The sequence below is a fragment of the Streptomyces sp. SYP-A7185 genome (genome assembly GCF_046103685.1).
Classification (GTDB): domain Bacteria; phylum Actinomycetota; class Actinomycetes; order Streptomycetales; family Streptomycetaceae; genus Streptomyces.
This window is the reverse complement of record NZ_CP122310.1, coordinates 5,585,513-5,814,110: the sequence shown is the minus strand read 5'-3', so window position 1 is coordinate 5,814,110 and position 228,598 is coordinate 5,585,513. Positions and strand designations below refer to the sequence as shown.

General features: G+C 70.6%; 210 protein-coding genes, 1 tRNA gene, 2 pseudogenes and 2 riboswitches (2 of these 215 cut by a window edge). Of the genes and pseudogenes, 60 read left to right on the top strand and 153 right to left on the bottom strand.

The annotated features are described in order from the left end of the window. From QBL25_RS25600 to QBL25_RS25585, 4 genes are all read right to left on the bottom strand, one after another. Positions 1-1,060, bottom strand: the 5' portion of a protein-coding gene (locus tag QBL25_RS25600; protein ID WP_409059309.1) for a hypothetical protein. Its footprint begins 53 nt before the window's first position; 1,060 of the gene's 1,113 nt are visible here — the first part of the coding sequence; its start codon is at positions 1,058-1,060; the stop codon falls past the left edge of the window. A gap of 80 nt (positions 1,061-1,140) precedes the next feature. Then, the gene (locus tag QBL25_RS25595) at positions 1,141-2,073 is read right to left on the bottom strand and encodes an N-acetylneuraminate synthase family protein (RefSeq protein ID WP_409059308.1); all 933 of its coding nucleotides are present in this window, start codon (positions 2,071-2,073) and stop codon (positions 1,141-1,143) included. 14 nt (positions 2,074-2,087) lie between these two features. Continuing rightward, a complete protein-coding gene (locus QBL25_RS25590) occupies positions 2,088-3,374 on the bottom strand; it encodes a cytidylyltransferase domain-containing protein (RefSeq protein ID WP_409059307.1) in 1,287 nt (428 codons plus the stop codon). A 56-nt stretch (positions 3,375-3,430) separates the two neighbouring features. After that, positions 3,431-4,795 carry a DUF6716 putative glycosyltransferase gene (locus QBL25_RS25585; RefSeq protein WP_409059306.1) on the bottom strand — a complete coding sequence of 455 codons (1,365 nt, stop codon included), beginning with the start codon at positions 4,793-4,795 and terminating at the stop codon, positions 3,431-3,433. Between the two features lie 198 nt (positions 4,796-4,993). Here QBL25_RS25585 and QBL25_RS25580 point away from each other — a divergent pair, with 198 nt between their 5' ends. From QBL25_RS25580 to QBL25_RS25570, 3 genes are read left to right on the top strand one after another with little or no spacing between them, the layout of a single operon-like run. Then, positions 4,994-5,971, top strand: coding sequence for a glycosyltransferase family 2 protein (locus QBL25_RS25580; RefSeq protein ID WP_409059305.1), 978 nt, complete (start codon positions 4,994-4,996; stop codon positions 5,969-5,971). Further along, a complete protein-coding gene (locus QBL25_RS25575) occupies positions 5,971-7,320 on the top strand; it encodes an alpha-2,8-polysialyltransferase family protein (RefSeq protein WP_409059304.1) in 1,350 nt (449 codons plus the stop codon). Before QBL25_RS25580 ends, QBL25_RS25575 begins: the two co-directional genes overlap by 1 nt. After that, positions 7,317-8,468 (top strand): acyltransferase family protein, encoded by a 1,152-nt coding sequence (locus QBL25_RS25570; protein WP_409059303.1) that lies wholly within the window; start codon positions 7,317-7,319, stop codon positions 8,466-8,468. Before QBL25_RS25575 ends, QBL25_RS25570 begins: the two co-directional genes overlap by 4 nt. Positions 8,469-8,493: 25 nt before the next feature. Here the strand turns inward: QBL25_RS25570 and QBL25_RS25565 are convergent, their stop codons facing one another. Together QBL25_RS25565 and QBL25_RS25560 are read right to left on the bottom strand one after the other, a co-directional pair. Beyond that, a complete protein-coding gene (locus tag QBL25_RS25565) occupies positions 8,494-8,664 on the bottom strand; it encodes a hypothetical protein (RefSeq protein WP_409059302.1) in 171 nt (56 codons plus the stop codon). Between the two features lie 9 nt (positions 8,665-8,673). Continuing rightward, positions 8,674-9,330 (bottom strand): TetR/AcrR family transcriptional regulator C-terminal domain-containing protein, encoded by a 657-nt coding sequence (locus QBL25_RS25560; protein ID WP_409062775.1) that lies wholly within the window; start codon positions 9,328-9,330, stop codon positions 8,674-8,676. A 29-nt stretch (positions 9,331-9,359) separates the two neighbouring features. Between QBL25_RS25560 and QBL25_RS25555 the strand changes: the two genes are divergently transcribed. After that, a complete protein-coding gene (locus QBL25_RS25555) occupies positions 9,360-10,850 on the top strand; it encodes an FAD-dependent monooxygenase (protein WP_409059301.1) in 1,491 nt (496 codons plus the stop codon). A 33-nt stretch (positions 10,851-10,883) separates the two neighbouring features. Further along, complete coding sequence (locus QBL25_RS25550; protein ID WP_409059300.1) at positions 10,884-11,348, top strand: MarR family winged helix-turn-helix transcriptional regulator; 465 nt, start codon at positions 10,884-10,886, stop codon at positions 11,346-11,348. Between the two features lie 63 nt (positions 11,349-11,411). Here QBL25_RS25550 and leuE read toward each other — a convergent pair whose 3' ends face one another. Then, complete coding sequence (leuE, locus tag QBL25_RS25545) at positions 11,412-12,065, bottom strand: leucine efflux protein LeuE (RefSeq protein WP_409059299.1); 654 nt, start codon at positions 12,063-12,065, stop codon at positions 11,412-11,414. 69 nt (positions 12,066-12,134) lie between these two features. Beyond that, positions 12,135-13,715: a methylmalonyl-CoA mutase gene (locus QBL25_RS25540; RefSeq protein WP_409059298.1), complete on the bottom strand. Its 1,581-nt coding sequence runs from the start codon at positions 13,713-13,715 to the stop codon at positions 12,135-12,137. 130 nt (positions 13,716-13,845) lie between these two features. Here QBL25_RS25540 and QBL25_RS25535 point away from each other — a divergent pair, with 130 nt between their 5' ends. After that, positions 13,846-14,721 (top strand): L,D-transpeptidase family protein, encoded by an 876-nt coding sequence (locus QBL25_RS25535; RefSeq protein ID WP_409059297.1) that lies wholly within the window; start codon positions 13,846-13,848, stop codon positions 14,719-14,721. A gap of 194 nt (positions 14,722-14,915) precedes the next feature. Here the strand turns inward: QBL25_RS25535 and QBL25_RS25530 are convergent, their stop codons facing one another. From QBL25_RS25530 to QBL25_RS25515, 4 genes are all read right to left on the bottom strand, one after another. Further along, positions 14,916-15,992, bottom strand: coding sequence for a hypothetical protein (locus tag QBL25_RS25530; protein ID WP_409059296.1), 1,077 nt, complete (start codon positions 15,990-15,992; stop codon positions 14,916-14,918). Beyond that, positions 15,992-16,657, bottom strand: a complete 666-nt coding sequence (locus QBL25_RS25525; RefSeq protein WP_409059295.1) for an RNA polymerase sigma factor — start codon at positions 16,655-16,657, stop codon at positions 15,992-15,994. The genes QBL25_RS25530 and QBL25_RS25525 overlap by 1 nt, the downstream gene beginning before the upstream one ends. Before the next feature lie 582 nt (positions 16,658-17,239). Then, on the bottom strand, positions 17,240-17,827 hold the full coding sequence (locus QBL25_RS25520; protein WP_409059294.1) for an RNA polymerase sigma factor: 588 nt from the start codon (positions 17,825-17,827) through the stop codon (positions 17,240-17,242). Positions 17,828-17,936: 109 nt separating this feature from the next. Beyond that, positions 17,937-18,737, bottom strand: a complete 801-nt coding sequence (locus QBL25_RS25515; protein WP_409059293.1) for a hypothetical protein — start codon at positions 18,735-18,737, stop codon at positions 17,937-17,939. A gap of 256 nt (positions 18,738-18,993) precedes the next feature. Between QBL25_RS25515 and QBL25_RS25510 the strand changes: the two genes are divergently transcribed. Beyond that, positions 18,994-21,771: an FG-GAP-like repeat-containing protein gene (locus tag QBL25_RS25510; RefSeq protein WP_409059292.1), complete on the top strand. Its 2,778-nt coding sequence runs from the start codon at positions 18,994-18,996 to the stop codon at positions 21,769-21,771. A 107-nt stretch (positions 21,772-21,878) separates the two neighbouring features. On the opposite strand, the gene QBL25_RS25505 is transcribed toward QBL25_RS25510, so the two are convergent. From QBL25_RS25505 to QBL25_RS25485, 5 genes are all read right to left on the bottom strand, one after another. Beyond that, the gene (locus QBL25_RS25505) at positions 21,879-22,337 is read right to left on the bottom strand and encodes a hypothetical protein (protein WP_409059291.1); all 459 of its coding nucleotides are present in this window, start codon (positions 22,335-22,337) and stop codon (positions 21,879-21,881) included. A 92-nt stretch (positions 22,338-22,429) separates the two neighbouring features. Beyond that, entirely contained in the window at positions 22,430-23,017 is a 588-nt protein-coding gene (locus QBL25_RS25500) for a hypothetical protein (RefSeq protein ID WP_409059290.1), read from the bottom strand. Between the two features lie 61 nt (positions 23,018-23,078). Continuing rightward, positions 23,079-23,585 carry a hypothetical protein gene (locus QBL25_RS25495; RefSeq protein ID WP_409059289.1) on the bottom strand — a complete coding sequence of 169 codons (507 nt, stop codon included), beginning with the start codon at positions 23,583-23,585 and terminating at the stop codon, positions 23,079-23,081. Between the two features lie 123 nt (positions 23,586-23,708). Continuing rightward, entirely contained in the window at positions 23,709-24,524 is an 816-nt protein-coding gene (locus QBL25_RS25490) for a DUF4328 domain-containing protein (RefSeq protein WP_409059288.1), read from the bottom strand. A gap of 156 nt (positions 24,525-24,680) precedes the next feature. Next, a complete protein-coding gene (locus QBL25_RS25485) occupies positions 24,681-26,279 on the bottom strand; it encodes a beta-N-acetylhexosaminidase (protein WP_409059287.1) in 1,599 nt (532 codons plus the stop codon). A gap of 330 nt (positions 26,280-26,609) precedes the next feature. Between QBL25_RS25485 and QBL25_RS25480 the strand changes: the two genes are divergently transcribed. The 8 genes from QBL25_RS25480 to QBL25_RS25445 all read left to right on the top strand — a co-directional run bounded on the left by QBL25_RS25480 (position 26,610) and on the right by QBL25_RS25445 (position 33,459). Continuing rightward, entirely contained in the window at positions 26,610-27,116 is a 507-nt protein-coding gene (locus QBL25_RS25480; protein ID WP_409062774.1) for a 2-oxo-4-hydroxy-4-carboxy-5-ureidoimidazoline decarboxylase, read from the top strand. A gap of 150 nt (positions 27,117-27,266) precedes the next feature. Beyond that, positions 27,267-27,647 (top strand): succinate dehydrogenase, cytochrome b556 subunit, encoded by a 381-nt coding sequence (gene sdhC, locus QBL25_RS25475; protein ID WP_283779093.1) that lies wholly within the window; start codon positions 27,267-27,269, stop codon positions 27,645-27,647. Between the two features lie 6 nt (positions 27,648-27,653). Further along, entirely contained in the window at positions 27,654-28,136 is a 483-nt protein-coding gene (locus QBL25_RS25470) for a succinate dehydrogenase hydrophobic membrane anchor subunit (RefSeq protein ID WP_361182130.1), read from the top strand. 16 nt (positions 28,137-28,152) lie between these two features. Continuing rightward, positions 28,153-29,907 carry a succinate dehydrogenase flavoprotein subunit gene (sdhA, locus tag QBL25_RS25465; RefSeq protein ID WP_409059286.1) on the top strand — a complete coding sequence of 585 codons (1,755 nt, stop codon included), beginning with the start codon at positions 28,153-28,155 and terminating at the stop codon, positions 29,905-29,907. After that, positions 29,907-30,677: a succinate dehydrogenase iron-sulfur subunit gene (locus QBL25_RS25460; RefSeq protein ID WP_409059285.1), complete on the top strand. Its 771-nt coding sequence runs from the start codon at positions 29,907-29,909 to the stop codon at positions 30,675-30,677. The genes sdhA and QBL25_RS25460 overlap by 1 nt, the downstream gene beginning before the upstream one ends. A 481-nt stretch (positions 30,678-31,158) precedes the next feature. Next, positions 31,159-31,806 carry a hypothetical protein gene (locus tag QBL25_RS25455; RefSeq protein WP_409059284.1) on the top strand — a complete coding sequence of 216 codons (648 nt, stop codon included), beginning with the start codon at positions 31,159-31,161 and terminating at the stop codon, positions 31,804-31,806. A gap of 26 nt (positions 31,807-31,832) precedes the next feature. Beyond that, positions 31,833-32,879, top strand: a complete 1,047-nt coding sequence (locus QBL25_RS25450; RefSeq protein WP_409059283.1) for a hypothetical protein — start codon at positions 31,833-31,835, stop codon at positions 32,877-32,879. 124 nt (positions 32,880-33,003) lie between these two features. Continuing rightward, the gene (locus QBL25_RS25445; RefSeq protein ID WP_409059282.1) at positions 33,004-33,459 is read left to right on the top strand and encodes a VOC family protein; all 456 of its coding nucleotides are present in this window, start codon (positions 33,004-33,006) and stop codon (positions 33,457-33,459) included. 99 nt (positions 33,460-33,558) lie between these two features. Here QBL25_RS25445 and QBL25_RS25440 read toward each other — a convergent pair whose 3' ends face one another. Continuing rightward, a complete protein-coding gene (locus QBL25_RS25440) occupies positions 33,559-36,000 on the bottom strand; it encodes an MMPL family transporter (protein ID WP_409062773.1) in 2,442 nt (813 codons plus the stop codon). 264 nt (positions 36,001-36,264) lie between these two features. Here QBL25_RS25440 and QBL25_RS25435 point away from each other — a divergent pair, with 264 nt between their 5' ends. Continuing rightward, positions 36,265-36,930: a response regulator transcription factor gene (locus QBL25_RS25435; RefSeq protein WP_409062772.1), complete on the top strand. Its 666-nt coding sequence runs from the start codon at positions 36,265-36,267 to the stop codon at positions 36,928-36,930. After that, on the top strand, positions 36,927-38,372 hold the full coding sequence (locus QBL25_RS25430; protein WP_409059281.1) for an ATP-binding protein: 1,446 nt from the start codon (positions 36,927-36,929) through the stop codon (positions 38,370-38,372). The genes QBL25_RS25435 and QBL25_RS25430 overlap by 4 nt, the downstream gene beginning before the upstream one ends. Positions 38,373-38,557: 185 nt before the next feature. Here QBL25_RS25430 and QBL25_RS25425 read toward each other — a convergent pair whose 3' ends face one another. From QBL25_RS25425 to QBL25_RS25415, 3 genes are all read right to left on the bottom strand, one after another. Next, a complete protein-coding gene (locus tag QBL25_RS25425; RefSeq protein ID WP_409059280.1) occupies positions 38,558-38,953 on the bottom strand; it encodes an ATP-binding protein in 396 nt (131 codons plus the stop codon). Positions 38,954-39,100: 147 nt separating this feature from the next. Continuing rightward, on the bottom strand, positions 39,101-40,456 hold the full coding sequence (locus QBL25_RS25420; RefSeq protein WP_409059279.1) for a metallophosphoesterase: 1,356 nt from the start codon (positions 40,454-40,456) through the stop codon (positions 39,101-39,103). A 40-nt stretch (positions 40,457-40,496) separates the two neighbouring features. Continuing rightward, on the bottom strand, positions 40,497-40,739 hold the full coding sequence (locus QBL25_RS25415) for an SCO4848 family membrane protein (RefSeq protein ID WP_409059278.1): 243 nt from the start codon (positions 40,737-40,739) through the stop codon (positions 40,497-40,499). 136 nt (positions 40,740-40,875) lie between these two features. Here QBL25_RS25415 and QBL25_RS25410 point away from each other — a divergent pair, with 136 nt between their 5' ends. Then, entirely contained in the window at positions 40,876-42,126 is a 1,251-nt protein-coding gene (locus tag QBL25_RS25410; RefSeq protein WP_409059277.1) for a D-alanyl-D-alanine carboxypeptidase family protein, read from the top strand. On the opposite strand, the gene QBL25_RS25405 is transcribed toward QBL25_RS25410, so the two are convergent. The 4 genes from QBL25_RS25405 to QBL25_RS25390 are packed head-to-tail and all read right to left on the bottom strand — an operon-like array spanning position 42,089 to position 44,955. After that, positions 42,089-43,060, bottom strand: a complete 972-nt coding sequence (locus QBL25_RS25405; RefSeq protein ID WP_409059276.1) for a YihY/virulence factor BrkB family protein — start codon at positions 43,058-43,060, stop codon at positions 42,089-42,091. The two genes, QBL25_RS25410 and QBL25_RS25405, sit on opposite strands and share 38 nt — an antisense overlap. After that, positions 43,048-43,473 (bottom strand): GtrA family protein, encoded by a 426-nt coding sequence (locus QBL25_RS25400; RefSeq protein WP_409062771.1) that lies wholly within the window; start codon positions 43,471-43,473, stop codon positions 43,048-43,050. Before QBL25_RS25400 ends, QBL25_RS25405 begins: the two co-directional genes overlap by 13 nt. 26 nt (positions 43,474-43,499) lie before the next feature. Then, positions 43,500-44,441 (bottom strand): decaprenyl-phosphate phosphoribosyltransferase, encoded by a 942-nt coding sequence (locus QBL25_RS25395; RefSeq protein ID WP_409059275.1) that lies wholly within the window; start codon positions 44,439-44,441, stop codon positions 43,500-43,502. After that, complete coding sequence (locus QBL25_RS25390; RefSeq protein WP_409059274.1) at positions 44,434-44,955, bottom strand: phosphatase PAP2 family protein; 522 nt, start codon at positions 44,953-44,955, stop codon at positions 44,434-44,436. Before QBL25_RS25390 ends, QBL25_RS25395 begins: the two co-directional genes overlap by 8 nt. Positions 44,956-45,211: 256 nt before the next feature. On the opposite strand from QBL25_RS25390, the gene QBL25_RS25385 reads away from it, so the two are divergent. Together QBL25_RS25385 and QBL25_RS25380 are read left to right on the top strand one after the other, a co-directional pair. Continuing rightward, positions 45,212-46,564 carry an FAD-binding protein gene (locus tag QBL25_RS25385; RefSeq protein ID WP_409062770.1) on the top strand — a complete coding sequence of 451 codons (1,353 nt, stop codon included), beginning with the start codon at positions 45,212-45,214 and terminating at the stop codon, positions 46,562-46,564. 20 nt (positions 46,565-46,584) lie between these two features. Next, entirely contained in the window at positions 46,585-47,340 is a 756-nt protein-coding gene (locus QBL25_RS25380; RefSeq protein WP_409059273.1) for a decaprenylphospho-beta-D-erythro-pentofuranosid-2-ulose 2-reductase, read from the top strand. A 45-nt stretch (positions 47,341-47,385) separates the two neighbouring features. Here the strand turns inward: QBL25_RS25380 and QBL25_RS25375 are convergent, their stop codons facing one another. After that, positions 47,386-47,973: a 2'-5' RNA ligase family protein gene (locus tag QBL25_RS25375; protein ID WP_409059272.1), complete on the bottom strand. Its 588-nt coding sequence runs from the start codon at positions 47,971-47,973 to the stop codon at positions 47,386-47,388. Between the two features lie 73 nt (positions 47,974-48,046). After that, positions 48,047-49,060, bottom strand: a complete 1,014-nt coding sequence (trpS, locus tag QBL25_RS25370; protein WP_409059271.1) for a tryptophan--tRNA ligase — start codon at positions 49,058-49,060, stop codon at positions 48,047-48,049. A gap of 342 nt (positions 49,061-49,402) precedes the next feature. Between trpS and QBL25_RS25365 the strand changes: the two genes are divergently transcribed. The 3 genes from QBL25_RS25365 to QBL25_RS25355 all read left to right on the top strand — a co-directional run bounded on the left by QBL25_RS25365 (position 49,403) and on the right by QBL25_RS25355 (position 51,900). Further along, positions 49,403-50,041: an RNA polymerase sigma factor gene (locus QBL25_RS25365; protein WP_409062769.1), complete on the top strand. Its 639-nt coding sequence runs from the start codon at positions 49,403-49,405 to the stop codon at positions 50,039-50,041. Then, positions 50,028-50,951, top strand: coding sequence for a hypothetical protein (locus tag QBL25_RS25360; protein WP_409059270.1), 924 nt, complete (start codon positions 50,028-50,030; stop codon positions 50,949-50,951). Before QBL25_RS25365 ends, QBL25_RS25360 begins: the two co-directional genes overlap by 14 nt. 106 nt (positions 50,952-51,057) lie before the next feature. Then, entirely contained in the window at positions 51,058-51,900 is an 843-nt protein-coding gene (locus QBL25_RS25355) for a hypothetical protein (protein ID WP_409059269.1), read from the top strand. Positions 51,901-51,976: 76 nt separating this feature from the next. On the opposite strand, the gene glyA is transcribed toward QBL25_RS25355, so the two are convergent. Next, the gene (gene glyA, locus QBL25_RS25350; RefSeq protein ID WP_409059268.1) at positions 51,977-53,290 is read right to left on the bottom strand and encodes a serine hydroxymethyltransferase; all 1,314 of its coding nucleotides are present in this window, start codon (positions 53,288-53,290) and stop codon (positions 51,977-51,979) included. A gap of 40 nt (positions 53,291-53,330) precedes the next feature. After that, positions 53,331-53,421, bottom strand: a riboswitch (ZMP/ZTP riboswitch). A 111-nt stretch (positions 53,422-53,532) separates the two neighbouring features. On the opposite strand from glyA, the gene rocD reads away from it, so the two are divergent. Then, positions 53,533-54,735, top strand: coding sequence for an ornithine--oxo-acid transaminase (rocD, locus tag QBL25_RS25345; protein ID WP_409059267.1), 1,203 nt, complete (start codon positions 53,533-53,535; stop codon positions 54,733-54,735). Between the two features lie 113 nt (positions 54,736-54,848). Here rocD and QBL25_RS25340 read toward each other — a convergent pair whose 3' ends face one another. The 3 genes from QBL25_RS25340 to QBL25_RS25330 all read right to left on the bottom strand — a co-directional run bounded on the left by QBL25_RS25340 (position 54,849) and on the right by QBL25_RS25330 (position 57,373). Next, on the bottom strand, positions 54,849-55,640 hold the full coding sequence (locus tag QBL25_RS25340) for an SAM-dependent methyltransferase (protein ID WP_409059266.1): 792 nt from the start codon (positions 55,638-55,640) through the stop codon (positions 54,849-54,851). Between the two features lie 78 nt (positions 55,641-55,718). After that, positions 55,719-56,909: a glutathionylspermidine synthase family protein gene (locus QBL25_RS25335; protein ID WP_409059265.1), complete on the bottom strand. Its 1,191-nt coding sequence runs from the start codon at positions 56,907-56,909 to the stop codon at positions 55,719-55,721. A gap of 32 nt (positions 56,910-56,941) precedes the next feature. Continuing rightward, on the bottom strand, positions 56,942-57,373 hold the full coding sequence (locus QBL25_RS25330) for a hypothetical protein (protein ID WP_409059264.1): 432 nt from the start codon (positions 57,371-57,373) through the stop codon (positions 56,942-56,944). Between the two features lie 130 nt (positions 57,374-57,503). Between QBL25_RS25330 and QBL25_RS25325 the strand changes: the two genes are divergently transcribed. Beyond that, positions 57,504-58,370 (top strand): hypothetical protein, encoded by an 867-nt coding sequence (locus QBL25_RS25325; protein WP_409062768.1) that lies wholly within the window; start codon positions 57,504-57,506, stop codon positions 58,368-58,370. A gap of 103 nt (positions 58,371-58,473) precedes the next feature. Here QBL25_RS25325 and QBL25_RS25320 read toward each other — a convergent pair. Next, positions 58,474-59,869 (bottom strand): annotated as a pseudogene (locus QBL25_RS25320) (PLP-dependent aminotransferase family protein). Between the two features lie 362 nt (positions 59,870-60,231). On the opposite strand from QBL25_RS25320, the gene QBL25_RS25315 reads away from it, so the two are divergent. Further along, the gene (locus tag QBL25_RS25315) at positions 60,232-60,759 is read left to right on the top strand and encodes a carboxymuconolactone decarboxylase family protein (protein ID WP_409059263.1); all 528 of its coding nucleotides are present in this window, start codon (positions 60,232-60,234) and stop codon (positions 60,757-60,759) included. Positions 60,760-61,000: 241 nt separating this feature from the next. Here the strand turns inward: QBL25_RS25315 and QBL25_RS25310 are convergent, their stop codons facing one another. The 17 genes from QBL25_RS25310 to QBL25_RS25230 all read right to left on the bottom strand — a co-directional run bounded on the left by QBL25_RS25310 (position 61,001) and on the right by QBL25_RS25230 (position 80,480). Further along, positions 61,001-61,906, bottom strand: a complete 906-nt coding sequence (locus QBL25_RS25310; protein WP_409062767.1) for a glycine betaine ABC transporter substrate-binding protein — start codon at positions 61,904-61,906, stop codon at positions 61,001-61,003. Between the two features lie 112 nt (positions 61,907-62,018). Continuing rightward, positions 62,019-64,034 (bottom strand): ABC transporter permease, encoded by a 2,016-nt coding sequence (locus QBL25_RS25305; RefSeq protein WP_409059262.1) that lies wholly within the window; start codon positions 64,032-64,034, stop codon positions 62,019-62,021. Then, positions 64,031-65,140 carry a glycine betaine/L-proline ABC transporter ATP-binding protein gene (locus QBL25_RS25300; protein ID WP_409059261.1) on the bottom strand — a complete coding sequence of 370 codons (1,110 nt, stop codon included), beginning with the start codon at positions 65,138-65,140 and terminating at the stop codon, positions 64,031-64,033. Before QBL25_RS25300 ends, QBL25_RS25305 begins: the two co-directional genes overlap by 4 nt. Next, a complete protein-coding gene (locus QBL25_RS25295) occupies positions 65,137-66,675 on the bottom strand; it encodes a GMC family oxidoreductase (protein ID WP_409059260.1) in 1,539 nt (512 codons plus the stop codon). The genes QBL25_RS25300 and QBL25_RS25295 overlap by 4 nt, the downstream gene beginning before the upstream one ends. A gap of 135 nt (positions 66,676-66,810) precedes the next feature. Next, a complete protein-coding gene (locus QBL25_RS25290; RefSeq protein ID WP_409059259.1) occupies positions 66,811-68,340 on the bottom strand; it encodes an aldehyde dehydrogenase family protein in 1,530 nt (509 codons plus the stop codon). Between the two features lie 187 nt (positions 68,341-68,527). Then, positions 68,528-69,751 (bottom strand): low temperature requirement protein A, encoded by a 1,224-nt coding sequence (locus tag QBL25_RS25285; RefSeq protein WP_409062766.1) that lies wholly within the window; start codon positions 69,749-69,751, stop codon positions 68,528-68,530. Between the two features lie 128 nt (positions 69,752-69,879). Next, on the bottom strand, positions 69,880-70,431 hold the full coding sequence (locus QBL25_RS25280; RefSeq protein WP_409059258.1) for a hypothetical protein: 552 nt from the start codon (positions 70,429-70,431) through the stop codon (positions 69,880-69,882). Beyond that, positions 70,428-70,676, bottom strand: coding sequence for a helix-turn-helix transcriptional regulator (locus QBL25_RS25275; protein WP_409059257.1), 249 nt, complete (start codon positions 70,674-70,676; stop codon positions 70,428-70,430). Before QBL25_RS25275 ends, QBL25_RS25280 begins: the two co-directional genes overlap by 4 nt. Before the next feature lie 58 nt (positions 70,677-70,734). Continuing rightward, a complete protein-coding gene (locus QBL25_RS25270; protein WP_409059256.1) occupies positions 70,735-71,496 on the bottom strand; it encodes a hypothetical protein in 762 nt (253 codons plus the stop codon). Between the two features lie 24 nt (positions 71,497-71,520). Continuing rightward, complete coding sequence (locus QBL25_RS25265; protein ID WP_409059255.1) at positions 71,521-71,901, bottom strand: hypothetical protein; 381 nt, start codon at positions 71,899-71,901, stop codon at positions 71,521-71,523. Continuing rightward, positions 71,898-73,706: a hypothetical protein gene (locus tag QBL25_RS25260; RefSeq protein WP_409059254.1), complete on the bottom strand. Its 1,809-nt coding sequence runs from the start codon at positions 73,704-73,706 to the stop codon at positions 71,898-71,900. Before QBL25_RS25260 ends, QBL25_RS25265 begins: the two co-directional genes overlap by 4 nt. Positions 73,707-73,909: 203 nt before the next feature. After that, positions 73,910-74,899 carry a malate dehydrogenase gene (locus QBL25_RS25255; RefSeq protein WP_409059253.1) on the bottom strand — a complete coding sequence of 330 codons (990 nt, stop codon included), beginning with the start codon at positions 74,897-74,899 and terminating at the stop codon, positions 73,910-73,912. Between the two features lie 426 nt (positions 74,900-75,325). Continuing rightward, positions 75,326-76,411: an XRE family transcriptional regulator gene (locus QBL25_RS25250; RefSeq protein ID WP_409059252.1), complete on the bottom strand. Its 1,086-nt coding sequence runs from the start codon at positions 76,409-76,411 to the stop codon at positions 75,326-75,328. Positions 76,412-76,891: 480 nt separating this feature from the next. Then, positions 76,892-77,605 (bottom strand): response regulator, encoded by a 714-nt coding sequence (locus QBL25_RS25245; protein WP_409059251.1) that lies wholly within the window; start codon positions 77,603-77,605, stop codon positions 76,892-76,894. After that, entirely contained in the window at positions 77,606-78,760 is a 1,155-nt protein-coding gene (locus QBL25_RS25240) for a sensor histidine kinase (protein WP_409059250.1), read from the bottom strand. A gap of 312 nt (positions 78,761-79,072) precedes the next feature. After that, positions 79,073-79,582, bottom strand: coding sequence for a DUF3017 domain-containing protein (locus QBL25_RS25235; protein ID WP_409059249.1), 510 nt, complete (start codon positions 79,580-79,582; stop codon positions 79,073-79,075). A gap of 31 nt (positions 79,583-79,613) precedes the next feature. Continuing rightward, complete coding sequence (locus QBL25_RS25230) at positions 79,614-80,480, bottom strand: bifunctional methylenetetrahydrofolate dehydrogenase/methenyltetrahydrofolate cyclohydrolase (RefSeq protein ID WP_409059248.1); 867 nt, start codon at positions 80,478-80,480, stop codon at positions 79,614-79,616. A 266-nt stretch (positions 80,481-80,746) separates the two neighbouring features. Here QBL25_RS25230 and QBL25_RS25225 point away from each other — a divergent pair, with 266 nt between their 5' ends. Further along, positions 80,747-81,370: a hypothetical protein gene (locus QBL25_RS25225; RefSeq protein ID WP_409059247.1), complete on the top strand. Its 624-nt coding sequence runs from the start codon at positions 80,747-80,749 to the stop codon at positions 81,368-81,370. Positions 81,371-81,457: 87 nt separating this feature from the next. Here the strand turns inward: QBL25_RS25225 and purH are convergent, their stop codons facing one another. After that, the gene (purH, locus tag QBL25_RS25220; protein WP_409059246.1) at positions 81,458-83,026 is read right to left on the bottom strand and encodes a bifunctional phosphoribosylaminoimidazolecarboxamide formyltransferase/IMP cyclohydrolase; all 1,569 of its coding nucleotides are present in this window, start codon (positions 83,024-83,026) and stop codon (positions 81,458-81,460) included. Continuing rightward, the gene (purN, locus tag QBL25_RS25215) at positions 83,023-83,652 is read right to left on the bottom strand and encodes a phosphoribosylglycinamide formyltransferase (protein WP_409059245.1); all 630 of its coding nucleotides are present in this window, start codon (positions 83,650-83,652) and stop codon (positions 83,023-83,025) included. Before purN ends, purH begins: the two co-directional genes overlap by 4 nt. 227 nt (positions 83,653-83,879) lie before the next feature. Between purN and QBL25_RS25210 the strand changes: the two genes are divergently transcribed. Further along, positions 83,880-84,806 (top strand): hypothetical protein, encoded by a 927-nt coding sequence (locus tag QBL25_RS25210; RefSeq protein WP_409059244.1) that lies wholly within the window; start codon positions 83,880-83,882, stop codon positions 84,804-84,806. Between the two features lie 387 nt (positions 84,807-85,193). Here QBL25_RS25210 and QBL25_RS25205 read toward each other — a convergent pair whose 3' ends face one another. Next, on the bottom strand, positions 85,194-86,852 hold the full coding sequence (locus QBL25_RS25205; RefSeq protein ID WP_409059243.1) for a DUF6350 family protein: 1,659 nt from the start codon (positions 86,850-86,852) through the stop codon (positions 85,194-85,196). A gap of 150 nt (positions 86,853-87,002) precedes the next feature. Here QBL25_RS25205 and QBL25_RS25200 point away from each other — a divergent pair, with 150 nt between their 5' ends. Beyond that, complete coding sequence (locus QBL25_RS25200) at positions 87,003-88,310, top strand: sigma factor-like helix-turn-helix DNA-binding protein (RefSeq protein ID WP_409059242.1); 1,308 nt, start codon at positions 87,003-87,005, stop codon at positions 88,308-88,310. Between the two features lie 256 nt (positions 88,311-88,566). Here QBL25_RS25200 and sucD read toward each other — a convergent pair whose 3' ends face one another. The 6 genes from sucD to QBL25_RS25170 all read right to left on the bottom strand — a co-directional run bounded on the left by sucD (position 88,567) and on the right by QBL25_RS25170 (position 98,815). Continuing rightward, entirely contained in the window at positions 88,567-89,451 is an 885-nt protein-coding gene (sucD, locus tag QBL25_RS25195; protein ID WP_160506736.1) for a succinate--CoA ligase subunit alpha, read from the bottom strand. A 21-nt stretch (positions 89,452-89,472) separates the two neighbouring features. Continuing rightward, complete coding sequence (gene sucC / locus QBL25_RS25190) at positions 89,473-90,651, bottom strand: ADP-forming succinate--CoA ligase subunit beta (protein ID WP_409059241.1); 1,179 nt, start codon at positions 90,649-90,651, stop codon at positions 89,473-89,475. Between the two features lie 304 nt (positions 90,652-90,955). After that, complete coding sequence (locus QBL25_RS25185) at positions 90,956-91,909, bottom strand: hypothetical protein (protein ID WP_409059240.1); 954 nt, start codon at positions 91,907-91,909, stop codon at positions 90,956-90,958. A gap of 1,432 nt (positions 91,910-93,341) precedes the next feature. Further along, positions 93,342-94,511 (bottom strand): vWA domain-containing protein, encoded by a 1,170-nt coding sequence (locus tag QBL25_RS25180; RefSeq protein ID WP_409059239.1) that lies wholly within the window; start codon positions 94,509-94,511, stop codon positions 93,342-93,344. Between the two features lie 419 nt (positions 94,512-94,930). Further along, on the bottom strand, positions 94,931-97,564 hold the full coding sequence (locus tag QBL25_RS25175) for a DUF5682 family protein (protein ID WP_409059238.1): 2,634 nt from the start codon (positions 97,562-97,564) through the stop codon (positions 94,931-94,933). An 84-nt stretch (positions 97,565-97,648) separates the two neighbouring features. Then, positions 97,649-98,815 carry an ATP-binding protein gene (locus tag QBL25_RS25170; RefSeq protein ID WP_409059237.1) on the bottom strand — a complete coding sequence of 389 codons (1,167 nt, stop codon included), beginning with the start codon at positions 98,813-98,815 and terminating at the stop codon, positions 97,649-97,651. 155 nt (positions 98,816-98,970) lie between these two features. On the opposite strand from QBL25_RS25170, the gene QBL25_RS25165 reads away from it, so the two are divergent. Together QBL25_RS25165 and QBL25_RS25160 are read left to right on the top strand one after the other, a co-directional pair. Further along, positions 98,971-100,353, top strand: a complete 1,383-nt coding sequence (locus QBL25_RS25165; protein WP_409059236.1) for an SWIM zinc finger family protein — start codon at positions 98,971-98,973, stop codon at positions 100,351-100,353. Between the two features lie 261 nt (positions 100,354-100,614). Next, positions 100,615-102,291 carry a DUF5691 domain-containing protein gene (locus QBL25_RS25160; RefSeq protein ID WP_409059235.1) on the top strand — a complete coding sequence of 559 codons (1,677 nt, stop codon included), beginning with the start codon at positions 100,615-100,617 and terminating at the stop codon, positions 102,289-102,291. 314 nt (positions 102,292-102,605) lie between these two features. On the opposite strand, the gene QBL25_RS25155 is transcribed toward QBL25_RS25160, so the two are convergent. Further along, positions 102,606-103,022, bottom strand: coding sequence for a cobalamin B12-binding domain-containing protein (locus QBL25_RS25155; RefSeq protein ID WP_160506729.1), 417 nt, complete (start codon positions 103,020-103,022; stop codon positions 102,606-102,608). A gap of 404 nt (positions 103,023-103,426) precedes the next feature. Between QBL25_RS25155 and QBL25_RS25150 the strand changes: the two genes are divergently transcribed. Further along, entirely contained in the window at positions 103,427-104,281 is an 855-nt protein-coding gene (locus QBL25_RS25150) for a lipase family alpha/beta hydrolase (RefSeq protein WP_409059234.1), read from the top strand. A gap of 206 nt (positions 104,282-104,487) precedes the next feature. Then, entirely contained in the window at positions 104,488-106,137 is a 1,650-nt protein-coding gene (locus QBL25_RS25145; protein WP_409059233.1) for a M23 family metallopeptidase, read from the top strand. Between the two features lie 21 nt (positions 106,138-106,158). On the opposite strand, the gene QBL25_RS25140 is transcribed toward QBL25_RS25145, so the two are convergent. Continuing rightward, the gene (locus tag QBL25_RS25140; RefSeq protein WP_409059232.1) at positions 106,159-108,738 is read right to left on the bottom strand and encodes an ATP-dependent DNA helicase; all 2,580 of its coding nucleotides are present in this window, start codon (positions 108,736-108,738) and stop codon (positions 106,159-106,161) included. A gap of 242 nt (positions 108,739-108,980) precedes the next feature. Next, positions 108,981-109,138, top strand: a riboswitch (cyclic di-AMP (ydaO/yuaA leader). Between the two features lie 7 nt (positions 109,139-109,145). Here QBL25_RS25140 and QBL25_RS25135 point away from each other — a divergent pair. Further along, positions 109,146-110,354 carry an NlpC/P60 family protein gene (locus QBL25_RS25135; protein WP_409059231.1) on the top strand — a complete coding sequence of 403 codons (1,209 nt, stop codon included), beginning with the start codon at positions 109,146-109,148 and terminating at the stop codon, positions 110,352-110,354. A gap of 165 nt (positions 110,355-110,519) precedes the next feature. Here the strand turns inward: QBL25_RS25135 and QBL25_RS25130 are convergent, their stop codons facing one another. After that, positions 110,520-110,873, bottom strand: coding sequence for a hypothetical protein (locus QBL25_RS25130; protein WP_409059230.1), 354 nt, complete (start codon positions 110,871-110,873; stop codon positions 110,520-110,522). Positions 110,874-111,194: 321 nt separating this feature from the next. Between QBL25_RS25130 and QBL25_RS25125 the strand changes: the two genes are divergently transcribed. Then, the gene (locus QBL25_RS25125; RefSeq protein WP_409059229.1) at positions 111,195-112,238 is read left to right on the top strand and encodes an NlpC/P60 family protein; all 1,044 of its coding nucleotides are present in this window, start codon (positions 111,195-111,197) and stop codon (positions 112,236-112,238) included. Between the two features lie 97 nt (positions 112,239-112,335). Beyond that, positions 112,336-112,980, top strand: a complete 645-nt coding sequence (locus QBL25_RS25120; protein WP_409059228.1) for a hypothetical protein — start codon at positions 112,336-112,338, stop codon at positions 112,978-112,980. Between the two features lie 61 nt (positions 112,981-113,041). Here the strand turns inward: QBL25_RS25120 and QBL25_RS25115 are convergent, their stop codons facing one another. Next, positions 113,042-113,860, bottom strand: coding sequence for a LuxR C-terminal-related transcriptional regulator (locus tag QBL25_RS25115; RefSeq protein ID WP_409059227.1), 819 nt, complete (start codon positions 113,858-113,860; stop codon positions 113,042-113,044). After that, positions 113,857-115,146, bottom strand: a complete 1,290-nt coding sequence (locus QBL25_RS25110) for a PspC domain-containing protein (RefSeq protein WP_409059226.1) — start codon at positions 115,144-115,146, stop codon at positions 113,857-113,859. Before QBL25_RS25110 ends, QBL25_RS25115 begins: the two co-directional genes overlap by 4 nt. Before the next feature lie 183 nt (positions 115,147-115,329). Between QBL25_RS25110 and QBL25_RS25105 the strand changes: the two genes are divergently transcribed. Both QBL25_RS25105 and QBL25_RS25100 read left to right on the top strand, forming a co-directional pair. Then, positions 115,330-116,670, top strand: coding sequence for a PspC domain-containing protein (locus QBL25_RS25105; protein WP_409059225.1), 1,341 nt, complete (start codon positions 115,330-115,332; stop codon positions 116,668-116,670). Then, positions 116,657-116,980, top strand: a complete 324-nt coding sequence (locus QBL25_RS25100) for a hypothetical protein (protein WP_409059224.1) — start codon at positions 116,657-116,659, stop codon at positions 116,978-116,980. Before QBL25_RS25105 ends, QBL25_RS25100 begins: the two co-directional genes overlap by 14 nt. Before the next feature lie 6 nt (positions 116,981-116,986). Here the strand turns inward: QBL25_RS25100 and QBL25_RS25095 are convergent, their stop codons facing one another. The 3 genes from QBL25_RS25095 to QBL25_RS25085 all read right to left on the bottom strand — a co-directional run bounded on the left by QBL25_RS25095 (position 116,987) and on the right by QBL25_RS25085 (position 119,882). Further along, entirely contained in the window at positions 116,987-117,511 is a 525-nt protein-coding gene (locus tag QBL25_RS25095) for a DoxX family protein (RefSeq protein WP_409059223.1), read from the bottom strand. Between the two features lie 156 nt (positions 117,512-117,667). Beyond that, a complete protein-coding gene (locus QBL25_RS25090; protein ID WP_409059222.1) occupies positions 117,668-118,933 on the bottom strand; it encodes a hypothetical protein in 1,266 nt (421 codons plus the stop codon). 163 nt (positions 118,934-119,096) lie between these two features. Further along, entirely contained in the window at positions 119,097-119,882 is a 786-nt protein-coding gene (locus tag QBL25_RS25085) for a class II aldolase/adducin family protein (protein WP_409059221.1), read from the bottom strand. Between the two features lie 163 nt (positions 119,883-120,045). Here QBL25_RS25085 and QBL25_RS25080 point away from each other — a divergent pair, with 163 nt between their 5' ends. Beyond that, positions 120,046-120,519 (top strand): pyridoxamine 5'-phosphate oxidase family protein, encoded by a 474-nt coding sequence (locus tag QBL25_RS25080; protein WP_409059220.1) that lies wholly within the window; start codon positions 120,046-120,048, stop codon positions 120,517-120,519. A gap of 92 nt (positions 120,520-120,611) precedes the next feature. Here QBL25_RS25080 and guaA read toward each other — a convergent pair whose 3' ends face one another. Next, positions 120,612-122,198, bottom strand: a complete 1,587-nt coding sequence (gene guaA, locus QBL25_RS25075) for a glutamine-hydrolyzing GMP synthase (protein ID WP_409059219.1) — start codon at positions 122,196-122,198, stop codon at positions 120,612-120,614. Positions 122,199-122,788: 590 nt separating this feature from the next. Here guaA and QBL25_RS25070 point away from each other — a divergent pair. Continuing rightward, positions 122,789-123,148 (top strand): chorismate mutase, encoded by a 360-nt coding sequence (locus QBL25_RS25070; RefSeq protein WP_409059218.1) that lies wholly within the window; start codon positions 122,789-122,791, stop codon positions 123,146-123,148. 874 nt (positions 123,149-124,022) lie between these two features. Here QBL25_RS25070 and QBL25_RS25065 read toward each other — a convergent pair. Beyond that, positions 124,023-124,826 carry a hypothetical protein gene (locus tag QBL25_RS25065; RefSeq protein ID WP_409059217.1) on the bottom strand — a complete coding sequence of 268 codons (804 nt, stop codon included), beginning with the start codon at positions 124,824-124,826 and terminating at the stop codon, positions 124,023-124,025. A 145-nt stretch (positions 124,827-124,971) separates the two neighbouring features. Then, positions 124,972-125,496, bottom strand: coding sequence for a hypothetical protein (locus QBL25_RS25060; RefSeq protein WP_409059216.1), 525 nt, complete (start codon positions 125,494-125,496; stop codon positions 124,972-124,974). 253 nt (positions 125,497-125,749) lie between these two features. Between QBL25_RS25060 and QBL25_RS25055 the strand changes: the two genes are divergently transcribed. Further along, a complete protein-coding gene (locus tag QBL25_RS25055; RefSeq protein WP_409059215.1) occupies positions 125,750-126,751 on the top strand; it encodes an LPXTG cell wall anchor domain-containing protein in 1,002 nt (333 codons plus the stop codon). Between the two features lie 144 nt (positions 126,752-126,895). Here the strand turns inward: QBL25_RS25055 and QBL25_RS25050 are convergent, their stop codons facing one another. The 8 genes from QBL25_RS25050 to QBL25_RS25015 all read right to left on the bottom strand — a co-directional run bounded on the left by QBL25_RS25050 (position 126,896) and on the right by QBL25_RS25015 (position 144,152). Beyond that, the gene (locus tag QBL25_RS25050; RefSeq protein ID WP_409059214.1) at positions 126,896-128,755 is read right to left on the bottom strand and encodes a GMC oxidoreductase; all 1,860 of its coding nucleotides are present in this window, start codon (positions 128,753-128,755) and stop codon (positions 126,896-126,898) included. Positions 128,756-128,782: 27 nt separating this feature from the next. After that, positions 128,783-130,399, bottom strand: coding sequence for a succinic semialdehyde dehydrogenase (locus tag QBL25_RS25045; RefSeq protein WP_409059213.1), 1,617 nt, complete (start codon positions 130,397-130,399; stop codon positions 128,783-128,785). Between the two features lie 173 nt (positions 130,400-130,572). Further along, positions 130,573-132,246 (bottom strand): serine/threonine-protein kinase, encoded by a 1,674-nt coding sequence (locus tag QBL25_RS25040; protein WP_409059212.1) that lies wholly within the window; start codon positions 132,244-132,246, stop codon positions 130,573-130,575. Positions 132,247-132,397: 151 nt separating this feature from the next. Further along, entirely contained in the window at positions 132,398-134,023 is a 1,626-nt protein-coding gene (locus QBL25_RS25035; protein ID WP_409059211.1) for a serine/threonine-protein kinase, read from the bottom strand. A 103-nt stretch (positions 134,024-134,126) separates the two neighbouring features. Beyond that, positions 134,127-135,992, bottom strand: a complete 1,866-nt coding sequence (locus QBL25_RS25030; RefSeq protein WP_409062765.1) for a serine/threonine-protein kinase — start codon at positions 135,990-135,992, stop codon at positions 134,127-134,129. Positions 135,993-136,252: 260 nt separating this feature from the next. Then, positions 136,253-139,528 (bottom strand): protein kinase, encoded by a 3,276-nt coding sequence (locus QBL25_RS25025; protein ID WP_409059210.1) that lies wholly within the window; start codon positions 139,526-139,528, stop codon positions 136,253-136,255. A gap of 150 nt (positions 139,529-139,678) precedes the next feature. Next, on the bottom strand, positions 139,679-141,973 hold the full coding sequence (locus QBL25_RS25020; protein ID WP_409059209.1) for a serine/threonine-protein kinase: 2,295 nt from the start codon (positions 141,971-141,973) through the stop codon (positions 139,679-139,681). 472 nt (positions 141,974-142,445) lie between these two features. Further along, complete coding sequence (locus QBL25_RS25015; RefSeq protein WP_409059208.1) at positions 142,446-144,152, bottom strand: glycerol-3-phosphate dehydrogenase/oxidase; 1,707 nt, start codon at positions 144,150-144,152, stop codon at positions 142,446-142,448. Between the two features lie 252 nt (positions 144,153-144,404). Here QBL25_RS25015 and QBL25_RS25010 point away from each other — a divergent pair, with 252 nt between their 5' ends. Further along, positions 144,405-145,658 carry a nucleotide sugar dehydrogenase gene (locus QBL25_RS25010; protein ID WP_409059207.1) on the top strand — a complete coding sequence of 418 codons (1,254 nt, stop codon included), beginning with the start codon at positions 144,405-144,407 and terminating at the stop codon, positions 145,656-145,658. A gap of 94 nt (positions 145,659-145,752) precedes the next feature. On the opposite strand, the gene QBL25_RS25005 is transcribed toward QBL25_RS25010, so the two are convergent. The 4 genes from QBL25_RS25005 to QBL25_RS24990 form a co-directional block, all read right to left on the bottom strand. Further along, positions 145,753-146,877, bottom strand: coding sequence for a GuaB3 family IMP dehydrogenase-related protein (locus QBL25_RS25005; RefSeq protein ID WP_409059206.1), 1,125 nt, complete (start codon positions 146,875-146,877; stop codon positions 145,753-145,755). A 143-nt stretch (positions 146,878-147,020) separates the two neighbouring features. Further along, complete coding sequence (guaB, locus tag QBL25_RS25000) at positions 147,021-148,538, bottom strand: IMP dehydrogenase (protein ID WP_409059205.1); 1,518 nt, start codon at positions 148,536-148,538, stop codon at positions 147,021-147,023. Between the two features lie 152 nt (positions 148,539-148,690). Next, the gene (locus QBL25_RS24995; protein ID WP_055549856.1) at positions 148,691-149,266 is read right to left on the bottom strand and encodes a sigma-70 family RNA polymerase sigma factor; all 576 of its coding nucleotides are present in this window, start codon (positions 149,264-149,266) and stop codon (positions 148,691-148,693) included. A gap of 266 nt (positions 149,267-149,532) precedes the next feature. Continuing rightward, positions 149,533-150,144 carry a response regulator transcription factor gene (locus tag QBL25_RS24990; RefSeq protein WP_003948568.1) on the bottom strand — a complete coding sequence of 204 codons (612 nt, stop codon included), beginning with the start codon at positions 150,142-150,144 and terminating at the stop codon, positions 149,533-149,535. A gap of 389 nt (positions 150,145-150,533) precedes the next feature. Here QBL25_RS24990 and QBL25_RS24985 point away from each other — a divergent pair, with 389 nt between their 5' ends. Then, positions 150,534-150,890 carry a WhiB family transcriptional regulator gene (locus QBL25_RS24985; RefSeq protein ID WP_409059204.1) on the top strand — a complete coding sequence of 119 codons (357 nt, stop codon included), beginning with the start codon at positions 150,534-150,536 and terminating at the stop codon, positions 150,888-150,890. Positions 150,891-150,923: 33 nt separating this feature from the next. Here QBL25_RS24985 and QBL25_RS24980 read toward each other — a convergent pair whose 3' ends face one another. Then, the gene (locus QBL25_RS24980) at positions 150,924-151,820 is read right to left on the bottom strand and encodes a LysR family transcriptional regulator (RefSeq protein ID WP_409059203.1); all 897 of its coding nucleotides are present in this window, start codon (positions 151,818-151,820) and stop codon (positions 150,924-150,926) included. A gap of 79 nt (positions 151,821-151,899) precedes the next feature. Here QBL25_RS24980 and QBL25_RS24975 point away from each other — a divergent pair, with 79 nt between their 5' ends. Together QBL25_RS24975 and QBL25_RS24970 are read left to right on the top strand one after the other, a co-directional pair. Further along, positions 151,900-152,577 (top strand): MOSC domain-containing protein, encoded by a 678-nt coding sequence (locus QBL25_RS24975; protein ID WP_409059202.1) that lies wholly within the window; start codon positions 151,900-151,902, stop codon positions 152,575-152,577. A gap of 91 nt (positions 152,578-152,668) precedes the next feature. Beyond that, positions 152,669-153,442: an SDR family NAD(P)-dependent oxidoreductase gene (locus tag QBL25_RS24970; RefSeq protein WP_409059201.1), complete on the top strand. Its 774-nt coding sequence runs from the start codon at positions 152,669-152,671 to the stop codon at positions 153,440-153,442. Between the two features lie 135 nt (positions 153,443-153,577). Here the strand turns inward: QBL25_RS24970 and groL are convergent, their stop codons facing one another. The 4 genes from groL to QBL25_RS24950 form a co-directional block, all read right to left on the bottom strand. Next, on the bottom strand, positions 153,578-155,203 hold the full coding sequence (groL, locus tag QBL25_RS24965; RefSeq protein WP_409059200.1) for a chaperonin GroEL: 1,626 nt from the start codon (positions 155,201-155,203) through the stop codon (positions 153,578-153,580). 121 nt (positions 155,204-155,324) lie between these two features. Then, the gene (groES, locus tag QBL25_RS24960; RefSeq protein ID WP_006347174.1) at positions 155,325-155,633 is read right to left on the bottom strand and encodes a co-chaperone GroES; all 309 of its coding nucleotides are present in this window, start codon (positions 155,631-155,633) and stop codon (positions 155,325-155,327) included. A 186-nt stretch (positions 155,634-155,819) separates the two neighbouring features. Continuing rightward, positions 155,820-156,155 (bottom strand): hypothetical protein, encoded by a 336-nt coding sequence (locus QBL25_RS24955; RefSeq protein ID WP_409059199.1) that lies wholly within the window; start codon positions 156,153-156,155, stop codon positions 155,820-155,822. Next, the gene (locus QBL25_RS24950; protein ID WP_409059198.1) at positions 156,152-157,081 is read right to left on the bottom strand and encodes a polysaccharide deacetylase family protein; all 930 of its coding nucleotides are present in this window, start codon (positions 157,079-157,081) and stop codon (positions 156,152-156,154) included. Before QBL25_RS24950 ends, QBL25_RS24955 begins: the two co-directional genes overlap by 4 nt. 82 nt (positions 157,082-157,163) lie before the next feature. On the opposite strand from QBL25_RS24950, the gene QBL25_RS24945 reads away from it, so the two are divergent. Continuing rightward, complete coding sequence (locus QBL25_RS24945; protein WP_409059197.1) at positions 157,164-158,390, top strand: THUMP-like domain-containing protein; 1,227 nt, start codon at positions 157,164-157,166, stop codon at positions 158,388-158,390. A gap of 46 nt (positions 158,391-158,436) precedes the next feature. Here QBL25_RS24945 and QBL25_RS24940 read toward each other — a convergent pair whose 3' ends face one another. The 6 genes from QBL25_RS24940 to tsaB form a co-directional block, all read right to left on the bottom strand. Next, the gene (locus tag QBL25_RS24940; protein WP_409059196.1) at positions 158,437-159,735 is read right to left on the bottom strand and encodes an RNA polymerase sigma factor; all 1,299 of its coding nucleotides are present in this window, start codon (positions 159,733-159,735) and stop codon (positions 158,437-158,439) included. Between the two features lie 55 nt (positions 159,736-159,790). Continuing rightward, the gene (locus QBL25_RS24935) at positions 159,791-160,147 is read right to left on the bottom strand and encodes a YciI family protein (protein ID WP_409059195.1); all 357 of its coding nucleotides are present in this window, start codon (positions 160,145-160,147) and stop codon (positions 159,791-159,793) included. Between the two features lie 166 nt (positions 160,148-160,313). Next, entirely contained in the window at positions 160,314-160,571 is a 258-nt protein-coding gene (locus QBL25_RS24930; protein ID WP_409059194.1) for a hypothetical protein, read from the bottom strand. After that, entirely contained in the window at positions 160,568-161,692 is a 1,125-nt protein-coding gene (tsaD, locus tag QBL25_RS24925) for a tRNA (adenosine(37)-N6)-threonylcarbamoyltransferase complex transferase subunit TsaD (RefSeq protein WP_409059193.1), read from the bottom strand. The genes QBL25_RS24930 and tsaD overlap by 4 nt, the downstream gene beginning before the upstream one ends. Continuing rightward, entirely contained in the window at positions 161,685-162,158 is a 474-nt protein-coding gene (rimI, locus tag QBL25_RS24920) for a ribosomal protein S18-alanine N-acetyltransferase (protein WP_409062764.1), read from the bottom strand. The genes tsaD and rimI overlap by 8 nt, the downstream gene beginning before the upstream one ends. Positions 162,159-162,187: 29 nt before the next feature. Then, positions 162,188-162,844 carry a tRNA (adenosine(37)-N6)-threonylcarbamoyltransferase complex dimerization subunit type 1 TsaB gene (gene tsaB / locus QBL25_RS24915; RefSeq protein WP_409059192.1) on the bottom strand — a complete coding sequence of 219 codons (657 nt, stop codon included), beginning with the start codon at positions 162,842-162,844 and terminating at the stop codon, positions 162,188-162,190. Positions 162,845-162,952: 108 nt separating this feature from the next. Here tsaB and QBL25_RS24910 point away from each other — a divergent pair, with 108 nt between their 5' ends. Further along, the gene (locus tag QBL25_RS24910; protein WP_409059191.1) at positions 162,953-163,504 is read left to right on the top strand and encodes a hypothetical protein; all 552 of its coding nucleotides are present in this window, start codon (positions 162,953-162,955) and stop codon (positions 163,502-163,504) included. Between the two features lie 293 nt (positions 163,505-163,797). Here QBL25_RS24910 and tsaE read toward each other — a convergent pair whose 3' ends face one another. From tsaE to QBL25_RS24880, 6 genes and pseudogenes are all read right to left on the bottom strand, one after another. Further along, entirely contained in the window at positions 163,798-164,310 is a 513-nt protein-coding gene (gene tsaE / locus QBL25_RS24905; RefSeq protein ID WP_409059190.1) for a tRNA (adenosine(37)-N6)-threonylcarbamoyltransferase complex ATPase subunit type 1 TsaE, read from the bottom strand. Continuing rightward, a pseudogene (locus tag QBL25_RS24900) lies at positions 164,288-165,530 on the bottom strand (alpha/beta fold hydrolase); the annotation flags it as partial. The pseudogene QBL25_RS24900 and the gene tsaE, both read right to left, overlap by 23 nt. Before the next feature lie 43 nt (positions 165,531-165,573). Further along, positions 165,574-166,713, bottom strand: a complete 1,140-nt coding sequence (gene alr, locus QBL25_RS24895) for an alanine racemase (protein WP_409059189.1) — start codon at positions 166,711-166,713, stop codon at positions 165,574-165,576. A gap of 50 nt (positions 166,714-166,763) precedes the next feature. Next, entirely contained in the window at positions 166,764-167,654 is an 891-nt protein-coding gene (locus tag QBL25_RS24890; protein WP_409059188.1) for a L,D-transpeptidase family protein, read from the bottom strand. Positions 167,655-167,869: 215 nt separating this feature from the next. Then, positions 167,870-169,312, bottom strand: a complete 1,443-nt coding sequence (locus QBL25_RS24885) for an NAD(P)H-hydrate dehydratase (RefSeq protein WP_409059187.1) — start codon at positions 169,310-169,312, stop codon at positions 167,870-167,872. Positions 169,313-169,334: 22 nt separating this feature from the next. Then, positions 169,335-169,703 carry a holo-ACP synthase gene (locus QBL25_RS24880; protein WP_409059186.1) on the bottom strand — a complete coding sequence of 123 codons (369 nt, stop codon included), beginning with the start codon at positions 169,701-169,703 and terminating at the stop codon, positions 169,335-169,337. Positions 169,704-169,803: 100 nt separating this feature from the next. Between QBL25_RS24880 and coaA the strand changes: the two genes are divergently transcribed. After that, positions 169,804-170,802: a type I pantothenate kinase gene (gene coaA / locus QBL25_RS24875; RefSeq protein ID WP_409059185.1), complete on the top strand. Its 999-nt coding sequence runs from the start codon at positions 169,804-169,806 to the stop codon at positions 170,800-170,802. Between the two features lie 32 nt (positions 170,803-170,834). After that, positions 170,835-171,782: a DUF389 domain-containing protein gene (locus QBL25_RS24870; protein ID WP_409059184.1), complete on the top strand. Its 948-nt coding sequence runs from the start codon at positions 170,835-170,837 to the stop codon at positions 171,780-171,782. Here the strand turns inward: QBL25_RS24870 and glmM are convergent. From glmM to QBL25_RS24850, 4 genes are all read right to left on the bottom strand, one after another. Further along, entirely contained in the window at positions 171,779-173,137 is a 1,359-nt protein-coding gene (gene glmM, locus QBL25_RS24865) for a phosphoglucosamine mutase (protein WP_409059183.1), read from the bottom strand. The genes QBL25_RS24870 and glmM overlap by 4 nt on opposite strands. Before the next feature lie 141 nt (positions 173,138-173,278). Beyond that, on the bottom strand, positions 173,279-173,800 hold the full coding sequence (rpsI, locus tag QBL25_RS24860; RefSeq protein ID WP_249588321.1) for a 30S ribosomal protein S9: 522 nt from the start codon (positions 173,798-173,800) through the stop codon (positions 173,279-173,281). Between the two features lie 42 nt (positions 173,801-173,842). Continuing rightward, positions 173,843-174,286 (bottom strand): 50S ribosomal protein L13, encoded by a 444-nt coding sequence (gene rplM / locus QBL25_RS24855; protein ID WP_190084432.1) that lies wholly within the window; start codon positions 174,284-174,286, stop codon positions 173,843-173,845. A 189-nt stretch (positions 174,287-174,475) separates the two neighbouring features. Then, positions 174,476-175,792 carry a glycosyltransferase family 87 protein gene (locus QBL25_RS24850; RefSeq protein ID WP_409059182.1) on the bottom strand — a complete coding sequence of 439 codons (1,317 nt, stop codon included), beginning with the start codon at positions 175,790-175,792 and terminating at the stop codon, positions 174,476-174,478. Between the two features lie 74 nt (positions 175,793-175,866). Between QBL25_RS24850 and QBL25_RS24845 the strand changes: the two genes are divergently transcribed. Then, on the top strand, positions 175,867-176,715 hold the full coding sequence (locus QBL25_RS24845) for a hypothetical protein (protein ID WP_409059181.1): 849 nt from the start codon (positions 175,867-175,869) through the stop codon (positions 176,713-176,715). 22 nt (positions 176,716-176,737) lie between these two features. Here the strand turns inward: QBL25_RS24845 and truA are convergent, their stop codons facing one another. The 31 genes from truA to rpsJ form a co-directional block, all read right to left on the bottom strand. Then, on the bottom strand, positions 176,738-177,592 hold the full coding sequence (truA, locus tag QBL25_RS24840; protein ID WP_409059180.1) for a tRNA pseudouridine(38-40) synthase TruA: 855 nt from the start codon (positions 177,590-177,592) through the stop codon (positions 176,738-176,740). Between the two features lie 80 nt (positions 177,593-177,672). Continuing rightward, positions 177,673-178,191: a 50S ribosomal protein L17 gene (rplQ, locus tag QBL25_RS24835; protein WP_409059179.1), complete on the bottom strand. Its 519-nt coding sequence runs from the start codon at positions 178,189-178,191 to the stop codon at positions 177,673-177,675. Positions 178,192-178,328: 137 nt separating this feature from the next. Next, positions 178,329-179,351, bottom strand: a complete 1,023-nt coding sequence (locus tag QBL25_RS24830; protein ID WP_016645160.1) for a DNA-directed RNA polymerase subunit alpha — start codon at positions 179,349-179,351, stop codon at positions 178,329-178,331. A 120-nt stretch (positions 179,352-179,471) separates the two neighbouring features. Then, the gene (gene rpsK, locus QBL25_RS24825; RefSeq protein ID WP_003948617.1) at positions 179,472-179,876 is read right to left on the bottom strand and encodes a 30S ribosomal protein S11; all 405 of its coding nucleotides are present in this window, start codon (positions 179,874-179,876) and stop codon (positions 179,472-179,474) included. A gap of 65 nt (positions 179,877-179,941) precedes the next feature. Beyond that, the gene (rpsM, locus tag QBL25_RS24820; RefSeq protein ID WP_116511038.1) at positions 179,942-180,322 is read right to left on the bottom strand and encodes a 30S ribosomal protein S13; all 381 of its coding nucleotides are present in this window, start codon (positions 180,320-180,322) and stop codon (positions 179,942-179,944) included. Between the two features lie 179 nt (positions 180,323-180,501). Beyond that, entirely contained in the window at positions 180,502-180,615 is a 114-nt protein-coding gene (gene rpmJ / locus QBL25_RS24815; protein WP_003974245.1) for a 50S ribosomal protein L36, read from the bottom strand. A gap of 57 nt (positions 180,616-180,672) precedes the next feature. Continuing rightward, positions 180,673-180,894 (bottom strand): translation initiation factor IF-1, encoded by a 222-nt coding sequence (gene infA, locus QBL25_RS24810; RefSeq protein WP_003948620.1) that lies wholly within the window; start codon positions 180,892-180,894, stop codon positions 180,673-180,675. 161 nt (positions 180,895-181,055) lie between these two features. Beyond that, complete coding sequence (gene map / locus QBL25_RS24805; protein WP_409062763.1) at positions 181,056-181,892, bottom strand: type I methionyl aminopeptidase; 837 nt, start codon at positions 181,890-181,892, stop codon at positions 181,056-181,058. 100 nt (positions 181,893-181,992) lie between these two features. Further along, positions 181,993-182,646: an adenylate kinase gene (locus tag QBL25_RS24800; RefSeq protein ID WP_409059178.1), complete on the bottom strand. Its 654-nt coding sequence runs from the start codon at positions 182,644-182,646 to the stop codon at positions 181,993-181,995. Further along, entirely contained in the window at positions 182,646-183,959 is a 1,314-nt protein-coding gene (gene secY / locus QBL25_RS24795) for a preprotein translocase subunit SecY (protein ID WP_409059177.1), read from the bottom strand. The genes QBL25_RS24800 and secY overlap by 1 nt, the downstream gene beginning before the upstream one ends. A gap of 223 nt (positions 183,960-184,182) precedes the next feature. Continuing rightward, positions 184,183-184,638 (bottom strand): 50S ribosomal protein L15, encoded by a 456-nt coding sequence (gene rplO / locus QBL25_RS24790; RefSeq protein WP_098244248.1) that lies wholly within the window; start codon positions 184,636-184,638, stop codon positions 184,183-184,185. A gap of 1 nt (position 184,639) precedes the next feature. Further along, positions 184,640-184,822 carry a 50S ribosomal protein L30 gene (gene rpmD, locus QBL25_RS24785; RefSeq protein ID WP_041985698.1) on the bottom strand — a complete coding sequence of 61 codons (183 nt, stop codon included), beginning with the start codon at positions 184,820-184,822 and terminating at the stop codon, positions 184,640-184,642. Continuing rightward, positions 184,822-185,424 carry a 30S ribosomal protein S5 gene (gene rpsE / locus QBL25_RS24780; protein WP_160506669.1) on the bottom strand — a complete coding sequence of 201 codons (603 nt, stop codon included), beginning with the start codon at positions 185,422-185,424 and terminating at the stop codon, positions 184,822-184,824. The genes rpmD and rpsE overlap by 1 nt, the downstream gene beginning before the upstream one ends. A gap of 46 nt (positions 185,425-185,470) precedes the next feature. Continuing rightward, positions 185,471-185,854: a 50S ribosomal protein L18 gene (rplR, locus tag QBL25_RS24775; protein ID WP_365862731.1), complete on the bottom strand. Its 384-nt coding sequence runs from the start codon at positions 185,852-185,854 to the stop codon at positions 185,471-185,473. Between the two features lie 3 nt (positions 185,855-185,857). Continuing rightward, the gene (gene rplF, locus QBL25_RS24770) at positions 185,858-186,397 is read right to left on the bottom strand and encodes a 50S ribosomal protein L6 (protein WP_409059176.1); all 540 of its coding nucleotides are present in this window, start codon (positions 186,395-186,397) and stop codon (positions 185,858-185,860) included. A 21-nt stretch (positions 186,398-186,418) separates the two neighbouring features. Beyond that, positions 186,419-186,817 (bottom strand): 30S ribosomal protein S8, encoded by a 399-nt coding sequence (gene rpsH, locus QBL25_RS24765; RefSeq protein ID WP_361716660.1) that lies wholly within the window; start codon positions 186,815-186,817, stop codon positions 186,419-186,421. 223 nt (positions 186,818-187,040) lie between these two features. Then, entirely contained in the window at positions 187,041-187,226 is a 186-nt protein-coding gene (locus QBL25_RS24760; RefSeq protein WP_003948630.1) for a type Z 30S ribosomal protein S14, read from the bottom strand. 5 nt (positions 187,227-187,231) lie between these two features. Beyond that, positions 187,232-187,789 (bottom strand): 50S ribosomal protein L5, encoded by a 558-nt coding sequence (gene rplE / locus QBL25_RS24755; protein WP_249588332.1) that lies wholly within the window; start codon positions 187,787-187,789, stop codon positions 187,232-187,234. After that, a complete protein-coding gene (rplX, locus tag QBL25_RS24750; protein WP_055553504.1) occupies positions 187,789-188,112 on the bottom strand; it encodes a 50S ribosomal protein L24 in 324 nt (107 codons plus the stop codon). The genes rplE and rplX overlap by 1 nt, the downstream gene beginning before the upstream one ends. Positions 188,113-188,114: 2 nt before the next feature. Continuing rightward, positions 188,115-188,483 (bottom strand): 50S ribosomal protein L14, encoded by a 369-nt coding sequence (gene rplN, locus QBL25_RS24745; protein WP_073768975.1) that lies wholly within the window; start codon positions 188,481-188,483, stop codon positions 188,115-188,117. 100 nt (positions 188,484-188,583) lie between these two features. Beyond that, positions 188,584-188,868: a 30S ribosomal protein S17 gene (rpsQ, locus tag QBL25_RS24740; RefSeq protein WP_360768521.1), complete on the bottom strand. Its 285-nt coding sequence runs from the start codon at positions 188,866-188,868 to the stop codon at positions 188,584-188,586. Further along, positions 188,868-189,092, bottom strand: coding sequence for a 50S ribosomal protein L29 (rpmC, locus tag QBL25_RS24735; protein WP_010036720.1), 225 nt, complete (start codon positions 189,090-189,092; stop codon positions 188,868-188,870). The genes rpsQ and rpmC overlap by 1 nt, the downstream gene beginning before the upstream one ends. Further along, positions 189,092-189,511, bottom strand: coding sequence for a 50S ribosomal protein L16 (gene rplP / locus QBL25_RS24730; protein WP_135332557.1), 420 nt, complete (start codon positions 189,509-189,511; stop codon positions 189,092-189,094). The genes rpmC and rplP overlap by 1 nt, the downstream gene beginning before the upstream one ends. A gap of 5 nt (positions 189,512-189,516) precedes the next feature. Further along, positions 189,517-190,359 (bottom strand): 30S ribosomal protein S3, encoded by an 843-nt coding sequence (gene rpsC, locus QBL25_RS24725; RefSeq protein WP_160506663.1) that lies wholly within the window; start codon positions 190,357-190,359, stop codon positions 189,517-189,519. Further along, on the bottom strand, positions 190,359-190,706 hold the full coding sequence (gene rplV, locus QBL25_RS24720) for a 50S ribosomal protein L22 (RefSeq protein WP_016645177.1): 348 nt from the start codon (positions 190,704-190,706) through the stop codon (positions 190,359-190,361). The genes rpsC and rplV overlap by 1 nt, the downstream gene beginning before the upstream one ends. Before the next feature lie 41 nt (positions 190,707-190,747). Further along, positions 190,748-191,029 carry a 30S ribosomal protein S19 gene (gene rpsS, locus QBL25_RS24715; RefSeq protein WP_160506662.1) on the bottom strand — a complete coding sequence of 94 codons (282 nt, stop codon included), beginning with the start codon at positions 191,027-191,029 and terminating at the stop codon, positions 190,748-190,750. A 12-nt stretch (positions 191,030-191,041) separates the two neighbouring features. Next, positions 191,042-191,878 carry a 50S ribosomal protein L2 gene (gene rplB / locus QBL25_RS24710; protein WP_160506661.1) on the bottom strand — a complete coding sequence of 279 codons (837 nt, stop codon included), beginning with the start codon at positions 191,876-191,878 and terminating at the stop codon, positions 191,042-191,044. Positions 191,879-191,917: 39 nt separating this feature from the next. Further along, a complete protein-coding gene (rplW, locus tag QBL25_RS24705; RefSeq protein WP_190084419.1) occupies positions 191,918-192,334 on the bottom strand; it encodes a 50S ribosomal protein L23 in 417 nt (138 codons plus the stop codon). After that, positions 192,334-192,987 (bottom strand): 50S ribosomal protein L4, encoded by a 654-nt coding sequence (gene rplD / locus QBL25_RS24700; RefSeq protein WP_409059175.1) that lies wholly within the window; start codon positions 192,985-192,987, stop codon positions 192,334-192,336. The genes rplW and rplD overlap by 1 nt, the downstream gene beginning before the upstream one ends. A gap of 7 nt (positions 192,988-192,994) precedes the next feature. Beyond that, positions 192,995-193,639: a 50S ribosomal protein L3 gene (gene rplC, locus QBL25_RS24695; protein WP_361182338.1), complete on the bottom strand. Its 645-nt coding sequence runs from the start codon at positions 193,637-193,639 to the stop codon at positions 192,995-192,997. Positions 193,640-193,652: 13 nt separating this feature from the next. Then, a complete protein-coding gene (rpsJ, locus tag QBL25_RS24690) occupies positions 193,653-193,961 on the bottom strand; it encodes a 30S ribosomal protein S10 (protein ID WP_003948644.1) in 309 nt (102 codons plus the stop codon). Positions 193,962-194,754: 793 nt separating this feature from the next. Here rpsJ and QBL25_RS24685 point away from each other — a divergent pair. Beyond that, positions 194,755-195,888, top strand: coding sequence for a helix-turn-helix domain-containing protein (locus QBL25_RS24685; protein WP_409059174.1), 1,134 nt, complete (start codon positions 194,755-194,757; stop codon positions 195,886-195,888). Between the two features lie 77 nt (positions 195,889-195,965). On the opposite strand, the gene QBL25_RS24680 is transcribed toward QBL25_RS24685, so the two are convergent. From QBL25_RS24680 to rpsL, 5 genes are all read right to left on the bottom strand, one after another. Then, positions 195,966-196,484 carry a hypothetical protein gene (locus tag QBL25_RS24680; RefSeq protein WP_409059173.1) on the bottom strand — a complete coding sequence of 173 codons (519 nt, stop codon included), beginning with the start codon at positions 196,482-196,484 and terminating at the stop codon, positions 195,966-195,968. A gap of 147 nt (positions 196,485-196,631) precedes the next feature. Further along, positions 196,632-197,825: an elongation factor Tu gene (tuf, locus tag QBL25_RS24675; RefSeq protein ID WP_351170407.1), complete on the bottom strand. Its 1,194-nt coding sequence runs from the start codon at positions 197,823-197,825 to the stop codon at positions 196,632-196,634. Positions 197,826-197,977: 152 nt separating this feature from the next. Continuing rightward, a complete protein-coding gene (gene fusA / locus QBL25_RS24670; protein WP_409059172.1) occupies positions 197,978-200,104 on the bottom strand; it encodes an elongation factor G in 2,127 nt (708 codons plus the stop codon). Between the two features lie 39 nt (positions 200,105-200,143). After that, a complete protein-coding gene (gene rpsG, locus QBL25_RS24665; protein WP_003974303.1) occupies positions 200,144-200,614 on the bottom strand; it encodes a 30S ribosomal protein S7 in 471 nt (156 codons plus the stop codon). 2 nt (positions 200,615-200,616) lie between these two features. Continuing rightward, entirely contained in the window at positions 200,617-200,988 is a 372-nt protein-coding gene (gene rpsL, locus QBL25_RS24660) for a 30S ribosomal protein S12 (RefSeq protein ID WP_003948652.1), read from the bottom strand. A 356-nt stretch (positions 200,989-201,344) separates the two neighbouring features. Between rpsL and QBL25_RS24655 the strand changes: the two genes are divergently transcribed. From QBL25_RS24655 to QBL25_RS24630, 6 genes are all read left to right on the top strand, one after another. Continuing rightward, positions 201,345-202,058: a Crp/Fnr family transcriptional regulator gene (locus QBL25_RS24655; protein ID WP_409059171.1), complete on the top strand. Its 714-nt coding sequence runs from the start codon at positions 201,345-201,347 to the stop codon at positions 202,056-202,058. A 136-nt stretch (positions 202,059-202,194) separates the two neighbouring features. After that, on the top strand, positions 202,195-202,992 hold the full coding sequence (locus QBL25_RS24650; protein ID WP_409059170.1) for a hypothetical protein: 798 nt from the start codon (positions 202,195-202,197) through the stop codon (positions 202,990-202,992). Then, a complete protein-coding gene (locus tag QBL25_RS24645; protein ID WP_409059169.1) occupies positions 202,989-205,208 on the top strand; it encodes a hypothetical protein in 2,220 nt (739 codons plus the stop codon). The genes QBL25_RS24650 and QBL25_RS24645 overlap by 4 nt, the downstream gene beginning before the upstream one ends. 46 nt (positions 205,209-205,254) lie before the next feature. Next, the gene (locus QBL25_RS24640; RefSeq protein ID WP_409059168.1) at positions 205,255-206,589 is read left to right on the top strand and encodes a hypothetical protein; all 1,335 of its coding nucleotides are present in this window, start codon (positions 205,255-205,257) and stop codon (positions 206,587-206,589) included. 23 nt (positions 206,590-206,612) lie between these two features. Then, positions 206,613-207,119 carry a Pycsar system effector family protein gene (locus QBL25_RS24635; RefSeq protein WP_409062762.1) on the top strand — a complete coding sequence of 169 codons (507 nt, stop codon included), beginning with the start codon at positions 206,613-206,615 and terminating at the stop codon, positions 207,117-207,119. A 24-nt stretch (positions 207,120-207,143) separates the two neighbouring features. Continuing rightward, positions 207,144-208,154: a M48 family metalloprotease gene (locus QBL25_RS24630; protein WP_409059167.1), complete on the top strand. Its 1,011-nt coding sequence runs from the start codon at positions 207,144-207,146 to the stop codon at positions 208,152-208,154. Between the two features lie 69 nt (positions 208,155-208,223). Here QBL25_RS24630 and QBL25_RS24625 read toward each other — a convergent pair whose 3' ends face one another. The 11 genes from QBL25_RS24625 to QBL25_RS24575 form a co-directional block, all read right to left on the bottom strand. Continuing rightward, entirely contained in the window at positions 208,224-212,123 is a 3,900-nt protein-coding gene (locus QBL25_RS24625; protein ID WP_160506648.1) for a DNA-directed RNA polymerase subunit beta', read from the bottom strand. Positions 212,124-212,218: 95 nt separating this feature from the next. After that, positions 212,219-215,704, bottom strand: coding sequence for a DNA-directed RNA polymerase subunit beta (gene rpoB / locus QBL25_RS24620; RefSeq protein ID WP_409059166.1), 3,486 nt, complete (start codon positions 215,702-215,704; stop codon positions 212,219-212,221). Positions 215,705-216,310: 606 nt separating this feature from the next. After that, positions 216,311-216,691 carry a 50S ribosomal protein L7/L12 gene (gene rplL / locus QBL25_RS24615; protein ID WP_361389587.1) on the bottom strand — a complete coding sequence of 127 codons (381 nt, stop codon included), beginning with the start codon at positions 216,689-216,691 and terminating at the stop codon, positions 216,311-216,313. Between the two features lie 113 nt (positions 216,692-216,804). Then, positions 216,805-217,335, bottom strand: coding sequence for a 50S ribosomal protein L10 (gene rplJ, locus QBL25_RS24610; RefSeq protein WP_409059165.1), 531 nt, complete (start codon positions 217,333-217,335; stop codon positions 216,805-216,807). Positions 217,336-217,618: 283 nt separating this feature from the next. Then, positions 217,619-218,560 (bottom strand): hypothetical protein, encoded by a 942-nt coding sequence (locus tag QBL25_RS24605; protein WP_409059164.1) that lies wholly within the window; start codon positions 218,558-218,560, stop codon positions 217,619-217,621. Positions 218,561-218,625: 65 nt separating this feature from the next. Further along, complete coding sequence (locus QBL25_RS24600; protein ID WP_409059163.1) at positions 218,626-219,510, bottom strand: hypothetical protein; 885 nt, start codon at positions 219,508-219,510, stop codon at positions 218,626-218,628. 156 nt (positions 219,511-219,666) lie between these two features. Further along, positions 219,667-220,389 carry a 50S ribosomal protein L1 gene (gene rplA / locus QBL25_RS24595; protein ID WP_409059162.1) on the bottom strand — a complete coding sequence of 241 codons (723 nt, stop codon included), beginning with the start codon at positions 220,387-220,389 and terminating at the stop codon, positions 219,667-219,669. Between the two features lie 110 nt (positions 220,390-220,499). Continuing rightward, positions 220,500-220,934, bottom strand: coding sequence for a 50S ribosomal protein L11 (gene rplK, locus QBL25_RS24590; protein WP_160506641.1), 435 nt, complete (start codon positions 220,932-220,934; stop codon positions 220,500-220,502). Between the two features lie 175 nt (positions 220,935-221,109). Beyond that, positions 221,110-222,033 carry a transcription termination/antitermination protein NusG gene (gene nusG, locus QBL25_RS24585; protein ID WP_409059161.1) on the bottom strand — a complete coding sequence of 308 codons (924 nt, stop codon included), beginning with the start codon at positions 222,031-222,033 and terminating at the stop codon, positions 221,110-221,112. Positions 222,034-222,122: 89 nt separating this feature from the next. Continuing rightward, entirely contained in the window at positions 222,123-222,410 is a 288-nt protein-coding gene (gene secE, locus QBL25_RS24580; protein WP_190084400.1) for a preprotein translocase subunit SecE, read from the bottom strand. 105 nt (positions 222,411-222,515) lie between these two features. Further along, positions 222,516-222,588 (bottom strand) — tRNA-Trp (locus tag QBL25_RS24575). 181 nt (positions 222,589-222,769) lie between these two features. Here QBL25_RS24575 and QBL25_RS24570 point away from each other — a divergent pair. Beyond that, the gene (locus QBL25_RS24570) at positions 222,770-223,996 is read left to right on the top strand and encodes a pyridoxal phosphate-dependent aminotransferase (RefSeq protein WP_409059160.1); all 1,227 of its coding nucleotides are present in this window, start codon (positions 222,770-222,772) and stop codon (positions 223,994-223,996) included. 128 nt (positions 223,997-224,124) lie between these two features. After that, complete coding sequence (locus tag QBL25_RS24565; protein WP_409059159.1) at positions 224,125-225,144, top strand: adenosine deaminase; 1,020 nt, start codon at positions 224,125-224,127, stop codon at positions 225,142-225,144. Here the strand turns inward: QBL25_RS24565 and QBL25_RS24560 are convergent. Further along, entirely contained in the window at positions 225,134-225,733 is a 600-nt protein-coding gene (locus QBL25_RS24560; RefSeq protein ID WP_409059158.1) for a TetR/AcrR family transcriptional regulator, read from the bottom strand. The genes QBL25_RS24565 and QBL25_RS24560 overlap by 11 nt on opposite strands. Before the next feature lie 87 nt (positions 225,734-225,820). Between QBL25_RS24560 and QBL25_RS24555 the strand changes: the two genes are divergently transcribed. Continuing rightward, positions 225,821-226,453, top strand: coding sequence for an NAD(P)-dependent oxidoreductase (locus tag QBL25_RS24555; RefSeq protein WP_409059157.1), 633 nt, complete (start codon positions 225,821-225,823; stop codon positions 226,451-226,453). 59 nt (positions 226,454-226,512) lie between these two features. Here QBL25_RS24555 and QBL25_RS24550 read toward each other — a convergent pair whose 3' ends face one another. The 3 genes in view from QBL25_RS24550 to QBL25_RS24540 are tightly spaced (at most 43 nt apart) and all read right to left on the bottom strand, a layout consistent with a single transcriptional unit that may run on beyond the window. Continuing rightward, positions 226,513-227,676 (bottom strand): UDP-N-acetylmuramate dehydrogenase, encoded by a 1,164-nt coding sequence (locus tag QBL25_RS24550; RefSeq protein WP_409062761.1) that lies wholly within the window; start codon positions 227,674-227,676, stop codon positions 226,513-226,515. Positions 227,677-227,719: 43 nt separating this feature from the next. Continuing rightward, the gene (locus QBL25_RS24545) at positions 227,720-228,148 is read right to left on the bottom strand and encodes a MaoC family dehydratase (RefSeq protein WP_409059156.1); all 429 of its coding nucleotides are present in this window, start codon (positions 228,146-228,148) and stop codon (positions 227,720-227,722) included. Positions 228,149-228,152: 4 nt separating this feature from the next. Continuing rightward, positions 228,153-228,598 carry the 3' portion of a MaoC family dehydratase N-terminal domain-containing protein gene (locus QBL25_RS24540; protein ID WP_409059155.1) on the bottom strand. 19 nt of this gene lie beyond the right edge of the window, so only the last 446 of its 465 coding nucleotides appear in the window; its start codon lies beyond the right edge, outside the window — the gene reads right to left on this strand; its stop codon occupies positions 228,153-228,155.

Sequence of the window (228,598 nt, the reverse complement as noted above, 5' to 3'; positions counted from 1 at the left end):
GGACGTCGCGGGCCGTGCCGGTGACGCCCGAGAGGAAGCCCTGGGCCCGGGGGGACGCGTTCTCCGTCAGCCAGGCCGGGTCGATGTCGCAGACGGCCACGCGGACCTCCGTGCCCGCGAGGGCCAGGGGGAGGGTGTGGACCACCGTCGAGGGGAAGCTCAGGATCGTGCGGCCGATCGGGCCACGGCGGGCGATCAGCTCCAGGGGCAGGTCGGGGCGCACCACCTGGAGGCCCGTCTCGACCGCCAGGCGGTGGAGCTTCTCGGAGCTCTCGCGGCGGTGGGCGAAGTAGCGGGTCGCGCCGTGGGCGCGCGCGAGGGCGCGGACCGCTTCCACGTAGCGGTCCAGGTCCACCACGCCCGTCTCCACGAGGGACGTGCCGACCAGGTCGGCGCCCTTGGCCACCCGGGGCGGGCCGAACCGCTCCCGCGTCCAGGCGAAGGTGTTGGCCGTGATCAGGACGCCGTCCGGCGCCGATTCGATCGGCATGGAGGAGAAGACCTCCACGGTGCGCTTGCCGCCGGGGGTCAGGCGGCGGCGCGCGGAGGCCGAGATGGGGGCGAAGGCGATGTCGCGCGCCCCGGGACGCCCGCCGCGCCGGTGCCAGCGGACCAGGCGCTCCCCCGCGGCCAGTTGGGCCACGAACTCCATCGTGGCCGTGCCGTCGTCCACGACCACCAGGGAGCGGGCCCGCGTGATGGTCAGGAGCAGCTGCACGTAGCGCGAGAACGGGTCGCCGATCACGATCCGGTCCGCCGCGCGCAGGGCGCCCGTCAGACCGCCGATCGTGTGGAAGGGAGCGGCGCCGCCGCCGCGCGCCTCCTCCCAGCGGACGTTCAGGCTCTCGTCACGGGCCAGCTGGGCCATGCGGCGCAGCTGGCCCCGGGTCATGGGGTCGTTCGGGGAGAGGACGACGACGGTGAGTCCCCCGGCCGGGCCGGTGGCCCCCGCCGAATGCGCCCACTCCAGGACGTTGAGGAGCTGCACGGGGCTCTCCACGAACGCCAGCGTGGTGGGCGCCGCAGCGGTGGGGGCACTCGGCCCGGGTCGGGGGCTCATCGTCGTATGACCGTGTCCTGTCCTTGTCGAGAGGGGTGCCGGGGTCCCGGTGAGGGGTCCCGGCGAGAGCGCACGGACGCTCAGACCGCGACCGGCTCGCGCTCGGCGGCGTCGGCCTCGGCGACGACGCCCGCGACGCGGCGCAGCTTCTTCATCGGGCCGAGCTCCGACTCGTAGACCTTCTTGACGCCGTCGCCGAGGGAGGCCTCGATGGTGCGGATGTCGCGTACCAGGCGGGTCAGGCCCTGCGGCTCGACCGACGCGGCCTGGTCCGAGCCCCACATGGCGCGGTCGAGGGTGATGTGGCGCTCCACGAAGGTGGCGCCGAGCGCGACCGCGGCGAGCGTGGTCTGCAGGCCCGTCTCGTGGCCGGAGTAGCCGATCGGGACGTTCGGGAACTCCTGCTGGAGGGTGTTGATGACGCGCAGGTTCAGCTCCTCGGCCTTGGCCGGGTACGTCGACGTGGCGTGGCAGAGCAGGATGTTGTCCGAGCCGAGGACCTCGACCGCGTGGCGGATCTGCTTCGGGGTCGACATGCCGGTCGAGAGGATGACCGTGCGGCCCGTGGCGCGCAGCGAGCGCAGCAGCTCGTCGTCCGTCAGGGACGCGGAGGCGACCTTGTGGGCCGGGACGTCGAACTTCTCCAGGAAGGCGACGGCCTCGGTGTCCCACGGGGAGGCGAACCAGTCGATGCCGCGCTTCTTGCAGTGCTCGCCGATGGCCTGGTACTCGGCCTCGCCGAACTCCACGCGGTGGCGGTAGTCGATGTACGTCATCCGGCCCCAGGGGGTGTCGCGCTCGATGTCCCACTGGTCGCGCGGGGTGCAGATCTCCGGGGTGCGCTTCTGGAACTTGACCGCGTCGCAGCCGGCGTCGGCGGCCACGTCGATCAGGGCGAGGGCGTTGTCGAGCTCGCCGTTGTGGTTGATGCCGATCTCACCGGTGATGTAGACGGGGTGGCCGGGACCGGCGGTCTTGGAACCGAAGGTGCGCAGACGGGAGTTGGAGCTCATGGCAGGAACTTTCCTTACTTGTTGAGGGAGGGGCCGAGGATCCATGCGGCGATCTCTCGGATCGCGCCGTCACCGCCGGGGAGAGCGGTGACCGCGCGTGCGGCGCCGCGCACGACGTCGTGGGCGCTCGCGACCGCCACGGGCCAGCCGACGAGGCCGAAGCACGGGAGGTCATTGACGTCGTTGCCGACGTAGAGCACGCGCTCGGGAGCGATGCCCTGCTCCTCGCACCACTGCTTGAGTGCGAGGTCCTTGCGGTCGATGCCGTGCAGGACGGGAAGCTTCAGCTTCCTGGCGCGCGCGGCGACGACCGGGTTCTGTTCCGTGGACAGGATCAGCAGCGGGATGCCCGCGTCCCGCAGGGCCGCGATGCCGAGGCCGTCCCCGCGGTGCACGGAGACGAACTCCCGTCCTTCGGAGTCGATCAGCACCCTGTCGTCGGTCTGGGTGCCGTCGAAGTCGAGTACGACCGCGTCGATGTCGTCGCGGGTCGGCAGGGCGTCGGCCCGGCCGGAGTCGAAGAGGGGCGCGAGGGCCCGGGCGCGGGCGAGGTCGTGCGGGTCGTCGATCTCCAGGACGCGCGCCGGGTCCGTGCGGACCAGCTCGGTGCGGCCGAAGAAGCGGTGCTTGTGCTCGCGGAACCCGGTCACGTCCATCGCGTAGACCGCGCCGGTCTCCAGGAGGTCCTGGGGGCGGTCCTGCCGGCGCGGGCGGAACGATTTGTCGTGGTTGACGCCGTACCCGCCGTCGGTGGCGGTGGAGCGTGCGACCTTCGTGCTGCCGCCGACCTGGCCGGTGTGCCGCGCGTCCAGGGCGGCGGGCTCGTCGTCGGCGTCGCGCCACACGAAGCCGTGGAAGGGCGCGACGGTCAGCGCGGTGTCGGCGCCGCCGTCGACGATCGAACCGACCACGCCGTCGACGTCCTCGCGGACGATGAAGGGGCTGGTGCACTGCACGAGCAGGACGACGTCCACGGTGGTGCCGTGCAGTGCCTCGTGGGCGTCCATCGCGTGCAGCACCGCCGCCTCGCTGGTCGCCGTGTCCCCCGCGATGGCCGCGGGCCGCAGGACCACCTCGGCGCCGGCGGCGCGGGCGGCCTCGGCGATCACGTGGTCGTCCGTGGAGACGACGACGTCCGTGACGAGCCGCGCGGCCAGGCACTCGCGGACGGCGCGGGCCACCAGGGGCACGCCGCCGACCGGGGCGAGGTTCTTGGCGGGCACGCCCTTGGAGCCGCCGCGGGCCGGGATGACGGCCAGGACACGGTGTACGGGGGTTCCCGCTGGGTGGGGGTGGGACATGGGGGCTCCTTGAGGGCCAGGAAGGGGGCCTTGCGGGGGGATGCCTCGGGGCGGGGTCACAGCTCGCCCATCCGCCGGATGACGGGGGCCACGCGCTGCACCCCGTGCCGGTAGGCGCCGCGTGCCGCGCTGCGGACGGCCTGGCGCACGGGTCCTGGCCCGCGGTCCGCCGCGGGGGCGCCGGGGAGCGGGGCTCCGTCCGGGCCGAGGTGGTGGCGGGCCAGGATGCCGGGGAGGTAGCCGGGGGCCGTGGTGGGGCTGTAGTACGGGGCGATCGGGGGCAGCGCGGGCTCGGCGAGCAGCGACGCCACGCGGGCCCGTGCCGCGTCGAATGCCTTCTCGTACGTCCCGCCGGGCGCGACGCCCTGCCGTGCGACCCACTCGGGATCGGCATCGGGGCTGTGCCCGGCGTCGATCTCGTCCCAGGACGCCAGGCATCCGGAGCCGATGAAGTGGTGGTTGCCGAGCGCCTCGCGCACCCCGAGGTCGGTGAGGACCACGGTGGGGATGCGGCGGTGCAGGGATTCGAGCGCGGCGGTGGAGCTGACCGTGACGAGCAGGTCGGTACGGTCCAGGACCTCGCCCATGTTGCCGTACACCAGGCGGCAGTTGGGCGGCAGGTCCTCGCCCTTGGCGAGCTTCTGGTAGGGCAGTTCCTCGATGTGCGTGGTGTGCTCGCCGGGCTTGCTGCGCAGCTTGAGCAGGACCTCGCGGTCGGGGTGCATCCGGGCGTGCCGGGCCATGCGGCGCAGCAGGTAGGTCCGGTGGGCGCGGCTGTCCGGCACGGAGGGCTGCGCGGCGAAGACGACCGTGTAGGGGTCGTCCGTCTGATCCTTCGGGTCCTTCTGGTCCTTCTCGCGGTAGGCGGCGCCGCCTAGGAACGGCAGCGCGCTCTCCACGACGCCCGACGCGTCGGCGCCCACGCCCTCGTACACGGCGCGGAAGCGCTCCGCGTCCTGCCGGGAGTTGGCGAGGACGACGTCCGCGCCGTGCCGCAGCAGCAGGCCGTCGGCGAGCTTCTCGTAGACGACGCCGACATAGCCGGTGACGACGACGGGCCGCTTGCCTGAGCCCGTGGTGCCCGTGGCGCCCGTGGAGTCAGCGGCGATCCTGGCGAGTCCGTGCAGGACCGCCTGGACCGCGCCGCCCACGAGGGCGAGCACGATCACGTCGGGCGCTTCGCGCTCCACCTCGCGCAGGAACTCGACGGCGGTGACCTCCCGGAGCGAGTCCGCGCGCACACCGACCTCTTGCAGCTGTCGGACGGTGGGGGTGGCACGGCCGCGCAGGAGGCGTCCGTCGAGGCGCGTGTCCGCGCCCTCGGCGGTGAGGCGGCTCGCGGTGAGCGCACCCCATTTCCACCGGGTGTCGGAGTCGGCGAGCACGGTGATCCGTGTCGTCCCGCTGTTGCTTACTGGCACAGGAAGGACGCTAGGAAGGCATGGAGATTGGCGGCCCAACTCAGGTGCAACAAACGGTTAACAGCACGCCGACGAATGGCGAATCAGCCCGGGAAAGCCCCGGCGGGCAGGCGGGTTAACCATTCCGCCATGCGTCGTTCACCTGGCATCTCACCTTCGGCCAAGACGAATGCCGGGCCGACACCTAACGTCACCCACGTGGTTAAGCTCTCCGTCATCGTGCCGTTCTACAACGTGCAGCAATACGCGCCCGACACCTTGAAGAGTCTGCGGGCGAACGCACGCGAAGACTTCGAATTCATTCTCGTCGACGACTGTTCGAAGGACGAGACTCCAGAGATCCTGGAGCGTGCCGCGCGCGAGCTGCCCGGCGCCGTCCATCTCAGACACGAGACGAACGGCGGTCTGGCGACCGCCCGCAACACGGGCCTTGACGCGGCGCGCGGCGAGTACCTCACCTTCCTGGACGGTGACGACTGGCTCGCGCCCGGTTATTACGCGCAACTCGTGGCCTCCATCGAGCAGTTGGGCTGCGACTTCGTGCGGACCGACCATGTGCAGTGCACCGCTCGGGCCCGCAGCATCCACCGTGTCCCGCACGGCAGGCGCGGCGTCGTCATGCCGCCGCGGGACGTCATCCTGCCCGCCGACCGGTCGACGTCCGTCGACTACGCCTACGCCTGGGCGGGCATCTACCACCGGCGCCTGGCCGACCAGGGCCTGCTGCACTTCACGGACGGCCTGCGCACCGCGGAGGACCGGCCCTGGATCTGGCGGCTGCACCGCGAGGCGGAATCCTTCGCCGCGGTCGGTCTGCTCGGCGTCTTCTACCGGCGCGGGGTCGCCTCGTCCCTGACCCAGATCGGTGACGTACGCCAGCTCGATTTCATTCGGGCATTCGACCAGGTGGTCCGGGAAACGGCCGAGGACAGGGACGCGGACAAACTCCTGCCGAAGGCGGTCCGTACTTACTGCGCGATCATTTCTCACCATCTTGGATCCATCGAAAGGTTCGAGCCACAAGTGGCGCGGAAATTGAAGTCACTGAGTGCGGCCGCCCTGAAGCGGATGCCGCAGGGCGTTCTCGACGACGCCCTCGACTCCATGGACATACAGCGCGCGACCCGCCTGCGCCGTCTTCGCCGGCGACCGGTGTCGGCGGAGGTGGCCGCGTAATGGCGACGACGCAGATCTTCCTCGCGTCCACGCTCTACGGCACCGCGACGCTGGCCGCCGCGATCGACGCCGACCGCTTCGGCCCCGCCGACCGGCGGATCCTCCTGGTCAGCAACAACGCGGCGACACCGGAGACGACCCCCTCCGTGGACGGGATGCCGGGTTTTGAACGCCTGCGGGACCGCTTCGACGACGTACGGTCCTGGAACGAGGCCATCTCGCCCTTCCACCCGGGTGGTTGGGCCCCGCGCGGGGACGACATCCCGATGTGGGAGCGCTACATCCGCCTCCTGTGGGGCCTCGGCGACGACGACGTCGAGCTGGCCGTCGAGTCGATCCAGGTCAACCCGGCCCTGGCCCTCGCGCAGATCTTCACGGGCGCGCCCGTGGACGTCTACGCCGACGGCCTGATGAGCTACGGCCCGACCCGCAACAAGATCGACCCGCTGGTCGGCACGCGGGTGCGGCGCCTGCTGCACCTGGACCTGGTGCCGGGCCTGACCCCGCTGCTCCTGACCGAGTTCGGCGTCGAGCCGGAGATCGTGCCGACCGAGGCGTTCGTGAAGGTGCTCGACCACCTCGCCGTCGGTGAGGACGAGGTGCCGGACCTGCACGAACCCGCCCTGCTCCTGGGCCAGTACCTCTCCGCCCTCGGCATCCTGACCGCCGAGGAGGAGGAAGAGCTGCACGTGCGCATGGTGCGCGGCGCCGCCGAACTGGGCCATACGCGCGTGGTGTTCAAGCCGCACCCGACGGCCCCGGCCCGCTGGTCGCGCCTCCTGGAGAAGGAGGCGGAGGCGATCGGCGTGGAGCTGACCGTCCTCGACTCGCCGGTCCTCGCCGAGGTCCTGTACCAGCGGATGCGGCCCGCGCTCGTCGTCGGCTGCTTCTCGACGGCGCTGCTCACCGCGTCCGCGCTCTACGGCCTGCCCGTGGCCCGCACGGGCACGGAGACCCTCCTGGAGCGGCTCGCGCCCTACCAGAACAGCAACCGGGTGCCGGTCACCATCGTGGACGCGCTGATCCCCGACCTCGCCGACAAGGGCGCGGTCACCGGACGGCAGCCGGGCATGCCGGTCGCCGACCTGGGCGAACTGCTGGTCGCCGTGGGCTTCGCCATGCAGCCGCAGATCTATCCGCGCCGGCGCACGGCCGCCGAGCGGTATCTCTCGACGCACCTCACGCCGCACACCTGGCGGTACTTCAAGCGGCGCCGCCTCACGGCCCTCGCCCTGCCCGGAGCGCTGCCCTCGCAGCTCTCGTTCATCCCGCGCAACGCGGCCGTACGCCGGGTCGCGCGCCGCGCCCGTTCGGTCCAGCGCTCCATCAAGCGGACCGCACTCGGATGACCTCTCCCGGAACCACGCTCCCGCAGCACGTCGCGGGGCCGGACACCGCCGCCCCGCTCCCGCGCACCGCTCCGGCCCCGCCCGGCAGACGCGCGCGGCCCCGCCTCAGGGCCCTGGACGGGCTGCGGCTCGTGGCGGCCCTGATGGTCGCGGCCTACCACTACGGCGGGCGTGACGGCGAGATCAGCGAGGCCTGGGGCAGCTCGCCGCAGACGCAGTTCCCCACGGCGCACGGCTGGTTCGCCTACGGCTGCCTGGGCGTGCAGATCTTCTTCGTGATCAGCGGCTTCGTGATCTGCATGAGCGGCTGGGGGCGTCCGCTGCGCGCGTTCTTCGCCTCCCGCGCCTCGCGGCTGCTGCCCTCGTACTGGGCAGCGATCGTCCTGGTGACGGCGGTCTTCGCACTGCCGGTGGTGGCGTACGAGGCGGTCTCGCCCAGCGACGCCCTGGTGAACCTGACCATGCTCCAGCAGCCGCTCGGCGTGGACCGGGTCCTCGGCGTGTGCTGGACGCTCTGGGCCGAGCTGCGCTTCTACGCCCTGTTCGCGCTCTGCGTGGTCATGCCGGGCGCCGACCGGGCCCGGGTGATCCTGTTCTGCGCGGTGTGGACCCTGGCCGCGGTCGTCGCGGAGGGCGCGAACGAGCCGCTGCTCGACCTCGTCCTGATGCCCGAGTACGCCCCCTTCTTCGTCGGCGGCATCGGCATCTACCTCGTCCACCGCGACCGCAAGGACCTCACGGCCTGGGGGATCGTGGGGGTCAGCTGGCTGATCGGGCAGCACTACGCGGTCTCGCGCCTGTGGCACGCGCCGAACCCCGATTTCTTCTCCTACCGCACGTCCTTCGGCATCATCGCGGTCGTGACGGCGGGCTTCGCGGCGGTGCTCCTGATCGCGCTCGGCGCGCTGCACCGGGCCGACTGGAAGTGGCTGACGGTGGCGGGCGCCCTGACGTACCCGTTCTACCTGGTGCACGAGCACCTGGGCTGGGTGACCGTGGGCGCGCTGCACCGCGGGCTCGGACTTCCCTCGTACGCGACCTTCGGGCTGACGATCGCGGCGATGCTGCTGCTCGCGTGGCTGCTGAACCGTTTCGTCGAGGAGCGGCTCACGCCGTTGATCCGCAACGGGCTCATGACCCGGAAATAGGTGACGCGGCCGGTCCGGGGCGGGCTCACGCCCCGGGAGCAGCGGCTTCCCCGGCTCCGGGGGCGGCGTCGCCCGCCGCCGCGCGGGCGACGTCCATCGCCTCGCCCATCACGGTCTCGGCCTCGCCCATCGCGTTCACCAGCTCCTGGACCAGGCGGTCCAAGGTCTCACCCGGGTCTTCGTCCATGGCGTCCATGGGCCCAGCCTACGGTTCCAGGAGCGTCGCCCCGATCCCGGCGACCACCGCGGTGAGGCCCTTCTCGAACCCCGCGTCGAAGTCGCGGAACAGCTCGTGTCCCGCGGCCGCCGCCAGCGGATAGCCGTCCAGGCGCCGCGCGCGGGCCTCCAGGTCGTAACCGCCCTCCTCCTTCGCGGGGTCGGGGCCCATGGACTGCTCCTCGATCACGTAGCCGATCGTGAAGCTGTACGCCGTGAGCCAGGCGCGGGCCGCGCCGCCCGGCGTGAAGCCGCCGTCGGTGAGCCGGCGCAGATGGGCCTCCATGGGGGCCGCGTACGACAGGTCCGTGAAGTGCGTGCCGCTGTAGACCTTCGCGCCGTCGCGGTACTTGAGCAGATGGCGCCGCAGGCCCCGCATGGCCGCGGCCAGCGACTGCGACCAGTCGGCGCCGGGCGGCGCGTCCGCCGCGAACTCCTCGTTCATGCGCCGCAGCATCACCGTCGCCATCTCGTCGAGCAGCGCCTGCTTGTCCTTGAAGTGCCAGTACAGAGCGGGCGCCTTGACGTCCAGTTCCTTGGCGATGGCGCGCAGGGAGAGGCCGTCGAGGCCCGTTTCGTTCAGGAGCTCCAGGGCGGTGCTCGCCACACGGGCGCGGTCCAGGGGTGTCGTAGCCACCTTGACAATTTAACACCGTTAAGCGCAGGCTCTGGAGCATGGAACTTAACACCGTTAAGGAGCGGGCTGCCCGGAGCGGCGCTTCCGCCGTCGAGACCGACGTACTGATCGTGGGCGCGGGCCCCACCGGCCTGACCCTGGCCTGCGACCTCGCGCGGCGCGGCGTCCGCGCACTGGTCGTCGAGCGGTCCAGCGCCCTCTTCCCCGGCTCCCGCGGCAAGGGCGTCCAGCCCCGCACCCAGGAGGTCTTCGACGACCTCGGGATCATCGCCGCGGCCGAGGCGGCGGGCGGCCCCTACCCCGTCGGCATGGTCTGGCGGGACGGCGAGCGGCAGGGCGAGCACCGGATGTTCGACGAGAAGGGCCCCACGCAGGACGCCCCGTACGACCGGCCGCTGATGCTCCCCCAGTGGCGCACGCAGGAGATCCTGTACGCCCGCCTGAAGGAACTCGGCGGTGACGACGTCCGGTTCGGCGCCGGGCTGACCGACCTGGCCCAGGACGCGCGGGGCGTCACCGCACGGCTCGCGGACGGCGGAGTCGTCCGCGCCGCGTACGCCGTGGCGGCGGACGGCGGCCGCTCGACCGTGCGCGCGGCGCTCGGCATCGGCATGACGGGCGAGAGCGTCGACCCGCATCCGGTCCTGGTCGCCGACGTCCGCGTCCCCACCCTGGACCGCGACCACTGGCACATGTTCCCGCCCGCCGCGGAGGGCGGCGGCGCCCTGGCGATCTGCCCGCTGGCGGGCACGCCGGACTTCCAGCTGACGGCCCAGTTCACGGACGGGAGCGCCCCCGACACCTCGCTCGACGGCGTACGCGCGGTCGTGGCCGCCCGTACGCATCTCGCCGCCGACGCGGTGACCGAGGTGCGCTGGGCCTCCGACTTCCGGCCGCGCGCGGCGATGGCGGACCGGTTCCGCGCGGGCCGCGTGTTCCTCGCGGGGGACGCGGCGCACGTGCACTCACCGGCGGGCGGGCAGGGCCTGAACACCAGCGTGCAGGACGCCTACAACCTGGGGTGGAAGCTGGGCGCGGTCCTGCGGGACGGCGCGCCCGCGGAGCTCCTGGACACCTACGAGGCCGAGCGGATGCCGGTGGCCGAGCGGATGCTGGGCCTGTCCACCCGCATCCACCGGGGCGAGGAGCGGCGCGGGGACGCCACCCGTCAACTGGGCCTCGGCTACCGGGGCGGCCCCTTGGCCGTGGAGACCCGGGACGGCCTCGCCGAGGAGGCGCTGCGGGCCGGCGACCGTGCGCCGGACGGGCCGTGCGGCGGCGGGGGGCGGCTGTTCGACGTGTTCAGGGGACCGCACTTCACGCTCCTCGCGGTCGGCACGGACGCGGAACTCCCGTCCCTGGCCGCGGGATGGGGCCGCGTCCACCGGATCGAGGCCTACGCACCGTACGGAAAGGGCCTGTTCCTGGTGCGCCCGGACGGGTACGTGGGCTGGGCGGGCGAGGACGCGACGGGTCTGACGGAGTACGTCGGGCTGGTCCACGGAGGCGCGGCCCGCCACGGCGGTTGACCTCTATCTAAGTTGAGGTTCTACGTTCTGGGCATGGACACCTTCACGTACTCCCACAGCGACGAAGACCTCATCGACCAGCCCGTCGGCTACTGGGCGTCGGCCGCGGGCGAAGCCGTCGTCCACCACATCCGCACCATGCTGGCCGAGGCCGGGCTCACCCAGCCCCAGTGGTGGATCCTGAACCAGATCGACACCGAGGGCGGCCGGGACAAGACCGCCGTCGTGGCGACCCTGCGCGGCTATCTGAACACCGGCGACGGCGCCCTGCTCCACGACATCAGCGCCCTGCACGACCGCGCCCTGCTCACCGAGGACATCGGCGGGCGGCTGCGCCTCTCCGAGGAGGGGCGCAGGCTCCGGGACGAGACCGCGGGGCGCCAGGGGAAGGTGCGCGCGGAGATCCACGAGGGCATCTCGGACGAGGAGTACGTCCGGACGCTCAAGGTCCTCCAGCGCATGATCCACAACGTGGGCGGGGCGGCCTGGCACCACTGAGGCCGGCCTTCGGTGCCGCCCGGCCACCGAGCCGCCGCCGCTCGGCCGCCGAGCCGCTACCGCTCAGCCACCGGCGAGCGAGAGCTTCGCCGCGAACCCGAGGAACAGCGCGCCCGCCGCCGAAGTGGCTCCCGCCGAGAGCCGCTTGCGGCGGCGGAAGGCGGCCGACAGCTTGGTGCCGCTGAAGATCAGGGCGGTCAGGTACAGGACGCTCGCCAGCTGGGCGAGGACGCCGAGCACCAGGAAGGAGAGCGCGGGATAGGCGTATCCCGGGTCGACGAACTGCACGAAGAAGGCGATGAAGAAGAGGATGGCCTTCGGGTTGAGCAGGCTGATCACCAGGGCCCTGCGGAACGGCCGCTCGGCCGCGCCCTCCTGCGCCTGCGGAACCGCGTCGGCCACCGGCTGCCGGCGCTCGCGCCACAGCGCCAGGGCCGCCCGCAGCATCCCGATCGCCAGCCAGGTCAGATATCCGGCACCGGCGTACTTCACGATCCCGAACAACACCGCGTTGCCTTGGAGGAGCGAGGCCACACCGGCGGCCGACAGCGTCATCAGGACGGCGTCGCCGCACCAGACGCCCGCCGCGGCGGTATAGCCCGTGCGGACGCCGCGGCGCGCGGCGACGGAGAGCACGTACAGCGAGTTCGGCCCCGGCAGCAGAATGATCAGGGCGAGGCCCGCGAGATAGGTCGGAAGATCGGTGACACCCAGCATGGGGCGGAGTCTCGCACGCGCGTACGACATGAAGGATGGGGTGTCCGCACAGCGGACACCCGCGTCCCGTCAGAAGACGTCCGAGGGTTCGTACGCCCCCCAGACCTCCCGCAGTGCGTCGCAGACCTCGCCCACGGTGGCCCGCGCCCGCAGCGCGTCCTTCATCGGGTGCAGGACGTTCGCCTCGCCCTTCGCCGCCTCCTGGAGCGAGGAGAGCGCCGCGTCCACGGCCGCCTGGTCGCGCTCGGCCCGCAACCGCGCGAGGCGGGCCGCCTGCTGGGCCTCGATGGCGGGGTCGACGCGCAGGGGTTCGTAGGGCTCCTCGGCGTCCAGCCGGAAGCGGTTGAGGCCGACCACGACGCGCTCGCCGGAGTCGGTCTCCTGGGCGATGCGGTAGGCGCTGCGCTCGATCTCGCTCTTCTGGAAGCCGTTCTCGATGGCGGCCACCGCGCCGCCCATGTCCTCGACGCGCTCCATGAGGCCGAGGATCGCCTCCTCGATGTCGTCCGTCATCTTCTCGACCACGTACGACCCGGCGAACGGGTCGACCGTGGCGGTCACGTCCGTCTCGTACGCCAGGACCTGCTGGGTGCGCAGGGCCAGGCGCGCGCTCTTGTCGGTCGGCAGCGCGATCGCCTCGTCGAAGGAGTTCGTGTGCAGGGACTGGGTGCCGCCGAGCACCGCGCCCAGGCCCTGGACGGCGACCCGGACGAGGTTCACCTCGGGCTGCTGGGCGGTGAGCTGGACCCCGGCCGTCTGGGTGTGGAAGCGCAGCATCAGCGACTTGGGGTTCTTCGCGCCGAACTCCTCGCGCATCACGCGGGCCCAGACCCGGCGCGCGGCACGGAACTTGGCGACCTCCTCCAGGAGCGTCGTGCGCGCCACGAAGAAGAAGGACAGGCGGGGCGCGAAGTCGTCCACGTCCATGCCCGCGGCGACCGCCGTGCGGACGTACTCGATGCCGTCGGCGAGGGTGAAGGCGATCTCCTGCGCGGGCGTCGCGCCCGCCTCGGCCATGTGATAGCCGGAGATCGAGATGGTGTTCCACTTCGGCAGCTCGGCCCGGCAGTACCGGAAGATGTCCGCGATCAGGCGCAGCGACGGCTTGGGCGGGAAGATGTACGTGCCGCGCGCGATGTACTCCTTCAGGACGTCGTTCTGGATCGTGCCGGTCAGCTCGCCCGCGTCGACGCCCTGCTCCTCGGCGACCAGTTGGTACATCAGGAGCAGCAGGGCGGCCGGGGCGTTGATCGTCATCGACGTCGACACCTGGTCCAGCGGGATGCCGTCGAACAGGATCCGCATGTCGTCGACCGAGTCGACCGCCACGCCGACCTTGCCGACCTCGCCGCTCGCGAGCGGCGCGTCGCTGTCGTGGCCCATCTGCGTGGGCAGGTCGAAGGCGACGGAGAGGCCCGCGGTGCCGTTCGCGATCAGCTGTTTGTAGCGCGCGTTGGACTCGACGGCCGTGCCGAAGCCCGCGTACTGGCGCATCGTCCAGGGGCGGCCGGTGTACATCGACGGGTAGACGCCGCGCGTGAAGGGGTAGGCGCCGGGGGCGCCCAGCTTCGTCGCGGGGTCCCAGCCGTCGAGGGCCTCCGGGCCGTACACGGGCTCGAAGGGCAGTCCGGATTCCGACTCACGCGCCATCGCTCTGTGCCTCCTGCCAGAGATCCTTCGTTACTTCTCCGGTATAGCGGTGCTCCTCCAGCATGGGGCAACGTTCAGGGGTGGTCACTCGCGGGGAACACTCTCGGCGAGTCTGTCGATCGGTCGAGCGATGACGGGGGTCATTGTGCGCAAGGGTGCGATAGCCGTGGGGGCCGTGGTCGCGGTCGCCCTGGTGGGCGGATGCAAGGCACAGGCGGTCGACTCGGACGGCAAGGCGCAGCCGGTCCGGATCTCCCCGACGAAGACGGACGCGGGCGGACCGGGCGACGCGGACGCGCCGGAGCGCCAGGAGCGGACCCCGGCCTCGAAGCCCGCGTCGAAGCCGACGTCGAAGCCGAAGCCGACGCCGCCCCCGAAGATCCTGCTCGCCCCGGGGCAGCGCGGCGACCAGGTGCGCGAGATGCAGGCGAGGCTCCGCCAGATCGCCTGGTTCTTCGACAACCCCTCGGGCACGTACGGCCCGGCCACGACCTCGGCGGTCAAGGGGTTCCAGGTCAAGCGCGGGCTGCCCGGCACGGGCACGGCGGACACGGTCACCTGGCGGAAGCTGGTCGACATGACCCGCGAGCCCACGAAGTACGAGCTCTACTCGGGCGGCGGCATCCCGGCGTCGAAGCCCGACAAGCGCTGCATGACCGGCCGTGTGCTGTGCATCAGCAAGGAGAGCCGGACGCTGACCTGGATGATCGACGGCAGGACCGTCTCGACGATGGACGTGCGCTTCGGCTCGCAGTACACGCCCACCCGCGACGGCACGTTCACCGTCTACTGGAAGTCCCGGCACCACGTCTCGACGCTGTACGACAGCTCCATGCCGTACGCGATGTTCTTCAGCGGCGGCCAGGCCGTGCACTACTCGTCGGACTTCGCGGCGACCGGCTACAACGGCGCGTCGCACGGCTGTGTGAACGTACGGGACGAGAAGAAGATCGCGAGCCTGTTCGCGCAGGTGAAGAAGGGCGACAAGGTCGTCGTCTACAAGTGAGGCGCGAGAGCGGGCCGATTAATCAGCGTGGGCGGGATCGGGGGAACGTCTCCCGCCCACGCTGGTGGCACTGAGCCAAAGGTACGGGGGGAACCCCTGGCTCGTGCGCGGGCCGATGACCAGTCGGCTCACTTCTTACTGCGTCACTGCTCCGAAAAACGTCACACCCGCGGTCCGCGGGGCTTTCCGGCAGGTCAGGAGCCGGACGAGGAGCCGGGCAGCACGGGCTGCGCGCTGTACGAGGCGGTGGGTGCGGGCGCCGGGTGCGGGAACGAGGGCGCGATGACCGGCGGGACGGGCCTGCTGCCGCCGTTGCCCCAGTGGTCGTTGCCGCCGCCGGTGGGTCCGTCGCCGCCCTTGTCGTCGTCCCCGTCGCCGGCCTTGTCGTCGTTGTCGCCGCCGTTGCCGTTGTCGCCGTTGCCGCCGGTGGGCTCGCGGTCGCCGCCCGATCCGCCCAGGACGCGGCCGCAGAACTCGGTCACCCGCTGGGGTCCCTTGGCTGCTTCCTCCAGGCGGCGCCTCTTCTCGCCCTGGAGCTCCCCGCTGCGGTAGTCGCGGCAGGCGGAGACCGCCTTGCGGTACCAGTTGCCCGCTTCGTCCTCGCGCCCCGGGTCGCCGGAGCCGGGCTGCTCGGTGCCCGCCGTGCCCTTGGACGCGCCTTCCTCGTCCCCGGTCTCCTGCCGCGGCGGCGCGCTGCTGCCGGGGGCGGGCGAGGAGTCTTCCGGCGCGGTGGTCACGTCGTCGGGCTCCACGTCCGGGCTGTCGCTCACCTCACCCGACGGGGAGGAGAGCGGCTCGGGCGAGGCGACGGACGACGCGGAGGCCGCGGGGCCCGGCTGGTGCCGGTCGCCGAACGGCGAGGGCAGCACGCCCGTACCGGCCGCGACCGCGACTCCGCCGATCATGCAGCCGGCGAGCACGGCGGCCAGTCCGTACCGCAGGGGGCCGGTCCAGCGCGCGGGGCGCGCAGGCGCGGCCGAGTGTCCGATGTGAACGGTTTCGCCCGCTCCCACGCGCGTAGACGTCGTTCGGGCCTTGGAGCCACGGGCCTCCCGGAACGCCGCGAGCGCGGCGGCCTCACCGGGGAGTTCGGCGGAGACGTCGGCCGGTACGACGGAGCCCGCGCGGTCGTCCGCCGCCAGCGAGGCCAAGGCCTTGGCCAGCTCCGCGGCCTGCTCGCGCGCGTGAAGGTCGGAGCCGTCGATGGACTCACCGCTCAGCAAACGCTCCGCCGCGTCGCGGTCCAGCCACCTGTAATCCTCGTCGGCCATCACATGTCCTTCTGCGCCCGGACACGCGAATGCGTCACACCGGCGGGTGTCACCGCCCGCCCACGCCGCTCCCTCTGGGGCGGCACGGCGTCCAGCGCGCCCTCGCTCTGCGGGCCGTCCGCGCCGAGCAGTTCCGCGAGCCGCTTCAGGCCGCGGTGCGCGGCGGTGCGGACTGCGCCGGGGCGCTTGCCGAGGGTCTGGGCCGCGCTCTTGGCGTCGAGGCCGACGACGACCCGGAGCACGACCGCTTCCGCCTGGTCCTGCGGGAGCTGGGCTATCAACGCGAGGGCGTCACCGGTGGCGAGGGATTCCATCGCCTCGTCCGCGGTGTCGGCGTCGCCGGGCTTTCCGGTGAGCTCGGTCTCGTCGCCGCCTATCGCCGGGCGGCGGCCCCGCATGCGTATGTGGTCGAGGGCGCGGTTGCGCGCTATGCGTGCGGCCCAGCCGCGGAAGCGGTCCGCGTCGCCGCTGAACCGCTCGATGTCGCGGGCTATCTGCAGCCAGGCCTCGGACGCGACGTCCTCCGCGTCCAGGTCTCCGACCAGCGTGCGCACGTAGCCCAGCAGCCGCGGGTGCACGGCGCGGTACACAGTCCGGAACGCGGTCTCGTCCCCGTCCTGCGCCGCAAGCACCGCGGCGGTCAGTTCCGCGTCGTCCCCCAGCACAACTTCTCCCTATGCGCCTACACCGGCTGCGGTTCTGACCCCGCAGCCTGGCGCGAAGCAGCACGCTACGGGCTGAAGTGGGCCCGCGTCCATGTTTGGTACAACGTGCAACTAGCGCGTGACAGAACGCGGTGTGACAGAAAACGCACCCGCGGCGCTGAAGGGAGTACGGGCCGCGTGCGGTCCGTCCGCGTGACGGCCGGGGTCTCTCCTGTGGGGGGTGGCGACCCCGGCCGCTCACCTTGGCGGGGCCGACAGCTGTCCCCCCGACTCCTTTCATCTGCGGCCCTCCTGTGGCTGATCGCGCAGTTCCCCGCGCCCCTGAAGGGGCGCCCTTTGGGGGCGCGGGGAACTGCGCGAACGGCCCCCACGCACGTGCAGACGAAGAGCGAGGGAAGCGGGGGGCCGGTTCAAGCCCCCCGGCAAGGGGTCAGCGCCAGTCGTCCCGCGGCCGCGTAGGCGGACGCGAAGCCCCGGCCCGCAGGGCCGAGCGGAACGCGGCCACAGCCCGGAGCTGGGCCTGCGCATCCACCCGCTCCACCCGCATCGCCCCGGCGAGCAACACCACGAGCCGGGGCGGCTTCACCGCAGACCGCCCAGCTGCCGCGCGAGCCGCCGAAGCCCCCGGTACGCCGCGGTCCGCACCGCCCCGGGCCGCTTGCCGAGCACCCGCGCCGCCGTCGGGGCGTCGAGCCCGACCACGACCCGCAGCAGCACCGCCTCCGCCTGATCCCGCGGCAACCCGGCGATCAGGGCGAGCGCCTCCTCCGTGGAGATCGACTCCAGCGCCTGCTCGGACGTGCTGTGCGGCCCGGGAAGATCGAGTACGTCCTGTTCGAGGGGGGACGGCCGCGGCCTGACCTTCTGGCGCCGCAGATGGTCGAGCGCCCGGTGGCGGGCGATCGTCGCCGTCCAGCCCCGGAACCCGGCGCCGTCCCCGCGGAACCGCCCCAGATCCCGGGCGATCTCCAGCCAGGCCTCGGCCGCGATGTCCTCGGCGACCTCGCCGTGGTGGCCGACCAGGCCCCGCAGATAGCCGACGAGCCCCGGCTGCACCAGGCGGTAGGCCACCGCGAAGGCCGCCTCGTCGCCCTCCTGTGCCCGCGCCACCGCGGCACCGAGCTCCTCGTCCCGCGCCCGTGCGCGACGGGGTTCCCCTCCTCGACCCACGCTTTCCCATCCGTACCGACGCGACACAGCTCACCGTGTCCGTGCCCCCACGCTGAGCTGCGCCAGGACCCGCGGAAATGTCACAGGCCGGAGGAGAGAGCGGCCGGTGTCAGACCTCGAACAGCGAGCCGCCGCCCCGGCCCATGCCGAGCGCTTCGAGGTCCAGGACCAGGGACGGGTCGGGCACGCGCGCGCCGACCGGCTTGCCGTAGTCGGACATCCGCATCTCCATCTGCTCGTCGCCCCGCGTCTGCGCCATGCCGACCAGATACGCCTTGCCGCCCGTCGCCACGTACGCCGTCATGTCGTGGCCGCCGTCCGTCGCGGTCAGCGGGGTGACCTTCTCCCCGTGCCACCGCCGGTCCGGCAGCGCGCGGGCGCCGTTCATCTCGGTGTCCGTGCCGTTGCCCAGCTGCCCGAAGACCTTGTCGAGGTCGCACATCCTCGTCGGGGACGCGGCACCCGAACTCCCGGTCCCCTTCGGCATCTTCATGTACTTGCCGCGCGCCAGCGCCGTCCGCTCCCTGGCCCTGGCGGCGATCTGCGGCCCCCGCGTCACGGCGGCGTCGCGGATCGCGTCGAGCGACGCGTCCGAGAACTTGATGTAGGCCTCTCCTCCGGCGACCATGACCAACTCGCCCCGCTGCATGGGCCCGGAGTCGAACGTGCCCGTGCAGTTGTTGCGCCGGTCCATGTGGACCGAGACCTCCTGATGCCCCTTGGGCGTGTTCATCTCGACCCCGATGCGTACGGAGTCGGCGTTCTTCAGCAGCTCAAGGGCCTCCCGCCCGAGCCGCTCGCCGCGCACCTGGTCGGCGGGGGCCGGCGTCTTGGACGGCGTCCGCTCGACCAGCCCCTCGTAGACCTTCCCCCCGCCCCCGGTGCCGCAGGAGGCCAGCGCCCCCGTCACGAGACAGCAGGCGATTCCCCGCGCCCACCGGCGTCTCTTCTCGCGCACCGAACCCGTAGCCCCCACAGTCCCCACCCACACTCTTCGTTCACAGCTGTCACGTGGTCCAGCGCAATGATCCGTCCATCCGTCACACCCCGGGACTGCGGGATACGTCACGTCACATTTCCCCCGCCCGCATACAACCGTTTGGCGCTTCGGGCAGTCGTAAGCACTCGTTGTTGGCCAACCGTTCAACCGGCAATTCCGCTAAGGGGTGGGGCATTTGAGCCCGCGCAAACCGCGCGAAGCAGCGCGAAGCACGCACGCGTACCGGCCACTGAGTCTCAAGCGCAGGGCGTGGCTGACGATCGGCGCCGTCGTACTGGGGGGCGCGGGGGCCGTCACGTACGCGATGGCCGATCCCTCCGCCGGGGATCAGCCGGGCGACGCCGCACGCGGGAAGCGCCCGGTGAGCGTGCACGACATCGCGCTCAAGGCCGACGGCGCCGCGAAGAGGGAGCTGGCACGCACGTCGACCGAGCAGTTCTCGCTGCTCGGCGTCTCGTGGACCGGCGCGACGAAGGAGCTCGACGGCACCGCCCAGGTCCGCACCCGCTCGGTCGGGGGCGCCAAGTGGAGCGGCTGGCGGAACCTCGACCTGGAGCTGCACCCGGCCGAGAAGACCGAGGCGGACACCCGGGCCGCGTCCGATCCGCTGTGGGTGGGCCCCTCGGACGGTGTGGAGGTCCGCGTGGTCGCGGCCGACGGCACCGCGAGCGCCGCGCTGCCCAAGGGACTTGAGGTCAACCTCGTGGACCCGGGCGTGACGGCCAAGGAGGCGAAGAACCCGGCCCTCGACGGTTCGGCGATGGCGCCGGCGGCGTTCGCGGCCGACGAGACCCCCGTACCGCCCGACCCGGGTTCGGGCGGCGGCTCCGGATCGCCCGAGCCGTCGGAGGCCCCCTCGGAGGCCCCCTCGTCACCGGAGCCGACCACGTCGGACCCCGGCGGCGAACCGCCCACCTCCCCCGCCCCCTCGGGTTCGCCGACCCCCGACCCGGAACCCACGGTTCCGTCGGCTCCGCCGTCCACCGTCACCAAGCCGCCGGTCATCGGCAGGGCCGCCTGGGGCGCCGACGAATCCCTCGTCAAGGACCCGCCGGAGTACATCGAGAAGGTCAAGGCGGTCTTCGTCCACCACACGGTCGGCACGAACGACTACAGCTGCGCCCAGTCGGCGTCCCTGGTCCGCGGGATCATGGCGTACCACGTGGAGACCGAGCGCTGGAACGACCTCGGCTACAACTTCCTCGTGGACAAGTGCGGCCAGATCTTCGAGGGCCGCGGCGGCGGCACCGATCTGCCGGTGCGCGGCGCGCACACGTACGGCTTCAACGGCGAGTCCGCGGGCATCGCGGTCCTCGGTGACTTCGAGGGCAACGAGAACCCGGCCCCGGGCGAGACGTACAAGAAGGCGGGCAAGCCGACCCGCGCCGCGCTGGAGTCGGTCTCGCGCGTGGCGGCCTGGAAGCTGGGCCAGTACGGCGGCGACCCGTCGGGCAAGGTCACGCTGACGGCGGCCGACGACACCGGCGTGTGGAAGAAGGGCGACACCCCGTCGCTCAACACGGTCTCGGGCCACCGCGACGGCTTCGCGACCGCCTGCCCCGGCAAGAACCTGTACTCCAAGCTCGCCGAGATCCGCCGCTACGCCACCGGCGCGGGCCGCAACTCCGCGATCCCGACGGCGGACTTCAACCGCGACGGCATCACGGACCTGGTGGCGGGCACCCCCAAGGCCTCGGGCGGCGTCGGCTCGCTGACGATCGTGCCCGGCGGTCTGGACGGCCCGGTGGCCGGCTCCAAGAAGACCCTGACCCAGTCGAGCCCCGGCGTCCCCGGCGCCTCCGAGGCGGGCGACAACTGGGCCGCGGCCACGGCGTGGGGCGACATCAACGGCGACGGACACGCGGACCTGGCGATCGGCGCCCCCGGCGAGGACGACACCACGAACAAGGACCGCGGCGCGGTCACGATCCTCTACGGCCCCGCCTTCGACACCGGCACGGACATGCAGCTGGCGGACGACTTCCACTACCCGGGCGCCAGGTTCGGCTCGGCCGTGGCGGTCGGTGACTTCAACGCCGACGGCAAGGCGGACGTCTTCTCGGCGTCCACCGGCACCGGCGGCACCTGGGCGGCGCGCTTCAAGGCGGGCAGCGAGGTGGGCGGCACCCTGACCTCGGGCGACACCGCCCTCTCGTACGCCGACGCCGCGTCCGGCGACTTCAACCGCGACGGCTACGCGGACGTGGCCCTGAACTACCGCGACCAGTCGGGCGTCGGCCGCGTCCAGTGGTTCAAGGGCACCCGGTCCGGCCTGAGCCGGGTCGGCGCGCTCTCGGTCAAGGGCGGCCGCTCGGTGGCCGTGGGCGACGTGAACGGCAACGGCTACGACGACCTGGTCGTCGGCCAGCCGTACACGGCCGAGTCGGGCGCCTTCGCGGGCGGCCAGGTGACGGTCGTCCCCGGCACCTCGACGGGCTTCACGACGACGGGCCTCAAGACGGTCCACCAGGACACGTCCGGGGTCCCGGGCGCCGCCGAGTCGGGCGACGCGATGGGCTGGTCGGTCTCGGCGGGCGACTTCAACCTGGACGGGTACGCGGACGTCCTGGCGGGCGCGCCGAACGAGGACATCACGCGCTCCGGTGCGGCCAGGAAGGACGCGGGCACCTCGCTCCTCCTGAAGGGCACCTCCGCCGGTCTGACCGGCACCGGCGCCCAGGCCTTCTCGCAGGACACGGAGGGCGTCCCGGGCTCCACGGAGTCCGCCGACCGCCTGGGCTCCTCGGTGCTGCTGGCCGACCTGTCGGGCTTCGGCCGCGCGGACCTCGCCATCGGCGTGGACGGCGAGGACGCGGGCAACGGCACGATCCTCCAGCTGGACAGCGGTGCCTCCGGCGTCTCGGCGTCGGGCGGCGTCTACTACGGGCAGCCGCAGCTGGGCACTCCGGCGGCGGCCCACTTGGGCGAGACGCTGACGCCGTAGAGCGCTCCGTCACACCAGGGGGAAGGGGCGCGGCCGCCGGTGCGGCCGCGCCCCTTCGCCGTACGAGGTGCCGCGCCCCTTCGCCGTACGGGTGCCGGGACGTTTCCTCACCACCACCCCCGGTTGAGCGCGACGACGAACCGTCCGACGACTCCCCTGCGCCGCGGGGAGACCCGGAACTCCTGGTGCTCGTCACCGCGGTGGACCGTCAGGCGGCGCCCGTCCGCGCGGAGCTCGGCCGCACACGTGCGGCGCGGCGCGTCCAGGACGAGCCCGGTGGGAACGTCCACGAGCCGGTTGTGCGCGAAGACCAGCACGCGCCGGTTGGTCAGCACGACGAAGCAGCTGTCGTACCCGCCCGAGGTGCGGGAGGAAGCGCCGCGGGCGAGCCGCCTGGCAGGGAAGACCGCGGTCAGCTCCTCGCCGTCGTCCAGCAGGGCCCGTACGCGTCCCGGCTGCTTCCAGGCCTGCTCACCGGCCAGCACGAGCCATACGCACCCGCTGGTGAGACCGGCGGCGAGCGGCTGCGACGGATGCCCGAACGCGGCATGGGCCAGGACGGACACCAGAGGCGTGACCCCCAGGCTCCACAGGACAAGGCCGAGCCGGCCCCACGCCCCGCGCCGACGCGCCCGCGACAGTCGTGCCCCGAAGTCGCTCAGACCCTGCTCCCCCGCTCCCGCCGCGAGACCACGGCCCGCAGGACGCGCCGCCCCTCGGTGGACAGGTCGAGCGCCTGGCGCAGCCCGCCCGTGCCCGGGTCCTGCTGGGCGAGGATCTCCAGGATCCGCACCTGGCGCCGCAACTCGGCGGCGACCAGCGGCGACATGCCCTCCGTGCGTCCCGCGCGCCGCGCGTCCACGCTCGACGGGCCCGCGCCCGCGTCCGGCACGGTGTCCAGCAGGCGGTGGATCTGGAGGGCGGCGACGGAGCAGGCGTCGGCCCATTCGCGCAGCCCCGCGGCGGACCGCCGGGAGGGCACGGCGCCGAGCATGCGGTGGGCGAGGGTGCTCGCCTCGTCCGCGGACGGGTCCTCCAGGACGTCGGCGCCGCCCAGCGTCATCCGCGCCTCCACGAGCGCCGCGTCCCAGGGCACGCCCTCGGCGAGGCCGGCCCACAGGGGGCGCAGGACCTCGTCACCGCCGCCCAGGAGCGGTACACACCGGTCGAGGCAGGCGAGCCCGCTCGCCGCCAGACCCCTCTCGTCGGCCTCGGCAATCAGCTCGACCAGACTCGCGCCGCCCATGTCGTACGCCTCCCGTTGCGGACCATGTTTGACCCCTACTGCGTTCGGACCCGCGGGAACGTCACTGCGGCACCACGCCGAGCCGGTCGAGGAAGCGGAAGAAGAGCTCCTCCGCCGAGGGTTCCGCCGCCGCGTTCAGCACGTCGAGGAGCGCTGCGGGCTTCACCGTCCGGCCCGACTCCGCCGCCCAGGTCACCGCGCGGTCCGCCGCGTCGCGCGGTTCGAGGAAGTAGTCGTCCAGGCTGAGGCCGTCGTCGCCCAGATACCCGGCCATCGCCTCGCGGGCCAGGCACGTCGTCCAGACGCCGCTCTCCGGGGCCGCCGCCTCGACGACCACGCAGTCGCTGTCCATGACGTAACCGAACAGGGCGGGCGATCCCGTCTCCAGGGCCAGGGTGTTCATGTTGCCGACGTCGCGCGTGCCCTCGCCGCCCGGCACCTCCCACACCTGCCAGCCGTCGTCCCGTGAGACGAGGAGGCTCAGCTCGTCGCGCACCGCCGACACCGCCGCGAGCTCCACGAGTGGCCGTTCACTCCTGCCCACGACGTAGTAACCCCAGTAGCCCATGCCCGCGTCCCCCCGTGTACTCGACTCCGCTCAACTGCCTCGACGGCTGCGATCGGCTTTGGGCCGAATACACCACAGACGTAAGCAAGTTCGCCACCAAAAAGCCGAAAACGGATCTAGCGGTCATGTGCCGGCCGGCGCTTCTCGGACGGGCCCGGGCCCGCTCGGCACCGCGCCCGCGCCCGCGCGCGCCTTCGCGTCCTGCATCCGCGTCAGCCGGCGCACGAACAGGATCGCCAGCACCGCCGCCGCGATGTCCAGGGCGTCCGAGAACATCATCCGGGAGATCGCCGCGTCGACCTCGTCGGCCGCCTCCGCCTCCCAGTACGCCGACGTCGCCCACCGACCGAAGAAGAGGCTCGCCACCCACAGCGTCCACCAGCCGTTGATCAGCGGGTGCGCGGCGCGCGTCGTCGCGGCGCCCAGGCGCACCGGGCGGTCCGGGGCCGCCGGGCTCTCGACGCTCGCGTCCCAGATGTCCAGGGCGATCCGCCGCGGGAACCACAGGTTCACGACCGGCACGAACCAACCGCCCACCGTCCAGCCGCGCGCCTTGCTGTGCTGGTGCGGCTCGAACACCTCGGCGTTCACGCGGACGCGGTGGAACCAGCAGAGGAAGACGACGCAGGTGGCGACGAGAGCGGCGGCCTGCAACCAGCCGGAGACGGCGTACAGCGTGTCGGCGCGCTCGGCGTCCCGCATCAGATCCGTCCCGTAGCCGAACGCGTGCCGGGGGCTCCGCAGCTCTTCCATCACGCCCTGGACGACCGTGCCCGCCCACAGCGAGTACAGGTCGGCGGCCACGACCACGCCCAGCAGGGCGGTGGTGGCCCGCGAGAGTCCGACCGGCGAGCGGAGGTGGGCGGGGAGCCCGCCGGACGCGTACCCGAGGCCGGGCGCGTACCCGGTTCCGGGCGCCGGCCGTGCGTTGGCGGCCACCGAGACGCAGATGTCGCAGAGTCCCGCCGACGTCGTGGCCTGATGAAACTGACATTCCGAGCACAGCATGGCCGGGCAACCCCCCACGGGTTCATCCAGAACAGGACAGCAGAGGCCGCCCACGTCCCTCCCCAGGGCGTCGGCGGCCCCCGGAACCTATCCCACCCGGTCGGCCAGCTTCACGAATTCTTTCCAGGACAGACCCGGTTCGCGCGCATCCCACAGCTTCTGGACCGTCGCCCGCAGCGGCATCCGGATGCCCCGCGCCACCTGCTCCTGCGTCTGCGAGTTCGCCAGATCGCACCAGACCGCGAAGGAACCGCCGAGGATCCGGTCGTCGTACTTCGCGGCCACGGGCTTCGTGCCGCGGATCACCAGCGGGGTCCACTGCTCGTAGATCCGCTGCCCGGTCGGATAGCGGAAGGTGTTGGGCTGGCCGAGGACGTAGTAGAGGTACTCGTCGTTGTAGTTGATGACCTTCCGGCCCTCCTTGAGGTACTCGACCGGTTCCCGGGCCCCGATCTCCTTGCCCGTCCAGTACGCCACTTCGAGGTCGTCGTCGGCCTTCTCGACCCCGCCGCGGAAGAACCCGTCGTTCCAGGCCCTGAGCCCGCGCTCGTAGGGGCGCATGGTCTCGGCGCGGTCGTTGAGCCAGCCGGTCGCGAGGTCCTGGACGCGGGCGTCCGACCCGTACTTCTCGCGGGCGGCGGCGGCCAGCTGCGGATAGCTGGCCTCGGGGTTCGCGACCGTGAGGGCGCGGTACTCGTCGGCGCCGAGGTGCCAGTAGCGCCCCGGGAAGAGGTCCGCGTACTCCTCCAGGAGGTCGTCGACGATCTCCGCGGCCAGCGGCTTGGAGATGTCGACGGCGCCACGCGCGGCCACGCCACGGGTGTCGCGGAGCTGGAGCGAGGGGTGCGCGGCGATGACCGTGCCGAGGTGGCCCGGCGAGTCGATCTCGGGCACCACGGTGATGTGGCGGCTCGCCGCGAGCTTGAGGATGCGGCGGACCTGAGCCTTGCTGAGGTGGTCGCGCGAGACGATCTCGGGGTGCGAGTCCGACTCGATGCGGAAGGCCTGGTCGTCGGAGAAGTGCAGGCCCAGCTCGTTGTACTTGAGGTCGCCGAGCTCGCGTACGCGGTCCTCGATCCACTCGGCGTCGAAGTGCTTGCGCGCGATGTCGATCATGAATCCGCGCCGCGGCTTGGCGGGCTCGTCGCGCACCACGCCCTCGGGCGCGGCCCGGCCGCCGCGCACCTCCTGCTTGAGGGTGCGGGTCCCGTAGAAGACACCGGCCTCCTCGGGAGCGGTGATCTTCACCCGCCGCCCCTTCACGGAGAGGGTGTACGACTCGTTCCGGCCCGCGGAGGCGTCGGCGCGGTCCGGGTCGAGCGCGAGCTCCACGTCTCCCTCGCGGGGCTTGGCGTCCCCCGCGTACGAGAGCTTCAGCTCGCCGGCGAGCAGCTTGCCCTCGTCCGCGAGGTCGTCGTCCCCCACGACGACACGCCCGCCGGCGGCCGGCTTCCACCCGGGCCCGCGCGCGGGCTTGTGCGCGCCGACCGCGGGGATGGTGGCGGGGGCCTTGGAGAGGGGGTAGGACTTCGTGGGCGCGGGGGTCGGGGAGACCGCGGACTTGCTGTCGGAGGGCGGATCGGCGGGCGCACCCCCGTCCCCGCCACCGGGCCACACGGCGACGGCCACGGCCACACCCCCGACGGCGACGGCGGCGGCTCCGAGGGCGAGACGGCGGGGGATCATCGGCTGACGCCTTGTACGGGGCGGTGCCCGGCGGGGCACACGGAGGGACAAGAGGGAGAGATCAGCCGCGCGGCGGCGGCCCGGGGACCCCCCCACCGGGCGGGGCGGGCACCACGGACATCAGCAGTCAGAGCCAGCATGCGCCCACCGTAGAGCCGGGCCCGCGGCCTTCCCGTCCACCACGCGAAGTGAAACTCTCCCATCCGGGTGATATTTCACGCATCCGTCCGACTCCCGTCACGACACGTCGCTAGCGTTACGACAAAACCCCCACAGCCCCTCGCCGATGCCCCCTGACCTGGAGTCCCGCTGCCCCCGCACCGTTCATCCATCCCTCCGGCGGAACCGGCCCGTTCCCCGGAGCTACTGAATTCCGCGGAGCCGGCCGCCGCCGAAGCCGCGCTGCTCACCTGCTGCGGCAGCCACCTCTGGGCCCGGCGGCTCGTCGCCCACCGGCCCTACCCGGACCTGGAGGCCCTGCTCGCCGCGTCCGACGAAGCGGCGTACGACCTGCCGCCCGCGGACCTCGCCGAGGCCCTGGCCTGCGAACCTCTGCGCCCGGTCATCCCCCGCCAGAGCGCGTACGGCGCCGCCGACACGGCCCTTCAGGCCGCCCACGCCGCGTACGAGAGCCGGTTCGGGCACGTCTTCGTGATCTGTCTGGACGACGTCCCGCCGACCCAGGCCCTCGACCATCTGCTCGCCGGGATCCGCGACCGCCTCGCCAACGACCCGGAGGAGGAGCGGGTCATCGCGGCCGAGGAAATGCGGAAGCTCGCCCGCGGGCGACTCACCCGGCTGGTCCACGACCTGAATAGCCCGTACGTGCCTGTTTGATTGCCTGTTTGATCACACCTGCGCTACCCCGCGTGAGCGAACCGACAACTCGTCGATACGATGACGAGCGGCCGGTGGACCGTACCCGGCCGGGCCCGTCCGACCACCCAAGCCGGCTGGCCCCAATCCCCGCTCCCGGAGGGTTCTGCCGTGCCGGCTGGAACGCTGTACCGCGGCCGGGAAGGAATGTGGTCCTGGGTGGCTCACCGAGTCACCGGCGTCCTCATCTTCTTCTTCCTGTTCGTGCATGTGCTGGACACCGCTCTCGTCCGCGTCTCCCCGGAGGCGTACGACGATGTCGTCAGCACCTACAAGACGCCCCTCGTCGCACTCCTTGAGTACGGCCTGGTCGCCGCCATCCTCTTCCACGCGCTGAACGGCCTGCGTGTCATCGCCGTCGACTTCTGGTCGAAGGGCCCGCGCTTCCAGAAGCAGATGCTCTGGACCGTCGTGGGCATCTGGGTCGTCCTGATGGTGGGGGCGCTCTACCCGGTCCTCGGCCACGCCGTCCGCGAAGTCTTCGGGAGCTGACGCCTGATGTCCGACACCACGCTCGAGAAGTCCGGAGTGGGTCCCGTCGAAGGCGCCTCGCTCTACGACGCCGACAACCCGGCCCCCCTCATCGAGGCACCGCGCAAGCGCACCTCCAAGACCCCGCGCTCGACCCGCGGCAACTTCGAGATGGCCGCATGGCTCTTCATGCGCCTGTCCGGCGTCGTCCTGGTCGTCCTGGTCCTGGGCCACCTGCTGATCCAGCTGGTGCTCGACGGGGGCGTGAGCAAGATCGGCTTCGCGTTCGTCGCCGGTCGCTGGGCCTCGCCGTTCTGGCAGGTCTGGGACCTGCTGATGCTGTGGCTCGCGATGCTGCACGGGGCCAACGGCCTGCGCACGGTCATCAACGACTACGCGGAGCGCGCCAACACGCGCCTGTGGCTCAAGGGCCTGCTGTACACCGCCACGGTGTTCACCATCCTTCTGGGCACGCTGGTGATCTTCACCTTCGACCCGAACATCCGCTAAAGCCGAGGCGAACCCAGTGAAGATTCACAAGTACGACACCGTCATCGTCGGCGCCGGTGGCGCGGGCATGCGCGCGGCCATCGAGGCGACGAAGCGCAGCCGCACCGCGGTCCTGACGAAGCTCTACCCGACCCGCTCCCACACCGGTGCGGCGCAGGGCGGCATGGCCGCCGCGCTCGCCAACGTGGAAGAGGACAACTGGGAGTGGCACACCTTCGACACGATCAAGGGCGGCGACTACCTGGTCGACCAGGACGCCGCCGAGATCCTGGCGAAGGAAGCCATCGACGCGGTCCTCGACCTGGAGAAGATGGGCCTGCCCTTCGGCCGTACGCCCAAGGGTGAGATCGACCAGCGCCGCTTCGGCGGTCACTCCCGCAACCACGGCGAGGCCCCGGTCCGCCGTGCCTGCTACTCGGGCGACCGCACCGGCCACATGATCCTCCAGACGCTGTACCAGAACTGCATCAAGGAGGGCGTGGAGTTCTTCAACGAGTTCTACGTCCTCGACCAGCTCCTGGTCGAGGTCGACGGCGTCAAGAAGAGCGCGGGCGTCGTCGCCTACGAGCTGGCGACCGGCGAGATCCACCTCTTCCAGGCGAAGTCCGTGGTCTACGCGTCGGGCGGCACCGGCAAGTTCTTCAAGGTGACGTCGAACGCGCACACGCTGACGGGTGACGGCCAGGCGGCCTGCTACCGCCGCGGTCTGCCGCTGGAGGACATGGAGTTCTTCCAGTTCCACCCGACCGGCATCTGGCGCATGGGCATCCTTCTCACGGAGGGCGCCCGCGGTGAGGGCGGCATCCTCCGCAACAAGGACGGCGAGCGCTTCATGGAGAAGTACGCGCCGGTCATGAAGGACCTCGCGTCCCGTGACGTCGTCTCGCGCTCCATCTACACGGAGATCCGCGAGGGCCGCGGCTGCGGTCCCGAGGGCGACCACGTCTACCTCGACCTCACGCACCTCCCGCCGGAGCAGCTGGACGCCAAGCTCCCGGACATCACGGAGTTCGCGCGCACGTACCTCGGCATCGAGCCCTACACGGACCCGATCCCGATCCAGCCGACCGCGCACTACGCCATGGGCGGCATCCCGACGAACGTCGAGGGTGAGGTCCTCGCGGACAACACCACCGTCGTCCCGGGTCTGTACGCGGCGGGCGAGGTGGCCTGCGTCTCGGTGCACGGCGCCAACCGCCTGGGCACCAACTCGCTCCTGGACATCAACGTCTTCGGCCGTCGCGCGGGTATCGCCGCGGCGGAGTACTCGGCGAAGAACGACTTCGTCGAGCTCCCGGAGAACGCCGAGGAGCTCGTCGTCGCCCAGGTCGAGCGCCTGCGCGACGCCACGGGCAACGAGCGGGTCGCCGAGCTGCGCAAGGAGCTCCAGGAGACCATGGACGCCAACGTCATGGTGTTCCGCACGGAGCAGACGATCAAGACGGCGGTGGAGAAGATCGCGGAGCTCCGCGAGCGCTACCTCAACGTCTCGATCCAGGACAAGGGCCGGCGCTTCAACACCGACCTCCTGGAGGCCATCGAGCTGGGCAACCTGCTCGACCTGGCCGAGGTCATGGCGCAGTCGGCCCTGGCCCGCAAGGAGTCGCGCGGCGGTCACTACCGCGAGGACTTCCCGAACCGCGACGACGTCAACTTCATGCGCCACACCATGGCGTACCGCGAGGTCGGCGATGACGGCACCGAGTCCATCCGACTCGACTACAAGCCGGTCGTGCAGACCCGCTACCAGCCGATGGAGCGTAAGTACTGATGGCAACCCCGACCCTCGACAAGGAAGACGCCAAGCCCGAGGCCGGCTTCGCCGACTCCCCGTACATCACGGCGACCTTCCGCATCCGCCGCTACAACCCGGAGATCTCGGCGGACGCGACCTGGGAAGACTTCCAGGTGGAGATCGACCCCAAGGAGCGTGTCCTCGACGCCCTCCACAAGATCAAGTGGGAGCTGGACGGGTCGCTGACCTTCCGCCGCTCCTGCGCCCACGGCATCTGCGGCTCGGACGCCATGCGCATCAACGGCCGCAACCGCCTCGCCTGCAAGACCCTGATCAAGGACATCAACCCGTCCAAGCCGATCACGGTCGAGGCGATCAAGGGTCTGACGGTCCTGAAGGACCTGGTCGTCGACATGGACCCGTTCTTCCAGGCCTACCGCGACGTCATGCCGTTCCTGGTGACGACGGGCAACGAGCCGACCCGTGAACGCCTCCAGTCGCCGGAGGACCGCGAGCGGTTCGACGACACGACGAAGTGCATCCTGTGCGCGGCGTGCACGTCCTCGTGCCCGGTCTTCTGGAACGACGGCCAGTACTTCGGCCCGGCCGCGATCGTCAACGCGCACCGCTTCATCTTCGACTCGCGTGACGAGGCGGGCGAGCAGCGCCTGGAGATCCTGAACGACAAGGACGGCGTGTGGCGCTGCCGCACGACGTTCAACTGCACGGACGCGTGCCCGCGTGGCATCGAGGTCACGAAGGCGATCCAGGAAGTGAAGCGAGCACTGATCACGCGCCGCTTCTGACCTCCTGGTCCGGCGGTACGCCGTACGCCAGACGCCGCTCGGCTGAGGGCCCTGTTCCCGGTATCGCACCGGGGCGGGGCCCTCAGCCGTACCGAGCCGAGTCCTCTGCGCGGGGGCGGGGACGTCAGCCGGGACCGCCCACGGCCCGCGCCCCCGCCTCACTCGCCAGGACCACGCCCCCGGCCGACTGGTCACGCTCCCCGAGTCGATCGGCGCGAAGGTCACCCTGGACGTGACGGACATCCTGGGAGCGGGGAAATCCCTGTGCGAGGCCAACTGAGCTTCACCGCGGGCCGATCAGCGGACGGTTCGTTCAGCGAACGCCTGCAACGGCAAAGGTCACTGCCCTCGGATACGCCGACCATTGGGCATGAATCGCCACAGAAGCCGCTCTCCTTGCCGGAATCCGCCTGGTGTCCTCACTCGCCCCAGGGATAGCGTTGGTTCGCTTCAGTTACCCCCCACCCCACGGGAGTCCCGAGTGAACCGCCCCATCCGTCTCCTGACGGCCACCTTCACCGCGTCCGCGGCCCTGCTGTTGACCGCCTGCGGTTCGGGAGGCGGGGACGAGGGCTCCCCGGACAAGATCAAGGGGGCGGGACACAAGGACTCCAAGGCTTCGGCGAGTGCGTCGAAGCAGCCTGGCGCGGAGAAGCGTCCGGAAGTGGAGCTGCCGGACTCTTTCCGGGCCGACTTCGCCGGGTGGCGCAACAGCGACCCGAAGAAGCAAGCGATCCTGGACGACGGCAAGGAACGCCTCAAGGCGGAGTACTTGGCGATCATCGACTCTGACGTCCAGTCCAAGGCGGTGAGTTTCTACAACTCGCAGCAGGCGCTGACCTCGTCCAAGACCTACATCAAGGGGTACGTGGACAACAACCACGACCTGATCGGCAAGGCGAGGGTCTTCGACCCCCGGGTGAGCATCTCGGATACCGGTGGCGGCGTGCTCTTCTACTGCGTGGACGAGAGCAAGGGCTACACCCTGGACCGCAAGACCAAAGAGAAGACGGGCACGCCCGAGGACGTGAACCCGGTCCTCCAGTACCGGACCACCCTGAAGAAGACTCCCGAGGGCGTCTGGAGCACCGTTTCGCTCGAGACGGTGCGCGGGGGTTGCGACAAGTGAAGGCGCCGCTGAAGAGGTCACTCCCCGTGCTCACCGTCGTGGTGCTCACCCTGGGGGCCTGGCCGACGGCGGCGCACGCGTTCGGCGAGGACAACGACCACGCGCCGCCCACCGGCCCGTCCGGTGGCGCCTCCGGCAACACGCTCACCGCCGGCGCCACCGCCACGAACGTGACGGTCGAGCAAGTCGCCGGCGGGAAGTCCGGCACGTCCGGCAAGGGCCTTGCCCCGGTGGACCCGAACTGGAAGCCACCGGCCTGTTGGTATGAGCCGGTGGCGACGCCCCAGCAGGTAAAGACCGCGACGGACCAGCTCAAGAAGACCCCGAACGAGAACCTGGTCCCGGTCACCCCCTCGCTCAGCTGGGGCGAGCAGTTGATGGTCGACACCTTCGAGAAGGACAAGTCGCCCAGCGACGGCATCAAGAGCTACAAGAACTTCAACCTGGGCAAGGACGGGAAGTTCTGGCGCGGTGTCGTCAACCCGGACATGGAAGACGACCCGGAAGCGTACAACTGCCAGGAGATCCTCTTCTGGCAAGATGCCGGGACACTCCCGCAGATCGCCAACGCGCCCACGCCAAAAACCCTCGCCTCGTACGCCTACGACAAGATCAAGGTCCCCGACACCAAGGTCGAGCTGAAGCCGGAAGGCGGGTCGACGGTGAATCTGCCGACCTGGATCTGGCTGGACAAGGGCAAGTTCGAGGACGTCAAGGTCCGTGCCGAACTGCCCGGCACGGACCTGTGGGCGGAGACCACGGCCAAGCCCGTCGCCCTCCACCTGGAGCCCGGCACGGCGGACGCGCGGACCTTTCCCGCGTCCGGGGACTGCGAGGTCAACGAGGACGGCAGCATCGGCACTCCGTACACGAAGGGCTCCTCGAAGGAGGACCCGCCGTGCGGCATCGCCTACCTGCGCTCCACCAACGGCAAGCCGTTCCAGCTGAAGGCGTCCATCACTTGGGAGATCACCTGGGAGGGCTCCGGCAACACGGGCGGCGACCTGCCGAACGGAACCTTCGACGGGACGCAGGCCGTCGAGGTGCAAGAGATCCAGTCCATCAACCGGTAGGGCACGGCGGGCACGTTCGGCCCGTCGGCCTCCGGGCTCCCCGGGTGGGTGACGGCCGGGGCCATGTGGGGGTTCGGCGGTGACAATACGGCTGAAATCATGCCCCCCGGCCTACCCTGACGGAATGTCAGACAACCAGTCGGTCGGCCTGTCGGTTGACCAGTCCGTGCGTCAATCCGGTGACCGGTCGACCGAGCTGCTCGGGTTCGACAACGTCCTCTTCCCCGTCGGTGACCTCGGCGAGGCCGTCGACTTCTACGAGCGTGCCGGGTTTCCCGTGACGCATCGGATCGACGAGATCGGGCTCGCCATCCTGAAGGTGGGCAAGGAGACGCCCGGGATCCTGCTGCGGGTCGAGGAAGGGGTCGAGCACCGGCCGTCCGCCTGGTCCACGCCCCGGGTGTGGCTGGAGGTCCCCGACGCGCGGGCCGCCGGGCAGGCCCTCGACGGAGCCGGGGTCAAGCTCCTGGCACCGCCGTTCTCCGTGGCCACCGGGTACACCGTGGAGTTCGCCGACCCGTGGGGGAACGTCGTGGGTTTCACCGACTACCGCAAGCGCCCCGAGCTGGCGCGGAGCTAGTCTGCGGCCTCTGCCCCAGGCTCCGGGTCGGGACGACCACCGCCGTCTGACCCAGGCCCCGGGTCAGGACGCTGACCGCCCCCTGACCCGGGTCCCGCCTCAGTTCACCGTGTCCATCTCGCCCACCGCCAGCTCCACGTCGTACACCAGCGGTTCGTCCGCGACCACGACGTGCCGTGCGCGGGCCGCGTACCCGGGAGCCGTCACGGCCAGCAGGTACGCGCCCGGCGACGGGGCCGCGACGATGTACGAACCGTCGGCCAGGGACAGCACGCGGTCCAGCTGGCGGCCGCCCTTGGAGAGGAGGGTCAGGGTCGCGCCCTCCACCGGCTCGCCCTCCGCGGTGCGGATGAAACCGTGCACCACGGAGGCGCCGCCCGCCTCGTGCGGCTCGGGCACGCGCGCGTGGGGCACCGGTAGCGGGGCTTCCGGATCCTCCCGCGGCTCCACCGCCAGGTGCGGGAGGCGCTTCTCCAGGCCCGCGGGGAGCCACCAGTTGGCGCGGCCGAGCAGATGCATGGCGGCCGGTACGAGGGCCGTGCGCAGGATGAACGCGTCCAGGGCGACCGCCGCGGCCAGGCCGATGCCCGCCATCGCGCCCTCCATGTCGCCGCTCAGGACGAACGCGGAGAAGACGCAGATCATGATGAGGGCCGCGCAGTTGATGACCCTGCTCGTCTCGGCGAGGCCCACCCGCACCGCGCGCGCGTTGTCCTTCGTGTGCACCCACTCCTCGTGCATGCGGCTCACCAGGAACACCTGGTAGTCCATCGAGAGCCCGAAGAGCAGCGACAGCATGATGACGGGCAGGAAGGCGGTGATCGGGCCCTCCTTGCCGACGCCGAGGATCTCCGTGCCCCAGCCCCACTGGAAGACCGCCACCAGGACACCGAAGGACGCCGCCGCCGCGATCAGGTTCATCAGGGCCGCCGTCAGCGGCACCACCAGCGACCGGAACGCGATCAGCAGCAGGAGGAAGCCGAGCGCGATGATCGCGCCCACGAAGTAGGGCAGCCGGTCGCCGGTCACCGCGGCGAAGTCCTTGAAGACGGCGGTCACGCCGCCCACATGGGCCTCGACCCCGGCTTCCGGGATCACGTCGTCCCGTAGCCGGTCGATGAGCCGGTCGGTCTCCTCGGACTGCGGGGAGGTGGTCGGCACGACCGTGATGACCGAGATCCCGTCCGCCGGCGGGGCGGCCGCCACCCGGGCGACGCCCTCCGTCCCACGGATGGTCGACACCAGGGCCCCGGTGTCGGTCTCCTCGGCCACCACTTGGAGCGGCCCGTTGAATCCCGGCCCGAATCCCTCGGCCAGCATGTCGTACGCCTGCCGGGTCGTCGTCGACTCCTGGTGGTTGCCCTGGTCGGTCGCGCCGAGCCGCAAGGAGAGCAGCGGCAGCGCCAGGAAGGCCATCACGACGAGGGCGAGCGCCGCGATCGAGCGCGGCCGCTTCTGGACGTACGAGGACCAGCGCGCCGCGAGTCCGCTCGCCTCGGCCGGCTCCGGTCCCGTGGCCGCGAGGCGGCGGCGCTGCCTGCGGCTGAGCACCCGGGGGCCGAGCAGTCCGAGGAGCGAGGGCAGCAGGGTGATGGCCGCGAGCACGCTCAGGACGACCGTCAGGGAGGCCGCGATGACCACGCCGTCCAGGAAGCGCATGTTCATCACCAGCATCCCGGCCAGCGCGATGCACACCGTGCCTCCCGCGAAGAGCACCGCACGCCCCGAGGTGTTCAGGGCCTGCACCGCGGACTTCTCGGGCTCCATGCCGCGCAGGATGCCGCGCCGGTGCCGGGTGACGATGAAGAGCGCGTAGTCGATGCCGACGCCCAGGCCGATCAGCGAGCCGAGCAGGGGCGCGACTTCGGGGATGTCCGTGACGTGGCTGAGCAGCATCGTCGAGAGCATCCCGAGGCCGACCCCGAAGACCGCGACGACGATCGGCAGGACCATCGCGAAGAGCGAGCCGAAGGCCAGGAAGAGGACGACGGCCGCGGCCGCGATGCCGACCATCTCGGCGATGCCCGTGGGCGGCTCCTGGATGCGGGTGATGGCCTGGCCGCCCAGCTCGACCTGGAGGCCGTCGCGTTCGGCCCGCTGAGCGGTGTCCACGACGTCCTGGACGAGCTCCTTGGGCACGGAGTTGGCCTCCTGGGCGAAGGTCACCTGGGCGTAGGCGATGCGCCCGTCCCCGCTGATCTGCGCGGCGCCCGCCGCCTTGGACGCGTACGGGCTCGTGACCTCGCCGACGCCCTTCATGCCGGCGATCTCCTTGAGCGCGGGCTCGACACGGGAACGTACGTCCGTGTCGCGGGCCGAGGCGCCCTCGTCGACGCGCCAGACGACCGTGTCGGTGTCTCCGGAGCTCTCCGGGAAGGCCTTCGTCATCAGGTCGTACGCGCGCTTGGAATCCGTGTCCGGCAGGGAGAACACGTTCGAATAGTCGGTTCCCGCCGAGGTCCCCGCGGCCCCCAGTCCGAACAGGGCTCCCACCCACAGCACAAGGACCACCAGACGGTGCCGATAGCACCATCGCGCCAATGCCGCCACGATCCACTCCTCCTTCGCGTCGTCAGGTCCCCCGGGTCCGTGCTTTCAGGAGCCTCAGCATCGGCGGCACCGCGCCCGAGCGGCGTGACGCGGCCATGATTCTCAAGTAACTCCAAGGCACGGACCGGGTCTTCGTACAACGCGCGCGCCGATACTGGGGGCATGAGCCACGCCGAAGGGCAGCAGGGAACAGATGTCGGAGTGCGCACGGGAGCCGGCGCCGGCGCCGCGGAGGGGCCCGGGGCGGGGGCCACCGTGCTCGTCGTCGAGGACGAGCCGAGCATCGCCGACGTGCTCACCATCGCCCTGCGCTTCCACCGCTTCGACGTGATGGTGGCGGGCACCGTCCGCGAGGCCCTCGCGCTCGCCGGGCGCACCCGGCCCGACGTGGCGCTCTTGGACGTGATGCTGCCGGACGGCGACGGCCGCGCGCTGGCCCGGGAGTTGCGCGCCCGCTGCCCCGACGCGGCGCTGCTCTTCCTGACCGCGCGGGACGCTCCGGCGGAGGTCGTGGGCGCGCTCGCGTTCGGCGACGACTACATCACCAAGCCGTTCAACATCGACGAGGTCGTCGCCCGTGTCCGCGCGGTCCTGCGCCGCACCCGGGCACGCGACGTGCTCCCGCAGCGCCCGCCGCTGCGCTACGGCGACCTGGAGCTGGACGAGACGACGTACGTGGTGCGCCGCGAGGGCCGCACGGCGCAGCTCACCCCCACCGAGTACGCCCTGCTGCGCTTCCTGGTCCGCAACGGCGGCCGCGTGGTGCCCAAGGAGCAGCTGCTGCGGCACGTCTGGCAGTACGAGCACCCGGCGGAGTCGACCGTCGTGGAGACCTACATCAGCTATCTGCGGCGCAAGCTCGCCGTGCTCGGCCCGCCGGTGATCACGACCCGGCGGGGCGTCGGATACGGCCTCGCATGAGGCGTGCGCGCCGCGGCATGAGCTCGCTGCGGGCCAAGCTCACCTGGGTGAACGTGGCCCTGCTCGCGCTCGGCGTGATCGTCGCGACCGCGGTGAGCGTCATGGGCATGCGGCACTACCTCCTTGACGACGTGGACGCGGAGCTCGCGCAGTCGCGCACCTCGCTCCTGAGCACCGGCCTGACCATGAAGGAGGTCGACCGGCTCAGCGAGCTGGGCATCGCGCTCGACAAGCTCTCGCCCGGCGGCAAGGAGCGCGCGGGCGCCCTCCCGCGCCGGGACACGGTGTTCGTGGCGGTGAACACGCGCGGGGAGCCCGTCGCCGTCGGTTCGCTCGCCCCGACCCCGCGCCAGCGCGCCCTGGCCGCCGCCGTCGACGACCCGGAGGCGGTCGCGGGCAGCTCCGAGCCGCGGGACGTCACCCTGGACGGCGACGCCCACCGCATGGTGGGCGCCAAGCTCGCCGACGGTACGACGGTCCTGATGGCCGCGGACACGGAGGACGTGGAATCGGGCATCAAGAAGGCGCTCAAGCTCGACGCCGCCTTCGGAGTGATCCTGTTGGCGCTGCTCGCCGTCCTGACGATGATCTCCGCGCACCATCGGCTGCGGCCGCTGGAGGACATGGTCGAGACCGCGTCCGCCATCGCCGAGGGCGACCTCACCCGGCGCGTGCCGTCGAGCCGCGATCCGACGACGGAGACCGAGCAGCTGCGCCTGGCCCTCAACTCCATGCTCCACCAGGTCGAATCGGCCTTCGAGACCCGCGAACGCAGCTCGGCGCAGCTGCGCCGCTTCGTCGCCGACGCCTCGCACGAGCTGCGTACGCCCTTGTCGGCGATCCGCGGCTACCTCCAGCTGTACGACAAGGGGATGCTCCGCGATCCGGCGGACCGCACGCGCGCGTGGAGCCGCGTCATCGCCGAGACCGACCGGATGGGCCACCTCGTCGACGAGCTGCTCACCCTGGCCCGCCTGGACCAGCAGCCGGAACTGCGCTTCACGAACGTCGACCTGAGCCGTCTCGTACGGGACGCCGCCGACGACCTGCGGATGCAGGAACCGGAGCGCCCGCTCACGGTCCGGGCCGACGGGGCGGTGCTGATCCGCGCGGACGAGTCGGGGCTGCGTCAGGTGCTCGGCAATCTGCTGGGCAACGTCCGCGTGCACACGCCTTCCGACGCGCCGGTCACGCTGGGCGTGGAGCGGCGGGACGGGGTGGTGCGGCTGCGGGTGGCCGACCGGGGGCCCGGTCTCGCCGAGGAGGACGCGGCCCGCGTCTTCGACCGGTTCTTCCGCGCGGGAGGGGGCGCGGGCAGTGGCCTCGGGATGGCGATCGTGCAGGGGGTGGTGACCGCGCACGGCGGTGAGGTGGGGGTGCAGACGGCGCCGGGGGCGGGGCTGACGGTGACGGTCACGCTGCCCGCCGGAACGGCCGATTGAGGGGGGTGCGGGTGCGGGTGCGGGGTACTCGTGGGGGCTTGGGTGCTGGGGGTGGGTGGAGCTTGGGGCGGGTGCTGCGGGTGGGGGCGGGTGCTGCGGGAGGGGGTGTGCGGTCCTGCGGGTGAGGGCGTGCGGTCCTGCGGGTGGGTGGGGCTTGGGGGCCTGAGGGTCCTTGGCCGCCTGTCTCAGGCCCGTACCAGTGCCCAGACGGTCTTCCCGTGCCGGCCCCGCTGCCAGACGCCCCACGCCTCGGCCAGGACGTCGAGGAGCCGCAGGCCGCGGCCGCCCTCCTCCAGGGGGCCCACTTCCCGCAGCTCCGGGTGGGCCGGGCTCTCGTCGGAGACCTCTATGAAGCAGTCGCCGTCGGCGAGCACCGTGACCGCGACCTCGAACTCCCGCTCCAGGACGAGGCCGTGGCAGACCGCGTTCGTCACGAGTTCCGACACGAGGAGCACGGCGTCGTGCAGCGTCTCGCTCTCCTCCTTGTGCCCCCAGGCGGAGAGATGATCATGCACGCGGAGCCGGGCGAGCGAGACGGATGCCGGGTGCGGTGGCAGCCGGAAAGCCTGACGTCTCAACAACGTATCCCCCTCGGGCACACCAAAGCGCCAAGAACCGCACACACTTCCGACACTTAATGCTGCGCAGAGGTCATGGTCGGTGTCACACCGTCACCGTGCAGCCCGGCTGTATCCGGCCAGGTTGTACCGCGTCGAACGAACGCCCGATCACGCCTGGCGGGAGGCCAGTTCGACGACCGTCACGTCGGACGGCGCCCCCACCCGTACCGGCGGCCCCCACGCCCCCGCGCCCCGGGTCACGTACAACTGCGTGTCGCCGTACCGCTCCAGTCCCGCGAGCGTCGGGTTCGCCAGGTCGGCGATGAAATTGCCGGGCCACAGCTGTCCGCCGTGGGTGTGCCCGGAGAGCTGGAGGTCGACGCCGTGTTTGACGGCGTCGTGGATGACGACCGGCTGGTGGGCCAGGAGCACGGAGGCCCGCGAGCGGTCCCGGTCGCCGAGGGCCTTGGCGAAGTCGGGCCCGTGCCCCTCGCTCTCGCCCGCCACGTCGTCCACTCCGGCGAGGTCGAAGCCGGGCAGCTCGGTGCGGGCGTTCTCCAGGGGACGCAGGCCCAGTTCGCGTACGTGGTCGACCCACTGCTCGGCTCCCGAGAAGTACTCGTGGTTGCCGGTCACGAAGTACGCGCCGTGCCGCGCCCGCAGCTGCGCGAGCGGGGCGGCGGCGGGCCCCAGGTCCGCCACGCTGCCGTCGACCAGGTCGCCGACGACCGCGATGAGGTCGGGCTGCGTGCCGTTGATCGTGTCGACCACGCGCTGGGTGAAGCCGCGGCCGAGAATCGGCCCCAGGTGGACGTCGCTGACCACGGCGATCCGGAACCCGTGCGCCGCGCGCGGCAGCTTGGCCAGCGGCACGGTGACGCGCTTCACGCGCGGTCCGCGCAGGACGCCGTAGGTTCCGTGAGCCACTGTTCCGACGGCGACGGCCGCGGCGGTCCCGCCGACGACGCGGGAGACGAAGAGGCGACGCGAGGGGCCGACCGGGTTCGTCCGCGCGGTAGCGGCGTCCTCATCGGGCGGCCGGACGGGGTCATCCGTACGAGTGCCGTTGCCCCCGGAGACAGCCGCCCCCGAACCGGCCTCCTCCGTAGCGGCGACCCGCGAACCGGCTCCCTCCGTAGAGGTGCCGTGCGAACCGGCCTCCTCCGTAGGGGCGCCCTCCGAACCGGCCTCCTCCTTGGCGGCGTGTTTCGTGCCGCGGCGCAAGAAGAAGGGCCGTACGAGCTCACCGACGAGCAGGGCGAGCACCAGGTAGATCGACAGCGCCATCCACATGAAGCCGGGCCAGGCCAGCACCTTCTGGAGCCAGAACGGCGCCCCGGCCCGCTCGCTGGCGACCGCCGCGAACATCAGGAGCGGCCCCGCCACGAAGACCACGGCGCCCGCGCGCCGGGCGAACCCGGGGCGGGCGGTGGTGTCCCGCACCAGGCGCCGCCACGCGTACCACTGCATGGCGGCGAGAGCCGCGAGCGCGGCGATGCCGATCAGCACGAACAGGATGACCACGGTGGTGCGCCCCTCAGCAGTGCCCGAAGTGACCGATCAGCTATGACGTACGGCGCAGAGCACGCACTCCGCGCAACCCGATGGCCCCTACCACCGTCCCCAAGACAAAGGAGACGACGGCGAGCGTCAGGTGGACCCAGAAGTACGTGGTCGGGTCGCCTGCGTCATCGAAGGCGAGCCCACTGCCGTCGTTCCACAGGTTCTTGACGAAAGTGATCCAGATGAACCAGCTCCACACCCCGAAGGCGAGCAGGAACCAGGAGACCGGGCGGCTGAGCTTCATGCGTTCAGTATCGCGAGCCTCCGTTCCGTACCGCCGCCGGGGTGGGGAGTCCGGGCCGCCCGCGCTGTCCGGACCGGCGCGGACACAGTCCACCTCGGCGGCGACGTCCACAGCGACGCCCTGTACGTTCTCGTCCGTGCCTGCCGTAAAAAAGACCGCCCTGTTGGTCACTTCCGCCGCATTGCTCACCATGTCGACCACGGCTCCCGCATGGGCGGACGGCAAGCCGGGGGGCGAGAACAAACCCAAGCCGCCCGCCAGGATGTCGACCGTCGGCGGCGCCAGGCTCGGTGAGCCGGGCACCCAGGTGACCCTGAAGGACGGCGCCCCCGTCCTCCCCAAGGACCTGTCGGCGCGCTCCTGGATGGTGTCGGACGCCGAGACGGGCGAGGTCCTCGCCTCGCACAACCCGCACTGGCGGCTGCCCCCCGCGAGCACCCTGAAGATGCTCTTCGCCGACACGGTCCTGCCGAAGTTCCCCAAGTCACAGAAGCACAAGGTCGAGCTCTCCGACCTGGCCGGCATCGGCGCGGGCAGCAGCATGGTCGGCGTCAAGGAGAACGAGACGTACACGGTCCACGACCTGTGGCTCGGCGTCTTCCTGCGTTCGGGCAACGACGCGGTGCACGTCCTTTCGGCGATGAACGACGGGGTCCCGGAGACCGTCAAGGACATGCAGGCGCACGCCGAGGAGCTCCAGGCCCTCGACACGCACGTGGTCAGCCCGGACGGCTACGACGAGAAGGGGCAGGTCTCCTCCGCGTACGACCTGACGCTGTTCGCCCGCTCCGGGCTCCAGAAGAAGGACTTCCGCGAGTACTGCTCGACGGCCACCGCCCAGTTCCCCGGCGAGACCAAGAAGATCAAGAAGGGCAAGGACAAGGGCAAGACGAAGCGCGAGTCCTTCGCCATCCAGAACACCAACCGGCTCCTCACCGGGGACGTCGGTCTGGACGCCTACAAGGGCATCGCGGGCGTCAAGAACGGCAGCACCACGAACGCGGGCAACACCTTCACCGGCGTCGCCGAGCGCGACGGCAAGGTGCTGCTCGTGACCGTCATGAACCCCGACTCGGGCGAGCAGCACGCGGTCTACAAGGAGACCGAGCGCCTCCTCGACTGGGGCTTCAAGGCCTCCGGCAAGGTCGAGCCCGTCGGCGAGCTCGTCGCCCCGAAGGGTGCCGCCACGGGCAGCGGCAAGGGCGCTCCCGGGGCCGGCAAGAGCGGGTCGGACGCGTCGAAGAACGTGGCGCACGCCTCCGCCAAGGAGTCGGGCGGCGGCGGCGCCGGCGTCGCGCTCGGGGTCGCGGCCGGCGTCCTCGCGCTGATCGCCGCCGGCTGGTTCGTGCTCAGCCGCCGGCTGCCGCTGCCGAAGAACCGCCGCTGACGTCACCGGGCGGCCCTTCGCGCCGCCCGGCCCCTTCTTCCTGCTCCCGCTGCTCTTGCCGCTCTTCTTGCTCCGCTTCCGTACGTCCCTCCTTCCGCGTCGCCGTCCAGGCGGCGCAGAACAGCAGGAGCTTCGCGGTGAAGTTGATCCACAGGAGCAGCGCGACGGGGACGCCGAAGGCGCCGTACATGCTCTTCGCGGCGACGCCCTTGATGTAGCCGCCGATCAGCAGCTTGAGCAGCTCGAACCCGGCGGCGCCGATCAGCCCCGCGGTGATCAGGTGCCGGCGCGGGGGGTGGACGCCCGGCAGCAGGGTCAGGACGTAGAGCAGGAGCAGGAAGTCCGCGAGGACGGCGATGGCGAACGCGATCACCTGGAGCACCACGCCGCCCCAGCCGTTCTCGGAGATCCCCAGGAGGTCGGCGCTCCAGCCGACGGCGGTCGACGCGAGGGTAGAGGCGACGACGGACGCGAGTCCCGCGCCGCCGAGCCCGATGAGCACACCGGCGTCCTTGACCTTGCGCAGGACGGGGTTCTCCTCCTCGTCCGCCAGCTCCCAGACGACCCGCAGGCACTCCCGCATCGAGCCGACCCAGCCGATGCCGGTGAAGAGCAGCAGGGCGCCCGCGATGAGCCCGACGGTGCCCGCGTTGGCGACGAGGGCGTCCAGGTCCAGCTGGTCGGCGATGCCGGGGATCTGCTTCGAGAGGGTGTCCTCGAGCTTGTTCTGCTGGCTCTTGGAGAGGGTCGCGGCGGCGGCGGCCGCGGCGACGGTGATCAGCGGGAAGAGCGCCAAGAAGCTGATGAAGGTCATCGCGGCCGCGAGGCGGGTCCAGTGCACGCCGTCGAGCCGTTCGTACGCGCTCCACGCGTGCGTGCGCATCAGACGTTCCACCAGGGGTCCGATGCCGGGGAGTTTTTTCAGCCAGTCCATGATGCCTCCCTGCCCGTTGTGCGGAAGACCAAGGTCCGAGTACCCCAGAAGCGCAGAACGGTGGCGAGTGCCATGCCGACGCCCGCCCCCGAGACGGTGTCCGCACGCTGCGACGTGAGGCCGAGGCCGTAGTGGGAGACCGCGATGCAGAGCAGTTGCACCAGGGCGCCCGCGATGTTGACGGCGAAGAAGATCCCGTACTGGCGCAGCCGCGAGACCCGGGCTCCTTCGCGCCGCCGGTAGGTGCCGAGCGCGTTGCCCGCGTAGGCGACCGTGCAGCCGGCCACGAAGGACAGGGCCTTGGCGGTCAGCGGGTCGAGACCGACGGGGCCGCGCAGCCAGACGAAGAGGCCGAGGTCGACGGCGTACGCGCAGATCCCGGCGGCGGCGAAGCCGAGCAGTTCGGGACCCATGGCCCGCAGCCGCTCCCTGAGGGCGCTCACCAGTCGGCGACCGCGAGGCCGTACATGGCGATCCACACGAGGCCGATGACGGCGAGCGCCCGGTCGCGCAGGACGACGTCCTCGGGCTCGCCCGCGGTGCCCCGGTCGGCGAAGACGGCGTACCGCAGGACGGCGAGGACGAAGGCCGCCATGGACAGCTGGCGCCAGGGCAGCAGGCCGTTGGTGGTGCCGCCGCTCTCCATGGCCCACAGGCAGTACGCGAGGACGGCGACCCCGGCGGCCAGCTGCCAGACGAAGCGGAGGTAGCCGGTGGTGTATTCGGTGAGCAACGCGCGCGTGGCGCCCGCTTTCCCGGACATCTGCACGGCCTCGGAGTAGCGCTTGGCGGCGACCATGAAGAGCGCGCCGAAGCCCGTGGTGATCAGGAACCAGCGCGAGAGCGGGATGCCGAGGGCCACTCCCCCGATCATCGCCCGCATAAGGAAGCCCGTGGTGACGACGGCGAGATCGACGACGAGGACGTGCTTAAGGCTGACGCAGTACGCCAGTTGCATCACCACGTAGGCGGCGAGCAGGCCCGCGGTCAGGGGCGTGCAGAGCGCGGCGGCGGCCACCGGCGCCAGCACGGCGAGCAGCCCGCCCACCGCGTACGCGACCGCCACCGGCACCTGGCCCGCGGCGACCGGTCTGCGGCACTTGGTGGGGTGGGCGCGGTCGGCTTCGGCGTCCCGTGCGTCGTTGATGAGGTAGACGGCGGACGCGGCGGCCGTGAACAGCGCGAACACCAGTACCAGTTGGATCAGCGAGTGGCGCGAGAAGAGCTCGCCCGCGGCGGCCGGGGCCGCGACGACCAGGACGTTCTTCACCCACTGGCGGGGGCGCGCGGTCTTCAGGAGGCCGAGCGGCAGGGCCAGGGTCTTGGTCCCCGACGGCCCGGGCGGCTGGGGGCGTTCGAGCAGGGCGGTGCGGTCAGCCATGGGCGCGGCCCCCGTTCATCCAGGCGGACCCCACGCGCGCGGTGAGGGCGCCGAGAGCCGCCCCCGCCGCCACGTCACTGGGGTAGTGGACGCCGACGACCATCCGCGAGACGCACATCGCGGCGGCGAGCGGCGGGACGACGCGGGCGCCCAGGGGGCTCAGCGCGCCGAACGCGACCGTGGCCGCGGCGGCCGAAGTGGCGTGCGAGCTGGGGAAGGAGTGCCGCCCCGCGGTCCTGACGAGGGGCTCCACACCCGTGTCGCCGCCGGGCCGCGGACGCCGTACGACCCGCTTGACGCCCATGCTGGCCAGGTGGGCCGCGGCGGTCAGCGCCGTGCCGCGCAGCCACGCGCCGCGCCGTCCGCGGTCGACCGCGGCGCCCGCGAGCCCCGCGGCGATCCAGAGGGCGCCGTGCTCGCCGGCCTGGGACAGGGCCCGTGCGGCGGCGGCCACGCGCGCGTCGGAGCCGCAGTCGCGCAGGGCCGACAGCAGCCGGTGGTCCATGTCGTGCATGTGGCCTCCTTCTCCGGGGACTTCAAGGACCTGACCTCCCGACTCTTCTAGGCGACCTCTCAATATTTACGGCAATATAGGACGACACTCCATCAATCACCCATTTCGGTGAGGGCTTGGATGAATATGGGCAAAGTGCCCTTGCGTGGACGATACGGTCACGCCTATGCCTGCCGACTCCGCTCCGCCCGCCGACTCCGCGACCGCGACGACGACCGAGGCCGCGTCGGGGGCGACGACACCCCGGGCCCCGTCCATGGCGACGACCGAGGCCGTGTCCGTGTCGGGCTGGGGGCGCACCGCCCCGTCCACCGCCCGTCTGATCCGCCCCCGTTCGCCCGAGGAGGCCGTGGCGGCCCTCCGGGCCTGCGGGGAGCGCGGCGGCATCGCCAGGGGCCTGGGACGGGCCTACGGGGACGCCGCGCAGAACGCGGGCGGTGCCGTCTTCGACATGACCGGCATGGCCCGCGTGCACGCCATCGACGCCGACGCGGGCACCGTCCTGTGCGACGCCGGGGTCTCCCTGCACCACCTGATGGAGGTCCTGCTGCCGCTCGGCTGGTTCGTGCCGGTCACCCCGGGGACCCGCTACGTGACCGTGGGCGGCGCGATCGGCGCGGACATCCACGGCAAGAACCACCACGGGTCGGGATCGTTCTCGCGCCACGTGATGGCCGTGGAACTGCTCACCGCGGACGGCGAGGTGCGGGCGGTCGAGCACGGCACCGACCTGTTCGACGCGACGGCCGGCGGCATGGGCCTGACCGGCATGATCCTCGCCGCGACCCTTCGGCTCCAGCCGGTCGAGACGTCGCTGATGACGGTGGACACCGAGCGCGCCACCGACCTGGACGACCTGATGGCCCGCCTCACCGCCACCGACCACCGCTACCGCTACTCCGTGGCATGGATCGACCTCCTGGCGCGCGGGGCGGCGATGGGGCGCGCGGTGCTCACGCGCGGCGACCACGCACCCCTGGACGCCCTCCCGGCACGCGCGCGTAGAGCCCCGTTGGCGTTCCGTCCCGGCCAACTGCCCGCCGCCCCGGGCTTCCTGCCCGAAGGGCTGCTCGGCCGCACGTCGGTGGGCCTCTTCAACGAGCTCTGGTACCGCAAGGCGCCCCGCTCACGGAGGGGCGAGCTCCAGAAGATGTCGACGTTCTTCCACCCCCTGGACGGCGTGCCGCACTGGAACCGCGTGTACGGCCGCGGCGGCTTCGTGCAGTACCAGTTCGTCGTCGGGTACGGCGCGGAGGAGTCCCTGCGGCGCATCGTGCGGCGCATCTCGGAGCGCCGCTGCCCGTCCTTCCTCGCCGTGCTGAAGCGCTTCGGAGAGGGCGACCCGGGCTGGCTGTCCTTCCCGATGGCGGGCTGGACCCTCGCCCTGGACATCCCGGCGAACCTGCCGGGCCTCGGCGCCTTCCTCGACGAACTCGACGAGGAGGTCGCGTCCGCCGACGGCCGCGTCTACCTCGCCAAGGACTCCCGTCTGCGGCCGGAGATGCTCGCCGCGATGTATCCGCGGCTCGACGACTTCCGCGCCCTGCGGGCGGACCTCGACCCGCGCGGCGTGTTCCGCTCGGACCTCTCGCGCCGCCTCGCCCTCTAGCACCTCCAGGAGTTGGTCCCATGAAGGACGCCTTCGGCACCCCCCAGTCCCTGCTCGTACTCGGCGGCACCTCGGAGATCGGCCTCGCCACGGCCCGCCGTCTGGTCGCGCGGCGCACCCGCACCGTGTGGCTCGCCGGGCGGCCGTCCCCGGGCCTGGAGAAGGCCGCAGCGGGCCTGCGCGACATGGGCGCGGACGTCCGTACCGTCGCCTTCGACGCGCTGGACTCCGAGTCCCACGAAGAGACGCTCGGCAAGATCTTCGCCGAGGGCGACATCGACATGGTCCTGCTGGCCTTCGGCATCCTCGGCGACCAGGCACGCGACGAGGACGAGCCGCTGTCCGCGGTGCGGGTCGCCCAGACGAACTACACGGGCGCGGTCTCGGCCGGCCTGGTGTGCGCGCGCTCGCTCCAGGCCCAGGGGCACGGCTCCCTGGTGGTGCTCTCCTCGGTCGCGGGCGAGCGCGCGCGCCGCTCGAACTTCATCTACGGGTCGAGCAAGGCGGGCCTGGACGCCTTCGCCCAGGGCCTGGGCGACGCGCTGCACGGCACCGGGGTGCACGTGATGGTCGTACGCCCCGGCTTCGTGCGCTCCAAGATGACGGCGGGCCTGGAGGAGGCCCCCATGGCCACCACTCCGGAGGCGGTCGCGGAGGCCATCGAGACGGGCCTGCGGCGGCGCTCGGAGACGGTGTGGGTGCCCGGCGCGCTGCGGGTGGTCATGTCGGCGCTGCGTCACGTGCCGCGGACGGTGTTCCGGCGGCTTCCGGTGTGAACGGCCTCCGGGGGCGCGCCTGAGGCGGGCGTCCCCCGGAGAGGGTCAGCGAGTGGGCAGCGTGCTGTGCGTGACCGGGGCCGCGGCCTGGGGCGGCACCACCGGGCCACCGCCGCCGAAGACGAACTCGCGCAGCTTGCGCCACACGCCGTCGGCCCCCTGCTCGTAGAGCGCGAAGCCCGTGCAGGGCCACTCGGCCTCGTACTCGGAAAGCTCCGCGTACGCCCGGTCCATCGCCTCTTCGGAGATGCCGTGCGCCACCGTGACGTGCGGGTGGTACGGGAACTGCAGTTCGCGGGCGATGGGCCCGGACGCGTCCCGCACCCGCTCCTGGAGCCAGCCGCAGGCCGCGCCGCCGGCCACGACCTGCACGAAGACCACGGGCGACAGCGGACGGAAAGTGCCCGTCCCGAAGAGCCGCATCGGGAAGGGGCGCCCGGCGGCCGCGACGGCCCCCAGGTGCGCCTCCACGGCGGGCAGCGCCATGGCGTCCACCTCGGTCGGCGGCAGCAGCGTGACGTGGGTGGGGATGCCGTGCGCCGCGGGGTCCCCGAAGCCCGCGCGCCGCTCCTGGAGCAGGCTGCCGTGAGGCTCCGGGACCGCGATCGACACACCGATCGTTACGGTCCCCACGTCGTACTCCTGTCGGTCGGGTGGCGGGCGGAGGGCGCTGTTGTACCCGGCGTGGTGCCGGGGGCTGTGTGGCTCAGTGCTTGGCGGGCAGGAGGCCCACCTTGTCGTACGCCTGGGCGAGGGTCTCCGCGGCGACGGCGCGTGCCTTCTCCGCACCCTTGGCCAGGATCGAGTCGAGCGTCTCCGGGTCGTCCAGGTAGGCCTGGGTCCGGTCCCGGAAGGGAGTCACGAAGTCGACCATGACCTCGGCGAGGTCAGTCTTCAGCGCACCGTAGCCCTTGCCGGCGTACTTCTGCTCCAGTTCCGGGATACCGGTACCGGTGAGCGTCGAGTAGATGGTGAGGAGGTTGCTGACGCCCGGCTTCTCCGCCGTGTCGTAGCGCACCACGGTGTCGGTGTCCGTGACCGCGCTCTTGACCTTCTTCGCGGTGGCCTTGGGCTCGTCGAGGAGGTTGATCAGGCCCTTCGGGGTGGACGCCGACTTGCTCATCTTGATCGACGGGTCCTGAAGGTCGAAGATCTTCGCCGTCTCCTTGAGGATGTACGCCGCCGGGACGGTGAACGTCTCGCCGAAGCGGCCGTTGAAACGCTCCGCGAGGTCGCGGGTCAGCTCGATGTGCTGGCGCTGGTCCTCGCCGACCGGGACCTGGTTGGCCTGGTAGAGCAGGATGTCCGCGACCTGGAGGACGGGGTACGTGAAGAGGCCCACCGAAGCGCGGTCCGCACCCTGCTTGGCGGCCTTGTCCTTGAACTGCGTCATGCGCGACGCCTCGCCGAAGCCCGTGAGGCAGTTCATGACCCAGCCGAGCTGGGCGTGCTCGGGGACGTGGCTCTGGACGAAGAGCGTGCAGCGCTCCGGGTCGAGACCGGCCGCGAGGAGCTGCGCGGCGGCGAGCCGGGTGTTGGCGCGGAGCTCGGCCGGGTCCTGCGGGATCGTGATCGCGTGCAGGTCCACCACCATGTAGAAGGCGTCGTGGGACTCCTGCAGCGCCACCCACTGGCGGACCGCGCCGAGGTAGTTGCCGAGGTGGAACGAGCCTGCGGTGGGCTGGATTCCGGAGAGCACGCGGGGACGATCAGAGGCCATGAGGCTCATTCTCTCAGGTGACTCTCATTGCTCGGAAACAGACATGTGACGGGTGTGCCGCGATCTTGTCCCCGGCCTCGTTTCCGATCTTGTTCCCGGCCTTGTTCCCGGCCTTGTTCCCGGCCTTGTTCCCGGCCTCGAACCCGATCTTGTTCCGGCGGTTCTTCGCGGGCCTTCGCGGGGTGTTCGGCGGGTCTCGGCCGGGTCTGCTCCGGGCCGGTGGTGCGTCGTCTGGATCCGATGGTCGCGCATGCGGAACCGATCGCGTCCGGCCGGTGTATCAACAGTGTGAGGGCACAGGGGGAGGTCCTGGAGGGGGGCCGCGTCGTCGACGAGGGTGCGGTGATCGCACGTGTGCGCGCCGGTGAGGCCGAGGCGTACGCGGAATTGGTGCGCGCCTTCACCGGACTCGCGCTCAGGGCGGCCGTGGCACTCGGGGCGGGAGCGGACGCGGAAGACGTGGTGCAGCAGGCCTTCTTCAAGGCGTACTGCTCCTTGGGGCGGTTCAGGGACGGCTCGGCGTTCAAGCCGTGGCTGTTGTCGATCGTCGCCAATGAGACGAGGAACACAGTGCGTTCGGCGGTCCGGCAGCGGTCGCTCGTCGGCCGCGAGGCGGCGCTCGTCGAGGCGGAGCCGCTGATACCGGAATCGGCGGACCCGGCGGTGGCGGCCCTTCGGGACGAGCGCAGGACGGCCCTGCTCGCCGCGCTCGACCGGCTGAGCGAGGAGCACCGCCTGGTCGTCACGTATCGCTATCTCCTGGAAATGGACGAGGCGGAGACGGCCGAGGCGCTGGGCTGGCCTCGGGGCACGGTCAAGTCCCGGCTGAACCGCGCGCTGCGGAAGCTGGAGCGGATCCTGCCGCGGGGAGCGGACGAGGACAGGGAGAAAGCGGAGGGAGCCAAGGGAGCTGAGAGGGCTGCGAGGGCTGCGAGGGCTGAGGGAGCGGACTCGGCGGAGGGAGGTGATGGGCGTGGGTGAGCGGGAGCACGAGCGGGACGACAGCCTGCGGGGCCGGGGCGGCGGTGAGCAGGGCGATCGGGGCGGTCGAGGCCGGGGCGGCGGTGAGCAGGGCGTGTCCGGTGGCGTCGGGCGTGCCCGTCGGCTTCCTGAGGAGCTGCGGGCGCTCGGCCGGTCCATGGATCCGCCCGGGCTCACCGGCGCGTCGATGGCCGAGCGGGTCATCGCGCAGATCATCGCGGAGTCGGTGCCGGTCCCGGTGGCCGAGCCTCCCGGGCTCTTCTCCCGGCTGCGGTCGTGGCTGCGGGTGCGGTGGCGGGTCCTGACGGCGGCGCTGTGCGGGCTCCTGACGGCGGCGGTGCTGACACCGCCGGTGCGGGCGGCGGTCTTCGAGTGGTTCGACTTCGGCGGGGTCGAGGTGCGGTACGACCCCTCGGCGCCTCCGCCGGGTGACGCACGCGTGCCGGGGTGCGGTGATGGGGTGAGCCTTGCCGAGGTCGGGCGGCGGGCCGGGTTCGTCCCGGCGGTGCCGAAGGCGCTGGGCGCTCCGGACGGCGTGGCGGTGACGCGGGAGCGGGGCGCGCGCGTCGTGGTCACGCTGTGCTGGCGCGAGGAGGACCGGACGATACGGCTCGACGAGTTCGGGGCCCGGCTGGACGTGGGCTTCACCAAGACGGTGACGGAGCAGCCGGACTGGGTCCAGGTCGGCCGGGAGCAGGCGCTGTGGTTCCCGCGCCCGCATCGGCTCGCGTTCTGGATGGTGGACGGAGAGGGCGACCGCTGGTCTCGCTCCGAGCGGACGGCGGGTCCGACGCTCCTGTGGACGCACGGCCCTGAGCTCACGCTGCGCCTGGAGGGCGTGGCGTCGAAGGAGCGCGCGCTGAAGATCGGGAACTCGATTCCTGGCGGGGCGGACGGATCGGGAACCTGAAGGGCTCGGGCGGTGTACCAGAAGTGAGGCGGCGCGGACGGGCCGTGCCGGGAGCGGTGGGGGACGGGACATGCGGAAGCGGACGGCACGGGGACAGTGCGGGTCGGTGGCGGGAGTCGCGGCCGCGCTGGCGCTGGTGGTGGCGGGAGCGCCCCCGGCGATGGCGGGCGGACCGACGAGCGTTCTGGTGGTCTCCCCCGAGAGCGGACAGAGCTCGGCGCTGTATGTGAGCGACAAGGAGTACGTGCAGCTGGAGCGCGGCCTCGGCACCCTCGGCGAGATAGACAAGGGCCGGCCCGAGCAGCCACCGGGCCTGAGCATGAGCGAGGAGAGCCATCAGATCAACGTGACGTGGATGCTCCACGACGTGCGCCCGTGGCGGGTGGACCGGGCGTACGCGGTGCCGCCGGGCTCCGAGGACGACAGGGGCGGGGAGAGCGCGAAGGGCAAGAGGGGCAAAAGGGGTGAGAAAGGCGATGAGGGCGATACGGAGAGCAAGGGCGGCCAGGGCGGCGGCAAGGGCGGTGAAGACGTCGCTGCCGTGTGGATCCACACCTCGACGGACATCGAGTCCATGAGCGGCACCTGGCACAGGGCCAAGGACCCGGCACGCCTGACGGCCCTGTTCAAGAAGCTCGGGGTCATGGGCGCGTCCACGGACGGGGGCAATCAGCCGATACGGCCGGAGGCAGATGCCGGTGGGCCACCGGCACCGCCGCCCGCCGCCGAGGACGGGGACGGGGACGGGCAGGCTGCCGGTGACCGGAGCGATGTCCCGCAGGGCTTCGGCGGGGCGGGCTGGTGGTGGGCGATACCGGGCGCCGCGGTGGGGGTCGTGGGAGCACTGCTGCTGCGGGGGCCGCTCACCGAGCGTCGTGCCCTGCTTGCCTCACTGCGCGGGCGGCGGCGTCATGACGGGGGCCCACGGCAGGAGTTGAGGGACCTGTGAGGACGGCGACGGACCCCCCGGCCGGCGAGTTGGCCGGGAGGGTCCCCCGGGAGGGGTAGCGGTTTCGCCCCGTGGGTCAGTGGGGCGGGAGGCCCGGGGCCGGGTGGGCGGTCATCAGGTCGGCTACCTCGGCGCGGATCTTCGTCAGGGCGTCCTCGTCACCGGTGCGGGCCGCGGCGACGCCTCGGTCGATCCAGTCGGCGACGGTCGGCATGTGCTCGACGCCGAGACCGCGGGAGGTGAGCGAGGGGGTGCCGATGCGGACACCGGACGGGTCGAACGGCTTCCTGGGGTCGTACGGCACGGTGTTGTGGTTGACGACGATCCCGGCGCGGTCGAGGGCCTTAGCGGCGATCTTGCCCGGGACGTCCTTGGGGGTGAGGTCCATCAGGATGAGGTGGTTGTCGGTGCCGCCGGAGACCAGGTCGAAACCGCGGGCGAGCAGCGCTTCGGCGAGGGCCCGGGCGTTGGCGACGACCGCGTGGGCGTAGTCGCGGAAGGAGGGACGTGACGCCTCGTGCAGGGCGACGGCGATGGCCGCGGTGGTCTGGTTGTGGGGGCCGCCCTGCAAGCCGGGGAAGACCGCCTTGTCGATGGCCTTGGCGTGCTCCTCGCGGGACATCAGCATCGCGCCGCGCGGGCCGCGCAGGGTCTTGTGGGTGGTCGTGGAGATCACGTCGGCGTGCGGCACCGGTGAGGGGTGGGCGCCGCCCGCGATCAGGCCGGCGATGTGCGCGATGTCGGCGACGAGGACGGCCCCCGCCTCGCGGGCGATCTCGGCGAAGGCGGCGAAGTCGATGGTGCGAGGGAGGGCGGTGCCACCGCAGAAGATCAGCTTCGGACGTTCCTTGAGGGCGAGGTCGCGCACCTCGTCGAAGTCGATGCGGCCCGTGTCGTGGCGGACGCCGTACTGGACGCCGCGGAACCACTTGCCCGTGGCGGAGACGCCCCAGCCGTGGGTGAGGTGGCCGCCCATGGGGAGGGCCATGCCCATCACGGTGTCGCCGGGCTCGGCGAAGGCGAGGTAGACGGCGAGGTTGGCCGGGGAGCCGGAGTAGGGCTGGACGTTGGCGTGATCGACGCCGAAGAGGGACTTGGCGCGGGCGACGGCGAGGCGCTCGACGGGGTCGATGTTCTGCTGGCCCTCGTAGTAGCGGCGGCCCGGGTAGCCCTCGCTGTACTTGTTCTGAAGGACCGTGCCGGAGGCTTCGAGGACGGCGGTGGAGACGTAGTTCTCGCTGGGGATCAGCCGCAGCGTGTCGGCCTGGAGCTGCTCCTCGGCGCCGACGAGGGCGGCCAGTTCGGGGTCCTCGGCGGTGAGCGCGGGATGGCTGAGGGCGTGGGGCGAATCCGAGGGATTCGGGGAACCGGGAGAAGAGGGGTGGGTCATGGCGTCCTCCGGGGCGAGCGGTGAGTTTCCGGTCGTGGTCCCGGGGTGCCCAGGCGGTCGGCACCTCGAAGGTTCTGCCTCGCACGGCTCCCCCGGGGTCCGTTCCCCGTGCGCCAGTCGCCGTGCTGTAGGAAGCAGCCTAGCGGGCACGCCACGTCGGCAGGTTTCTTCGTCCGCGATCCGAGCGACGATAGGAATGGGGCGCCACACCCGCCCCAAGCCGCAGGACGAACGGAGACCCCGTGTCGACTACCGAAGAGTTCATCACCTCGGCCGAAGCGCACAGCGCGCACAACTATCACCCGCTGCCCATCGTGGTCGCGTCGGCGGAGGGTGCCTGGATGACGGACGTCGAGGGGCGCCGCTACCTCGACATGCTGGCCGGGTACTCCGCGCTGAATTTCGGGCACGGCAACCGCCGCCTGATCGACACGGCCAAGGCGCAGCTGGAGCGCGTGACGCTCACCTCGCGGGCCTTCCACCACGACCGGTTCGCCGACTTCTGTACGCGGCTCGCGGAGCTGTGCGGCAAGGAGATGGTGCTGCCGATGAACACCGGGGCGGAGGCCGTGGAGACGGCCGTGAAGACCGCCAGGAAGTGGGGGTACCAGGTCAAGGGCGTGCCCGACGGGCGAGCGAAGATCGTCGTGGCCCGGGACAACTTCCACGGGCGGACCACGACCATCGTCAGCTTCTCGACGGACCAGGAGGCGCGGGCGGACTTCGGCCCGTACACCCCGGGGTTCGAGATCGTTCCGTACGGCGATCTGACGGCCATGCGGGAGGCGGTCACGGAGAACACCGTGGCCGTGCTCATCGAGCCGATCCAGGGAGAGGCCGGGGTCCTGGTGCCACCGGCCGGGTATCTCGCGGGTGTGCGGGAGCTGACGCGGGAGCGGAACGTCCTCCTCATGGCGGACGAGATCCAGTCGGGGCTCGGCAGGACGGGGAAGACGTTCGCGTGCGAGCACGAGGGTGTGGTGCCGGACGTGTACATCCTGGGCAAGGCGCTGGGCGGGGGTGTCGTGCCGGTGTCGGCGGTGGTGGCGGACGCGGAGGTCCTCGGGGTGTTCAAGCCGGGCGAGCACGGGTCGACGTTCGGCGGCAACCCGCTGGCGTGTGCGGTGGGCCTGGAGGTCGTCGCGATGCTGAGCTCGGGCGAGTTCCAGCAGCGGGCCACGGAACTGGGCGAGCACCTGCACGCCGAGCTGGGCCTGCTGGCCGGTGCGGGCGCGGTGACCCAGGTGCGGGGGCGCGGGCTGTGGGCGGGCGTCGACATCGAGCCGTCGCACGGCACGGGCCGCGAGATCTCCGAGAAGCTGATGGACCGCGGTGTCCTGGTCAAGGACACCCACGGCTCCACGATCCGCATCGCCCCGCCCCTGGTGATCAGCAAGGAGGACCTGGACTGGGGCCTCGACCAACTGCGGGAGGTGCTGGCGTAGCTCCTGTGCGGTCAGCGGGGCGGCCGGGCAGCCGGGCGGCGGAGTCGTCGGGGGTGGCGGGGGCGTCAGGGGCGGCGGGGCCGTCAGGGGTGGCCGGGTCGTCGGGGGCGGTGTCAGGGTTTGGTGCCGACGCCGCCGAACATCGCCACGTCCTCCAGGACCGGTGCGGCGTCGGCGGCCGGGCGCCAGCGGTTGCACGAGACCACGCCGGGGTCGAGGAGTTCGAGGCCTTCGAAGAAGCCGGTGACCTGCTCGGGGGTGCGCTGCGTGAGCTTGGGGGTGCCGTTCTCGTTCCAGAACGCCACCGCCTCGTCCACGTCGGGCATCTCCGGGCTGGTGATGGTGTGCGAGAGGACCAGATGGCTGCCGGACGGCAGCGCGTCGAGCAAACGGCGCACGATGCCGTACGCCTCGGAGTCGTCGTCGATGAAGATGACGACCCCGAGCAGCATCAGCGCGACCGGCTGCGTGAGGTCCAGGGTCTTGGCGGCGTGTTCGAGGATCGTGTCGACGTTGCGCAGGTCCTCGTCGAGGTAGTCGGTCCTGCCCTCGGGGGTGCTGGTGAGCAGGGCGCGCGCGTGAGTGAGGACCAGGGGGTCGTTGTCCACGTAGACGACGCGGGACTCGGAGGCGATCCGCTGGGCGACCTCGTGGGTGTTGTCGGCGGTCGGCAGTCCGGTGCCGATGTCGAGGAACTGCCGGATGCCGCACTCGGTCACGAGGTGGCTCACGGCCCGCCCGAGGAACTGCCGGTCGGCCAGGGCGTAGGCGCCGATGCCCGGGTGCAGGGTGCGGATCTGGTCCCCGGCGGCCTGGTCGACGGGGTAGTTGTCCTTGCCGCCGAGCCAGTAGTTCCAGATGCGGGCCGTGTGAGGCTGCGTGGTGTTGATCCTGCTGTCGGCCATGTGCGTCGTCGCCTCCGGGTCCGTGGTCGATCAATCGGCAGCGTACTAGGGGGACTTGACGGAGGGCCTCCGTCCGCCTCAGAGAATCACGTGCGGCAGGAATCTCGCGTACTCGTCCGTGATCAGGCCCGCCGACTCCCGGATGCCGAGTCCCGCCGCCTCGTCCTCGACCACCCAGGCACCGAGCACCACGCGGTTGCCGTCGAAGTCGGGCAGTGGGGCGAACTCCTGGTAGCAGCAGGCCTCTTCGCGTACGACGGGCTCGGCGCCCGGCGGGTGGACCGTGACTCCGGCGCCTTCGCGGCCGAGGAGGGGCTTGGCGACGTAGCCGCGCTCGGACGCAAGCTCCCGGGGGCCGTCCAGGTAGGCGGGGAGGAGGTTGGGGTGGCCGGGGTACAGCTCCCAGAGGATCGCGAGCAGCGCCTTGTTGGAGAGCAGCATCTTCCAGGCGGGCTCGATCCACAGGGTGGAGCCGGTGCCGCCGCCGTTGTCGAGGGTCTCCAGGACGTGCGGGGCGAAGCGGTCGGTGGTCAGCCACTCCCAGGGGTAGAGCTTGAAGCAGCTGCGGATGAAGCCGAGTCTCTTGTCGACGAAGCGCCGCGAGAGCCGGTCCCAGCCGATGTCCTCCATGGAGATCGCCTCGGTGGCGAGCCCGGCCTGCTGCGCGGTCTCGCGCAGGTACGCGACCGTCATCAGGTCCTCGCCGAGTTCGTCGCCCGCGGAGTGCGCGAAGTACAGCGGGCCGCCGGGCGGGAGGAGCGGGGCCTGCTTCTTCCAGGCGTCGACGAGCCGCTCGTGCAGGGAGTTCCACTGGTCGGCGCCCGGGAAGCACTCCTCCATCCAGAACCACTGGGGGCTCGCGGCCTCGACCAGGGACGTGGGGGTGTCGGCGTTGTACTCCAGGAGCTTGGCGGGGCCGGCGCCCGGGCCCGCGTAGTGCAGGTCGAACCGCCCGTAGAGGGACGGCAGTTCGGCGCGGCGGCGCCAGGCCTCGGTGACGGCGTCGGCCACCCTCGGGTCCGTGATGCCGAGGTCGGCGAGGCGGTCGTGCGTGACGATGTGCTCGGCCGCCGCGAGGCACATCGCGTGCAGCTCCTCGACGACCTCTTCCAGGGCTTCCACCTCGGGCAAGGAGAAGACGTAGCAGGCGGACTCGTCCCAGTAGGGGCGCAGGGAGTCGTCGGGGTAGCGCGTGAGGGGGTAGATGAGCCCCTGGTCCTCGACGGTCTGCTGCCAGCCGGGGCGTGGGGTGAGGGTGCGGCGTTCCATGGTCCGGGGTCCCGGTCTCCTTCGCGGCCGGCTCAGCCGCCGCCGCTGCCCGAGCAGCCGAAGCCGTCGCGGTCCACGGCCTCGCTGCGGCTGAAGGTGCCGTTGTCGGCGTGGCGGCCGTCGATGTCGGCGTCGTAGTACCAGTTCGGGTCCATGCGGCCGGAAGACTTGCCGGCGCCTGTTCCTGTCCCCGTTCCCGTCCCGGTTCCGTAGGAACTGCCGCCGGTCTTCCGTCCCTTGCCGCCGCCGTTCGAGGAGGACGAGCCGGCACCGCTCTTGCAGTTCTTGTCTGCGACGATCTTGTAGCCGGTGAGGTAGTCGTAGCTGTCGCGGTCCACGCACCGCTTGTCCGGCTCCGAGCCGCACGAGGTCAGGGCCGCCGCGAGGACGCCCATCCCGCCGAGGACGACCGTGCTGGACCGCAGCCTGCGCCGCGGGGCCCCTGTTTCCTTCTCGGCTGCCATCTGCCGTACTCCCCCGTTGTCGTACATGTGTCAAGACGTGCTCGGCGACCAGCGTAGGTAAACGGTCCCGCGCCATGCCAACCGGCTCAGCCGAATCCGCTTCCTCTACAGTCACTTCGTGTCTCTTGGGATGATTTGTGCACTTGGTTCAGCGGTCTGCTTCGGCACGGCCTCCGTCTTCCAGGCCGTCGCCGCCCGCGCCACGACGCCGGGGACGGGCTCCGGGGTCGACCCCGCGCTGCTGCTGCGTGCGGTGAGGCAGTGGCGGTACGTCGTGGGGCTCGCGCTCGACGGGCTCGGGTTCCTGCTCCAGATCGTGGCGTTGCGCTCCATCCCGATCTACGCCGTGGGTGCGGCCCTCGCCGCGAGCCTCGCCGTCACGGCGGTGGTGGCCTCGCGGATGCTGCGGGTGCGGCTCAGCGGTGTGGAGTGGGCGGCGGTGGGAGTGGTGTGCGCGGGGCTCGCCCTCCTGGGACTCGCTTCGGGGGACGAGGGGGAGGGCGTCGGGTCGACGGCTCTGCGGTACGTGATGCTGGGCGTCGCGATGGGCGTGCTGCTGCTCGGCGCGGTGGCCGGGCGGCTGCCGGGGCGGGGGCGGGCGTTGGCCCTGGGGCTCGGGGCGGGGCTCGGGTTCGGGGTGGTGGAGGTGGCCGTGCGGCTGATCGACGAGGTCTCGCCGGGCGCGCTGCTGAGGAACCCGGCCGCGTACGCCCTGCTGGTGGGCGGAGGCGCGGCCTTCCTGCTGCTCACGTCGGCCTTGCAGCGGGGCTCCGTGACGACCGCGACCGCGGGGATGGTGATCGGGGAGACGATCGGGCCCGCGGTGGTGGGCGTGGTGTGGCTCGGCGACCGGACCCGGGACGGTATGGAGTGGGTCGCGGTCCTGGGCTTCGTGGTGGCCGTGGCGGGGGCGCTGGCCTTGGCCCGCTTCGGCGAGGCGCCGCCTCCGGGGGAGGGGACGAGTCCGGTGGAGGGGACGGGGGCAGGGGCGGCGTAAGGCTTACGCCGCCTCGGGCGCCCCGGGGGGCCGTACTTGCGGGGTTTTCGCTTCGGCGCTGCCCCGCAGGGAGAACCCTCAGGGCTCCCCGTACCGGACCCCCCTACGGCAAGACCGCGCACAGCGCCTCCAGCGCCCCCGCCCACCCGTGGTCCGCCGGTGTGCCGTAGCCCACGACCAGGGCGTCCCGTTCCGGGGGGCGTGCGTCGGGGTGGCGGAAGCTGGCCAGGCCCTGGACCGCGAGGCGTTGCCAGCTGGCCGCCTGCACCACCGTGCGTTCCGTGCCCGGCGGAAGTTCGAGCACCGCGTGCAGCCCCGCGGCGATCCCCGTGGCCCGTACCTCCGGTGCACGTGCGGCCAGCGCGGCGACCAGTTGGTCCCGCCGGCGGCGGTAACGCAGCCGCGCGCCCCGCACATGGCGGTCGTACGCGCCCGACGTGATGAACTCCGCGAGCGTCAGTTGGTCCAGCGCCCCGCACGCCCATTCCGCGCCCCCCCTTCGCCTCGATGACCTCGGCGGCGATCGGCTCGGGCAGCACCATCCAGCCGAGCCGCAGGCCCGGGGCGAGGGACTTGCTGGCCGTGCCCAGGTAGACCACGCGGTCGGGGTCGAGGCCCTGGAGCGCGCCCACCGGCTGCCGGTCGTAGCGGAACTCCCCGTCGTAGTCGTCCTCCAGGATCAGGCCGCCCTCGCGCCGCGCCCAGTCCACGGCGGCCGCACGCCGGTCGGGGTGCAGCGGCACCCCCATCGGGAACTGGTGGGCGGGCGTCAGGAGCACCGCCTTCGCCGAGCCCGATCCAGAGCCCGAGCCCGCACGTGAACCCGCACCCGCACGCGCACCTGAGCCCGCACCCGCACTCAACTCGGCTGTGCAGGTGCCCAGTTCGTCGAAGGGCAGCGGTCTCGTCCGCAGCCCCGCCCGCTTCAGCAGGTCCCAGTGCACGTCCAGGCCGTACGACTCGACCGTCACCTCCCGCAGACCGCGGGCCCGCAGCACGCCGCCCAGCAGGCTCAGCCCCTGCGCGAACCCGGCGCAGACGACGATGCGGTCCGGGTCCGCGTGCACGCCGCGCGCCCGGGAGAGATAGCCGGCAAGGGCGGTGCGCAGCTCGATGCGCCCGCGCGGGTCGCCGTAGCCGAGCGCGTCGTTCGGGGCGGTCGCCATGGCCCGGCGCGCGGCCTTGAGCCAGGCGGCGCGCGGGAACGCGGAGAGGTCGGGGGTGCCCGGCATCAGGTCGTACGTGGGACCGCCGGCGGCCCTGCGGCGCGGTGCGGGTTCGGCGGGACGCGGCACGGCGCGTTCCGCCACCCGGGTGCCGGAACCCTGGCGCGCGGTGAGCCAGCCCTCGGCGACGAGGTCCGCGTACGCGTCGGCGACGGTGTTGCGGGCGATGCCCAGGTCGACGGCGAGGGAGCGGGACGAGGGCAGGCGCGTGCCGGGGGCGAGCCTGCCGCCGCGCACCGCCTCACGCAGAGCGTCCGTGAGGCCCTTGCGCACGCCGGAGCGCGCCCCCTCTCCCCCGGTCTCCCCGGCCTCCCCGGCCTCCGCGAGCCTCCCGGCCTCCCCGGGCTCCCTGGCCTCCGCGAACCTCCCGGTCTCCCCGGCTGCCGCGAGCCTCCCGGGCTCCCCGGCCTCCCCGGCTGCCGCAGACTCCCCGGACCTCCCAGCCTTCCCGGCCCCCGCAGCTTTCCCGCCCTTCCCGGCCCCCGAAGTCTCCCCGGACCCCCCAACCCTCCCCGCCTTCCCCGCCCTGCCCAGTTTTTCCAGCTCCAGGTGGAGGTCGACGCCCAAAGTGGCCCAGGATTCTTCCATGGAAATGGACCATACCCGTGGGCTACTCCGCCCGTACCGTCGATGACATGACGACGACGAACGACAGCCTCTCCCCCACCGACGCACCCCGGCCCAAGGAGTACGTCCCCGAGCACACCCCCCGCCTCGACTGGCACGCGCAGGCCCCCGAGGTCTTCAAGGCGATGGTCCGGCTCGACGCGGCCGCCCGTCAGGGCGTCGACCCGGTGATCCTTGAACTCGTGAAGATCAGGGCCTCGCAGATCAACCACTGCGCCCTCTGCGTCGACATGCACAGCAAGGACGCCCTCGCGGCGGGCGAGAGCGTGGAGCGGATCATCCAGCTCAGCGCCTGGGAGGAGTCGCAGCACTTCTACACGGCGAAGGAGGTCGCCGCGATCGAGCTGACGGAGGCGATCACCGTCCTGACGGACGGCTTCGTGCCGGACGCGGTGTACGACAAGGCCGCGGCCCTCTTCGGGGAGCAGGAGCTGACGCAGCTGATCGCCGCGATCACGGTGATCAACGCGTGGAACCGCTTCGGCGTCTCGACGCGCCAGGTGCCGGGTCACTACAAGGCCGGAGACCACAAGTGACCGCTCGGACCACCCACTTGGACAAGCGCTTCGGTTCCGCCCTGGTCGCGCTCGGCGCGGCGGCGCGGCGGCGAAGCAAGGGCTGATGGTCAGCCGTCGTACCGAACCGGGCGGGTACGTGCCGTGAGTCTCGTGGACGACTTCCGCGCGCTGCACCACGGAGCGCGCGCGGCGAGCCTGAAGGGGCACCGTCATGCCGGCCGTCCGGCTCACCTGCCTGCGGGTGAGCGGCGGCGTCACGTCACTTCTTGGGGATCCAGGACTCCCAGACGTCCTTGTTGGCCTTGACCCACTTCTTGGCCGCGGCCTCGCCGCTCATCTTGTCCTTGGCGATGGACATGGCGACCTCGTTCTGCTCCTCGGTCGTCCACTTGAAGTTCTTCAGGAACTCCGCCGCGTCACCGCCGTCCTTGGCGAAGTCGGCGTTGAAGTACTTCTGGAGCGGGGTGTTGGCGTAGCCGCACTCGGTCTTGGTCTCGGGCTCGTTGCAGCCCTCCTTGAACTCCGGGAGCTTCACCTCGACCAGGTCCATGTCGGCGTTCGCCCACAGGGGCTCCCACCAGTAGCTGATGAAGGGCTCCTTGGCGGCGTACTTGCGCTGGATCTCCTTGATCTGCGCCGCCTCGTTGCCGGTGTCCTTGATCTTGAAGTTCAGCTTGTGGTTCTTGATCAGGAACTCGTCGTACGTGGTGTACGAGGGGGCCGCGCCGATGAACTCGCCCTTGTCGCCGCTGCGGTTGCTCTTGAAGTCCTTGGCGTACTTGTTGAGGTTCTTGTAGTCCAGGACGTCCGGGTGCTTGTCCGCGTAGTACTTCGGCACGTACCAGCCGATGTGCCCGGTGACGCCCAGGTCGCCGCCCTTGACGACCGTCTTCTTCTGGTCGATGTAGAGCTTCTGCTTGTTGGGCTGGCCGTCCCAGTCCTCCAGGATCGCGTCGGCCTTGCCGTTGTTGAGCGCGTCCCACGCGATCGGCTCGTCGAGCTGCTGGAGGTCGACCTTCTTGACGCCGACCTCGTCCTCGAGGAGCACCTTGGCGACCTCGGCGTTGGCGCGTGCGCCGACCCACGAGGGGACCGTGATGGTGACCTCGTCCGAGCCGCCGGAGGACTTGGTGTCCGCGGCGCCGCAGGCACTGAGCGCCAGCATCGAGGCGACGCCGAGACCGGCGAGGACCGAAGTGCGTGTCCGCTTGCTGTAGTTCACGAGATTGTTCCCTTACGTAGCAGGAGAGCGGGGTCCGGGATCGTACGTCAGTACGTCAGCGCAGTGCGCGTTCCTTGACGTCGGCGCCGGGCTGGGAGATGCGGTCGAGCAGGACGCCGAGGCAGACGATCGCGATGCCGGCGGTCAGGCCGAGGCCGAGGTCGCCCTTGGTGAGACCCCTGACCACGTCGACGCCGAGCGCGCCACCGCCGATCATGCCGCCGATGACGACCATGGAGAGGACCAGGACGACGCCCTGGTTGAGGGCGACGAGCAGCGCGGGCCTGGCGAGCGGCAGCTGCACCTGCCAGAGCTGCTGGCCGGTGGAGGCGCCGAGCGAGCGGGCCGCCTCCAGGGCCGAGGGGTCGACCTGCCGGATGCCCTGGGCCGTGATGCGGATGACGGCGGGCAGCGCGTAGATGACCGAGGCCACCGCGGCGGCCGCGGGGTTGGAGCCGAACAGCGCGATCATCGGGATGAGATAGATGAACGCCGGCAGGGTCTGCATGGTGTCGAGCACCGGGCGGATGCCCCGCTCCACCCAGGACACGCGGGCGGCGAGCACGCCGATGGCGAAGCCCAGGATCAGCGTGACGACCAGGGCGGCGATCACCTGCGAGAGCGTGTCCATGGAGCGGTTCCACAGCCCCATCGCGCCGATCGCGGCGAGCGCGAGCACGACGGTGACCGCCGCGCGCCAGCGGCCGGCGAGGTAGGCGAGGACACCGGCCACCAGGAGCACCGCCCACCACGGGGTGGCGAGCAGGCCGTCGAAGAGCGGGTTGATGCCCCAGCGGATGAAGCCGTTGGCCCAGGTGAGCGTGCCGCCGATGACCGGGATGCCGGAGCCGAGCTCGCGCTCGATCCAGCCGACGGCCTCGTTGATCGGCTGGGAGATGGAGATGACCCAGTTCTCGGGCCACTCCGTGCGCCCGAGCACCTGGCCGAGCACCACGGCGCCCGCGAGCACGGCGGCCGAGACGGCCCACAGGATGCGGGTGGCGACGGCGCCGCGCGCCGGTGCCGCGTCGTCGACGCGCTCGCCGAATCCGGCGGTCGTGCGGTCCAGCCAGACGGCGATCAGCACGATCGCGATGCCGGCCGGGGCCGCGAGACCCACGTCGAGGGTGGAGATCGCGGTGAAGATCGGGTCGCCAAGACCGCCGGCGCCGACGACCGTGGCGAGCACGACCATCGAAAGACACATCATGATCGTCTGGTTGAGGCCGAGCAGCATCGGCTTGCGGGCCAGCGGGAGGCGGGCCGTCCACAGCCGCTGCCAGGCGCTGGCGCCAAGCGACTGCGAGGCCTCGAGGGCCGCCGCGTCGGCGCCGCGCAGGCCGAGCGAGGTGAGCCTGGCCATCGGCGGGGCGGCGTAGATGACGGTCGCCATGAAGACGGCCGGGGTGCCGACGTCGAACATCAACACGAAGGGCAGGAGGTACGAGAAGGCCGGCAGCACCTGCATGGTGTCGAAGACCGGCCGCAGGATGCGCTCGGCACGGTCGGAGAGACCGGCCGCGAGGCCGAGGAGCACGCCGACCAGCGCCGCGACGGCGACACAGACCACCATCAGGGCGAGGGTCTCCATCGCCTCCTCCCACACGTCGAGCACGCCGATCACGGCGAACGTGCCGAAGGCGGTGCCCGCGAGGGCCAGTGCGCGGCGGCGCAGGTTCGCCCCGCCCGCGTACCAGGAGATGAGCACGGCGGCGACGGTCACACCGATGAAGCCGAGGCTCTCCAGACCGCTGAGCACCCCGTCCACGGAGGACTCGGCGGCGTTGCTGATGTGCAGCAGGAAGTACAGGAAGACCGGGTGGGTGTCGCGGTTCTGCGCCATCCAGGTGTTGACGTCGTCGAGCGGCGAGCGCACGTCGAAGGTCAGGTCGGCGGGCCAGACGCCGTTCGCGGTGACGGCCGCCGAGACGACCGCGACCAGGACGGCGCAGAGCAGCAGGATCGCCTTGGGGTTGCGCAGGAGACCGGCGAGCGGCCGGGGGCCGTCGGCCGGAGGACCCGGCGGGGACACGGTGTCCTTCTTCTCCAGGACGGGAGCCGGGGCACTCATACGGCGGCCACCGCCTTGTCCCGGGGATCGCTGTCGAGGCCCGCGACCACGGCGAGGAGCTGCTCGTGGTCGACGATGCCGAGCGTGCGGCCGTTGTCCACGACACGGCAGTACGCGCCGCTGCGGGCCACGGCCTCGATCGCGTCGACGACCAGCATGTCCGGGCCGATCGCGGCACCGGACTCGGCCTCGTCGCCCTCGGCCGGGCGCATGGCGCGGCGCACGGAGATGACCTGCTCGCGCGAGACGTCCTGGACGAAGTCGCGGACGTAGTCGTCGGCCGGGTTGGCGACGATCTCCTCGGGGGTGCCGAGCTGCACGATGGCGCCGTCGCGCATCAGCATGATGCGGTCGCCGAGGCGCAGCGCCTCGCTGAGGTCGTGGGTGATGAAGACCATCGTGCGGCCCTCTTCGCGGTGCAGGCGGATGACTTCTTCCTGCATGTCGCGGCGGATCAGCGGGTCGAGCGCGCTGAACGGCTCGTCGAAGAGGAGGACTTCGGGGTCGACGGCGAGGGCGCGGGCCAGGCCGACGCGCTGCTGCTGGCCGCCGGAGAGCTGGGTGGGGCGGCGCTCCTCCATGCCTTCGAGGCCGACCTTGGCGACGACCTCCAGGGCCTTGGCGCGGCGCTCGGCCTTGCCTACGCCCTGGATCTCCAGGCCGTAGGCGACGTTGTCGAGGACCGAACGGTGCGGCAGCAGGCCGAAGTTCTGGAAGACCATCGCGGCCTTGTGGCGGCGCAGCTCGCGCAGCTGGTTCTTGTCCATGCCGAGCACGTCCCGGCCGTCCATGGATATGGATCCGCTGGTCGGCTCGATGAGCCGGGTCAGGGTGCGCACCAGCGTCGACTTGCCGGAGCCGGACAGGCCCATGACGACGAAGACCTCGCCGCGCCGGACGTCGAAGCTGACGTCGCGCACGGCCGCCGTGCAGCCGGTGCGCTCGCGCAGCTCGACCGCGGAGAGGTCCGCGTACTCCTCGTTGCCCGGGATGCTCCGGGCCTTGGGGCCGAAGACCTTCCACAGGTCCCGGACCGCGAACACGGGCGCGGCCTCCTCGGAGGCGGGCGTCTCGGGGACAGGCGTCTTGTCAGTGGTGGTGGTCATCGGACATCACTCCCGGTCAGCAGTTCCGCGCACTTTTCCCCGACCATGAGCACTCCGATCATCGGGTTCACGGCAGGCATCGTCGGGAAGACGGATGCGTCCGCGATTCGGATTCCCTCGAGACCCCGGATCCGCAGCTCCGGGTCGACTACAGCAAGTTCATCAGCGGAAGCTCCCATTCGGCAGGTTCCCGCAGGGTGGTACACGGTGTGCGCGGCCTTGCGCACGAGTTCACCGATCTCGGCGTCGTCGGTGACGTCGGGACCGGGGAAGACCTCGCGCTTGAGCCACTTGGCGAAGGGCTCGGCCTGCGCGACCTTGCGGGCCAGCTTGATGCCGTCGACAAGAGTCTGCCCGTCGTAGTCGCCTTCGTCCTCGAAGTAACGGAAGTCGAGCGAGGGCTTTACCTCCGGGTCCGCGGATGTCAGGAAGAGACGGCCGCGGGCACGGGACTTGGGGATGTTGGGCGTCATCGAGACACCGTGCTCCGGGCGTTCGTAGCCCAGGCGCTCCGGGTTGTCCGTGAAGGGGATCTGGTAGAAGTGGAACATCAGATCGGGGCCCTTGTGGTCCGGGTCCCGCTTCACGAACAGGCCCGCGTCGGAGTCCATCGCGGAGTTGCCGGGGATCGGTCCTTCGGTCTCCCAGACGATGACCGACTCGGGGTGGTCGATGAGGTTCTCGCCGACGCCCGGGAGATCGTGTACGACGGGGATGCCGAGGGCTTCGAGGTCCTTGGCGGGGCCGATGCCGGAGAGCATGAGCAGCCGGGGCGTGTCGACGGCGCCCGCGCAGACGAGCACCTCGCGGCGGGCGGTGAGCAGCTGCTCGGCGCCGTCCTTCGTACGGATGTGCACGCCGCGCGCGGTCGTGCCGTCGAGCTCCAGCCTGGTGGCCCACGTCTCCAGGAACAGCCGCAGGTTGGGGCGGTCGCCGGCCTCCATGTGGGGGTGCAGGTAGGCGACGGACGCGGAGGAGCGCTTGTTGTTCTCCGGGTGGTACGACAGGTCGAAGAAGCCGACGCCCTCGTCGAAGGGCTTGTCGTTGAAGCCGACGACCTCGGGGACGCCGAGCGCGGTCTTGGCCGCCTCGACCCAGTCGGTGGCGATCTGGTTCTGGTCCTTCTTGGCGACGCGCACGATGTTGTTGCGCAGCTTGCCGAAGAAGGGGTCCATCGCGGCCGAGCCCCAGCCGGTGGCGCCCGCCTCTTCCCACTCGTCCCAGTCGGACGGCAGCGGCTTGAACGAGATCAGGGTGTTGTGCGACGAGCAGCCGCCCAGGACCTTGGCGCGGCTGTGCAGGATGTGCGAGTTGCCGCGCGGCTGCTCGGTGGTCGTGTAGCCGTAGTCGAGGTCGCCGCCGAGCAGGCCGAGCCAGCGGCGCAGCGTGAGGACGTCCTCGCGGTCGATGTCGCTGGGGCCGCCCTCGATGACGGCGACGGTGACGTCCGGGTCCTCGGTGAGGCGGGATGCGATCACCGAACCGGCGGTGCCGCCGCCGACGATGACGTAGTCGTACTGGGTGGTCTCAGCCATGCGTGCTGCTCCTCTTCCTGCGAGGTGTCGTGCAAAGTGCTTGCGCGTAGTGAGCGGGGAGTGCTCGGACCTGCCGACATGCAGCGTGCGCGGGGGCGGCGGAACCGCCCCCGCGCACGCCGTGACGAGTCGGGGCTAGCCCGCGAACCAGCGGACCGGCCGCGGCGCGAGGTTCTGGTAGATGTGCTTGGACTCGCGGTACTCGGCGAGTCCGGCGGGTCCGAGCTCGCGCCCGACGCCGCTCTTGCCGAAGCCGCCCCACTCGGCCTGCGGAAGGTAGGGGTGGAAGTCGTTGATCCAGACCGTGCCGTGGCGCAGGCGCCGCGCCATGCGGCGCCCGAGGCCCGCGTCATTGGTCCAGACGGCACCCGCGAGACCGTACTCGGTGTCGTTGGCCAGCGCGACCGCTTCGTCCTCGGTGCGGAAGGTCTCGACGGTCAGGACCGGGCCGAAGACCTCCTCGCGCACGACGCGCATCTCGCGGTGGCACTGGTCGAGGACGGTCGGCTCGTAGAAGTAGCCGGTCGCGGGGCGCACGTCGCTGGGCTCGGGGCGCTTGCCGCCGGAGCGCAGGACCGCGCCTTCCTCCAGCGCGGAGGCGACGTACGCCTCGGTCTTCTCGCGCTGCTGCCGCGAGACGAGCGGGCCGCACTCGACGCCGGCCTCGGTGCCGCGGCCGAGCTTGATGCGGCGTGCGCGGCGGGCGAGTTCGGCGACGAAGCGCTCGCGCACCGACTCCTCGATGATGAGGCGGCCACCGGCGGAGCAGACCTGCCCGCTGTGGATGAAGGCGGCGTTCAGCGCCTGGTCGACCGCGGTGTCGAAGCCTTCTTCGGTGGCGCAGGCGTCGGCGAAGACGACGTTCGGGTTCTTGCCGCCGAGTTCGAGGGCGACCTTCTTCACGCCGAGGGCGGCGGCCTGCGCGACCTTGGTGCCGGAGACGAGGCCGCCGGTGAAGGAGACCAAGTCGACGTCGGGGTGGTCGGACAGGCGCGCGCCGACGGTGTGGCCGGGGCCGGTCACGATGTTGGCGACGCCGGCCGGCAGGCCCGCCTCGACGAGCAGCTCGATCAGCACGACCGTCGTCAGCGGAGTGACCTCACTCGGCTTGATGACGAAGGTGTTGCCCGCGGCGAGCGCGGGGGCGATCTTCCAGCTGGCCTGGAGGAGGGGGTAGTTCCAGGGCGTGATCATCGTGCAGACGCCGACCGGCTCGTGCACGACGACGCTGTGGATGTCGTCGGACCCGGCGTCGACGACACGGCCTGCGCCCTCGCCGATCACCAGGTCGGCGAAGTAACGGAAGGCGTCGGCCACGCAGTCGACGTCGACCCGGCCCTCCTCGACGGTCTTGCCCGCGTCGCGGCTCTCCAGGAGCCCGATCTTCTCCCGGTCGCGTACGAGGAGGTCCGCCACGCGGCGCAGCAGCGCGGCCCGTTCGGCCACGGGTGTGGCCGGCCACGGTCCGTGGTCGAACGCCTCGCGCGCGGCGGCGATGGCCGCGTCGGTGTCCTCGGTGCCGCCCTCGGCGATCGTTGCGAACGGCTTGGCGTCAGCCGGGTCGAGAATCTCGCGTGTGGCGCCGGAGAGGGCGTCGCGCCACTCCCCGCCCACGTGGATGGTCTGTTGTGCCGACACGTCCCGTTTGCCTTCCGTTCCTGTCATACGCCCCGCCTGTCACCCGCGGTAGCCGGGAGCACATGCCCCGGAGTGAAGAAACCATGCGCATTACATAACTGAAAGTGCGCTGTGTCACTGCGCGTGCGGGTACCTGGGGCGATACGTACGCCGGAAGAACGGTTTGTCCGTGGAGAGTGCGCCATGCCGCCACCCTCCGGGAAACGCGCGGCCGTTACGCGGTGCGCGTGCCGAGCTCCGCCAGCATCCGCCGCTGGTGCCGGTGGCCGACCGTCTCGTAGCCGATCACGGTGACGAACGGCGCGAGCATGACCACGAGCAGGCACACCGCGATGGACGCGCCGGCGGCGGCCAGCAGGACCGCGGCGAGCAGCACGGCGAGGGTGAGGGCGAGCAGGAGCAGGTGGAAGCGGTCGGCCGCGGACAGCAGGAGGGTGTGCAGCAGATAGACCATGCTGAGGAAGACGCCGACCGGCAGCGCGAGCGAGAGGACCACGCCCGTGCCGGAGAGCTCTGCGTGGTGCTCCATGTACAGGCCCGCCACGTGCAGTCCCGCGCCGGCTCCGGCGATGCCGATGAACACCGGGATGTGACCGTAGCCGAAGAGGTACCCGCGGCTGCGGCGGTGCACCAGGATGTCGCCGAACGGCGTCATGAAGTACGTCCACCACATGCCGAAGGTCAGGCCCACCCCGGCGACCACGACCGCGACCGCGTTCCCGGTCCAGTGGGTGCCGTCGCCGCCGCCCAGGAGGTCGCCGGAGGAGGCGACGGTACCGACGACGCCCTCGCCCAGCGTGATGATCGCGAACAGGCCGTATCGCTCGGCGACATGGTGCGGGTGCCACGGGGTGCCGCCGGCGGAGCCCTGCGTGAGCACCGGCAGGAGGAGTTCGAGGGCGCCCAGGACGCCGAACGCGACGAAGACGGCGGCGACGGGCAGCTGGAGGAAGGCCACGACGATCCAGCCGACCTGGGCGATCACCGTCCAGCGGATGTTGGCCATGCCGACGGCGTGGAACGACGGGGACTGCCGGGCGGCGCGATACCACTGGAGCACCATCGCGATCCGCATCACGACGTACCCGATGACCATGGCGCGCAGTTCGAGGTGGCCGCCCTCCTCCACGGAGTGGAACAGCGCGGGCAGTCCGAGCGCGAAGACGACCACGCCGATCATCTGCACCATCGTCAGGGCCCGGTAGAGCCAGTCGTCGGTGGCGAAGGCGGAGGCGAACCAGCTGAAGCTGATCCAGGCGACGCTGATCGCGAACATGGCCAGGACGAACGCGACGACCGCCTGGCCCGCGTGCCCTTCGGCGACCATCTCGGCGAACTGGGACGACGCCGTGCCGACCGCGACCACGAAGGTCAGGTCGAACAGCAGCTCCAGGGGCGAGGAGACCCGGCCGTGCTCCTCGGGGTCGCGGCCGGTCATCGGAATCAGCCGGCGCGACAGGCCGCGCGGGCCGGGACCGGCGGGCTCGCGGTGCTTGTCGGCGTTCTGAGGATCGTTCATGCGCGCCATCATTTCCGACACGGGCGCCCGGCACGCCCGCGCCGCACTCAGGAGATGTCGTCGTCGGGGTCCGCGGGCTCGTCCTGTACGGCGAGTCCCGCCACCCACAGCGGCATCAGCCAGTGCACGACGAACGCGGTGAAGAGCACGGGGAAGAGCAGCCCTTCGGCCTCCCACCCCTGGTACGCGGCGAATCCGGCGCAGACCGCCGCCGCCAGGAGCAGCCACAGCATGTTCTGCCGGGCGCGCGCCGCGACGCGGACCCGCTCCGCGCGCTGCCGCTCGTCGAGGACGCGTTCGCGCAGTTCGAGGAGGCCGCGCGTGGCGCCGTTGATGACACCGGTGGCGACGCACCACGGAAGCAGCAGCGCGAGCATCGTCCACATCGCCCAGCGCTGGTCGCCGACGACCGTGAGCAGCCAGGCCACGACGCTCGCCACGGTCAGCGCGATGTGGGCGCCGACCGCGAGCCGCCTGCGCCCGGCGGTGGCGTACATCGGTGCGCCCTCGCGCCGGTTCATGAGCGCGAGCATCCGCCGGTCGTAGGCGGTCATCCGCCGCGTGCCCGTCCCCGTCTCCCGCACCCGCTGGTCCGTCATCCCTGACTCCTGCCGTAGACCTCGTCCGTGAGCGGGCGGAACGGCTCCAGGGAGAACAGCGCCTCCACCGGGAGCCCGAAGAATCCCGCGATCTTCAGTGCCAGGTCGAGGCTGGGGTTGTACTGCCCGCGCTCGATGTAGCCGATGGTCTGGTAGTGGACCCCCACCGCCTCGGCCAGGCTCTGGCGCGACACTTTCCGCTCCGCGCGCACCATCGCCAACCTGTTGTGCACCTGCTCGCTCATGTATAAGAAGTACTACATTACTGAGCAGGGGCGCAACAGAGAGAAGGGAGGTCGCGCATCACGGCGTGGCACAGGCCTCGTCGGGCGGGCAGAACCACGACAGGACGGTGGACATGAACTCCTCCTCGTCGTCCCTGCCGTCCGCGTCGGAGCCGTACACCGCCACGGCGTACAGCTGTCCGTCCACCGCCTCGAAGCGGTGGTCGATGACGTGCCAGGTGCCGATGTCCGGTTCGCCCTTGAACCCGTCGGCGACGTATTCGAGCCGGGCCGCGGGGCGGCCGTCGTCGTTCCTGCGCTTCAGCGCGCCGATCCGGTCGAAGCCGCCGGGCATCCGGGTCTCGTCGAGCCAGGTGCGCAGCGAGGCGTACGGCGACGACTCGCTCACCCGGTACACCTGGAGCCGCGCGTCCCCCTGCGGGCTGCGGTAGTTGACGACGTTGAACTCGGCGCTCGGTTCGACCAGGTCACGCACCCACCCCCGCGGCACCGCGAGGCGGTACCCCTCCTCGTCGAACACCTCCTCGTACGGAGCGGGCGGCACCCCCGAGGGCGACGGTGCGGCGGTGTCGCCCTCCGTGCCCGCGTCCGCCGCCTCGTGCGGCGGCTGTTCGAGCACCGTCAGATACCCCGTCGGCCGCGGCTCGTCCTTCCAGCCGAGCGCCCAGCCCCCGAAGGCGAGTCCGCACACGGCGAGCACCGCCACGACACCGCGCAGCGCTTTGCCCTGGAGGACCGCGTCCCGGTCGTGGAGCTCGGCGATCCGTCGTTCCTCGTCGTGCGCGACCCACTCCTGGCGGTCGGCGTCGAAGATGCGCACCGCTCGTCCCTCGTCCCTCGTCCCTCAGCCCGTGATCTGGGCGATCGCTTGCAGGACGGCCGTCACGGACGCGGCGGTCGCGGCGGCGGCGCCGTACTGCTCCAGGCGGGTGCGGAGCGCGCCGAGCGGGCCCGGCGCGCTGCGGCCCGCGCGGCTGATCTCACCCTCCACCTCGCCCAGTTCGGCGTCCAGCGCCTCGTCGTCGGCCGTGCGCCCGTCGGCCCGGCCCAGTTCGGCGCGCAGGGCCCGGACCTGGGTGAGCAGATGCTGCTGCTTGGGGTCGGCCGCCACCACCGTGTGGTTGGTGGACTCCGCCTTGCCGTGCGACCCGAAGGCCTGTGAACCGCCGGTGATCGAACCGATCTGGACGTGTGCGCCGCCGCCGGCGTCCTGCTCGCCGCTCATGCCGTGCTCCTCTCGGTGTGCGTGGCCTGGCCGTGGGAGCCGGTGGCGAGCGCGCCGCCGGACATCTCCGAGATGTAGACCCCGCTGTTGGTGATCTGCGTGATGTTCTGTTCCAGGCGGTCCGTGCGGAAGCCGCCGGCCCGCAGCGCGTCCCGGACGCCTTCGCCGATGCGGTCCTGGAGCGTGCGGATGTAGCGGGCGACGTCCATCTGCTGGAAGAGCGAGAGGTCGTCGGTGCTGGCCAGTTCGCGCAGCGAGACCAGCGGGGCGTCCGGCGGCCGCCGCACGGGAGCGCCGACGCCCAGCCAGGAGCACACGGTCCGCAGGGCGCGCACGACGGGCGTGTCGGGGGTCTCGGGGTGCGTGAGCCAGAGCCGGAACGAGGGGACGAGCGAGGGCAGCGTGCGCAGGGCGGCGACACCGACCGCCACACCGACCGCGGGCCCGTCGACGCAGGCGCGCAGGGCGTCGCGGACGGGCCCCTCCGGTTCGCCGGCCACGAGCGTGTCGACCTCGCGGAACTCGGGGACGATCGGCCCGAGCACGTGCGGCACCACTTCGAGGACCAGCATGCCGCCCTGGGTGTGCACCCTGACCAGGAGCGAGACGACGACCTGTTCGTTCCAGGCGCCGACCCGGATCCGCAGGAAGTGGCGCCGCGCCTCCCCGCCCTCGCCGGCCGCCCGTTCGAGATGGCGGGCCGCCTGCCCGGCGTCGTAGAGCCCCGCGGTCTCGTACCCCTGTCCGGTGTAGAGCTGTTCGTCGCGGCCCGCGCCCGCCGGGAGGTAGACGACCTCCTCGATCTCCAGGTCCCGCAGCCGGTCCACGCTGGTGGCCGCGGCCGATCTGCGCAGGTCCTTCAGGCGGGGCTCGATCATCCTGATGACCTCGCGCGCGGCGAGCGGTTCGTACGTCCGCTGGGGCGGCACTCCGCCCTCCACGTCCTGGTCGGCACGCTGGAGTTCGAGCACGACCGACCACGGTTTACGGGGCTTTCCGGCGCCCACGAAGGGGCGGTTGGCGTCGTAGAGGGTGACCCGGGCGTTCTGCTCGCGGTGGATGCAGTCGACGATGCGGGAGAACCGCCGCGGAACCCGGGGCTGTTCGGTCTCGGCGAAGGCCTGCCGGGAGAGCTGGGAGCGCAGGGCCCGCTTGCGCAGGAACTGGTGGCGCCACACCACGGCCGCGACGAGCAGCGGGAAGATCACGGGGTACGGGGTGTCCTTGATGACGGCGAACGCGGCGTATCCGTACGCCGCGGCGCCCCACCACACGAACGCGGTCACCAGCCAGCCGATCCGGCGCCGCAGCCAGGCCAGCGGGGCCGGCAGCTCCACCCGCCGCAGGATGCCGCCGTCCGCGCCCCGGCCGGAGACGATCCGCGCCAGCCACAGCGAGAGGACGACCACGGCGTACGCCATCGCCCAGCCGCCCGGCACGAAGGAGCCGAGCGTGCCGTCGGGGCCCGTGTCCACGAGGTCGTCCGGGTCGAAGGCGAGCAGCGCGAGATCGACCCCGGAGACGCCGGACGTTCCGCCCCGGTCGTCTTCGAGCGTGTCCCAGAGCATCACCGCGTCGGTGACGAGGAACCCGGTCCACACGGCTGCCAGGAGCAGCGCGGTGAACAACTCCTCGCGCCGGGCGCGCAGCGCGTGCGCGAGCACCGGAAGCACGTCGGCACCGAGCGGGGGCGCCACGGGGCGCTCCGCGTGGCCGACGAGTTCTGAGACGACCCGCCTGCGGAAGGCCGCGTCCAGATGGACGCCGGCGCACAGCAGTCTGGTGGCCTCGGTGTGAGCTGCCATGGCCAACTCCGTTGAGGGGAAGCGGAATTGGATCGTAACGGAGCGTGCACCCACGGGCCACGGAAAGGTGATGATGCCCCTCGAACAAGTGAATCCGAGCAAGTGAACGAGGGGCCGCACGCGCCTCGCCCCCGGCGGCCGATGGGGGCTGCCGGGGGCGAGGCGGAGAAAACGCCGTACGGGACGGGCCGTACGGGGGCGTACTAGATGAGGCCGAGGCCGCGGACCGCCTCGCGCTCCTCGGTGAGCTCCTTGACGGACGCGTCGATGCGCGTGCGCGAGAACTCGTTGATGTCCAGGCCCTGGACGATCTCGTACTTGCCGTCCTTGGTGGTGACGGGGAAGGAGGAGATGAGGCCCTCCGGAACGCCGTACGAACCGTCGGACGGGATGCCCATGGAGGTCCAGTCGCCGGCGGCCGTGCCGTTGACCCACGTGTGCACGTGGTCGATGGCGGCGTTGGCGGCGGAGGCGGCCGAGGACGCGCCACGGGCCTCGATGATCGCGGCGCCGCGCTTGGCGACGGTCGGGATGAACTCGTCGGCGAGCCAGGTCTGGTCGCTCACGACGTCCGCGGCGTTCTTGCCGGCGATCTCCGCGTGGAAGATGTCGGGGTACTGGGTGGCCGAGTGGTTGCCCCAGATGGTGAGGCGCTTGATGTCGGAGACCGGGGCGCCGGTCTTCTTCGACAGCTGCGACAGGGCGCGGTTGTGGTCCAGGCGGGTCATCGCGGTGAAGCGCTCGGCCGGTACGTCCGGGGCGGCGGCCTGCGCGATGAGCGCGTTCGTGTTGGCCGGGTTGCCCACGACGAGGACCTTGATGTCGTCCGCGGCGTTGTCGTTGATCGCCTTGCCCTGGGGCTTGAAGATGCCGCCGTTGGCGGAGAGCAGGTCGCCGCGCTCCATGCCCTTGGTGCGGGGGCGGGCGCCGACGAGGAGGGCGACGTTGGCGCCGTCGAAGGCGACGTTCGGGTCGTCGCTGATCTCGATCGAGTTCAGCAGCGGGAAGGCGCAGTCGTCGAGCTCCATGGCGGTGCCCTCGGCGGCCTTCAGGGCCGGCGTGATCTCGAGCAGTCGCAGATTGACCGGCACGTCCGCGCCGAGCAGGTGGCCCGAGGCGATGCGGAAGAGCAGCGCGTAGCCGATCTGGCCGGCCGCGCCGGTGACGGTGACATTCACGGGAGTGCGGGTCATGGCGATCTCCGTAAGACAGCTGGCGGTGGGGGTCCCTGCCCCTTGTGCTGGATCCCCAAGGACGCCCTCGATGATCGATCTCTTGGCATCAAGAGAGATCCGCCGCTCAGGCTATCGCGCCCCGCCGACCCCCGAACCCCGGGAGGGTGTGGCCCACCCCACAAAGATCCGGACGCGGCGTACGACCGCCGTCGGAGGGCGAAGAACCGCAGGAAGACGGGGTCCGCGGGCCTCCGGAAAAATTCCGCGAAATCAACAGGCATGTCTTGCACAGGTCCGGGCACACGCACGAGTACCCCCACGGGAGTGGTCACACCCCCAGGCGGCCGCCACGCTCCCCCCCCTGTGTTGGCGGCCGCCACCTCCCGGTGGTCACTCCCGACGTTCCGGACCCGGCTGCACCGACACGGTGCAGCCGGTCTGGACCTACTTGGTGCAGCCGGTCTGGCCGGCCTTGAGGGTCGCGCACGCCTCCGCCGTGGCACCGTCCTTGACGGCCACCATCGGCGTGTACGCGTCGAAGTCCGCGTTGACCGTTCCGTTCTGCTTGGCGCCGTCGCCGGAGATCGTGACCTTGTCGCCCGGGGCCGCCTGCGTGATGCGCGCCCAGGCCGCACCGCACGTCTTGCTGTAGCGGACCTCGACCACGGCCTTGCCCACCGTCGCGCGTGTCGTCGTGGTGGCCAGCTCGCCGCCGCAGCCCATGGTCTCCGGGTCCTTGCCGGTGCAGCTCTTGCCGCTGCACTCGACGCCCGCGGGCAGGTCCTTCTGGCTGGTGCTCGGCGTCGTCGGCGGCTTCGCGCTCTCCTTGCCCTTGTCGTCCTTGCCCAGGTCGGTCAGGAAGACCGCAGCGGCGATGACGACGAGCGCGCCGACGACCCCCGCGAGGAACATCGTCAGCTTCCTGCGCCGCCGCTGCCGGTCGGGCGAGTCGGCGCCTCGCGCCGGGGCGGCCGGGCCGGACGGCGCCGCCGCGGGCCCCTGGCCGCCGACGGGTCCGTACGACGGTGTCTGCGGCGGCACCGTGGGCGAGACGCCCGCGGGGCCCGCGACGCCGGTGACGCCGCCGCCCGCGCGGCCGTGGCGCCCGGCGGAGCCGGTGGCCGCTCCCGCGGCTCCGGTGCGCGCGGCGCCGCTGTCCCCCTTGCCGCCGCTCTTGGGCGGGTTGGGGCCGAGCTCGCCGAGCGCGGCCCGCGCCTGGGAGATCCGGATCGCCTGCATGGTCATGTCGTGGCGCATCTCGGAGCGGCTCCAGGCGCGCTCCGCGAGCTCCCACATGGTGATGAGGTGCACGGGATTGGTGCCCGTCACCTCGGCGAGCGCGACGATCGCACCCTTCGGGGCGAGCAGCCGCCCGTTCAGATAGCGCTCCCACGACGTCTTGCTGTACCCGGTGCGGTCCGACACCGCCGCGATGCTCAGACCACTGCGGTCGACGAGCCTGCGCAACTGGCTGGCGAACTCCCTGACCTGCGGATCCAGCTCATCCGGTAGCGCCTTCCAACGAGGCATTTGCTTCCCCTCATCCCCCCGTACGTGCCAACGTGCCCCCGCGCGTGGTTCCCCCCGCTCTGCCTCTGAGGCAGCCCCCGCTTTTCCTGCCATGGGCTACCCAAAGGGATGCCAAAAGTCAGGATGTCAGTTCCCGGACCGGGGGCGTACGGGAGCATCCGGGCCGCCGGCGTGCACCGTCGCACTCCGTGCGGTCCGGCGTCCAGTCTCCCATCGTTGTCACGGCCCACGATGCGGAACCCCGACCAGCGACGGACGACACACTGTTGCGGGCTGGGAACACCGTTGCGGAATGGTCACCTCCGTGCCACAGGGGCAAAGCTTCCCTTGTACGGAACCGGCCGGGGCATGACGCTGGTTCCCGTTGGAGCGGACCCCCACAGACCGGCGGCGCTCGTCCTCCCACGGGGGAGAGGACGGGCGCCGTCTTCGTTCGGGGGCCGTCGTCTTCGTCCATGGGCCGCCGTCAGGGGCCGTCGTTCAGCGACCGCCGCCCGGCGTGACGAGGCCCGTCTCGTACGCCACGACCACGGCCTGCGCCCTGCTGTCCAGATCGAGTTTGGACATCGTGCGGTTCAGGTGGGTCTTGACGGTGGCCTCGCTGATGTAGAGGCGGTCGGCGATGTCCGCGTTCGACAGGCCCGTGGCGATCAGCTTCAGGACCTCGACCTCGCGCAGGGTCAGCGCCCGCAGGTCGGGCGGCGGCTCGGCGCCGCCGCCGTCACCGGGAGCGCCCGATCCCCCGGGCCCACCGGAACCGGCCCCCGCCTGCCGGGCGAAGGCCTCCACCAGGCGGCAGGTGACACTGGGCGCGAAGAGCGCGTCGCCGCCACCGACGGCGGCCACCGCGGCGAGCAGGCGCTCGGGCCCGGAGTCCTTGAGCAGGAAGCCCGACGCCCCGGCCCGCAGCGCTCCGTACACGTACTCGTCGAGGTCGAACGTGGTCAGGACCAGGACGCGCGGCGCCGGGTCGGACGCCTCGGCGAGGATCTTCTCGGTGGCCACGATGCCGCTCATGCCGGGCATGCGGATGTCCATCAGGATCACGTCGGGCCGGGTCGTCGCGGCGAGCGCGACGGCTTCCTCCCCGTCACCCGCCTCGCCCACGACCTCGATGCCCGGCGCGGCACGCAGCAGCCCCACCAGGCCCGCCCGGATGAGGAACTGGTCGTCGACCACGAGCACTCTGGTCATCTAAGTCGCGTCGTCCCCCTGCGATGCGGCCTGCGCGGAGGTCGGCAGGGTCAGGCGCACGGCGAACCCTCCCTCGCTCCGCGGGCCGATGCTGATCGTCCCGCCGTAGAGCTTGGCCCGCTCCCGCATCCCAATCAACCCATGGCCGCTTCCCGTGCCCATTCTGTCCGGAATCACCCCCTCCCCGTCATTGGTGACCGAGACCGTCACGTGGTGCGGCCGATAGCGGAGTTCGACCCTCGCGGCAGCCCCTCGCGCGTGCTTCAGGACGTTGGTCAGGGCCTCCTGGACCACGCGGTACGCGCAGAGCTCGACACCGGGGGCGAGCTGCCGCGGCGCCCCCTCGACGTGCAGTTCCACGTCCACTCCCCCGGCCCGCACCCGCTCGACCATCTCGCCGAGCCGCGCGAGCCCCGGCATCGGCGCGTCGGGAGCGCCGTCGCCCTCCTCACGGGCCCGCAGCACCCGCAGCATGCGGCGCAACTCCTCCAGCGCCTCGCCGCTGGTGCCCGCGATGGTGGAGAGCGCGGCACGGGCGGTGGCCGGATCGGAGGAGAAGACGAACGTCGCGAGGCCCGCCTGCACGGAGATCACCGACATGTGGTGGGCGACGACGTCGTGCAACTCCCGTGCGATGCGCCCGCGTTCCTCGGCCACCTCGCGCCGGGCCCGCTCGTCCTGCTCACGCTTCAGCTGCCGGGCCAGCTCGGCGGAGCGGCGCGCGACATGACCGAACCGCCAGATCACCACGGGGAATCCGACGGCCTGCCCGATCACGGAGGCCATCGCGGCGTCCTCGCTGATCGCGCCCGAGTAGATCCAGACCGCGCTCATCAGGGCGGCACAGGGCAGGGAGACGCGCGGCGGCTTCAGGGACGCCACGGTGTAGACCGCGAGCATGGGCCCGAAGGTGTTCACCACGGGCCAGTAGCCGGCGGTGACGTACGCGATCCAGGCGAGGTGCACGACGATCAGGACGGTGAGCGGGGCCTTGCTCCGGACCGCGATCGGCACGTTGACCAGGGCCACCAACACGTAACCCGGCACGTCGAGTTCGGGCCACCCCTGGCGGACCGACTCCTGGCCGAGGAGCACGGCGACCGTGGTCAGGGCGACCGCGATCGACGTGTCGGCGACGAGGGGGCGGATCCGCATCGCCGCAGCGTAGCCCGGGTGCGGGCACCGGAACGTCAAACTACGGCGGTACCGCGGAAGTTGCAGGAACCGCGGGCGTACTCCCCAGGGAGTACCCGAAGCTCAACCCGGCACGGGACGACTCGTCCGCCGCGCCGCCGTAGTTTCGTGGACCGGCACCACACGGCTCCGGCCGGCGGGACCGCGACGGAAACGGGCGGCCCGTCCTCCTCGGGGGAGAGGACGGGCCGCCCGCCGTGGCGTGCGCGGCCCCGCGGCCGCCGGCCGCCGGGTCTCGTTCGCCCAGGTCGTGTTCCTCTGGGCCGTGTTCCTCTAGGTCGTGATCGTCCGGTGCAGCGTCTCGCCCAGGAACGGGATCCTGAGCCACGGGTTCGGCTGCGCCATCATCGCGAGCAGCACGATGGCGAGGCCGAGCGAGCCGTACGTGACCATGTCCGTGAAGCGCGAGCGCACCGCGAGCATGCCGACGCCGGGCAGCGCCCAGCGCATGACGGCGCCCGCGAGCAGCGCGAGGCCGATCAGTATCGTGCCGACGCGGAACACGTCGAAGGCCGTGAGCAGCAGCCCGAGCCCCACCGTCGAGAGCACGGTGAGCAGCGGCCACTGCCGGGCGGGCGCGGGGGCGTCGCCGGGCGCGGCCCGGCCACCGCCCTCGGGCCGCGCGGTGTCCCGGGTCAGGAGCGGGAAGCGCCGCGTGGTCTTCTTCGGCCCGTCGGGGCCGGGGGCGCTGACGGCACCCTTGGCTTCGACGTCCTCCACGGCCTCGGTCCCGGTCTCCGTGACGTCGGCCTGCGATGCCCCCTGCTCAGGTTCGGCGCTCATGGGCTCACCCTTTCCCGTTCGGCTTCCCGCGTCAGCTCGCGGCGGCGGACGCGGCGCGCTCGGCCGCCTCGACGACGTTGACGAGCAGCTGGGCCCGCGTCATCGGGCCGACGCCGCCGGGGTTCGGCGAGATCCACCCGGCGATCTCCCGGACGCCCGGGTGCACGTCGCCGACGATCTTGCCGGACTCGTCGCGCGAGACGCCCACGTCCAGGACCGCGGCGCCCGGCTTCACGTCCTCGGGCTTGATCAGGTGCGGCACGCCCGCCGCGGCCACGATGATGTCGGCCTGCTTCAGATGCGCCGAGAGGTCGCGCGTACCGGTGTGGCACTGCGTGACCGTCGCGTTCTCCGAGCGGCGGGTGAGCAGCAGCGGCATCGAGCGGCCGATCGTCACGCCGCGGCCGACGACCACGACCTCGGCGCCGTTGATCTCCACGCCGTACTGGCGCAGCAGCGTGATGATGCCGAAGGGCGTGCAGGGCAGCGGCGCGGACTCGTTCAGGACGAGGCGGCCGAGGTTCGTCGGGTGCAGGCCGTCGGCGTCCTTCGCCGGGTCCATGAGTTCGAGGACGCGGTTCTCGTCGATGCCCTTGGGGAGCGGGAGTTGCACGATGTAGCCGGTGCAGGCCGGGTCGTCGTTGAGCTCGCGGACGACGGCCTCGATCTCCTCCTGCGTCGCGGTCGCGGGCAGCTCGCGCTGGATGGAGGCGATGCCGACCTGCGCACAGTCGCGGTGCTTGCCGGCGACGTACTTCTGGCTGCCGGGGTCGTCACCGACCAGGACGGTCCCGAGACCGGGCGTGGAGCCCCTCTCCTTCAGGGCCGCCACGCGGGCGGTCAGTTCGGACTTGATCGCGGCTGCGGTGGCCTTGCCATCGAGAATCTGGGCGGTCATGACCCCATCTTCCCGGATGGGACCCGCCTGGTACCAATCAGGTCGGCCCCGGGGACCGACTGTGTCTCAGCTGTGTCCCGAGACCTGACCAGCTCTGTTGCACTTGCACAACACATAGGGAATGCGGCTGGACAAATAAGCCCGGCCTAAAGAACGATGTGCGGCACAGTGCCGCGGGCAGTGTCGGGGGGACGGACCGCATCTGTAGAACATTCCTCCGTGATGTGCCGCGTCGTCCCCGCATGACCCGACGGAGGAAGACCGCCATGAGTTTCGGCGACCCGAACAACCCCTACGGGCAGCCGCCCCAGCAGCCCCCGGCCGCTCCCGGATACGGCTACCCCCAGGCCCCGCCCGGCGTCCCGCCGCAGCAGGGTTACGGCTACCCGCAGCAACCGGCCTACCCCGGCTACCCGGGCGGCAACGCGATGCAGCAGTCGATGCCGGGTCTCCTGGTCACGGCGCGCGTCTTTCTGTACCTGATCTCGGCGGTGCAGATCCTCTTCGCGATCATTTACCTGTACGTGGGCGCGATCGCCAGCGACGCCGGTGACAGCGGCGAGGACCTGGGCCTCAGCGGCATGAGCGACGCCGGTGACGCGGTGGCCGGCATCGCCATCATCGGCGCGCTGATCGCGGCCGCCCTCGCGGCGCTGTCCATCACGCTCGGCGTGAAGTTCGGCCGCGGCGGCCAGGGTGTCCGCATCACCACGGTCATCTACGGCGCGCTCGGCGGCATCGTCGGCCTGATCGCTCTCTTCGTGGGCCTCGACTCGGGTCTCGCGACCGCCATCATCGGCCCGCTGATCTGGGTCGTCTTCGCCGTCATCATCACGATAGCTCCGGTCGTCCCCAGCGGCACCGCCTGGTTCAACCGCCCCCGCTACTGAGGCGTTCGGCGAGGCAGCTCCTACACCCACGGGCCGTGTTCCCCCGCGCAGGGGAACACGGCCCGTGGGTTTTTGCCACCCGTCCGCTCAGTGGAAGAAGTGCCGCGTACCGGTGAAGTACATCGTCACGCCCGCCTTCTTCGCGGCCTCGATCACCAGCTCGTCGCGGACCGAACCGCCCGGCTGCACCACGGCCTTGACGCCCGCGGCGGTCAGGATCTCCAGGCCGTCGGGGAACGGGAAGAACGCGTCCGACGCGGCGTACGCCCCGTGCGCGCGCTCCTCGCCCGCCCGCTCGACGGCGAGCTTCGCGGAGTCGACACGGTTGACCTGGCCCATGCCGACGCCGACCGAGGCGCCGTCCTTGGCGAGCAGGATCGCGTTGGACTTCACCGCGCGCGACGCCTTCCAGGCGAAGGCCAGTTCGGCGAGCTCGCCCGCGTTCAGGGCCTCGCCCGTGGCGAGCGTCCAGTTGGCGGGGTTGTCGCCGTCGGCCTGGAGGCGGTCGGTGACCTGGAGGAGCGCGCCGCCGTCGATCTGCTTGACCTCCACCGTGTTGGCCGGGGCCTGGTGGGCGCGCAGGACGCGGATGTTCTTCTTCTTGGTGAGGGCTTCGAGCGCGCCGTCCTCGTACTCGGGCGCGACGATGACCTCGGTGAAGATGTCGGCGACCTGCTCGGCCATCTCCTTGGAGACCGGGCGGTTGACGGCGATCACGCCGCCGAACGCGGAGAGCGGGTCGCAGGCGTGCGCCTTGCGGTGCGCCTCGGCGACGTTCGCGCCGATCGCGATGCCGCAGGGGTTGGCGTGCTTGATGATCGCGACGCAGGGGTCGTCGTGGTCGTACGCGGCACGGCGCGCGGCGTCCGTGTCCGTGTAGTTGTTGTACGACATCTCCTTGCCGTGCAGCTGCTCGGCCTCGGCGAGGCCGCCATTGCCGTCGACGTAGAGGGCGGCGCCCTGGTGCGGGTTCTCGCCGTAGCGCAGGACGTTCTTGCGGGCGTACGCGCTGCCGATGAACTCGGGGAAGTCCGTACCGTCCGACGCGTAGTCGTCCGCGAACCAGGAGGCGACCGCGAGGTCGTACTCGGCGGTGTGGCGGAACGCCTCGGCGGCCAGGCGCTTGCGGGCGGTCAGGTCGAACCCGCCGTCCCGGACGGCGGCGAGCACGTCGGCGTACCGGGAGGGACTCGTGATGACCGACACCGAGGGGTGGTTCTTGGCGGCGGCGCGGACCATCGAGGGGCCGCCGATGTCGATCTGCTCCACGCACTCGTCGGGCGTCGCGCCCGAGGCGACGGTCGCCTTGAAGGGGTAGAGGTTCACGACGACGAGCTGGAACGGCTCGATGCCGAGGTCGGCGAGCTGGCGCCGGTGGTCCTCCAGGCGCAGGTCGGCGAGGATCCCGGCGTGCACGCGCGGGTGCAGCGTCTTGACCCGGCCGTCCAGGCACTCGGGGAAGCCGGTGAGCTCCTCGACCTTGGTGACGGGCACCCCGGTGGCGGCGATCTTCGCGGCGGTCGAACCGGTCGAGACGAGCTCGACGCCGGCCTCGTGCAGCCCGCGCGCGAGCTCCTCGAGCCCGGTCTTGTCATAGACGCTGATGAGCGCGCGCTTGATCGGGCGCTGCGAACCGTGCGTACCTTCGGCGGTCACGGGATAAGTACCTTTCGTCCCTCAATGCGGTAGCCGTTACGGGCCAGACGCCCCACGACATCGACGAGCAGCCTTCGCTCGACTTCCTTGATGCGCTCGTGCAGAGCGCTCTCGTCGTCCTCATCCCCGACCGGGACCACGCCCTGGGCGATGATCGGGCCGGTGTCGACGCCGTCGTCGACGAAGTGGACGGTGCATCCCGTGACCTTCGCGCCGTACGCGAGCGCGTCGCGCACACCGTGGGCCCCCGGGAAGCTGGGCAGCAGGGCGGGGTGCGTGTTGACGAACCGCCCGCCGAACCGTGCGAGGAATGCCTTCCCCACGATCTTCATGAACCCGGCCGACACGACCAGATCGGGCTCGTACGCGGCGGTCGCCTCGGCCAGGGCCGCGTCCCACTCGTCGCGTGTCGCGTGGTCCTTAACGCGGCAGACGAAGGTGGGAATCCCCGCCTGCTCGGCCCTTTCGAGTCCCGCGATGCCGTCGCGGTCGGCGCCGACGGCGACGATCTCGGCGCCGTAGCCCGACGTCCCGTCCGTCGCGATCTTGTCGAGCAGAGCCTGCAGATTCGTGCCTGATCCGGAGACCAGCACGACCAGGCGCTTGGCCACAGGGCTCTTGGCCACAGCGGGGCCCTTTCTCGGGAGGTGCGTCTTTGTAGGGTCGTACAAAGGCTTCGCACCCCGCGATACGGGGAACTCTACGAAGCGGCCGACCGTCAGCAACGATACCGGCACACGGTGCGGCCCCTCACGGGACGGGGGCGCGGCCGGAAGGTAGCGTCTGCACCAAGACGTCACATGCCGTCACGCCGATCAGAAGCTCGCTCGACCAAGGGGAAGACGCACACCTGATGCCGGACCGTAGCCTCCGCCTCCCGCTGTCCCTCGCGTTCGGACTGACGCACGCAGGGGAGCGCGGCTCGACGCTGCTGCGCGACGGCCGCCCGTCGTCCCCGCCGCAGGACTCCCAGGACTCCGGCAGCTCCGACTCCACGGGCTCCGGAAAGAGGTTCGGGAAGAAGTTCGGGAAGGGTTCCGGGAGCGGTTCCGGGCCTGATTCCGGCAGTCATTCCGGGACCGGATCCGGGAGTGGTTCCGGCAGCGACTCCGGCAGCGACTCCGGCAGGAGGGACGAGGACAATCCCTTCGCGCCGCCGCCGGAGGGGACTCCGGACCAGCCGTGGCGGCCACGGCCGGGCAACGGCGGCGACGGCGAGGACGGCCAGGGCCGTTCCCCCTGGGGCAGCCAGTGGAGCGACCGGCAGCCCGGCCGCGCCCAGGGCGGTGGCTTCGGCGAGCGCCCCGGCCAGCAGGGCGGCCAGGGTTCCGACGGGTCGTCCGGCTCCGGGTCCGGCATGCGCTGGGACCCGACGGACCCGGCCCAGCGCCGCGCTCGGTACGCCCTGCTCTCCGGCATGTGGGCGTTCTTCTTCGCGCTCTTCGGCTGGCGGTACGTGGCGCTGCTCCTGGGCGCGCTCGCGCTGAACTGGGGCATCAGCTCGCTGCGGGCGAAGCCGAAGCAGCCGGATCCGACGGCGCCGGTGGCCCAGCAGGCCACGAGCGACCCCGCGGGCTCGAAGCCGCAGCGGACGGCGGCGATCAGCGGCCTGGTGACGGCGTCACTGGCGCTGGCGATGGTGGCGGCGACGTTCGCCGCGCAGCTGGTGTACCGGGACTACTACACGTGCGTGACGGACTCCCTGACGAGCCAGTCACAACAGGAATGCGAAGACCTCCTCCCCAAGCCACTGCGACCGCTTTTGGCGGAGCAGGACTGAGCAGGGCTGAGCGGGACTGAGCAGGGCTGAGCAGGGCTGAGCGGGGATGACCCGGGCTGAGCGGGGATGACCCGGGATGCGGCTTGGGTGGGTCTCCTCGGCGCTCTTCGGGGCGGCTTCGCCGGGGAGACTCCCACCCGCCCCACTCCACCCGTTCACTGCGGGGCAATCGGGTGGGTGGGTGGGAAAGATCCGCCGCGGAGCGGCGGGGGTGGGTGGCCCCGGGGCGACCAAGGCAGTGCGGGCGAGAGCACGTAGGGGTCGTTCATGGTCTCGCCGCGGGGTGATCGGGTGGGTGGGTGGGTGGGGAAGATCCGCCGCGGAGCGGCGGGCCTGGGGCGCCGCCGCAGGGGGCGGATGGAGCCGTGGAGGAGGGCTTACCGCCGCTCAGGCCCCCGGCGGTCCCCCCGGATCCGCATCCCGCAGCGCCGCCCACCGCGCCTCCCGAGCCGCCTCGTCATGCCACTCGGCCACGCCCCAGTCCCCCGCGTCCCCGACAGGGCCCCGCGGCAGGAAGTCGTACGGCTCGAAGGGCTCCGGCGTGGGCGGCGCCGCGACCGCCGGCTTCGGGCGACGCCGGGGCATCCTCGGCACCGGCAGCCGCCGCTGAGGCGCCCGCCGCTGAGACGCCCGCCGCTGAGGCGCCCGCAGCCGAGGCGCCCGCATCCGAAGACGGGGAACCCGCGGCTTCGGCAAACCGAGGCGCAAACCGAGGCGAGGCCACGCCCACCCCGGCGCAGCCCACCGCGTCCGCACCCGCCACCCCCGCACCGCCAGGGCCACCGGCACCCCCACCACCGCCGTCCACCCCAGAGCCGCCGCCCCCACCTGCCACCACACCGGCCCGAAGTCGGCCAGGACGGCCACCCCCATCGGGCCCCCCGCCAACGCCGCGAGCCCCGCCAGCGCGGCCCCGCACACCGCCGCGGCTCCGAGGCCCACCAGCGCCGTCCGCCCCCGCGACCACGCCTGGTCCCGCTCCCCGGAGGCAGGCGCCGCCGCCCCCGCCGTGAACCACCCGACCGCGATCCCCGCCGCCAGCGGCACCGCGCCCGCCGCCCAGGTCAACGGCGTCCCCGGCCCCTCCGCCGGCACCGCGGCGAGCAGCGGGAACGCCGGCAGCAGCGGCCCCGCGCTCACGGCGAGCGGCCCCGCCACGCTCCCGGTGCCCAGCGCGAACCCGGGCCCGAGGCCGTACGCCGCACCCCACACCGCCGCGTTCGGCACCAGCGCGGCGGCCAGCAGCAGCACCGCGAACCGGCCCGACCACACGTCCGTGACCTGCGCGAACGACGCCCGCGCCAGGCCACCGTGCAGCGCGAGCGACACCGCGACCAGAAGCGCTCCGCCGCCGACGAGCACCACCGTCCCGGCCGCTCCGGCCCGCGTGACGGCGCGGAAGTGCCGCCGTACGAGGAAGGGACGCAGGACTCCGGGCAGCGTGCGCAGGCCCACCTGGACCACGCCAGGCAGCGGCTCCCGGGGGCGGCCGAGCGCCGTCCACACGCCCACGGTCGCCGCCCCCGCCACGAGCATCGGCAGATGGAGGGCCGCGCTCGGCCAGGACGGCCGCAGCTCACCCCCGGCGGCGTACAGCGTCGCGGCGGCGCCGACCAGCAGATAGCCGCCGACGACCCCGCACCACGCGGTCCGCGGCGCCATCCCTCGCTCCTCCGGATCCGCCGCGTCCCGCGCCGCCCGGTGCGCGAGCCAGCCCGGCAGCGCCATCAGGAGCAAGGGGGTCACGCCGACCGGCGCGGGGACCCCGGAGACCGTGTCCGTCCTGATCAGCTCGGTGCCGTGGGCCAGCAGCCACACCGAGGCCGCCACGTGCAGCGCCCCGTCGGGCCCGCTGTCCGGATAGGGCGAGCTGATCCAGAGGACCATCACCAGGACGGCGCACGATCCCAGGCCGAGCCCGGCGGCGACGGCCCCGCCGAACAGGCAGGTCGCCAGTCCGGGTGAGCGGTCCCGAAACCGCTCGACCAGCGTCTTCAGGGGTGGCAACGGTGAGCTGCGGTCGGTGATTTGAGTCACGCCCGCCATGGTCCCAACGACACGCGCTTTCGCCCTGTAACAGGCGAATACCGGATGTGTCGCTCAAGATACGTTTATGTACTTTTTCGTACGACGGATCAGCCGCGCCCGGCGACCCGCCGCACGAAGGCCCACGGCCCACGGCGCGGAGAGTCCGACATGACCCAGAGCCCTGCCGACCCCAAGCGCTCGACTGCGGCCGAGCGGAGGGGGACCCCCTCGTTGCCGTCCCCGAAGGAACGCCGCCGCCTGCGCGAGGCGAAGCACCTGAGCCAGGCCGAGATCGCCGCGAAGGTGGGCGTCACCCGGGAGACGGTCCGCGCCTGGGAATCGGGCCGCTCGACGCCACGCGGCCGCAGGCGTGACGTCTACGCGAAGCTGCTCGCCGAGATCTCGAACGAGCGGGCCGTCACGGACGAGCGTCCCGTACGGAGCCCGAGCTGGGCCCGCGAGCCGGCCCCGGCCCTCGACGCCAAGGACGGCAAGGCCCCCGCGCGCATCCCGGTGGGCGCAGCGATGAACAGCTACACGCGGCCCGAACCGGCCCCGGAGCTCCGGGCCACGGACGTCACCCGGCCCGCCGACCCGGAGCCGGGACGGGAGCCGGAGCGCGCCGCCGAGCCCGAGGCGCGGCCCGGGGCCCCCACCGGGGCCAGGCCCACTGCGGCGACAACCCCCGCCGAAGCCTTCGACACGCTGTGCGCGACCTGCGCCCCGGGCCTCGTACGCCAGACGTACCTGCTCACCGGCCGCCGTACCCTCGCTCAGGAATCCGTCGAACGCGCTTTCCAGCTCGCCTGGCAGCGCTGGCCCGAGGTCGCCGTGGACCGCGACCCGGCGGGCTGGGTGCGGGCGGCGGCGTACGAGTACGCGATGTCCCCCTGGCACCGCCTGCGCCCCGCCCACCGGCATCCCGACGCGCCGCCCGCCGATGCGGCCGACCGCGCGTTCCTCAAGGTGCTGATGAGCCTGCCGCCCGCGCAGCGCCGCGCCCTCCTGCTGTACGACGGCGTCGGGCTCGACCTGCCCGAGACCGCGGCCGAGACGGAGGCGAGCACGCCCGCGACGGCCAACCGGCTGCTGCACGCGCGCGAGACGATCGCCGAGAAGCTCCCCGAACTGGCGGCGACGCCCGACGCCCTGCACCAGCGCCTGGGCGAACTGTGCGGCGCGGAGAAACTGCGGCCCCCGAACGCGGTCCGGGTCCGCACCGGCAGCGAGCACCGCGCCCGGTTCTGGACCCGGGCGGCCATCGCGTTCACCGCCCTGATCGTCGGCGCGACGGCCCTCACCCTGAGAACGGCCCCCACGCACTACGAACCACCCCAGTCCCCGGGCAAGGCCATCAGCGGAGTCCCCCCGAGAATGGGCCCGGGCCACCTGACGTACGCGGACCAACTCCTCCACAAAAAACTGCGAGAAGACTTGTCGAGCGGCCCAGAAAGACTGACACCAGAGGCGAGGTAGGACGACTGGGCCGGGCCTTGGGGGGCCTGGCCCAGCCTTTCTCGGGGGCGCGGCGAACGGCGCAATCCTTCGGGGGCGCAGTCCTTCAGGGGCGCGGGGAACGGCGCAGTCTTTGTCTTTAAGGGGCGCGGGGAACTGCGCGAGCGCCCACGGACGGCCCGCGGTCGGTCGAAGCGCGGACAGACACAAAAGTGGACCCGCACCTCACGTGAGTGAAATGCGGGCCCACCTCAAAAAGCTGGCTCAGACTTCGGCTTCAGCCCGCGAGAATCGCGCGCGCAAGCTTCGCGGTCTCGGTAGGCGTCTTGCCCACCTTGACGCCCGCAGCCTCGAGCGCCTCCTTCTTGGCGGCAGCCGTACCGGAGGAGCCGGAGACGATGGCACCGGCGTGGCCCATGGTCTTGCCCTCGGGCGCGGTGAAGCCGGCGACGTAGCCGACGACCGGCTTCGTCACGTTGGCCTTGATGTAGTCCGCCGCACGCTCCTCGGCGTCACCGCCGATCTCACCGATCATGACGATCAGGTCGGTGTCGGGGTCCGCCTCGAACGCCTCGAGGGCGTCGATGTGCGTCGTGCCGATGACCGGGTCGCCACCGATGCCGACGGCCGACGAGAAGCCGATGTCACGGAGCTCGTACATCATCTGGTACGTCAGCGTGCCGGACTTCGAGACCAGGCCGATGCGGCCCGGCTTCGTGATGTCGCCCGGGATGATGCCGGCGTTCGACTGGCCCGGGGTGATGAGACCGGGGCAGTTCGGGCCGATGATGCGGGTCTTGTTGCCCTTCGACTTCGCGTACGCCCAGAAGGCGGCGGAGTCGTGGACGGCGATGCCCTCGGTGATGACGACCGCGAGGGGGATCTCGGCGTCGATCGCCTCGACGACGGCGGCCTTGGAGAAGGCCGGGGGCACGAAGAGGACGGACACGTTGGCGCCCGTGGCCTCCATGGCCTCCTTGACCGAGCCGAAGACCGGTACCTCGGTGCCGTCGAAGTCGACCTTCGTGCCCGCCTTGCGCGGGTTCACGCCGCCGACGATGTTCGTGCCGTCACCGAGCATGAGCTTGGTGTGCTTCATGCCCGTGGCACCGGTCATGCCCTGGACGATGACCTTGCTGTCCTTGTTGAGGAAGATAGCCATGGCTGTTCTGTCCCTCGTCCCTTACTTCGCGGCCGCGAGCTCGGCGGCCTTGTCGGCCGCGCCGTCCATGGTGTCCACGCGCTGCACGAGCGGGTGGTTGGCGTCGCTCAGGATCTTGCGACCCAGCTCCGCGTTGTTGCCGTCGAGACGCACGACCAGGGGCTTGGTGACTTCCTCGCCCTTGGACTTGAGCAGCTCGAGCGCCTGGACGATACCGTTGGCGACCTCGTCACAAGCGGTGATGCCACCGAAGACGTTGACGAAGACGGACTTGACGTCCGGGTCGCCGAGGATGATCTCCAGGCCGTTCGCCATGACCTCGGCCGAAGCGCCGCCGCCGATGTCGAGGAAGTTGGCCGGCTTGACGTTGTCGTGCGCCTCACCGGCGTACGCGACGACGTCCAGGGTGCTCATGACGAGACCCGCGCCGTTGCCGATGATGCCGACCTCGCCGTCGAGCTTCACGTAGTTGAGGTTCTTGGCCTTGGCGGCAGCCTCGAGCGGGTTGGCTGCGTCCTTGTCCTCGAGGGCCTCGTGGTCGGCCTGGCGGAAGTCGGCGTTCTCGTCGAGCGAGACCTTGCCGTCCAGGGCCAGGATGCGGCCGTCCTTGGTCTTCACCAGGGGGTTGACCTCGACGAGGAGCGCGTCCTCGGCGACGAAGGTGTCCCACAGGGTGACCATGGCCTCGGCGACGCCCTCGGCCACGTCGGCCGGGAACTTCGCCTGCGCGACGATCTCGCGGGCCTTCTCGATGTTGACGCCTTCGACGGCGTTGACCGGGACCTTCGCGAGGGCCTCGGGGGTCTTCTCCGCGACCTCCTCGATGTCCATGCCGCCCTGCACCGACGCCATGGCGAGGAAGGTGCGGTTGGTGCGGTCGAGGAGGTACGAGACGTAGTACTCCGCCTCGATCTCCGGGGACAGCTCGGCGATCATCACCTTGTGGACCGTGTGGCCCTTGATGTCCATCCCGAGGATGTCCGTCGCGCGAGCGACGGCCTCATCCGGGTTGGCGGCCAGCTTCACGCCGCCGGCCTTGCCGCGGCCACCGACCTTCACCTGTGCCTTGACGACCGACTTGCCGCCCAGCTTCTCGGTGGCCTCGCGCGCCGCCTCAGGCGTGTCGATGACTTCACCGGCCAGCACCGGTACACCGTGCTTGGCGAAGAGGTCCCTCGCCTGGTACTCGAACAGGTCCACGCGCGTCCGTCCCTTTTCCGTGATCTCGCTGCGATCTCGCTGCTTTGTGGTCAGCTGTCTGCGTGGGCGTGCCGCGGAGGGCAACGTGACTGCGCTGTCACAAGGGAGGCGTAGGACGGAGTCCGGTACGCGGCATGTCCGTCTCGCAGGTTATCGCCGTGGGCCGTAGGTCCCTAAATCGCAGATCACATTTGGGCGGTGATGACTGTCACAGATCGCGGCCGCGGGGAGGGGCGGGGCGGCCCCTGAGACACCAGGGACCGCCCGTTTGCTCTTGTTACCGCTTGGTACTGCTGTAACGGTTTCAGCTGCTGTGCGTCGCGTCGTACGTCGCGTTGTACGCCTGCTGGTACGTCGGCAGGTAGTCCGGGGTGACCGAGGTGGCCACGCCCCGGACGCCCGTGACGGCGTTGTCGGCGAGGGACCGCGCGTCGGGGGCGACGGTGCCGGTCAGGTCCTGCGCGAAGGGCGAGACCTGCCCGACGACACCACCGGCGAAGGGGTGAACGTCGCCCGTGACGCCGTACGCCAGCTCGCCCGCGCTGCCGCCGACGCCCTGCACGACGGGCCGCACCTGGTCGGCGACGGTCTGCACGAGCGGCGAGACCGCCCCGACGACACCGCCCGCGAAGGGCCGCACGTCGTCGCCGACGACACCCTGCGCGAACGGCGGAACCTCGCCGACGACCCCGCCGGCGAACGGCTGCACGTCGCCCACCACGCCCTGCGCCAGGTGACCGACGCCGCCGACGGCCTGCCCGGCGACCGGCACGACACCGTCGACCGCGGTGGCGGCGACGGGCGGCAGCACGTCTTCGGCGGTCTCGTCGACGATGGGCGCGGCGGTCGCCGTGGCGGTGGCCGGGGCGTCCTCGATCTCGGGAGCGAAGGCGGAGAGGGGCCCGAAGAGGTAGTCGACGGAGTCCTCGGGCGTGGTGACGTCCGGGGTACGAACATCCGGGACGCTGACCTCGGGAGCCTTGGGGGCGGCGGCCTTCGCATCGGCGACGGTGGACTTCGCGGTGTCCCGGACGTCGGCGACGGTGGACTTCGCCTTGTCCTGGGCGCCACCGGCGACGTCACCCGTGAGCGTGACGTCATCGACCGCCTCGGACGCGTCGACCGCGTCGACCGCGTTGTCCGGCAGGGCGACGGAGTGCTGCGGCAGCTCGTCCGCGCTGGCCACGGCGGACCCGAGGGCCCAGGCTCCCGTGACACCGGCGGCTATGACGATGGAACGACGGATGTTCTTGTTCATGCGTGCTTCAGATCCTTCGGACTCTGGCTGTGGATCCGATCCGGTACGAGATACGTCCGGTCGGCGGGCAGACCTTTGCCACCCCCGCGCGGCAGGTCTTCGCGGGGAAAGGGCTGCCCTAGCCAGGGAATTCGGGAATGTCCCGGTGTCGTTCGCGGATCGGCGCGGAGACCTGACCGGCCCCGGCACCCGGCAGAAGCCTCACCGGCGCACGGTCACCGGACGAGGCGGCACCGGGATCACCGTGCCGCGTCGAACTTCCGTCACCGGCGGACTGCCCGCCCAGCGTCCGCACCGGATCACCGGGCGCGGACGGGAACGGGAGCGGCAACGGTCCGTGCTCGGTGCGGCGCACGTCGTCCGACCCACCCGGGAACGGGACGCCACCGCTCGGCCGAAGGACTCCGGTCCCGGCAAGGGCGCGAGCGCCTGCCTCGGCCCCCGCTCGGTACGAGCCCTTGCCTTGCACCCCTTCGCCATCGGACGACCGCGCCCCGCCGCCATCCACGGCATCGTGACCGGCAGAAGATCCGGGCTGCGGCAGCTCGGTCCCAGCAGGAAGACCAGGGACATCAGGGAACCCGGGAACACCTGGGAGTCCTGGAACCCCGGGCCTTCCAGGGAGGCCGGGAAGCTCGGGCTTTCCACTGAAGCCGGGAAGCTCAAGCTTTCCAGGGAAGCCGGGATAGCCGGTAAAGCCATGGAGATCGGGAGCGTGAGGCAACACTCGCTGCTGCGACGCACCCTCAAGAACCCCGGCGGCCCCGTCCACGACCGGCGGCACGGCACCCCGCACGCTCCGGACCACTGGCTCGGCGGCATCAACTCCAGGCTCGGCAACGTCAACCCCAGGCGTGACGGCGGCATCGCGCACGGCCTCATGCCCGCCCCGCGCAGCCCCGCCACCGGAGGTCTTCGCGCCCGCAGGCTCCGAAGCGTTCCCCCGCGCAAGCCCGGAGCCCCCCTCGGAGACTCCACCCACTTGCTGCTGCCGCCCAGCCCGCGCTGCCGACACCGGCACCGGAGCCGCCTCTGCCTCCGAAGTCGCCGGGGACGCCGGGGACGCTGGGGACGCCGGGGACGCGGCGGCCGCCAATGTCACCGAGGCAGCCGAGGCAGCCGAGGGCACGGTCTCCCGCCCCGACTCCGGCACACCGACCGCCGCCTGCGCGCGCTCGCCGCAGAGGAAACCCAGCGCGAGCAACCCGGCCAGCAGCAACACCACTTGCAGCGCACGCCGCCCGGCCACGGCGCGCGGCGTGCGCACGGCGGCATCGGGCAGGACCACTGCTGCGGGAGTCAAGACGAAGAGATTCCTCCGCTGGGCAGAGGGGGCTTCCTCTGCGGGGCCGGACGAGACCGGAGCGCAACGCTCCGGGAGTGAAGCCCGCCGATCCTCGCACGGGCCTCCCGCACTCGCGCAAGTCCCCCGTTACCGATGCGTATTCATGTCCGGTATGGGCAGTGGGCGCTTTTCGATCGCCGCCGCCATCACCTCCGGGAAGAGGTCCGGGGTACAGGCGAAGGCCGGCGCGTCCAGGGCCGAGAGCGCCGCCGCGTGTTCACGGTCGTACGCGGGCGTCCCCTCGTCGGAGAGCGCGAGCAGCGTCACGAACTGCACGCCGGAGGCCTTCATCGCCGCGACCCGCTTCAGCATCTCGTTGCGGATACCCCCTTCGTAGAGGTCGCTGATGAGGACGACGATGGTGTCGGCGGGCCGGGTGATCTGCGACTGGCAGTACGCGAGCGCCCGGTTGATGTCGGTACCGCCCCCCAACTGCGTGCCGAACAGGACATCCACCGGGTCGTCCAGCTGATCGGTCAGATCGACGACGTTCGTGTCGAAGACGACGAGCCGCGTGTTGAGCGACCGCATCGAACCGAGCACCGCACCGAACACCGAGGCGTAGACGACCGACGCGGCCATCGAGCCCGACTGGTCGATGCAGAGGATGACCTCCTTCTTCACGGACTGCGCCGCACGCCCGTACCCGACGAGACGCTCGGGCACGATCGTCTTGTACTGCGGCAGATAGTTCTTGAGGTTGACCGCGATCGTGCGGTTCCAGTCGATGTCGTGGTGGCGGGGCCTGCTGACGCGGGCGCTGCGGTCGAGCGCACCGGTGAGGGTGGCCCGGGTACGCGTGGCGAGCCGCTTCTCCAGGTCCTCGACGACCTTGCGCACGACGGCCCGCGCGGTCTCCTTCGTGGTCTCCGGCATGGCCTTGTTGAGGGAGAGCAAGGTCCCCACCAGATGGACGTCGGCTTCCACGGCCTCCAGCATCTCGGGCTCCAGGAGCAGCGTGGAGAGTCCGAGCCGCTCGATGGCATCGCGCTGCATGACCTGGACCACGGACGAGGGGAAGTACTTCCGGATGTCCCCGAGCCAGCGCGACACGGACGGCGCGGACGCCCCGAGCCCCGCCGAACGGTCCCGCCCCCGGTCCTTCTTCCCCGCGTCCCCTCCCCCATAGAGCGCCCCGAGCGCCCCGTCCATGGCGGCATCCCGCCCACCGAGCTCACACCCGGTCCCATCGGCGGCGCCCCCACCCAACACGAGCCGCCACCGCCGCAACCGCTCCTCCCCCCGCCCACCACTCATCCCAGCCCCCACCCCAGCCACGCCAGTCACATCAGCCACCACATCCACCCCAACTCCCCCAACCACGCCAGCCCCCATTCCCGACGCCACCCCCGCTCCCCCAACCACTCCAGCCCTCACGCCCCCAACCACGCCAGCCCCCGCTCTCGACGCCACCCCCGCTCCCCCAGCCCTCATTCCCCCGACCACGCCAGCCCCCGATCCCGACGCGACACCAGCCACCACATCCACTCCAACTCCCGCAGCCCCCGCTGCCGACGCCACCCCAACTCCCCCAACCACGCCAGCCCTCATTCCCCCAGCCACATCAGCCCCCGATCCTGACGCAACGCCCATCCCCACTCCCCCAGCCACGCCAGCCTCCGTCCCCCCAGCCGCCTCCACCGTCACCCCACCCGTCTCATCCACCGCATCCCGCGTCATCGCCCCACCCCCACAAGCCCGTTACCGCTGCCGTCCCCCGCACCGGCCCCAGCCCCTGACACGTTCCCGGCCCCGGCCCCGGCCCCGGCCGCACCTCTGCCTATGCCGCTGCCTTCGCCTCTTCCCCTCCCCTTGCCTCCCCCTGCGTCCTCGCCTCCGCCTCCGCCCCCGAGCAGCAGACTCAGCACCGGCAGCACCGCGTCCGCCCGCTCGGCGTCCAGTTCTGGTCCGAAGCCGGGGATCCCGCCCGCCAGGGTCGAGCCGCCCGTGCCGGTCGCCTCCGGGCCGCGCCGCACCAGCTCGCCCAGCGTGCGCCGCACACCCGGTTCGTATGCCGAGAAGGTGCGCCGCAGCAGCGGCAGTACGTCGGTGAAGGCGCGGTCAGGGACTCCGGTCAGCCACTCGTCGACCAGGCCGAGCAGCCGCTCGTCGTGGACGAGGAGCATGCCCCCGCCCGAGCCACCGCCCACGAACCCCTCAATCCACGCGGCGGCTTCGGCGGGCTCCGTCCCCCGTGACAGGGCGAGCCCCATGAACCGCGCGGCCTCCCCCTCGGCCAGCGCACCCCCGTCCATCAGGATGCGCACGCACCGGCCCCGCACCACCCCCGCGATGCTGTCCCGCTTCCCCAGCACCCTGAGCACGGAGTGCCACCGCCCCCGTATGTCGCCCCCCAGAGGACTCGCACGCTGGTCAGGCGTCCCGTCACCCCCTGAGCCCACTGTTTCCCCCGGGCCCACCGAGGCCACCGGACCCACCGGACCCACCGGACCCACCGGACCCACCGAAACCTCAGGACCCACCGGCGCAGCACCCAACTCCCCCAGCAGGCCAACCGCCTGGTGTACCGCGTCGACATGCCCCCGCATCTCCAGCGCCGCGTCCTGATCGAGCCCCGCACACGCGGGCGGCAGTCCGACGAAGACCCGCTCGGCCAGGCCCACCGCCACCTCCCCGAGGGCGGCCGTGTCCGTGCCCCGCACATCCCCGTACCGGAGCGACCGCACCAGCGCCGGCAACGCCTGCGCCAAGTGACCGACGTCCGCGTCCAGCGCCGCCCGGTCGGCGAGGACCCGCATCACCACGGGCAGCGCGTCCGGCAGCTCGGCCAGCAGACACCGCTCGGCCAGCGCGGTGACATCGGCCAGGGCCCTGGCCCCGACGGCATCGGACTCCGCCCGAGCGGTGGCCGCCGCCTGCACGGTCGTCCCCCATATCCCCGCCTCCGCCACCCGCACGGAAAGCTCCGGCTCCCACCGCAGCCGCCAGGTCTCCCGAAACGTACCGGTGCTGCCCCGCGACGCGGCCGGCTCGCCCCAGCCGATCCCGAGCAGCCGGAGGCGATGCAGCAGCCTGCTGCGCGCCGCGTCCGTCTCCTTCCGCAGGTCCAGCTCCAACTCCCGCTCGAGCGCCTCCGGTTTGAGCCGCAGCTTGCGCTGGAGCCGCGTGAGGTCACGCTGCAACGGCACCGCCGGCGCCGAGTCCGGCACCTCCCCCAGAACATTCCCGACGACGAGCTTGTCGTGCACGAGGGAGAGCGGGACGTCGGAGCCCTCGCACATCACCGCCCGGATCGCGTCCGTCGTCTCGGTGAGCCCCGGCAGCGGCCGTCCCCGCATCGTGGCGAGCGTGTCCGCGAGCCGGACCGCCTCGATGACGTGCGCGGACGACACCATCCTGTCCTCGTCCCGGAAGAGCCGCGCGACCTTGGTCAGCCAGCGCTCGACGGGCCGGTCGGGCGCGCTGAACAGATGGCCGTACCAACCGGGCGACGCTATCCCCGCGCCGTACCCGCTGGACCGGGCGAGGCGGCGGTGCGTCCAGGGCACCCAGGTCATGTCGACCTTCACCTTGGGCAGCCCCTTGAGCAGCGCCCGGTCGGCCGCCACGGTGACCTTCTGCCGCAGCGCGGGCACGTGCCACGCCCCGCACACGACGGCGACGTCGTCCGCTCCGAACTCCCGCTGCGCCGACCGCAGCTGAATGCGCATGTATGCCTCGCGCACCAGGTCGCGGTCGTACCCGCCGGCCCCGTACTCCTCGCGCAGCGCCCCCATGGCCTCGCCCAGCGCGTCGAACGGCGCGAACGCGTCCTCGCCCGAACCCCGGTGCTCGACGACGTCCTCCCACCACCGCTCGGGGTCGTCGTACCCGGCGGTCTCGGCGAGCACCGCAAGCGGATCGATCCGCACCGCGTCGACGTCCGCCCCGTCAGCAGACCCGGGTTCGCCCGGCTCCCCCTCCGCGGCGTCCTCCGCCCCCTCCTTCGCCTCGTCCCGCGCCAGCGAATGCGCCGCCGGAAGGTCCATGAACCGGACCGGGACCCCCGCTTCCGCCGCCCACTTGATGGCGACCCATTCCGGCGAGAAATCCGCCAGCGGCCAGAACGCCGACCGGCCCGGCTCGTCCACCACGTGCGCGAGCAGCGCGACCGGCGGCCGCATCCCCTCGTCCGCCGCGAGCGCCACCAGCCCATCGGCCTCCGGAGGCCCCTCGATCAGCACGACGCGGGGCGCACCCGCGTCGAGCGCGGCCCGCACCGCACGCGCCGACCCCGGCCCGTGATGCCTAACCCCGAGCAGCAAAGGCCCCTCGCCAGCCCGAATCGTCCCCCGCGCCTCGTCGCTCACGTCCACCCCTCCCCTTCTCCCGCGAAGCAGCCACCGTCACGCCCGCACCCGATGTATCCGACCCGCCCGGGCCGCCCCCGTACGTCACGCGCTCACCTCACGGCACGCGCGGTAGAAGTCCTTCCAGCCGTCACGCTCACGGACCACCGCCTCCAAGTACTCCTGCCAGATGACCCGGTCCGCCGCCGGGTCGCGGACGACCGCGCCGAGGATGCCCGCCGCGACATCGCCCGGCCGCAGCACGCCGTCCCCGAAGTGGGCGGCCAACGCGAGGCCGTTCGTCACGACGGAGATCGCCTCGGCCGTCGAGAGGGTGCCGCTCGGCGACTTCACCTTCGTACGCCCGTCGGCCGTGACGCCGTCCCGCAGCTCGCGGAAGACGGTGACGACGCGGCGTATCTCGTCGATCCCCTCGGGCCCGGACGGCAGGTCGAGCGAGCGCCCGATCTGGTCGACGCGCCGCGCGACGATGTCGACCTCGGCGTCGGCGCTCTCCGGCAGCGGCAGGACCACCGTGTTGAACCGGCGGCGCAGCGCGCTCGACAGGTCGTTGACCCCGCGGTCGCGGTTGTTGGCCGTGGCGATGAGGTTGAAGCCGCGCACGGCCTGCACCTCCTGGCCCAACTCCGGTATGGGCAGGGTCTTTTCCGAGAGGATCGTGATCAAGGTGTCCTGCACGTCGGCGGGGATGCGGGTCAGTTCCTCGACCCGTGCCGTCATGCCGTCTGCCATGGCCCGCATGACGGGGCTGGGCACGAGCGCGTCGCGACTGGGGCCGTGCGCGAGCAGCTGCGCGTAGTTCCAGCCGTACCGGATCGCCTCTTCCGGCGTGCCGGCCGTGCCCTGCACGAGCAGCGTCGAGTCCCCGCTGACGGCGGCCGCCAGATGCTCGGACACCCATGTCTTCGCGGTGCCGGGCACACCGAGCAGGAGCAGGGCGCGGTCGGTGGCGAGGGTGGTGACGGCGACCTCGACGATGCGGCGCGGCCCCACGTACTTCGGCGTGATCACCGTCCCGTCGGGCAGCGTGCCGCCGAGCAGATAGGTCGCGACCGCCCAGGGCGAGAGCCGCCAGCGGGCAGGCCGAGGCCGGTCGTCCTGCGCGGCGAGCGCCGCGAGTTCGGCGGCGAAGGCGTGCTCGGCGTGTGGCCGCAGAGCCTCCGCTTCTCCCGCGTGCGCGGTCGGCCCAGCGGCGGGCAGGTTCTCGGTCGACGAGGTCGCCGAGGTCGTCGAGTCGACGGACACGGTCATGGAGCGATCCCCCTCCAACTCGTCCGGACGCATCTGGCCCGGATGTGATTCCAACCGTGCACCACGCCACTGACAATCGACCCTCGCAAGCCTCTGAACTGCACAGATCTCCATGGCTGGGTCGATTGTCAGTGCCGGGATCTACCTTCGACGACATGACTCAGCAGGGGGTGCGCTGGACGGCGGATCAGGTGCTGGCCTTGGCGCCTGACGCCCCGTCACGCAAGGCGGGAAGCAAACTCGGCGTCGCCGGTCCATGGTCGGAGGCGGGCAGTTCGGGCGAGGGGGCGGTGTGGGGACTGTGCAAGGGCAGTGGCAGCAAGCCGTATCAGACGGTCGTCGACATCGGGGACATGACCGGCGCCGCGGGCCCGGCGTACAAGTGCAGTTGTCCGAGCCGGAAGTTCCCGTGCAAACACGCGCTCGGGCTGCTGCTGCTCTGGGCGGGCGAAGGCGGGTCGGCCGGAGCGGTGCCGGACGCGCAGCCGCCGGGATGGGCGCAGGAGTGGCTGGCGGGGCGGCGTAAGAGAGCCGAGACGAAGCGGGCGCCGGACGCGCAGCCGGGCTCGCCGGTCGCCGATCCCGAGGCCGCGCGCCGCAGGGTGGAGCGGCGGGCCGAGCGGGTCACGGCGGGGGTGACGGAGCTGGAGCAGCGCCTCTCCGATCTGCTGCGGGGCGGCATGGCAGCCGCCGAGCAGACGGGGTACGGGCTGTGGGAGGAGACCGCGGCCCGCATGGTCGACGCGCAGGCGCCCGGGCTCGCGGCGCGCGTGCGGGAGTTGGGAGCGATTCCTTCCTCGGGGCACGGCTGGCCGGTGCGGATGCTGGAGGAGTGCGCGCTCCTCCACCTGCTGTCCCAGGGCTGGCTGCACCGCGAAGAACTGCCGGATGCCCTGGCGGCCACGGTCCGCTCCCGCATAGGCCTGCCCACGTCCGCGGAGGGCCCGCCGGTGCGTGACCGCTGGCTGGTGCTCGCGCAGTACGACACGGCGGACAGCAAGCTCACCACGCGCCGGATATGGCTCCACGGCGAGGAATCCGGCCGGACGGCCCTGCTCCTGTCGTACGGAGCGGCGGGCCGCGCACCCGCGCTCGCGCTGCCGGTGGGCCTGGCTCTGGACGCCGAGCTCGCCTCCTACCCGGGTGCGGGCCAGCTGCGGGCCGATCTGGGCGAGCAATTCGGTGCTCCCGCGCCGACGGCGGTCCGGCCGCCGGGCGTCCGAACGGAACAGGCCGCGCGGCGTTACGGGGAGGTGCTGCGGGACGACCCCTGGCTGGACTCCTGGCCGGTGACGTTGCACGACGTGATACCGACCCCGCACTCGGAGCTTTCCTCGGACGGCTGGCAACTGGTGGATGCGGAAGGCGGATCGGCGCTGCCCGTCACCCCTTCCGCAGCGTCCCGAGGGGGCCTGTGGCGGCTGGTGGCACTCTCCGGAGGCGCTCCGGTGACGGTCTTCGGCGAGTGTGGACACGAGGGCTTCACCCCTCTGACGGCCTGGCCGCGCGGAGCGGGAGAGGCGGTGGCCCTGAGCTGACCACCACGCCCCACCCCCGCCGCACCGCCACCGGCCATGGGGAACAGATGCGTCCCCCGGGCGCGTCGACGCGTGAGCCGCGCGCACTGGCGGGCCCGTAGGGCCGCGCCGGGTCCGTCGCGTGCACCGCAGCGGACGGCGCATCACCGCGACGCGGCGGCGACCGCGTCACCCGCCACCCAATCCAAGACAGCGCATCCGTACGAAGGACCGAGAGATCCGCACGAAGGACCGGGAGATCCGTCCGGGAGAGGAGTCCACATGACCGGCACCACCGCACTCACCGAAGCGACCGTCACCCCCTGGGAAGACCTGGTGACCGCCGCGCTCCTCGGCACCGACCGCCGCACGCCGCCCGTACGCGCCCAGGGCAGGGACGCACCGACCGCCCTGCTGGACGCGGCCGCGGTGCAGACCGTGCGGCGCAGAGCGGGGCTGACCCCGGCGCCCGCCGCCACGCCTCCGGAACCCGCCGCGGACGATCCCAGGCCCCTGGTGCCGCCTTCGGCGCGGCGCAGGCTCGCCACGCTCCTCACCGATCACCCCGGAGCGGGCAGCGGCGGGCGCCGGGGCGCCGCACCGGACCTGATGGAACTGCTGCCCCAGTGGCTGGCGTTGGCCAACGACCGCGGCTTCGCGGCCCCGCCCGAGCTGCTGCCGGCCCTCCTGAACGCGGCCCGCGGGCGCACGGACATCCGACCGCAGGCCCTCACCTTCGCGGGCCCGCGGGCCCTGTGGCTCGCCCGGCTCAACCCGGACTGGAAGTTCGCGCTCCGCTCGACCCCCGGCGGCGGTGTGGCCCTGCCCGCCCCGGAGGAGACCGCGCAGGTCCAGCAGCTCTGGGAGGAGGGGCTCTTCGCCGAGCGCGTCGCGCTGCTCGGTGCCGTGCGGTCCCATGACCCGGCGGCCGCCCGGGATCTGCTCGCCTCCACCTGGAGCACGGAGCGCGCCGAGGACCGTCTGATGTTCCTCGACTCCCTGCGCACCCACCTGTGCGACGCCGACGAGCCGTTCCTGGAGCAGGCCCTCACCGACCGCAGCCGCAACGTCCGCGCCACGGCCGCCGAGCTCCTCTCCGCGCTCCCCTCCTCCGCCCTGGCCGCGCGGATGGCGGACCGGGCCGCGTCCTGCGTGGCCATCGACCACGCGCAGGGCACGAAGGCCCTGCCGACCCTCACGGTCGAGGCACCGCACGAGTGCGACGCGGGTATGGAGCGCGACGGCGTCACCCCGAAGCCCCCGGCCGGGCGGGGAGAACGCTCCTGGTGGCTCGGCCAGTTGGTGGAGGCTGCCCCGCTCGGCGTCTGGCCCGAGCGGCTCGGCGGGCGTACCCCCGCCGAGATCGTGGCGCTGCCCGTGGCCGACGACTGGCAGAGCGAGCTGCACGCCGCGTGGTGCCGTGCCGCGGTGCGGCAGCGGGACGCGGTCTGGTCCCGGGCGCTGCTCGGCGCTCCCTCGTCCCCCGACGCGGCGGGGCCCGGCGCGGCCTCGCTCGCCGAACGCGCGAAGCTCCTGGCCGCGCTGCCCGCCGGGGAGCGGGCGGAGTGGGTCGCGGGGTTCATCGCCACGCACGGCCTCTCGGAGGCCTTCCAGCTGCTCGGCGTGTGCGGCCTGCCCTGGTCGGAGCCGCTGGGCCGGGCCGTGGTGGACGCACTGAACATCGCGCGGGACGCGGGGAGTTACCCCTGGAGTTTCAGCGGGGTGATGGGCCTGGCCGAGCGCTGTCTCGACCCGGCGGAGGCGGTCCGTCTCGACGTGCTGACCGCGATACCGGACGAGCCGGAGGACGCGTCTCCCGGCGCGGGCGGCTACTGGTCGGAGGCGTTCCAGCGGCTGGTCAGTACGTTGCGTCTACGCGCGGCGATGCGGGCGGAGCTGGGCGCGGGGCCCGGGAACACGGGCGCGCCGCCGGAAGAGCCGGAGGTGCCGTCATCCTAGGCACCTCCCTCACCGCGTCAGGCGCTCCCGTCACCGAACCGGAGCAGGTCGTTGAGCACGGCCAGCAGAGGGTGCCGGGCACCCCCACCGCAGCACGGCAGCTCTCAGGCGCCCCCGCCGAATCGTGGCGGCCCGCAGCCACTCCCGCCCCGGCACGCCGGCTCTCAGCCAGCCATCGACTGGTGCGCCGGCTCGCAGACACCCGCCGACTGGTGCGCTGGCTCTCAGGCAGCCGCGGGCTGGCGCGGTGGCTCTCAGGCAGCTGCCAACCGGCGCGATGGCTCGCAGACACCCGCCGACTGAAACGACGCCTCTCAGGCGCCCGCCGGCTGGCGGACGTTCGCCCGGACCCAGTCCACGATCGAGGCCGTCGTCGCTCCGGGCGTGAAGATCTCCGCGACGCCCTTCTCCTTGAGCGGCGCGATGTCCGCCTCGGGGATGATGCCGCCGCCGAAGACCTTGATGTCCTCCGCGTCGCGCTCCTTGAGGAGCTCGATCACGCGCGCGAAGAGCGTGTTGTGCGCACCGGAGAGGATGGACAGGCCGATCGCGTCGGCGTCCTCCTGGATCGCGGTGTCCACGACCTGCTCGGGTGTCTGGTGCAGGCCGGTGTAGATGACCTCCATACCCGCGTCACGCAGTGCCCTCGCGATCACCTTGGCGCCGCGATCATGACCGTCGAGACCCGGCTTGGCCACCACCACGCGGATCGGACCGGCTGCCACACCCATCACTGCCTCCATGTACCGATATCCATCTGTCCAAGCACTGGCACCCCGTGCCGCACCGGCCGGGGAAGTGAACGAACGTTATCTCCAGCATCTCTCACCCGGCAGTTTCACGGTGGAGAGCGAGGGGGAAATCACACGATGGGACACGTTCGCTGCGCGCCACCCCCGTATCCAGCGGCATGCGGACCGCATCGGGGACGGCGCAAGGGGAGCCGCAACGAGGTCGCCGTGCCACCGCGCCGTCCGCCGCGCGCCGTGGTGATGCGGCACATCGGCGATCACGCCGGTGTGCGGAGCGCCACCGGCGCCGAGCACGCATCGTCGTACGACCTCTGCCACGCCTCTCCACTATGGGCACACGGGGGCCGGAGCCGTCCTCCCGCGTGCCGACCGGGAGGTCGACCATGACCATCACGAGGGTCTTACCCTTTCGCCCGCCCTGTTTTCTGCTGCCCGCCAGACTGGCGGGGCTCTCCGTGGCCCTGCTGAAGGCGACCGCACTGGAGGTGGCGATCCTCGCCGGCCACCTTCTCCTCTACCCCTCGGGCATCGCCCAGGAACGCAGGGTCGTGGCCGAACTGGCCTCCCACGACGCGCCCCGGCTCCCCGCGCAGGACCGGCCGCCGGTCGTCCTCCTGCACGGCTTCATCGACAACCGCTCGGTCTTCGTCCTGCTGCGCCGCTCCCTGGCCCAGCACGGCGGGCAGCACGTGGAGTCCCTCAACTACTCCCCTCTCACCTGCGACATCCGCACCGCGGCCGAGCTGCTCGGCCGCCATATAGAGGAGATCTGCGAGCGCACGGGACACCACCGGGTGGACATCGTCGGGCACAGCCTCGGCGGCCTCATAGCCCGCTATTACGCGCAGCGCCTCGGCGGCGACGAGCGCGTCCGCACCCTGGTCACTCTCGGTACCCCACACGAGGGAACGCGTGTCGTGCCGCTGGCCGACGCGCACCCGATCGTGCGCCAGATGCGCCCCGGCTCGGACGTGATCCAGGAGCTGCGCGAGCCCGCGCCGGGCTGCCGGACCCGCTTCGTGAGCTTCTGGAGCGACCTTGACCAGCTGATGGCCCCGCTGGAGACGGCCTGCGTCAACCATCCCGACCTGATCGCACAGAACGTCCGCGTCTCGGGAATCGGTCATCTCGCCCTTCCCGTGCATCCCGCGGTCGCCGCCGGCATCCGCCAGGCCCTCGATCTGCCCGCCACGGGGAGCGCCGCGACGGACGAGCGGAACGGACTGACCGTGGCCTGAGAAGCAGCTCGCAGACCTCGCAACGAGGGAAATTTGTCGAACGGAGCTCGAACGCAGGGCCAAAGCTGTGCCCGCCGACCGCCGAAAGGCGTCCGAATGCCCGTTTCCTGAGAGCGTGAAACCTGCCGAAGATTGTCGCGCCCGCATACCGCCGGGTACAGTCACCGCACTGCTCTGCCCCTGCTGCCGAGGCGAAAGAGAAGTTGGTGAACGACCGTCACCCGTCGGGGAGCTCGACACCCCCGGCCTCGGCACCCGCCGACCATGCGCCCTACGCGGCGTATGACCCGCAGAGCACCGCGCACGGCGCCTACACCGGTTACGACGGCTACTCCACGGGAAGCTTCGAAACCACGGGCAGCTATGCGACGGCCGGTCACGACACCGGAAGCTTCGCGTCCGACCCCCTCTTCGGCGACATGCCCGGCGGTTCGTACGACACCGGCCGGTGGTCGACCACGGGGACGCAACAGACGCTGAACCACGACCCGTACGCCGCGCAGCACCAAGCCGCGTACGACACCGCCGGCTACGAGACCGGCGGGTACGACACCACGGCCATGTGGTCCACCGGCGGCTATCAGCACCTCTCCGCCGACATCCCGGCCCAGCCCGGCCCCGACGGTTCCACCGGTCAGTGGGACTCCACCGCCTGGAACCAGCCGCAGCAGACCGGCCAGTGGGAGACCCAGGCCTTCGACACCGGCGCGTACGACGCGACCGCGTGGAACTCCGGCGGCCAGGACATGGCCTACGGGTCCACCGGGGCGCACGAGGCCTACGGCACCACCGAGACGCTTGAGGCGCACGAGCCTCCCGCCACGCACGAGACCCTCGGCGCGTACGAGGCCCAGGACACGCCCGGGACGCAAGGAACGCCCGACTCGTACGAGTCACCCGAACCGTACGAGCATTCGCCTTACGACACCGGGTCCTACGCCTCCGATGCGTACGCCTCCGCCTCGCATCTCTCCGAGGCATATGCCCAACCCGCTCCCGCCGAGCACGAGTTCACGCCCGACGAGGCTCCCGCCGATTCACTCGGTCCGGTCGAGCCCGTCCGCCGGGCCGCGGACGACGAACCGCCGGTCATGGACCGCTCTTACGGCTCGCGCTCCCGGTCCCGCCGCCGCTCCCCCGCCAAGCGCTCCGCTCTCTTCACCGTCGCCGTGCCCTCGGCCTGCGTGATGGGCGTCGCCGGTATCGCCGCCGCGTCCGTGGGCAACTTCGGCGGCGACGACGGCAAGGAGACGCAGGCGGCATCGGCCCCCGACCCCACGTCGGTGCAGCCCTCCGCGGCCAACAACAAGCTCGACACGCAGCTGGCGAACCTCTCCGCGGACGCCGGCGACTTCGCCGACCGCGCGAGCCGCACCCAGGAGCGCATCGACCTCAAGGCGGAGAAGGTCGCCGCCGAGAAGAAGGCCGCCGAGGAAGCCGCACGCAAGGAGCGCCTGCGCCCCAAGTTCTCGCTCCCGGTCAAGCAGCACGGCCTGAGCGCGTACTACGGACAGGCCGGCGTCAACTGGATGTCGGCGCACTCCGGGATCGACTTCCCGGTGTCGTACGGCACCGAGGTGCTCGCCGCCACCGACGGCACGGTCTCCACGAAGTGGAACAGCGCCTACGGCAACATGGCGATCGTGACCGCCAAGGACGGCACGGAGACGTGGTACTGCCACCTCTCCACGCACAAGATCTCCAGCGGCCCCGTCAAGGCGGGCGAACCCATCGCCTTCTCCGGGAACTCCGGCAACTCGACCGGACCGCACCTGCACTTCGAGGTGCGCCCGGCCGGCGGCTCGGCGATCGACCCGCTGCCGTGGCTGCGCAGCCACGGCCTCGACCCGACGTAACTCAAACCGCCGCCCGCGGCGTCAAAGCTTCTCCACCGGCGCGTACCTCAGGAGGAGGCGCTTCGGCTTGGGCTCTCCGAAGTCCACCGTCGCCTCGGCGTTCGCGCCCGTGCCCTTCACCCCGACCACGGTCCCCAGGCCGAACTGGTCGTGCGTGACCCGGTCCCCGACCGCCAGCGCGACCACCGGCTTCTCCGAGGCACGGCGCGTGGCGAAGCCCTGCGCGCCCCCGGTCCGCGAGCGCGACGACGACAAGGAGGAGGCAATTCCGGCAGTCGGCCCGGAGAACGAGGACGCCGGTGCGCCGACGGAACCCTTCCGCTTCCAGTCCAGATGGGTCTCCGGGATCTCCTCCAGGAAGCGCGAGGGCGGGTTGTACGAGGGCTGTCCCCAGGCGCTGCGCATCGAGGACCGCGTCAGATAGAGCCGCTCACGCGCGCGCGTGATGCCCACGTAGGCGAGACGGCGCTCCTCCTCCAGCTCCTTGACCTGGCCGAGGCTGCGCATGTGCGGGAAGACGCCGTCCTCCATGCCGGTCAGGAAGACGACCGGGAACTCGAGGCCCTTGGCGGTGTGCAGCGTCATCAGCGTGATGACCCCGGAGCCGTCGTCCTCCTCGTCCGGGATCTGGTCCGAGTCGGCGACGAGCGCGACGCGCTCCAGGAACTCGGAGAGCGTGCCCGCCACGCCCGTGCCCGCGCCCTCGTCGGCGTCGTCGGTGCCCTCGGTCGGGTCCTCCGCGGCCTCGGTCTCCCCCGTGCCTTCGGTGCCTTCGCCCGTGCCGTCGCCGACGTCACCGGCGGCATTGGCCGCGCTGCTGTCCTGCTCGAATTCCAGGGCCACGGCGGCGAGCTCCTGGAGGTTCTCGATGCGCGTCTCGTCCTGCGGGTCGGTCGAGGCCTGGAGCTCGGCGAGGTACCCGGTGCGTTCGAGCACGGCTTCCAGGACGACGGCGGGCCCGGCACCGGACTCGACGATGGTCCGCAGCTCCTCCATGAGCACGTTGAACCGCTTGACGGCGTTCGCCGAGCGGGCCGCCATGCCGTACGCCTCGTCGACGCGCTTCAGCGCCTGCGGGAAGGAGATCTTCTCGCGCTGCGAGAGCGCGTCGATCATGGCCTCCGCGCGGTCGCCGATGCCCCGCTTGGGTACGTTCAGAATTCGGCGGAGCGGGACGGAGTCCTCCGGGTTGGCCAGCACCCGCAGATACGCGAGGACGTCCCGGACCTCCTTGCGCTCGTAGAAGCGGACGCCGCCGACGACCTTGTAGGGCAGGCCGACGCGGATGAAGATCTCTTCGAAGACACGGGACTGCGCGTTCGTCCGGTAGAAGATCGCGACGTCGCCCGCCTTCGCGTCGCCCGCGTCGGTGAGCCGGTCGATCTCGTCGGCGACGAACTGCGCCTCGTCGTGCTCGGTGTCGGCGACGTATCCGATGATGCCCGCGCCCTCGCCCGCGTTGGTCCACAGGTTCTTGGGGCGGCGGCTTTCGTTGCGCTCGATGACGGCGTTGGCGGCGGTCAGGATCGTCTGGCTGGAGCGGTAGTTCTGCTCCAGGAGGATCGTGGTCGCGTCCGGGTAGTCCTCCTCGAACTGGAGGATGTTGCGGATCGTGGCGCCGCGGAAGGCGTAGATCGACTGGTCCGCGTCACCCACGACACACAGCTCGGCGGGGTCGTCGCCCTCGCCCCCGGAGGGGCCCACCAGCTCGCGCACCAGGGCGTACTGGGCGTGGTTGGTGTCCTGGTACTCGTCGACCATCACGTGGCGGAAGCGGCGGCGGTAGTGCGCGGCGATGTCCGGGAACGCACGGAACATGTTGACCGTCGTCATGATCAGGTCGTCGAAGTCGAGGGCGTTCGCCTCGCGCAGGCGCGACTGGTACATCGCGTACGCCTGAGCGAGGGTCTTCTCGAAACCGTCGGCGGCCTGGCCCGCGAAGGTCTCCTCGTCGATCAGCTCGTTCTTCAGGTTCGAGATCTTGGCGCTGAAGGACTTCGGCGGGAACTTCTTCGGGTCGATGTCCAGATCACGGCAGACCAGCGCCATCAGGCGCTTGGAATCGGCGGCGTCGTAGATCGAGAAGGAGGAGGTGAAGCCGATCGTCTTCGACTCGCGGCGCAGTATGCGCACGCACGCGCTGTGGAACGTCGACACCCACATCGCGTTGGCCCGAGGGCCGACGAGCTGCTCGACACGCTCCTTCATCTCGCCCGCGGCCTTGTTCGTGAACGTGATCGCCAGGATCTGGCCCGGGTGCACGTGCCGCTCGGCCAGGAGATACGCGATGCGGTGCGTCAGGACCCGGGTCTTGCCGGAGCCGGCGCCCGCGACGATGAGCAGCGGGGAGTGTGCGTGCACGACGGCCGCGCGCTGGTTCTCGTTCAGCCCGTCGAGCAGGGCCGCCGGGTCGATCACGGGGCGTGGGGCACCGTCGCGGTAGTGCGCGTCCCGGGGTGCGGGCGCGTCGAACTTCCCGTCGAACAGGTCGTCCGGAATGGATTCCGGGGCACTGTCCTCGGGCGGCGGCGGGGGCTCCCCCTCCGAAGCCCGCGAGGGCTGGAGGTCCGCCAGGAAGCTGTCATCAAAGAGGCTGCTCATCGCCTCCCGAGTCTAGGCGGCCCCACTGACAACCCGCCCCGGGTTCCGATACCTCCGGCCGGATACGCCCCGCCCGCGGACCGTCACGTTCCGCAACGGCACGGCGTGCCCGCGTCAAGCGCTTCTTAAAGTAACGAAAACGTATCGGGCATATCGAACATCAACCTTCACACGGGCCACACGAATTGGCTAGGTTGCTGCCCGGGCTGCTCGTACTCCCACCGGCGAACCCCGCCGGGAACGGGCGGCCTCCGCCGAGTTCGATCTCCTCGGAGCCGGGGACCCACCAAGAACTTGGGGTGAATCGGTCCCGTACGCAGTACGGGACCGTAGGGCAACCTTCCGGAATCACCCGCCCGAACCCGACAGCTAACCCGGTAGGCGGTCTACGGAAGGAGTCGCCTCCCTTGGCGTCGCACCGCAAGCCGCGGACCCGCATGGCCGGCCTACGCGCCACTCCCGCCCTCGGCATCACGACGGCGGCCCTGACCTCTGTGGCCCTGTTGTCGCAGAGCGCGCAGGCGGCACCGTCCGCTCCGCAGAAGCCCAGCCTCGAAGAAGTCCAGAAGAAGGTCGACGACCTCTACCACCAGGCGGGCGTGGCCACCCAGAAGTACAACTCGGCCAAGGAGCGCACCGACAAGCAGCGCAAGAAGGTGGACACGCTGCTCGACGACGTGGCCGAGCGCACCGACAAGCTGAACGAGGCCCGGCGCCAGCTGGGCACGTTCGCCGCGGCCCAGTACCGCACCGGCGGTGTCTCCGAAACCGCCACGATGATGCTCGCCGACGACCCTCAGTCGTTCTTCGATCAGAACCACCTCTCCGACCGGCTGACCGCGCGCCAGAAGAGGGCTGTCGACGACTACCAGACGCAGCAGGCCTCGGCGACGAAGCAGCGCACCAAGGCCACCAAGAGCCTGGAGACGCTGAGCGACTCGCGGGACGACCTCAGGACGAGCAAGCAGACCGTCCAGAAGAAGCTGGGCCAGGCGCGCACGATGCTCTCGCAGCTGACCGCCGAGGAGAAGGCGCGGCTCGCGGCGATCGAGAAGAAGAAGGAAGAAGCCGCCAAGCGCAAGGCCGCCGAGCTGGCGCGCAAGCAGGAGGCCGAGGCGGAGGCCAAGCGCAAGGCGGCGGAAGAGGCCGCGGCCAAGGAGCGCGAGCAGGACAAGGAGACCCCGGACACGGGCTCCGAGTCCGGCACCGGCGCGGGTTCGGGGGCCGGCACGGGCACTGGCTCAGGCGGTACGGACAGCGGTTACGCGACGAAGGCCGCGAAGGTGATCGACTTCGCCGAGGCCCAGATCGGCAAGCCGTACGTGTGGGGTGCCACCGGCCCCGACTCGTACGACTGCTCCGGGCTCACCCAGGACGCGTGGAAGGCGGCGGGGATCTCCCTGCCGCGCACGACGTGGGACCAGGTGAAGGTCGGCACGACCGTGAAGACTGCCGACGCCAAGCCGGGTGACCTGGTCTTCTTCTACGACGACATCAGCCACGTGGGGATCTACATCGGCGACGGCAAGATGATCCACGCCCCGAAGCCGGGTGCGAACGTCCGCGTCGAGTCGATCTACTACATGCCGATCCACAGCGTGGTGCGGCCCGCCTGAAGCCCACCTACGCGCGCGTGGCCCGCATTCCCGGGGGGATGCGGGCCACGCGCGCGTAGTGGGTCGGTTGGCTTTCCGGACTCAAGCCCAGAGCACCGCGGATCGGGTCCGGAGCACTGCGGTTCGGGTCCAGAAGGCCGCGGATGAGGTCTCGAGGACCGCGGATCAGGTCCAGAGGACCGCGATGAAGATGTTCGCGACGGTCAGCAGACCGACGGCGCCGAACATCCCCTTGTCCACCTTCTCCTCGTCCCGCTTCACGTAGACCAGCGCCAAAATCACGATCAGGACGGCCATCTTGATGCCGATCTTGACGTTGTTGACGGGGCTGTCGTCCGCCTGGTTGAGACCCACCAGGATCACGCCCGTGACGAGCATAGTGAGCGCGCCGTGAAGCATCGCGGGGACGAAGCGGGCCGTGCCCTGGCCCATCTGCTTCATCTGGGTGAGGAAGCCGCCCAGGAGGGAGGCGATGCCGATGATGTGCAGGCCGACGAAGAGATGGGTGAGAACGTCCATGGTTGCGGAGCCTAGCCGGGGCCCTAGCACCCCTCCGTAGCCAGGTGGGCCCCAAGCTCCACATCGGTCACAGGTCTACGCGAAGGCCATGCGGCTCAGCGGATCGCGCGGTCACAAAGAGGCACCTGTCGACGCACTTCCGCCAGTAGCGCACAGTCCGACACCAACCCGTGACGGTCAGGTTTAGCGTCCTTCGTCAGGTGACCGGCTCCCCACCGCCGCTCGGACCAGGGGCGGCAGTCGGCCACCTCCGCCGAGAATCCGGCGGCGGTCCGTCCCCCCTGTGCGGGCCGCCGCCGGAACCTTAAGGAGCCCCCCTTCGTGGCAGCGCACCGCAAGCCCAGACAGCGCTCGCTCAGTGGCCATACGGCCCGCACCGCCGCCACCATCGCCCTCGCCGGGGCCGCGACGGCCACCGCCTTCGACGGCACGGGACACGCGGATCCGCGGCTCAGCCCGGCCGAGGTGAAGTCCAAGGTCGACGCGCTCTACCGCGAGGCAGAGGTCGCCACCGAGAAGTACAACGGCGCCAAGGAGAAGGCCGAGAACGCCGAGAAGTCCCTGGGCGAGCTGCGCGACGAGGCGGCCCGCAAGACGGAGAAGCTCAACGCGGCGCGCGAGGGCCTCGGTTCGCTGGCGGCGGCGCAGTACCGCAGCGGCGGCATCGCCCCGTCCGTCCAGCTCGCGCTCTCCTCCGGCCCCGACCAGTACCTCGAACGCGCCGCGCTCGCCGACCGGGCGGACAGCCGCCGGGCCGCGACCGTCGCCGGCGTCCAGAAGCAGCTCCAGGAGATCGAGCAGCTGCGCACCGAGGCCGACACCACCCTCGCGCACCTCAAGTCCCGCCAGGCGGAGCTGAACCGGCACAAGAAGACGGTGACGGGAAAGCTCGACGCGGCCAAGCGGCTCCTGTCGCAGCTCACCGGCGAACAGCGCGCGGAGGTCACGGGCGAGGACAGGGCATCCCGCACGGCGGGCCGCGACGGCGTATCGGGCACCCCGCCCAAGGCCGCCGACGCCCGTGCGTCAGCGGCCGTCTCGTACGCCTACAAGGCACTCGGCAGCCCGTACGTGTGGGGCGCCACCGGCCCCGACGCCTTCGACTGCTCCGGGCTCACCCAGGCCGCCTACCGGTCGGCCGGCGTCGAGCTGCCGCGCACGACGTACGCGCAGATCGCCACGGGCGAACGCGTCCCGCGCTCCCAACTCCAGCCGGGCGACCTGGTCTTCTTCTACCAGGGCATCAGCCATGTGGGCCTCTACGTGGGCAACGGCCAGATGATCCACGCCCCGAACCCGAGCGCCCCCGTCCGCCTCGCACCGATCAGCCAGATGCCGTTCGCGGGAGCCACGCGGGTGTCCTGACGGGCTTCGTGGGTCGTTTGTCGTGCCGCGCGGGTGGCTCAGCGGGCCGCGCGGGTGGCTCGGAAAGCCGCCCGGGCCCGCAGGTACTGTCAGGGGCATGCCCCGCCGTACGCTGCCTCCGCCTCCGCCGCCCGTCCATCTGCGCACCTGGCCGGACCGGAGCGCGCTGCTGTACGACCGCGGCATCGCCCTCGAAGACCTGCGCAAGCGGAGCCTGGGCGTGCATCGCCTCCTGCTGCTCTGGCTGTGCGCACTCGGCGGCGTCATCGGCTGGGCGCTCCTGACGGTGCCGCTCGAAATGATCGAGGACCACGACGTGACGGCCTTCGTGATGGTCCCGCTCTGCGCCGTCCTGGGCCTCGGGGCCCTCGCCCCCTCGGTCATCGGCGTCGTCGCCGGCATCCGCAAGGACCGGAAGATCCGCGAACTCACCGACAGCTGGCTGGCGCTGGACAGCCACCCCGCGTCGGACTCCGCCCTGCGCTCCCCCGGACTCAGCCTGTGCTGGCTCCTGTCGTCCCTCGCCGTGAGCACGCTCGGCCTGTGGGCGTCCTTCGCGGCCGCCGCCTACGCCGAGCCCGGCCGGGACTCGTACAGCGACGTCGCGCTCGGCATGGGCACGGGCCTCATCCTGTGGCTGACGGGCCTCATCGGCATCACCAAGGCGGTCGGCCACTACCGCTGGGCGATACGGAAACTGAGCCCCGCCCCGGCCTCGATGCCCGACGGCGCGCACCACTGACGCACCCCACCGGGCCTGAGGCCCGCGGAACGAGCCAGGCCCGTCAGGTCCGGCAGGCCCGTCAGACCAGTCGCCGTGCCGTCGCCCACCGGGTCAGCTCGTGCCGGTTGGAGAGCTGGAGCTTCCGCAGCACCGCCGACACATGCGACTCGACCGTCTTCACCGAGATGAACAGCTGCTTGGCGATCTCCTTGTACGCGTACCCGCGCGCGATCAGCCGCAGTACCTCCCGCTCGCGCTGCGTGAGGCGGTCCAGGTCCTCGTCGACCGGCGGCGCGTCGGTCGACGCGAAAGCGTCGAGGACGAACCCGGCCAGGCGCGGCGAGAACACCGCGTCGCCGTCCTGCACCCGGAAGATGGAGTCGACCAGGTCCGTACCGGTGATCGTCTTGGTGACATAGCCGCGGGCACCGCCGCGGATGACCCCGATGACGTCCTCGGCCGCATCCGAGACGGAGAGCGCGAGGAACCGCACGGGCCGCTCGGCGTCGGACATCAACGGCGCGCAGCGGCGCAGCACTTCGACGCCGCCGCCGCCCGGAAGGTGCACGTCGAGGAGGACGACCTCGGGGCGTGTGGTGGTGATGACCGTGACCGCCTGGTCGACGTCCGCGGCCTCTCCGACGACCTCGACTCCGGTGATCGCGGTCCTGCCGATCTCCGCCTGGACGCCCGTCCGGAACATCCGGTGGTCGTCGACGAGCACGACGCGCGCACGGCGGCCCTCCGGGTCACCGCCCGCGGAAGCCCCGCCCGCCTCGGCCGCCTCGGCCGTGGCGTCGGCGGACTGAGCCGGTTCGGGCGCCCCTGCCTGCGGGTTCGCCTCGGCCGCGCTCTCTGATCCGCCCCTGGGCCCCACGGGCTCGCTCGCGTCGCTCATGTCGTCGCCGTCCTCTCCATCTCCAGCTCGACTTCCGTGCCGCCCCCCGGCACCGCGCGCAGCCGCGCCGTGCCGCCGTTGCGCTGCATACGGCCGATGATCGATTCTCGTACGCCCATGCGGTCGTCCGGCACGGAATCCAGATCGAAGCCGGGGCCGCGGTCCCGGACGGACACGAACACCGTCTCCCCCTCGACTTCGGCGAAGACCTGCACCGCACCGCCTTCGCCACCGTACTTGGCGGCGTTCACCATTGCTTCCCGCGCGGCCTGCGTCTGTGCCGTCAGGCGGTCGTCCAGCGGGCAGTCGCCGACTATGACGACCTCGATGGGGACGCCGTGCTTGTCCTCCACCTCCGCGGCGTCGCGCCGGACCGCCTCGGCGAGGGTGTCGGGCTCGTCCGCCTCGTCCTTGCCCGTGCCCTCGGGTTTGTAGAGCCATTGGCGCAGGTCGCGCTCCTGGGCGCGGGCCAGGCGGCGCACCTCTCCGGCGTTCTCCGCGTTGCGCTGGATCAGGGTCAGGGTGTGCAGCACCGAGTCGTGCACATGGGCGGCGACCTCCGCCCGCTCCTGCGCGCGGATACGCATCAGCCTCTCCTCGGAGAGGTCCTGCATCATGCGGACGAGGTAGGGGCCGGCGAGCAGCGCGACGCCGACGAGCACGGCGAGCGCGGCCTGAAGCACCGAGCTGAGGTGCGAGGTGGACCCCTGCAACACGACGATGCCGGAGACCCCGGCGCCGACGAGCAGCACTCCGGCGCACGCCCGTGCGATGGTCAGGGTGCGCCTGCGGCGGCCGACGGCCATCCAGCGGGCCCGGCGGGCGTTGTCCGCCTGCCGCCAGACCAGGGCGACACCGGCGGCGACGAGCAGGGTCGGCCAGACGTAGGCCTTGGTCGAGCTGCCCAGGTCGACGTTGCCGACGAAGATCATGGCGACGATGACCATCGCGAGCAGCGCGACGAGCTGGCCCTTGTCGGGCTTGCGGGCGACGAGCTTGCGGCGTCCGTCCGGCGATGTCTCGGTGGTGACGGCGGCGGGCGGGCCCTTGGCGTCGACGCCGCCCACGCCGAGGGGCACGAAGAACCAGAACGCCGCGTACAGCAGAGCACCGAGGCCGTCCGCCATGAACAGACCGGCGAAGATCAGCCGCACCCACACGACGGGCAGCCCCAGATGGCCGGCCAGGCCGCGCGCGACACCGCCGAGCCAACGACCGTCACCGCTGCGATAGAGCTTTCGCAGCGGCCGCTCGTCTTCGATGGATACTGCTGCGGCTTCCGGCATGTCTCCGATATTCACACGCGTACGCGGGCACGGGCATCAGGGTCGACCCCCGAGACGTCCCTGATCTCCGCCCCGGACGGCGGGACCGGGAGGTCGGGGCAGGGGCGTGTCAGGGGCGATCTCAGGGTTCGGCCAGGGTTGTCCCGACTGCCGCCACGGCGTCCGGCCCGTCACCATGGACACATGACAGACGAGCAGCCCGCCGGGACGGGCCCGCAGGCCGCGCCGCGCGATCCTCGTGCCGCCACGGCGCAGGAGCCGGGTGTGCCGATGGCCGGGCGGGCCTTCCGCCGCGACCGCCGGCACAAGAAGCTGGGCGGCGTGTGCGCGGGGCTCGGTCAGCACTGCGACATGGATCCGGTGATCTTCCGGATCGGGCTCGCGCTCCTCTCCGTCACCAGCGGGCTCGGCCTCGTCTTCTACGGCTTCGCGTGGCTGTTCGTCCCCTTCGACGACGAGGAGGAGAACGAGGCGCGCAGGCTCCTCTCCGGCCGTGTGGACGGCCAGGCCCTGACGGCCGTGCTCTTCGCGCTCGTCGGCTGCGGCGTCTTCCTCTCTTTGCTGAACAACGGCGGTGCGCTCACCTTCGCGGCCGTCCTCGCGCTGCTCCTCGCGGGCGCGGGGTACTGGTCGCAGCAGCGGGGCACGACCGACCCCGACCCGGTGGCGGCCCAGGCGGTGGCGGACGCGCCGCCCGAGGCGAAGGCTCCGCCGGTGGCGGGCGCCCCTTCGTGGTGGCGGGACCCGATCGTCAAGGACGGCACGCACGACGGCATCTCGGGTTACTTCTGGGGGCCCGCGGGAGTGACCGTCGAGTATCAGCCCGACCCTCCGCACGGCCGGCCTCGGCAGCGTGCTCCGGAGGAGCCGTCCCCCCGGCCCAAGCCGCGCGGCCCGCGCTGGATCGGCGGCTTCATCTTCCTGGGAGCGCTGCTCGCCGGAGGGCTCGGCACCGGCCTCACGTGGGAGGAGCAGTCGCTCGGCACCAGCCTGCAGACCGGCCTGGCCCTCGCGCTCGGGGTGTTCGGCATCGGCATCGCGCTCAGCGCCTTCCTCGGGCGCACGGGCGTGGGCTCGATCGTCATGGCGGTGATCACGGCAGGGCTGCTGGCGGGTGCGGCGGCGCTGCCCAAGGACATCAGCACCACCTGGGTGGAGACCGAGTGGAAACCGACCGCGGCAAGTGAGGTCGAGCCGCGGTACGAACTGGGATCGGGTCTCGGCACGCTCGACCTGACCCGCGCGGGCCCCGCCAAGGGAGAGACCCTGAGCACCGGTGCCGAGGTGGGAGCGGGCCAGCTGAAGGTGATCGTGCCGAAGGACAGCACGGTGCGGCTGGACGTCGAAGTGGGCGTCGGTGACATCCGGTTGCCTGACGACCCGAAGCGGGACGTGGACATCGCTCCGGGCAAGGAGAAGTCGGTGATGCTGAACCCCGTCGGGGGCGGCAAGGACGGCGGCACGCTCGAGCTGCACGTCGAAATGGGCATCGGACAGGTGGAGGTGACCCGTGCTACGTCATGAGTTCCATCCCGGCAAGCTGGTCCTCGGTCTGTTCCTGCTGGTGGCGTCCGTCGCCTATGCGGGCGACGCGGGCGGTATCTGGGAAACCCCGTGGTTCGTGGCCTTCCCGCTGCTGCTCGCGGGGCTCCTGCTCGGCGGGGCGGCGGCAGCGGTCTCCTACGGCATACGCGGCAGGCCCGCCGCCCGCGCGACGGATCACACCCCTCCCTCCACGGCGGACCTCATATCGGACCGCCCGGTGGACCACACGGCGGATCGCCCGGTGGACCACACGGCGGACCGCCCGGGCGGCAGCTCCAAGGACGCCTGACTCCGGTCAGCCCAGTCCCGAGGTGTGCCTCCGCCGGGTCGCGATCATCGCGTCGAGCGAGAAGACCGCCGCTCCGGCGAGGATGAGCGGGAGCCAGGCCATCAGATAGGCCAGGTCGTTGCCGTAGTAGTACGGCTCGGTGGACCAGCTCACGGTCAGCCAGAGGCTGAGCGAGATCAGCGCGCCGCCGAGCGCGGCGATGCGGGCGAACAGGCCGACGAGGGTGCCGATGCCGACGGCCAGCTCGCCGAGGGCGATGGCGTAGCCGAAGCCGACCGGACTCTTGAGGGCGAGGTCGACGAGGGCCGGGACGGCGGAGATGTCACGGACGCCCTCCATCATCTCGCCGATGGAGCCGGCGCCGCCGGATGACATGAAGGCGCTGTCGCTGAGCTTGTCCAGGCCCGCGTAGATGAACGTGACGCCGAGGAAGATCCGGAGCGGCAGCAGGGCGTACCGGGAGGCGCTCTCCCGCCAGCCGCTGCTTCTGACGTAGCTGGTGTGGCTGTCGGTACGCATGCCGTGAGCCATCGCTCTCGCCGCCTCTCCCGTTGACCCGCCTCGCCCATTGACCCGTCATCTGACGATACGTACGAAGAGGGGGCCCTGCTCAGTGGCTTGCACCGAATTCGCGACGTCCGGACCGAAACGGAGCCGGGGTCTTCGGACCCTTGCCCGACGCGTGGCTCAGTCCGTGACGTCGATCGCGCAACGGTTGGTCTCCACTCCGGCGGCCGTGATCACCTGGACGTCGACGCGCCCCGGCTCCACGTCGACCGGGACGGGGACGGTCAGGGCCGCGTCGGTGGGGTTGGTGAACCCGCCCGGCACGGGGACGAGCGGCACATGGACGTGCACGGTGCCGATGCGGACGACCATCCGGGCGAGCCGGTCGGCGGTCTGCGCGCCCGGGGGCACGAATCCGGCGCCGCGGATCTCGATGTCGTCGCCCGTGCGGATGGGGGCGTCCAGGTCGCCCGCCTCCCGGGCACGCACCACGGAGAGGATCACGGGCCGGCCGCCCTCGGCGTACTTCCCCGCGAGGTATGTGGCCGCCGACACCAGGACGAGGACCGCAAGCCCCCACGGCAGGTCGGGCAGCTGCTCGGGACGGCGCGCGAGGCGTACGGCGGCGAAGATCATGGCGACGGCGCTGACCAGGACGTACTGCGCGTCCGCGAAGCTGCCGCGGCCCGCGTCGTCGGTGAGCAGGTCGGCGGCCCGGGGCCGGTCGGCGGGCACCTTCTGCAACCGCTGGCCGAGGACGCGCAGGCCGACCACGCGGCGTACGAGCACGGCGACCCCGCAGGCCACGGCGAGGACGGTCACGGCACCGGCGGCGCGGGCGAGGTCGAGTCCGGCGATCAGCGCGTCGCGCTCGCGGTGGCCCGACGCCCCGGCGAGCTCGCCGGCCAGGACGAGTACGGCGAAGACGACGAGGAGGACCCAACAGGCGGCGACCGCGCGGGAGGTGGAGAGGCGGTTGTCCTCCCCGATCAGCGGCGCGAGGATGCCGCCGCGCGCCCGGTGGACGTATCCGGCACCGGTCAGCAGGACACCGACGAGTACGGCCGCGAGCAGCCCGGCGGTCCGGGCGAGGGTCCACCCGGTGCCGATCGCGGTGAGCGCCTGGACCAGGAGCAGGACGCCCACGGCCACCCAGGTCACGCCGGCCGTGCGGCGCCAGAGGCGGCCGAGCCAGGCGTCGCCGTCGGCCCTGCCGCGTTCGGCGACGGCGCGGGCGGACTGGGTCAGCTCGTCCGACACCCACTGCCGGGAAGCGCCCGCCGAGTGGGCCACCGCCGCGGGCAGCCCGTGCCCCGCCGCCAGCTCGTCGCGCTTGGCGAGGAACGCGGCCACGGCACGCCGATGCCCCTCACGCGCGCCGTGCGGGCAGTCACCACATGTGCAGCCGCCCCCGTGTGCGCCCTGCCGCGCCTCCTGCACCGCCACCGCGTACGCCGCCTTCCCCGCCCTCGTTCGAGCCCCGAAACGTGAACTTCCTTGCGATGAAAGGGGATTGTGCCGTACTGGAAGACGATCGGACTCCCCGGGTCAGGTCAGCGCGGGTGAATCGCCCGTGCGTGTGTTGACGACGGGAGGCGTGGGGCAGGGCTCAGGCGAGCAGATCCGGTTCGCTGCGGCTGATGTCCTGCCAGAGGGACTGGTAGTTGATCCAGGCCACGAGGTCGCTGCCGAGCTGCTCGCGCGTCGCCACCGCCTGCTTGTGACCGATGAGGATCGGGCGGCCCGCGGCCCGCGCGCTCAGCTGGACCTGGCAGGAGCGCTCCATCGTGAGGAACCACCAGGCGGCGGCGTCGACGGAGTCGCCGACGGTGAGCAGCCCGTGGTTGCGCAGGATGACGGCCTTGTGGTCGCCGAGCGCGGCGGCGATCCGCCGGCCCTCGGCCGCGTCCACGACGACGCCCGTGTAGCCGTCGTAGAGCGCGTGGCTCTCGTAGAAGGCGCAGGCCTCCTGGGTGATGGGGTCGAGGAGTTCGCCGAGTGTGGACAGGGCGCGCCCGTGCAGCGAGTGGCAGTGGGCGACGGCGACGACGTCGGGCCGCGCCAGGTGCGCCTGGGCGTGGACGGTGAAGGCGGCCTGGTTGACGTGGTGGCGGCCCTCGACGACCTGCCCCTCCGCGTTGGCGAGGACGAGATCGCCCACGGTGACGTGCTTGAAGGGCATCCCGAAGGGGTTCACCCAGAAGCAGTCCTCGTGCTCCGGGTCCCGCGCGGTGATGTGCCCGGACACCCCGTCCTCGTAGCCGAGCCGTCCGAAGATCCGCAGGGCCCCGGCGAGCCGTTCCTTGCGGTGTCGCCGTTCGTCGGCCGGCGAGTCGTGCACCGGCGGCATCGCGAACTGCAACCGCTCGACGGGTATCGGTGTGGGCGCCTGCATGTGTCCTCCATCCCTGGCTGTACGGAGCGGAAGTTACCGCCGGTCAGCCCAGGAAGACAGGGGCACCCTGTGAAGAGGGTGCGCAGCCGGGGCGCGAGGCCGGGCGCAATTCGGTGCGCGATTGCGGACAGGAGGTGTCGGGTATCGGCGGGACACTCGCCGTATGACGACGAACTGGGCAACCTTCAGTGCTGCAGAGCCCGCCTTCGCGCGGACCGCGGAGGAGCGGTTCGGCCTGTTCACGCACCATGTTCTGGCGACGCTCCGCAAGGATGGATCACCGCGCACGACCGGGCTGGAAGTCCGTTTCCTGCACGGGGAGTTCTGGCTCGGGATGATGTGGGACTCGATGAAGGCGCTCGACCTGCGCCGCGATCCGCGCTTCTCGGTCCAGGCGAACCCGGGGCCGGGCACGGAGATGGCCGGGGGCGACATCCGGATCTCCGGACGGGCCGTCGAGGTCGAGGACCCCGCGGTCATCGCGCGCTACGTCGGGGAGGTCAAGCCGCCGGAGCCGTTCCATCTTTTCCGTACGGAGCTGACGGAGGTGGTCAGGACGTACATCGAGGACGGGAAGTACTTGGCGGTGCAGACGTGGAAGCCGGGGGCGCCGGCGCGAACGACCAGGCGGACCTGAGGAAACGCCGGTGCCGCCGCCCCGGGGGAAGGACGGCGGCACCGGCGTTCAGGCCTCTTCGGACCGGTCGGTCCTCGGCCGGGCCTCGGGGACTACTCCCACTCGATGGTGCCCGGCGGCTTGCTCGTGACGTCGAGGACGACGCGGTTCACGTCGGCGACCTCGTTCGTGATGCGCGTCGAGATCTTCGCGAGGACGTCGTACGGAAGGCGCGACCAGTCGGCGGTCATGGCGTCCTCGGACGAGACGGGCCGCAGCACGATCGGGTGGCCGTACGTCCGGCCGTCGCCCTGCACGCCCACGCTGCGCACGTCCGCGAGCAGCACCACGGGGCACTGCCAGATCTCGCGGTCGAGACCGGCGGCGGTCAGCTCCTCGCGGGCGATGGCGTCGGCCTCGCGGAGCAGGTCGAGGCGCTCCTTGGTGACGTCGCCGACGATGCGGATGCCGAGGCCGGGGCCCGGGAAGGGCTGGCGCTGGACGATCTCGTCCGGCAGGCCGAGCTCCTGTCCGACCATCCGCACCTCGTCCTTGAAGAGCTGGCGCAGCGGCTCGATCAGCTGGAACTCGAGGTCTTCGGGGAGGCCGCCCACGTTGTGGTGGGACTTGATGTTCGCGGTGCCGGTGCCGCCGCCGGACTCGACGACGTCCGGGTAGAGCGTGCCCTGGACCAGGAACTCGACGGGCTGGTCGCCCGGGGCCTCGGCGACGATCTCCGCCTGGGCCTGCTCGAAGACGCGGATGAACTCGCGGCCGATGATCTTCCGCTTCTGCTCGGGGTCGGAGACCCCGGCCAGCGCGTTCAGGAAGCGCTCCTGCGCGTCGACGACCTTGAGCTGGACGCCCGTGGCGGCGACGAAGTCCTTCTCGACCTGCTCGGTCTCGCCCTTGCGCATCAGACCGTGGTCGACGTACACGCAGGTCAGCTGCGAGCCGATGGCCTTCTGCACGAGGGCGGCGGCCACGGCGGAGTCGACGCCGCCGGACAGGCCGCAGATCGCACGCTTGGTGCCGACCTGCTCGCGGATCGCGGTGACCTGCTCCTCGACGATGTTGCCGGTGGTCCAGTCGGGCTTCAGGCCCGCGCCACGGTAGAGGAAGTGCTCGAGCACCTGCTGGCCGTGCGTGGAGTGCATGACCTCGGGGTGGTACTGCACGCCGTACAGCTTCTTCTCGTCGTCCTCGAAGGCGGCGACCGGCACGACGTCCGTGGACGCGGTGACGGCGAAGCCCTCGGGCGCCGCGCTGCACGCGTCGCCGTGCGACATCCACACGGACTGCTCGTCCGGGGTGCCCTCGAAGAGGGTCGAGCCGGACTTGGAGACGTGCAGGGGCGTGCGGCCGTACTCACGGGCGCCCGTGTTGTCGACGGTGCCGCCGAGGGTCGTCGCCATCAGCTGGAAGCCGTAGCACATGCCGAAGACGGGGACGCCGGCCTCGAAGATCGCGCGGTCCAGGCGCGGTGCCTCGTCCGCGTACACCGACGAGGGGCCGCCGGAGAGGATGATCGCGGCGGGGTTCTTCGCGAGCATCTCGGAGACCGGCATGGTGCTCGGCACGATCTCGCTGTAGACCCGGGCCTCGCGGACGCGGCGGGCGATGAGCTGGGCGTACTGCGCTCCGAAGTCGACGACCAGAACGGTGTCGGGAGCGGCGGCAGCGGGGGACGCTGATGGCACGGCGGCGGCCTTCCGGCGTTGAGCGTGAGCTTGAGCGTGAGCTGGGGCTCGTGCGTGAGCAGGGGGTCTGTTTTGTCGATTCTAACGGGCTCGCGGACACCCCTTTCGTCGCATCCGACGGAGCGCACGCCCGCAGCCACCGCCATCCGCATCGCGATCCGCATCGCGACGCCCGCCATCCGCATCGCGACGTCCGGCGGACGGGGGTCGGCGTGCGTCGCAACACCCGGCGCCCGGCGGCCGACCTCACGACGCCCGGCGTCCGACCTCGCAACGTCCGCCATCCGCCTCGCAACGCCCCGCGTCCGACCTCGCAACACCCGGCGTCCGGCGTCCGGGGGCCGGGGGTAGGCGCCCGGCGTCCAGTCGTGACGTCCCGCGTCTCAGCATCCGAGCCGTCGGGCGGCCCGTGTTGACCAGGGACGCGCACAGAGGGGCATACTTGCCTCGTGACCAAGCACCTGAGCTTCCTCTTTACCTATGGCAACCGGCCCGCCGGCTGCCATGGTCGAGCTGCTTGATCCACTGACAAGCGACTTCCCAGGCGCCCCGGGCCGACAAGGCCCGGGGCGTTCTGTCGTTTCCGGGCCTTGTCGCTCCGGGGCACTCCACCGGCATCAGACCGCGATCACCGGAATCCACATCCGACGAGGAGCCCCCAGATGAGCATCGCCACGACCGACAAGACCGGCGCCCGCACCCCCGAGGCCGCCAACGTGATCGAGGGCGCTCGTGAGCGCATCGACGCACTCGACGACCGGATCATCGGTCTCGTACAGGAACGGATGGCCGTGTCGGCCGTCATCCAGGAGGCCCGGATCGGTTCGGGCGGCCGCCGCGTCAATCTCTCGCGCGAGATGGAGGTCCTCGCCCACTACAGGGACGCGCTCGGCAAGCCCGGCACCTCGCTCGCGATGACGCTCCTGGAGCTGTGCAGGGGCCGGGTCTGAGCGCCTCGCGGCACCACCGGCGCACCGCCGGAAAGCACCGGACCTGAGTTCGGGTCCGCTCTCACCCGTACGGCGCGTGACCAGGTCCTCAGGGGCTTCGTTGGTCCCGATGTCCGTGCCAGCCAGGGGCGGGCACGGAAAAACCACGCGTGGCTCCGCTGGAGCGATGAGGCACACACCTGGTGTGTGCCGTGGGACCTCGCTCCAGAGACGTGACCGGACGGCAGGGGACAGCAGCCCGGTCACCCAGGGAACGGTCGGCTTCGGGGACGCCCGAAGCCGACCGGCCTCCGTCCCCGGTCCCTCCCGGTCCTCCGGTCCCTCCCGGCCCCCCAGTCCCTCCGCTTCCTCCCTCGGACCCCGGCCCCCCCAGCCCGGATCCCCCCGAGTCCCAGTCCGCCCAGTCCGCCCAGTCCGCCCAGTCCGCCCGGTCCGCCCAGTCCCCCCAAGGCCTTCAGGCTCCCCCGTGTCCCCGGAAATTGCCGCCCGCAAGACACGGCAGCCCCGCGTGTCTTGATCATGTCGAACCGGTTGCGCGGGTCGCGGCGCATCCAGCACGATGCCTAGCAGGACAGGCCGCCCGCACAGCAGTCCACAACTCCATTGCCATTGGTCGAGACCACACGTGCGCCCCTTGTGCGCCGGGTGGCCCACCGGCGCCCAGCAAGCCCGCGGCGCACTCCCCCGGCGCCGCTCCATGGCACCGACGCTGCCCTGACGTCGGTGCTGACGGCCAAGGGCCCCGCGGATCCGTCCCGCGGGGCCCTTCGCTCCGTGGCGGCTGTTCGTCCGCCGACAGCTTCTCAGCCGACTACTACCTGTCCACCGACAACTTCCGCGCCGACAACTTCCCCGTCGACTACTTCGCCGCCGACTACTTCTTCGCCGCCTTCAGCTTCGCGAGCTGCGCGTCGACGATCGCGTCGGCCACCTTCGGGTCGCCCGTCGCACCGCCGCGGAACTTCTCGGGCAGCCCGGCGGCCTCGCCCTCCTCGTCGGAACGGGCCGCCTCCGGGTCGAAGACGTTCGAGGCGCGGAAAGCGATCAGCGTCGAGCCGCTGCGTACGACGGTGACGCGGTCACGGTCGAGGAACTCACCGGCCCGGCTGGCAAGCTTGTACGAGACGGCTTCGTCGCCCACGACCGGCCCGGGCTGCGGTCTGACGCCGATGTACCGGCGGCCGCCGTCCCCGAACGTGACGCACTTCTTCGACTTCGTCGCCGTCCGCAGGGTGTCCATGGTCCGCTCGGCGTCGGCCCGGCCGTACGCGAGCAGCACGACCTCGGTCGTCGTGGTGTCCGCGACGTCCGTGCCGCTCAGCGTGCGGCTGACGTGAGCCGTCGACTTCGCGGGCGCGGCGGCCGTCAGCATCTCGGACAGCGGGCCGCACTGCGCCGGGTCCACGCGCCGGGCCGGCCGGGTGGTCTTGGCCCCGGATCCCTTCGTGACCTCGACCTTGTACTTCTCGACGTCACCCGAGGCGAGTGCCGCCTTCTCCAGCTTCGCCGTGGCCGAAGACGTGTCCGCCGACGCCGACTTCGACGGCTTCCCGCCCCCGGCGCCGGCACCCTCGCTCTTCCCCTTGCCGTCGTCGCCGCTTCCGCTGCACGCCGCCGTAAGGCCGAGCACCGTCACGGCCGCGACGGCCAGCGCACCACGCGCCACAGCTGACTTCACGTTCCGCTCCCCCACTTCCGTACGCGTCTCGCGTCTCGCATCACGCATCACGCATCACGCATCACGCATCCTGCGGAGTCACCCGCACGCCTCTTACGACGGAAGATCGTTACGAGCGGTTCCCCGGCCCCGCGCCCACCACCCGTCAGTGCCAGATCCACAACCGGAACGGGCTCAGCAGCACGATCGCCAACGCCATGCCGCCCAGCACGATCACCACGCTCCACACCCGGCGGCTGCGCTCCGAACGCGCGTCGCGCCGCGGGCCGGTCGGTGTCGCGCGCCACTCGTCGGGGCGCCACGCTCCGGCGGTCCCCTCGCCCCGCGCCGCCTTGCGCTTCCTGCGCCGGCGGCCCAACGCCCGGGACTGGGCCGCTTGTCGGAGTGCGGCCTCCTCGTCCAGGCGCCGGAGCCGTTCGGCCACCATGCGCGCCCGCGCGGACGGCTCCTTCGGCGCGGAGGTGCGGATGTCACGCAGGCTGTCGCGCTCGAACCGCTCCCACACGTCGTCCGGAATCCGGTCCGGCACCTGGTCCGACATCCCGTCCGACCCCCGATCCGACATCCCGTCCGACACCGGGCCAGACATCCCGTCCGACACCGAACCAGACACCCCGTCCGACATCCGCCGACCGGGTATCTCGTCCGGCATCTCTTCCGGCTTCGCCACGCCGCCCCCTCCTGCTGCCGCCCCCACGCCCCCGGCGGATCACCGTCGAGCGGAGGAATTTCTACGGCAACCTGCGACAACCGCACAAGCGGTGTGATCCAAGCCACATAAGAATTCTGTGAGTTACAGGACAACCATTCACAGGAGACGCAGGTCATGCATGCGTAACAACGGCCACACCCGCGTCCCCACCGCGGAGGCCTCCACCTCCGTATCGCCCACCAGGTGATACGCCGGACTCACTGAGGTCTTCATGAAGCTTCGCCGTGTCATGGCCGCCGCGGCCGCGACCGCTGCCATAGCCCCGCTCGCGCTGCTGTCGGCCCCTGCCGCCTTCGCGACCGAGGACACCACGCCGCCTCCGAGCGCGACGGCCACCGAGACGGCCACGTCGACGCCGACGGCAACCCCGACCGAGACGCAGTCCCAGACGACGACGCCGACCCCGTCGGCCACGCCGCCGACCACCCCGGCGCCGACCTCCCCCGCGCCGACCACCACGAAGCCCTCCGAGACGGCCAAGCCGACGGAGGAGCCCACCGAGGAACCCACGGACTGCCCGGTCGACGAGGACGGCGAGGACGCCGACTCGAAGCTGGAGATCGGGCTCTCGGGCCTGCCCGGCAAGATCGTCGCGGGCAGCGGCTGGCACCAGTTCAAGCTGACCGCCTCGAACCCGACCGACGAGGACCTGGGCGAGGTCCAGTGGCTCGCCATGGTGGACAACTACACGGAGAGCGAGAAGGAGAAGGACTGGCTCGCGAACTACGCGCAGATCCAGTACTTCAACCCCGACACCAAGGCCTGGGAGTCCATCGAGGACGAGGTCGCGGGCGGCTTCTACTTCGGCTCCACTCCCCTGGGTGCCAAGGAGAAGGTCGACATCAAGCTGCGCCTGAACGTCAGCGCCAAGGCCCCGGCCGGTGACGGCTTCGCGCTCGGCATCGGCGGCTACCTGGACTCCGAGGAGAACTGCGTGCGCAGCTCGTTCTCCTTCTACGAGTTCACGGTCCTGAAGGCCGGCAGCAACAACGAGAACCCGGGCAAGGCCGAGGAGAACAAGGGCGGCAAGACGCCCACCGGTGGCAAGACCCCCCAGGGCGGCGCCCAGGAGATCCCGGCCACCGGCAGCCTCGCCGAGACCGGCTCCAGCTCCGCGCTGCCGACCATCGGCCTCGTCGGCGGCGTCGCCGTCATCGCCGGTGCGGGTGCGGTCTACGTCGTCCGCCGCAAGAAGGCCGACGCCACCGCGTAAGCGGCAGCACGGTCTGCCGCTCAGCGGCACCTGAAGCACGCGAAAGGACCTGCGCTCGGAGGGGGGCGCAGGTCCTTTCGCGTTCGTGCGCGCCGGCATTCGTGCGCGCCGGCGTTCGTGTGCGTTCCGTACAGCGGCCGCGGGCTACTTCTTGGCCCGCATCGCCGGCATCGCCGGCATCCCCAGGAAGGGCAGCTTCAGCGCGCCGAACGCGTCCGCCGGTACCGCCGGGGACTTCGGCTCGACGGCGGCGAGGCGGACGTACCGCGTGCCCTGGGTGGGGCGCGTGTCCTCGGCGCCTTTGTTGGGCCAGAACGACATCGCGCGCTCGGCCTGCGCGGTGATCGTCAGGGAGGGGTTGACGCCCAGGTTCGCGGAGACCGCGGCGCCGTCGACGATCGAGATGCCGGGGTGGCCGTAAAGCCGGTGGTACGGGTCGATGACCCCGGTGTCCGCGGAGTCGCCGATCGGGCAGCCGCCAAGGAAGTGCGCGGTCAGCGGGGTGCCCATCAGCTCGCCGATGTTCGAACCGGCGAAGCCGTTGATCTCCTTGGCGAGCAGCGTCGCGGCCTCGGTGGCCTCGGGGATCTGCGTCGGGTTGGGCGCGCCATGGCCCTGCCGGGCGGTCAGCAGGCCCTTGCCGATGCCTTTCTCCTTGCGGTACGTGGTCAGGGAGTTGTCGAGCGTCTGCATGACCAGGCCGATGATGGTCCGCTCCGACCAGCGCCGGTTGGAGAGCGACCGGACCATCAGCCACGGGTGTCTGGCGACGTTGCCGAGCCATCCGGCGACGCGTGCCTTGCCGCCCTTGATGCCGTACGGCACCTGGAGGATCGTCAGGCTGCCCATGGCGTTGGACTTCTTGCCGTAGCGGACCGGCTCGATGTGCGTGGAGGCGTTCGGGTGGATCGACGAGGTGATCGCGACGCCCTTGGTGAAGTCTGCCTTCTCGATGCCGTGCCGCTTGCGGTAGCGGCGGTCGGTGGTCTGCGATCCCACCAGGGCCTCGGAGTTGGTGCGGGTCAGCGCGCCGAGGCGCTCCGAGACGCGCGGGAGCAGCCCGGTGTCCTTCATGCGGTGAAGGAGCGTCTGCGTGCCGTAGGTGCCGGCCGCGACGACGACCTGGCGTGCGGTGAACGTCCGTCCGCTGCCCTTGCGCTTGTTGTCCGTGGGCAGGGTCGCCACGGCGAATCCGCCGCGCGAGTCCTCGGTGACGGTGACGACGGACGTCATCGGGTGGATGACCGCGCCCGCCTTCTCGGCCAGGTAGAGGTAGTTCTCGTTGAGGGTGTTCTTCGCGCCGTGGCGACAGCCCGTCATGCACTCGCCGCATTCGCTGCACGCCCTGCGGGAGGGGCCCGCGCCCCCGAAGTACGGGTCGGGAACTTCCTCGCCGGGCCTGGCCGTTGATGTACCCGAGGCGTCCTGCTCGTCGCCGAAGAAGACACCGACCGGTGCCATGTGGAAGGTGTCGCCCACTCCCATGGCCTGGGCGGTCGCCTTCAGGTGGACGTCGGACGGCGTCGTGGTCGGGTTGATCCGCACCCCGAGCATGCGCTTGGCCTGCTCGTAGTAGGGGCTCAGTTCGTCCTGCCAGTCCGTGATGTCCTTCCACTGCGGGTCGTTGAAGAACGGCGCGGGGGGCACGTAGAGCGTGTTCGCGTAGTTCAGCGACCCTCCGCCGACGCCCGCCCCGGCGAGCACCATCACGTTGCCGAGCAGATGGATGCGCTGGATGCCGTAGAGCCCGAGGGCCGGGGCCCAGAGGTAGTTCTTGAGGTCCCAGGAGTTCTTCGGGAGCGTCTCGCGCGTGAAGCGGCGCCCCGCTTCGAGCACGCCGACGCGGTAGCCCTTCTCCGTCAGACGCAGGGCGGAGACGGAACCGCCGAAACCGGACCCGACGACGATGACGTCGTAGTCGTACGGCTCCTCGCCGCCCCCGTCGGCCCCCAGACCCCCGCCTTCGCTGTCCGGTTGGATCTGGACAGAGCTCTCCTGTGACATTGACTCTCCTCGTTGAGAACTAACGCACTAGCGCAGGCGAAGCGCCTTCATCGCCTTCAGGCTGATGGTCATGAACGCCGCGTACTTCTCGTCGTCCAGGCCGAAGGACGGAGCGAGCGGAATGAGGCGCTGGTGGGCGACGGTCTGCGCCTCGGTGTACTTCAGGATGCCCTCGGAGCCGTGGCGGCGGCCGAGACCCGAGTCCTTCATGCCGCCCATCGGCGACTGCACGCTGCCGTAGGCGGGCGCGAAGCCCTCGTTCACGTTCACCGTGCCGGTGCGCAGCCGGGCGGCGATCTTGCGGCCGCGGCCGCCGTCCTTCGTCCAGACCGAGGAGTTCAGGCCGTACGAAGTGGAGTTGGCGAGCTCGACGGCTTCGTTCTCGTCGGTGAAGCGGTAGACGGAGACGACCGGGCCGAAGGTCTCCTCGCCGCACACCGCCATCGGGGACTCGACGCCGTCCAGGATCGTCGGCTCGAAGAAGTACGGGCCGATGTCGGGCCGGGCGACGCCGCCCGCGAGCACGGTGGCACCCTTGGCGACCGCCTCGTCGACGTGCCGCTTGGTGGTCTCCAGCTGCCGCTCGCCGACCAGCGAGCCCATGTCCGCGCCGTACGCGAGGGAGCGGCCGAGGCGCATCGCCTTCGTCCGCGCCACGAAGCGCTCCACGAACGCGTCCGCGACGGACTCGTGGACGTACAGCCGCTCGATGGAGATGCACAGCTGGCCCGCGGACGAGAAGCAGGCGCGCACCGCGCCCGCCGCCGCCTTGTCGATGTCGGCGTCGTGCAGGACCAGCATGGCGTTCTTGCCGCCGAGTTCGAGCGAGACGCCGACGAGCCGGCCCGCCGCGCCCTGGGCGACCTCGCGCCCTACGCGGGTGGAGCCGGTGAAGGAGACGTAGTCGGCGTGCTTGACGATCTCGGGGCCGACGACGGGCCCGTCCCCGAGGACGACCTGGAAGACCTCGGCGGGCAGCCCGGCCTCGATGATGAGGTCGCGGGCCCACAGGGCGGTCAGGCAGGTCTCCGTGTCGGGCTTCATCACCAGGGCGTTGCCCGCGACGAGCGCGGGGAGCGCGTCGCCGATGGACAGTTCCAGGGGGTAGTTCCAGGGCGCGATCTGGCCGACGACACCGCGCGGCTGCCGGTTCTCGGTGACCTTCGTGAGGGTCGGTACGACACCGGTGTGCCGCTTGGGGTTCAGATACGCGGGGGCCTTGCGGCCGTAGTGCCGCGCGGCGATGGCGACCGCCTGGAGCTCCTCGTGCGCGTGCAGCCGGGCCTTGCCGGTCTCCAGCTGGATGAGGTCGAGGACCTCGGCCTGGCGCTGGAGCACCAGGTCGTGGAAGCGGAGCAGGACCGCGGCGCGGCGGCGGACCGGGGTGCGCTCCCAGGCGACCTGGGCGACGCGGGCGCGCTCGAAGGCGGTGGCGACGTCCTCGGGGGTGGCCTCGGGCAGGTCCGCCAGCTTCTCGCCGGTGAACGGCATGTGGTTGGCGGTCCGTCCCGAACCGATCACGTCCCGGGTGAGCTGCGCTATGAGCTCGGGAGTCACCACGTCGGCGGCGGTGCGCGCGCCTTCGGGGGCGGTGGCTGTCGGGTTGGTTCCGAGGTGCGCTGCGGTGGCCTGCGAGTCCGTCATGGAGGTGAGCGTAGGCCCAGGTCAGGGATTTGGGTACCCGTCGGTAATCAGCTTTCACCGCGTACACACACGATGCCAGTGATCGCTGGCGGCAAAGGTCCTGATCAGGGGCTTAGCGGGAGTTGATCAACGGGGGCCCGAACTTTCGGGCCCCCCGTGGCCGACCCGCCCGATCAGAGCTCGTCGATCTCCAGATTCGCGATCGCCGTCCTGGCGACCTCACGGCCGCGGTCGGTGAAGTCACCCTTGCCCGGGTAGTCGATCCACAGCCGGTACATGTTCCCGGCCGAGGTCCGGTAGTAGAAGATCTTCGCCTCGTGCGGCAGCTCGGATTCCGAGTCGGTGTACCTGACCGTGTTCTCGGCGGCGTCCTTCTCCTTGTACGTGGCGTCCTTGGTCGTGCCGTCCGGCACGGGATCTCCGGACATGTGGCTGAACGCCGACTCGCCGCTCGCCTTGAAGTCCTCCATGTCGGCGTACGCCTGCGACGCGGCGGAGCCGAGGATCTTCTGCGTGGTGTCCTTCTTCTCGGCGAGGTCGAGCGTGATGAAGACGGCGCCACTGGGGTCGGTGTACCTGACCCAGGTCTTGTCCGTGTCGGTGGCGCCGGGCTTGCTCTCCACGTAGTGGTCCGGCGCGGAGACGGTGGCGCCGACCACCTTCGCCTCGCGGTCCTTCCAGCCCTCCGCGTCCGAACCCCCGAAGGGGTTCAGGGCCACCAGCACGCCCGCCGCCACGGCCAGGACGACCACACCGGCGACGCCGGCAAGCGCCTTGCGGCTGAGGAAGACGCCCTTGCGGGCCCCCTGGGCGTCACCGGTGACGGTGACCACCCGCGTCGGCGCCACCTGCGGCGGCTTCACCGCTTCCTCCAGGAGGGCGCGGACCTGGGCTGCGCGCGGGCGCTGGGCGGGATCCTTGACCAGCAGGCCGTTGATCGCCTGGGCCAGCGGGCCCGAGGCCGACGCGGGCGCCGCCGGGGTCGCGTTCAGGACGGACTGAAGCGTGGCGGGGGTGTTGTTGCGGCGGAACGGCGATACGCCCTCCGTCGCGGCGTACAGCACCACGCCCAGCGACCAGAGATCCGAGGCCGGGCCCGGGCGCTGCCCGAGGACCCGCTCCGGGGCGATGAACTCGGGCGAACCGACGAAGCCGCCGGTGTCCGTCAGATTCGTCTCGCCCTCGATCTGGGCGATGCCGAAGTCGGTGAGGACGACGCGGTCGTGCTGCCCCAGCATCACGTTGTCCGGCTTGACGTCCCGGTGCAGGATGCCCGCCTGGTGGGCGGCGTCCAGGGCGCCCAGCACCTCAAGACCGATGCGGGCGGCGTCGCGGGCGCCCAGGGTGCCCTCCTGGAGCGCGGCGCCCAGCGAGCGGCCCTTGACCAGTTCCATCACGATCCACGGCTGGCCGTCCTCCACCGCCACGTCGTGGACGTTGACCACGGCCGGGTGGTCGAGCCGGGCCGCGGCGCGCGCCTCTCGGCGCATCCGCTCGAAGACGTTGGCCCGCTCGCGCGCGGGCAGGTGGTCGGGGATGCGGGGTTCCTTGACGGCGACCTCGCGGTCCACGGTCTCGTCCTTCGCGCGCCAGACCGTGCCCATGCCGCCGTGGCCGAGCTTGGAGAGCAGGCGGTAGCGGCCCGCGATCAGGCGTCCCGCGCCCGGGTCCGGATCGGAGGGCTGGTGCGGGACCACCTGGGTGGGCTGGGCGTACGGCGAGGGGGGCGGGGCCGGCGCACCGGGTTGCTGCGGGTGCGGCTCCCGCCCTGCGGGGGGCTGTGGCGGCTGGAGGCCGAAACTGGTTGGTTCGTACGGGCCGTAGGAGGCTCCCCCGTCATTACTCATGCCCACATCAGTACCGTGCGGAAGGCCCTGGTTCCACTCAGGTCACCGACTTGTGACAGGGGTGATGCGCCGGGCCGAGACGCAGCGGCGGCCGGGCCGAGACGCAGCGGCGTACGAGCTGGGCGGCCCTGTACCTCAGCCGTGCACGAACTCAGCGACGCACGAACGAGTCCACCGCCGTGTCGAAGTAGCGGCGGCCCTCCCTGGCCTTGTCGAGCGGTGCCGAGACCCACACGTCGAACATCCGGCCGCCCTCCTCCCAGCACAGGTCGTACGTGTGCCGGGCGCCCTCCGCCTGCGTGAAGCCGTCCCAGGTGAACTGCCACAGGGCCGCGGGCCGGCCGTTGTGCGAGGTCTCGGTGACCTCGCCGTCACGGTAACCGGGGTTGTTCTCCGGCCCCTTGGCGTCGGCCCGGCGCTGCACGGCCTGCGGGCCGCCCGGCTCCGGGGCCGACTCCTTGATGCCGATGCGGAAGGTGCCGCCCGACGAGATGTAGAAGACGCGGGGCCCGTCCACCTCCCGAGTGAAACCTTCCGGCACGGCGAGCGTGAAGCCCCGGGGGTCCTTCGTCACGCGGTAGCCCTCGGGGGCCTCGGGCGTGGACGGCTTGGGGGTGCGCGAGCCGCGCGTGACCGTCACCGTGGGGGTCGGCGAGGGCGAGGGGCTCACCGTCTTGGTCTGCGCGGACTGCGTGGGCAAAGGGGGCGTACCGCCGTTGTCCTCTCTGCCCAGGAGGAGCGCGGCGGACACCCCGGCCCCGGCCACCGCGGCCACGAGCGCCGCGGCGATCAGCATGGCCCTGCGGCGGCGCCGGGACGGCCCCGCGGACTGCCCGGGCCGGCGTACGGGCAGGTCACGGTAGGTGGGCGAGTATCCGCCCGGCCCCGCGACCGGCAGCGCCGCCGGCTGACCGCCGGCCCGGCCCGCGGGCGTGGAGGGCATCCGCCCCGTCTCGACGTACGTCCGCAGGAGCCGCTCCGCCTCCACCGTGCCGAGGCGCCGCTGCGGGTCGCGTTCGAGGAGGCCGAGGATGACGGGCAGCAGCGGGGCGGCGGCGGGCGGCGGGCGGATCTCGTCGTAGACGACGGCGTGCAGCACACCGCCGATCGAGTCCCGGCGGAACGGCGACTCCCCCGTCATCGCGGTGACCAGGAGCGCGCCCAGCGACCAGAGGTCGGACTCGGGCCCTGTCCGCTCGCCGGACATCCGCTCGGGCGCGGTGTACTCGGGTGAGCCCATGAACGACCCGGTGTCCGTGAGCGTCGTCGCCCCGCTGACCTGCGCGATCCCGAAGTCGGTGAGGACGACGCGGCCGGTCGTGTCCTCCATGAGGACGTTCGCGGGCTTGATGTCGCGGTGCAGGACCCCGGCGGCGTGCGCGACGCGCAGCGCGCCGAGGAGGCCGATGCCCATCCGGGCCACCTCGCGCGCGCCCATGGGACCCGCCCGCGCGATCCGCCCGGCCAGCGAACCGCCCTCGATCAACTCCATGACGATGTACGGGTGGTCGTTCTGCACGACGACGTCGTGGACGACGATGATGTGCGGGTGCCGCAGCTGCGCCGCCGCCCGCGCCTCGCGCAAAGTCCGTTCGCGCTGCTGCTCCGCGTCGGCGTCGGAGAGCGTCTCGTCGAGGGCGAGTTCCTTGACGGCGACCCGGCGGCCGAGGAACTGGTCCGTGGCCTGCCAGACCACGCCCATGCCACCCCTGCCGAGCCGCGCATCCAGGCGGTAACGGCCAGCGATCACCCGGGCGTTGTCCCCCACGCTCCCCATGCGGCCATCATGCCCCACACGTGTGCGAACGGACCCTGCGGGCTTTCGCGGCGGACTGGTTCCGGCCGCTCGTCCCAGCCACCCCGGCCGGGAACCGTCGCGCTCAGGGCTCTCGCCAGCTCCGGAGAATCGCGTCGAACTGCTGCCGGGCCGTGTCCCAGTCGTCCTCCGGGGACGACATGTAGATCACGTACTCGACGCCGTCACGGCTCATATAGCTCTGTGAGATGGCCCGGCGCGGACCGGCGGTGGTGTCGTTCGCACCCGCGATCCAGCTGAACTCCCACAGGGCGCCCGGCCGGTCACGGAAGCTGTTCGAATCCAGCTGAAGCCGCTTGTACTGGGGCAGCTTCTTCCGCAGGTTCTTCTCCAGGTCCTGCTGGTGCGTGTAGGGGCTCTCCCACGTCGAGTTGCGGTCCGTGGCGATGCGCACGAAGTGGCGGCCGTGGTCGGGCGTGTAGTCGATCTGGCTGCCGTCGGCCTCGCGCTCCCAGCCCTTGGGCAGCATCAGGCTGAAGCCCTCCGCGTCCTTCACCCGGTGCCAGCCCTTGGGGATGCCGCCGACGGTCTTGTCCGGCTCTCCGCCACTGGCCTGCTGCGTACCGCCGTTGTGGTCCGCGTAGTACAGGTAGCCCGCGGTGCCGCCGCCGAGCAGCACGACCGCCATGACGGCCGCGACGATGGCGGCCCTCCTGCGGGACGTGCGGGGGTGGGACGCGGGCTGGTGGGCGGGGACTCCGTGGACGACGGTGCCGGAGGGGTGGGGGTGCGGGCCTGGGGCGGGGGTGGCGCCGGATGAGGGGGTGTCGCTGCCGTAGCCGGGATGGCCGCCACCCCTGCCGTACGAGCCGCCGCTGCCGGTTCCGTATGGGTAGGGGCCGCTGCCTCCGCGGGGGCCGCTGCTTCCATGGGGGCCGCCGCTTCCGTGGGGGCCGCTGCTTCCGTGGGGGCCGCCGCTTCCGTGGGGGCCGCCGTGGGCGTTTCCGCTGCCGTACGTGCTGCCGCTGCCGCCGCCGTAGCCGTAGCCCGTTCCGCTGCCGCTGGTGTTCCCGCCCCCGTCGACGACCGTGCCGCGTTCCGAAGGGTGCTGGGTCGGCGGCTGCTGGGACGTGGCATGGGTCTGCGTGGGCACGTACGCCTGTTCGGCGCTCGGGCGCCGGCCCTCCGCCGCCTCGGCCAGCATCAACTCGGCGACCTCCGCGGTCGGCCGGCTCTCCGGGTCCTTGCGCAGGAGGGCGCTGATGACGGGACCGAGCGCTCCCGCGTACCGGGCGGGCTCCGGCTCCTCGGTGACCACGGCCTGCATGGTGCCCAGCGGGGAGGTGCGCCGGAACGGGGAGTTCCCCTCGACCGCCGTGTAGAGCGTCGCGCCGAGCGCCCACAGGTCGGACGCGGGCCCGGGGTTGGCGCCGCTGACCCGCTCGGGCGCCAGATAGTCGACGGAGCCGACGACCTCGCCGGTCCGGGTGATCGTCGTGTCCCCCTCGATCGCGGCGATCCCGAAGTCGGTCAGCAGGATCCGCCGGTCGTCCGCCAGCAGGACGTTTCCAGGCTTCACGTCGCGGTGCAGGACCCCGGCCGCGTGCGCGGCGCGCAGGGCCTTCAGGGTCCACAGACCGATGCGGGCGGCCTCGAAGGGCTCGATGCGGCCCTGGTCCTTGACGGCGTCGGCGAGCGAGCGGCCCTCGACCAGCTCCATCACGATCCAGGGCCGGTCGTCGTACTCCAGGACGTCGTGGACGGTGACGACCGCGGGGTGGTTGATCCGGGCGGCGGCCCGCGCCTCCGCGTGCGTACGGGCGAAGAGGATCGCGCGGTCGGCCTCCTGCGCGAACTGCGCGGCCGTCAGCTCCTTGACGGCGACGGTCCGGTGCAGCACCTCGTCCTGCGCGCGCCACACCCGACCCATGCCACCGCGGCCGATGGACTCTCCGAGCCGGTAGCGGCCCGCGAGGAGCAGGCCCTGCATCTGATTCACGTTCCCCCGCATTGGTTCTGACATGGCCCAGGTTAGGGAGCGCCCGGCGCACGCGAAACCTCCGGGGGTACTCGGAGACCTCACTGTGACGCGTGACGCAACGGCACCGGGCCGGTCCCGCGGTCGAGGAACACCGCGAAACAACGGTCATGGTCTGTCAGGAGCATTCAACACCCGTCAATTCCTGCTCCCGAGGAGGAACATGATGACGGATGAGCAAGGAGTGACGGCCCGTGAACTCGGGGCGATCCTCAATCGGTGACCTGATACGTCGACGACGCCTGCTCATAGAGCCGGTCCACCTTGTCCCGCTCACCCTCCGGCCCGCGGACCTGCACGACGTGGTACTTCCCGCCGACGATCATCGCGAGATTGCGTACGAAGATCTCACCGCCGCCCGCGGCCTGCCAGGTGAACTGCCCCTCACCCATGACCCGTCCGCCCACGTCGATCCGACGCATCCCGGAGGACTCCGCCCAGGTCGAGTCGCGGAACGGCTGGAGCTCGCGCTCGTGCTCGCGCTGGTACTTCATGGGGTCGCCGCCGTACTCCTCGGTGCTGTCCCGGCCCGGCACGACGATCAGCTCGAAGTCGCCCTGCGTGTAGACGACCTGGCCCCGGCCGTTCTTGGGCTGACGGTCCCAGCCACTGGCAACGGCGACCCGGAACCCCTCGGCGTCCTTGCGGACGGTGAAGCCCTGCGGCACCTCGGGATTGCTGGTCTGCGGCTTCTGCGAGTCGGGCTTGTCCGGCTTCTCGCTGGGCTTGTCGGACGTGCCGTCCTCACTGGGCCGGGCGCTCGAACTGCTGCCCGGGTCGGGCGCCTGGCTGGTCCCGGGGTCCCCCGCGGAGCCCGCGCGCTCACTGCCGCTGTTCTCCCCCGCCTTGGGCAGGAAGACCATGGCGTACGCGATCGCCGCGACGAGCCCGACCAGGATGAGGATGAGCAGGAGGCGCCCCAGGGAACGCGGCCGCCCCGACCCGGTCCGCCCGGGCACCGGCATCGGGGCCGTCCGCTCCGACATCGGCGGGGCTTCCGACCGCCTCGACATGGCCTCGGCGGCCGGCGGCCTGGCGTCCCGCCCTCGCTTGTGTTTGTGCTTGCGGCGTCCGTTCTGCCGGGAGTTCGCGGCGGGGGTGGCGGCGGGCGCGGCGGCGCGGCGCTTCTTGCGCCGTACGACCTCACCGCGACGGCGGACGACGGGCAGCCGCTTGGCGTCGAACGGCGGCGCGGGCACGATGTTCACGCCCGCTTCCGGCTCGGGCGCCGAGCGCACCAAGGAGCGCAGCCAGCCACTCAGTTCCTCGATGTCCAGGCGCTCGGTGGGGTCCTGGCGCAGCAGCGACTCGACCACGGGCCGGAGCGGACCGCACTCTTCCGCGAAGGCGGGCGGCTCGGCGCACACCAACTGGACGAGCTCGAACGTGCTTTCCTCCGGGTAGGGCGCGTGGCCCTGCACGGCCCGGAACAACAGCGCGCCCAGGGCCCAGAGGTCCGTGGCGGGGCCGATGGGCGGGGCGAGCTGCCAGTTCTCGTGCACGGGCCCGGCCTGCTCGGGCGCCCAGCGCTCGGTCACGCCGCCGACCACGGTCATCCGCGCATGCCGGGCCCGCTCCGCGGCCAGCGCGGTGGCGGGCCCCCGCCGGGTCCCGCTCCGCTCGGCGACGAGGGCGTCCCAGTAGCTGTGCCCGGAGGACGCGGGAGCGGGTGCCGCTTCCTGCCGCTCACGGTCGAGTTGGGCACCGGGAGCACCGGGGGCGCCTTGGCCGCTTCGGCCGCCTGTGGGGCCGGGGGCACCCAGGCTCGGAGCTGAGCGGTTCTGGCCGGCTTGGCCCGGGATCTGGTGGCGGGACGCGGGGGCGCCGGTGGAATCACCTGCGTGACCGGCCGCCGAGCCGGGCCCGCCGTGGTTCGACAGGGCGGGCCCACGGCCGTAGGCGGTCCCCACGGACCCATGCCCGGCACCCTGCCCCACACGCCCGGACTCGCCACCCGCCGCGTCAAGGCCGGGCCCACGCCCGGTCCCGCCGCCGTGGCCCGGGCCGCGCCTGGACCCACCGTCGTAGCCCGGACCGCGCTCGGTTTCACCGCCATAGCCGGGAGCATGCCCGGACCCACCGTCGTAGCCAGGACCACGCCCGGACCCACCGCCGTAGCCGGGGCCGGGCTCGGACCCACCGCCGTAGCCAGACCCGGCACCTTGCCCGCCGTGCCCGGACTCGAAGCTCTGCCCGGCGTTCCGGGACTCGAAGCTCTGCCCTGCACTCCCGGACCCGAAGCTCTGCCCGCCGTACCCGCTCTCGCCACGGTCGGGCGTGCCCTCTTCGGGGCGCCGGGTGTCGCCCTGTTCGGGGTCCGTGCCCCTGCCCCTCGGTACGGCGCCGTGCCACGGCTTCGTGCCCGCGACGCCGTACGGGTCCAGGATCCGCCCGGCGGCCTCCGCCTCGCCTCCGCCGTCCCGCTCCGCGCCATACCCGCGCTGGCCTGCCTCGCCGTACCCCTCGCGCCCCTCGGCCCCCGCCGGAGCACCGCCCTCGCCGTACCCCAGGCTCTGCCCGAACGACCCGCCGGTCCTCGGTCCCGGCAGCTCAGCGCCCCGCGACGCCGGCCCCCGGCGCCCCTCGTCCTCGCTCAGCCTCGCCGCGGCCCGCGCCCCCGCGCGATACGCGGCTATGGCGCTGGTGCGCGGCGCCCGCGTCCCGTCTCCCGGTTCCGGCACCGGGGCGGCCTCTATTGCTGCGGGCCCACCGCTACCGTCATCGCCACCAGCACCGGGGGGCTCCTCGTACTCCCCGTGCTCCCCGTGCTGCTCGGCGTCAGGCTCGTCGGGTTCGTCGGCGCCATCGCCGGTGTCCGAGCCTGCGCCGCCCCCGCTCTCGAACCCCGCGAGGAACTCCTCCGGCCGCGGGTCGTACCCGCACAGCGCCTCTTCCGCCGCGCCCGCCGCGAGGCCGGTGAGGACCACCCGGCCGTCGTCGCAGAGCAGGACCGTGCGAGCGGTGATGTTCCGGTGGACCCAGCCGTGCGCGTGCAGCACCCGCAGCGCCGTCACGACGTCCGAGGCGACCTCCGCCGCCCGGTACGGACTCAGCGGCTCTTCCGCGAGCAGCGCGGCCAGCGGCCTCGCCGCCACCAACTCGCTCACTATCCACAGCGAGCCGCCCTCGGCGAAGACGTCGAAGACCTGGTCCAGCCGCGGGTGGTCGGGAATCTGTGCGGCGGCCTGCGCCGCCTCGATCGCGCGCCGCACCGCCGGATCAGACGGCCGCCGTGTCGTACGCGCCGACGGCCTCCGCACCGCCCCCGCGCTCACGAACCCGGCCGGAAGCTCCCCTTCCGGCAGATCGCGCTCATCGAGTTCGAGTACTTCCGCGTCGACGACCTCGGGCAACGGAACCTGCCTGACCAGGACTTCCTGCCCGCTGTAGGTGTCAAAGGCCCGGGTCTCCGCGAGTTCGTACTCGTCCGCGGGAGGCAACGGCAGGCGATAGCGGTCGGCGAGTACCCGCCCCGCGTATTCGTCCACGACGCCTCCCCCGTCCGCACGGTGGTCAATTCCGTTCGCCTTACGCCCTGTTGTGGCTGCGTACGGTCCTCAAGCACTCACGATACGTGCCGGAGGCAAACCGCATTGAGGGGATGCCAGATCTCGCGGGCCCGGTCCTGCTCCCCGGCGCTACTTCTTCGGCGTGAAGGACTTCGTGAACGCCTGCCACGTGGCCTTGCGCTCGGCGCTGTCCCACTGGTCCGCCTTGGCCGTGTACATCAAGGCGTAGCCCTGGTGGTCGTTGACGACGAAGCCGCGGTCTATCGAGCGGTACTTCGTGCCGCCGTCGACGTACGTGAACTCCCAGTCGGCGGTGTTCCAGCCGCGGTAGTCGGCCTTCTCTATCCGGATCCGCTTGTACTGCGACCGGACCATGTACGACTCCTGCTTCTTCCAGTCGCCCACGGGGTCCGACTTGGGCGTGGAGGTCCAGCCGACCAGCAGCTTCTGCCCGTCGGGCCCGGAGAAACGCGCGCCGGCGGCAGCCGTGGTCTGGAACTTCCAGCCCTTGGGCAGCCCGACGGAGAACCCTTGGGAGTGCTTGTACGTCGACGCGACGCCGTCTTCCGGCTTCTTGCCGGAGTCGTCGTCACCTTTGCCGTCGCTCCCGCTCGGGTCGTCCTCGCCCTCGCCGGGGCTCGCTCCCTCGCTGGGCTTGGTGTCGTCCTTGCCCTTGTCGTCCTTGGCGCCGTCGTCCTGCCCGGTGCCCTTGTCCTGGTCCTCGTCCTTCTTGCCGCCGCCCGCGGTGGCCCCGCTGGAGGCGTTCTTGTCGCCGCCGTTCTTGTTGTCCTTCGCACCGCTCTCGTCCCCGCCGCTCAGCGCGAACGCGAGCACCGTTCCCAGCACGGCGATGGCGAGGGCCACCGAGAAGATCACAAGCGTGCGCCGCGGCACCACGTCGGTGAGCGAAGCCTTGGGCGGCGCGGGCGGCGGCGTGGCCGAAACCGGCCGCGTACGCGCGTCCCCGGACCCGGCGCGAGCACCCGAGCCCGTACCAGCACCGGCACCGGCACCGGCACCGGAAGCAACCCCAGGCCCCGAAGCGGAAGCCGCAGTACCGACAGCGGCAGAGCCGGCCGCTCCTCCCGCCACCCCGGCACGCGAAGGCTTCTCCGCCACCGCCCCGGAAGCAGAGCCGGCCCCCGCACCCGAACCGGAAGGCGTCGACGCGGACGAAGCAGTGGAACCGGAAGCAGCCGCCCCGGTCCCCGCACCCCGGGCCGTAGCCGCAGCCGCGGCCTTGCGCACCGACCGGAGCGCGCCCTTCAACCGCTCGGCGGCGTCCTCGCCCTTACGGCCGGAGTCCACGGAGGACGCAGCGGCCCCCGAAGCCCCGGAAGACCCACCCGAGCCCGCCGACCCCAAGGACCCCGCGGAACCCGTCGAACCAGCGGCACCCGCGGCACCGCCACCGGCCGCGCCCGCCCCAGCGGCACCCGCCCCAGCCGCACCCGCACGGCCGGAGTTGCCCCTGCCCTTGCCGAACCGCTTTCCCGAACCGGACGTCGGCGGCAGCGGAGGCAGCGGCACGACCTTCGTCGCGTCCACCGGCTCCGGCTCGGCCTTGGTCTCCGGCGCGTGGATCACGTCGAGCAGGAGCGCACGCGCCCCCGCGTCGTCGAGCCGCTGCTCGGGGTCCTTGGCGAGCAGGCCGTAGATGACCTTCTCCAACGGCCCCGCGTTCACCGGCTGTTCGACGTCCTCGGTCATGACCGCGGTGAGGGTCGCGATCGCCGACCCCTTGTCGTACGGAGGGACGCCCTCGACGGCCGCGTACAGCAAGCCGCCGAGCGACCACAGGTCGGCCGCGGGGCCGGGCTTGTGCCCGCGCGCCCGCTCCGGCGAGATGTACGAAGGGGCGCCCACGAGCATGCCGGTGGACGTGATCGACGGGTCGCCCTCGACCTGCGCGATGCCGAAGTCCGTGAGGACGACCCGGCCGTCCTCGGCGATCAGCACGTTGGACGGCTTCACGTCACGGTGCAGGATTCCCTCGCGGTGCGCCGACCGCAGCACGTCGAGCACCGCGAGCCCGACCTCGGCCGCGCGCCTCGGCGTGAGCAGCCCGTCCTCGCGGATGGCCTCGGCGAGGGACTTGCCCTCGACCAGCTCCATCACGATCCACGGCCGGTCGTCCTCGTCGACCACGTCGTACACGGTCACCGCGCTGGTGTTGCGGATCCGTGCGATCGCCTTGGCCTCACGCAACGTACGCGTGATGAGCCGTCGCTTCTCTTCCTCGTCGATGCTCGACGGGAAGCGCAGTTCCTTCACCGCGACCGTACGACCGAGTGTCTCGTCCTTGGCGCGCCAGACGGTTCCCATACCGCCGCGGCCGAGCACTTCTCCCAGCCGGTAGCGCCCGGAGAGGAGACGTTCGCTCTTGTCCTGACGGGACTGGCCCGTCTTCTCCGCGTCCGACATGCGTCCCCTCTGCTGCTACCGCTGCGACCCGCGCAACCCGCCCTGACAGAGCCTCCATTGTCCCTCACTCAGGGACTGGTCCACGCCCAGGGTCCAACGTCCCTCATGATGGCCTCCGCGCGAGGAGGGACCGCCCTGCCCGATACGGGACACTGCTGGCCATACCCCTCGCGGTGACCCTCATCGGCCTGACGTCCGCCAGGGGCCACCGACTGTGAAACCGGCCACGGACGCCACTCTTCCGTTGCTCGTCGGCCGAGGCAAGGCCCCCGCCGCCGCTCTGTCGGCGCGCGAAGCCCCCTGGTCAACGCGCGAGTCACCGGCCCCGGCGGCTCAACCGCGCCGCCGGAAGCCCCATTGGCCCCTCCGGCGCCTCACCCACGCCGCCCGGCCACTCGTCGGCCACACCACCCCCGCCCGGACAAAAACCTCAACACCCGACACCGGCCCCCCATCTGACACCCCGCCGGGGCTAGAGCGGCACGATGTCCGGCGCGCCCAGCCGTGCCGCGTCGGCCGTCAGGTCGTCCGGCTGCCGCTGCGACTCCCGCTCCGCCTCCACCCGCTTCTCGTAGTGCTGGACCTCCCGCTCCACCTGGTCCTTGTCCCAGCCGAGGACCGACGCCATCAGCTCCGCGCACAGCCGCGCGCTGCGCGTGCCCCGGTCGAACGTCTCGATGGAGATGCGCGTGCGCCGGGTCAGCACGTCGTCCAGGTGCCGGGCCCCTTCGTGCGACGCGGCGTAGACGATCTCGGCGCGCAGGTAGTCGTCCGCGGCGGGCAGCGGCTCGCCCAGGGTCGGATCGGCCGTGATGAGGGCGAGGACCTCTTCGGCCAGCGAGCCGAACCGGTTCAACAGGTGTTCGACGCGCACCACATGGAGTCCGGTGCGGGCCGCGATCCTGGCGCGGGCGTTCCACAGGGCTTTGTACCCCTCGGCGCCGACCAGTGGGATGTCCTCGGTGACGCAGTCGGCGACCCGCTGGTCGAGGCCGTGCACCGCCTCGTCCACGGCGTCCTTCGCCATCACGCGGTACGTCGTGTACTTCCCGCCCGCGATGACCACGAGGCCCGGCGCCGGGTGGGCCACCGTGTGCTCGCGCGACAGCTTGCTCGTGGCGTCCGACTCGCCGGCCAGGAGCGGCCTGAGGCCTGCGTACACCCCCTGGACGTCGTCCCGGGAGAGGGGGACCGCGAGGACCGAGTTCACGTGCTCCAGGAGGTAGTCGATGTCGGCGCTGGAGGCCGCCGGGTGCGCCTTGTCCAGGTCCCAGTCGGTGTCGGTCGTGCCCACGATCCAGTGCCGGCCCCACGGGATGACGAAGAGGACGCTCTTCTCCGTGCGCAGGATCAGCCCGCTCGTGGAGTTGATCCGGTCCTTCGGTACGACCAGATGGATGCCCTTGGACGCCCTGACGTGGAACTGCCCGCGCTCGCCGACCATGGCCTGCGTGTCGTCTGTCCACACGCCGGTGGCGTTGACCACTTGCTTGGCCCGGACCTCGTACTCCCCGCCGCCTTCGACGTCCTGCACGCGGGCGCCGACGACGCGTTCGCCCTCGCGCAGGAAGCCGGTCACCCGCGCGCGGTTGGCGACCTTGGCGCCGTACGCGGCGGCCGTGCGGACGAGGGTGGCCACGTAACGCGCGTCGTCCATCTGCGCGTCGTAGTACTGCATCGCCCCCACCAGGGCGTCCTTCTTCAGGCACGGGGCAACGCGCAGGGCGTGACGGCGGGTCAGGTGGCGGTGCATGGGCAGGCCGCGGCCGTGTCCGCGGGACATGGACATGGCGTCGTACAACGCGACGCCCGATCCGGCGTAGATCCGCTCCCAGCCCTTGTGCTGCAAGGGGTACAGGAACGGCACCGGCTTCACGAGGTGCGGGGCGATCCGCTCCAGGAGCAGGCCGCGCTCCTTCAGCGCCTCGCGCACGAGCGCGAAGTCGAGCATCTCCAGATAGCGCAGTCCGCCGTGGATCAGCTTGCTCGACCGGCTCGACGTGCCCGACGCCCAGTCCCGTGCCTCGACCAGGCCGGTGGACAGACCGCGGGTCACGGCGTCCAGTGCGGTGCCCGCACCGACCACTCCCGCGCCCACGACCAGGACATCCAGCTCCCGCTCGGCCATTCCCGCAAGTGACTCGGCACGCTCCGCCGGTCCCAAGGTCGCTGTCCTCACCGCTGCCTCCCGTTAGCTGTCGGGTGTGGTCGCGCTCACATCATGCCCAGATTCTGGTCAGGTCCGCTGAGTCCGGCCGCCGCCTGTGGACAACTCGGGCCACCACTCCGCGGCCAACACTCCGACGCCCGGCACAGCGCAATGCCGCATAACGGTCATATTTACTCCTAGTCTGACATTGCGCTGGTCCACCTTGTCCACAGGGCTTGCGCGCTCGTCCCGCTCCGGCTATTGGGAGGACGGCCCACCGCCATGCCCGCAGATCTCGCCGTCATCGGTCTCGGCCACCTCGGCCTGCCCCTCGCCCAGGCCGCCGTCTCCGGCGGCATCGCCACCATCGGCTACGACCCCGTCCGCGCCGTCGACCTGGCAAGCGGCCGCCTGCCCTGCGACGGCGCCGAGGGCAACCTCACCGCCGCCGACGTACGCCGGATGCTCTCGGGGGGTTTCCGGCCGACCACCGATCCGGTGGAGCTCGGCAGGGTCCGCACCGCGGTCATCTGCGCTCCCACCCCTCCGGCGGCCGACCGCAGCCTCGACCTGAGCCAGGTGGCCGAAGCCGCCCGCGCCCTGGCCGCGCGTCTGCGCCCGCACACCACGGTGATCCTCGAATCACCCGCCTACCCCGGAACCACGGAGGAATTCCTGCGCCCCATCCTCGAAGAGGGCTCAGGCCTGCGCGCCGGCCGCGACTTCCACCTCGCGCACTCCCCCGGCCGCCTCGACCCGGGCAACCGCACCCACGGCTACGCGGGCACCCCCAAGGTCATCGGCGGCCTCACCCCGGCCTGCACCGAGTCGGCCGCCGCCTTCTACGGCCGGCTCACCGACAAGGTCGTCCGCGCGCGTGGCCCGCGCGAGGCCGAGACGGTGCACCTCCTGGAGACCAACTACCGGCACGTGAACATGGCCCTGGTCAACGAGATGGCCGTGCTCTGCCACGACCTGAGCATCGACCTGTGGGACGTCATCCGCTGCGCCGAGACCAAGCCCTTCGGCTTCCAGGCCTTCCGCCCCGGGCCCGGCGTCGGCGGCCACGGAGTCCCCCTGGACATCCCGGGCCCCGGCCGCGGCACCCACCCCCTGCGCATGGTCGAACTGGCCCAGCAGGTCAACGACCGCATGCCCCGGTACGTGATCCAGCGCTCGGCGACCCTGCTGAACGAGCACGGCAAGTCCGCCCGCGGCGCCCGCGTCCTGCTCCTCGGCGTCACCTACAAGCCCGACCTCGCCGACCAGCAGGGCTCCCCCGCCCAGGAGATCGCGACCCGCCTGATGGAGATGGGCGCGGCCGTCAGCTACCACGACCCCTACGTGCCCAGCTGGAGCGTGCTCGGCCACCCCGTGCCCCGCGCGGACTCCCTCTACGAGGCCGCGGCCGACGCCGACCTCACGATCCTGCTCCAGCACCACCGCACGTACGACCTGCAAGGTCTCGCCGTGAAGGCCCAGCTGCTGCTCGACACCCGGGGCGCCACCCCGGCGGGCGCCGCCCACCGGCTCTAGGCGGCGGCACGCGCGCGTGCCCGCCTCCGCACACGCGTGGGGCCCGGACGCATCAGCGTCCGGGCCCCACGTCGTCTCCTGCGCGCCGCGAGCGTCAGCGGCTGTGCTGCGAGTCCGCGACCGTCACCTCGACGCGCTGGAACTCCTTGAGCTCGCTGTAGCCCGTCGTCGCCATCGCGCGGCGCAGCGCCCCGAAGAAGTTCATCGAACCGTCCGGGATGTGCGAGGGACCGCTGAGGATCTCCTCCGTCGTGCCGACCACGCCGAGGTCGACGCGCTTGCCGCGCGGCACGTCCTCGTGCACGGCCTCCATGCCCCAGTGGTGGCCCTTGCCGGGCGCGTCCGTGGCGCGCGCCAGCGGGGAGCCGATCATCACCGAGTCGGCGCCGCACGCGATGGCCTTGGGCAGGTCGCCGGACCAGCCCACACCGCCGTCGGCGATGACGTGGACGTACCGGCCGCCGGACTCGTCCATGTAGTCGCGGCGGGCCGCGGCGACGTCCGCGACGGCCGTGGCCATCGGCACCTGGATGCCCAGGACGTTGCGCGTGGTGTGCGCGGCGCCGCCGCCGAAGCCGACGAGGACACCGGCCGCGCCGGTCCGCATCAGGTGCAGCGCGGCGGTGTACGTGGCGCAGCCGCCGACGATCACCGGCACGTCGAGCTCGTAGATGAACTGCTTGAGGTTGAGCGGCTCGGCGGCACCGGAGACGTGCTCGGCCGAGACGGTGGTCCCGCGGATGACGAAGATGTCGACACCGGCGTCCACGACGGCCTTGGAGAACTCGGCGGTGCGCTGCGGGGAGAGCGCGGCGGCGGTGACCACGCCCGAGTCGCGCACCTCCTTGATGCGCTGCCCGATCAGGTCGGCCTGGATCGGCGCGGAGTAGATCTCCTGGAGGCGGCGGGTGGCGTTGTCGGTGTCCAGCTCCGCGATCTCGTCGAGCAGCGGCTGCGGGTCCTCGTACCGCGTCCAGAGGCCTTCGAGGTTCAGGACGCCGAGTCCGCCGAGCTCGCCGATGCGGATCGCGGTCTGCGGCGAGACGACCGAGTCCATCGGCGCGGCCAGGAAGGGCAGCTCGAAGCGGTAGGCGTCGATCTGCCAGGCGATCGAGACCTCCTTCGGGTCGCGGGTACGACGGCTCGGCACGACGGCGATGTCGTCGAAGGCGTACGCCCGGCGGCCGCGCTTGCCGCGCCCGATCTCGATCTCAGTCACGTGGGTGGCCCTTCAGCTTTCTTCGGTACTTCGCACTTCTTCGGCACTTCGGCACTCGGTCTGCCGCTCCAGTATCCCCGACGCGCACAAAGGGGGCGGCCCGGGGAATCCGGACCGCCCCTCCACGCGCGCGTGGAGCGCCGTCAGCGCTTGTTCGTGTAGTTCGGCGCCTCGACCGTCATCTGGATGTCGTGCGGGTGGCTCTCCTTGAGGCCCGCCGAGGTGATCCGGACGAAACGGCCGTTGCGCTGGAGCTCCGGAACGGTCTGGCCGCCGACGTAGAACATCGACTGGCGCAGACCGCCGACCAGCTGGTGCACGACCGAGGAGAGCGGGCCGCGGTAGGGCACCTGGCCCTCGATGCCCTCGGGGACCAGCTTCTCGTCGGAGGCCACGCCCTCCTGGAAGTACCGGTCCTTGGAGAAGGACTTGCGGTCGCCGCGGGTCTGCATCGCGCCCAGCGAACCCATGCCGCGGTACGACTTGAACTGCTTGCCGTTGATGAACATCAGCTCGCCCGGGGACTCCTCGCAGCCGGCGAGGAGCGAGCCCAGCATGACCGTGTCCGCGCCGGCGACGAGCGCCTTGGCGATGTCGCCGGAGTACTGGAGGCCGCCGTCGCCGATGACCGGGACACCGGCCGCCTTGGCGGCGAGCGACGCCTCGTAGATGGCCGTGACCTGCGGGACGCCGATGCCGGCGACGACACGCGTCGTACAGATGGAGCCGGGGCCCACGCCGACCTTGATGCCGTCGACACCGGCGTCGATGAGGGACTGGGCGCCGTCCCGCGTGGCGATGTTGCCGCCGATGACGTCCACGCCCGAGGCGTTGGACTTGATCTTGGCGACCATGTCGCCGACCAGGCGCGAGTGGCCGTGCGCGGTGTCGACGACGATGAAGTCGACGCCGGCCTCGATCAGGGCCTGGGCGCGCTCGAAGGCGTCGCCCGCGACACCGACGGCCGCGCCCACCAGGAGGCGGCCTTCCTTGTCCTTGGCGGCGCCGGGGTACTTCTCGGCCTTGACGAAGTCCTTGACCGTGATGAGGCCCTTGAGGATCCCGGCGTCGTCGACGAGCGGAAGCTTCTCGATCTTGTGGCGGCGCAGCAGCTCCATGGCGTCGACGCCGGAGATGCCGACCTTGCCGGTGACGAGCGGCATCGGCGTCATGACCTCGCGCACCTGGCGCGTGCGGTCCGACTCGAAGGCCATGTCGCGGTTGGTGACGATGCCGAGCAGCTTGCCCGCGGGGTCGGTGACCGGGACGCCGCTGATGCGGAACTTGGCGCAGATCGCGTCGGCCTCGGAGAGGGTCGCGTCCGGATGCACCGTGATCGGGTCGGTGACCATGCCGGACTCGGAGCGCTTCACGAGGTCGACCTGGTTGGCCTGGTCCGCGATGGAGAGGTTGCGGTGGAGCACGCCGACGCCGCCTTGGCGCGCCATGGCGATCGCCATGCGGGACTCGGTGACCTTGTCCATCGCCGCGGAGAGCAGCGGGACGTTCACGCGTACGTTCTTCGAGATGAGCGAGGAGGTGTCGATCTGGTCCGGCGCCATGTCCGACGCGCCGGGCAGCAGCAGCACGTCGTCGTAGGTCAGCCCGAGCGTCGCGAATTTCTCGGGCACCCCAGTCGAAGAACCGCCGTTTGCAGTCATGACACCTTCCCCAAATGGCCTTGATCGGTGCGGATGTCCATGCTAACGGGAACGAAGGGTGTCTCATTCCACGATCAAGATCATCGACCAGGTTTGTACGTTCATACGTCACGAACGGACAGGGAAGGCGATCACCGAGAGGCAGTTGATCGTTACTGCTCGGCCAGGGCCCGCAGCCGGCTCAGCGCGCGATGCTGCGCGACCCGCACGGCACCCGGCGACATGCCCAGCATCTGCCCGGTCTCCTCGGCCGTGAGCCCGACGGCGATCCGCAGGAGCAGCAGCTCGCGCTGGTTCTCGGGGAGGTTCGCCATGAGCTTCTTGGCCCATTCGGCGTCGCTGCTCAGGAGCGCGCGCTCCTCGGGGCCGAGGGAGTCGTCGGGCCGCTCGGGCATCTCGTCCGACGGCACCGCCGTGGACCCGGGATGGCGCATCGCGGCCCGCTGGAGATCGGCGACCTTGTGCGCCGCGATCGCGAAGACGAACGCCTCGAAGGGGCGGCCCGTGTCCTTGTAGCGAGGCAGGGCGAGGAGGACCGCGACGCACACTTCCTGCGCCAGGTCCTCCACGAAGTGCCGCGCGTCCCCGGGCAGTCGGGAGAGTCGGGTGCGGCAGTACCGCAGGGCCAGGGGGTGCACGTGCGCGAGCAGGTCGTGCGTCGCCTGCTCGTCGCCCTCGACCGCGCGAAGGACGAGGGCACCGATCACCGTCGTCTTGTCATCGCGCATCGGTCCATGGTGCCTTGGCGCCGATTGATCCGTGGCACCACGTCCGTAGTTGTGCACCGAAGCGTTATGAGCAGGTGCGCCGGAACTCATCTGGTGCGCCCTCCCCTCCCGCTCGACCGACCTGTCCCCGAGGAACTCCACACCTCAAGGATGCGGCATCGGCGGCGAAGCAACGGCAACCGCTCCCGCGAGAGGGAGCGACGGGCGTCCGTCACCCCGCCCACCACTCGGCGGGCGGGGATCGCCGTGCCCGCACGGCGGCACACCTATCGGACCAGGCCCCAGCGGAAACCGAGCGCCACGGCGTGCGCGCGGTCCGAGGCGCCGAGCTTCTTGAACAACCGCCTGGCGTGGGTCTTGACCGTGTCCTCGGAGAGAAAAAGCTCACGTCCGATCTCGGCGTTCGACCGGCCGTGGCTCATGCCCTCCAGCACCTGGATCTCCCGGGCGGTGAGGGTGGGCGCCGCGCCCATCTCGGCCGAGCGCAGTCTGCGCGGAGCCAGTCGCCACGTCGGGTCGGCGAGCGCCTGGGTGACGGTCGCGCGCAGCTCGGCGCGCGAGGCGTCCTTGTGCAGATAGCCGCGGGCCCCCGCGGCGACCGCGAGTGCGACGCCGTCCAGGTCCTCGGCCACGGTGAGCATGATGATGCGCGCACCGGGGTCGGCGGACAACAGCCGCCGGACCGTCTCCACGCCGCCCAGACCGGGCATGCGTACGTCCATCAGAATCAGGTCCGAGCGGTCGGCGCCCCAGCGGCGCAGGACTTCCTCGCCGTTGGCCGCCGTCGTCACGCGCTCGACGCCGGGCACGGTCGCGACCGCGCGGCGGAGCGCCTCTCGGGCAAGCGGGGAGTCGTCGCAGACGAGGACGGATGTCATGACTGTCCTCCGCGGCTCTCACAGCTGCTGCGCGTCACCTTGAGCCTCCAGGCTGGTACATATTCGTCACCTGTGCGGTTGACGCTCTCGGACATCTGCCCGAGCGCTTGTTCTTTCAACCGCCTCGCACTCTCAACGACGGTCACCCGAAAGAGTTACGGGGCGGTCAGCCTCCTTCGGCACTCTACGTGAGGGCGCGGACACAGAGCAGACAGCGCAAGAGACCCTCAACCTTTCATCACAACCCATGCCCCATTTAGCCCCTTTCCCTTCCTTTTGCTGGTATCTGTGGCTAGATTTTCCAATGAGTCATATTTTCATCTCCTTAGACAGTAGATGTACGGTCGTGGGCACCGTATCCGCGCAGAACGGCTACCAGGAGACAAGCAATGGCAGATTTCTCCCGCCTTCCCGGACCGAACGCAGATCTCTGGGACTGGCAGCTCCTCGCGGCCTGCCGCGGGGTCGACAGCTCGCTCTTCTTCCACCCCGAGGGCGAGCGGGGCGCGGCACGCAGCGCGCGTGAGAACTCCGCCAAGGAGGTCTGCATGAGGTGCCCGGTACGTGCGGAGTGCGCCGCTCACGCCCTCGCCGTACGGGAGCCGTACGGCGTGTGGGGCGGCCTCACCGAGGACGAACGCGAGGAGCTCATGGGCCGTGCGCGCAACCGCCTCGTCACGACGAGCGCACCCGCGGCGTCGGCCGCGGCGGGAGCATCGGGCGGCGGCATGATCACGCACACCTGACGCCTTTGTGCAGGAACGTTTCTTCGAGGGCGCTCAGCGCCGGGCGGCCCGCGCGAGGTGGTCCAGCGTGGCGGCCACCGCGGGCACCTGCGCCAGATCCGGCAGGGTGAGCGCGACGATCTCGCGCTGGACGGCGGGCTCCACCGTCACTGTGCGTGCACCTTTGGGGCGTACGGATTCGATGGCCAGTTCGGGGAGCACCGCGACCCCCAGGCCCGCGCCGACCAGACCGATCACCGCCGGATAGTCGTCGGTCGCGAAATCGATGCGGGGCACGAACCCCGCCCCTTGGCAGACCTCGACCAGCTGCCTGCGACAGCGCGGACAGCCCGCGATCCACGGCTCGTCGGCCAGCTCCCCGATGGCGACCGACTCCGCCGCGGCGAGCCGGTGCCCCTCGGGCACGAGACCGACGAGCCGGTCGGCGAGCAGGGGGCGCACGACCAGGTCGTCCCACTCCTCGGCGGCGGAAGCTCCCTCGTAGCGAAAGGCGAGCGCGACGTCGCAGTCGCCCTCGCGCAGCATCTCGACCGAACGCGGCGGTTCGGCGTCCACCAGCGAGACCCGGGTGCCGGGGTGCGCGGCACGCAGGGCGGCCAGCGCGCTCGGCACCAGCGTCGAGCTGCCGCTGGGGAAGGAGACGAGGCGGACGCGGCCGGCCCGCAGGCCCGCGATCGCGGCGACCTCCTCCTCGGCGGCGGTCAGCCCGGCCAAAATCCCGGCGGCGTGCCGGACCAGAGCCTCGCCCGCCTGGGTGAGGCGCATCTCGCGGCCGGTGCGGATCAGCAGGGTCGTGCCCGCGGAGGCTTCGAGGGCCTTCATCTGCTGGCTCACGGCGGGCTGGGTGCAGCCGAGCTCGCGCGCGGCGGCGGAGAAGGAGCCGGTGGCGGCGACCGCACGCAGGACACGGAGATGACGGGCCTCGATCATGGATCAAGCATAAGCGACGCTTGGATCAAACGCCCAATAATGCGTCGACGCTTTGAGGGAGTTCGCCTAGCCTGCCGCCATGAAGCTTCTTTCCGTGAATCTGGGCCGGTTCAAAGCCGTGGACTACACCGACGCACCCTCGGGCGGCACCGGCATCGACAAGCAGCCCGCCGAAGGGGCCGTACGGGTGGCGGTGCCCGGCCCCAAGGGCGTCGGCGGGAGCGGCCTCGCCGGGGACGAGGTGTGCGACACGCGGCACCACGGCGGCGACGAGCAGGCGGTGTACGCCTACGCGCGCGAGGACCTCGACGCCTGGGAGGAACTGCTCGGCCGCGCGCTGCCCCACGGCTCCTTCGGCGAGAACCTCACGACGTCCGGCCTCGACGTGAGCGGCGCGAAGATCGGCGAGCGCTGGCGCGTCGGCCCCGACCTGCTCCTCGAAGTGACCTCGGGCCGCATCCCCTGCCAGACGTTCCAGGGCCACCTCGGCGAGACGAAGTGGGTCAGGCGCTTCACGCAGCGGGGCCTGCCCGGCGCTTATCTGCGGGTGCTCGAACCGGGCGAGATCCGCGGCGGCGACCCGATCGACGTCGTGCACCGGCCGGAGCACGACATCACCGTCGCCCTCCAGTTCAGGGCGGTGATGACGGACAAGCACCTGCTGCCGGGTCTGCTCGCCGCCGGGGACGCGCTGCACTCCGAGTTGACCGAGAAGGCCCGGGCGTACGCGCTCAAGCACGGGGCGCGCACGCCGTAACCGGCCCTGCGCCGTGGTGACTTGAAGGGTCGGCAGGTCAAGCGGCCGTCCGGGCGACACACGGGCCACCGGATCTCACTAGCCTTGGGCCATGACTACGGCTCTGATTACGGGATCGACCGCCGGTATCGGCGCGGCCTTCGCCCGGCGGCTCGCCGGTGACGGCCACAACCTGATCCTGGTGGCACGGAACACCGAGCGGCTGCGGGAGCAGGCGACCGAACTGCACGACCGGCACGGCATCGAGGCGGAGGTCCTGACCGCGGACCTCGCGACCGACGAGGGCATCGCCGCCGTCGAGAAGCGGCTCTCGGACCGCAGGAACGCGGTCGACCTGCTGGTGAACAACGCCGGGTTCGGCAACAAGGGCCGGTACCTGGAGGTGCCGATCGAGGACGAGCTGACGATGCTCAAGGTGCACTGCGAGGCGGTGCTCCGGCTGACGTCGGCGGCGACCGCCTCGATGCGGGAGCGGGGCCGGGGCGGGGTCGTCAACGTCGCCTCGGTGGCGGCGTTCGTGCCGCGCGGGACGTACGGCGCGTCCAAGGCGTGGGTCGTGCAGTTCACGCAGGGCGCGGCGAAGGACCTGGCCGGGTCCGGGGTGCGGCTGATGGCCCTGTGCCCCGGTTTCGTACGGACCGAGTTCCACGAGCGGGCCGGGATGGGGACGTCGAACATCCCCAAGTGGATGTGGCTCGACGCGGACAAGCTGGTCGCGGCGGCCCTCGACGACCTGGCCCGCGGCAAGTCCCTCTCCATCCCGGACCCGCGCTACAAGGCGCTGATGGGAGTGGTGAAGGTGACCCCGAGGGCGCTGCTGGGCGGAGTGACATCCCGTACCGGCCGCAAGTACGGCCCGCAGTAGACGCACGACAGGAGCGCCCCGCAAGGGGCGCGGAACTGCGCGACAAGCCACGACGGGCCCGCGCGCCAGGACGCACGGAGGCCCGGCACCCCACTGCGGGGTACCGGGCCTCCGGTTCAGCTCAGCGGCAGCGCGTCAGTGCGAGTGACCGTGACCGCCGTGACCGGCGTCGGCCTCTTCCTCGGCCGGCTTCTCGACGACCAGGGTCTCGGTCGTCAGGAGCAGCGACGCGATGGAGGCGGCGTTCTCCAGGGCGGAGCGGGTGACCTTGACCGGGTCGATGACGCCGGCCTTGACCAGGTCGCCGTACTCACCGGTCGCGGCGTTGAAGCCGAAGCCCTTGTCGAGCTCGGCGACCTTCGAGGTGATGACGTAGCCCTCGAGGCCGGCGTTCTCGGCGATCCAGCGCAGCGGCTCGACGGCGGCGCGGCGGACGACGGCCACACCGGTGGCCTCGTCGCCGTCCTTGCCGAGGTTGCCCTCGAGGACCTTGACGGCGTGCACCAGAGCGGAGCCACCACCGGAGACGATGCCCTCCTCGACCGCGGCGCGGGTCGCGGAGATGGCGTCCTCCAGACGGTGCTTCTTCTCCTTGAGCTCCACCTCGGTGGCGGCGCCGACCTTGATGACGCACACGCCGCCGGCCAGCTTCGCGAGGCGCTCCTGGAGCTTCTCGCGGTCCCAGTCGGAGTCCGTGGCCTCGATCTCGGCCTTGATCTGGTTGACGCGGCCCTGCACCTCGGAGGCGTCGCCGCCGCCGTCGACGACGGTGGTGTCGTCCTTGGTGACGGTCACGCGGCGCGCGGTGCCGAGCACGTCGAGGCCGACCTGGTCGAGCTTGAGGCCGACCTCTTCGGCGATGACGGTGCCGCCCGTTAGGGTGGCGAGGTCACCGAGCATGGCCTTGCGGCGGTCGCCGAAGCCGGGAGCCTTCACCGCGACGGCGTTGAAGGTGCCGCGGATCTTGTTCACGACCAGGGTCGACAGGGCCTCGCCCTCGACGTCCTCGGCGATGATCAGGAGCGGCTTCGAGGCGTTGGTCTGGATGACCTTCTCGAGCAGCGGCAGGAGGTCCTGGATGGAGGAGATCTTGCCCTGGTGGATCAGGATGTACGGGTCGTCGAGGACGGCCTCCATACGCTCCTGGTCGGACACCATGTACGGGGACAGGTAGCCCTTGTCGAAGGCCATGCCCTCGGTGAAGTCGAGCTCCAGACCGAAGGTGTTGGACTCCTCGACGGTGATGACACCGTCCTTGCCGACCTTGTCCATCGCCTCGGCGATGAGCTCGCCGACCTGCGGGTCCTGGGCGGACAGACCGGCGACGGCCGCGATGTCGGCCTTGTCGTCGATCGGGCGCGCGGTCGCGAGAAGCTCGTCGGACACGGCCTTGACGGCCGCGTCGATGCCCTTCTTCAGGGCGGCCGGGGAGGCACCGGCGGCTACGTTGCGCAGGCCTTCCTTGACCAGGGCCTGGGCGAGGACCGTCGCGGTGGTGGTGCCGTCACCCGCGATGTCGTTGGTCTTGGTCGCCACCTCCTTGACGAGCTGCGCGCCGAGGTTCTCGTACGGGTCCTCGACCTCGACCTCGCGGGCGATGGTGACGCCGTCGTTGGTGATGGTGGGAGCGCCGAACTTCTTGTCGATGACGACGTTGCGGCCGCGGGGGCCGATCGTCACCTTGACCGTGTCGGCAAGCTTGTTGACGCCGCGCTCGAGGGCGCGACGGGCGTCCTCGTCGAACTTCAGGATCTTCGCCATGGGAGCGGTTCAGCCCTCTCGAAAAATCGGGTTCAAACGAACTGCGCCCCTCGCCGCCCGGCAATCAGCAGCGGGGTGACCAGGGGCGCAACTCAAAAGCAATACTGGTGAAGCAGGTGAATTACTTCTCGACGATCGCGAGCACGTCGCGAGCCGAGAGGACGAGGTACTCGTCGCCGTTGTACTTCACCTCGGTGCCGCCGTACTTGCTGTACAGCACGACATCGCCGACCTTCACGTCGAGCGGCAGGCGCTCGCCGTTCTCGAAGCGGCCCGGGCCCACGGCGAGGACAGCACCCTCCTGGGGCTTCTCCTTCGCGGTGTCCGGAATGACCAGGCCAGAGGCCGTGGTCTGCTCGGCGTCGAGCGGCTGGACCACAATGCGGTCCTCGAGCGGCTTGATGGCAACCTTGGAGCTGGCGGTCGTCACGATCCGGTCTCCCCCTTCGGAGATCTACGGGGTTAACAGTCTGGGGTGGCGACCAGGTGGATCCGTCGTCGCGGGTGCCGGACCTGCCCGTCGCTGTTGGCACTCTCCATTGGTGAGTGCCAGGGCCGAGACTAGGACGACGATTAGCACTCGGTCAAGCGGAGTGCCAATTCGCTGACGCGGGTCTTATTTCGGCGGGGTGCGTTCCGGTGCCGCGGAGGCCGCATCGCGCCCCTCCGGGCAACGCGTCTCCGCGGTGGGGGGTTCCGTCTCCGTCCCCTTGTCCCGCCCGGATTCCGGGGGTCCCGCGGGCGGGGCCGTGGCCGCCCGCCGCGCCTCGCGGAGCGCCTGCCCGCAGCGGTCGGCGGCCGGTTTCCGCTCGGGGACCTTTTCCGCCGCCTTTCTGCCCAGACGCTCGATCGGGTCGACCGACTGCGCGCACCCGGTGAGCAGCGCGGGCGCGAGCACGCCCGCCGCGAGGGCCGCGGCGAGGGAGCGGCGCGCCCGCGCCCGCCCGGTCACAGGTAGTCCTCCAGCCTGGCCACCGCGTACCCCTTGTCGGTGACCGTCTTCATGACCTTGCGGACCATGTCGGGCATCGTGCCCTTCCAGTCCTCGCGCCCCCGGAAGTGCGTGAGGATGATGTCGCCGGGATGCAGGTCCCGGTCCCACTCGCGCCACTCCATGTGGTCGGCGAAGGCCTCGGACGCCCACAGCGGCACGGCCTTGATCCCGCAGGACTTGGCGGCCCGCAGCGTGTCCGCGTTGTAGTTGCCGTACGGCGGGCGGAAGAGCTCGGGCCGCTTGCCGTAGCGCTTCTGGATGACGTCCTGCATCCCGCAGATCTCGCGGCGCTGACCGGCGTACGAAAGCCCCGGCAGGTAGCGGTGGTTGAGGGTGTGGTTGTTCAGCGAGACCCCACGGGACTGCATCTTCTTGAAGTAGCCGTAGTCCTCCTTGACCAGGTAGTCGCTGAGGAAGGCGGTGTACGGGATCTGTAGCTCGCCCATCATCTTGAGCAGCGCCGGGTCCTTCTCGGCGCCGTCGTCGATGGTCAGGAAGACGACCTTCTCCTTGGTGGGGACGGTCGTGAAGACGGGCGGCAGCGCGGCCTGCCCCTTGACCTCGAACCCCTTGCGGGTGGTGATCCCCGGCTTCTTGGCCGGCGCGGGCGGCGCGGCCAGCGGAGGCTTCGCCAGGCCCCAGCGCTTCGCGGCGGCGGCGCGGGCGACCTGGGCGACGCGGAGCTTCTGGGCGTAGGAGTCGAGGGCGCGCGCGGGCGGCGCGTCCAGGCGCTGCTGACCGGGGGCGGGCTTGGCCGCGCCGTCAGCGCCCGAAGCGCAGCCGGAGGCGATCGCGGCCACGACGAGCACGGCCGCTCCGGTCCGCACCCGCCCCCGGATCTGCCCTCTTGGGCCGAATTTGTCGTTTTGTCGTACTAGTTGCATGGCGCCGGATCTTTGCAGCTCAAAGCCCCGCCGACGGGCCGACACCGCCGCCGGACGCGCACCATCCACCGACTGGCCCACAATGGGCCGGGTGAACGACCTCGACCGCGCCTCGACCGCCCTGACCTCCTTCTCCGCGCTGCTCACCCCCGAAGGCCGGTCCCTGCTCGACCTCGACGAGGTCCGGGAGGCCGACCCGGCCAGGGAGCTGGCCGTCGCCACCCGGCTGCGCCGCGACCACCCGGCGGAGCTGGTCACGGCGGTGCTCGCACAGGCACGGCTGCGGCGGCGGGCGGCGGCGAAGTTCGGCGCCGAGGACGCGGGCCGGATGTTCTTCACGCCGAACGGCGTCGAGCAGGCCACCCGCACGAGCGTGGCCGTGCACCGCGCGGAGCGTTTCCAGGCCCTCGGGGTACGCGCCGTGGCCGATCTCTGCTGCGGCATCGGCGGGGACGCGATCGCCCTGGCCCGGGCCGGTGTCGCCGTCCTCGCGGTCGACCGCGACCCGCTGACCTGCGCGGTGGCGCGCGCGAACGCGGACGCCCTGGGGCTCGCGGACCTCATCGAGGTGCGCGAGGCCGACGTCACCGAGGTCGACACGTCCGCGTACGACGCCGTCTTCGTGGACCCGGCGCGGCGCGGCGGCCGGGGCCGCATCTTCGACCCCGAGGCCTACTCCCCGCCCCTCTCGTGGGCCGTAGAGGCCGCCCGCAAGGCCCCGCACGCGGCGCTGAAGATCGCTCCCGGCATCCCGCACGAGGCGGTGCCCGCCGACGCCGCGGCGGAGTGGATCTCGGACGGCGGAGACGTGAAGGAGGCCGTGCTGTGGTTCGGCACCGACACGCCGTCCTCGCACCGCGCGACCCTGCTGCCCTCGGGCGCCTCCCTGTGGTCCCCGCTCGACGCGATGCTGCCGGACCCGCGGGTGCGGACGGTGGGGCGCTATCTGTACGAGCCGGACGGCGCCGTCATCCGCGCGCATCTGGTGGCGGAGGTGGCCGCGCGGGTGGCGGGCGGCCTGATCGACGAGACCATCGCGTACGTCACCTCCGACGCCCCGCACGCGACGCCCTACGCCACGGCGTACGAGATCACCGATCAGCTGCCCTTCGGCGTGAAGAAGCTCAAGGCGGTGCTGCGGGAGCGGGAGGTCGGGATCCTGACGGTGAAGAAGCGCGGGTCGGCGATGGAACCGGAGGAGCTGCGCAAGAAGGTGAAGCCGCAGGGCAAGAACGCGGCGACGGTCTTCCTCACCCGGGTGGCGGGCGCGCCGGCGATGCTGATCGGGCGGCCGGTGGCGGGCCCCTGAACGGGGTCTTGAGCACCGTCGCTCACCGGCTCCGCCGCGTCCGTCCTCACCCGTCGGACGGACCACAGGCTTCGGCTCTGCCGCACAGCAGCTCCCGCTCCCGCGCGTTCCGCGTGAGCCCCGCCGCCCGCTCGAACTCCGCCCGCGCCTCCGCCGCACGCCCCAGCCGCAGCAGCAGATCGCCCCGCACGCTCGGCAGCAAGTGGTAGTCCTTCAGGGCGGGTTCGTCCGCGAGGGCGTCCACCAAGGGCAGCGCGTGGGCCGGGCCCGAGGCCATCGAGACGGCCACCGCGCGGTTCAGCTCGACCACCGGTGACGGGGCGCGGGCGGCGAGGAGTTCGTACAGGGCGACGATCCGGGGCCAGTCCGTCGCCTCGTACGACGGGGCGTTCGCGTGGCAGGCGGCGATCGCGGCCTGGAGTTCGTACGGGCCCGGCGCGCCCGGAGCCACCGAGCGGGCCCGGGCGAGCGCGGCGAAGCCCCGCCGGATCAGCGGCAGGTTCCAGTGCCGCCGGTCCTGGCCGGCGAGGAGCACCGGCTCGCCCTGCGGTCCCGTCCGCGCCCCCGCACGGGACGCCTGGAGTTCCAGCAGCGCCGCCAGGCCCTGCACCTCGGCCTCACGCGGCATCAGACCGGCGAGCACGCGGGCGAGCCGCAGGGCGTCCTCGCACAAGGAGGGGCGCAGCCATTGGTCGCCCGCCGTGGCCGCGTACCCCTCGTTGAAGATGAGGTAAATGACCTCGAGCACCGACCCGAGCCGGGCCTCGCGCTCGGCCCCGTACGGCACTTCGAAGGGCACGGCCCTGGCGGCGAGGGTGCGCTTGGCGCGGACGACGCGCTGGGCGACCGTCGCCTCGGGGACCAGCATCGCGCGGGCGATCTCCGGGGTCGACAGACCGCCGAGCAGCCGCAGCGTGAGCGCGATGCGGGCCTCGGCGGAGAGCACCGGGTGGCAGGCGGTGAAGACGAGGCGCAGGAGGTCGTCGTCGATGTCGTCGGGGTCGGCGGGCTCGTCGACGTGCGGCGGCGCCGCCTCCAGGTCGCGGCCCATCTCCGCCAGCTTGCGCGCGTAGCGCTCCCTGCGGCGCACGAGGTCGATGGCGCGGCGCTTGGCGGCGGTCGTCAGCCAGGCGCCCGGGTTGTCGGGGACGCCGGTGCGCGGCCACTGCTCCAGCGCGGCGACCATCGCGTCCTGCGCGAGTTCTTCCGCGATGCCCACGTCGCGCACGATCCGTGCGACTCCCGCGATCAGGCGCGGGGACTCCATCCGGAAGACGGTCTCGATGGCGCCGCGGGACGCGTCCGGGCGCTCCCGGCGAGGGGGCTCTGAGGAGTGGGCCGTCACGGCCACCCATCAGAGCACCCCCACGGTGGCGCCGCAAAGGCCGGCGCCGGCCGCGTCAGCCCTCGATGATCTCCCGGACCTCCGCCGTCACGGTCCACTGCTCGTCGTGGGTCTTCAGGAAGCGGCTCGCCCACTCGACGGCCTCGGCCCGGTCCTTGCACTGCGTGATCGAGTAGCCGCCGACGACCTCCTTGGCCTCGGTGAACGGGCCGTCCGTGACGGACAGGCGGCCGTCCTTCCAGTACACCTGGGTGGTCTGGGCGCTCGGCGTGAGGCCCGCGGTGTCGAGCATGACCCCGGCCTTGGTGATCTCCTCCAGGAGGGCGCCCATGCGCTCGCCCATCTCGGGGCTGGGGCCGCCCTCGGGGGAGTTCTTCTCGTCGACGCGGATCATCGTGAGGAAGCGCGGCATGTCAGGTCCCTTCGGCTGTCGCGCGACCCCGCGGGCCACGCGACGGGCGGGGCCGTTCCCCGCCTCTCACCCCTGCGTCGAACGGGAGACACCCGAATCGACACGCGCTCCGGAATTCCTCGGAATTTCTTTCGGAGCGGCGCGTCACCCCGGCCGGCCAGGGCCCTCAGCCCAGGCCGACCGACTCGAAGCGCCAGCGGTGCACCGCCCGGGTCACCAGCTCGGGCGGAGGCTCGGGGAGTTCGGGCAGAGGCGTGTCGAGGGGCGCGTCCCACCAGGTCAGGACCAGGACGCGGTCCTGTGGGGCGCGGAAGGTCTCGCGGCGGGCCGGAGCGGGGTCCAGGACCTGTTCCCGCGCCCACGCCAGGAGGTCCTCGCCCCGCCCGTCGGCGGCGCGGGCCTCCCACATCAGCGTGGCGGTCACGAGTACAGGTTCTCCTTGCTGACCTCGTGCACGTGGTCGTGGGAGTGCGCGTGATCGTGGGCGTGCGCGTGGCCCGGCACGTGCGGCTCCGTCACCGGGAGCGAGGAGTCCGCCGAGAGGTCCCAGTCGGAGGCCGAGCGGTTGCGCGCCACCATCTCCGCGCCCAGGGCGGCCACCATCGCGCCGTTGTCGGTGCACAGCTTCGGCCGCGGGACCCGCAACCGGATCCCGGCCGCCTCGCACCGCTCCTGGGCGAGCGCGCGCAGCCGGGTGTTGGCGGCCACGCCACCGCCGATCATCAGGTGGTCCACGCCCTCGTCCTTGCAGGCCCGCACGGCCTTGCGGGTCAGCACGTCGACGACCGCCTCCTGGAAGGACGCCGCCACGTCACGGACGGGGACGTCCTCGCCCGCGGCCCGCTTGGCCTCGATCCAGCGCGCGACGGCCGTCTTCAGACCGGAGAAGGAGAAGTCGTACGCGGCGTCGCGCGGCCCGGTGAGGCCGCGCGGGAACGCGATCGCCCGCGGGTCGCCCTCCTTGGCGTACCGGTCGATGACGGGGCCGCCGGGGAAGCCCAGGTCGAGCACGCGCGCGATCTTGTCGAAGGCCTCGCCCGCCGCGTCGTCGATGGTCGCGCCGAGCGGCCGCACGTCCGAGGTGATGTCGGTGGAGAGCAGCAGCGAGGAGTGGCCGCCGGAGACGAGCAGCGCCATCGTCGGCTCGGGCAGCGCGCCGTGCTCCAGCTGGTCCACGCAGATGTGCGAGGCCAGGTGGTTCACGCCGTACAGCGGCTTGCCGAGCGCGTACGCGTACGCCTTGGCCGCCGAGACGCCCACGAGCAGCGCGCCCGCGAGGCCGGGGCCCGCGGTCACCGCGATGCCGTCGAGGTCGGAGGCGGCGACGCCCGCCTCCTTCAGCGCGCGGTCGATGGTCGGCACCATCGCCTCCAGGTGCGCGCGCGAGGCGACCTCGGGCACGACGCCGCCGAAGCGCGCGTGCTCGTCGACGCTGGAGGCGATGGCGTCGGCGAGCAGGGTGGTGCCGCGGACGATGCCGACGCCGGTCTCGTCGCAGGAGGTCTCGATGCCGAGGACGAGAGGTTGGTCGCGCGAGTCAGCCATGGGTGTCGGATCCTTGTACGGAAGATGATGGATCGGTCAGGCGCATGACGAGGGCGTCCACGTTGCCCGGCTGGTAGTAGCCGCGCCTGAAGCCGATGGGCTCGAAACCGAAGCGTTCGTACAGCTTCTGCGCCCGGGTGTTGTCGACCCGCACCTCGAGCATGACCTCGGCGCACTCGAAGGCCGTGGCCGCGCACAGCAGGTCGGTCAGGAGCCGGGAGCCGAGCCCCGTGCCCCAGTGGCTCGGGGCCACGGCGATGGTCTGCACGTCGGCCTGGTCGCCGGCCGAGGCGAGTCCGGCGTACCCGACGAGGCGGTCCCCGTCCGTCGCGACCACATAGCGGCGGGTGGCCGTGGGGCCGCGCGCGTGGGACAGCTCGGACCAGAACATGCCGCGCGACCAGGCGTCGTCCGGGAAGAGTTCCTTCTCGAGGACGAAGACCGGCTCGATGTCCCACCAGCGCATCTCGCGCAGGACGACTGTCGTCACGGATGTCACTTGGGGGTGACCACCTTGTAGTTCTTGGGGACCTGCGCGTCGGGCCGCCGCAGGTACAGCGGCCTGGGGGCCGCCAGCTCCTCGCCCGCGGCCAGCCGCTCTGCGGCGAGCGAGGCGAGCGAGGCCGCCGAGACGTGCTCGGGGGCGCGGGCGTCCGGGAAGGTCTCGGGGTGGAGCACCGCGCCGGCGCCGACGGCGGGCAGGCCCGCCACCTCGTCGGCGATGTCGGCGGGGCGGTCCACGGCGGCCTCGGTGAGGCGGGTGCGCGGGTCCGCGTACCGCGCCCAGTAGACCTCCTTGCGCCGCGCGTCCGTGGCGACGACGAAGGGACCGCCCTCGACGCCGGACTCGTACGCGAGGCCGTCCAGCGTGCACACCCCGTGCACCGGCACGCCGAGCACGAGGCCGAACGTGTCGGCGGTCATCAGGCCGACCCGCAGGCCGGTGTACGGGCCGGGGCCCACGCCGACGACGATGCCGGTCACGGCGTCGAGCCCGAGCCCCGCCTCGGCGAGCACCCGGTCGACGGCGGGCAGCAGCAGCTCGCCGTGGCGGCGGGCGTCCACCTGGCTGGAGGCTGCGACGACGGACGAGCCGTCGTGCAGGGCGACGGTGACGGCGGGGGTGGCGGTATCCAGAGCGAGCAAGAGCACGCGAATAGCCTACGGCTCCGACGCCCGGAGCACGGCCGACCGGGGATGCCGCACACCTGCTGCTACCGTCACCCCATAGCCGTACGGAGTACGAAGAGGGTGGCGCAGGTGTCCAGGAGCAGCTCGGGATTCGTGGCCGGGCTCACCGCCGCTGCGCTCGCCGCGGTCGGCTTCCTCGCTTTCCAGGCATCGGCCAACGCGCCGGACACCCTGGGCAAGAAACCGGACACGTCCCCCTCCGCGTCGGCCACCCGCTCCCCCAAGGAGAAGGCCGACCCGAAGACCGTCCCGGCGCAGTCCGGCACGGGCGAGCGGGTCGTCTACTCGGTGGGCGAGGACCGCGTGTGGCTGGTCGACGCCGGCGGCAAGGCGCAGCGCACCTTCAAGGTCACGCCGAGCACGGTGGACCCGGTCCCGGGCACGTACGCCGTCACCTCGCGCTCGGGCACCGTCACCGGAACGGATGGCGTGGCGATCGAGCACGTCGTGCGCTTCGCGAGCGTGGACGGGATCGCGATCGGCTTCAGCGCGGCGGTGGACGGCTCCACGCCGAAGCCCGATCCGTCGAAGAAGACCGGCGGCATCCGCGAGTCGCGCAAGGACGGCAACGCGATGTGGGAGTTCGCGACGATCAGCAAGAAGGTCGTCGTCGTTCCGTAGCCGCCTCACCCCGGGGCGCCGGGTCGCGCGGCGGCGTGGAGACCGCGCTCGCGGCGGCGCAGGACGCCAGCAGATCGCGCATGGAGACCCCCGATGGATCCGTGGGCCCCGGCAGTGCGTGCGGCCGCGCCTTGGCGTCGCGTTCTGAAGCCGACATGGATGCCTCCTGGGCTCCGGGGGCAGACGTGGTTAGGTAGACCTAACCCGTACTGGCATCCATGTGACCACGCGCGACGCACGCCGCGCAACATCTTGCCGACGGCTTGTCGGAATGTTGGGCGAAAAGACGAGGATCAGGCCGAAAGCAGCGTCAGGTCGGCCTGCGCCCACCGCTCGCCGACCCCGGTCAGCGTCACTTCGCGCACCTCGTCCGTCGTGTCGCCGACGGTCCGGTCGATGACGACGCGCAGCCGGTCGTCCGACAGCTCCTCGACCTTGCCGTCGCCCCACTCCACGACGATCACCGATTCGGGCAGCGAGACGTCGAGGTCGAGGTCCTCCATCTCGTCGAGACCGCCGCCCAGGCGGTACGCGTCCACGTGCACCAGGGGCGGGCCGTCGGAGAGGGACGGGTGGACGCGGGCGATGACGAAGGTCGGCGAGGTGACGGCGCCGCGCACGCCGAGGCCTTCACCCAGGCCGCGGGTCAGGGTCGTCTTGCCGGCGCCCAGCTCGCCGGTGAGCATCACGAGGTCGCCGGGGCGCAGCAGTTTGGCCAGGCGGCGGCCCAGGTCGCCCATCTGCTCGGGCGAGGTGACGGTGATGCCGAGGGTGTTCACGGGGGCCGGGTTGTGCGGTGCTTCCATGCCCACCCACGTTAGCCGCTGGACGTCCGTGCGTCGGCCGCCGCGGGAACCGCCCCCGCCCGCACGAGAAGGTCCGCGAGGCGGTCCGTGACGGCCTCGGGGTGCTCCAGCATCGCCAGGTGGCCGGCGTCCGGGACGAGCACGAGCTCGGCGTCCGGCAGCAGATCGGCGATGACCTCGCTGTGCGCGCTCGGCGTCACCAGGTCCTTGTCCCCGGCCAGGACCAGCACCGGAAGCCCGGCGAAGTGCTTCAGCGCCTCCGTCTTGTCGTGCTCGGCGAACGCCGGATAGAACTCGGCGACCACGTCGATGGGGGTCGCCTCGATCATCCGTTCGGCGAACCGCGCGATCGCCGGGTCCACCTCCCGCGACGAGAACGAATAGCGCTTGATGACGCCGGCGAAGAGGTCCGCGGTGGCCCGCCGCCCCTTCTCCACCAGCTCGGCCTGCGAGCCGAGCGCCTTCAGGACCCCCGGCAGCACCCGCCGCACGGCGTTCATCCCGGCGACCGGGAGGCCGAAGTTGACCTCGCCGAGCCGCCCGGACGAGGTGCCCACCAGGGCGACGCCCGCGACGCGTTCGCGGATCAGCGCCGGGAAGTGGTCGGCGAGAGCCATCGTCGTCATGCCGCCCATGGAGTGCCCGACCAGGACCAGCGGGCCCTCGGGCGCCGCCGCGTCGATGACGGCCTTCAGGTCCCGGCCCAGCTGGTCGATGGAGACCGGCGTCCCGTCCGTCTGCGCCACGCCGCGCCCCGAACGGCCGTGGCTGCGCTGGTCCCAGTACACACAGCGCACGACCCCCCGCAGGGCCGCCCGCTGGAAGTGCCAGGAGTCCATGCTCAGGCAGTACCCATGGCTGAAGACCACGGTGACGGGAGCGGGCGTCCTGCGCCCGAAGAGCCTGCGGCGGCGCGGTGCCTGGGCGCTGTCCGGCTCCACCTCGTCCACCTCGTACGACAGCTCGGTGCCGTCGTCGGCGTACGCCTGGCCGGGCTGGCCGCGCAGCGAGCCGTACGGCCCGGACGCGTCGAGCGCCAGGCGCGCCTTCTTGCGCATGCCGCGGCCGACCGTCAGCCGCTCGATGGCGACACCCGCCGCCGCGCCCGCGGCGACGACGCCTATCGCGGCACCGGCGAAACCGGCCCTGCGCCAGTTGCCGGCCGCCGCCGCGACCTCCGTCACCGCCTCCGCGGCCGCCCCCGTGCTGGTCTCGCTCACGTGCCGCTCCTCCTCGAACGCCGTCCGCTTCCCGCCGTGCCGGTCACTCGTTCACATAGACGCGCGGGACACGCGATCCGATGCGGGTGACGATTTCGTACGCGATGGTGCCGGCCGCCTGTGCCCAGTCCTCCGCGGTGGGTTCGCCCCCGTCGCCGGGGCCGAACAGGACCGCTTCGGAGCCCACCGCCGGCTCGTCACCGCCGAGGTCGACCACGAACTGGTCCATCGCCACCCGCCCGGCGACCGTCCGCAGCTTGCCGCCGACGAGCACCGGACCCGTGCCGGACGCGTGGCGCGGCACCCCGTCCCCGTACCCGACCGGAACCAGTCCAAGGGTCGTCTCGCCCGGTGTGACGTAGTGATGCCCGTAACTCACGCCGTGACCCCCCGGGGCGTGCTTCACGAGGGCGAGCGAGGCGCTGACCCGCATGACGGGCCGCAGCCCGAACTCCTCCGGGGTGCCGACCTCGGGGCTGGGCGAGATGCCGTACATCGCGATCCCGGGGCGTACGAGATCGAAGTGGGTCTCCGGGAGCGTGAGCGTGCCGGGCGAGTTGGCGATGTGGCGCACCTCGGGGCGGATGCCCCGCTCCTCGGCCGCCGCGATCATCTCGCGGAACAGGGCCAGTTGGGCCGCGATGGAGGGGTGGCCCGGCTCGTCGGCGCAGGCGAAGTGCGACCAGATGCCGGTGACGCGCACCAGGCCCTCGGCCTCGGCCTGGCGCGCCTGCGAGACCAGCTCGGGCCAGTCGGCGGGCATGCAGCCGTTGCGTCCGAGTCCGGTGTCGGCCTTGAGCTGGACACGGGCCGGGCGCCCCACGGACCGCGCGGCGGCGGCCACTTCGCGCAGCGCCCACATCCCGCTCACCGACATGTCGAGGTCGGCCTCGACACCCTCGCGCCAGGGCCCGCCCGGGGTCCACAGCCAGCACATGAGGCGGCCCCCGATCCCGGCGGCCCGCAGCGCGAGGGCCTCCTCGGGGGTCGCGGTGCCCACCCAGGTGGCCCCCGCCTCGACGGCGGCACGGGCGCAGGGCACCATCCCGTGGCCGTACGCGTCCGCCTTCACGACGGCCATGAAGGCGGCTCCTGGCGCGTGGGCACGCAAAGTCCGCACGTTGGCCCGGAGGGCGGCCAGATCGATCTCGGCGCGGGCACGCAAAGGTGCGGTCTCAGTCATAACGCCGACCAGTGTCTCAGAGCCCGCTGACACCCTGGCAGCCGCGCGCCTCAGGTGCCGGGCCTGCGTCCCCACGCGTAGACCCGGTCGCCCTTGTGGAGCGTCTTCCACAGGGCGCGCGCGTCGTCGAGGCGCATGTTCACGCAGCCGCGGGAGCCGGGCGGACCGTAGATGTTGCCGTAGATGGCGTGGAAGGCCTGCCCGCCGTCGAAGAACTGGCTGTACGGCATGGGGGTCTCGTAGATCGACGACCAGTGGTTCTTGTGCTTCCAGTAGATCTTGTGCCAGCCGGTGCGGGTCGCGTACCCGGCGCGTCCGCTGCGGATCGGCACCGGCCCGAGGAGCGTCTTCTTGCCCTTCTGCACCCACATCAGCTGCCGGGGCAGATCGACGCAGGCGAGGCGGTACGCGCGCGTGGGGCACTTCTTCGCGGCGTTGGGTGACGTGCGGGCGGAGATGAGGCGCATCCGGGCCCAGGTGACGGGTCCGGCGAAGCCGATGGCGGGCCGGATGCCTTCCTTCTGCTGGAAGGCGCGGATGGCCCGGCAGTCCTTGGGCGACTGCCTGCCGTCGACGGTGAGCTTGAGCCAGCGCTCGACCTGCCGCTGGTGGGGGCCCGTGCTCTTGGTGCAGCGGGCGGCGGCCGCCTTGGTCTGCACCTCGCCGGGCGGCACGTACTCGATGAGCTGCTCGCCCACGGCGTCAGCCGGCTCGATGGCGTCCTCTTCGGCGCTGGGGGTGTAGACGTGCGGCGCGAGGTCCTGGTCGGGGGTGTCCCGCTGCCAGGGGTGGCGCGGGGGCAGCGGGACTCCGGGGACCAGCCGGGCGGCGGGGGCCGCGGGGCTCGGTGGCGTGGGGTCAGCGAAGGCGGGGGCCGCCGGGAGGGCGGCGGCCAGCGCGAGCAGCACGGCGAGGCCGCGCTGAGCTGTCTTACTGATCATGTGATGAGCGAACCCCGCGGTTACGCGGGTCCGGCTGCGCCGCGCTGAGGGGTCACCCGAAGGAGCGTCGCACCGGCCGGGGGGGCCTTGTCGGGGCCCCTGCCTACTTGCCCCGCAGCTTCCCGGGACCGAACAGGCCTCTTCCGCCCACCCGCCCGATCACCCCGCATCCGCCCCTCAGCGAACAGACCGCATCCGCCCACGACGCCCGGCCCCTAGTCCCCCCGCACATCCCGCCAAGCCGCCGGAATCGCCTCCGCCACGTCGTGCGCACCCACCGGCGCCCCGTCCGCCGCATGGCGCCCCGCGAGGCCGTGCAGATACGCGCCCACGGACCCCGCGTCCCGAGCCCCGAGCCCCGCCGCGAGCAACGCACCGGCCAGGCCCGACAGGACGTCCCCGCTGCCCGCCGTGGCGAGCCACGGCGTGCCCGTGGGGTTGACCCGGACGGCGCCCTCCCGCCCCGCCACCAGCGTCGTGGAGCCCTTGAGCAGCACCGTCGCCCCGTACCGCCCCGCCAGCTCCCGCACGGCCGCCATACGCCCCCGCTCGACCTCGTCGCGCGCCACGCCAAGCAGCGCGGCCGCCTCCCCCGCGTGCGGCGTCAGCAACGTGGGCGCGGCCCGGCCCCGCACGGCCCCGGCGTCGGCGAGGCGCAGCCCGTCCGCGTCGATCAGCACGGGCACCTCCGCGGCCACCACCTCCGCGAGCCGCCCGGCGTCGTCCCCCAGCCCCGGCCCCGCCACCCAGGCCTGCACGCGCCCCGCCTTGGACGGCGGCCCCGCGGACACGAGGGTCTCCGGGAAGCGGGCGATGACGGCGTCCGCCGCGTCCCCCACGTACCGCACGGCCCCCGCCCCGCCCCGCAGCGCACCGGCCACGGCGAGCACGGCCGCTCCGGGGTACCGGGCGGACCCGGCGACGATCCCCACGACGCCCCGCCGGTACTTGTCGCTCTCCCCGGTCGGCATCGGCAGGAGCGAGGCCACATCCGCGTACTGGAACGCCTCGACCTCACCGCCGGCCGCCCCGGCGGCGCCCGGCTCCAGCCCGATGTCGACGAGCCGCACCACCCCCGCGTACTCCCGCCCGGGATCGATCAGGAGCCCCGGCTTGTACGCCCCGAAGGTCACCGTCACGTCGGCGCGCACGGCCTCGCCGACGACCACCCCGCTGTCCGCGTCGACCCCGCTCGGCAGATCGACGGCGACCACGGGGGTCCCCAAAGCCCGTACCGCACCGGCCAGTCGGGCGGCGGGCTCTCGCAGCGCGCCCTTCCCCCCGATGCCCACGATCCCGTCGACGACCAGATCCGCACGGCCCAGGACCCCCTCGGCGCCCTCGCCGGCCACCACGCGCCCCCCGGCCGCGCGGAAGGCGGCAAGCCCGCCCCCGTGCACCCGTTCGGGCGAGAGCAGCACCGCGGACACACCCGCCCCGCGCCGGGCCAGCCGCGCCCCGGCGTACAGCGCGTCGCCGCCGTTGTCCCCGCCGCCCACCAGGAGCACGACCCGCGAGCCGTACACCTTGCCGAGCACCTCGGCGCAGACCACCGCGAGCCCCGCCGCGGCCCGCTGCATCAGGGCCCCTTCCGGCACCCGCGCCATCAGTTCCCGCTCGGCTGCCCTGACCGTCTCCACCGGATACGCAGTACGCATGCCCCCGAGTGTCACCCAGGGCCTAGCCCTCGGCAATCACCACCGCGGAGGCCACCCCCGCGTCATGGCTGAGCGAGACGTGCCAGGAGCGCACCCCCAGCTCGGCGGCCCGCGCGGCCACCGTCCCCTTCACCCGCAGCCGCGGCTGCCCGCTCCCCTCGACGTACACCTCGGCGTCCGTCCAGCGCAGCCCGGCGGGCGCGCCCAGCGCCTTGGCCAGCGCCTCCTTGGCCGCGAACCGGGCCGCCAGCGAGGCGATCCCGCGCCGCTCCCCGCTCGGCAGGAGCAGCTCCCGCTCGACGAAGAGCCGCCCGGCCATCCCGCCCGTACGCTCCAGCGCCGCCTCGAACCGATCGATCTCGGCCACGTCGATTCCGACCCCAATAATCACGGGCAGCAGCCTACGAGGCCGGGCACTGTAACCGTTCAAGCCCCGCAGGGGGTGATGCACCCCACCCCCCGGCCCGTTCAAACAGCCGTAACAATGGACTGTGATCTCTTCGGTCTCCGAACCCCCGACGACCGCGCGGAGCGCCCACCGGCACAGGCCGGAGGCGACTCCCTACGTCGACCTCACCCGCGACGAGTGGAGCGCCCTGCGCGACAAGACGCCGCTCCCGCTGACCGCCGAGGAGCTGGAGCGGCTCCGCGGCCTGGGTGACGTCATCGACCTGGACGAGGTGCGGGACATCTATCTGCCGCTCTCCCGGCTCCTGAACCTCTACGTGGGCGCGACGGACGGGCTGCGCGGCGCCCTGAACACCTTCCTCGGCGAGAAGGGCTCCCAGTCGGGCACGCCGTTCGTCATAGGGGTCGCGGGCTCGGTGGCCGTCGGGAAGTCGACCGTCGCCCGCCTCCTCCAGGCCCTGCTCTCCCGCTGGCCCGAGCACCCGCGCGTCGAGCGCGTGACGACCGACGGCTTCCTGCTGCCCACCAAGGAGCTGGAGGCCCGCGGCCTGATGTCCCGCAAGGGCTTCCCCGAGTCGTACGACAGAAGGGCCCTGACCCGCTTCGTCGCGGACATCAAGGCGGGCAAGGACGAGGTGACGGCGCCCGTCTACTCCCACCTGATCTACGACATCGTGCCGGACCAGCGCCTCACGGTCCGCCGCCCCGACATCCTCATCGTCGAGGGCCTGAACGTCCTCCAGCCGGCCCTCCCCGGCAAGGACGGCCGCACCCGCGTGGGCCTGGCCGACTACTTCGACTTCAGCGTCTACGTGGACGCGCGCGCCGAGGACATCGAGAGCTGGTACCTGAACCGGTTCAAGAAGCTCCGGGACACGGCGTTCCAGGACCCCTCCTCGTACTTCCGCAAGTACACGCAGGTCTCGGAGGAAGAGGCCCTGGACTACGCCCGCACGACCTGGCGCACCATCAACAAGCCCAACCTCCTGGAGAACGTGGCGCCGACCAGGGGCCGCGCGGCCCTGGTCATCCGCAAGGGCGCCGACCACAAGGTGCGGCGTCTGAGCCTGCGCAAGCTTTAGTCACCGGCGGCCTCCTGGATACCCTGCGTCGCATGCTGCATCTGCGCCTGATCACCCCGGCGGACACGACGGCCGAGGTGGTACGCCTCATCGAGGGCACCGTCGGCGCCACCCATCTGACCGTCGTCCCTGGCGCGGCCCGCAGCCCCGTGGGCGACGTCGTGACGTGTGACGTCGCCCGGGAGGCGGGCGACACGCTCATCGGCGGCCTGCGTGACCTCGGCATCGACGAGACGGGCTCGATCGCCCTGGAGAACATCGACCTGTCGCTGTCCTCGCGCGCGGACGACGCGGAGGACGAGGCGCCGGGCGAGGGCGCGGACGCGGTCCTGTGGGAGCAGCTCTCCGACGCGACGCACGAGGAATCGACGCTCTCGGTCACGTACTTGGCCTTCATCACCCTCGCCACGATGATCGCGGCCTGCGGCGTGGTCCTCGACAACGCGATCCTGATCGTGGGCGCGATGGCGGTCGGACCGGAGTTCGGCCCCCTGGCGGGCTTCTGCACCGCGCTGGTCCAGCGCGCCCCACGGCTCGCGCTGCGCTCGCTCGTGGCGATCCTGGCGGGCTTCGCCGTCGCCATGGCGGTGACCGTCGGCTTCAGTTTCTTCATGGACGCGGTCGGCCTCTTCAGCGAGAGGCAGCTGGACCAGGAACGTCCCAACACCGGCTTCGTGTACGCGCCCGACTGGTTCTCGTTCGTCGTGGCGGTCCTGGCCGGAGCCGCGGGCATGCTCTCGCTGACCTCGGCCAAGTCGGGCGCCCTGGTGGGCGTCGCGATCTCGGTGACGACCGTCCCGGCCGCGGCCAACGCGGCGGTGGCGCTCAGCTACGGGGACGCGCGGCAGACCTGGGGCTCCAGCGAGCAGCTCCTGCTCAACCTGCTCGGCATCGTCGTCGCCGGCACGCTCACGCTGCTCGCCCAGAAGGTCCTCTGGGCCAGGCAGCGCGAACGTACCGCGAAGACACGGCGGGCCTAGCCCAGCGCGGACTTCACCACGTCGGCGAGGCGGCCGGCCACGGACCGGGCCTGGTCGATGTCGGCGGCCTCGACCATGACCCGCACCAGCGGCTCCGTGCCGGACGAGCGCAGCAGCACCCGGCCCGTCTCGCCCAGTTCCCGCTCGGCCTCGGTGACGGCGGCGGACAGCTCGGCGGAGGTGTCGACGCGCGTCTTGTCGACGTCCGGCACGTTGATCAGGACCTGCGGAAGACGCTCCATGACCCCGGCGAGCTCGGCCAGCGAACGCCCGGTCTCGGCGACGCGCGCGGCGAGCAGCAGCCCCGTCAGGGTGCCGTCCCCCGTGGTCGCGTGGTCGAGGATGATCACGTGCCCGGACTGCTCGCCGCCGAGGGCGAAGCCGTGCTGCTTCATCGACTCCAGGACGTACCGGTCGCCGACGGCGGTCTGCACGAAGGCCAGGCCCTCGCGCTCCATGGCGAGCTTGAAGCCGAGGTTCGACATGACCGTCGCGACCACGGTGTCCGCGCGCAGCGTGCCGTGCTCGCGCATGGCGAGCGCCAGGACGGCGAGGATCTGGTCGCCGTCGACCTCGGCGCCGGTGTGGTCCACGGCGAGGCAGCGGTCGGCGTCCCCGTCGTGCGCGACGCCGAAGTCGGCGCCGTGCTCGACGACGGCGGCCTTGAGCAGCTCCAGGTGCGTGGAACCGCAGCCGTCGTTGATGTTCAGGCCGTCCGGCTTGGCGCCGATCGTGATGATCTCGGCGCCGGCGCGCGCGAAGGCCTCGGGCGAGACGCGGGAGGCCGCGCCGTGCGCCTCGTCGAGGACGATCTTCAGTCCGTCGAGCCGGTTGGGAAGCACGCCCAGGAGGTGCGCGACGTACTGGTCGAGGCCCTGGTCGTACGTGGTGACCCGGCCGACGCCCGCGCCCGTGGGGCGCTGCCAGGGAGCGCCGGTGCGGTGCTCCTCGTACACGGACTCGATGCGGTCCTCCAGCTCGTCGGCCAGCTTGTGGCCGCCGCGCGCGAAGAACTTGATGCCGTTGTCCGGCATGGCGTTGTGGCTCGCGGAGAGCATCACGCCGAGGTCGGCGCCCAGCGCACCGGTGAGATGCGCCACCGCGGGGGTGGGCAGCACACCGACGAGCTGGACGTCCACGCCCGCGCTCGCGAGACCGGCGACCACCGCGGCCTCCAGGAACTCCCCTGACGCGCGGGGGTCTCGTCCGACCACCGCGACCGGCCGATGGCCCTCGAACGTGCCCGCTTCGCCGAGCACATGAGCCGCCGCCACGGAGAGCCCGAGCGCGAGCTCGGCCGTCAGATCCGCGTTGGCGACACCGCGCACGCCGTCCGTGCCGAAGAGTCGTCCCACTGCTGTCCTCCTCCGGACTTCTACCCCGGGGTGACCGGGGTCCCGACCCGGGATCACCAGGATCTCCAGGTTTCCGATAAACGAACGCCCCGGCAGCACACAACGTGCCGCCGGGGCGAACGAAAAGTACAAGCAGGCAGATTAGCGCTTGCTGTACTGCGGAGCCTTGCGGGCCTTCTTGAGACCGGCCTTCTTGCGCTCGACCGCACGGTCGTCACGCTTGAGGTAACCGGCCTTCTTGAGGGCGGCGCGGTTGTTGTCGACGTCGGCCTCGTTCAGCGCACGGGCGACACCGAGACGGAGCGCACCGGCCTGACCGGAGACGCCGCCACCCGAGATGCGGGCGATGACGTCGTAGCGGTTGTCGAGCTCGAGCACCTTGAAGGGCTCGTTGACTTCCTGCTGGTGGACCTTGTTCGGGAAGTAGTCCTCGAGCGTGCGCCCGTTGACCTTCCACTTGCCGGTGCCCGGGACGATCCGGACGCGGGCGATGGCGTTCTTGCGACGGCCCAGGCCGGCGGCCGGCTGCGGGTCGCCGAAGCGCGCGGCGTTCGACTCAGAGGTGTACTCGCCCTCGACGGGCGCCTCGGACTCGGTGGTGTACTGCTCGACGTCAACAACCTCGGTCTCTTCGACCGGCTGCTCAACGGTGGTCTCGGCCACGATTCTCCTCAGAATTCTTTACGTCTTTGGGGGTGGCCGGAACTACTGCGCGACCTGGGTGATCTCGAACGGGACCGGCTGCTGAGCGCCGTGCGGGTGCTGGTCGCCCGCGTAGACCTTCAGCTTCGAGAGCATCTGACGGCCCAGGGTGTTCTTGGGGATCATGCCCTTGATGGCCTTCTCGACGGCCTTCTCGGGGTTCTTCGCAAGAAGCTCGTCGTAGCGGACGGACCGCAGACCACCCGGGTAGCCGGAGTGGCGGTACGCCATCTTCTGGGTCTTCTTGTTGCCGGACAGGTGAACCTTGTCGGCGTTGATGATGATGACGAAGTCGCCCATGTCCATGTGGGGGGCGTAAATCGCCTTGTGCTTACCCCGCAGGAGGTTGGCGGCAGTGGTCGCCAGACGGCCCAGGACGATGTCCTGAGCGTCGATGACGTGCCACTGGCGGGTCACGTCGCCGGGCTTGGGGCTGTACGTACGCACTTCGTAGCCTTCGCTTCTTCAGTGGATGGGGTCCAGACACACGGCACCCAGGAAGCGATCATGCAGCTGGGGCTCACAATCGCCGGGGACGCTGCCCGTATGCGAGCCACTGGTAACTGCTCCAGGGAACCTACGTATGGGCCCTTCGCGTGAGAACGACGACACCAATACGCATAACAATCCTTGAGACTACCCGCGCCGCCCCGTACGGGTCAAAACGCGGCTCTCGGAGACCGGCACCGGAGGCTCCCCCGCCACGGGCGGGTCTGTGTCTCCCAGAGTAGCCCCGCCCGCCCGGACGCAGCTCCGGGCGACGGTGAGCGCCAGGACACAGAGCGTCACGCAGTCCCGGAAGGCCCGCCTGGTGCCCGGCTCCAGCCAGGGCCAGGCGAAGCCCGGGACCTGCGGCACGAGCGCCAGCCAGTACCACGGCCCCCGGGCCACCGCCCCCGGCACCAGCGCCCCGGAGAGCAGCAGCGGCACGACGACGAGCAGGTAGTGGTCGTACGACGGCCTGGACACCAGGAAGGCCGCCAGCATCAGCATCACGGCCGTCTCGACCACCCGCGCCCCCTGCGGCTCCTGTGGCTTCAGAGACTCCTCGGACTTTCGTGGCTCCTGCGGCTCCTGAGATCCCTGCGCCCCCTGCGGCTCCCGTGACCCGCCGCCCCTCCCCCAGCGCCGCCACGCGCACCACACCCCCGCTCCCGCCGCCGCGAAGGCCAGCAGCGAAGCCACCCCCTGCGGCACCCCGAGCCGCGGAAGCACGGCCCCGGGCGACGCCTCGTAGAGCCGTACGAAGGCGTCGTCGCCCCGCAGCAGGAACGGCAGCGTCCGCGTGAAGAACCCCGCCGGGTCCGGCATCAGCAGCGCGGCCCCCACCGACACCACCGCCGGCACGAGCACCGCGGCCCCCAGCGCCCGCAGGCGCCGCGCGAAGACGAAGAGCAGCACCACCGGGGCGAGCAGCGGCTTCACGGCCACCGCGGCCCCGATCATCAGCCCCGCGGCCACCCACCTCCCCCGGCACACCAGCAGCAGGGCCAGCGGCAGCGCGGCGGCCGACGCCACCGTCCAGTTGCCGAGCTCGACCAGGTGCCCGAACGGCGCGAACCCCAGGGCGAGCGCGAGCAGCCCGAGGACCGCGAACCGGCTGCGCCACGCCACCCCGTGGATCCGCAGCGCACACCCCCACCCGAAGACCAGCGAGGCCACCACCCCCGCCGGCACGAGGAACCGCACGAGGGACTGCGGGAGCAGCGCCTGCGGCACCGCGGCCAGCACGGCACCCGGCAGATAGAGGAAGTGCCGGTCGGCATAGGGCGAACGCCCCTCCAGCCAGGCCTCGGCGGCGCGCACCACGATGGCGTTGTCCATCCCGCCGTCCGGACCCCGCAGCCCCACCCGGACGACCACGGCGAGCAGCACGGCCCCGAGCGCTCCCCAGGCGTGCCAGGTCACCGGCCGCAGCAACCACCCACTAACAGCTACTTTGCCCGTATTCATAGGCATCAGGCTAGGTCGGACCCCGCCCCCGGCCCCCGCTCAACATCCCCAACTCCCCGTCTAAGATGCGGCGCATGAGCTTTGGGCAAGGGGGACCTCAGTGGGGTCCGGGGGATTCACAGACCCCTGACTGGGCGGCGCTCGCCGAGGCGTCCGAATCGCGCGCCCGGCGCCGGAAATGGCTGATGATCGGCGGCGGGGCGCTCGCCACCGTCGTGGTCGCGGCCGCCGTCGCCGTCGCGGTCGTCTCCGCGAACAGCGACAACACCTCCGCGTCGAACAAACCGGCCAGCGAGCTTCCCTCGACCGCGGACATCCCCGGCGCGAGCGAGAATCCCGGCCCGTCCTTCGAGGAGACGACGCCGCCGCCCCCGCCGGACCCCAAGGAGTTCATCTCCAGCGCCAAGAAGGACAAGGCGCCGCTCAGCGCCGACACGCTCTTCCCCGGCAAGACGCTGACCTCCGGCGACCGCGTCTACAAGAAGGGCGACACCAGCGGCACGAAGAAGTGCGCGAGCGTCACCCAGGCCAAGCTCGGGGCGATCCTCACGAAGAACGACTGCACGCAGCTCTTCCGCGCCAGCTACGTGAAGGACGACATCGCCGTGACGGTCGGCGTCGCCGTCTTCGACACGGCGGCCCAGGCCGCCAAGGCCAACGAACAGGCCACCGAAGGCCTGGTCCTCTCGCTCCCCGGCAAGGGCGTCCCCAGCTTCTGCCGTACGGCGGTCTGCCGCGGCACCTACAACGCCTACGGCCGCTACGCCTACTTCACGACGTCCGGCTTCACCAGCGACAAGGACGTCACGCCGAAGGAGCGCAAGGTCTACACCGTCGGCGACGACCTCGCCCGCTTCGCCTTCGGCCAGATCAACCGGCGGGGCGAGGCCCAGGCCTCCGCAGCGGCCAACGCCCCGCAGTGACCGGGGGCCCGGCGGCCGGTGCTCAGCAGCACCCGGCGCCGGGCAGCGTCCGCTTGTTGCGCGCTTCCTTGCTGCGCGCGGCGAGCAACTCGTCGGCGGGGTAGCCGACTTCCTCCAGGGTCAGCCCGTGCGGCCGTACGACGTGCACGGCCGAGTCGCGCACTCCGGCGGCGAGCACCTTGGCCGGCCACTCCACGGGCCGGTGGCCGTCCCCCACGAACAGCATGGCGCCGACCAGCGACCGCACCATGTTGTGGCAGAAGGCGTCGGCCCGCACGGTGGCTTCGAGGATCCCGTCCGGCCGCCGCTCCCAGCGCAGTTCCTGGAGCGTACGGATGGTCGTGGCGCCCTCGCGCTTCTTGCAGTAGGCCGCGAAGTCGTGCTCGCCGAGCAGCTTCTCGGCGGCCTCGTTCATGGCGTCGAGGTCCAACTCCCAGTCGTGCCACAGCACATGACTGCGCAACAGCGGGTCGACGCCGCCCGGGTGATCGGTCACGCGATAGGCGTAGCGCCGCCACACGGCCGCGAACCGCGCGTTGAACCCGGCGGGAGCCTCGGCCACCTTCCACACCCGTACGTCGTGCGGGAGCCGCCCCGCGAGCCTGCGCAGCAGCTTGTCGGCGTGCTCGGCCCACACGCTCTCCGGCAGATCGACATGGGCGACCTGCCCCCGCGCGTGCACCCCGCTGTCGGTCCGCCCGGCGACGGTCAGCTCGTACGTCTCCCGCGACCGCGTCACGGTCCGCAGCGCGGTCTCGATCTCGCCCTGGACGGTCCGCTGGCCCTGCTTCTGCTTGGCCCAGCCGGAGAAGTCCTTGCCGTCGTACGAAAGGTCCAGACGCACCCGCACGAACCCGGGCTCCACTTCATCACTCACACCGACATCCTCTCAGCAGGACGGACATGCGAAAGCGGGCCCGCCCCGAAGGGCGGACCCGCTCACAGCAAGGCAGAGCCTCAGGCGTCCTTGGACTCGTCCTTCGACTCGTCCTTGGTCTCCTCGGCGGCCTCAACCGGCTTCGCGTCCTCGACGGGCGCGTCGTCCTTCTTGAGTGCGTCTTCCTTGACGGCACGCTTGGTGGCCGCCTCGGCCTCACCGGTGGCAGCCTGCGCCACGGTCAGGGCCTCGACCAGCTCGATGACGGCCATGGGCGCGTTGTCGCCACGACGGTTACCGATCTTGGTGATGCGGGTGTAACCACCGGGGCGGTTCTCGTAGCGCGGGCCGATCTCCGTGAAGAGCGTGTGCACGATGCTCTTGTCGGTGATGACGGACAGCACCTGGCGGCGGTTGTGAAGGTCGCCCTTCTTCGCCTTGGTGACCAGACGCTCCGCGTAGGGACGCAGACGACGGGCCTTCGCCTCGGTGGTGGTGATGCGGCCGTACTCGAAGAGCTGCTTGGCGAGGTTCGCCAGCAGAAGCTTCTCGTGCGCGGCGCTGCCGCCCATACGGGCACCCTTGGTGGGCTTCGGCATGGTGTTTCTCCTTGTTGTCTGCCCCGGCCGTATCAGGTACCGGGGTCAGTGGCACCCGCGCCCCGTAAGGGGCGCGGGGAACTGCGCGAGCAACCGAAACGCAGGCGCAGCCAAAATCAAACCGTCGTGCCGAGCGGTCAGTACTGCTCGGTCTCGACGAAACCGGCGTCCGCGTCGTCGTCGGCGCCGAAGGCATCAGCGGCAGCGGTCGGGTCGAAGCCGGGAGGCGAGTCCTTGAGCGCGAGGCCCATGCCGTTCAGCTTCATCTTGACCTCGTCGATCGACTTCGCGCCGAAGTTGCGGATGTCGAGCAGGTCCGCCTCGGAGCGGGCCACGAGCTCACCCACGGAGTGGATGCCCTCGCGCTTGAGGCAGTTGTACGACCGAACGGTGAGCTCCAGCTCCTCGATCGGCAGCGCCAGGTCGGCGGCCAGGGCCGCGTCCGTCGGCGAGGGGCCCATGTCGATGCCCTCGGCGTCGATGTTGAGCTCGCGGGCCAGACCGAACAGCTCGACCAGGGTCTTGCCGGCCGAGGCCATGGCGTCACGCGGACGCATGGCCTGCTTGGTCTCGACGTCGACGATCAGCTTGTCGAAGTCGGTGCGCTGCTCGACACGCGTCGCCTCGACCTTGTACGTGACCTTCAGGACCGGCGAGTAGATCGAGTCGACCGGGATGCGCCCGATCTCCTGACCGACCTGCTTGTTCTGCACGGCGGAGACGTAGCCGCGGCCGCGCTCGACGGTCAGCTCCATCTCCAGCTTGCCCTTGCCGTTCAGCGTGGCCAGGACCAGGTCGGGGTTGTGGACCTCGACACCGGCCGGGGGCGCGATGTCGGCGGCGGTGACCAGACCCGGGCCCTGCTTGCGCAGGTACATCACGACGGGCTCGTCGTGCTCCGAGGAGACGACGAGCTGCTTGATGTTCAGGATGAGGTCGGTGACGTCTTCCTTGACGCCCGGCACGGTGGTGAACTCGTGCAGGACACCGTCGATGCGGATGGACGTGACGGCCGCACCCGGGATCGAGGAGAGCAGGGTCCGACGCAGCGAGTTGCCGAGGGTGTAGCCGAAGCCCGGCTCCAGCGGCTCGATCACGAACCGGGAGCGGAATTCGTCGACGACCTCTTCGGTCAACGAGGGACGCTGAGCGATCAGCATGAAGTGATTCCTTCAGTCATGGACACCCACTATTTGATGTCCTTGAGTGCTACAAGGGTACGGGCGGTACGGCTCCAAGGAGCCGCACCGCCCGAAAATCCCTCGGTCAAACGACGTGCGTCAGACGCGACGACGCTTGGGGGGACGGCAGCCGTTGTGCGGCGTCGGCGTGACGTCCTGGATCGAACCGACCTCGAGGCCGGTGGCCTGGAGGGAGCGGATCGCGGTCTCGCGGCCGGAGCCCGGACCCTTGACGAAGACGTCAACCTTGCGCATGCCGTGCTCCTGGGCGCGACGCGCGGCCGACTCGGCGGCCATCTGCGCGGCGAACGGAGTCGACTTGCGCGAGCCCTTGAAGCCGACGTGGCCGGCGGAGGCCCAGCTGATCACGTTGCCCGTGGGGTCCGTGATCGAGACGATGGTGTTGTTGAACGTGCTCTTGATGTGGGCGTGCCCGTGAGCGACGTTCTTCTTTTCCTTGCGGCGCACCTTCTTGGCAGCGCCCTGACGACCCTTGGGGGGCATCTATTACTCCTACGGGAGGTGGTCGGTCCTGCAGCGACAGCTGTCGATAGACCGCTGAGCGAGGACTACTTCTTGCCCGGCTTCTTCTTACCGGCGATGGCGCGACGCGGGCCCTTGCGGGTACGAGCGTTCGTGCTGGTGCGCTGACCGCGGACGGGCAGGCCACGACGGTGACGAAGACCCTGGTAGCAACCGATCTCGACCTTGCGGCGGATGTCGGCCTGGATCTCGCGGCGGAGGTCACCCTCCGTCTGGATGTTGGCGTCCACGTACTCGCGGATCTTGATCAGGTCCTCTTCGGACAGATCACGAACGCGGGTGTTGCGGTCCACACCGGTGGCGTCCAGCGTCTGCTGGGACAGCGTGCGGCCAATGCCGAACACGTACGTGAGGGCAACCTCAACACGCTTATCGCGCGGGAGGTCAACACCTTCAAGGCGTGCCATTCAAGGCTCCTGTTGATTTTCGGAGGTCTTCAGCAGGACCGTTCCCAGGTGCCGTACGAGGTACATCCTGGGTCCCCGGCCTCCGACCGGGGGTGTCGCCCTCCATCACTGAAGAGGGACGGGTCCTGCACATGTGCTTTACGTGCGTCGCGCGAAAATCTGCGAACTGCAGTGGTGCGTCAGCCCTGGCGCTGCTTGTGGCGCGGGTTGTCGCAGATAACCATGACCCGGCCGTGACGGCGGATCACCCTGCACTTGTCGCAGATCTTCTTGACGCTCGGCTTGACCTTCATTGGTGAGGTTCTCCGGGTCAGTGCCACCACCCCACGCGAATGGGGTGCGGGCAAGATCTACTTGTACCGGTAGACGATCCGGCCACGCGTCAGGTCGTACGGAGACAACTCCACCACGACCCGGTCGTCAGGGAGGATGCGGATGTAGTGCATGCGCATCTTGCCGCTGATGTGCGCCAGGACCTGGTGGCCGTTCTGGAGCTCTACCTTGAACATGGCGTTCGGAAGAGACTCAACGACAGTGCCCTCGATCTCGATGGCACCTTGCTTCTTGGCCACGCTTTGCCCTTCGAATCGACTACCTTGATCGACTTCGTACGCCGCATGCAGGCACACGGATGCACGAGAGCCGACGAGTCAGTCTACGTCAGGCACCCCGGAAACACGAATCGAGGAAGTCTGCCCCACGCACAAGATCGTTAAGCAACGACACGAGCCCCTCAGCCAAGGGGATCGGGCGCCACGGTCACGCCGTACTCGGCCAGCTTGGCCTTGCCGCAGTCCGGGGACGTGAGGACCAGCGGGCCGTCCTCCGTCAGCGCGATGGTGTGCTCCCAGTGCGAGGACCAGGTGCCGTCCGTGGTGATGACCGTCCAGTCATCCTCCAGGACCTCCGTGCGGGGGGTGCCGAGGGAGACCATGGGCTCGATGGCCAGGCAGAGGCCGGGGACCAGCTTGGGGCCCTTGCCGCGGCGGCGCTCGACGTAGTTCAGGACGTGCGGGTCCATGTGCATCTCGGTGCCGATGCCGTGGCCGCCGTAGTCCTCGACGATGCCGTACTTGCCGCCGCCGGGCTTCGGCTGGCGGCGGATGTACGTCTCGACCGCCCGGGAGATGTCCACGAGGCGGTTGCCCTGCTTCATGGCGGCCAGACCGGCCCACATGGACTCCTCGGTCACCCGGGAGAGCTCAAGGAGCTCCGGGGAGTGACCGGTGCCCACGAAGGCCGTGTAGGCGGCGTCGCCGTGCCAGCCGTCGATGATCGCGCCGGCGTCGATGGAGATGATGTCGCCGTCCTTCAGGACGGTCTTCTCGTCCGGGATGCCGTGGACGACGACCTCGTTGACCGAGGTGCAGATCGTCGCGGGGAAGCCGCCGTACCCGAGGAAGTTCGACTTCGCGCCGTGCTCGGCGATCACCTTGCGGGCGACGTCGTCCAGGTCCTTCGTGGTGGCACCCGGCACCGCCACCTCGCGTGTCGCGGCGTGGATGGCGGCGACGACAAGGCCCGCCTCACGCATCTTCGCGATCTGCTCGGGGGTCTTGATCTGCACCATGGGGCTTCCGCTCTCCGTCATCCGTCCAACAAACCGGCTCTGTACACAACACTACGGCCGCGGTCCCCCGAGGGGCACCGCGGCCGAGACAGCGTACTAACTACTTGTCGCCCTTGAGCGCGTCCATCGCGCGCTTGGTGACCTCGTCCACCTTGCCGAGCGCGGAGATCGTGACCACCAGGCCCTGGGCCTTGTAGTGGTCGATGATCGGCTCGGTCTCGCGGTGGTACACGTCGAGACGCTTGCGCACGGTCTCTTCCTGGTCGTCACCGCGCTGGTAGAGCTCGCCGCCGCAGACGTCGCAGACGCCCTCGGTCTTCGGCTGGCTGTACGTCACGTGGAAGACGTGGCTGGAGTCGTTCCGGCAGATGCGGCGGCCGGCGATGCGCTTGACCACCTCGTCCTCGGGGACCTCCAGGTCGAGCACGGCGTCGAGCTTCTGGCCGTCCGTCTTGAGCGACTCGTCCAGGGCCTCGGCCTGCGACACGTTCCGCGGGAAGCCGTCGAGCAGGAAGCCGTTCTCGGCGTCCGGCTGCGTCATGCGGTCGTGCGCCATGCCGATGGTGACCTCGTCGGGAACGAGGTTCCCGGCGTCCATGAACGCCTTCGCCTGCTTGCCCAGCTCCGTGCCCTGGCTGATGTTGGCGCGGAACAGGTCACCCGTGGAGATGTGCGGAATCTTCAGGTTCTTGGCGAGGAACGCGGCCTGCGTTCCCTTGCCCGCACCGGGCGGCCCGACGAGGACGATTCGCATCAGCGGAGGAACCCTTCGTAATTGCGCTGCTGGAGCTGGCTCTCGATCTGCTTCACGGTCTCCAGACCCACACCCACGATGATCAGGATGCTTGTCCCGCCGAACGGGAAGTTCTGGTTCGCGCCGAAGCCCACCAACGCCATCGTCGGTACGAGAGCGATCAGACCCAGATACAGCGAGCCCGGCCACGTGATCCGGTTGAGTACGTAGCTCAAGTACTCAGCGGTCGGACGGCCAGCCCGGATGCCCGGGATGAAGCCACCATACTTCTTCATGTTGTCCGCGACTTCCTCGGGGTTGAACGAGATAGCCACGTAGAAGAAGGCGAAGAACACGATCAGCAAGAAGTACGTCGCGATGTAAATCGGGTGGTCGCCCTTGGTGAGGTTCGCCTCGATCCACTGCTTCCAGCCGGAGTTGCCACCCGCGAACTGGGCGACGAGAGCCGGGATGTAGAGCAGCGAAGAGGCGAAGATCACAGGGATGATGCCCGCCTGATTGACCTTCAGCGGAATGTACGTCGACGTGCCGCCGTAGGAACGGCGGCCGATCATGCGCTTCGCGTACTGGACCGGAATGCGGCGCTGAGCCTGCTCCACGAAGACGACCAGGCCGACCATGACGAGACCGACCGCGATGACGGTGCCGAACTCGATCCAGCCGCCGGCCAGCGAGCCCTGCTTCTTGATGGCCCACAGGGCGCTCGGGAAGGTCGCGGCGATCGAGATGAACATCAGGATCGACATGCCGTTGCCGATGCCGCGGTCGGTGATGAGCTCGCCGAGCCACATGACGCAGGCCGTACCGGCGGTCATGGTGATGACCATGGTGACGGTCACGAAGATCGACTGGTCCGGGACGATCTCGGTGGCGACGGGGCAGCCGGAGAACAGCGAGCCCGTACGTGCGGTGGCCACGAGGCCGGTGCCCTGGAGGATCGCGAGCGCGACGGTGAGATAACGCGTGTACTGCGTGATCTTCGCCGTGCCTGCCTGCCCCTCCTTCTTGAGCGCCTCCAGCCGCGGGATCACCACGGTCAGCAGCTGCAGGATGATGCTCGCCGTGATGTACGGCATGATGCCGAGCGCGAAGATCGTGATCTGCAGCAGCGCCCCGCCACTCATCATGTTGACCAGACCGAACAACCCCTGGTTGGAGTTGGCCTGGTCCATACAGATCTGGACGTTCTTGTAGCTGACGCCCGGGATCGGAATGTGCGTACCGATCCGATAGATCACGATGATGCCGAGAGTGAAGAGCAGCTTCTTGCGCAGGTCGGGCGTCTTGAACGCCCGGGCGAACGCGGTGAGCACGGTGCCTCCTGCGACCCCCGCGCGCGTGCGTCAGAGGTAGTGGTCTGAGGATCGACGAATACGTATCAGTCAGAAAAACCGCACGGCGGACCGCACGGAGCTTAGACAGTGCACGCCACCTTACCGGCGACCGTGCCCCCCTTGGAACGACCAACCGGGGATGCCCCTTTTGTGGGGCATCCCCGGCTGGGAATCGCTCAAGTCATCGAGTGGCCTGAAGAATTCAGACGAGCTCGGTGACGGTACCGCCGGCGGCGGTGATCTTCTCCTTGGCGGAGCCGGAGACGGCGTCAACCGTCACCTGCAGCGCCACGGTGACCTCACCCTGGCCGAGGACCTTGACGAGGCTGTTCTTGCGAACCGCACCCTTGGCCACGAGGGCCTCGACGGTGACCTCGCCACCCTCGGGGAACAGCGCGCTCAGCTTGTCGAGGTTCACGACCTGGAACTCGGTCTTGAACGGGTTCTTGAAGCCCTTGAGCTTCGGGAGACGCATGTGGAGGGGCATCTGGCCACCCTCGAAGCGCTCCGGAACCTGGTAACGGGCCTTGGTGCCCTTGGTACCACGACCAGCGGTCTTACCCTTGGACGCCTCACCACGACCCACACGGGTCTTGGCGGTCTTGGCGCCCGGGGCGGGCCGGAGGTTGTGGACCTTCAGCGGGTTCTGCTCCGCCATGTCAGTCGACCTCCTCAACCGTCACGAGGTGGCGGACGGTGTTAGCCATTCCGCGGAACTCGGGGCGGTCTTCCTTGACGACCACGTCGTTCAGGCGCTTGAGCCCGAGCGAACGCAGCGTGTCGCGGTGGTTCTGCTTGCTGCCGATGTACGACTTCGTCTGCGTGATCTTGAGGCGAGCCATTACGCACCCGCCCCGGCACGTGCACGAAGCAGGGCCGCGGGAGCGACGTCCTCGAGGGGCAGACCACGGCGAGCCGCGATCTCCTCGGGACGCTGCAGGCCCTTGAGGGCCGCCACGGTCGCGTGCACGATGTTGATCGCGTTCGAAGAACCGAGCGACTTCGACAGGATGTCGTGCACGCCAGCGCACTCGAGCACAGCACGCACCGGGCCACCGGCGATAACACCGGTACCGGGGGAAGCAGGCTTGAGCAGGACGACACCCGCGGCCTTCTCGCCCGTGATCGGGTGCGGGATGGTGCCCTGGATACGCGGGACCTTGAAGAAGTTCTTCTTGGCCTCTTCCACGCCCTTGGCGATGGCCGCAGGAACTTCCTTGGCCTTGCCGTATCCGACACCTACGGTGCCGTCACCGTCGCCCACCACGACCAGCGCGGTGAAGCTGAAGCGGCGACCACCCTTGACAACCTTGGCGACACGGTTGATCGCGACAACGCGCTCAACGTATGCGGTCTTCTCGGCGGCAGCGCCACCGTCGCGACCCTTCCGGTCCCGCCGCTCGCCGCCACCGGCACCGCTTCCGCGGCGCTGGGGTCCAGCCATTGGAATTACCTCTCTCTGTTACGTCCGCTAGCTCCGGAACCGGGGCTTAGAACTTCAGCCCGGCTTCGCGGGCGGCGTCCGCCAGAGCGGCAATGCGCCCGGCGTACTTGTTGCCACCGCGGTCGAACACGACGGCCTCGACACCCGCGGCCTTGGCACGCTCGGCGACGAGCGCGCCGACCTGCTTGGCCTGCGCCGACTTGTCGGCCTCGCCACCGCGGATCGTGGTGTCCAGGGTCGACGCCGACGCAAGGGTGTGACCCTTGAGGTCGTCGATGACCTGAGCGACGATGTTGCGGTTCGAGCGCGTCACGACGAGGCGCGGACGCTCCGCCGTACCCGACACGTTCTTGCGGATGCGGATGTGGCGGCGGGCCTTGGCGGCACGCTTGTAAGCGTCACCCTTGGCGATCTTCACACCGTATGCCATGGCTTACTTACCTGCCTTTCCGACCTTGCGCCGGATGACTTCGCCCTCGTACTTGACGCCCTTGGCCTTGTACGGGTCGGGCTTGCGCAGCTTGCGGATGTTGGCCGCAACCTCGCCGACCTTCTGCTTGTCGATGCCCTCGACCGAAAGCTTGGTCGCGGACTCCACCTTGAAGGTGATGCCCTCGGGGGCCTCGACCAGGATCGGGTGGCTGTAACCCAGCGAGAACTCCAGGTTGGAGCCCTTCGCGAGCACGCGGTAACCGACACCGCTGATCTCGAGCTTCTTCACGTAACCCGTGGTCACGCCGGTGATCATGTTCGCCACCAGCGTGCGGGACAGGCCGTGCAGGGCCTTGTTCTGACGCTCGTCGTTCGGGCGGGTGACGTTCAGGACGCCGTCCTCACCCTTAGCGATGTCGATCGGCGCGACAACGGTGTGAGCGAGGGAACCCTTGGGGCCCTTCACCGAAACCGTCCGGCCGTCGATGGTGACGTCCACGCCGGCGGGAACCGTGATGGGGAGCTTGCCAATACGCGACATTAGCTATTCCTCCGTTCCCGACTACCAGACGTAGGCGAGGACTTCCCCACCTACGCCCTTCTTGCCTGCCTGCTGGCCGGTGAGCAGACCGTGCGACGTGGAGATAACCGCCACGCCCAGGCCGCCGAGCACCTTCGGCAGGTTGGTGGACTTCGCGTAAACCCGGAGACCGGGCTTGGAGATCCGCTTGATGCCCGCGATGGAGCGCTCACGGTTCGGGCCGAACTTCAGCTCGAGAACGAGGTTCTTGCCGACCTCGGCGTCCTCGACCTTCCAGCCCGTGATGAAGCCCTCCTGCTGGAGGATCTCCGCGATGTGAGACTTGATCTTGCTGTGCGGCATCGCCACGGTGTCGTGGTACGCCGAGTTCGCGTTACGCAGACGAGTCAGCATGTCCGCGATCGGATCAGTCATGGTCATGAATTGGCCTTCGGCCTCTCTCGCCGGGGTTTCCTATCTGCGCCATCCCTCTCCCCACTCAGAGGCAGGACGGGTGCGGCGCGGGGACCTACGGCGTAGTAAGTCGGTCAGGGCGGCAGGCGCCCAACCCTCCTAGCCTAAGGCATGGAGAGGGGGGCAACCTACCGACCAGATACTTACCGAGAGCTTCCAGTAATTCCCAAGTCCCTAGGGACAGGGGGATTTACCAGGAGCTCTTGGTCACGCCCGGCAGCTCGCCACGGTGAGCCATCTCACGAAGGCAGACGCGGCACAGGCCGAACTTGCGGTACACGGAGTGCGGACGGCCGCAGCGCTGGCAGCGGGTGTAGCCGCGCACACCGAACTTGGGCTTACGAGCAGCCTTGGCAATAAGAGCCTTCTTCGCCATCTCGCTTACGCCTCCTTGAAGGGGAAGCCGAGGTGACGGAGAAGGGCACGGCCTTCGGCGTCGTTGGTCGCCGTGGTGACCACGGTGATGTCCATACCCCGGACGCGGTCGATCTTGTCCTGGTCGATCTCGTGGAACATGACCTGCTCCGTGAGACCGAAGGTGTAGTTGCCACGGCCGTCGAACTGCTTGGGGGACAGACCACGGAAGTCGCGGATGCGCGGAAGCGCGAGCGACAGGGTGCGGTCCAGGAACTCCCACATGCGGTCGCCACGGAGCGTGACGTGGCAGCCGATCGGCTGACCCTCGCGCAGCTTGAACTGCGCGATGGACTTCCGGGCCTTCGTGATGGCCGGCTTCTGACCCGTGATGGTGGTCAGGTCACGGACGGCACCGTCCATGAGCTTCGAGTCACGGGCGGCGTCGCCGACACCCATGTTGACCACGATCTTGACGAGGCCCGGGGTCTGCATGACGTTCTCGTAGGAGAACTCTTCCTGCAGCTTGCCCGCGATCTCCTCGCGGTACTTCGTCTTCAGACGCGGAGTGGTGGTGGTCGTCATCAGATGTCCTCACCCGTCCGCTTGGCAACGCGGATCTTGTTGCCGTCTTCGTCGAAGCGGAAACCGACACGCGTGACGACCTTGTTGCCGTCCTTCTCCACGACGAGCTGAACGTTGCTCACGTGGACAGGGGCCTCGGTGGTCACGATGCCGCCGGCCTGCGAACCGCTGGCGGTCGGGCCGGCCTTCGTGTGCTTCTTGACCCGGTTGACACCCTCGACCAGGACGCGCTCGTCGCGCGGGTAAGCGGCAATGACCTTGCCCTGCTTGCCCTTGTCCTTACCGGTGATGACCTGAACCAGGTCGCCCTTCTTGATCTTCATGCTTACAGCACCTCCGGCGCGAGCGAGATGATCTTCATGAACTTCTTCTCGCGCAGCTCACGGCCCACCGGGCCGAAGATACGGGTGCCGCGAGGGTCGCCGTCGTTCTTCAGAATGACGGCGGCGTTCTCGTCGAAGCGGATGTACGAGCCGTCGGGACGGCGGCGCTCCTTGACGGTGCGAACGATGACCGCCTTGACGACGTCACCCTTCTTCACGTTGCCACCGGGGATCGCGTCCTTGACGGTGGCGACAATGACGTCACCGATACCCGCGTAGCGGCGACCCGAGCCACCGAGAACACGAATGGTGAGAATTTCCTTCGCACCCGTGTTGTCGGCGATCCGAAGTCGCGACTCCTGCTGGATCACGTCTATCTCCTGTTTGTCTGCCGGTTCCCGGCGGGGACTGCGCTAGGACAGTCCCCACCGAGCCTGGCGGAACTGATCCGAGAGGAAAAACCCCTCGGAATTACTTGGCCTTCTCGAGGATCTCGACGATGCGCCAGCGCTTGGTCGCCGACAGCGGACGCGTCTCCATCAGGAGGACGCGGTCGCCGACGCCGGCAGCGTTCTGCTCGTCGTGCGCCTTGAGCTTGTTCGTACGGCGGATGACCTTGCCGTACAGCGCGTGCTTCACGCGGTCCTCGACGGCGACGACGACGGTCTTGTCCATCTTGTCGCTGACGACCAGACCCTCACGGGTCTTGCGGAAACCGCGGTCAGTGTTGGTCTCAGTCACGTTGCTCTCGCTCATCAGGCGCTCTCCACCGTCTCGATGCCCAGCTCGCGCTCACGCATCAGGGTGTAGATCCGCGCGATGTCCTTACGGACGGCCTTGAGCCGGCCGTGGTTCTCGAGCTGACCGGTCGCCGCCTGGAAGCGGAGGTTGAACAGCTCTTCCTTGGCCTCGCGGAGCTTGTTGAGAAGCTCCTCGTTGCCCAGTTCGCGCAGCTCGGACGCCTTGGTACCGGCCGACATCACGACTCACCTGCCTCGCGCCGAACAATCCGGCACTTCATCGGAAGCTTGTGAGCAGCGCGGGTAAGCGCCTCACGCGCAGTCTTCTCATTCGGGTAGGACAGCTCGAACATCACCCGTCCGGGCTTGACGTTCGCGACCCACCACTCGGGGGAACCCTTACCGGAACCCATGCGGGTCTCGGCGGGCTTCTTCGTCAGCGGGCGGTCCGGGTAGATGTTGATCCAGACCTTGCCGCCACGCTTGATGTGGCGGGTCATCGCGATACGAGCCGCCTCGATCTGGCGGTTGGTCACGTACGCCGGAGTGAGGGCCTGAATGCCGTACTCGCCGAACGCAACCTGCGTACCACCCTTGGACATACCGCTGCGCTTCGGGTGGTGCTGCTTGCGGTGCTTGACCCTACGAGGGATCAGCATGTCGGTCAGGCCTCCGTTCCGGTGCTCTCAGCCGGAGCGGCAGCTGCGGCGGGAGCGTCGGCCTTGGGGGCCTCGGCAGCCGGCGCGGACTGCTGCTGCGGCTTGCGGCCGCGGCCGCCACGCTCGCCACCACGGCCACCACGGGCCGGGCGGTCGTTGCCGCCACCACGGGCCGGGCGGTTACCCGCACGGGCCGCGGCGTTCTCGGCGCGGACCTCGGCGATGTTCTTGACGTCGCCCTTGTAGATCCAGACCTTCACGCCGATGCGGCCGAAGGTCGTCTTGGCCTCGAAGAAGCCGTAGTCGACGTTCGCGCGGAGCGTGTGCAGCGGCACACGGCCCTCGCGGTAGAACTCCGACCGGGACATCTCGGCGCCGCCGAGACGGCCACCACACTGGATCTTGATGCCCTTGGCGCCGGCCTTCATCGTCGACTGCATGCTCTTACGCATGGCGCGACGGAAGGAGACGCGGGAGGACAGCTGCTCAGCAACGGCCTGGGCCACGAGCTGAGCGTCGACCTCGGGGTTCTTGACCTCGAGGATGTTCAGCTGGACCTGCTTGCCCGTGAGCTTCTCGAGGTCGCCGCGGATGCGGTCGGCCTCGGCGCCACGGCGGCCGATGACGATGCCGGGACGCGCGGTGTGGATGTCCACCCGCACGCGGTCACGGGTGCGCTCGATCTCAACCTTCGAGATGCCGGCGCGCTCCATGCCGGACGTCATCATCCGACGGATGGCGACGTCTTCCTTGACGTAGTCCTTGTACAGCTTGTCGGCGTACCAACGCGACTTGAAGTCGGTGGTAATGCCGAGCCGGAACCCGTGCGGGTTTACCTTCTGGCCCATTACCGGGTTCCTTCCTTGCTGCTGACGACCACGGTGATGTGGCTGGTCCGCTTACGGATCCGGTAGGCACGGCCCTGAGCACGCGGACGGAACCGCTTCAGGGTCGGGCCCTCATCCACGTACGCCTCGCTGATGACCAGCGAAGAGGCGTCACTGTGGTCGTAGTTGTGTGCAGCGTTGGCGATGGCGCTGTCCAGCACCTTGCCAACCGGCACGCTCGCGGCCTGCGGGGCGAAACGCAGGACCGCCTGAGCCTCCGTGGCATCCATGCCACGGATGAGGTCCACCACTCGGCGGGCCTTCATGGGCGTGACGCGGATGTACCGCGCCTGGGCCCTGGCTTCCATGGTTGTCCCTTCGGTGTAAGTCATAGTCGTTCCACCCCGCGCTAGCGGCGCTTCGACTTCCGGTCGTCCTTGACGTGGCCGCGGAAGGTGCGAGTCGGCGAGAACTCGCCGAGCTTGTGGCCGACCATCGCCTCGGTGACGAACACCGGGATGTGGGTCTTGCCGTTGTGCACCGCGATCGTGTGGCCCAGCATGGCCGGGACGATCATCGAGCGACGGGACCAGGTCTTGATGACGTTCTTGGAACCTGCTTCGTTCTGGACATCCACCTTCTTGATGAGGTGTCCGTCGACGAAGGGCCCCTTCTTGAGACTGCGCGGCATCTAAACCCGCTCCTAGCGCTTCTTGTTCGTCTTGCGGCGGCGGACGATGTACTTGTTGCTCGCCTTCTTCGGCGAACGAGTACGACCCTCCTTCTGACCCCAGGGCGAGACCGGGTGGCGACCACCGGAGGTCTTGCCCTCACCACCACCGTGCGGGTGGTCGACCGGGTTCATCGCCACACCGCGAACGGTCGGGCGAACGCCCAGCCAGCGCTTACGGCCGGCCTTGCCCCAGTTGATGTTCGACTGCTCGGCGTTGCCGACCTCGCCGATGGTGGCGCGGCAGCGGACGTCGACCAGACGGATCTCACCGGACGGCATACGAAGGTGGGCCATGGAGCCCTCCTTCGCCAGCAGCTGCACGGAGGCACCCGCGGAGCGGGCGAACTTCGCGCCGCCGCCGGGCCGCAGCTCGATGGCGTGGATGGTCGTACCGACCGGGATGTTGCGGAGGGCCAGGTTGTTGCCCGGCTTGATGTCCGCGCCCGGTCCGTTCTCGACCCGGTCACCCTGCGACAGGTTGCGGGGGGCCAGGATGTAGCGCTTCTCGCCGTCCGCGTAGTGCAGGAGCGCGATGCGCGCGGTGCGGTTCGGGTCGTACTCGATGTGCGCGACCTTCGCCGGCACGCCGTCCTTGTCGTGACGACGGAAGTCGATCACTCGGTAGGCGCGCTTGTGTCCGCCACCCTGGTGGCGAACGGTCACACGACCGGCGTTGTTACGGCCGCCCTTGCTGTGCAGCGGGCGGACCAGCGACTTCTCCGGCGTGGACCGCGTTACCTCGACGAAGTCGGCGACGGAGGAGCCACGGCGGCCCGGCGTCGTCGGCTTGTACTTGCGGATTCCCATTTCTCAGTCCTCGTCCGATATTCGGACCAGGGCGCTCCGTTAGGAGGCCTGGCCGAAGATGTCGATACGGTCGCCCTCAGCGAGGGTCACGATCGCGCGCTTGGTGTCAGCGCGCTTACCGAAGCCCGTGCGGGTGCGCTTGCGCTTGCCCTGGCGGTTGATCGTGTTGACCCCAGTGACCTTGACCGAGAAGACCGCCTCGACGGCCTGCTTGATCTGGGTCTTGTTGGCGCCGGGCGCAACGACGAAGGTGTATTTGCCCTCGTCGAGGAGCGCGTAGCTCTTCTCGGAGACGACCGGCTTGACGAGGACGTCACGGGGGTCCGTGAAGCTCTTGCTCAGCGGCGTCTCGACGGTGTTCTTGCCCTCGGTCGCGTGACGCTTCGCCTTGGCGAGGCGCGCGGCCTTGGCGGCCTTGGCCGCCTTGGGGGCGATGCTCGGGTGACGCGTAGCCATCAGGCTTCGCTCCCTTCGGTCTCATCGGCCTTGGGGCCAGACACGAAGGACTCGAAGGCGGCCTTGGTGAAGACCACGTCGTCCGAGACGAGCACGTCGTACGTGTTCAGCTGGCCCGGCTCCAGGATGTGCACCTGGGGCAGGTTGCGGGCGGAGAGCAGCGAAGTCTCGTCCGCGCGGTCGATGACCAGGAGCACGTTCTTGCGCTCGCTGACCTTGCCGAGCAGCGTCTTCGCGGCCTTCGTGGAGATGTCGCCCTCGACCACGTTGGTGACAACGTGGATACGAGCGTTGCGGGCCCGGTCGGTGAGGGCGTGGCGCAGGGCCGCGGCCTTCATCTTCTTCGGGGTCCGCTGCGAGTAGTCACGCGGCTGCGGGCCGTGGACGACGCCACCGCCGGCGAACTGCGGCGCACGGGTCGAACCCTGGCGCGCGCGGCCGGTGCCCTTCTGGCGGTACGGCTTCTTGCCACCACCGCGGACTTCACCGCGGCGCTTGGTCTTGTGCGTGCCCTGACGGGCAGCGGCCAGCTGAGCGACAACGACCTGGTGGATCAGCGGGATGCTGATCTTCTCGACGTCGAAGATCTCCGAGGGGAGCTCGACGGTCCCGGCCTTGTCGCCTGCCGGCGAAAGGATGTCAATGGTGCTCATCGGTTCCTCAAGCCCCCTTGGCCGCGGTACGGACCAGGACGAGGCCGCCGTTCGGACCGGGAACTGCGCCCTTGATGAGGAGCAGGCCCTTCTCCGCGTCAACGGCGTGAACGGTCAGGTTCTGGGTGGTGACCCGCTCGTTGCCCATACGGCCCGCCATGCGGAGGCCCTTGAACACACGGCCCGGGGTGGCACAGCCACCGATGGAACCGGGAGAGCGGTGCTTGCGCTGGGTGCCGTGACCGGCGCCGAGTCCCTTGAAGTTGTGACGCTTCATGACACCGGCGAAGCCCTTGCCCTTGCTCTTGCCCGTGACGTCAACCTTGACGCCGGACTCGAACACCTCGGCAGTCACCTCCTGGCCCAGCGTGTACTCGCTGGCGTCGGGGGTGCGGATCTCCACCAGGTGGCGGCGGGGGGTCACGTCGGCCTTGGCGAAGTGACCCTTGAGGGGCTTGTTCACCTTGCGAGGGTCGATCTCGCCGAAGGCGATCTGGACCGACTCGTAGCCGTCGGAGTCATTCGTACGGACCTGGGTAACGACGCAGGGCCCGGCCTTGACGACGGTGACCGGGACGACACGGTTGTTCTCGTCCCAGACCTGGGTCATGCCGAGCTTCTCGCCCAGGACGCCCTTGATCTGCTTAGTCATCTGTCCGCGCCTCTCAGAGCTTGATCTCGATGTCGACGCCGGCCGGAAGGTCCAGGCGCATCAACGAGTCAACGGTCTTGGGCGTCGGGTCGAGGATGTCGATCAGGCGCTTGTGCGTGCGCATCTCGAAGTGCTCGCGCGAGTCCTTGTACTTGTGCGGCGACTTGATGACGCAGTACACGTTCTTCTCAGTGGGCAGCGGCACCGGGCCCGCGACCGACGCACCAGTGCGAGTCACCGTCTCGACGATCTTCTTCGCCGAAGAGTCGATGACCTCGTGGTCGTAGGCCTTGAGCCGGATGCGGATCTTCTGTCCCGCCATGGCTACTTGGTAGTCCTTTGTCTCGAACGCTCTGGCTCCCGGGAGGCCCTTTTTTCTACTTCCTCCGACCCACGCGGTCGGGCGTGTCGCAGTCCCGCTCACACAGATTTCCCGAAGGATTTCCCTGCTAGGGGCTGCGGCCCAGCTGACCGCGGGTCCGGGGGAAGAAACCCACCGGGCGCCTGGTTGAGCCTCCGCACCGCACTTCCCAGAAGATTCCCGTACGTCCGCTCCAGCGCTGCCTTTCGGCAGATGGGGCGACGAGTACTGTGGGACTCGCTTCCGGTCCTCCCGGCGGGAGGCGCGCAGCATCGGCACTCAACCGAGCAACCCCGACAGTCTGCCATACGGGGCATCGGCCTGGCCAATCGAAGCTTGGGATCGTACCCGCCGAACGCCGAAGATCAAACCTGAGGCGCACTCGACCACCCAACCACCAGGCCCCACAAACCCCCTCCGACACCCCTCCCCACCAACCCCGCCCCCACCGGAACCCGCTCCTTCGCGCTCCGGTGCCGCAGGCGTCTTTCCCCAAGAAATCCGAGAGGGAGAAAGAACCCCGCCAAGCCCCACCCCACCGCCCGTAGGCACCCGCCTCGGAAGCCGTCGGCAACGATCGGGCACCCCCTCACTCACGCGAGTGAACATCACCTGCTCAGCTGGATTTCCGATCCCCCGGCTGCCCTAATCTCAGCCCCAGCACGCAAGAAACAACTGCAGACATGCGACGGCCCCCGCCGGGACTGCAATCCCAAGGCGAGGGCCTGACCACCGAGGAAGTAGGAGCTTCCCGATGGACACCCAAAACCCTAGCGCGCCCTCGCGCGCCCAGTCCGCCCTTGGCGGCAATCAACCCCCCTCACGAGCGACCCGGCACCCCCGCAGCCACCCCCACCGCACCGCTGCGCGCCCCGCGGGCGTCGCCCACGAGAACACCCGCCACACCACTCGTTTCACGGTGATCGGGAACCACCTCACACAGCACCAGGAGCTCTCCCTCCTCGCGATCGGCGTGGGCTGCCACATCCAGTCGCTGCCCGCGGGGGTCCGTGTCGACATCAAGTCGCTGGCCGCCCGCTTCCCCGAGGGCGCGACCCGTATCGCCGCCGCCTTGCGCGAACTGGAAGCCCACGGCTACCTGCGCCGCGAACGGGAGCGCACTCCCGCCGGCCGCATCGTCACCCGCACGATCTCCTGCAACCAGCCCCACGCGGCACCCCAGCGCCACCCGCACGCCCTCGCACCGCAGTCGGCCCAGCGCCACCCGCACTCCCCCACACCGCAGGCATCCCACCACCACCCGGGCGCCCTCGCGCCGCCGCAGGCCTCACCGCCACCCGGGGCCGATGCGGCTCCGGCCGCCCACGCGCGCCCCAAAGAGCCCCGCCCCCTCCCCGCCGTCCCGCACCCGGCCTTCCCCGCCCCCTCCCTGCTCCAACAGGCCACCGACCTCCTCGCCGACCTGCGTCACCACGACCCCCGCCTCCTCCTCACCACCCGCGACACCGCCCACCTCGCCCCTGGCGTCGCCGCCTGGCTGGAACGTGAGGTCGACCCCGCCTCGGTGCGCCACGCCCTCACTCACGACCTGCCACCCGAGGGCCCGCGCCGCCCCGCGGCCCTCCTCGCGCACCGCCTGACAGCGCTCCTGCCGCCCCCGCCCCCGTTCCACGGCCCTGCGTCCGCCCGGCACCCACTCCAGAACTGCGACGCCTGCGACCGCGCCTTCCGCGCCCCCGAACCAGGCCTCTGCCGCGACTGCCACAGCTCCCCGCACACCCACTCACCAGGGGAAACACTCGGCAGTGTTCGCGTCCGGGAGATCGGGGTCGCGCACCGCCCCGACCTGCCCACCCGGCACGCCCGCGCCACGCGGGACCTGGATCACGAGGCGCCGCCGTCGCCCAACAGGCATCGCGCGAGCTGAGCGCCGTCCTGGACGAGGCCATGAAGGAAGTGCGGACGTGAGTTCTGGGCTTGTGGGCTTCTCGAGCCCAGAAGGTCTCAGAACGCCTGCAGATATACCCGTGCCCGATCGGTCTTGAGCGCTTGGACGTGGATCTCGATCCACTGCACCTTCTCGCGGTTCTCGCGGCGGTCGTCGTCGACGCACGGCGGGCAGACGCCCGCCCAGCGCGCCCCCTTCAGCGACTGCGGCTCGGCCAGCCCCAGATGCCCGAAGAGCTCCTCGCCCGCCCCCGCAGGGCCCCCCAGCGCCCGCAGAGACTCCCATAGGCCCAGCCCCTCTGCCACACCCTCGGCGTCGCTCTCCGCCGCGACGAAGGAGAGCAGATAGACGTCCTCCCGCGGATTGACCCGCACGGCTCCTGTGACCTGAGCGGCCCCCTCAGGCACGGCCACCCCCATGAAGGCCGAGGCCTCCCCCGCCCCCGCCTCCGGATCCCAGTGCCAGTCGCGCCCCTCCCGCACGGCCCGGTCCCCGGCATCCGGAACGGAGCAGGCTGAGAGCAGGAGGCTCCCGGCCACCACCGCGACAAGCCACGCACCCCGCTCGATCGTCACGCTTCCCCCCCCATCTCCGCCTTCTGCCCAGCCAAGCAGAAGGGCCCGTACGACCGAAGTCGTGCGGGCCCTTCCGTTACTGCATGTACTGCTGTGCTCTCAGTTCAGAGCAACCGGGTCTCCCCGATCAACGCGCAAGCGGGATGCTTACTTGTTGATCTTGGTGACCTGGCCGGCGCCGACGGTCCGGCCACCCTCACGGATGGCGAACTTCAGGCCCTCTTCCATCGCGACGGGCTGGATGAGCTCAACGGTCATCTCAGTGTTGTCGCCCGGCATGACCATCTCGGTGCCCTCGGGGAGGGTCACGACGCCGGTCACGTCCGTGGTGCGGAAGTAGAACTGCGGGCGGTAGTTGTTGAAGAAGGGGGTGTGACGGCCACCCTCGTCCTTCGACAGGATGTAGGCCTGGGCCTCGAACTCGGTGTGCGGCGTGACCGAACCGGGCTTGATGATGACCTGGCCGCGCTCGACGTCCTCGCGCTTGATGCCACGGAGGAGCAGACCGACGTTCTCACCGGCCTGGCCCTCGTCGAGCAGCTTGCGGAACATCTCGATACCGGTGACCGTGGTGGTGGTCTTCTCGGTCTTGATGCCGATGATGTCGACGGTCTCGTTGACCTTGAGGATACCGCGCTCGATACGACCGGTGACGACGGTGCCACGACCGGTGATCGTGAAGACGTCCTCGATCGGCATCAGGAACGGCTTGTCGACGTCACGCTCGGGCTCCGGGATGGACTCGTCGACAGCCTTCATCAGGTTGAGGACGGACTCACCCCACTCCTTGTCGCCCTCGAGCGCCTTGAGCGCCGAGACCTTGACGACCGGCAGGTCGTCGCCCGGGAACTCGTACTCGGAGAGGAGCTCACGGACCTCGAGCTCGACGAGCTCCAGGATCTCCTCGTCGTCCACCATGTCGGCCTTGTTCAGGGCGACGACGATGTACGGAACGCCGACCTGGCGGGCCAGGAGCACGTGCTCCTTGGTCTGCGGCATCGGGCCGTCGGTGGCGGCGACCACGAGGATGGCGCCGTCCATCTGCGCGGCACCCGTGATCATGTTCTTGATGTAGTCCGCGTGACCCGGGCAGTCGACGTGCGCGTAGTGACGCGTCTCCGTCTGGTACTCGACGTGCGCGATCGAGATCGTGATACCGCGCTGGCGCTCCTCGGGAGCCTTGTCGATCTGGTCGAAGGCCGAGGCCTCGTTCAGGTCGGGGTACGCGTCGTGCAGCACCTTGGTAATGGCGGCCGTGAGGGTCGTCTTACCGTGGTCAATGTGACCGATGGTGCCGATGTTGACGTGCGGCTTAGTCCGCTCGAACTTTGCCTTCGCCACTGAATCCTCCTGCGGAGTGGTTCTGTACGCCTTGCTTCATCGGCGCCAGGTGATCTTTGCTGGGATACCCGGGGCCCGGGACACCCGGCCCGAAGAGGGTCGGAATGCCCCGGAGACTCCGGAGTCAAGCCTAAAGCGTCAACTCGGGTGAGTTACTCGCCCTTGGCCTTCGCGATGATCTCCTCGGCGACGTTCCGCGGAACCTCGGCGTAGGAGTCGAACTGCATTGAGTAGCTTGCGCGACCCGACGTCTTGCTGCGGAGGTCTCCGACGTAGCCGAACATCTCCGAGAGGGGCACGAGGCCCTTCACGACGCGAGCACCGCTGCGCTCCTCCATGGCCTGGATCTGGCCACGGCGGGAGTTGATGTCACCGATGACATCGCCCATGTAGTCCTCGGGCGTGGTGACCTCAACGGCCATCATCGGCTCGAGCAGCACGGGCTTGGCCTTACGCGCGGCCTCCTTGAAGGCCTGCGAACCGGCGATCTTGAAGGCCAGCTCGGAGGAGTCGACCTCGTGGTAGGCACCGTCGAGAAGCGTGATGCGCACACCGGTCATCTCGTAGCCCGCGAGGATGCCGAACTGCATGGCCTCCTGCGCGCCGGCGTCCACCGACGGGATGTACTCCCGCGGGATACGGCCACCGGTGACCTTGTTCACGAACTCGTACGACGCGTCGCCGCTGTCGATGGGCTCGATCGCGATCTGCACCTTGGCGAACTGACCGGTACCACCGGTCTGCTTCTTGTGGGTGTAGTCCACGCGCTCGACGGCCTGACGGATCGTCTCGCGGTACGCGACCTGGGGCTTGCCGACGTTCGCCTCGACGCGGAATTCGCGCTTCATGCGGTCGACGAGCACCTCGAGGTGAAGCTCGCCCATACCACCGATGATGGTCTGGCCGGTCTCCTCGTCCGAGTGAACCTGGAAGGAGGGGTCCTCCTCCGAGAGACGCTGGATGGCTACACCCAGCTTCTCCTGGTCACCCTTGGACTTGGGCTCGATGGCGACCTGAATGACCGGCGCCGGGAAGTCCATGGACTCCAGGATGACCGGCTTCTTGTCGTCACACAGCGTCTCACCGGTGGTGGTCTGCTTCAGGCCCATGACGGCGACGATGTCGCCGGCGCCCACCGAGTCGATCTCCTCACGCTTGTTCGCGTGCATGCGGTAGATCTTGCCGATGCGCTCCTTCTTGCCCTTGACGGAGTTCAGCACCGCGGTGCCGGCCTCCAGGCGACCGGAGTAGATCCGGACGAAGGTGAGCTTGCCGAGGTGCGGGTCGCTCGCGATCTTGAACGCGAGAGCCGAAAGCGGCTCGTCGTCCGAAGGCTTGCGCTTGACGACGACCTCGGGGTCCTTGACGTCGTGGCCCTCGATGGCCTCGACGTCCAGGGGCGACGGCAGGTAACGCACAACCGCGTCGAGCAGGGGCTGGACGCCCTTGTTCTTGAACGCGGTGCCGCAGAACACGGGGGTGACGGTGGTGTCGCCGCCCTTGCCGGAGGCGATGGTGACGCGGCGGATGGCCTCGTACAGCTGGTCCTCGGTGGGCTCCTGGCCCTCGAGGTACAGCTCCATCATCTGCTCGTCGTTCTCGGCGACGGCCTCGAGGAGCTTCCCGCGCCACTCTTCAGCGGCCTCGGTGTGCGTCGCCGGGATGTCGACGATGTCGTACGCCTCGCCCATCTTGGTCTCTGCGGACCAGACGAAGGCCTTCATCGTGACGAGGTCGACGACACCCTTGAAGTCAGCCTCTGCGCCGATGGGCAGCTGCATGACGATCGGGGTCGCACCGAGGCGGTCGACGATCATGTCGACGCAGCGGTGGAACTCGGCACCCGTACGGTCGAGCTTGTTGACGAAGCAGATGCGCGGGACGCCGTAGCGGTCCGCCTGACGCCACACGGTCTCGGACTGGGGCTCAACACCGGCGACGCCGTCGAACACCGTCACGGCACCGTCGAGGACACGGAGCGAACGCTCTACCTCGACGGTGAAGTCGACGTGGCCCGGGGTGTCGATGATGTTGATGGTGTGGTCGACGTCGTTCAGCGGCCAGTGACAGGTGGTGGCAGCAGAGGTGATCGTGATGCCACGCTCCTGCTCCTGCTCCATCCAGTCCATCGTCGCGGCGCCGTCGTGAACCTCACCGATCTTGTACGAGACACCGGTGTAGAACAGGATCCGCTCGGTGGTCGTCGTCTTGCCCGCGTCGATGTGGGCCATGATGCCGATGTTGCGCACCTTGGCCAGGTCAAGTGAAGTGGTAGCCATATCGGCTCAGTCTTCTCTCGGTCTCGATGTGGGTAGCGACTACCAGCGGTAGTGCGCGAAGGCCTTGTTGGACTCGGCCATCTTGTGGGTGTCCTCACGCTTCTTCACAGCGGCACCAAGGCCGTTGGAGGCGTCGAGGAGCTCGTTGAGCAGACGCTCGGTCATGGTCTTCTCGCGACGGGCGCGGGAGTAACCGACCAGCCAGCGCAGGGCGAGCGTGTTCGCACGGCCCGGCTTGACCTCGATCGGGACCTGGTAGGTCGCGCCACCGACACGGCGGGACTTGACCTCGAGAGTCGGCTTGATGTTTTCCAGCGCGCGCTTGAGCGTGATGACCGGGTCGTTGCCGGTCTTCTCGCGCAGGCCCTCCATGGCGCCGTACACGATGCGCTCGGCGGTGGAGCGCTTGCCGTTCAGCAGCACCTTGTTGATGAGGGAGGTCACCAGAGGAGAACCGTAGACCGGGTCGATGATGACCGGGCGCTTCGGGGCGGGGCCCTTACGAGGCATTCTTACTTCTCCTTCTTGGCGCCGTAGCGGCTGCGGGCCTGCTTGCGGTTCTTGACGCCCTGGGTGTCAAGGGAGCCGCGGATGATCTTGTAACGAACACCCGGCAGGTCCTTCACACGGCCACCACGCACGAGCACGATGGAGTGCTCCTGCAGGTTGTGTCCCTCACCCGGAATGTAGGCCGTAACCTCGATCCCGGAGGTCAGACGCACACGCGCGACCTTACGGAGGGCCGAGTTCGGCTTCTTCGGGGTGGTCGTGAACACACGCGTGCAGACGCCGCGGCGCTGGGGCGATCCCTCGAGCGCGGGCGTCTTGTTCTTCTCGACCTTGTCCTGCCGGCCCTTCCGGACCAGCTGCTGGATCGTAGGCACTACTTCTCCGGTTTCTGTGTGCCGAATAGTAAAGCTAACCTGAAACATCGCCGACCCACGCGGTCGGGTGTGTCGAATGCTGCAGACTCCCGCCGCAAGGCGGAAAGGGGCGCAGATTACGGTGGCCGTTCTCGGACCCGCGCAGCGGCTGAAGACACGCGCACGAGCCCAGGCACACCCCAGGCACAAGGTCTGAGCGTACCTACCTCATCGGGGTTGGTCAAAACAAATGCAGGCCACCACGACACGCCGGACTTCTCGACCTTGATCCAACACCGGCTCGACCGTTCCGAACTATGTCATGGACACTTTCAGTAACTTGAACGGTGCATGGAGTATCGGCCAAGGAGGGGTGCATGACGGGGGCGCAATTACCCGGTGGTGGTCTGGATGATCAGGTGCCGTTCCTCGCACGGCTGGAGAGCCCTGACCGCTCGGCGCTCCTGGCTCTGGGACACGTCCTGGATTTCGCGCCTCGCGTGGTACTCCTGCACGAGCGCGAGCCGTCGTCCCACGTGCTCTTTCTCGTGCAGGGCTGGTCCAAGGTGACCGCGGCCGCCCCCAATGGGTACGAGGCCCTGCTCGCCCTGCGTGGCCCCGGCGACGTCATCGGCGAGTCCGCCGCGCTGACCGGACGGCCGCGGTCGGCGACCGTGACCGCCCTGGAACCCGTACGTGCCGTGGCGGTGGAACGCGAACACTTCACTGGTTTCCTCTCGCGCTCCCCCACTGTCTCGTTCGCTCTCCTCGGCCTCATTTCCGACCGCACCCGCGCCGCCGACCGCCGACGGCTGGAGTTCGCTTCGATGAGTGTCAGGGAACGGTTCGCCGTGCTGCTCCTCGATCTGGCCCGCACACACGGCCGGCGCACCGACGACGGCATCGAGCTCTGCGTCCCCCTGAGCAAGCAAGAGCTGGCCGGGTCCGTCGGAGCCTCCCGGGAGGCGGTGCAGCGGCTCCTCAAGGAACTGCGCACCCGCGGTGTCGTGGTCACCGGCCGCCGGGAGTTGCTCATCGTGCGCCCTGACGTCCTGCGACGCATTGCCAGCGCGGAGCTCCCGGACGACTGACGTCCTGCCCTTTGGCCCACGGCGGCCGCGGTCTGTGTACGCGGTCACACTCCGAGTGCGTCATCCGACCTCACGGTCGAGGTCATCCCGCCGCCAAGCTGCTGCGCGGTACAGCTCCCCCAGCTGAGAGGTGACCATGACCGACCCCGTGAGCCGGACCATCCTCCTGCTCGACATCGAGAAGTACAGCAACAGGGATGACGTCGAGCAGGCCTATCTGCGCCGCATGCTCTACGGCATCGCCGACCGCGTCCTGGAGGGCGCGGGCATCGACGCCACTCTGCGGCGACGTGCCGACCGCGGTGACTCCGTCATGGAGCTGATCGACGCCGGTGCCTCGACGACCGCGCTGCTCCGCGCGCTGCTGACCGAAGCGCCGGTGGAACTGCGAACGGTGAACCGGATGGCGTCGACGTCCGCTCAGATCCGGCTCCGTGCCGTACTCGCCACCGGCTATGTGGCGATCGACGAGCTCGACGGCTGGGTGGGAGCCGACCTCAACCATGCCTGCCGGCTGCTCGACGCCGAGATGCTGCGCCTGGCCCTGCGGGAACGTCCGAACGACTTCGCTCTGTGCGTCTCGGAGAGCGTGCACCACGGGATCGTGCAGCACGACTATCCGGGCATTCCCAGAGACGAGTTCCACGCCATCACCGTACGGAGCAAGAACGGGCCACTGCAGGCCTGGATGCACGGCCCCTTGCCGAGGGACACGCAGAACTCCGCCGGAACGAGCGAGCCGGAGGACAGCGGGCTACCGACGGCCCCGGCAGAAAATCGGGCCACACCTCCGAGCCCCGTCGATCTCGGCAATGCCTCCTTCGGCGGCAGCTACGTGGCCGGCGATCAGCACGGCGTATCCGGAAACGGCACGGTCTACGGCGACGTGCACCTCGGAGGCGGCGGCGCTGTCCGGCGCGGTGAGCGGGAGTGAGCACGGACGAACCCGGCCCCCGTCAGGGAGCGGCCGGCCCACGACAGCAGCCGAGTGACAAAGAGGCCGCCGAGAACCCCCAACAGACAGGTCCCGAGACCACGGAGGCAGAGGACAAGCAGGAAGAGCGGGACCACCCACAGGATGCCTGGTCGGCCCGGCGTGACCTGGTCGACCACAGCCCCAGAGCGATGGGCGTCGGTGACAACGCACGCTTCGGCGGCAGCCTGGTCGCGGGTGACCAGCACGGCGTGAGCGGCGGCCTGGTCGCCGGCGACGTCATCATGGGCAGCAAGACGGAGGTCTACCACTTCGGGATCTCCACGACGAGCCACGGCTCCGGAGAGATTCCGGCGGCGACACTGGACCGCCTCGCCCCCTACTTCGTCACCGATGAGTTCGTCTTCGAGAGCCTCCTGACACGGCTGCGCACGGAGCGGGTCATCGTGCTGTCCGGTCCGCACTTCACCGGGCGCCGGACCGCCGCACTGATGCTGCTCCACCGACTGGGCGTCTCCCCCATCCGCTCCCTCGTCCGCGACACCACACCCGCGCAGCTCGTCCAGCAGCTCAGCGACGGCCAGCACTCGGCCAAGGGGTATGTGCTGTGCGATCTGACCACCCGCCGCGACCAACCGCTCCGGGAACCACATCTCCTCGCCGCGCGTGACCAACTCGCCGAGCAGGATGCCTACCTGGTGATCAGTGTCGGCCCGATGGCCGCCCTGGAGGACATCTCCGCCGTCACATGGAGGCCGCCGAGCCCCGCCGACGTACTGAGGAAGCACCTGCTGGAACTGACCGGCGACGCGACCACGGCCCGACTACTCGCGCTGCCTGCCGTCTCAGCATTCCTGGAGCGCGACCACCAGCTACGCGAAGTGGCGTCCTTCGCGAAGCACCTCAAGCGATACGCGGACGGAGAGATCACCGAAGAAGTCGTCGGAACCTTCTCGCTGTTCACCCTGGAAAGCCAGGTGCGGGAGTGGTTCGACGAGAACGAGGAGCTGATTCCGCTACGGGACAAGGCGTTCCTCATCGCTCTGGCCGCCTTCGACGGAGGCCCCTACGCACTCACGGCCGAACTGAGCGACCTCCTTTACGCCTTCCTGCAGGACACCGCGAACGCGGCCCTTCAGCCACAGGTCCCCGTCTTCGGCACCCACATCGGCAAACGTCTTCAGCTAGCCCGCGCCAAGGGCTATCCCGAGGAAGAGAACACGGAGTGGGGGCCGGTCACACAGTCCAAGGCCGCGTTCCTCGACAACCGCGTCTCGCTGGTCCTGCTGCGCGAAGTGTGGACCGGACATCCCTCGGCGAGGCCCGCACTCGTGCACTGGCTCCAACGGCTCGCCGGTGACGGCAGACCTCTGGTCCGCACCCGCGCGGCGTCCACCGTCGCCGTCCTGGCGTACGCGGATCTGCCCTCCACCATGGCTCTGATCATCGAGCCATGGACGACGTCCCATCTGTTCCGCCACCGTCTCGTCGCCGTCAACTCCCTGACACTGGCGCACCTCCTGGAGGCACCCAACATTCCGAGCATTCTCGACTCCTGGTGCGAGAGCGAGGATCCCGCGATGCGTTGGGTGGCCATCCGCGCCTACGGCCTGATCGGCGCGGAGCGGCCGGAACAGACCCTCGCCGCACTGCGGAGCGCTGTCCGCAAGGAGTACAAACCCGTCGACGAGGACGGCGACGAGGAAGACATCGACGAGCTCATGGTGAAACAGCTCGCACAGTCCGTGGAACTGCTGCTTCTCTCACCGGCCGGCGAGCGGGTTCTCGCGGACCTGCTGCACCGACTCGACCAGGACCGGGCCGTACACGACCTCGCTCTGCGCGGTTTTCTCAGTGCGTGCGCGCGGAGGAAGGAGGACGCGCGCGACGGCCGACCACTGATCCTCGACTGGTACGCGACCTCGGCGGCCGACGGAGGCCGATCGGCCGGCGGGATCGCACGACTCTGGCGTTCGGCGCTCGAAGACCGCAGGCACACGAGAGCCGCACTTGAAGAACTGGGTTCCTGGATACGTGCCGCTGATCACGACCCGGCGACGGAATGGGCGCTCGCCGGCCTGCTCCCGGCCCTGGTGACCACGGCTCCCGAACACCAGCGCCTGAGTCACCTCCTGCGCACCGTGCGCGGTGTGGACGGCGCTGCCCCGCCTCCCGTCGCGACACGTCTGCTGACTGTTCTGTCGCACCGTCGCTGAACCACGCCCCACCGCAGCGTCCGCATGAACCTCTCAAGGAGACGCCATGCCCGACTTCCGCCGACCGCCGGACTGGGATCAATCAGCCGACCGCCACACGTCACTGGTTGATCCCGTCATCACCGTGCGGCAACTCTCCCGGTTCGGATTCGCCCGCAAAGCGCTGACCCGGATCGACCATGCCCTCGTCTTCTCCACCCCCGGGGGCGGCTACGAGGCCTACCTGCCGCCCCGACGCCCGAGCCGTGGCGAGGTGGCGGCGAAACGGTACACATCGGTGTACGAGGTGGATATGGGCGTCCATCCGCACCAGGCCGAGATCCCGCTGCCCAGCGACAACGACGCCTTCGAGTTCATCGCCGCGGTCGACCTGTCGTGGCAGGTCACCGCCCCTGCCGACTTCGTCATGAGCGGCCACCGCGACGTACCGGCCCTGCTTCTCGGCGAGCTGCAGCAGGCGGCTCGGTCCCTCACACGCCGGTTCGCCATCCACGACAGCGCGCGCGCCGAACGACAACTGATGCACGCCCTCTCCGGCCAGGAAGCTCCCGGCGCAGACGTGGGCCTGCGGGTTCTCTGGTCTCTGCGGCTGCGCCGAGATCAGCAGAACATCGATCACCAGCGGCGGCTCCAGGCCATCGACCACAACGCCGCCGAACAAATACGCACCGAGCAGCAGGGGGTGGCATACGACATCGAGCTCGACCGGCGGACCCGCCTGCAGGACGCGCTCCAGGTGGGACGGGCCACGGAGTACGGACGGCTGGACCACGAGCTCACACTGCAGCGACAGACATGGCAGCAGGAACAGGACCAGTTGCGGGCCGGTCACGAGGCGGAGCTCCGGCAGTTCGAAGCCGAGAAGATCGCCTTCTACCAGGCGTATCTGGAGCAGGGGGGTGTGGTGGCCTGGGCCATGCACCTCGCCAAGAACCCGCACGATTCACGACTCGTCGTGGACAGCATGCGCGAAGACCAACTCCGCTTGATCCTTGCCGAGGTGGAGTTGGCGAGGGAACTCCTCAGCGGAGACAGCGCGGAGGACTACGAGCTGGAAGGCCCCAAACGGCGCGCGCTGGACTTCATGTACGAGATCTTCAGCCAGCACATACCGGGAATATCCCGGGACAAATCGACCTCTCGGCCCTCGCCGTCGACCACGCCAGCGCCGCCGGAAACACGGCTCACCAAGGCCGAGCCTTCCCCTGACTCCGCGCACACGGAGGAATCAACGGGCACGGACCCAGCGGCGGACCAGGAACCCACACCCACAGAGCTGACCGGCGCATTCCCCGGCTGGCAGCCGCCTCCGGGGTATGGCAGCTCACCGACCGCACCGCCACCACAACGCGACGACGAGCAGGAAGGCCCCACCCCGTGACCGGCACCCGCGCTCAGCCACCCGTGCCGCCCGTGGCCACACCGGGAATCACGACAGCCGAACGTCTTCTCGCCGATCTGCGCACCGAGATCGCCCGTGCGGACGCCAAGGCCGCGATGCTGGTGGCAGCTCTCGGCGTGCTGGCGGGCGTCTTCAGCGGTCTGCTGACCCGCCGCGACTGGACGCCGGCGTCCCTCTCAGTCCACGCCAGTTCGACGTGGTGGTCGGGGGTTGCCGCACTCGGCCTGGCGCTGTTCGCGCTCCTCATGACCGTACTTCCGCGCTATGGCACGAGCAGATGGACACCAGGCGCTCCCTTGTCGCACTTCGGCGACATCCAACAGGCCGCGCGCAGCGGCTACTTGGCAGAGGCACTGACCGACACGGAGCGCGATCCGACGGCCAACGCGATCGAGGCTCTGTCCGCGACCAGCCGTATCGCCTTGCGCAAACACCAGTGGATACGCACGGGCCTGATCGCCTTCTCCATCGCCGCGGTGCTGCTCCCCGGATCCCTGCTCATCGACTGACTTCTCCTTACCCGGAGGCTGACCATGGACCGTCCGCACTCCCCTCGACAGCCCGAACCCCCTGACGACGAAACGCCTCCTCCCGACGACCTCGACTATCACCACCGCGGCGGCCGTCTCCACTTCGCCGCCCGTCAGCGCGGCCTCGACTCCACAGCCCTGGGGCAGCTCCTCCTGAACCTGCCCGGCATGCTCATGAGCTTGTTGGTCCTCCTCCTGATATCCGGCGCTCTGGATGCCTGGCTGGGCCTTCCCTTCTGGATATTGCCGCTGGCCTGGCTGCTCTCCGGGGCCATGACCTTCCACCGCCCCACAGAGGACTTCCTCGCCCGCTACCTGCTGCGACTGCAACGTCCGATGCCCGAGGAGTACGCGCGTCTGGCTCCCGTCTGGCGCGAGGTGACCGCACGCGCCGGCGTCGACGGGCAGGCTTACGAACTATGGGTCGAGGACAGTGACGACCTCAACGCCTATGCCGCGTGCGGTCACATCGTCGGAGTCACACGGTTCACGCTAGACCGGCTGCCGAGCTCACAGCTCGCTGCCGTGCTCGCTCACGAGCTGGGCCATCACACCGGTGGGCACGCCTGGGTCTCACTGCTGGGCTACTGGTACGCGCTGCCGGGGCGCATGGCCTGGTTCGCGGTCCGACTGCTCGTCGCCTACGCCCTGGCGTTCACCAGCTACTTCTCCTGGGCGGCAACGGCAGCGCTCGTGCTGGTCATCTGTGTCGTCAGCTACGTGACGATCACCCGCCTGTACGGGCTGCCGCTGCTGCTGCTCGTCACTCCGTACCTGATCGCCGCCGTCGGACGGCGCGCTGAGCTTCGCGCGGACCAGCACGCCGCCGCGCTCGGGTTCGCACCCATGCTGGCCCAGGTATTGCAGGCCATGTACGCGACCGAAAGCCAAGCCAAACGCCAGGCCGTGGCCGCCTCCGGGCACAAAGCCGCCATGCCCGGAGTGCTGGGTCGGCTGCTCTCCACGCACCCCGACTACCCGACCCGTATCCACCGTCTGCGCCCGTATCTGTGACCGGTCATTCGGAAACGCCGAAGGGCGGCCACCCCTCTCGGAGTGACCGCCCTTCAACAGACCTGGGTCTTACTGGTTGTAAGGCCCGTAGTCGTAGTCCTCCAGCGGGACGGCCTGGCCGGAGCCCGTGCCGAACGGGGAGTAGTCGATGTCGTCGTAGCCGACGGCCGAGTACATCGCGGCCTTGGCCTCTTCGGTCGGCTCGACCCGGATGTTGCGGTAGCGGGACAGACCCGTACCGGCCGGGATGAGCTTACCGATGATGACGTTCTCCTTGAGGCCGATCAGGGAGTCGGACTTGGCGTTGATCGCCGCGTCCGTCAGGACCCTGGTCGTCTCCTGGAAGGAAGCCGCGGACAGCCACGACTCCGTCGCCAGCGAGGCCTTGGTGATACCCATCAGCTGCGGACGGCCGGAGGCCGGGTGGCCGCCTTCCGTGACCACACGACGGTTCTCGGTCTCGAACTTCGAGCGCTCGACGAGCTCGCCCGGCAGCAGCTCCGCATCGCCGGACTCGATGATCGTCACGCGGCGCAGCATCTGCCGGATGATGATCTCGATGTGCTTGTCGTGGATCGACACGCCCTGGCTGTTGTAGACCTTCTGGACTTCGCCGACCAGGTGGACCTGGACCGCGCGCTGACCGAGGATCCGCAGCACGTCGTGCGGGTTGGTGGCACCGAAGGTGAGCTTCTGGCCCACCTCGACGTGGTCACCCTCACGCACGAGGACCTTGGCGCGCTTCGAGATCGGGAAGGGAGTCTCGTCGCTGCCGTCGTCCGGCGTGACGACGATCTTCTTGGTCTTCTCGGTCTCCTCGATACGGATGCGGCCTGCCGCCTCCGAGATCGGGGCGACACCCTTGGGCGTACGAGCCTCGAAGAGCTCGACGACACGGGGCAGACCCTGGGTGATGTCGTCACCGGCCACACCACCGGTGTGGAACGTACGCATCGTCAGCTGCGTGCCGGGCTCACCGATGGACTGGGCGGCGATGATGCCGACCGCCTCACCGATGTCGACCAGCTTGCCGGTGGCGAGCGAACGGCCGTAGCAGAAGGCACAGGTGCCGACCGCGGACTCGCAGGTCAGGACCGAACGGGTCTTGACCTCCTCGACGCCGTTGGCGACCAGGGCGTCGATGAGGACGTCACCGAGGTCGACGTTCGCCGGCGCGATGACCTTGCCGTCGATGACGACGTCCTCGGCCAGCATGCGGGCGTACACCGAGGTCTCGACGTTCTCCGTCTTGCGGAGCACACCGTCCTCGCCCTTGACCGCGATCTTGAGCTTCAGACCGCGCTCGGTGCCACAGTCCTCCTCGCGAATGATGACGTCCTGCGAGACGTCGACCAGACGACGGGTGAGGTAACCGGAGTCGGCGGTACGGAGAGCCGTGTCCGCCAGACCCTTACGGGCACCGTGCGTGGAGATGAAGTACTCAAGCACCGACAGGCCCTCGCGGAACGAGGCCTTAATCGGACGCGGGATCGTCTCGTTCTTCGCGTTCGACACCAGACCACGCATACCGGCGATCTGACGCATCTGCATCATGTTTCCTCGGGCACCCGAGTCAACCATCATGAAGATGGGGTTCGTCTTCGGGAAGTTCGCGTTCATCGCCTCGGCAACCTCGTTGGTCGCCTTGGTCCAGATCGCGATGAGCTCCTGCGTGCGCTCGTCCTTGGTGATCAGACCGCGCTCGTACTGCTTCTGGACCTTCTCGTCCTGCGCCTCGTAGCCCGCGACGATCGCCTTCTTGGCCTCGGGGACCACGACGTCGGAGATGGCCACGGTGACACCGGAACGGGTCGCCCAGTAGAAGCCCGCCGCCTTCAGGTTGTCGAGCGTCGCCGCCACGATGACCTTGGGGTAGCGCTCGGCCAGGTCGTTGACGATCTCGGAGAGCTGCTTCTTGCCCACCGAGTAGTCGACGAACGGGTAGTCCTCGGGCAGCAGCTCGTTGAAGAGCGCGCGGCCCAGGGTCGTCCGCAGCCGGAAGCTGTCGCCCTGCTGGTACTCCTGCTCGCCCTCTTCGACGGCCGGCGGGGTCCAGCCGCGCGGCGGGATGGTGCCCACCGGGAAGCGGATGTCGACCTTCGCCTGGAGCGAGAGCTCCTTGGCGTCGAACGCCATGGTCGCCTCGGCGGAGGAACCGAACGAACGGCCCTCACCGATGACCTTGCGCTCTTCCTCGTCCGTCGTGAGGAAGAAGAGACCGAGAACCATGTCCTGGGTCGGCATGGTGACGGGACGGCCGTCAGCCGGCTTCAGGATGTTGTTCGAGGACAGCATCAGGATGCGGGCCTCGGCCTGCGCCTCCGCGGAGAGCGGCAGGTGCACGGCCATCTGGTCACCGTCGAAGTCCGCGTTGAACGCGGTGCAGACGAGCGGGTGGATCTGGATGGCCTTGCCCTCGACCAGCTGCGGCTCGAAGGCCTGGATGCCGAGGCGGTGCAGCGTCGGCGCACGGTTCAGGAGAACCGGGTGCTCGGCGATGACCTCTTCCAGGACGTCGTACACGACCGTGCGGCCGCGCTCGACCATGCGCTTGGCCGACTTGATGTTCTGCGCGTGGTTCAGGTCGACCAGGCGCTTCATCACGAACGGCTTGAAGAGCTCCAGCGCCATGGCCTTGGGCAGACCACACTGGTGCAGCTTCAGCTGCGGGCCGACGACGATCACGGAACGCGCGGAGTAGTCCACGCGCTTACCGAGAAGGTTCTGACGGAAACGACCCTGCTTGCCCTTGAGCATGTCGCTCAGGGACTTCAGCGGGCGGTTGCCGGGACCGGTGACCGGGCGACCACGACGACCGTTGTCGAAGAGGGCGTCCACGGCCTCCTGGAGCATGCGCTTCTCGTTGTTCACGATGATCTCGGGAGCACCGAGGTCGAGAAGCCGCTTCAGGCGGTTGTTGCGGTTGATCACGCGGCGGTACAGGTCGTTCAGGTCGGAGGTCGCGAAGCGGCCACCGTCCAGCTGCACCATCGGACGCAGGTCCGGCGGGATGACCGGCACGCAGTCGAGCACCATGCCCTTGGGGCTGTTGCTGGTCTGCAGGAACGCGGAGACGACCTTGAGGCGCTTGAGCGCACGGGTCTTCTTCTGGCCCTTGCCGGTACGGATGATCTCGCGGAGGCGCTCGGCCTCCTCGTCCAGGTCGAACGACTCGAGGCGCTTCTGGAGTGCGGCGGCGCCCATCGAACCGTCGAAGTACGTGCCGAAGCGGTCACGCAGCTCGCGGTAGAGCAGCTCGTCGCCCTCGAGGTCCTGGACCTTGAGGTTCTTGAAGCGGTTCCAGACCTCGTCGAGACGGTCGATCTCGCGCTGCGCACGGTCGCGCAGCTGCTTCATCTCCCGCTCGGCGCCTTCGCGCACCTTGCGGCGCACGTCGGCCTTGGCACCCTCGGCCTCGAGCTCGGCCAGGTCGGTCTCGAGCTTCTTGGCGCGGGCCTCCAGGTCGGAGTCGCGACGGTTCTCGACCTGCTGACGCTCCACGGAGACGTGCGCCTCCAGGGAGGGCAGGTCACGCGTACGGCGCTCCTCGTCCACGAACGTGATCATGTACGCCGCGAAGTAGATGACCTTCTCGAGGTCCTTCGGGGCGAGATCAAGCAGGTAGCCGAGGCGCGACGGGACGCCCTTGAAGTACCAGATGTGCGTGACAGGGGCGGCCAGCTCAATGTGGCCCATCCGCTCACGACGCACCTTGGCGCGAGTGACCTCGACGCCGCAGCGCTCGCAGATGATGCCCTTGAAGCGGACACGCTTGTACTTACCGCAGTAGCACTCCCAGTCCCGGGTCGGACCGAAGATCTTCTCGCAGAAGAGTCCGTCCTTTTCGGGCTTGAGCGTGCGGTAGTTGATGGTCTCCGGCTTCTTGACCTCGCCGTGCGACCACTGTCGGATGTCGTCCGCGGTGGCAAGGCCGATCCGCAGCTCGTCGAAGAAGTTGACGTCGAGCACTTGTCGTCAATCCCTCTTTCGGGGTCGTGTCTCAATCATGGTCTGAACGGGTCCGGGGAGAGCCGGCCGGATACGAGATCCGGCCGGCCAACCCGTCAGACCTCTTCGACGCTGCTCGGCTCGCGCCGGGACAGGTCGATACCGAGCTCCTCCGCCGCGCGGAAGACGTCCTCGTCGGTGTCGCGCATCTCGATGGACATGCCGTCCGAGGACAGCACCTCCACGTTGAGGCAGAGCGACTGCATTTCCTTGATGAGCACCTTGAAGGACTCGGGAATGCCGGGCTCGGGGATGTTCTCGCCCTTGACGATGGCCTCGTAGACCTTCACGCGGCCGGTCACGTCGTCGGACTTGATCGTCAGCAGCTCCTGGAGGGCGTACGCGGCGCCATAAGCCTCCAGCGCCCACACCTCCATCTCACCGAAGCGCTGACCACCGAACTGAGCCTTACCACCCAGCGGCTGCTGGGTGATCATGGAGTACGGACCGGTCGAGCGAGCGTGGAGCTTGTCGTCGACCAGGTGGTGCAGCTTGAGGATGTACATGTACCCGATCGAGATCGGGTCCGGGAACGGCTCGCCGGAGCGCCCGTCGAACAGCCGCGCCTTGCCGGACGGCAGGACCATGCGGTCGCCGTCGCGGTTCGGGACGGTGTGCTCGAGCAGACCGGTCAGCTCGTCCTCACGGGCACCGTCGAAGACCGGGGTCGCGACGTTCGTCCGCGGGGCGACCTGGTCGGCGCCGATGCGCTGCAGGCTCTGCGCCCACTCCTCGCTGAGGCCGGAGACGTCCCAGCCCTGGCTGGCGAGCCAGCCTAGGTGGATCTCCAGGACCTGACCCGGGTTCATTCGGGACGGGACACCCAGCGGGTTGAGGATGATGTCGACCGGCGTGCCGTCCTCAAGGAAGGGCATGTCCTCGATCGGAAGGATCTTGGAGATGACGCCCTTGTTGCCGTGACGGCCGGCGAGCTTGTCACCGTCCGTGATCTTGCGCTTCTGCGCCACGTAGACACGAACCAGCTGGTTCACGCCCGGCGGCAGCTCGTCGCCCTCTTCACGGTCGAAGACGCGGACGCCGATGACCTTGCCGATCTCGCCGTGCGGCACCTTCAGCGAGGTGTCGCGCACCTCGCGCGCCTTCTCACCGAAGATCGCGCGGAGCAGGCGCTCCTCGGGGGTCAGCTCGGTCTCGCCCTTGGGCGTGACCTTGCCGACGAGGATGTCACCGGCGACGACCTCGGCACCGATACGGATGATGCCGCGCTCGTCGAGGTCCGCGAGGACCTCCTCGGAGACGTTCGGGATGTCCCGGGTGATCTCCTCCGGGCCCAGCTTGGTGTCACGGGCGTCGACCTCGTGCTCCTCGATGTGGATCGAGGAGAGGACGTCGTCCTGCACGAGGCGCTGCGACAGGATGATCGCGTCCTCGTAGTTGTGACCCTCCCAGGGCATGAACGCCACGAGCAGGTTCTTGCCGAGGGCCATCTCGCCCTCTTCGGTCGCGGGACCGTCGGCCAGGACCTGGCCCTCGATCACGCGGGCGCCCTCGTCGACGACAACCTTCTGGTTGACCGAGGTGCCCTGGTTCGACCGGGAGAACTTGGCGATGCGGTACGTGGTGTACGTGCCGTCGTCGTTCGTGACGGTGACGTAGTCCGCGGAGACCTCCTGGACCACACCCGCCTTCTCGGCCTTGATCACGTCACCGGCGTCGACCGCACAGCGGTACTCCATGCCGGTGCCGACGAGGGGAGCCTCGGCGGTGATCAGCGGCACGGCCTGACGCATCATGTTCGCGCCCATGAGGGCACGGTTGGCGTCGTCGTGCTCGAGGAACGGGATCATCGCGGTCGCGACCGACACCATCTGGCGCGGCGAGACGTCCATGTAGTCGACGTCGTCGCCGGGGATGTAGTCGATCTCGCCGCCACGACGGCGGACCAGGACGCGCGACTCGGTGAAGCGCATGTCCTCGCCGAGCACCGCGTTGGCCTGGGCGATCACGAAGCGGTCTTCTTCGTCGGCCGTGAGGTAGTCGACGTCGTCGGTGACGACGCCCTCGACGACCTTGCGGTACGGCGTCTCGACGAAGCCGAACGCGTTGACGCGGCCGTACGAGGCGAGCGAACCGATCAGACCGATGTTCGGGCCTTCAGGGGTCTCGATCGGGCACATGCGGCCGTAGTGGGACGGGTGCACGTCACGGACCTCGAAGCCGGCCCGCTCACGGGAGAGACCACCCGGGCCAAGCGCCGACAGACGGCGCTTGTGGGTGAGACCCGACAGCGGGTTGTTCTGGTCCATGAACTGCGACAGCTGCGAGGTGCCGAAGAATTCCTTGATCGACGCCACGACCGGGCGAATGTTGATCAGGGTCTGCGGCGTGATCGCCTCGACGTCCTGGGTCGTCATGCGCTCGCGGACGACGCGCTCCATACGAGCCAGACCCGTGCGGACCTGGTTCTGGATGAGCTCGCCGACGTTGCGCAGACGACGGTTGCCGAAGTGGTCGATGTCGTCGGTCTCGACGACGATCGACGTGCCGCTGTCGCCCACGGTCTCGGTCTCACCGGCGTGCAGCTTCACCAGGTACTTGATCGAGGCGATGATGTCCTCGACCGTGAGGATGCCCGCGTCGAGCGGAGCGTCCGCACCCAGCTTCTTGTTGACCTTGTAGCGGCCGACCTTCGCGAGGTCGTAGCGCTTGGGGTTGAAGTAGAGGTTCTCAAGCAGGGTCTGAGCGGCCTCACGCGTCGGCGGCTCGCCCGGACGGAGCTTGCGGTAGATGTCGAGCAGCGCGTCGTCCTGGCCCTGGGTGTGGTCCTTCTCCAGGGTGGCGCGCATGGACTCGTACTCGCCGAACTCCTCGAGGATCTGCTCGGTCGTCCAACCGAGAGCCTTGAGCAGAACGGTGACCGACTGCTTGCGCTTGCGGTCGATGCGGACACCGACCATGTCGCGCTTGTCGATTTCCATCTCCAGCCAGGCACCCCGGGACGGGATGATCTTGGCGGAGAAAATGTCCTTGTCGGACGTCTTGTCGATCGAGGAATCGAAGTAGACGCCCGGCGAGCGGACCAGCTGCGACACGACGACACGCTCGGTGCCGTTGATGACGAAGGTGCCCTTGTTCGTCATGAGCGGGAAATCGCCCATGAAGACCGTCTGGGACTTGATCTCGCCGGTCTCGTTGTTGGTGAACTCGGCGGTGACGAAGAGCGGGGCGGCGAACGTGAAGTCGCGCTCCTTGCACTCGTCGATGGAGTTCTTCGGGGGCTCAAAACGGTGGTCGCGGAACGTCAAGGACATCGACCCGGAGAAGTCCTCGATCGGAGAGATCTCCTCGAAGATCTCCTCCAGACCGGACTTGGTGGGGACGTCCTGTCCGCTGTCCAGAGCCGCCTCGACACGAGCCTTCCACGCTTCATTCCCGAGCAGCCAGTCAAAGCTCTCGGTCTGCAGCGCAAGAAGGTTCGGAACCTCGAGGGGCTCCTTGATCTTTGCAAAGGAGATGCGCAGCGGGGCGGTGCTGGCGCCGTTGTTCGTATTCGCGGTCGAGGCAGTGCGCGAGGCGGCCAAGAGGGGGTCCTTCCGAGGGCTCGGACTCACTACGCGCGTACCGGTCCCAGGCTGGACACAGGGACAGGCCCTCCTGATTTGGCTGTTTGGCCAGGTCAGGGAAGTTCCGGTCCACGGTGCTCAAGCATGGGCATGCCCCTGGTGACGGGCAGGAGGCAGCTAACAGGCAGCGCAAAGGGTCAGTGTAGCCAGTTGGCCCACTGATGTCCAGTGCGGGTTCTGGGAGACCCTCGTTGTTCTCAACCCCTGCTGCAAGCCACGCCCTCGATGCACATCGATACTGCCCTCTTCGCCACCGATCCATGCCTCGGATCCGGATCGTTGTGACGACGCGTCCTGAGAATTGCGCGCTGCGTGCAGTTCGTCAAGGCCCCCCAGCCCCGACTTGGCTCCCGGAGCTCACCGTCACGGCCGTTCGGAGGCACGACGAAGATCACCATACTCGTCGCCACGGGCTTCGCAAGGCAGCCGTAAGGGTGCGCCGGAGAACGCCGAAGGGCGACCACCCAGATGGGTGATCGCCCTTGGCGCGGCGCCGCCAGAGCGGCGCCGGAAAGCCCTGCCGCTCACGCGCCCACAGGCGCGCGGCAGACGGCTCGTGAGGTGTTACTTGACCTCGACGGAAGCGCCGGCGGCCTTGAGGGACTCGGCAGCCTTGTCAGCGGCCTCCTTGGCGACCTTCTCGAGGACCGGCTTCGGGGTGCCGTCGACGAGGTCCTTGGCCTCCTTCAGGCCGAGCGAGGTGAGCTCGCGCACGACCTTGATGACCTGGATCTTCTTCTCGCCGGCGCCGGTGAGGATGACGTCGAACTCGTCCTGCTCCTCGGCGGCCTCGACGGGCGCACCCGGGCCGGCCGGGGCGGCGGCGACGGCCGCGGCGGCGGTGACGTCGAACTTCTCCTCGAAGGCCTTCACGAACTCGGAGAGCTCGATGAGGGTGAGCTCCTCGAACTGGGCAAGCAGGTCTTCCTGGCTGAGCTTCGCCATGATGGGCGATCCTTCCACTAATTCGGCTGGTGCCGGGTGTATATGAAGGCGGGCGTACGTTCGGCCCGCTGCGACCGTCGCCCTAGCGGGCGGCGATCAATGCGAGAGCCGAATTACTCGGCACCGCCCTGCTCGGCCTTCTTGGCACGAAGCGCCTCCGCGGTGCGGACGAACTTCGACGGCAGCGCCTGGAAGAGCTGCGCAGTCTGCGTCTGCTTGCCCTTCAGCGCGCCGGCCAGCTTGGCGAGCAGAACCTCGCGGGACTCGAGGTCCGCGAGCTTCTTGATTTCGTCGGCGGACAGCGCCTTGCCGTCAAGGACACCGCCCTTGATGACGAGGTCGGGGTTGTCCTTGGCGAAGTCACGAAGACCCTTCGCCGACACCACCGGGTCACCGGTGACGAAGGCAACAGCGGTCGGACCCGTGAACAGGTCGTCCAGCTGGTTGATCCCGGCCTGGTTGGCCGCGATCTTGGTCAGCGTGTTCTTCACCACGGCGTACTCGGAGTTCTCACCGAGCGAACGGCGCAGCTGCTTGAGCTGGGCCACGGTGAGACCCCGGTACTCGGTCAGCACGGCGGCGTTCGAGCTGCGGAACTTGTCCGTGAGCTCGGCTACCGCGGCAGCCTTGTCGGGCGTCGGCATAGAGCGTCGGCCTCCTTCCGGGTGATGAGGACCGCTCAGAAGGGGCTGACAAAACAAAACGCCCCAGCGCAGGCGCATGGGGCGTGAGCTCGACCCGACGGAGAACCGTCCGGGAGCACTTCCTCAGTCACCTACGCGGGTCGTCCGCAGTTTCAGCGGATCCTTCGGCCACCGCACTCTCTGACGAGCGCACGGCAACGACCAGCGGTCTTTGGCTTCCTCGGAAGAGTACGCGAACGGGTTCCCGTCAGGCAAATCGGCCGGGAACGGCCGTCGGGAGCGGTCAGAAACCGGCGTCCTCGCCGGCTCCGGCGCCCTTGCCGAGCTCCTTGAACATCTCCATCAGGTCGAAGGTCTTGCCGGCCGGCGGCGCGGTCACCTCGGCGGCCGTCCCGTAGTCGGAGAACTTCTGCGACATCTTCATCGTGCCCTCGGGGCTCTTGATGTCGACGTCCATGCGGACGGGGTAGTCGTCCTCGTTGACCCAGACCTCGGTGTCGTACCCCTTGATGCCCGACTTCTCGATGCTCTTGAACAGCTCCTCGCGCTCGCTCTTGCCGAGCATCTCGTCGAGGCCCTTGTTCGACGCCATCATCTCCTTGACGGAGAGACGGCCCTTGTAGCGCTGCGTCTGGACGCCGTCGACCTTCGCGGGTCCCGCGTGCTTCAGGTTCGGCGAGTCCAGGAGCATGGCGAGCTGCTGCGCCGGGTCCTGGTTCATGCTGTCCAGACCGGCGGTCATCTGCTTGGCCATCTTCTTGTCACCGGCCTGCTCGGCGATGGCGTTCAGATCCATCTTCATCCACTGCTTGCCGTCCATGTCCTTGGCGGCCGCGGCCCCCATGTCCATGTAGATGACGTTGTCGCGCCAGACCATCCGGACCTTCTCCGGAGCCTCCGGGTCGCCCTCCGTGAGCGCCGAACCCGACATCGTCATATCCATGACGGTCGGGTCCCAGCCCATGACGCCGGACATCTTCATGTTGCCGCCGGCGCCGCCCATCGACTGCGGTGCCGCCATCGTCATCTCGACCTTGGCCGACTTGGCCTTGGCGGTCTTCTCGTACGCCGCCGTGATGACCTCGGTCACCTGCGAACGGGACTGGGTCTCCCCCGAGCCCGTCCCGTTCGCCTTGCCGTCCTTGTCGGAGGCTCCACAGGCCACCGCGCCCGTACACAGCAGCGTGGTGGCGAGCACAGCGCCCGCCGTTCTCTTCACAGTCATGACCCCACCCCTAGGAACACATGATCGACACATCTGGGTCTGGCGAGAATACCCGACGTCCGAGGTCAGGCCTGTGGCCGCTGGTTCATGAGGTCCTTGAAGCTGACCGTGTCCGAGGCCGGGGGCTTCTCCACGGAGACGGGGGTGCCGTAGTCGCTGTAGTAGGCCGTCTGCGAGAACCCGCCGTCGTTCGTCTCGCCCTTCTCGGTCTTCTTCACCAGGAGGTCGTCGTCGTTGACCCAGATGTCGACCGTCTCCGTGGTCAGGCCGGCCTGCTTGAACTGCTTCTTCAGCTCGGCCAGCTGCCCGGCGTCGAGGTCCGCGCTCTTGCCGGTGAGGTCCGCGACGTCGACGGTCCCCGAGTAGTGGGTCGTCTCGGTCCCGCGGACCGTCTCCTCGCCCACGCGCTTCACGTCGCCCGACGCGAGCAGCATCTTGACCGACTGGTTCGGGGTGGTGTTCTGCATCTGGTCCTTGAACGCGTCGCCCGCGGCGCCGCTCATCTCGGCCAGCGTGTCGTAGTCGTACTCCAGCCAGTGCTTGCCGCCCCCGGCCTCGGCCGCGAACTTGTCGCCCATGTTCGCGTAGAAGCCGTCCTTCAGATAGCGGTAGTCGATCTTCGACTGGCCTATCTGCTTCATCTGCTCGGCCTGGGTGCCGCCCGTGAGGGTCGCGGTGACGTTGCCGGTGATGCCGTCCGACCACGCCATGGTGCCCTTCATGTCCATCGACATCTTGGTGCCCATGACCGTCTTGCTCTCGACCTTGGCCGAGTCCGCGTCGCCGGTCTTGTCCTCGATGGAGCGCAGGGCCGCCACGGGGCTGAGGGCCACGGAGTCCTTCCCGTCGCCCTTCGCGTCGTCGCCGGAGGAGCCACAGGCCGCGACCCCGGTCAGCGCGGCGGCCACCGCGATCGACAGGCCCGCGCGTCGCATGGTCGTGCTGTTCATGACATCCCACCCCTTGCACTCGTGTGAATCCCGCACGCTAGCGCAGTCCCCCGACAGTCCTGAGGAGATGCGCACATACGAGGACGGGCCCCGCACCTCGAAAGGTTGCGGGGCCCGCCTTCTTCACACGCGTGCGCGACGCGACTGCCGTCAGATTCAGACGGCGGCCGGGTCCTCCTCGGTGAGGAGGTTGCGGGTGCGGTTGCTGTCCAGCGGAATGCCGGGGCCCATCGTGGTGGTGAGCGCGGCCTTCTTGATGTAGCGACCCTTGGCGGCCGACGGCTTCAGACGGAGGATCTCCTCCAGGGCCGCGGCGTAGTTCTCCACCAGCTTGGTGTCGTCGAAGGACACCTTGCCGATGATGAAGTGCAGGTTCGAGTGCTTGTCGACGCGGAACTCGATCTTGCCGCCCTTGATGTCGTTGACAGCCTTCACGACGTCGGGGGTCACGGTGCCGGTCTTCGGGTTCGGCATCAGACCACGCGGACCGAGCACGCGGCCGAGGCGGCCGACCTTGCCCATGAGGTCCGGGGTGGCGACGACGGCGTCGAAGTCCAGGCGACCCTTGGCGACCTCGTCGATGAGCTCGTCGGCGCCGACGATGTCGGCCCCAGCGGCTTCCGCGGCCGCAGCACGGTCACCGGTCGCGAAGACCAGGACCCGGGCGGTCTTGCCGGTGCCGTGCGGGAGGTTCACGGTGCCACGGACCATCTGGTCGGCCTTGCGCGGGTCGACACCCAGGCGGAAGGCGACCTCGACGGTGCCGTCGAACTTGGTCGCGGAGGTCTCCTTGGCGAGACGGACGGCCTCGAGCGGGGCGTAGAGCTTGTCCCGGTCGATCTTGGCGTCCGCAGCGCGGAGAGTCTTGCTGCGCTTCACTTCTGCTCCTGTAGCGGTTACATCATGCGGCTCGGCCGCGTGACAGGTGTGGGAGTCGTGGTGCGGGCCGGCGCTTGGCCCTACCACTGAGAAAGGTCAGACGGGGAGTCTCAGCCCTCGACCGTGATGCCCATGGAACGGGCGGTGCCGGCGATGATCTTCGACGCGGCGTCCAGGTCGTTGGCGTTGAGGTCTTCCATCTTGGTGGTGGCGATCTCGCGGACCTGCGCCTCGGTGATCTTGGCGACCTTGGTCTTGTGCGGCTCGCCGGAGCCCTTCTCGACACCCGCGGCCTTGAGGATCATCTTGGCGGCCGGCGGAGTCTTGGTCACGAAGGTGAAGGAGCGGTCTTCGTAGACCGTGATCTCCACCGGGATGACCCAGCCACGCTGCGACTCGGTCGCGGCGTTGTAGGCCTTGCAGAACTCCATGATGTTGACGCCGTGCTGGCCCAGCGCGGGGCCGACCGGCGGGGCCGGGTTGGCTGCGCCGGCCTGGATCTGGAGCTTGATAAGCCCCGTGACCTTCTTCTTCTTGGGAGGCATTGCTCTCTCCGGGTCCTAGTGAGAGTTTCCAGCCACCATCCAGTCATCCGGATGGAGGCATACCGCACCACGATAACGGGTATAGTCGCGCGGCCAAAAACCGAGCAGGTCAGACAGGCTTTGAGAGCCCGTCTGACCTGGTCGGAGGCGTGTGTTCCAGAGGAAGCCGCGAGGGCTAGTTCTTCTGGATCTGGTCGAAGCTGAGCTCGACCGGGGTCTCGCGGCCGAAGATCTCGACGAGACCCTTGACCTTCTTGGAGTCGGCGTTGATCTCGTTGATCGTCGCCTGAAGCGTCGCGAACGGGCCGTCGGTGACGGTGACCGAGTCGCCGACCTCGAAGTCGAGGACCTGGACCTCGACCTTGCGGGACGGAGCCGGCTTGCCCTCGGCCTCGGCGGCCTCGCGGGCGGCCTTCTCCTCGGCCTCGGGGGCGAGCATCTTGACGATCTCGTCCAGGGTCAGCGGGTACGGGTCGTAGGCGTTGCCCACGAAGCCGGTGACGCCGGGGGTGTTGCGGACGACGCCCCAGGACTCGTTCGTCAGGTCCATGCGCACCAGGACGTACCCGGGAAGCTTGTTCTGACGGATCGTCTTGCGCTCGCCGTTCTTGATCTGCGCGACCTCTTCCTGCGGCACCTCGGCCTGGAAGATGAAGTCCTCGACGTTCAGCGAGACGGCACGCTGTTCGAGGTTGGTCTTCACGCGGTTCTCGTAACCGGCGTACGTGTGGATGACGTACCACTCGCCGGGAAGCGTGCGCAGCTCTTCGCGCAGGGCCACGATCGGGTCGACCGGCTCGGCCTCCTCCGCGTCCTCGGCGGACTCTGCGGACTCGTCGTCGTCGGCCTCGCCGGCCTCGTCGTCAGCCTCGGCGGCGGCTTCGTCGTCGGACTCGGCGTCATCGGCCTCGACGGCCTCGGTCTCGTCCTCGACGTGCAGCGCCGACTCTTCGGCGGGAACGCCCGCGGCGGCGTCGGCAGCCTCGGCCTGGTCCGGGTCCTCGGCGTCCGCCGCCTCGACGATGTCGAGCTTGTCCTCCACGGACTCCTCGGAATCCGTGCGCGGCTCAACGGCGTCGTTCAGGTTCGGGTCAGACACGGTGGCTGCTTCTTCCTGGATACAGAGGGGTGGAACGCGCGAAACGGGCGCCGGGTACGGCGCCCTTCGCTCTTGGCTCAGCCATCGGCTCAGCCGAAGACGTACTTGACGGCCTGGTTGAACCCATAGTCAATCACGGTCACGAGGCCGATCATGATGACGACGAAGACAATCACCACGGTGGTGTACGTCGTGAGCTGACTGCGGGTCGGCCAGACGACCTTGCGGAGTTCCGCGACGATCTGGCGGTAGAAGAGCGCGAGACGGCCGAAGGGGCCCTTCTTGCCGCGCTTGCCGCCCTTGCGGGCCTTCTTCTTGGACTCCGGCGCCTCGTCCTGGGCATCAGGCATGTCGATGGAGCCCACGGCGTCCGTCACTCGTCCTCACCTGATTCCGGGTCGTGGCCGTGCCGCGCCCGGTATGAGCCGCACGGCGGTGCAATGCAGTACGTACATGCGCACACATCCGAGAGGAGTGTGTAGCAGGGCCGGAGGGACTTGAACCCCCAACCGCTGGTTTTGGAGACCAGTGCTCTACCAATTGAGCTACGACCCTTTGATTTCCCCCAACCTACCGCATCCGCCCGGGTGCACAGAGTGCGAGGAGAAGGTGCGGCCGGTGAGGGCCAACGAGCAGTGAGTGTACGTGCTTCGCGGCCCTCCGTCGAACAGAAACGGATCCGGTGGTCTTGCAAACCCGCGTGCCGGGGGTCTTTCAGGTCTGGAACGATGGGGCGATGAGCGCTTCCACTTCTCCCACCGAGCGCCGGGTCTCCGCCCGCATCGGCGCGATCTCCGAGTCCGCGACCCTCGCCGTCGACGCCAAGGCGAAGGCCCTCAAGGCCGCCGGGCGACCGGTGATCGGTTTCGGCGCGGGTGAGCCCGACTTCCCGACGCCGGACTACGTCGTCGAAGCCGCCGTAGAGGCCTGCAAGAACCCGAAGTACCACCGCTACACGCCGGCGGGCGGGCTTCCCGAGCTCAAGGCCGCGATCGCCACGAAGACGCTGCGCGACTCCGGGTACGAGGTCGACGCCTCGCAGATCCTGGTGACCAACGGCGGCAAGCAGGCGATCTACGAGGCCTTCGCCGCGATCCTGGACCCGGGCGACGAGGTCATCGTCCCGGCCCCCTACTGGACGACGTACCCGGAGTCGATCCGTCTCGCGGGCGGCGTGCCGGTCGAGGTCGTCGCCGACGAGACCACGGGCTACCGCGTCTCCGTCGAGCAGCTGGAGGCCGCGCGCACCGAGCGCACCAAGCTCGTCCTGTTCGTGTCGCCGTCCAACCCGACGGGCGCCGTCTACAGCGAGGCCGACGCCGAGGCGATCGGCCGCTGGGCCGTCGAGCACGGCCTGTGGGTCATGACCGACGAGATCTACGAGCACCTCGTCTACGGAGACGCGAAGTTCACCTCGCTCCCGGCGATCCTGCCCGAGCTGCGCGACAAGTGCATCGTGGTCAACGGCGTGGCCAAGACGTACGCGATGACCGGCTGGCGCGTGGGGTGGATCATCGGCCCGAAGGACGTCGTGAAGGCGGCGACGAACCTCCAGTCGCACGCCACGTCAAACGTCTCCAACGTCGCGCAGGTGGCGGCCATCGCGGCCGTCTCCGGCGACCTGGACGCCGTCGAGAAGATGCGCGAGGCCTTCGACCGGCGCCGCAAGACCATCGTGCGGATGCTGAACGACATCGACGGTGTGCTCTGCCCCGAGCCCGAAGGCGCGTTCTACGCCTACCCCTCGGTGAAGGGCCTCATCGGCAAGGAGATCCGCGGCAAGCGCCCGCAGAACTCCGTGGAGCTCGCCGCGCTGATCCTGGACGAGGCCGAGGTCGCGGTCGTCCCGGGCGAGGCCTTCGGGACGCCGGGCTACCTGCGCCTTTCGTACGCGCTGGGTGACGAGGACCTCGTCGAGGGTGTCTCGCGGGTCCAGAAGCTCCTGGCCGAGGCACGCGACTGACGTCCGGTCCTCCGCGCCGTCGGACCGTCTCCCCTGTCCGGGGAGGCGGTCCGTTTCTTCGTTCGGGGGAGGCCACGAAGGGGGAAAGCGGCTATCGGGACGCCACGTGCGTACGGCAAGATCCTGGAATGGAGCGTGTACGTGACGTCAAAGAGCTGCCGAAAGCCCATCTGCATCTGCACTTCACCGGGTCCATGCGGCCCACGACCCTGCTGGAACTCGCCGACAAGTACGGGGTGCGGCTGCCCCCGGCGCTGACCGGCGGTGAGCCCCCGCAGCTGCGGGCGACCGATGAACGCGGGTGGTTCCGCTTCCAGCGGCTCTACGACATGGCGCGGTCCTGCCTGCGGGAGCCCGAGGACATCCGGCGCCTGGTGCGGGAGGCCGCCGAGGAGGACATACGGGACGGGTCGGGGTGGCTGGAGATCCAGGTCGACCCGACGTCGTACGCGCCGCGGCTCGGTGGGCTCATCCCGGCCCTGGAAATCATCCTGGACGCCGTCGAGAGCGCCTCGCGGGACACCGGCCTCGGAATGCGCGTCCTGGTCGCCGCGAACCGCATGAAGCACCCGCTGGACGCCCGCACGCTGGCCCGGCTCGCGGTGCGGTACGCCGATCGCGGCATCGTCGGCTTCGGGCTCTCCAACGACGAACGGCGCGGATTCGCACGGGACTTCGACCGGGCCTTCGCGATCGCGCGGGACGGCGGCCTGCTCGCGGCGCCGCACGGCGGCGAACTCAGCGGGCCCGCGTCGGTACGGGACTGCCTGGACGACCTGCACGCGGGGCGGATCGGGCACGGGGTGCGGGCCGCGGAGGACCCGCGCCTCCTGAAGCGCCTCGCCGAGCGCGGCGTGACCTGCGAGGTCTGCCCGGCGTCGAACGTGGCCCTGGGCGTCTACGAGAAGCCCGAGGACGTACCCCTGCGCACCTTGTACGACGCCGGGGTACCGATGGCCCTCGGGGCCGACGACCCGCTGCTCTTCGGGTCGCGGCTCGCCGCGCAGTACGAGATCGCGCGCAAGCACCACGCCTTCGACGACGCCGAGCTGGCCGAGCTCGCCCGGCAGTCGGTGCGCGGCTCGGCCGCCCCCGTCGACGTACAGCAGAAGCTGCTCTCGGGGATCGAGGAGTGGCTCAGCGGCTGATGCCCGCCAGGAGGGTCCGGGCGAGGGCGGCGGCGAACTCCTCGACGGGCTGCGGGGGTTGCTTGCCGATCGTGGAGTCGTAGGCGAAGGCGCGCTGGGCGCAGGCCCCCAGGAGGAGCGAGGCGGCCGCGAACGTGTCCGTCCCGGGGGCGATCCGGCCGGCGTCGCGTTCGGCGCGGAGGTAGGCGTCCAGGGCTTCGATGGGCACGTGCGGGCCGGTGCCCATCTCCTGCATGGCGTCGTCGTGGCGGCGCTTGAGCTTGGTCTCGGCGTAGAGGGACGCGGCGATCGGGAAGCTCTGGGCGTAGAAGTGGCTGGCCAGGCGGGCGATCTCGGCGAGGTTGTCCTCCACGGGGCGCTCCCCCGGGTCCTCGGCGAGGCGGTGCAGCAGTGGGGCGAGCCGCGGCAGCCGCTCCTTGAGGACGCCCACGAACAGCTCCTCCTTGCTCGCGAAGTGCTTGTAGAGGGCCGCTTCGGAGCAGCCCGCCGCCTTGGCGATCTCCTTGGTGGTGGCACGGGCGAGGCCGATGGTGAGCATGAGGTCGTGCGCCGCGTCGAGGATGCGGGCCCGGGTGGGCTTCTGCTGCATGTGCCGTCCAACCAACCTTGACGAAGAGGTGAGTGGTTACTCACTCTAGGGGTGAGTGAATACTTACCCACCCGGGGAGGGTGCGCGATGAAGCTCACGGTGTTCGGTGCGACCGGTGGTGTCGGCGGGGAGATCGTCCGGCAGGCGCTGGCGGCGGGTCACGAGGTCACGGCCGTCGTGCGTGACCCCGCGCGGCTGAGCGTGACGGGAAAGGATCTTGAGGTCTTCCGGGCCGACCTGACCGACCCCCAGGCCCTGCGGGCCGCGGTGACGGGCCGGGACGCGGTCCTGTCGGGCCTTGGGCCGCGCAAGAGGGCCGACGCGGGGACGGCCACCCGGCTCACGCGCTCGGTGCTGCGCGCGATGGAGGACGAGGGCGTGCGCAGGCTGGTGGTGGTGAGCGCGGCGCCGGTGGGCCCGCCCGCCGAGCGTCAGCCGGTGGTCGACCGAATAGTGGGGGCCCTGGTCAGCGCGATCCTCAAGCCCATATACGACGACCTGCGGGCCATGGAGGCCGACCTCGCGGCCGGCGCGACGGACTGGACCTCCGTGCGCCCCCCGCGGCTCCAGGACAAGCCGGCCACGGGCGCCTACCGCAAGGTCGTCGGAGGCACGCCGACCAGCGCCCGCTTCATGGGCAGGGCCGACGTGGCCCACGCGATGCTGGCGGCGATCGACGACCTGTCGACGGTGAAGCAGGGCGTGGGCGTGGCCTACTAGCCGCACGCAGGGCGTGGGCGTGGCCTACTAGCCGCGCCCAGGGCGTCCCGCCAGGGGCTTCAGAGGCTGACGCCCACCGTGACCGGCTCGTTGACCAGCGTGACCCCGAAGGCGTCCCGTACTCCGGCGACGACCTCGCGGGCCAGGGCGAGCAGGTCCTCCGTGGTCGCGCCGCCGCGGTTGGTCAGGGCCAGCGTGTGCTTGGTGGAGATGCGCGCGGGGCCCTCTCCGTAGCCCTTGGTGAAGCCCGCCTTGTCGATGAGCCAGGCGGCGGAGGTCTTCACGCGGCCGTCCTCCGTCGGGAAGGCGGGGGGCGCCACCTCCGGGCCGAGACGGTCCGCCACGCGCGCGTGGAACGCGGCGAACTCCTCCTCCGTGAGGATCGGGTTGGTGAAGAAGGACCCCGCCGACCAGCTGTCGTGGTCCTCGGGGTCGAGCACCATGCCCTTGCCCGCGCGCAGCTTCAGGACGGTCTCGCGGGCGACGGCCGCGGGAACCCGGTCACCGGCCTCGACGCCGAGCGTGCGGGCGGTCTCCGGGTACTTGAGGGGGGCGCTCATCCCCTGGGCGTCCTCCAGGGCGAAGCGGACGCGCAGCACCACGAAGCGGTCGGGTTCGGCCTTGAAACGACTGTGACGGTACGAGAAGTCGCACTCGGCGTTCGTGACGGTGACCGTCTCGCGCGTCTTCCTGTCGTACGCGATCACTTCGGTGATGGTCGACGAGACCTCCTGGCCGTACGCTCCCACGTTCTGGATCGGCGTCGCACCCGCGGAGCCCGGGATCCCGGCGAGGCACTCGATGCCCGCGAGGCCGGCCTCCACGACGCGGGCCACGGCGTCGGTCCACACCTCGCCGGCCGCCAGCTCAAGGCGGGTGCCGTCGAGGTCGAAGCCCCGGGTGGCGATGCGCAGCGCGGTGCCGTCGAAGCCCTTGTCCCCGATGACGAGGTTCGAGCCGCCGCCGATGAGCAGCAGCGGGGTCCCTGAGTCGTCGGCTTCGCGGACGGCGGCGATCACCTCGTCGTCGGTCGTCGCGGTGATCAGACGGGCCGCGGGACCGCCGAGCCGGAAGGTGGTCAGCGGGGCGAGGGGAGCATCGTGGAGTTCCTGCACGTGCTCAAGGGTACGGTCCGTGACCCCGCCGCTCGGGCGGGGCCACGGACCGCGGACGCACGACGGTCCTGCGTCAGTCCGGCGTCGGTCCGGCGGCGGACCAGCGATGAACCGGCGACGGACCTATAGGGGGTGGGTAGGGGGTGCGGCCTCAGGCGAGCTGGACCACCGCGCGGGACATGCCGAGCACCTTCTGGCCCGCGCTCGTCGCCACCAGGTCCACCCGGACCCGGTTGTCGTCGAGCTTCTGGGCGACCTTGGCGCTGACCTCGACCAGCGCGCCCTTGTCGTCGTTCGGGACCACGACGGGCTTGGTGAAGCGCACGCCGTACTCGACGACGGCGGCCGGGTCGCCCACCCAGTCCGTCACGACGCGGATCGCCTCGGCCATGGTGAACATGCCGTGCGCGATGACGTCGGGGAGGCCGACCTCGACCGCGAACTTCTCGTTCCAGTGGATCGGGTTGAAGTCGCCGGAGGCGCCCGCGTAACGGACGAGCGTGGCGCGCGTCACGGGGAAGCTCTGGGCCGTCAGCTCGGTGCCGACCTCGACGCTGTCGTAAGAGATCTTGGCGGTCATCGCGTCACGCTCCCTCTGCCGCGGGCTCCGCCGCACGCGCGACGAGCTTGGTCCAGGCGGTCACGACGTGCTCGCCGGCCTCGTCGTGGACCTCGCCGCGGATGTCCAGGATGTCGTTGCCCGCGAGCGACTTGATGGCCTCGATGGTCGAGGTGACCGTGAGCCGGTCCCCCGCCCGCACCGGCCGGGTGTACGCGAACTTCTGGTCCCCGTGCACGACGCGGCTGTAGTCGAGCCCCAGCTGCGGGTCCTCGATGACCAGGCCCGCGGCCTTGAACGAGATGGCGAACACGAACGTCGGCGGAGCGATCACGTCCGGGTGCCCGAGCGCCTTGGCGGCCTCCGCGTCGGTGTACGCCGGATTGGCGTCGCCCACCGCCTCGGCGAACTCACGGATCTTCTCCCGGCCGACCTCATAGGGCTCGGTGGGCGGGTAGGACCGCCCCACGA

Coding starts and splice junctions, on each gene's coding strand:
- groL (WP_409059200.1), bottom strand. CDS start 155,203: ATGGCGAAGATCCTGAAGTTCGACGAGGACGCCCGTCGCGCCCTCGAG.
- QBL25_RS25235 (WP_409059249.1), bottom strand. CDS start 79,582: ATGAGCGCCGAACCTGAGCAGGGGGCATCGCAGGCCGACGTCACGGAG.
- QBL25_RS24975 (WP_409059202.1), top strand. CDS start 151,900: ATGAAGCTTCTTTCCGTGAATCTGGGCCGGTTCAAAGCCGTGGACTAC.
- QBL25_RS25010 (WP_409059207.1), top strand. CDS start 144,405: ATGCCCGCAGATCTCGCCGTCATCGGTCTCGGCCACCTCGGCCTGCCC.
- QBL25_RS25180 (WP_409059239.1), bottom strand. CDS start 94,511: ATGAGTGGTGGGCGGGGGGAGGAGCGGTTGCGGCGGTGGCGGCTCGTG.
- QBL25_RS25030 (WP_409062765.1), bottom strand. CDS start 135,992: ATGCAGGGCCTGCTCCTCGCGGGCCGCTACCGGCTCGGAGAGTCCATC.
- QBL25_RS25040 (WP_409059212.1), bottom strand. CDS start 132,246: ATGAGTAATGACGGGGGAGCCTCCTACGGCCCGTACGAACCAACCAGT.
- QBL25_RS24950 (WP_409059198.1), bottom strand. CDS start 157,081: ATGCAACTAGTACGACAAAACGACAAATTCGGCCCAAGAGGGCAGATC.
- QBL25_RS25310 (WP_409062767.1), bottom strand. CDS start 61,906: ATGCTGGCGCTCAGTGCCTGCGGCGCCGCGGACACCAAGTCCTCCGGC.
- QBL25_RS25050 (WP_409059214.1), bottom strand. CDS start 128,755: ATGTCACAGGAGAGCTCTGTCCAGATCCAACCGGACAGCGAAGGCGGG.
- QBL25_RS24565 (WP_409059159.1), top strand. CDS start 224,125: ATGGAGCGTGTACGTGACGTCAAAGAGCTGCCGAAAGCCCATCTGCAT.
- alr (WP_409059189.1), bottom strand. CDS start 166,713: ATGACTGAGACCGCACCTTTGCGTGCCCGCGCCGAGATCGATCTGGCC.
- QBL25_RS25445 (WP_409059282.1), top strand. CDS start 33,004: ATGTCAGACAACCAGTCGGTCGGCCTGTCGGTTGACCAGTCCGTGCGT.
- QBL25_RS25115 (WP_409059227.1), bottom strand. CDS start 113,860: ATGAGCGACGCGAGCGAGCCCGTGGGGCCCAGGGGCGGATCAGAGAGC.
- QBL25_RS24800 (WP_409059178.1), bottom strand. CDS start 182,646: ATGCGAATCGTCCTCGTCGGGCCGCCCGGTGCGGGCAAGGGAACGCAG.
- QBL25_RS25570 (WP_409059303.1), top strand. CDS start 7,317: ATGACCTCTCCCGGAACCACGCTCCCGCAGCACGTCGCGGGGCCGGAC.
- rpsC (WP_160506663.1), bottom strand. CDS start 190,359: ATGGGCCAGAAGGTAAACCCGCACGGGTTCCGGCTCGGCATTACCACC.
- QBL25_RS25335 (WP_409059265.1), bottom strand. CDS start 56,909: ATGGAACGCCGCACCCTCACCCCACGCCCCGGCTGGCAGCAGACCGTC.
- tsaD (WP_409059193.1), bottom strand. CDS start 161,692: ATGGCTGACTCGCGCGACCAACCTCTCGTCCTCGGCATCGAGACCTCC.
- QBL25_RS24980 (WP_409059203.1), bottom strand. CDS start 151,820: ATGATCGAGGCCCGTCATCTCCGTGTCCTGCGTGCGGTCGCCGCCACC.
- glyA (WP_409059268.1), bottom strand. CDS start 53,290: ATGACCCACCCCTCTTCTCCCGGTTCCCCGAATCCCTCGGATTCGCCC.
- QBL25_RS25200 (WP_409059242.1), top strand. CDS start 87,003: ATGACCCAGAGCCCTGCCGACCCCAAGCGCTCGACTGCGGCCGAGCGG.
- QBL25_RS25360 (WP_409059270.1), top strand. CDS start 50,028: ATGGGCGTGGGTGAGCGGGAGCACGAGCGGGACGACAGCCTGCGGGGC.
- rpsS (WP_160506662.1), bottom strand. CDS start 191,029: ATGCCGCGCAGTCTCAAGAAGGGGCCCTTCGTCGACGGACACCTCATC.
- rplV (WP_016645177.1), bottom strand. CDS start 190,706: ATGGAAGCCAGGGCCCAGGCGCGGTACATCCGCGTCACGCCCATGAAG.
- QBL25_RS25085 (WP_409059221.1), bottom strand. CDS start 119,882: ATGCAGGCGCCCACACCGATACCCGTCGAGCGGTTGCAGTTCGCGATG.
- QBL25_RS25390 (WP_409059274.1), bottom strand. CDS start 44,955: ATGCACGACATGGACCACCGGCTGCTGTCGGCCCTGCGCGACTGCGGC.
- QBL25_RS25105 (WP_409059225.1), top strand. CDS start 115,330: ATGACAGACGAGCAGCCCGCCGGGACGGGCCCGCAGGCCGCGCCGCGC.
- QBL25_RS25405 (WP_409059276.1), bottom strand. CDS start 43,060: ATGGACTGGCTGAAAAAACTCCCCGGCATCGGACCCCTGGTGGAACGT.
- trpS (WP_409059271.1), bottom strand. CDS start 49,060: ATGGCCTCTGATCGTCCCCGCGTGCTCTCCGGAATCCAGCCCACCGCA.
- guaB (WP_409059205.1), bottom strand. CDS start 148,538: ATGACTGCAAACGGCGGTTCTTCGACTGGGGTGCCCGAGAAATTCGCG.
- QBL25_RS25130 (WP_409059230.1), bottom strand. CDS start 110,873: ATGGACGTTCTCACCCATCTCTTCGTCGGCCTGCACATCATCGGCATC.
- QBL25_RS25110 (WP_409059226.1), bottom strand. CDS start 115,146: ATGCCGGAAGCCGCAGCAGTATCCATCGAAGACGAGCGGCCGCTGCGA.
- QBL25_RS25340 (WP_409059266.1), bottom strand. CDS start 55,640: ATGGCCGACAGCAGGATCAACACCACGCAGCCTCACACGGCCCGCATC.
- QBL25_RS25330 (WP_409059264.1), bottom strand. CDS start 57,373: ATGGCAGCCGAGAAGGAAACAGGGGCCCCGCGGCGCAGGCTGCGGTCC.
- rimI (WP_409062764.1), bottom strand. CDS start 162,158: ATGCGCTGGTGGGACATCGAGCCGGTCTTCGTCCTCGAGAAGGAACTC.
- QBL25_RS25280 (WP_409059258.1), bottom strand. CDS start 70,431: ATGACGGACCAGCGGGTGCGGGAGACGGGGACGGGCACGCGGCGGATG.
- QBL25_RS25150 (WP_409059234.1), top strand. CDS start 103,427: ATGACCATCACGAGGGTCTTACCCTTTCGCCCGCCCTGTTTTCTGCTG.
- QBL25_RS25385 (WP_409062770.1), top strand. CDS start 45,212: ATGGCGACGACCGAGGCCGTGTCCGTGTCGGGCTGGGGGCGCACCGCC.
- QBL25_RS25210 (WP_409059244.1), top strand. CDS start 83,880: ATGCCGGACCGTAGCCTCCGCCTCCCGCTGTCCCTCGCGTTCGGACTG.
- QBL25_RS25170 (WP_409059237.1), bottom strand. CDS start 98,815: ATGACCGTGTCCGTCGACTCGACGACCTCGGCGACCTCGTCGACCGAG.
- QBL25_RS25315 (WP_409059263.1), top strand. CDS start 60,232: ATGACGACGACGAACGACAGCCTCTCCCCCACCGACGCACCCCGGCCC.
- QBL25_RS24870 (WP_409059184.1), top strand. CDS start 170,835: ATGCTGCATCTGCGCCTGATCACCCCGGCGGACACGACGGCCGAGGTG.
- QBL25_RS25140 (WP_409059232.1), bottom strand. CDS start 108,738: ATGAGCAGCCTCTTTGATGACAGCTTCCTGGCGGACCTCCAGCCCTCG.
- QBL25_RS25185 (WP_409059240.1), bottom strand. CDS start 91,909: ATGAACAAGAACATCCGTCGTTCCATCGTCATAGCCGCCGGTGTCACG.
- rpsK (WP_003948617.1), bottom strand. CDS start 179,876: ATGCCCCCCAAGGGTCGTCAGGGCGCTGCCAAGAAGGTGCGCCGCAAG.
- QBL25_RS24560 (WP_409059158.1), bottom strand. CDS start 225,733: ATGCAGCAGAAGCCCACCCGGGCCCGCATCCTCGACGCGGCGCACGAC.
- QBL25_RS25325 (WP_409062768.1), top strand. CDS start 57,504: ATGATTTGTGCACTTGGTTCAGCGGTCTGCTTCGGCACGGCCTCCGTC.
- QBL25_RS25205 (WP_409059243.1), bottom strand. CDS start 86,852: ATGGCGGGCGTGACTCAAATCACCGACCGCAGCTCACCGTTGCCACCC.
- QBL25_RS25380 (WP_409059273.1), top strand. CDS start 46,585: ATGAAGGACGCCTTCGGCACCCCCCAGTCCCTGCTCGTACTCGGCGGC.
- QBL25_RS25055 (WP_409059215.1), top strand. CDS start 125,750: ATGAAGCTTCGCCGTGTCATGGCCGCCGCGGCCGCGACCGCTGCCATA.
- QBL25_RS24600 (WP_409059163.1), bottom strand. CDS start 219,510: ATGAACAGCACGACCATGCGACGCGCGGGCCTGTCGATCGCGGTGGCC.
- QBL25_RS25590 (WP_409059307.1), bottom strand. CDS start 3,374: ATGTCCCACCCCCACCCAGCGGGAACCCCCGTACACCGTGTCCTGGCC.
- QBL25_RS25430 (WP_409059281.1), top strand. CDS start 36,927: ATGAGGCGTGCGCGCCGCGGCATGAGCTCGCTGCGGGCCAAGCTCACC.
- rplJ (WP_409059165.1), bottom strand. CDS start 217,335: ATGCCGACGCCCGACAAGGCTGCCGCGGTAGCCGAGCTCACGGACAAG.
- rpmJ (WP_003974245.1), bottom strand. CDS start 180,615: ATGAAGGTCAAGCCGAGCGTCAAGAAGATCTGCGACAAGTGCAGGGTG.
- rpsG (WP_003974303.1), bottom strand. CDS start 200,614: ATGCCTCGTAAGGGCCCCGCCCCGAAGCGCCCGGTCATCATCGACCCG.
- QBL25_RS25530 (WP_409059296.1), bottom strand. CDS start 15,992: ATGGCCGACGAGGATTACAGGTGGCTGGACCGCGACGCGGCGGAGCGT.
- QBL25_RS25250 (WP_409059252.1), bottom strand. CDS start 76,411: ATGCCTCGTTGGAAGGCGCTACCGGATGAGCTGGATCCGCAGGTCAGG.
- rpsM (WP_116511038.1), bottom strand. CDS start 180,322: ATGGCACGCCTTGAAGGTGTTGACCTCCCGCGCGATAAGCGTGTTGAG.
- QBL25_RS25550 (WP_409059300.1), top strand. CDS start 10,884: ATGGACACCTTCACGTACTCCCACAGCGACGAAGACCTCATCGACCAG.
- fusA (WP_409059172.1), bottom strand. CDS start 200,104: ATGGCTACCACTTCACTTGACCTGGCCAAGGTGCGCAACATCGGCATC.
- QBL25_RS25080 (WP_409059220.1), top strand. CDS start 120,046: ATGACGACGAACTGGGCAACCTTCAGTGCTGCAGAGCCCGCCTTCGCG.
- map (WP_409062763.1), bottom strand. CDS start 181,892: ATGGTGCAGATCAAGACCCCCGAGCAGATCGCGAAGATGCGTGAGGCG.
- QBL25_RS24845 (WP_409059181.1), top strand. CDS start 175,867: ATGAGCTTTGGGCAAGGGGGACCTCAGTGGGGTCCGGGGGATTCACAG.
- rplO (WP_098244248.1), bottom strand. CDS start 184,638: ATGGCGGAGCAGAACCCGCTGAAGGTCCACAACCTCCGGCCCGCCCCG.
- QBL25_RS24545 (WP_409059156.1), bottom strand. CDS start 228,148: ATGACCGCCAAGATCTCTTACGACAGCGTCGAGGTCGGCACCGAGCTG.
- QBL25_RS25305 (WP_409059262.1), bottom strand. CDS start 64,034: ATGAGTGCCCCGGCTCCCGTCCTGGAGAAGAAGGACACCGTGTCCCCG.
- QBL25_RS25260 (WP_409059254.1), bottom strand. CDS start 73,706: ATGGCAGCTCACACCGAGGCCACCAGACTGCTGTGCGCCGGCGTCCAT.
- rplD (WP_409059175.1), bottom strand. CDS start 192,987: ATGAGCACCATTGACATCCTTTCGCCGGCAGGCGACAAGGCCGGGACC.
- QBL25_RS25555 (WP_409059301.1), top strand. CDS start 9,360: ATGGAACTTAACACCGTTAAGGAGCGGGCTGCCCGGAGCGGCGCTTCC.
- rpsJ (WP_003948644.1), bottom strand. CDS start 193,961: ATGGCGGGACAGAAGATCCGCATCCGGCTCAAGGCCTACGACCACGAG.
- QBL25_RS25020 (WP_409059209.1), bottom strand. CDS start 141,973: ATGTCGGACGCGGAGAAGACGGGCCAGTCCCGTCAGGACAAGAGCGAA.
- QBL25_RS25565 (WP_409059302.1), bottom strand. CDS start 8,664: ATGGACGCCATGGACGAAGACCCGGGTGAGACCTTGGACCGCCTGGTC.
- rpsH (WP_361716660.1), bottom strand. CDS start 186,817: ATGACCATGACTGATCCGATCGCGGACATGCTGACTCGTCTGCGTAAC.
- QBL25_RS25095 (WP_409059223.1), bottom strand. CDS start 117,511: ATGGCTCACGGCATGCGTACCGACAGCCACACCAGCTACGTCAGAAGC.
- QBL25_RS24830 (WP_016645160.1), bottom strand. CDS start 179,351: ATGCTGATCGCTCAGCGTCCCTCGTTGACCGAAGAGGTCGTCGACGAA.
- QBL25_RS25540 (WP_409059298.1), bottom strand. CDS start 13,715: ATGGCGCGTGAGTCGGAATCCGGACTGCCCTTCGAGCCCGTGTACGGC.
- rpmD (WP_041985698.1), bottom strand. CDS start 184,822: ATGGCTCGCCTCAAGATCACGCAGACGAAGTCGTACATCGGCAGCAAG.
- QBL25_RS25160 (WP_409059235.1), top strand. CDS start 100,615: ATGACCGGCACCACCGCACTCACCGAAGCGACCGTCACCCCCTGGGAA.
- QBL25_RS25045 (WP_409059213.1), bottom strand. CDS start 130,399: ATGACGGACTCGCAGGCCACCGCAGCGCACCTCGGAACCAACCCGACA.
- QBL25_RS25415 (WP_409059278.1), bottom strand. CDS start 40,739: ATGAAGCTCAGCCGCCCGGTCTCCTGGTTCCTGCTCGCCTTCGGGGTG.
- QBL25_RS25300 (WP_409059261.1), bottom strand. CDS start 65,140: ATGACCACCACCACTGACAAGACGCCTGTCCCCGAGACGCCCGCCTCC.
- QBL25_RS24945 (WP_409059197.1), top strand. CDS start 157,164: ATGGGCCGGGTGAACGACCTCGACCGCGCCTCGACCGCCCTGACCTCC.
- QBL25_RS24655 (WP_409059171.1), top strand. CDS start 201,345: ATGACGGGGGCGCAATTACCCGGTGGTGGTCTGGATGATCAGGTGCCG.
- rplC (WP_361182338.1), bottom strand. CDS start 193,639: ATGACTAAGCAGATCAAGGGCGTCCTGGGCGAGAAGCTCGGCATGACC.
- QBL25_RS24990 (WP_003948568.1), bottom strand. CDS start 150,144: ATGACATCCGTCCTCGTCTGCGACGACTCCCCGCTTGCCCGAGAGGCG.
- QBL25_RS24630 (WP_409059167.1), top strand. CDS start 207,144: ATGGACCGTCCGCACTCCCCTCGACAGCCCGAACCCCCTGACGACGAA.
- rplX (WP_055553504.1), bottom strand. CDS start 188,112: ATGAAGATCAAGAAGGGCGACCTGGTTCAGGTCATCACCGGTAAGGAC.
- QBL25_RS24935 (WP_409059195.1), bottom strand. CDS start 160,147: ATGCCGCGCTTCCTCACGATGATCCGCGTCGACGAGAAGAACTCCCCC.
- QBL25_RS25500 (WP_409059290.1), bottom strand. CDS start 23,017: ATGGGCGGCGCGAGTCTGGTCGAGCTGATTGCCGAGGCCGACGAGAGG.
- rplL (WP_361389587.1), bottom strand. CDS start 216,691: ATGGCGAAGCTCAGCCAGGAAGACCTGCTTGCCCAGTTCGAGGAGCTC.
- QBL25_RS25255 (WP_409059253.1), bottom strand. CDS start 74,899: ATGACCCGCACTCCCGTGAATGTCACCGTCACCGGCGCGGCCGGCCAG.
- rplK (WP_160506641.1), bottom strand. CDS start 220,934: ATGCCTCCCAAGAAGAAGAAGGTCACGGGGCTTATCAAGCTCCAGATC.
- QBL25_RS25535 (WP_409059297.1), top strand. CDS start 13,846: ATGACGGGGGTCATTGTGCGCAAGGGTGCGATAGCCGTGGGGGCCGTG.
- rplW (WP_190084419.1), bottom strand. CDS start 192,334: ATGGCTACGCGTCACCCGAGCATCGCCCCCAAGGCGGCCAAGGCCGCC.
- sucD (WP_160506736.1), bottom strand. CDS start 89,451: ATGGCTATCTTCCTCAACAAGGACAGCAAGGTCATCGTCCAGGGCATG.
- tsaE (WP_409059190.1), bottom strand. CDS start 164,310: ATGGAAGCACCGCACAACCCGGCCCCCGTGAACACCCTCGGCATCACC.
- rplE (WP_249588332.1), bottom strand. CDS start 187,789: ATGACGACCACCACCACTCCGCGTCTGAAGACGAAGTACCGCGAGGAG.
- QBL25_RS24970 (WP_409059201.1), top strand. CDS start 152,669: ATGACTACGGCTCTGATTACGGGATCGACCGCCGGTATCGGCGCGGCC.
- QBL25_RS24995 (WP_055549856.1), bottom strand. CDS start 149,266: ATGCGCGATGACAAGACGACGGTGATCGGTGCCCTCGTCCTTCGCGCG.
- QBL25_RS25035 (WP_409059211.1), bottom strand. CDS start 134,023: ATGGGGAGCGTGGGGGACAACGCCCGGGTGATCGCTGGCCGTTACCGC.
- QBL25_RS25245 (WP_409059251.1), bottom strand. CDS start 77,605: ATGACCAGAGTGCTCGTGGTCGACGACCAGTTCCTCATCCGGGCGGGC.
- rpsQ (WP_360768521.1), bottom strand. CDS start 188,868: ATGAGCGAGAGCAACGTGACTGAGACCAACACTGACCGCGGTTTCCGC.
- QBL25_RS24555 (WP_409059157.1), top strand. CDS start 225,821: ATGAAGCTCACGGTGTTCGGTGCGACCGGTGGTGTCGGCGGGGAGATC.
- rplR (WP_365862731.1), bottom strand. CDS start 185,854: ATGGCATACGGTGTGAAGATCGCCAAGGGTGACGCTTACAAGCGTGCC.
- QBL25_RS25595 (WP_409059308.1), bottom strand. CDS start 2,073: ATGAGCTCCAACTCCCGTCTGCGCACCTTCGGTTCCAAGACCGCCGGT.
- rplP (WP_135332557.1), bottom strand. CDS start 189,511: ATGCTGATCCCTCGTAGGGTCAAGCACCGCAAGCAGCACCACCCGAAG.
- QBL25_RS25240 (WP_409059250.1), bottom strand. CDS start 78,760: ATGCGGATCCGCCCCCTCGTCGCCGACACGTCGATCGCGGTCGCCCTG.
- QBL25_RS25485 (WP_409059287.1), bottom strand. CDS start 26,279: ATGATCCCCCGCCGTCTCGCCCTCGGAGCCGCCGCCGTCGCCGTCGGG.
- QBL25_RS25290 (WP_409059259.1), bottom strand. CDS start 68,340: ATGACAGGAACGGAAGGCAAACGGGACGTGTCGGCACAACAGACCATC.
- QBL25_RS25265 (WP_409059255.1), bottom strand. CDS start 71,901: ATGAGCGGCGAGCAGGACGCCGGCGGCGGCGCACACGTCCAGATCGGT.
- QBL25_RS24985 (WP_409059204.1), top strand. CDS start 150,534: ATGGCAGATTTCTCCCGCCTTCCCGGACCGAACGCAGATCTCTGGGAC.
- QBL25_RS24605 (WP_409059164.1), bottom strand. CDS start 218,560: ATGACTGTGAAGAGAACGGCGGGCGCTGTGCTCGCCACCACGCTGCTG.
- QBL25_RS25120 (WP_409059228.1), top strand. CDS start 112,336: ATGCCCCGCCGTACGCTGCCTCCGCCTCCGCCGCCCGTCCATCTGCGC.
- QBL25_RS25495 (WP_409059289.1), bottom strand. CDS start 23,585: ATGGGCTACTGGGGTTACTACGTCGTGGGCAGGAGTGAACGGCCACTC.
- QBL25_RS24890 (WP_409059188.1), bottom strand. CDS start 167,654: ATGATCAGTAAGACAGCTCAGCGCGGCCTCGCCGTGCTGCTCGCGCTG.
- QBL25_RS25400 (WP_409062771.1), bottom strand. CDS start 43,473: ATGGGTCCCGAACTGCTCGGCTTCGCCGCCGCCGGGATCTGCGCGTAC.
- rplF (WP_409059176.1), bottom strand. CDS start 186,397: ATGTCGCGTATTGGCAAGCTCCCCATCACGGTTCCCGCCGGCGTGGAC.
- QBL25_RS24650 (WP_409059170.1), top strand. CDS start 202,195: ATGACCGACCCCGTGAGCCGGACCATCCTCCTGCTCGACATCGAGAAG.
- QBL25_RS25295 (WP_409059260.1), bottom strand. CDS start 66,675: ATGGCTGAGACCACCCAGTACGACTACGTCATCGTCGGCGGCGGCACC.
- QBL25_RS25155 (WP_160506729.1), bottom strand. CDS start 103,022: ATGGGTGTGGCAGCCGGTCCGATCCGCGTGGTGGTGGCCAAGCCGGGT.
- QBL25_RS25470 (WP_361182130.1), top strand. CDS start 27,654: ATGTCCGACACCACGCTCGAGAAGTCCGGAGTGGGTCCCGTCGAAGGC.
- rplQ (WP_409059179.1), bottom strand. CDS start 178,191: ATGCCGAAGCCCACCAAGGGTGCCCGTATGGGCGGCAGCGCCGCGCAC.
- QBL25_RS24685 (WP_409059174.1), top strand. CDS start 194,755: ATGGACACCCAAAACCCTAGCGCGCCCTCGCGCGCCCAGTCCGCCCTT.
- QBL25_RS25285 (WP_409062766.1), bottom strand. CDS start 69,751: ATGACCGGCCGCGACCCCGAGGAGCACGGCCGGGTCTCCTCGCCCCTG.
- leuE (WP_409059299.1), bottom strand. CDS start 12,065: ATGCTGGGTGTCACCGATCTTCCGACCTATCTCGCGGGCCTCGCCCTG.
- QBL25_RS25165 (WP_409059236.1), top strand. CDS start 98,971: ATGACTCAGCAGGGGGTGCGCTGGACGGCGGATCAGGTGCTGGCCTTG.
- QBL25_RS25395 (WP_409059275.1), bottom strand. CDS start 44,441: ATGGCTGACCGCACCGCCCTGCTCGAACGCCCCCAGCCGCCCGGGCCG.
- QBL25_RS25275 (WP_409059257.1), bottom strand. CDS start 70,676: ATGAGCGAGCAGGTGCACAACAGGTTGGCGATGGTGCGCGCGGAGCGG.
- rpsE (WP_160506669.1), bottom strand. CDS start 185,424: ATGGCTGGACCCCAGCGCCGCGGAAGCGGTGCCGGTGGCGGCGAGCGG.
- QBL25_RS25225 (WP_409059247.1), top strand. CDS start 80,747: ATGAGTTTCGGCGACCCGAACAACCCCTACGGGCAGCCGCCCCAGCAG.
- QBL25_RS24640 (WP_409059168.1), top strand. CDS start 205,255: ATGCCCGACTTCCGCCGACCGCCGGACTGGGATCAATCAGCCGACCGC.
- QBL25_RS25230 (WP_409059248.1), bottom strand. CDS start 80,480: ATGACCGCCCAGATTCTCGATGGCAAGGCCACCGCAGCCGCGATCAAG.
- QBL25_RS25575 (WP_409059304.1), top strand. CDS start 5,971: ATGGCGACGACGCAGATCTTCCTCGCGTCCACGCTCTACGGCACCGCG.
- QBL25_RS24885 (WP_409059187.1), bottom strand. CDS start 169,312: ATGCGTACTGCGTATCCGGTGGAGACGGTCAGGGCAGCCGAGCGGGAA.
- QBL25_RS24760 (WP_003948630.1), bottom strand. CDS start 187,226: ATGGCGAAGAAGGCTCTTATTGCCAAGGCTGCTCGTAAGCCCAAGTTC.
- rpmC (WP_010036720.1), bottom strand. CDS start 189,092: ATGTCGGCCGGTACCAAGGCGTCCGAGCTGCGCGAACTGGGCAACGAG.
- rplB (WP_160506661.1), bottom strand. CDS start 191,878: ATGGGAATCCGCAAGTACAAGCCGACGACGCCGGGCCGCCGTGGCTCC.
- QBL25_RS24850 (WP_409059182.1), bottom strand. CDS start 175,792: ATGAATACGGGCAAAGTAGCTGTTAGTGGGTGGTTGCTGCGGCCGGTG.
- QBL25_RS24570 (WP_409059160.1), top strand. CDS start 222,770: ATGAGCGCTTCCACTTCTCCCACCGAGCGCCGGGTCTCCGCCCGCATC.
- QBL25_RS25460 (WP_409059285.1), top strand. CDS start 29,907: ATGGCAACCCCGACCCTCGACAAGGAAGACGCCAAGCCCGAGGCCGGC.